Source organism: Brevibacterium spongiae (assembly GCF_026168515.1).
GTDB lineage: Bacteria > Actinomycetota > Actinomycetes > Actinomycetales > Brevibacteriaceae > Brevibacterium > Brevibacterium spongiae.
The window spans coordinates 922083-1152768 of sequence record NZ_CP093443.1 but is presented as its reverse complement, the minus strand read 5'-3'; the positions used below and the strand labels follow the sequence as shown (position 1 = coordinate 1152768).

General features: G+C 66.2%; 205 protein-coding genes, 5 tRNA genes, 1 other RNA gene and 1 pseudogene (2 of these 212 only partly in view). 95 read left to right on the top strand and 117 right to left on the bottom strand.

Annotation, left to right across the window (positions count from 1 at the left end; genetic code table 11):
* A protein-coding gene (locus tag L1F31_RS05095) for a class I SAM-dependent methyltransferase (protein WP_265419591.1) crosses the window boundary here: on the bottom strand, positions 1-1583 show its 5' portion. It extends 13 nt beyond the left edge of the window; only the first 1583 of its 1596 coding nucleotides appear in the window; its start codon is at positions 1581-1583; its stop codon lies off the left edge, out of view.
* A gap of 34 nt (positions 1584-1617) precedes the next feature.
* Here L1F31_RS05095 and L1F31_RS05090 point away from each other — a divergent pair, with 34 nt between their 5' ends.
* Complete coding sequence (locus L1F31_RS05090; RefSeq protein WP_265419590.1) at positions 1618-3894, top strand: DEAD/DEAH box helicase; 2277 nt, start codon at positions 1618-1620, stop codon at positions 3892-3894.
* Between the two features lie 35 nt (positions 3895-3929).
* Here the strand turns inward: L1F31_RS05090 and L1F31_RS05085 are convergent, their stop codons facing one another.
* The 9 genes from L1F31_RS05085 to L1F31_RS05045 all read right to left on the bottom strand — a co-directional run bounded on the left by L1F31_RS05085 (position 3930) and on the right by L1F31_RS05045 (position 12354).
* Entirely contained in the window at positions 3930-4247 is a 318-nt protein-coding gene (locus L1F31_RS05085) for an Rv3654c family TadE-like protein (protein ID WP_265419589.1), read from the bottom strand.
* Positions 4248-4275: 28 nt separating this feature from the next.
* Entirely contained in the window at positions 4276-4614 is a 339-nt protein-coding gene (locus tag L1F31_RS05080) for a TadE family protein (protein ID WP_265419588.1), read from the bottom strand.
* A 54-nt stretch (positions 4615-4668) separates the two neighbouring features.
* The gene (locus tag L1F31_RS05075) at positions 4669-4914 is read right to left on the bottom strand and encodes a DUF4244 domain-containing protein (protein ID WP_265419587.1); all 246 of its coding nucleotides are present in this window, start codon (positions 4912-4914) and stop codon (positions 4669-4671) included.
* Between the two features lie 181 nt (positions 4915-5095).
* Entirely contained in the window at positions 5096-5698 is a 603-nt protein-coding gene (locus L1F31_RS05070; RefSeq protein ID WP_265419586.1) for a GNAT family N-acetyltransferase, read from the bottom strand.
* Between the two features lie 108 nt (positions 5699-5806).
* Positions 5807-6487, bottom strand: a complete 681-nt coding sequence (locus L1F31_RS05065; protein WP_265419585.1) for a type II secretion system F family protein — start codon at positions 6485-6487, stop codon at positions 5807-5809.
* Positions 6451-7143: a type II secretion system F family protein gene (locus tag L1F31_RS05060; RefSeq protein ID WP_265419584.1), complete on the bottom strand. Its 693-nt coding sequence runs from the start codon at positions 7141-7143 to the stop codon at positions 6451-6453. Before L1F31_RS05060 ends, L1F31_RS05065 begins: the two co-directional genes overlap by 37 nt.
* Positions 7140-8312 (bottom strand): TadA family conjugal transfer-associated ATPase, encoded by a 1173-nt coding sequence (locus tag L1F31_RS05055; RefSeq protein ID WP_265419583.1) that lies wholly within the window; start codon positions 8310-8312, stop codon positions 7140-7142. Before L1F31_RS05055 ends, L1F31_RS05060 begins: the two co-directional genes overlap by 4 nt.
* Positions 8309-9316, bottom strand: a complete 1008-nt coding sequence (gene ssd, locus L1F31_RS05050) for a septum site-determining protein Ssd (protein WP_265419582.1) — start codon at positions 9314-9316, stop codon at positions 8309-8311. Before ssd ends, L1F31_RS05055 begins: the two co-directional genes overlap by 4 nt.
* Before the next feature lie 245 nt (positions 9317-9561).
* Positions 9562-12354 carry a hypothetical protein gene (locus L1F31_RS05045; protein ID WP_265419581.1) on the bottom strand — a complete coding sequence of 931 codons (2793 nt, stop codon included), beginning with the start codon at positions 12352-12354 and terminating at the stop codon, positions 9562-9564.
* 336 nt (positions 12355-12690) lie between these two features.
* Between L1F31_RS05045 and acs (L1F31_RS05040) the strand changes: the two genes are divergently transcribed.
* A complete protein-coding gene (acs, locus tag L1F31_RS05040; RefSeq protein WP_265419580.1) occupies positions 12691-14628 on the top strand; it encodes an acetate--CoA ligase in 1938 nt (645 codons plus the stop codon).
* Between the two features lie 216 nt (positions 14629-14844).
* Complete coding sequence (locus L1F31_RS05035; RefSeq protein WP_265419579.1) at positions 14845-15252, top strand: phage holin family protein; 408 nt, start codon at positions 14845-14847, stop codon at positions 15250-15252.
* A 148-nt stretch (positions 15253-15400) separates the two neighbouring features.
* On the opposite strand, the gene L1F31_RS05030 is transcribed toward L1F31_RS05035, so the two are convergent.
* Complete coding sequence (locus L1F31_RS05030) at positions 15401-16135, bottom strand: NUDIX hydrolase (protein ID WP_265419578.1); 735 nt, start codon at positions 16133-16135, stop codon at positions 15401-15403.
* A complete protein-coding gene (gene nth / locus L1F31_RS05025; protein ID WP_429860945.1) occupies positions 16132-16971 on the bottom strand; it encodes an endonuclease III in 840 nt (279 codons plus the stop codon). Before nth ends, L1F31_RS05030 begins: the two co-directional genes overlap by 4 nt.
* Before the next feature lie 245 nt (positions 16972-17216).
* Between nth and L1F31_RS05020 the strand changes: the two genes are divergently transcribed.
* Positions 17217-17894 carry a Crp/Fnr family transcriptional regulator gene (locus L1F31_RS05020; RefSeq protein ID WP_265419577.1) on the top strand — a complete coding sequence of 226 codons (678 nt, stop codon included), beginning with the start codon at positions 17217-17219 and terminating at the stop codon, positions 17892-17894.
* Positions 17895-17977: 83 nt separating this feature from the next.
* On the opposite strand, the gene L1F31_RS05015 is transcribed toward L1F31_RS05020, so the two are convergent.
* The 13 genes from L1F31_RS05015 to L1F31_RS04955 all read right to left on the bottom strand — a co-directional run bounded on the left by L1F31_RS05015 (position 17978) and on the right by L1F31_RS04955 (position 34051).
* Complete coding sequence (locus L1F31_RS05015) at positions 17978-18745, bottom strand: MBL fold metallo-hydrolase (protein WP_265419576.1); 768 nt, start codon at positions 18743-18745, stop codon at positions 17978-17980.
* Complete coding sequence (locus tag L1F31_RS05010) at positions 18742-19719, bottom strand: NUDIX hydrolase (protein WP_265419575.1); 978 nt, start codon at positions 19717-19719, stop codon at positions 18742-18744. The genes L1F31_RS05015 and L1F31_RS05010 overlap by 4 nt, the downstream gene beginning before the upstream one ends.
* Entirely contained in the window at positions 19709-20182 is a 474-nt protein-coding gene (locus tag L1F31_RS05005) for a RidA family protein (RefSeq protein WP_265419574.1), read from the bottom strand. Before L1F31_RS05005 ends, L1F31_RS05010 begins: the two co-directional genes overlap by 11 nt.
* Before the next feature lie 44 nt (positions 20183-20226).
* Positions 20227-20382, bottom strand: coding sequence for a Sp36 family protein (gene sp36, locus L1F31_RS05000; RefSeq protein WP_009883339.1), 156 nt, complete (start codon positions 20380-20382; stop codon positions 20227-20229).
* A 303-nt stretch (positions 20383-20685) separates the two neighbouring features.
* Positions 20686-23007 (bottom strand): transglycosylase domain-containing protein, encoded by a 2322-nt coding sequence (locus tag L1F31_RS04995; RefSeq protein WP_265419573.1) that lies wholly within the window; start codon positions 23005-23007, stop codon positions 20686-20688.
* Positions 23008-23110: 103 nt separating this feature from the next.
* Positions 23111-24043: a metallophosphoesterase gene (locus tag L1F31_RS04990; RefSeq protein ID WP_265419572.1), complete on the bottom strand. Its 933-nt coding sequence runs from the start codon at positions 24041-24043 to the stop codon at positions 23111-23113.
* 88 nt (positions 24044-24131) lie between these two features.
* Positions 24132-25040 (bottom strand): metal ABC transporter permease, encoded by a 909-nt coding sequence (locus L1F31_RS04985; RefSeq protein WP_265419571.1) that lies wholly within the window; start codon positions 25038-25040, stop codon positions 24132-24134.
* The gene (locus L1F31_RS04980) at positions 25037-25906 is read right to left on the bottom strand and encodes a metal ABC transporter ATP-binding protein (protein ID WP_265419570.1); all 870 of its coding nucleotides are present in this window, start codon (positions 25904-25906) and stop codon (positions 25037-25039) included. The genes L1F31_RS04985 and L1F31_RS04980 overlap by 4 nt, the downstream gene beginning before the upstream one ends.
* A gap of 17 nt (positions 25907-25923) precedes the next feature.
* Positions 25924-26967, bottom strand: a complete 1044-nt coding sequence (locus L1F31_RS04975; protein ID WP_265419569.1) for a metal ABC transporter solute-binding protein, Zn/Mn family — start codon at positions 26965-26967, stop codon at positions 25924-25926.
* A gap of 253 nt (positions 26968-27220) precedes the next feature.
* Positions 27221-28273: an aspartate-semialdehyde dehydrogenase gene (locus tag L1F31_RS04970; protein WP_265419568.1), complete on the bottom strand. Its 1053-nt coding sequence runs from the start codon at positions 28271-28273 to the stop codon at positions 27221-27223.
* On the bottom strand, positions 28270-29595 hold the full coding sequence (locus L1F31_RS04965; RefSeq protein ID WP_265419567.1) for an aspartate kinase: 1326 nt from the start codon (positions 29593-29595) through the stop codon (positions 28270-28272). The genes L1F31_RS04970 and L1F31_RS04965 overlap by 4 nt, the downstream gene beginning before the upstream one ends.
* 329 nt (positions 29596-29924) lie before the next feature.
* Entirely contained in the window at positions 29925-30530 is a 606-nt protein-coding gene (recR, locus tag L1F31_RS04960) for a recombination mediator RecR (protein WP_265419566.1), read from the bottom strand.
* Entirely contained in the window at positions 30527-34051 is a 3525-nt protein-coding gene (locus tag L1F31_RS04955; RefSeq protein WP_265419565.1) for a DNA polymerase III subunit gamma and tau, read from the bottom strand. Before L1F31_RS04955 ends, recR begins: the two co-directional genes overlap by 4 nt.
* 105 nt (positions 34052-34156) lie before the next feature.
* Between L1F31_RS04955 and L1F31_RS04950 the strand changes: the two genes are divergently transcribed.
* The 8 genes from L1F31_RS04950 to L1F31_RS04915 all read left to right on the top strand — a co-directional run bounded on the left by L1F31_RS04950 (position 34157) and on the right by L1F31_RS04915 (position 39874).
* Positions 34157-34819 carry a DUF1707 SHOCT-like domain-containing protein gene (locus L1F31_RS04950; RefSeq protein ID WP_265419564.1) on the top strand — a complete coding sequence of 221 codons (663 nt, stop codon included), beginning with the start codon at positions 34157-34159 and terminating at the stop codon, positions 34817-34819.
* Complete coding sequence (locus L1F31_RS04945; protein ID WP_265419563.1) at positions 34819-35010, top strand: hypothetical protein; 192 nt, start codon at positions 34819-34821, stop codon at positions 35008-35010. The genes L1F31_RS04950 and L1F31_RS04945 overlap by 1 nt, the downstream gene beginning before the upstream one ends.
* Before the next feature lie 74 nt (positions 35011-35084).
* The gene (locus L1F31_RS04940; protein WP_265419562.1) at positions 35085-36152 is read left to right on the top strand and encodes an N-acetyltransferase; all 1068 of its coding nucleotides are present in this window, start codon (positions 35085-35087) and stop codon (positions 36150-36152) included.
* A gap of 32 nt (positions 36153-36184) precedes the next feature.
* Positions 36185-36835: a DUF4178 domain-containing protein gene (locus L1F31_RS04935; RefSeq protein WP_265419561.1), complete on the top strand. Its 651-nt coding sequence runs from the start codon at positions 36185-36187 to the stop codon at positions 36833-36835.
* On the top strand, positions 36835-37416 hold the full coding sequence (locus L1F31_RS04930) for a DUF2617 family protein (RefSeq protein ID WP_265419560.1): 582 nt from the start codon (positions 36835-36837) through the stop codon (positions 37414-37416). Before L1F31_RS04935 ends, L1F31_RS04930 begins: the two co-directional genes overlap by 1 nt.
* Positions 37413-37847: a hypothetical protein gene (locus L1F31_RS04925; protein WP_265419559.1), complete on the top strand. Its 435-nt coding sequence runs from the start codon at positions 37413-37415 to the stop codon at positions 37845-37847. The genes L1F31_RS04930 and L1F31_RS04925 overlap by 4 nt, the downstream gene beginning before the upstream one ends.
* Before the next feature lie 18 nt (positions 37848-37865).
* Entirely contained in the window at positions 37866-38294 is a 429-nt protein-coding gene (locus L1F31_RS04920; RefSeq protein ID WP_265419558.1) for a DUF350 domain-containing protein, read from the top strand.
* Between the two features lie 35 nt (positions 38295-38329).
* Positions 38330-39874, top strand: coding sequence for a polyamine aminopropyltransferase (locus L1F31_RS04915; RefSeq protein ID WP_265419557.1), 1545 nt, complete (start codon positions 38330-38332; stop codon positions 39872-39874).
* 152 nt (positions 39875-40026) lie between these two features.
* On the opposite strand, the gene L1F31_RS04910 is transcribed toward L1F31_RS04915, so the two are convergent.
* The 3 genes from L1F31_RS04910 to L1F31_RS04900 all read right to left on the bottom strand — a co-directional run bounded on the left by L1F31_RS04910 (position 40027) and on the right by L1F31_RS04900 (position 42183).
* Positions 40027-40458, bottom strand: coding sequence for a DUF4190 domain-containing protein (locus tag L1F31_RS04910; protein WP_265419556.1), 432 nt, complete (start codon positions 40456-40458; stop codon positions 40027-40029).
* A 135-nt stretch (positions 40459-40593) separates the two neighbouring features.
* Positions 40594-41184, bottom strand: coding sequence for a TIGR03085 family metal-binding protein (locus L1F31_RS04905; RefSeq protein ID WP_265419555.1), 591 nt, complete (start codon positions 41182-41184; stop codon positions 40594-40596).
* Between the two features lie 87 nt (positions 41185-41271).
* Positions 41272-42183, bottom strand: coding sequence for a Sir2 family NAD-dependent protein deacetylase (locus L1F31_RS04900; protein ID WP_265419554.1), 912 nt, complete (start codon positions 42181-42183; stop codon positions 41272-41274).
* A gap of 57 nt (positions 42184-42240) precedes the next feature.
* Here L1F31_RS04900 and L1F31_RS04895 point away from each other — a divergent pair, with 57 nt between their 5' ends.
* From L1F31_RS04895 to L1F31_RS04880, 4 genes are all read left to right on the top strand, one after another.
* Positions 42241-42690 carry a flavodoxin family protein gene (locus tag L1F31_RS04895; RefSeq protein ID WP_265419553.1) on the top strand — a complete coding sequence of 150 codons (450 nt, stop codon included), beginning with the start codon at positions 42241-42243 and terminating at the stop codon, positions 42688-42690.
* 314 nt (positions 42691-43004) lie between these two features.
* Complete coding sequence (locus tag L1F31_RS04890) at positions 43005-43286, top strand: hypothetical protein (protein WP_265419552.1); 282 nt, start codon at positions 43005-43007, stop codon at positions 43284-43286.
* Between the two features lie 60 nt (positions 43287-43346).
* Entirely contained in the window at positions 43347-43706 is a 360-nt protein-coding gene (locus L1F31_RS04885; protein WP_265419551.1) for a winged helix-turn-helix domain-containing protein, read from the top strand.
* 68 nt (positions 43707-43774) lie between these two features.
* Positions 43775-45190: an amidase gene (locus L1F31_RS04880; RefSeq protein ID WP_265419550.1), complete on the top strand. Its 1416-nt coding sequence runs from the start codon at positions 43775-43777 to the stop codon at positions 45188-45190.
* On the opposite strand, the gene L1F31_RS04875 is transcribed toward L1F31_RS04880, so the two are convergent.
* A complete protein-coding gene (locus tag L1F31_RS04875; protein ID WP_265419549.1) occupies positions 45180-46145 on the bottom strand; it encodes a GlxA family transcriptional regulator in 966 nt (321 codons plus the stop codon). The genes L1F31_RS04880 and L1F31_RS04875 overlap by 11 nt on opposite strands.
* A gap of 70 nt (positions 46146-46215) precedes the next feature.
* Between L1F31_RS04875 and L1F31_RS04870 the strand changes: the two genes are divergently transcribed.
* Positions 46216-47247, top strand: coding sequence for a saccharopine dehydrogenase family protein (locus L1F31_RS04870; RefSeq protein WP_265419548.1), 1032 nt, complete (start codon positions 46216-46218; stop codon positions 47245-47247).
* Between the two features lie 3 nt (positions 47248-47250).
* On the opposite strand, the gene L1F31_RS04865 is transcribed toward L1F31_RS04870, so the two are convergent.
* The 4 genes from L1F31_RS04865 to L1F31_RS04850 all read right to left on the bottom strand — a co-directional run bounded on the left by L1F31_RS04865 (position 47251) and on the right by L1F31_RS04850 (position 50758).
* Complete coding sequence (locus tag L1F31_RS04865) at positions 47251-47916, bottom strand: DNA alkylation repair protein (RefSeq protein ID WP_265419547.1); 666 nt, start codon at positions 47914-47916, stop codon at positions 47251-47253.
* A gap of 36 nt (positions 47917-47952) precedes the next feature.
* Positions 47953-49014 (bottom strand): FUSC family protein, encoded by a 1062-nt coding sequence (locus L1F31_RS04860; RefSeq protein ID WP_265420393.1) that lies wholly within the window; start codon positions 49012-49014, stop codon positions 47953-47955.
* A 110-nt stretch (positions 49015-49124) separates the two neighbouring features.
* Positions 49125-50324, bottom strand: coding sequence for an RNA polymerase sigma factor (locus tag L1F31_RS04855; protein WP_265419546.1), 1200 nt, complete (start codon positions 50322-50324; stop codon positions 49125-49127).
* A 26-nt stretch (positions 50325-50350) separates the two neighbouring features.
* The gene (locus tag L1F31_RS04850; RefSeq protein ID WP_265419545.1) at positions 50351-50758 is read right to left on the bottom strand and encodes a YciI family protein; all 408 of its coding nucleotides are present in this window, start codon (positions 50756-50758) and stop codon (positions 50351-50353) included.
* A 273-nt stretch (positions 50759-51031) separates the two neighbouring features.
* On the opposite strand from L1F31_RS04850, the gene L1F31_RS04845 reads away from it, so the two are divergent.
* The 4 genes from L1F31_RS04845 to L1F31_RS04830 all read left to right on the top strand — a co-directional run bounded on the left by L1F31_RS04845 (position 51032) and on the right by L1F31_RS04830 (position 55320).
* Entirely contained in the window at positions 51032-51697 is a 666-nt protein-coding gene (locus L1F31_RS04845) for a hypothetical protein (protein ID WP_265419544.1), read from the top strand.
* 315 nt (positions 51698-52012) lie between these two features.
* Positions 52013-52972 (top strand): NADP-dependent oxidoreductase, encoded by a 960-nt coding sequence (locus tag L1F31_RS04840; RefSeq protein WP_265419543.1) that lies wholly within the window; start codon positions 52013-52015, stop codon positions 52970-52972.
* 72 nt (positions 52973-53044) lie between these two features.
* Positions 53045-53578, top strand: a complete 534-nt coding sequence (locus L1F31_RS04835; RefSeq protein WP_265419542.1) for a type 1 glutamine amidotransferase domain-containing protein — start codon at positions 53045-53047, stop codon at positions 53576-53578.
* 158 nt (positions 53579-53736) lie between these two features.
* Positions 53737-55320: a SpoIID/LytB domain-containing protein gene (locus L1F31_RS04830; protein ID WP_265419541.1), complete on the top strand. Its 1584-nt coding sequence runs from the start codon at positions 53737-53739 to the stop codon at positions 55318-55320.
* Between the two features lie 165 nt (positions 55321-55485).
* On the opposite strand, the gene sfnG is transcribed toward L1F31_RS04830, so the two are convergent.
* From sfnG to L1F31_RS04815, 3 genes are all read right to left on the bottom strand, one after another.
* Complete coding sequence (gene sfnG, locus L1F31_RS04825; protein WP_265419540.1) at positions 55486-56634, bottom strand: dimethylsulfone monooxygenase SfnG; 1149 nt, start codon at positions 56632-56634, stop codon at positions 55486-55488.
* 432 nt (positions 56635-57066) lie between these two features.
* Positions 57067-57154: transfer RNA gene (locus L1F31_RS04820), tRNA-Ser, on the bottom strand.
* A gap of 61 nt (positions 57155-57215) precedes the next feature.
* Entirely contained in the window at positions 57216-58115 is a 900-nt protein-coding gene (locus tag L1F31_RS04815; protein WP_265419539.1) for a helix-turn-helix transcriptional regulator, read from the bottom strand.
* Positions 58116-58236: 121 nt separating this feature from the next.
* On the opposite strand from L1F31_RS04815, the gene L1F31_RS04810 reads away from it, so the two are divergent.
* The 4 genes from L1F31_RS04810 (at position 58237) to L1F31_RS04795 (ending at position 62072) form a co-directional block, all read left to right on the top strand.
* A complete protein-coding gene (locus tag L1F31_RS04810; RefSeq protein ID WP_265419538.1) occupies positions 58237-59706 on the top strand; it encodes an MFS transporter in 1470 nt (489 codons plus the stop codon).
* Positions 59707-59805: 99 nt separating this feature from the next.
* Positions 59806-60231: a YciI family protein gene (locus L1F31_RS04805; protein ID WP_265419537.1), complete on the top strand. Its 426-nt coding sequence runs from the start codon at positions 59806-59808 to the stop codon at positions 60229-60231.
* A gap of 66 nt (positions 60232-60297) precedes the next feature.
* Positions 60298-60393: signal recognition particle sRNA small type (ffs, locus tag L1F31_RS04800), an RNA gene on the top strand.
* Positions 60394-60587: 194 nt separating this feature from the next.
* A complete protein-coding gene (locus L1F31_RS04795) occupies positions 60588-62072 on the top strand; it encodes a L,D-transpeptidase (protein ID WP_265419536.1) in 1485 nt (494 codons plus the stop codon).
* Between the two features lie 23 nt (positions 62073-62095).
* On the opposite strand, the gene L1F31_RS04790 is transcribed toward L1F31_RS04795, so the two are convergent.
* Positions 62096-63124: an iron-siderophore ABC transporter substrate-binding protein gene (locus L1F31_RS04790; RefSeq protein WP_265419535.1), complete on the bottom strand. Its 1029-nt coding sequence runs from the start codon at positions 63122-63124 to the stop codon at positions 62096-62098.
* Between the two features lie 220 nt (positions 63125-63344).
* Between L1F31_RS04790 and L1F31_RS04785 the strand changes: the two genes are divergently transcribed.
* Positions 63345-63659, top strand: coding sequence for a helix-turn-helix domain-containing protein (locus L1F31_RS04785; protein ID WP_265419534.1), 315 nt, complete (start codon positions 63345-63347; stop codon positions 63657-63659).
* A 25-nt stretch (positions 63660-63684) separates the two neighbouring features.
* On the opposite strand, the gene L1F31_RS04780 is transcribed toward L1F31_RS04785, so the two are convergent.
* From L1F31_RS04780 to L1F31_RS04760, 5 genes are all read right to left on the bottom strand, one after another.
* Positions 63685-63966, bottom strand: a complete 282-nt coding sequence (locus L1F31_RS04780) for an SHOCT domain-containing protein (protein ID WP_265419533.1) — start codon at positions 63964-63966, stop codon at positions 63685-63687.
* Between the two features lie 118 nt (positions 63967-64084).
* The gene (locus tag L1F31_RS04775) at positions 64085-64759 is read right to left on the bottom strand and encodes a response regulator transcription factor (RefSeq protein ID WP_265419532.1); all 675 of its coding nucleotides are present in this window, start codon (positions 64757-64759) and stop codon (positions 64085-64087) included.
* Positions 64756-66114 carry a sensor histidine kinase gene (locus L1F31_RS04770; protein WP_265419531.1) on the bottom strand — a complete coding sequence of 453 codons (1359 nt, stop codon included), beginning with the start codon at positions 66112-66114 and terminating at the stop codon, positions 64756-64758. The genes L1F31_RS04775 and L1F31_RS04770 overlap by 4 nt, the downstream gene beginning before the upstream one ends.
* An 81-nt stretch (positions 66115-66195) precedes the next feature.
* Positions 66196-66777 (bottom strand): ClpP family protease, encoded by a 582-nt coding sequence (locus L1F31_RS04765; protein ID WP_265419530.1) that lies wholly within the window; start codon positions 66775-66777, stop codon positions 66196-66198.
* Positions 66774-67400, bottom strand: a complete 627-nt coding sequence (locus tag L1F31_RS04760; protein ID WP_265419529.1) for a ClpP family protease — start codon at positions 67398-67400, stop codon at positions 66774-66776. Before L1F31_RS04760 ends, L1F31_RS04765 begins: the two co-directional genes overlap by 4 nt.
* 162 nt (positions 67401-67562) lie before the next feature.
* Here L1F31_RS04760 and L1F31_RS04755 point away from each other — a divergent pair, with 162 nt between their 5' ends.
* The 3 genes from L1F31_RS04755 (at position 67563) to L1F31_RS04745 (ending at position 69544) form a co-directional block, all read left to right on the top strand.
* Positions 67563-68192, top strand: a complete 630-nt coding sequence (locus tag L1F31_RS04755; protein WP_265419528.1) for an endonuclease — start codon at positions 67563-67565, stop codon at positions 68190-68192.
* 58 nt (positions 68193-68250) lie between these two features.
* Complete coding sequence (locus tag L1F31_RS04750) at positions 68251-68556, top strand: hypothetical protein (protein ID WP_265419527.1); 306 nt, start codon at positions 68251-68253, stop codon at positions 68554-68556.
* Positions 68557-68728: 172 nt separating this feature from the next.
* Positions 68729-69544, top strand: a complete 816-nt coding sequence (locus tag L1F31_RS04745; RefSeq protein WP_265419526.1) for a YidC/Oxa1 family membrane protein insertase — start codon at positions 68729-68731, stop codon at positions 69542-69544.
* Between the two features lie 116 nt (positions 69545-69660).
* Here L1F31_RS04745 and L1F31_RS04740 read toward each other — a convergent pair whose 3' ends face one another.
* The 4 genes from L1F31_RS04740 to L1F31_RS04725 form a co-directional block, all read right to left on the bottom strand.
* Positions 69661-72204, bottom strand: a complete 2544-nt coding sequence (locus tag L1F31_RS04740) for an ATP-dependent Clp protease ATP-binding subunit (RefSeq protein WP_265419525.1) — start codon at positions 72202-72204, stop codon at positions 69661-69663.
* 72 nt (positions 72205-72276) lie between these two features.
* Positions 72277-73074 carry a DUF3152 domain-containing protein gene (locus L1F31_RS04735; protein WP_265419524.1) on the bottom strand — a complete coding sequence of 266 codons (798 nt, stop codon included), beginning with the start codon at positions 73072-73074 and terminating at the stop codon, positions 72277-72279.
* A gap of 39 nt (positions 73075-73113) precedes the next feature.
* On the bottom strand, positions 73114-73782 hold the full coding sequence (locus tag L1F31_RS04730) for a VOC family protein (RefSeq protein WP_265419523.1): 669 nt from the start codon (positions 73780-73782) through the stop codon (positions 73114-73116).
* The gene (locus L1F31_RS04725; RefSeq protein ID WP_265419522.1) at positions 73770-74450 is read right to left on the bottom strand and encodes a VOC family protein; all 681 of its coding nucleotides are present in this window, start codon (positions 74448-74450) and stop codon (positions 73770-73772) included. The genes L1F31_RS04730 and L1F31_RS04725 overlap by 13 nt, the downstream gene beginning before the upstream one ends.
* Positions 74451-74643: 193 nt before the next feature.
* Here L1F31_RS04725 and L1F31_RS04720 point away from each other — a divergent pair, with 193 nt between their 5' ends.
* The 6 genes from L1F31_RS04720 to L1F31_RS04695 are packed head-to-tail and all read left to right on the top strand — an operon-like array spanning position 74644 to position 82502.
* Positions 74644-76383, top strand: a complete 1740-nt coding sequence (locus L1F31_RS04720) for a TIGR04028 family ABC transporter substrate-binding protein (protein ID WP_265419521.1) — start codon at positions 74644-74646, stop codon at positions 76381-76383.
* Positions 76380-77510, top strand: coding sequence for an ABC transporter permease (locus tag L1F31_RS04715; protein WP_265419520.1), 1131 nt, complete (start codon positions 76380-76382; stop codon positions 77508-77510). Before L1F31_RS04720 ends, L1F31_RS04715 begins: the two co-directional genes overlap by 4 nt.
* Complete coding sequence (locus L1F31_RS04710) at positions 77507-78412, top strand: ABC transporter permease (protein WP_265419519.1); 906 nt, start codon at positions 77507-77509, stop codon at positions 78410-78412. The genes L1F31_RS04715 and L1F31_RS04710 overlap by 4 nt, the downstream gene beginning before the upstream one ends.
* A complete protein-coding gene (locus tag L1F31_RS04705) occupies positions 78409-80103 on the top strand; it encodes a dipeptide ABC transporter ATP-binding protein (RefSeq protein WP_265419518.1) in 1695 nt (564 codons plus the stop codon). Before L1F31_RS04710 ends, L1F31_RS04705 begins: the two co-directional genes overlap by 4 nt.
* A 4-nt stretch (positions 80104-80107) precedes the next feature.
* Positions 80108-81175, top strand: coding sequence for a putative FMN-dependent luciferase-like monooxygenase (locus L1F31_RS04700; protein ID WP_265419517.1), 1068 nt, complete (start codon positions 80108-80110; stop codon positions 81173-81175).
* A 1-nt stretch (position 81176) separates the two neighbouring features.
* A complete protein-coding gene (locus tag L1F31_RS04695; RefSeq protein ID WP_265419516.1) occupies positions 81177-82502 on the top strand; it encodes an alkylhydroperoxidase domain protein in 1326 nt (441 codons plus the stop codon).
* A gap of 15 nt (positions 82503-82517) precedes the next feature.
* Here L1F31_RS04695 and L1F31_RS04690 read toward each other — a convergent pair whose 3' ends face one another.
* Positions 82518-82937 carry a DUF779 domain-containing protein gene (locus L1F31_RS04690; protein WP_265419515.1) on the bottom strand — a complete coding sequence of 140 codons (420 nt, stop codon included), beginning with the start codon at positions 82935-82937 and terminating at the stop codon, positions 82518-82520.
* Positions 82937-84460, bottom strand: a complete 1524-nt coding sequence (gene adh / locus L1F31_RS04685; protein WP_265419514.1) for an aldehyde dehydrogenase — start codon at positions 84458-84460, stop codon at positions 82937-82939. The genes L1F31_RS04690 and adh overlap by 1 nt, the downstream gene beginning before the upstream one ends.
* 213 nt (positions 84461-84673) lie before the next feature.
* Here adh and L1F31_RS04680 point away from each other — a divergent pair, with 213 nt between their 5' ends.
* On the top strand, positions 84674-85312 hold the full coding sequence (locus L1F31_RS04680) for a GNAT family N-acetyltransferase (RefSeq protein ID WP_265419513.1): 639 nt from the start codon (positions 84674-84676) through the stop codon (positions 85310-85312).
* 11 nt (positions 85313-85323) lie between these two features.
* On the opposite strand, the gene L1F31_RS04675 is transcribed toward L1F31_RS04680, so the two are convergent.
* On the bottom strand, positions 85324-85647 hold the full coding sequence (locus L1F31_RS04675; RefSeq protein WP_265420392.1) for a GNAT family N-acetyltransferase: 324 nt from the start codon (positions 85645-85647) through the stop codon (positions 85324-85326).
* Positions 85648-85885: 238 nt separating this feature from the next.
* The gene (locus tag L1F31_RS04670; protein WP_265419512.1) at positions 85886-86392 is read right to left on the bottom strand and encodes a GNAT family N-acetyltransferase; all 507 of its coding nucleotides are present in this window, start codon (positions 86390-86392) and stop codon (positions 85886-85888) included.
* Positions 86393-86453: 61 nt separating this feature from the next.
* On the opposite strand from L1F31_RS04670, the gene L1F31_RS04665 reads away from it, so the two are divergent.
* On the top strand, positions 86454-86675 hold the full coding sequence (locus L1F31_RS04665) for a hypothetical protein (protein ID WP_265419511.1): 222 nt from the start codon (positions 86454-86456) through the stop codon (positions 86673-86675).
* A 3-nt stretch (positions 86676-86678) separates the two neighbouring features.
* Here L1F31_RS04665 and L1F31_RS04660 read toward each other — a convergent pair whose 3' ends face one another.
* The 5 genes from L1F31_RS04660 to L1F31_RS04640 all read right to left on the bottom strand — a co-directional run bounded on the left by L1F31_RS04660 (position 86679) and on the right by L1F31_RS04640 (position 90003).
* A complete protein-coding gene (locus tag L1F31_RS04660) occupies positions 86679-87983 on the bottom strand; it encodes an MFS transporter (RefSeq protein WP_265419510.1) in 1305 nt (434 codons plus the stop codon).
* Positions 87983-88297 (bottom strand): VOC family protein, encoded by a 315-nt coding sequence (locus L1F31_RS04655; RefSeq protein ID WP_265419509.1) that lies wholly within the window; start codon positions 88295-88297, stop codon positions 87983-87985. The genes L1F31_RS04660 and L1F31_RS04655 overlap by 1 nt, the downstream gene beginning before the upstream one ends.
* A gap of 29 nt (positions 88298-88326) precedes the next feature.
* Complete coding sequence (locus L1F31_RS04650; RefSeq protein ID WP_265419508.1) at positions 88327-88494, bottom strand: ribbon-helix-helix domain-containing protein; 168 nt, start codon at positions 88492-88494, stop codon at positions 88327-88329.
* A gap of 85 nt (positions 88495-88579) precedes the next feature.
* Positions 88580-88909 carry a nuclear transport factor 2 family protein gene (locus tag L1F31_RS04645; protein WP_265419507.1) on the bottom strand — a complete coding sequence of 110 codons (330 nt, stop codon included), beginning with the start codon at positions 88907-88909 and terminating at the stop codon, positions 88580-88582.
* Between the two features lie 23 nt (positions 88910-88932).
* Positions 88933-90003, bottom strand: a complete 1071-nt coding sequence (locus L1F31_RS04640) for an AI-2E family transporter (protein WP_265419506.1) — start codon at positions 90001-90003, stop codon at positions 88933-88935.
* Between the two features lie 94 nt (positions 90004-90097).
* On the opposite strand from L1F31_RS04640, the gene L1F31_RS04635 reads away from it, so the two are divergent.
* The gene (locus L1F31_RS04635) at positions 90098-92758 is read left to right on the top strand and encodes a M3 family metallopeptidase (RefSeq protein ID WP_265419505.1); all 2661 of its coding nucleotides are present in this window, start codon (positions 90098-90100) and stop codon (positions 92756-92758) included.
* Positions 92739-93488, top strand: a complete 750-nt coding sequence (locus tag L1F31_RS04630) for a queuosine precursor transporter (RefSeq protein WP_346732490.1) — start codon at positions 92739-92741, stop codon at positions 93486-93488. The genes L1F31_RS04635 and L1F31_RS04630 overlap by 20 nt, the downstream gene beginning before the upstream one ends.
* A 28-nt stretch (positions 93489-93516) precedes the next feature.
* Here the strand turns inward: L1F31_RS04630 and tgt are convergent, their stop codons facing one another.
* Positions 93517-94770, bottom strand: coding sequence for a tRNA guanosine(34) transglycosylase Tgt (gene tgt, locus L1F31_RS04625; RefSeq protein WP_265419504.1), 1254 nt, complete (start codon positions 94768-94770; stop codon positions 93517-93519).
* Between the two features lie 21 nt (positions 94771-94791).
* Between tgt and mmuM the strand changes: the two genes are divergently transcribed.
* Positions 94792-95757 carry a homocysteine S-methyltransferase gene (mmuM, locus tag L1F31_RS04620; protein WP_265419503.1) on the top strand — a complete coding sequence of 322 codons (966 nt, stop codon included), beginning with the start codon at positions 94792-94794 and terminating at the stop codon, positions 95755-95757.
* 19 nt (positions 95758-95776) lie between these two features.
* Here the strand turns inward: mmuM and L1F31_RS04615 are convergent, their stop codons facing one another.
* The 3 genes from L1F31_RS04615 to L1F31_RS04605 form a co-directional block, all read right to left on the bottom strand.
* Complete coding sequence (locus tag L1F31_RS04615; RefSeq protein ID WP_265419502.1) at positions 95777-96784, bottom strand: isopenicillin N synthase family dioxygenase; 1008 nt, start codon at positions 96782-96784, stop codon at positions 95777-95779.
* Between the two features lie 168 nt (positions 96785-96952).
* The gene (locus L1F31_RS04610) at positions 96953-98350 is read right to left on the bottom strand and encodes an FAD-binding oxidoreductase (RefSeq protein ID WP_265420390.1); all 1398 of its coding nucleotides are present in this window, start codon (positions 98348-98350) and stop codon (positions 96953-96955) included.
* A gap of 17 nt (positions 98351-98367) precedes the next feature.
* The gene (locus L1F31_RS04605) at positions 98368-99429 is read right to left on the bottom strand and encodes an aminotransferase class I/II-fold pyridoxal phosphate-dependent enzyme (RefSeq protein ID WP_265419501.1); all 1062 of its coding nucleotides are present in this window, start codon (positions 99427-99429) and stop codon (positions 98368-98370) included.
* A gap of 214 nt (positions 99430-99643) precedes the next feature.
* On the opposite strand from L1F31_RS04605, the gene L1F31_RS04600 reads away from it, so the two are divergent.
* A complete protein-coding gene (locus L1F31_RS04600) occupies positions 99644-101119 on the top strand; it encodes a malate:quinone oxidoreductase (RefSeq protein WP_265419500.1) in 1476 nt (491 codons plus the stop codon).
* Between the two features lie 165 nt (positions 101120-101284).
* Here the strand turns inward: L1F31_RS04600 and L1F31_RS04595 are convergent, their stop codons facing one another.
* The 3 genes from L1F31_RS04595 to L1F31_RS04585 form a co-directional block, all read right to left on the bottom strand.
* Entirely contained in the window at positions 101285-102109 is an 825-nt protein-coding gene (locus L1F31_RS04595) for a bifunctional allantoicase/(S)-ureidoglycine aminohydrolase (protein WP_265419499.1), read from the bottom strand.
* Between the two features lie 69 nt (positions 102110-102178).
* Positions 102179-103486 (bottom strand): DUF6986 family protein, encoded by a 1308-nt coding sequence (locus L1F31_RS04590; protein ID WP_265419498.1) that lies wholly within the window; start codon positions 103484-103486, stop codon positions 102179-102181.
* A gap of 120 nt (positions 103487-103606) precedes the next feature.
* Positions 103607-104986 carry an NAD(P)-dependent malic enzyme gene (locus tag L1F31_RS04585; protein ID WP_265419497.1) on the bottom strand — a complete coding sequence of 460 codons (1380 nt, stop codon included), beginning with the start codon at positions 104984-104986 and terminating at the stop codon, positions 103607-103609.
* A gap of 161 nt (positions 104987-105147) precedes the next feature.
* On the opposite strand from L1F31_RS04585, the gene L1F31_RS04580 reads away from it, so the two are divergent.
* Positions 105148-105927 (top strand): IclR family transcriptional regulator, encoded by a 780-nt coding sequence (locus tag L1F31_RS04580; RefSeq protein ID WP_265419496.1) that lies wholly within the window; start codon positions 105148-105150, stop codon positions 105925-105927.
* Between the two features lie 41 nt (positions 105928-105968).
* On the opposite strand, the gene aceE is transcribed toward L1F31_RS04580, so the two are convergent.
* From aceE to uraD, 4 genes are all read right to left on the bottom strand, one after another.
* Positions 105969-108722 (bottom strand): pyruvate dehydrogenase (acetyl-transferring), homodimeric type, encoded by a 2754-nt coding sequence (gene aceE, locus L1F31_RS04575; RefSeq protein ID WP_265419495.1) that lies wholly within the window; start codon positions 108720-108722, stop codon positions 105969-105971.
* Between the two features lie 191 nt (positions 108723-108913).
* On the bottom strand, positions 108914-109798 hold the full coding sequence (gene pucL / locus L1F31_RS04570; RefSeq protein WP_265419494.1) for a factor-independent urate hydroxylase: 885 nt from the start codon (positions 109796-109798) through the stop codon (positions 108914-108916).
* Positions 109799-109955: 157 nt separating this feature from the next.
* Positions 109956-110279, bottom strand: coding sequence for a hydroxyisourate hydrolase (gene uraH, locus L1F31_RS04565; protein ID WP_265419493.1), 324 nt, complete (start codon positions 110277-110279; stop codon positions 109956-109958).
* Positions 110276-110770: a 2-oxo-4-hydroxy-4-carboxy-5-ureidoimidazoline decarboxylase gene (gene uraD, locus L1F31_RS04560; protein WP_265419492.1), complete on the bottom strand. Its 495-nt coding sequence runs from the start codon at positions 110768-110770 to the stop codon at positions 110276-110278. Before uraD ends, uraH begins: the two co-directional genes overlap by 4 nt.
* A gap of 235 nt (positions 110771-111005) precedes the next feature.
* On the opposite strand from uraD, the gene L1F31_RS04555 reads away from it, so the two are divergent.
* Positions 111006-112208, top strand: a complete 1203-nt coding sequence (locus L1F31_RS04555) for a glycerate kinase (protein WP_265419491.1) — start codon at positions 111006-111008, stop codon at positions 112206-112208.
* Between the two features lie 14 nt (positions 112209-112222).
* A complete protein-coding gene (locus L1F31_RS04550) occupies positions 112223-112696 on the top strand; it encodes a peroxiredoxin (RefSeq protein ID WP_265419490.1) in 474 nt (157 codons plus the stop codon).
* A 71-nt stretch (positions 112697-112767) separates the two neighbouring features.
* On the opposite strand, the gene L1F31_RS04545 is transcribed toward L1F31_RS04550, so the two are convergent.
* The 5 genes from L1F31_RS04545 to L1F31_RS04525 all read right to left on the bottom strand — a co-directional run bounded on the left by L1F31_RS04545 (position 112768) and on the right by L1F31_RS04525 (position 119062).
* Complete coding sequence (locus L1F31_RS04545; RefSeq protein WP_265419489.1) at positions 112768-113757, bottom strand: DUF559 domain-containing protein; 990 nt, start codon at positions 113755-113757, stop codon at positions 112768-112770.
* A 144-nt stretch (positions 113758-113901) separates the two neighbouring features.
* On the bottom strand, positions 113902-115257 hold the full coding sequence (allB, locus tag L1F31_RS04540; RefSeq protein ID WP_265419488.1) for an allantoinase AllB: 1356 nt from the start codon (positions 115255-115257) through the stop codon (positions 113902-113904).
* A 183-nt stretch (positions 115258-115440) separates the two neighbouring features.
* Entirely contained in the window at positions 115441-117234 is a 1794-nt protein-coding gene (gcl, locus tag L1F31_RS04535; RefSeq protein WP_265419487.1) for a glyoxylate carboligase, read from the bottom strand.
* Between the two features lie 81 nt (positions 117235-117315).
* A complete protein-coding gene (locus L1F31_RS04530; protein WP_265419486.1) occupies positions 117316-118203 on the bottom strand; it encodes a 2-hydroxy-3-oxopropionate reductase in 888 nt (295 codons plus the stop codon).
* Between the two features lie 28 nt (positions 118204-118231).
* Positions 118232-119062, bottom strand: coding sequence for a TIM barrel protein (locus L1F31_RS04525; RefSeq protein WP_265419485.1), 831 nt, complete (start codon positions 119060-119062; stop codon positions 118232-118234).
* A 209-nt stretch (positions 119063-119271) separates the two neighbouring features.
* Between L1F31_RS04525 and L1F31_RS04520 the strand changes: the two genes are divergently transcribed.
* Together L1F31_RS04520 and L1F31_RS04515 are read left to right on the top strand one after the other, a co-directional pair.
* Complete coding sequence (locus L1F31_RS04520) at positions 119272-119838, top strand: helix-turn-helix domain-containing protein (RefSeq protein ID WP_265419090.1); 567 nt, start codon at positions 119272-119274, stop codon at positions 119836-119838.
* Positions 119835-120713 carry an IS3 family transposase gene (locus L1F31_RS04515; protein WP_265419091.1) on the top strand — a complete coding sequence of 293 codons (879 nt, stop codon included), beginning with the start codon at positions 119835-119837 and terminating at the stop codon, positions 120711-120713. The genes L1F31_RS04520 and L1F31_RS04515 overlap by 4 nt, the downstream gene beginning before the upstream one ends.
* Before the next feature lie 79 nt (positions 120714-120792).
* On the opposite strand, the gene guaD is transcribed toward L1F31_RS04515, so the two are convergent.
* The 8 genes from guaD to L1F31_RS04475 all read right to left on the bottom strand — a co-directional run bounded on the left by guaD (position 120793) and on the right by L1F31_RS04475 (position 129958).
* Positions 120793-122079: a guanine deaminase gene (gene guaD / locus L1F31_RS04510; protein WP_265419484.1), complete on the bottom strand. Its 1287-nt coding sequence runs from the start codon at positions 122077-122079 to the stop codon at positions 120793-120795.
* 80 nt (positions 122080-122159) lie between these two features.
* Complete coding sequence (xdhC, locus tag L1F31_RS04505) at positions 122160-122945, bottom strand: xanthine dehydrogenase accessory protein XdhC (RefSeq protein WP_265419483.1); 786 nt, start codon at positions 122943-122945, stop codon at positions 122160-122162.
* Positions 122942-125320, bottom strand: a complete 2379-nt coding sequence (gene xdhB / locus L1F31_RS04500) for a xanthine dehydrogenase molybdopterin binding subunit (RefSeq protein WP_265419482.1) — start codon at positions 125318-125320, stop codon at positions 122942-122944. Before xdhB ends, xdhC begins: the two co-directional genes overlap by 4 nt.
* Complete coding sequence (locus L1F31_RS04495; protein WP_265419481.1) at positions 125320-126846, bottom strand: xanthine dehydrogenase small subunit; 1527 nt, start codon at positions 126844-126846, stop codon at positions 125320-125322. Before L1F31_RS04495 ends, xdhB begins: the two co-directional genes overlap by 1 nt.
* A 192-nt stretch (positions 126847-127038) precedes the next feature.
* Complete coding sequence (locus L1F31_RS04490; RefSeq protein WP_265419480.1) at positions 127039-128499, bottom strand: NCS2 family permease; 1461 nt, start codon at positions 128497-128499, stop codon at positions 127039-127041.
* Between the two features lie 272 nt (positions 128500-128771).
* Positions 128772-128862: transfer RNA gene (locus tag L1F31_RS04485), tRNA-Ser, on the bottom strand.
* 71 nt (positions 128863-128933) lie between these two features.
* Entirely contained in the window at positions 128934-129365 is a 432-nt protein-coding gene (locus L1F31_RS04480) for a nucleoside deaminase (RefSeq protein ID WP_265419479.1), read from the bottom strand.
* Between the two features lie 44 nt (positions 129366-129409).
* Positions 129410-129958 (bottom strand): tRNA adenosine deaminase-associated protein, encoded by a 549-nt coding sequence (locus L1F31_RS04475; protein WP_265419478.1) that lies wholly within the window; start codon positions 129956-129958, stop codon positions 129410-129412.
* Between the two features lie 72 nt (positions 129959-130030).
* Here L1F31_RS04475 and upp point away from each other — a divergent pair, with 72 nt between their 5' ends.
* From upp to L1F31_RS04460, 3 genes are all read left to right on the top strand, one after another.
* Complete coding sequence (gene upp, locus L1F31_RS04470; RefSeq protein WP_265419477.1) at positions 130031-130669, top strand: uracil phosphoribosyltransferase; 639 nt, start codon at positions 130031-130033, stop codon at positions 130667-130669.
* Between the two features lie 256 nt (positions 130670-130925).
* A complete protein-coding gene (locus L1F31_RS04465) occupies positions 130926-131744 on the top strand; it encodes a winged helix-turn-helix domain-containing protein (protein ID WP_265419476.1) in 819 nt (272 codons plus the stop codon).
* Between the two features lie 75 nt (positions 131745-131819).
* Entirely contained in the window at positions 131820-132761 is a 942-nt protein-coding gene (locus L1F31_RS04460) for an endonuclease/exonuclease/phosphatase family protein (protein WP_265419475.1), read from the top strand.
* A 50-nt stretch (positions 132762-132811) separates the two neighbouring features.
* On the opposite strand, the gene L1F31_RS04455 is transcribed toward L1F31_RS04460, so the two are convergent.
* Positions 132812-134002 (bottom strand): MarP family serine protease, encoded by a 1191-nt coding sequence (locus L1F31_RS04455; protein WP_265419474.1) that lies wholly within the window; start codon positions 134000-134002, stop codon positions 132812-132814.
* A gap of 9 nt (positions 134003-134011) precedes the next feature.
* Entirely contained in the window at positions 134012-135436 is a 1425-nt protein-coding gene (locus L1F31_RS04450) for a PrsW family intramembrane metalloprotease (protein WP_265419473.1), read from the bottom strand.
* Between the two features lie 750 nt (positions 135437-136186).
* On the opposite strand from L1F31_RS04450, the gene L1F31_RS04445 reads away from it, so the two are divergent.
* A complete protein-coding gene (locus tag L1F31_RS04445; RefSeq protein WP_265419472.1) occupies positions 136187-138244 on the top strand; it encodes an Ig-like domain-containing protein in 2058 nt (685 codons plus the stop codon).
* 60 nt (positions 138245-138304) lie between these two features.
* Here the strand turns inward: L1F31_RS04445 and L1F31_RS04440 are convergent, their stop codons facing one another.
* From L1F31_RS04440 to L1F31_RS04415, 6 genes are all read right to left on the bottom strand, one after another.
* Entirely contained in the window at positions 138305-139093 is a 789-nt protein-coding gene (locus tag L1F31_RS04440; RefSeq protein ID WP_265419471.1) for an HpcH/HpaI aldolase family protein, read from the bottom strand.
* Positions 139078-139863: a fumarylacetoacetate hydrolase family protein gene (locus tag L1F31_RS04435; protein WP_265419470.1), complete on the bottom strand. Its 786-nt coding sequence runs from the start codon at positions 139861-139863 to the stop codon at positions 139078-139080. Before L1F31_RS04435 ends, L1F31_RS04440 begins: the two co-directional genes overlap by 16 nt.
* Positions 139864-139874: 11 nt before the next feature.
* Entirely contained in the window at positions 139875-141011 is a 1137-nt protein-coding gene (hpaD, locus tag L1F31_RS04430; RefSeq protein ID WP_265419469.1) for a 3,4-dihydroxyphenylacetate 2,3-dioxygenase, read from the bottom strand.
* Positions 141012-141018: 7 nt separating this feature from the next.
* A complete protein-coding gene (gene hpaE / locus L1F31_RS04425) occupies positions 141019-142524 on the bottom strand; it encodes a 5-carboxymethyl-2-hydroxymuconate semialdehyde dehydrogenase (protein WP_265419468.1) in 1506 nt (501 codons plus the stop codon).
* Between the two features lie 12 nt (positions 142525-142536).
* A complete protein-coding gene (locus L1F31_RS04420; RefSeq protein ID WP_265420389.1) occupies positions 142537-143184 on the bottom strand; it encodes a GntR family transcriptional regulator in 648 nt (215 codons plus the stop codon).
* A 107-nt stretch (positions 143185-143291) separates the two neighbouring features.
* The gene (locus L1F31_RS04415; protein WP_265419467.1) at positions 143292-144791 is read right to left on the bottom strand and encodes a fumarylacetoacetate hydrolase family protein; all 1500 of its coding nucleotides are present in this window, start codon (positions 144789-144791) and stop codon (positions 143292-143294) included.
* Positions 144792-144915: 124 nt separating this feature from the next.
* Here L1F31_RS04415 and L1F31_RS04410 point away from each other — a divergent pair, with 124 nt between their 5' ends.
* Together L1F31_RS04410 and L1F31_RS04405 are read left to right on the top strand one after the other, a co-directional pair.
* Positions 144916-146304, top strand: coding sequence for an MFS transporter (locus L1F31_RS04410; RefSeq protein ID WP_265419466.1), 1389 nt, complete (start codon positions 144916-144918; stop codon positions 146302-146304).
* A 121-nt stretch (positions 146305-146425) separates the two neighbouring features.
* Complete coding sequence (locus tag L1F31_RS04405; protein WP_265419465.1) at positions 146426-148384, top strand: FAD-binding monooxygenase; 1959 nt, start codon at positions 146426-146428, stop codon at positions 148382-148384.
* 17 nt (positions 148385-148401) lie between these two features.
* Here the strand turns inward: L1F31_RS04405 and L1F31_RS04400 are convergent, their stop codons facing one another.
* From L1F31_RS04400 to L1F31_RS04375, 6 genes are all read right to left on the bottom strand, one after another.
* Complete coding sequence (locus tag L1F31_RS04400) at positions 148402-148941, bottom strand: hypothetical protein (RefSeq protein WP_265419464.1); 540 nt, start codon at positions 148939-148941, stop codon at positions 148402-148404.
* Entirely contained in the window at positions 148942-150015 is a 1074-nt protein-coding gene (locus L1F31_RS04395) for a hypothetical protein (protein WP_265419463.1), read from the bottom strand.
* Between the two features lie 76 nt (positions 150016-150091).
* On the bottom strand, positions 150092-150661 hold the full coding sequence (locus tag L1F31_RS04390; RefSeq protein WP_265419462.1) for a hypothetical protein: 570 nt from the start codon (positions 150659-150661) through the stop codon (positions 150092-150094).
* 72 nt (positions 150662-150733) lie between these two features.
* Complete coding sequence (locus L1F31_RS04385) at positions 150734-152440, bottom strand: HNH endonuclease (RefSeq protein ID WP_265419461.1); 1707 nt, start codon at positions 152438-152440, stop codon at positions 150734-150736.
* 84 nt (positions 152441-152524) lie between these two features.
* Positions 152525-153136 carry a uridine kinase gene (udk, locus tag L1F31_RS04380; protein ID WP_265419460.1) on the bottom strand — a complete coding sequence of 204 codons (612 nt, stop codon included), beginning with the start codon at positions 153134-153136 and terminating at the stop codon, positions 152525-152527.
* A 50-nt stretch (positions 153137-153186) separates the two neighbouring features.
* On the bottom strand, positions 153187-154731 hold the full coding sequence (locus tag L1F31_RS04375; protein WP_265419459.1) for an FCD domain-containing protein: 1545 nt from the start codon (positions 154729-154731) through the stop codon (positions 153187-153189).
* Positions 154732-154897: 166 nt separating this feature from the next.
* Between L1F31_RS04375 and L1F31_RS04370 the strand changes: the two genes are divergently transcribed.
* From L1F31_RS04370 to L1F31_RS04355, 4 genes are all read left to right on the top strand, one after another.
* The gene (locus L1F31_RS04370) at positions 154898-158305 is read left to right on the top strand and encodes a bifunctional proline dehydrogenase/L-glutamate gamma-semialdehyde dehydrogenase (protein WP_265419458.1); all 3408 of its coding nucleotides are present in this window, start codon (positions 154898-154900) and stop codon (positions 158303-158305) included.
* A gap of 94 nt (positions 158306-158399) precedes the next feature.
* Positions 158400-158966: a helix-turn-helix domain-containing protein gene (locus L1F31_RS04365; RefSeq protein WP_265419090.1), complete on the top strand. Its 567-nt coding sequence runs from the start codon at positions 158400-158402 to the stop codon at positions 158964-158966.
* Positions 158963-159841, top strand: coding sequence for an IS3 family transposase (locus tag L1F31_RS04360; RefSeq protein ID WP_265419091.1), 879 nt, complete (start codon positions 158963-158965; stop codon positions 159839-159841). The genes L1F31_RS04365 and L1F31_RS04360 overlap by 4 nt, the downstream gene beginning before the upstream one ends.
* 247 nt (positions 159842-160088) lie before the next feature.
* A complete protein-coding gene (locus L1F31_RS04355) occupies positions 160089-162875 on the top strand; it encodes an ExeM/NucH family extracellular endonuclease (RefSeq protein ID WP_265419457.1) in 2787 nt (928 codons plus the stop codon).
* 134 nt (positions 162876-163009) lie between these two features.
* Here the strand turns inward: L1F31_RS04355 and L1F31_RS04350 are convergent, their stop codons facing one another.
* Genes L1F31_RS04350 through mdlC form a run of 4 tightly spaced genes read right to left on the bottom strand, consistent with a single transcriptional unit; the run spans position 163010 to position 168705 of the window.
* Positions 163010-164203: a PrpF domain-containing protein gene (locus tag L1F31_RS04350; RefSeq protein ID WP_265419456.1), complete on the bottom strand. Its 1194-nt coding sequence runs from the start codon at positions 164201-164203 to the stop codon at positions 163010-163012.
* 28 nt (positions 164204-164231) lie between these two features.
* Entirely contained in the window at positions 164232-165548 is a 1317-nt protein-coding gene (locus L1F31_RS04345) for an MFS transporter (RefSeq protein WP_265419455.1), read from the bottom strand.
* Positions 165549-165593: 45 nt separating this feature from the next.
* The gene (locus L1F31_RS04340; protein ID WP_265419454.1) at positions 165594-167057 is read right to left on the bottom strand and encodes a benzaldehyde dehydrogenase; all 1464 of its coding nucleotides are present in this window, start codon (positions 167055-167057) and stop codon (positions 165594-165596) included.
* 10 nt (positions 167058-167067) lie between these two features.
* Positions 167068-168705: a benzoylformate decarboxylase gene (gene mdlC / locus L1F31_RS04335; protein ID WP_265419453.1), complete on the bottom strand. Its 1638-nt coding sequence runs from the start codon at positions 168703-168705 to the stop codon at positions 167068-167070.
* A 150-nt stretch (positions 168706-168855) separates the two neighbouring features.
* On the opposite strand from mdlC, the gene L1F31_RS04330 reads away from it, so the two are divergent.
* Positions 168856-169626 (top strand): IclR family transcriptional regulator, encoded by a 771-nt coding sequence (locus tag L1F31_RS04330; RefSeq protein ID WP_265419452.1) that lies wholly within the window; start codon positions 168856-168858, stop codon positions 169624-169626.
* 16 nt (positions 169627-169642) lie between these two features.
* On the opposite strand, the gene L1F31_RS04325 is transcribed toward L1F31_RS04330, so the two are convergent.
* Together L1F31_RS04325 and L1F31_RS04320 are read right to left on the bottom strand one after the other, a co-directional pair.
* Entirely contained in the window at positions 169643-170029 is a 387-nt protein-coding gene (locus L1F31_RS04325; RefSeq protein ID WP_265419451.1) for a DUF1304 domain-containing protein, read from the bottom strand.
* Positions 170026-170289 carry a DUF2277 domain-containing protein gene (locus L1F31_RS04320; RefSeq protein ID WP_265419450.1) on the bottom strand — a complete coding sequence of 88 codons (264 nt, stop codon included), beginning with the start codon at positions 170287-170289 and terminating at the stop codon, positions 170026-170028. Before L1F31_RS04320 ends, L1F31_RS04325 begins: the two co-directional genes overlap by 4 nt.
* 100 nt (positions 170290-170389) lie before the next feature.
* On the opposite strand from L1F31_RS04320, the gene L1F31_RS04315 reads away from it, so the two are divergent.
* Positions 170390-171139, top strand: a complete 750-nt coding sequence (locus L1F31_RS04315) for a GTP pyrophosphokinase (RefSeq protein WP_265419449.1) — start codon at positions 170390-170392, stop codon at positions 171137-171139.
* 4 nt (positions 171140-171143) lie between these two features.
* Here the strand turns inward: L1F31_RS04315 and L1F31_RS04310 are convergent, their stop codons facing one another.
* Positions 171144-171707 carry a dihydrofolate reductase family protein gene (locus L1F31_RS04310; protein ID WP_265419448.1) on the bottom strand — a complete coding sequence of 188 codons (564 nt, stop codon included), beginning with the start codon at positions 171705-171707 and terminating at the stop codon, positions 171144-171146.
* Between the two features lie 199 nt (positions 171708-171906).
* On the opposite strand from L1F31_RS04310, the gene L1F31_RS04305 reads away from it, so the two are divergent.
* From L1F31_RS04305 to L1F31_RS04295, 3 genes are all read left to right on the top strand, one after another.
* The gene (locus L1F31_RS04305) at positions 171907-172665 is read left to right on the top strand and encodes an SDR family NAD(P)-dependent oxidoreductase (protein ID WP_265419447.1); all 759 of its coding nucleotides are present in this window, start codon (positions 171907-171909) and stop codon (positions 172663-172665) included.
* 61 nt (positions 172666-172726) lie between these two features.
* The gene (locus L1F31_RS04300; RefSeq protein ID WP_265419446.1) at positions 172727-173752 is read left to right on the top strand and encodes a type IV toxin-antitoxin system AbiEi family antitoxin; all 1026 of its coding nucleotides are present in this window, start codon (positions 172727-172729) and stop codon (positions 173750-173752) included.
* Positions 173749-174534, top strand: a complete 786-nt coding sequence (locus L1F31_RS04295) for a nucleotidyl transferase AbiEii/AbiGii toxin family protein (protein WP_265419445.1) — start codon at positions 173749-173751, stop codon at positions 174532-174534. Before L1F31_RS04300 ends, L1F31_RS04295 begins: the two co-directional genes overlap by 4 nt.
* Positions 174535-174540: 6 nt before the next feature.
* On the opposite strand, the pseudogene L1F31_RS04290 reads toward L1F31_RS04295, so the two are convergent.
* Positions 174541-176043, bottom strand: a pseudogene (locus L1F31_RS04290) (multicopper oxidase family protein).
* Entirely contained in the window at positions 176040-176444 is a 405-nt protein-coding gene (locus L1F31_RS04285) for a hypothetical protein (protein ID WP_265419444.1), read from the bottom strand. The pseudogene L1F31_RS04290 and the gene L1F31_RS04285 overlap by 4 nt, the downstream one beginning before the upstream one ends.
* Positions 176445-176596: 152 nt before the next feature.
* Here L1F31_RS04285 and L1F31_RS04280 point away from each other — a divergent pair, with 152 nt between their 5' ends.
* From L1F31_RS04280 to L1F31_RS04270, 3 genes are all read left to right on the top strand, one after another.
* Entirely contained in the window at positions 176597-177790 is a 1194-nt protein-coding gene (locus tag L1F31_RS04280) for a sensor histidine kinase (RefSeq protein ID WP_265419443.1), read from the top strand.
* Positions 177787-178467: a response regulator gene (locus L1F31_RS04275; protein ID WP_265419442.1), complete on the top strand. Its 681-nt coding sequence runs from the start codon at positions 177787-177789 to the stop codon at positions 178465-178467. Before L1F31_RS04280 ends, L1F31_RS04275 begins: the two co-directional genes overlap by 4 nt.
* 119 nt (positions 178468-178586) lie before the next feature.
* Entirely contained in the window at positions 178587-178838 is a 252-nt protein-coding gene (locus L1F31_RS04270; RefSeq protein ID WP_265419441.1) for a hypothetical protein, read from the top strand.
* A 44-nt stretch (positions 178839-178882) separates the two neighbouring features.
* On the opposite strand, the gene L1F31_RS04265 is transcribed toward L1F31_RS04270, so the two are convergent.
* Together L1F31_RS04265 and L1F31_RS04260 are read right to left on the bottom strand one after the other, a co-directional pair.
* Positions 178883-179236 carry a VOC family protein gene (locus tag L1F31_RS04265; RefSeq protein ID WP_265419440.1) on the bottom strand — a complete coding sequence of 118 codons (354 nt, stop codon included), beginning with the start codon at positions 179234-179236 and terminating at the stop codon, positions 178883-178885.
* A gap of 4 nt (positions 179237-179240) precedes the next feature.
* A complete protein-coding gene (locus L1F31_RS04260; protein ID WP_265419439.1) occupies positions 179241-179774 on the bottom strand; it encodes an O-acetyl-ADP-ribose deacetylase in 534 nt (177 codons plus the stop codon).
* 76 nt (positions 179775-179850) lie between these two features.
* On the opposite strand from L1F31_RS04260, the gene L1F31_RS04255 reads away from it, so the two are divergent.
* Positions 179851-180621 carry a class II glutamine amidotransferase gene (locus L1F31_RS04255; protein WP_265419438.1) on the top strand — a complete coding sequence of 257 codons (771 nt, stop codon included), beginning with the start codon at positions 179851-179853 and terminating at the stop codon, positions 180619-180621.
* Between the two features lie 32 nt (positions 180622-180653).
* Here L1F31_RS04255 and L1F31_RS04250 read toward each other — a convergent pair whose 3' ends face one another.
* Both L1F31_RS04250 and L1F31_RS04245 read right to left on the bottom strand, forming a co-directional pair.
* Positions 180654-180878, bottom strand: coding sequence for a sulfurtransferase TusA family protein (locus L1F31_RS04250; RefSeq protein WP_039207979.1), 225 nt, complete (start codon positions 180876-180878; stop codon positions 180654-180656).
* A complete protein-coding gene (locus L1F31_RS04245) occupies positions 180875-181930 on the bottom strand; it encodes a YeeE/YedE family protein (RefSeq protein ID WP_265419437.1) in 1056 nt (351 codons plus the stop codon). The genes L1F31_RS04250 and L1F31_RS04245 overlap by 4 nt, the downstream gene beginning before the upstream one ends.
* A 191-nt stretch (positions 181931-182121) precedes the next feature.
* Between L1F31_RS04245 and L1F31_RS04240 the strand changes: the two genes are divergently transcribed.
* The 12 genes from L1F31_RS04240 (at position 182122) to L1F31_RS04180 (ending at position 195805) form a co-directional block, all read left to right on the top strand.
* A complete protein-coding gene (locus tag L1F31_RS04240; RefSeq protein ID WP_265419436.1) occupies positions 182122-183360 on the top strand; it encodes a P-loop NTPase family protein in 1239 nt (412 codons plus the stop codon).
* A gap of 115 nt (positions 183361-183475) precedes the next feature.
* Positions 183476-184660 (top strand): 4-hydroxybenzoate 3-monooxygenase, encoded by a 1185-nt coding sequence (locus L1F31_RS04235; RefSeq protein WP_265419435.1) that lies wholly within the window; start codon positions 183476-183478, stop codon positions 184658-184660.
* Positions 184661-184741: 81 nt separating this feature from the next.
* A complete protein-coding gene (gene pcaH / locus L1F31_RS04230; protein ID WP_265419434.1) occupies positions 184742-185602 on the top strand; it encodes a protocatechuate 3,4-dioxygenase subunit beta in 861 nt (286 codons plus the stop codon).
* Positions 185595-186179: a protocatechuate 3,4-dioxygenase subunit alpha gene (pcaG, locus tag L1F31_RS04225; RefSeq protein WP_265419433.1), complete on the top strand. Its 585-nt coding sequence runs from the start codon at positions 185595-185597 to the stop codon at positions 186177-186179. Before pcaH ends, pcaG begins: the two co-directional genes overlap by 8 nt.
* 4 nt (positions 186180-186183) lie before the next feature.
* The gene (locus tag L1F31_RS04220; protein ID WP_265419432.1) at positions 186184-187554 is read left to right on the top strand and encodes a lyase family protein; all 1371 of its coding nucleotides are present in this window, start codon (positions 186184-186186) and stop codon (positions 187552-187554) included.
* A 41-nt stretch (positions 187555-187595) separates the two neighbouring features.
* Positions 187596-188924 (top strand): bifunctional 3-oxoadipate enol-lactonase/4-carboxymuconolactone decarboxylase PcaDC, encoded by a 1329-nt coding sequence (pcaDC, locus tag L1F31_RS19070; protein ID WP_488153988.1) that lies wholly within the window; start codon positions 187596-187598, stop codon positions 188922-188924.
* Between the two features lie 245 nt (positions 188925-189169).
* Positions 189170-190387: an MFS transporter gene (locus tag L1F31_RS04205; RefSeq protein ID WP_265419431.1), complete on the top strand. Its 1218-nt coding sequence runs from the start codon at positions 189170-189172 to the stop codon at positions 190385-190387.
* Between the two features lie 30 nt (positions 190388-190417).
* Positions 190418-191224 carry a peptidylprolyl isomerase gene (locus tag L1F31_RS04200; protein WP_265419430.1) on the top strand — a complete coding sequence of 269 codons (807 nt, stop codon included), beginning with the start codon at positions 190418-190420 and terminating at the stop codon, positions 191222-191224.
* 256 nt (positions 191225-191480) lie between these two features.
* On the top strand, positions 191481-192929 hold the full coding sequence (locus tag L1F31_RS04195; protein WP_265419429.1) for an MFS transporter: 1449 nt from the start codon (positions 191481-191483) through the stop codon (positions 192927-192929).
* Between the two features lie 273 nt (positions 192930-193202).
* Positions 193203-194006: a basic amino acid ABC transporter substrate-binding protein gene (locus L1F31_RS04190; RefSeq protein ID WP_265419428.1), complete on the top strand. Its 804-nt coding sequence runs from the start codon at positions 193203-193205 to the stop codon at positions 194004-194006.
* Positions 194007-194225: 219 nt separating this feature from the next.
* Complete coding sequence (locus tag L1F31_RS04185; protein ID WP_265419427.1) at positions 194226-195020, top strand: amino acid ABC transporter permease; 795 nt, start codon at positions 194226-194228, stop codon at positions 195018-195020.
* Entirely contained in the window at positions 195020-195805 is a 786-nt protein-coding gene (locus L1F31_RS04180; protein ID WP_283255786.1) for an amino acid ABC transporter ATP-binding protein, read from the top strand. The genes L1F31_RS04185 and L1F31_RS04180 overlap by 1 nt, the downstream gene beginning before the upstream one ends.
* Before the next feature lie 30 nt (positions 195806-195835).
* On the opposite strand, the gene L1F31_RS04175 is transcribed toward L1F31_RS04180, so the two are convergent.
* Together L1F31_RS04175 and L1F31_RS04170 are read right to left on the bottom strand one after the other, a co-directional pair.
* Positions 195836-196873 carry a proline racemase family protein gene (locus L1F31_RS04175; protein WP_265419426.1) on the bottom strand — a complete coding sequence of 346 codons (1038 nt, stop codon included), beginning with the start codon at positions 196871-196873 and terminating at the stop codon, positions 195836-195838.
* A gap of 31 nt (positions 196874-196904) precedes the next feature.
* Positions 196905-199727, bottom strand: a complete 2823-nt coding sequence (locus L1F31_RS04170; protein WP_265419425.1) for an aminotransferase class I/II-fold pyridoxal phosphate-dependent enzyme — start codon at positions 199725-199727, stop codon at positions 196905-196907.
* A 184-nt stretch (positions 199728-199911) separates the two neighbouring features.
* Here L1F31_RS04170 and L1F31_RS04165 point away from each other — a divergent pair, with 184 nt between their 5' ends.
* Entirely contained in the window at positions 199912-201639 is a 1728-nt protein-coding gene (locus L1F31_RS04165; RefSeq protein ID WP_265419424.1) for a thiamine pyrophosphate-dependent enzyme, read from the top strand.
* 114 nt (positions 201640-201753) lie between these two features.
* The gene (locus L1F31_RS04160) at positions 201754-203385 is read left to right on the top strand and encodes an amidohydrolase (RefSeq protein WP_265419423.1); all 1632 of its coding nucleotides are present in this window, start codon (positions 201754-201756) and stop codon (positions 203383-203385) included.
* A gap of 74 nt (positions 203386-203459) precedes the next feature.
* Here the strand turns inward: L1F31_RS04160 and L1F31_RS04155 are convergent, their stop codons facing one another.
* The gene (locus tag L1F31_RS04155; protein WP_265419422.1) at positions 203460-204824 is read right to left on the bottom strand and encodes an aspartate aminotransferase family protein; all 1365 of its coding nucleotides are present in this window, start codon (positions 204822-204824) and stop codon (positions 203460-203462) included.
* Between the two features lie 88 nt (positions 204825-204912).
* Between L1F31_RS04155 and L1F31_RS04150 the strand changes: the two genes are divergently transcribed.
* On the top strand, positions 204913-205524 hold the full coding sequence (locus L1F31_RS04150; RefSeq protein WP_265419421.1) for a YigZ family protein: 612 nt from the start codon (positions 204913-204915) through the stop codon (positions 205522-205524).
* 52 nt (positions 205525-205576) lie between these two features.
* Here L1F31_RS04150 and ybaK read toward each other — a convergent pair whose 3' ends face one another.
* A complete protein-coding gene (ybaK, locus tag L1F31_RS04145) occupies positions 205577-206077 on the bottom strand; it encodes a Cys-tRNA(Pro) deacylase (protein WP_265419420.1) in 501 nt (166 codons plus the stop codon).
* Between the two features lie 221 nt (positions 206078-206298).
* On the bottom strand, positions 206299-206646 hold the full coding sequence (locus L1F31_RS04140) for a metallopeptidase family protein (RefSeq protein ID WP_265419419.1): 348 nt from the start codon (positions 206644-206646) through the stop codon (positions 206299-206301).
* A gap of 167 nt (positions 206647-206813) precedes the next feature.
* Between L1F31_RS04140 and L1F31_RS04135 the strand changes: the two genes are divergently transcribed.
* The 8 genes from L1F31_RS04135 (at position 206814) to L1F31_RS04100 (ending at position 216967) form a co-directional block, all read left to right on the top strand.
* Positions 206814-207068: a hypothetical protein gene (locus L1F31_RS04135; RefSeq protein WP_265419418.1), complete on the top strand. Its 255-nt coding sequence runs from the start codon at positions 206814-206816 to the stop codon at positions 207066-207068.
* A 176-nt stretch (positions 207069-207244) separates the two neighbouring features.
* Positions 207245-207317: transfer RNA gene (locus tag L1F31_RS04130), tRNA-Glu, on the top strand.
* A gap of 37 nt (positions 207318-207354) precedes the next feature.
* Positions 207355-207428 (top strand) — tRNA-Asp (locus tag L1F31_RS04125).
* A 68-nt stretch (positions 207429-207496) separates the two neighbouring features.
* Positions 207497-207569, top strand: a tRNA-Phe gene (locus tag L1F31_RS04120).
* Between the two features lie 325 nt (positions 207570-207894).
* Positions 207895-211803, top strand: coding sequence for a Pls/PosA family non-ribosomal peptide synthetase (locus L1F31_RS04115; RefSeq protein ID WP_265419417.1), 3909 nt, complete (start codon positions 207895-207897; stop codon positions 211801-211803).
* Positions 211800-213194 carry a heparan-alpha-glucosaminide N-acetyltransferase domain-containing protein gene (locus L1F31_RS04110; protein ID WP_265419416.1) on the top strand — a complete coding sequence of 465 codons (1395 nt, stop codon included), beginning with the start codon at positions 211800-211802 and terminating at the stop codon, positions 213192-213194. The genes L1F31_RS04115 and L1F31_RS04110 overlap by 4 nt, the downstream gene beginning before the upstream one ends.
* Positions 213191-213922, top strand: a complete 732-nt coding sequence (locus tag L1F31_RS04105) for a 4'-phosphopantetheinyl transferase family protein (protein ID WP_265419415.1) — start codon at positions 213191-213193, stop codon at positions 213920-213922. Before L1F31_RS04110 ends, L1F31_RS04105 begins: the two co-directional genes overlap by 4 nt.
* Positions 213923-214315: 393 nt before the next feature.
* Positions 214316-216967 carry a helix-turn-helix transcriptional regulator gene (locus L1F31_RS04100; RefSeq protein ID WP_265419414.1) on the top strand — a complete coding sequence of 884 codons (2652 nt, stop codon included), beginning with the start codon at positions 214316-214318 and terminating at the stop codon, positions 216965-216967.
* Between the two features lie 20 nt (positions 216968-216987).
* Here L1F31_RS04100 and L1F31_RS18965 read toward each other — a convergent pair whose 3' ends face one another.
* Together L1F31_RS18965 and L1F31_RS04090 are read right to left on the bottom strand one after the other, a co-directional pair.
* The gene (locus tag L1F31_RS18965; RefSeq protein WP_346732485.1) at positions 216988-217851 is read right to left on the bottom strand and encodes a YceI family protein; all 864 of its coding nucleotides are present in this window, start codon (positions 217849-217851) and stop codon (positions 216988-216990) included.
* Positions 217852-217969: 118 nt separating this feature from the next.
* Positions 217970-218812, bottom strand: a complete 843-nt coding sequence (locus L1F31_RS04090) for a phosphoribosyltransferase (protein ID WP_265419413.1) — start codon at positions 218810-218812, stop codon at positions 217970-217972.
* 388 nt (positions 218813-219200) lie between these two features.
* Here L1F31_RS04090 and acs (L1F31_RS04085) point away from each other — a divergent pair, with 388 nt between their 5' ends.
* The 6 genes from acs (L1F31_RS04085) to L1F31_RS04060 all read left to right on the top strand — a co-directional run bounded on the left by acs (L1F31_RS04085) (position 219201) and on the right by L1F31_RS04060 (position 225558).
* The gene (gene acs / locus L1F31_RS04085) at positions 219201-221150 is read left to right on the top strand and encodes an acetate--CoA ligase (RefSeq protein WP_265419412.1); all 1950 of its coding nucleotides are present in this window, start codon (positions 219201-219203) and stop codon (positions 221148-221150) included.
* 147 nt (positions 221151-221297) lie between these two features.
* Complete coding sequence (locus tag L1F31_RS04080) at positions 221298-222155, top strand: SDR family oxidoreductase (RefSeq protein ID WP_265419411.1); 858 nt, start codon at positions 221298-221300, stop codon at positions 222153-222155.
* 75 nt (positions 222156-222230) lie between these two features.
* Entirely contained in the window at positions 222231-223214 is a 984-nt protein-coding gene (locus tag L1F31_RS04075; protein WP_265419410.1) for a patatin-like phospholipase family protein, read from the top strand.
* A gap of 33 nt (positions 223215-223247) precedes the next feature.
* Positions 223248-223595, top strand: coding sequence for a hypothetical protein (locus L1F31_RS04070; protein ID WP_265419409.1), 348 nt, complete (start codon positions 223248-223250; stop codon positions 223593-223595).
* Positions 223596-223739: 144 nt separating this feature from the next.
* Positions 223740-225185: a sugar porter family MFS transporter gene (locus tag L1F31_RS04065; protein WP_265419408.1), complete on the top strand. Its 1446-nt coding sequence runs from the start codon at positions 223740-223742 to the stop codon at positions 225183-225185.
* A 10-nt stretch (positions 225186-225195) separates the two neighbouring features.
* Positions 225196-225558: a universal stress protein gene (locus L1F31_RS04060; RefSeq protein WP_265419407.1), complete on the top strand. Its 363-nt coding sequence runs from the start codon at positions 225196-225198 to the stop codon at positions 225556-225558.
* A gap of 7 nt (positions 225559-225565) precedes the next feature.
* Here L1F31_RS04060 and L1F31_RS04055 read toward each other — a convergent pair whose 3' ends face one another.
* On the bottom strand, positions 225566-226399 hold the full coding sequence (locus L1F31_RS04055; protein WP_265419406.1) for an isocitrate lyase/PEP mutase family protein: 834 nt from the start codon (positions 226397-226399) through the stop codon (positions 225566-225568).
* Between the two features lie 47 nt (positions 226400-226446).
* Positions 226447-227157 (bottom strand): ArsR/SmtB family transcription factor, encoded by a 711-nt coding sequence (locus L1F31_RS04050; RefSeq protein ID WP_265419405.1) that lies wholly within the window; start codon positions 227155-227157, stop codon positions 226447-226449.
* A 129-nt stretch (positions 227158-227286) separates the two neighbouring features.
* Between L1F31_RS04050 and mgtE the strand changes: the two genes are divergently transcribed.
* Positions 227287-228654, top strand: coding sequence for a magnesium transporter (mgtE, locus tag L1F31_RS04045; protein WP_265419404.1), 1368 nt, complete (start codon positions 227287-227289; stop codon positions 228652-228654).
* 38 nt (positions 228655-228692) lie between these two features.
* On the opposite strand, the gene L1F31_RS04040 is transcribed toward mgtE, so the two are convergent.
* The gene (locus L1F31_RS04040; RefSeq protein WP_265419403.1) at positions 228693-230480 is read right to left on the bottom strand and encodes an ABC transporter ATP-binding protein; all 1788 of its coding nucleotides are present in this window, start codon (positions 230478-230480) and stop codon (positions 228693-228695) included.
* Positions 230477-230686, bottom strand: partial view of an ABC transporter transmembrane domain-containing protein gene (locus L1F31_RS04035; protein ID WP_265419402.1) — the end only. The gene runs 1611 nt beyond the window's last position; 210 of the gene's 1821 nt are visible here — the last part of the coding sequence; its start codon lies beyond the right edge, outside the window; its stop codon occupies positions 230477-230479. Before L1F31_RS04035 ends, L1F31_RS04040 begins: the two co-directional genes overlap by 4 nt.

The window sequence follows — 230686 nt, the reverse complement described above, 5'->3', positions numbered from 1 at the left end:
GCCCGTGTCGGCGATCCCCCTCCGGAGTCGATGTCGGGCAACAGCACACCGGCCGCGCACAGGGCTCTGACCTGCGCGATGAGCTGATCTTCGAGGGCCGTGGCATCGACGTCGAGCAGCTGTGCAAGGGCACCTGCGGTCTGTCGCAGAGTCAGTGACCCATCGGCGACGGAGACGAACCCGGCCAGGGCCGTGTCGAGGTCGAAGACCTGCCCGAAGCCGATTCCCTGTTCCAGGGTGATCGAGCTGGGCTCGTCCTGCCCGGGCACGAAGTGTCGGTGTTCGACGAGGTCCGGTGAGCGGGTGAAGGCGGTCGCGGCGATCTCCTCGGGTCCGACCGCGGCCAGCCAGGAGCGGAGGGCGATGATCGTGGTGAGGAATTCGGCGAGTCCGTGCGGATTGTTCGCCGGCGCCGAGGTGGTCCTCACCCTGGTTCTGAATGTGTCCGTGCCAATCGTTGGCACATCGTTATCCGACCGGATCATGAGCACGTATCCGAACACGATCTCGTCCACAGCTCTGGTGTCGAAGTCATCGAGCCAGGCGGCTACGGCAGTGTTCCAGGCTGCGCCGGCGCGTGGGATGCCGCCGTCGCGGATCCATGTCTCCGCATAGGCGACCGGGTCGAGGGCTTCGCGTTCGATCACGAGGACGGAGGTGTCCTCGTCGCTCACCCAGGACTCCGGTCCCTCCTGATTCGCCGAGGTGGTCTCCCAGTTGCCGAGGCACACGCTGCGTCCGCCCAGTGTCAGGGCTGCGGGGATCTGGGAGAAAAGGGTGCGGACGAGGTCGTCACCGCTCATTCCTCCGTCCCTGTATTCAAACGTCGTGTCCGTGCTGCGTGGGGTGATGACGAACGGCGGGTTCGACACGAGCAGGTCAACCTTCTCGGTCAGCGGTTCGAGCAGTGACCCATGCCGGAATTCGATGGTGTCGATACCGTTGACTTCGGCCGACAGCCGGGCCAGGTGCAGGGCGCGGTGGGAGATGTCGGTGGCGATGACCTTCTCACTGTGCCGTGCCATCAGCAGGGCCTGGATTCCGCAGCCGGTGCCGATGTCGGCGGCCAGCCCGACCGGTTCACGTGGGGTGATGGACACGAGCGTGCGTCCGGCCCCGCCGAGGCCGAGCACGAATTCCCCGTCGAGGACGTCCGGGTTCGTCAGGGTGCCGTGATCGGCGATGAGGTAGAGGTTCTCATCGCCGGGACGGAAGCCGCGCGGGATGCCGACGGGAAGGTCGTAGGGGGTGAGCGCGAACGGGGCGGACACCTCGGTGCCTGTGATTTCGATGAGGCCCGCCTCGGCGGCGGAATCGAAGTCCGCACCGAGCACCTCACGGATCACCGCTGCGTCGACGCTGCGGTGGAAGTGGAAGAGCAGCGCCAGGCTCGCCAGCCCCCGGTCGGCGGGGCCCGACGCGTCATCGGCCAGCAGTCGGGTGCAGCGGTGGATGGCCGGTCCGGCGTTGTTGCGCACGAGCGCTTCCGAGGTCGCGGCACCCCAGAGCTGCCGCAGCCGCGGCTCAGTGTATCCGGCACGGTAGAGGGTCTCGCCCAGGCGGGTCAGCGGAAGATCAGTCACAGAAGAATCCTAGCGACTGCGCCATAATTGACTCATGGCCTCCTCCGCTCTCCTCGACATCGTCACCGCCTTCGGTGCCCGGGATGAGCGGATCGTCCACCTCCGCGACATTCCGCAGCGGTTCGAATCCGACGCGGCATGGCCGGACTGGGTCGATGACGAACTCAAGCACGCCTGCCATGCCATCGGCGTCGACTACCTGTGGCAGCACCAGCTCGAGGCCGCGAACACGGCCAGGGACGGTGGGGATGTCGTCATCGCCACGCCGACCGCCTCGGGGAAGTCCTTGGGCTTCTGGCTGCCGGTCATCGAATCCATCCAATCCACGCGGGAGAAGCTGCGCACCTCCTCGGCGATCTACATCGCCCCCACGAAGGCGCTGGCGGCCGATCAGCTGGCCAAGTTGGAGCGCTTCATCATCCGCGGCATGCGCCCGGCAGCCTATGACGGGGACACCTCGCAGGCGTCGAAGGACTGGGCCAGGCGGCACGCGAACATCATCTTCACCAATCCGGACATGCTCCACCGGTCCGTCCTGCCCCAGCATGAGCGCTTCGCCCGGATGTTCAAGAACCTGCGGTTCATCGTCATCGACGAAGCCCACCGGTACCGTGGGGTCTTCGGCTCCCACGTCGCGCTCATCCTCCGCAGGCTCCTGCGCATCGCCGCCCACTACGGGGCATCTCCTGTCGTCATCGGCGCCTCGGCGACGATGGCCGACCCGGATGCGGCGTTCGCGAAGCTCACCGGGCGACCCGCGCATGCCGTCATCGAGGATTCGTCACCGCGGGCCTCAGGCAGCTTCGCCCTGTGGGAGCCGCCGGTCTCACCGGGTGGGGACAGACGCAGCGGTCTCGTCGAAGCCGCCGATGTCATCACCGATGCGATGTGTGCGGGCTTCCGTTCGATCACGTTCATCGCCTCCCGCCGCGGCACCGAGGCGCTCGCGCAGACAGTGCGCGATCAGGTCGGGCAGGTCGATGAGTCGCTGACCGGCAAGATCGCCGCCTACCGAGGCGGCTATCTGGCCGAGGAGAGGCGCATGCTCGAAACCGCTCTGCGCTCGGGCCAGCTGCTGGCGGTGGCGTCGACGAACGCGCTCGAGCTGGGCATCGACATCTCCGGACTCGACCTCGTCATCATCTCCGGGTGGCCGGGAACCTTGGCCTCCCTGTGGCAGCAGGCCGGTCGGGCGGGCCGGGCCGGGCAGCGGTGGATGGCAGTGTTCATCGCCCGTGATGATCCGCTCGACACGTATGTCGTCCACCACCCCGAAGTCATCTTCGACTCCCCCGTCGATGCTGGGGTCATCCATCCGGGCAACCCGCATGTGCTGTCGGGGCATCTGTGTGCGGCGGCCGCCGAGGTGCCTCTGAAGTCGGCCGATCTCACGCATTTCCCGGACAATGCGCGGGAGGTCGTCGATGACCTCGTCGAGGCGAAGATGCTGCGGGCCCGACCGACAGGATGGTTCTGGGCGAAGGATCAGCCGGCGACCGACCTGTCCGATATCCGCGGCTCCGGCGGCGGTCAGTTCCGCCTCGTGGAGGCGAGCACGGGGACCCTGCTGGGCACCGTGGACGAGTCCGGGGCGCACACGGGCGCTCACCCGGGTGCGGTGTACACGCACCAGGGTGTCGACTTCACTGTCCTCGACCTCGACTTGGATGAGCACATCGTCGCCGTCGAACGCTCCGAGGTCGACTACACGACGCAGCCGCGATCGCAGACGGAGATCGAGATCGTCGACACTGATGCGCAGCGGGGACTGCCCTCGGGAGTGGCGGTGTGCAGCGGCACAGTCGACGTCAAGGATCAGGTCGTGGCGTACCGGATGCGGGCCAAACGCGGTGGGGCGATCATCGCCGAACACGAACTCGACCTGCCCGAACGCACCCTGCGGACGAAGGCCGTGTGGTGGACGATTCCGCAGACGCTGCTCGATGAGGCCGAGGTCGCCTCCGGTGATCTGCCCGGGGCGGTTCATGCCGCCGAGCATGCCTCCATCGGTCTGCTGCCCCTCTTCGCCGGCTGCGACCGGTGGGACATCGGCGGGGTCTCGACGGCGCTGCATGCGGACACGGGGATGGCCACAGTGTTCGTCTACGACGGTCTGGACGGCGGTGCCGGTTTCGCAGAACGCGGCAGCGAGGTCATCGAGGACTGGTTGGCCGCGACCCGGGATGCCATCGCCGCCTGCGAGTGCATCGACGGCTGTCCGTCGTGTGTGCAGTCACCGAAGTGCGGCAACGGCAACGATCCCTTGGAGAAGGATGCTGCGCTGCGTCTGCTGCGCGCTGTGCTCCACTGAGGGTTCTCAGCTCGTCCGGGCCGCCTGCAGGGCGACTATTTTCCGGCGACCGCCTTCTCTCTGACCTTCGGCAGAGGTCCGGGAATGTCCACATCGACGGCGACATACGCTGACTGTTCACTCAGCGAGGCCACACAGTCGCTTAGGTCCCCGCCGTTGCGTTCGGCCACCTCCTTCGCGATCTCACACGGTTCTCCGGTTGCCAGCCCGCGGACGGCATCTGCGGCGGCGAGCGCCGCCAGGTCTGCGGCGTTCTGAGCCTGACTGTGGGCGACAAACGCCTGGGACAGGCCCCCGATTGCGGTGACGAGGATGAGCACGATCGAGCAGAGTCCGACGACGATGTTCGTCATGACGGTGCGCTCCTCATGATGGCCCGCCTCATGATGGCCCGCCTCGATCCCCTTCGTACCGGGCGGTGGCGTCCGCGTCGACCTCGTCGAGGAAGAAGATCGCATCCGGCAGAGCGATGGCGACCGTCACGACCGAATAGCCGCCATCGGCTCGCACGGTCACTCGCGATGAGTCCCCGGCGTGCTTCCTCGCTTCGGCGATGACGGCGGCTTGGGGTTCGCCGCGGGCGATCTCACGGGCAGCGGACCGTGCAGCGTCGAAGGCTCGCAGCTGAGAGAATCCGATCGCGGCAGCTCCCGTGAGCACAACGACCAGGAGCACGATGGCCGGGAGGACGACAGCAAATTCCGCCGTCGCAGTTCCCATGTCGTGTTCGTCGCCAGAGTGTCGCTGACGGGAGCCTCCGCGTGCCATCTCGGTTCAGGCCCCCAGCCCGAGGGCCGACGAGATGACCCCGGTGACGAGCTCCTTGATCGGTTCGGATTTGAGGATCACGACGAGCAGCGCCGCGAATCCGCAGGCGGCCAAGGTGGTGATGGCGTATTCGGCGGTGGTCGCTCCGGTGTCGGACTCCCAGGACTGGTCGATGGCCTGGTCGTCGGTGACCGGTTCGATCCGGTCGGCAGGTGGGTCGTCGGTCTCCGGGGTCGGGATCGTGGTGGTCATGCTCTCCTCCTTGGCAGCAGACCCGTTCGCACTCTGCGAGCGGAACTTCAGCCTGGGAGGTGGGAGGCAGACGTGTCCAGACCGGAATTCGTGCCTGTGGAAACCGGTCGGCTGTCCACAGGGGAATCATGTGCGAGTGACTCGACCGTCCACAGGATTCGGTGTTGAGGTCGCGGGCTTTTCAGTTGTTGCTTGCCCAGTCGTCGCGCAGAATCGCCATGATCACTTCGTCGTGGCGGCGGCCGTTGAAGAACACGGCCTCTCGGCGACGTCCTTCCTCGACGAAGCCGGCTTTCGTATAGGAGGCGATACCGCGGGTGTTGAACGCCCAGGTCTGCAGCTCGATGCGGTTGAGTCCCAGCTGCAGGAAACCGTAGCTGACCGCCAAACGCACGGCGTCCGAACCGTAGCCGCGGCCGTGGAATTCGGGGCCGAGCACGATCGCGAGGGTCGCGGACTGGTTGATCGGATTGCGACCGTAGAGGGTGACGTGTCCGACGAATTCCTCGGTCTCGATGAGCTCGATGCTGAAGCCGACCGCCTCGCTCGAGGTGTTCGCGCTCCATTGGGAGAACTGCTCGGAGACTCCGCCTTCGGGTCGTGGGAGAACCGTATGGTTCTGCAGGACGACGATCGAGGGATCGAACCACCACTGCTCGAGGTAGGGCAGATCGTCTTCGCGCAGCGGCCGCAATCGCACGGACCGGCCGACGAAGAGCTTTTCGGCGTATTCTTCCGCCTGTTCGACAGTGGACAGCTGGTTGAAAGGTGTGACCGGTGCCATGGGTCGACCCTACCGGTCGAGTCTGAAAGCCGACTCACCACACCGCCAGGCACCGAATCCGCGCACCGACGCACAGCAGAACACAACCGTCCGGCCGAACACAGTCAGTCAGAAGAACACGGTGGTGAGGTCGGAGAGCAGGGAGATGACGACGGGCACAACCGACAGCAGCAGGAACGCCGGCAGGATGCACACGCCCAAGGGCAGCACCAGCTGCACCCCCAGGGCCGCAGCGGCTTCCTGCCTGCGGCGGCGCGACGATGCCCGCAGCTCCTTGGCCACGGATTCGATGAGCGGCGCCGGCCCGACGCCGGTGTGCTCGGAGAATTCGAAGACCTCGAGCACCGGCAGCAGCCGGTCGTCGTCGGCGAGTTTGCGGCCGCCGATCGTCATCGCCCGCCCGATCCTCTGCAGCCCCGACCGGTCCCCCGTCGCCTCGGCCGTGAGCGTGAGTGCCACGGGGATGGGCAGGCCGGAGGTCAGACAGATCGCAACGAGGTCGAGGTCGAAGGCCAGCTGATCGTCAGCGACGGCTCGGGCGGTTCTGCCACCGGACGGTCCGGGACCCGTCCGACCTGGCCGGGCATCGGAGCGCACCGGTCCTTCTCCGGTGGGGGCCGCCTCGGTGTCGGTCGGATCGTGTCCTGTGCCCCGTTCGCCGAGGAGGCTGCGCAGGCGCCGATCGGTCGACCCCGCCCACAGCAGCACTCCGATTCCGATGCAGGCTCCGATGAGCACGGGCAGCATCTCCATCACCTCTGTGCGCGGAGCATCATCGTCCGCATCCACCAGCGGCCGAGGATGTAGAGGACCACACCGGCGCCGATGCTCAGCTGCCCCGGCAGCCCGGTGACGAGTTCGAGGGGCCTGACTCCGATGAGCAGGCCCAGGCCGATGCCGATGAGCGGCAGCCAGCTGAGCACCCGCACCGTCGACTTCGGTCCGGCCATCGCGATACGGCGTTCGCGTTCGGCGTCGAGGGCGTCGCGCTGGGCTGCTGCGTAGCGCAGGATCATCTCGACCGCGGGCGCCCCGGACCTCTCGGACACCGTCCAGACTGCTGCCATTCCGGAGAGCACTTCGGCGGCGGGCCCCGGAAGGTCGGTGCTGCGGGTGGCGATGGCACGGCCGGGTTCCTCGCCGAGGCTGATCGCCCGTGAGATCGGCGTCAGAGCCGCATTCTGCCTGCTCAATGTCGTCATCACCGCCTGCGGGGTCATCCCCACCTTGAGCAGGTGGGCGCAGTTCTCCACGGCCGCGATCGCCCACAGACGTTCAGCCTGGTCATCCGGGCGGCGGCCGCCTCGGCGAAGGAATCCTCTCGCCTTCTCACCCGGATCCACCGCCTCCATAGGACGCAGAAGCTCGCGCAGCCGCGCCCCCGGATCCGAGGGTGCGGCCAGGGCGATGCCGAGCGCCACGAGGATAGCGGTGAGTAGGATCATCCGGCGGACTTCTGCTCGAGCACGGCTTCGAACCGCGCCAAGGCACGCCGATTGACGGTGCCCGTCGAGGCCGGTGAAGGGCGCCCCCATACGGGTTCCATCACTACTCCGTCGGTGCTGGTCCGGGTCGGCATCGCCAGTTCCGTCACGCCGCGGTCCGAGCCGTTCCGGCGCAGGTGGACGACGAGGTCGATGGCGGTGGAGAACTGCGAATACACGGCCTCCGGGCTCATCGTGGCGAGCGCTCCGAGCGCAGCGACCCGGCTGGGCACGGCATCGGCGGTATTCGCGTGGATGGTCGCGCAGCCGCCCTCGTGCCCGGTGTTGAGTGCCGTGAGCATGTCCCGGACCTCCGCCCCGCGGCACTCGCCGACGACGAGGCGGTCCGGGCGCATCCGCAGGGCGTTGCGGACGAGATCGGTCAGGGTCACCTCCCCGCCGCCTTCGACGTTGGCCTGGCGGGCGGCGAGTTGGACGACGTGCGGATGGGCGACGATGAGCTCCCGGGAGTCCTCGACGATGACGATGCGCTGGACGTCTTCGACGAGGGAGAGCAGGGCACCGAGGAGGACCGTCTTCCCCGTGCCGGTTCCGCCGGAGATGAGGATGTTCGCCCGCGCTGTGACCGCCTCGGTGAGCAGCGGGCTGATCTCGTCGGGGACGAAGCCTTCGGAACACAGCTGGGCGAAGGGGAATCCCGAGCGTTTGGGGACGCGGAAGGAGATTGTGGTGGTCTCGCCGGAGATCGGCGGAACGATCGCGTTCATCCTCACCCCGTCGGGCAGGCGCACATCGACATACGGGGAGGAATCGTCGAGGCGGCGTCCGCCGAGGGCCGCCAACCGCACCGCCAGTGACCGCACGTCGTCTTCGGAGCCCAAGGACAGGTCGAGCAGTCGGGGACCCTCCCCGGTGTCGGCGAAGATCTCCCGCGGTCCGTTGACGAAGACGTCGGTGGTGCCTGGGATTTCGAGCACGGACTGCAGGGGGCCTGCACCGGAGAGCTGGGCGGAGAGTCGGGTGACGAGTTCGAGCAGGGCGGCGGACCCGAGGACGCGTCCGGTGTGTTGGACCGCCTCGGCGACGGCGGCTGTGGTCACGGGACCCGGCTTGTCGAGCAGGGTCTTGCGGACGTCGGCGACGAGGGAGGCGTCAAGCCATTCGCTCATTCCACCCACTCCCCCAGCAGACGGTCGACGAGGCGGCCGAGGTGGGCGCCTCCGGGGATGCCCTCTCCGCGGTCGACGGCGGCGGAGAGTCCACGGTCGTCGCGGATGCTTCCGGCGAGGGTGAGGCCGATCGATTCGGCGAGGAGATCGGCGTCGAGGCCGCCGGCTCCGGTTTCGCGCACGACGAGGCGGACATCGGGGTGGGCGTGGGAGAGGCGTTTGGCGACTTGGGAGGAGGCGACGGCGGAGCGCACGCGCGCCGGGGAGACGAGGAGGACGTGGTGGCAGCGGCGGGTCCACTGGGGTGGGGCGTGCCGCGGCAGGTCGACGATGACGAGGTCGAAGGCCTGGCCGGCCGCGGCGAGGAAATCGTCGAAGACGTCCGGATCGAGGTCGACGGTGTCGTCACGTCCCCAGGACAGCAGTGCCAGTCCCTCGTGGCGGGGCAGAGCATCGGCCAGCGTCGAGGGGCGCAGCTGTCCGCGAGAGGCGCTGAGATCGGTCCAGCGGGGCCCGGGCACCGCCTCGGCGCCGAGGACGAGGTCGAGTCCGCCGCCGAGCGGGTCGGCGTCGACGAGCACGGTGCTGATATCGCTGCCTGCTCGCCTGGCCAGTGCGCACGCGAGCACTGAGGCCCCGGCTCCCCCGCAGCCGGCGACGACGCCGACGGTGGTGCCCGGGGCGCTCGGCGGTTCGACGGCCGCGATCATCCGTCCGCTCAGCCATTCCGCGGCTGCGGGCAGCACCGCGAGCTGGCCCACACCGAGGTGGGCGGCCTTCGCCCAGGTCGATGAGGGTTCGTCGTTGTCGAGGACGACGAGGATCGTATCGGCACGGTCGGTGGCGGGGGCTTCTCGGACGTCTTCGCCAAGGAGGATCAGCGAAGCGGACTGCCATCCTCCGGAGTCGGGTGGCAGAACGGTGAGGGCGATGCCGATGCTTTCGGCCACCCGGGCGCATTCTTCAGTGATTGCGCCGAGGTCGGTGATGAGGGCTACCTGCATGGACTGAAGCCTGACCGCAGCGGACCGATGGCGACCAGGCCGCGCCGGCCTCCTGTGGAGGCCATGACGAAGGGGCGCCCGCTGTGAGTTCGAGTCACAGGGGGCGCCCCTTCAGCACGTCCTAGGCGATGTGCCCAGGTCAGCCATGGTGGCCAGGTGGTCGGCTTCCGCGTGGTCGAGCCCGTGGTCGCCGCACGGTCCGGATGTCATCCACAGCGCAGGTGTGCGAGTGGATGCGGTCCGGTTCAGCCGCGCTGGATGCCTTCGATATTGCGCAGGAGTCCTACGCTGCCGTCGGAGTCGCGGACCTTGAACCAGGAGCCGTTGTCTTCGAGGCTGAGGTACCAGTCGCCCGGGTAGATCGTGAACACCGGCAGCCCGGTGGTCGGATCCACGGCTTCACGCGGTTCGGGAACGGCGAACCAGAACGCCTGGACGATGGAACGGCCGCCGTCTTGGTTGCCCTGGTTGTCGCCCTGGCCGGCCTGGGCGCTGTCCTGGGATGCCTGCTTGCTTCCCTGGCCCGCCTGGTTGCTGCCTTGGCCCGCGTCGGCCGGAACCGGCTCATTGTCGATGGCTGTCTGAGCCACGGTGTCCTCATCCGAACGGTCCGACCGCGGGCTCTCGGAGTTGCCGGTCTCGGGACGGTTGCGGTAATCGGCGACGGGGACGTACTGCGTCGGCTCTTCGCTCTCGGGAGCTTCGGTGCGCTCCGTGCGAGCAGCGGACTGGTCCGTCGACGGCACATCATCAGCACCCGACCGGGAGCGGTCGTCTTCCTCAGATGAGACGACGTTCCCACCCGCGGGGGTGCTCACGACGGTCGCCTCGGTGGACCGGATGTTCGCATCGTCGTCGGCATCGCCTGCAGAGACGCCTTCGCCCGAACGCGCAGCCGATCCCTCAGAAGTCTGTCCGGAGTCGTTCTGCGATGACCGGTCGGTCGCGGCTTTCGACGACTGCTCAGTGGCCTCCGATCGCTGTGCCGCGTCCGACTGTGCCGCGTCCGACTGCTTCGCGGAGTCCGATGTCTGCTCGAATGCTGAGTCCGAGACAGACTCGGGTGCTGAATCGGTCGAAGGCGTCGCCTGCGCGTCTCCTCCGCCGATGGTCGCTGCCTCGGAGGCCCGAGCGTTCGTATCCGAGGTCTTGGAGTTGACCTTCGACACGAGGTCGCTGCTCTCGGCAGGCGAGGCGGCGCTCGCCGACTCGCTCTCTGCCTCCGATGCGGTCGGAGCGGTCTCCGATGCAGTCGGGGCGGTCTCCCCGGTTCCGGAGGACTTCACCGAATCCTGGGCGTCAGTCGTTCTTTCGGTCTCTGCCTCCGGTGCGGAATGGCGCCCGCGGCGGCGTTCGGAGTCCGAATTCGCGGCCGCGACGCCTGCCGCTGCTGCACCGGCACCGATGACACCGGCACCTGCGGCAGCTGCCGCAGCACCCGAATGTCCTTCATCACCGGAGGCGGGCCGCTGTTCGGACTGCTGGTCGTTGACTGCCGGCCCGTCGTTCACTGCGGGCTGGTCGACCATGGTCGCCTCTTCGCCACGGGCATCGGCGTGGTCCTGGCCGGCACCGACGCCGAAGGCCTGGGTCGGCTCACTCTGCGAATGCTGCGGCGCCTGCGAATCGCGACGACCGAGGTACGTCGGTCCGTCGCCGGTGCTGTGGACGGGTCCGTCCGCGGATTCAGCCGGGGTTTCGGCCGGTGTTTCGGTCGCAGTTGCCGCGAACGAGCTGGCCGAATGGCCGGCTTCCTGCTGCTCCGGCGGAGCGTAGGGGTTGCGCTGCTGTGCCTCGTCTGGCTGACCGAACCGCTGCTGGTCGGCCTGCTGGTCGGCCTGGTGGCCGAACTGCTGCTGGCCCTGCTGTTCGGGAGCTGCGAATGGGCTCTGGTTCTGACCGAACTGGTCGCCGCCTGCTTGACCGGGCTGGCCCGGCTGGCCTGGCTGGCCCGGCTGATCCGACTGTCCCGGCTGACCGGGCTGACCGGGGGCACCGAATGCGGCGGCACCGGACTGACCGGCTCCATACTGACCAGCACCTGGCTGACCGGCACCTGGCTGGCCCGCTTCAGGCTGTCCGGGACCATTGCCCGGACCGAAACCGGCACCGGCCGGAGCCGAACCGTAGGGAGCGAAACCGGGGCCGCCGGCATTGCCGCCGGGGACATTGGCCACTGGCGCTGGGTGCTGCGTGTGCTTGGATACCGGACGTGCCTTCGGGTGAGTGTCGATGGCCTCGCGCCCGTCGAACTCCTTGGCGAAGAAGGGCAGCATCGTGAAAACGCCCGCGAAGAAGGCGATGAGGGCGGCGAAGAACGCCAAGTAGGAGCCGACGCGCCAGTACACCGCTGAGGTGAGCAGGTCGACGAACGCATAGGTGAACGCCACAGCAGTGAGCACAGAGATGAACTGATCGAGGCTGAGAGACCCGATCCGCAGTCGGCCGTTGCCGAACTTATTGACGAGAACCGCTGCGGCGACGACGAGCAGCGCAAGCAGGTTGAACACAAGCGCGCTGATGTCTGCCACGTTCCAGTGCCACACGGTGGTGGTGATGACGCTGTAGCCGCGGTACGGCACGAACAGCGCGATGAGCGCGAGCAGTCCCGCGAACAGGAGGAAGAGGTCACGCAGAGTCAGCGGGCCCAGCAGGCCCGGACCGGTCTTCTGCTTGGGCGCAGGAGCCTGACCGAACTGTCCGGGTGCGGAACCATAGGGGCCGGGGCCGGAACCATAGGGACCGGGTCCCGATCCGTACGGTCCCGGGCCGGAGCCGTAGGGGCCAGGTCCCGAACCGTATTGCGCCGGTGCCGAACCATAGGGTCCCGGGGCCGGGGCGCTCTGGCCCGGTGCCGAGCCATAGGGGCCGGGCGCTGAGCCGTAGGCCTGGCCGGGACCCGAAGCTGCCGGTCCCGGACCGGATCCGTAGGCGGGCGGCTGACCGCCGGCCTGAGGTGCGTTCTGGCCTGGATACTGCGGGGGCTGATCCTGCCACGGCTGTGGGCCGGACCCGGTTGGATGCTGCGGCGAACTCATCGCTCACTCCACTCGATCTTGGGGAAAATGAACAGTGTTGCTGCGCCTGCACAGGACGGATCCCGACAGACTCTGACCCCCATCCTTGCAGAACACAGGGTGTCTGCGCACTCATATGCACAATCCGAACCGCCCTCAGGGCAGCCCTCATCCCCGCCGAGGCGGCCCACCGTCACCGGCGTACACCCCGATTCGACTGTGACCCATACCACTGAATTACCGTCATGGCTACCCCCGATTCCCCCGTTCATCGCACGAAACTGCACGTCATCGCCCCCTCCGCCGGGTATACAGTGCAACTAGATTTTCGATCCACCAAAGAAGTCGGAGGGAAGAATGACCGAAACCACTGCCGAGCAGACAGAGACCTTTGCTCCTCCCGAGCAGTTCGCGGCCGATGCCAATGTCAAAGCCGACGAGTACGAACGTGCCGAAGCCGACTACCTGAGCTTTTGGGCCGAGCAGTCCCGTGAACTCGTCGACTGGAACGAGGACTTCGGTGAAGTTCTCGACTGGACGAACCCTCCGTTCGCGAAGTGGTTCGTCGGCGGCAAGCTCAACGTCGCTTTCAACTGCCTCGACCGCCACGTCATCGCCGGCAACGGCGACCGTGTGGCCATCAACTTCGAAGGCGAGCCCGGCGACTCCCGCAGCTTCACCTATGCGCAGCTCCTCGCCGAGGTATCGAAGACGGCCAATACGCTCACCGAACTCGGCGTGAAGGCAGGCGACCGTGTCGCGATCTACCTGCCGATGATCCCCGAAGCGATCATCTCGATGCTTGCCTGCGCCCGCCTCGGCGCCGCTCATTCCGTGGTCTTCGGCGGTTTCTCCTCCGATGCCCTGCGCTCGCGCATCATCGATGCCGAAGCCCGCGTGGTCATCACCGCCGACGGAAGCTACCGTCGCACCAAGCCGACCAGCCTCAAACCCGCCGTCGACGAGGCACTCTCCCACGGCGACACCCCGGTCGAGCATGTCCTCGTCGTCAAGCGCACCGGTCAGGACATCGACTGGGTCGACGGTCGCGACCAGTGGTGGGAACAAAGCGTCGGTCAGGCCAGCGACCAGCACGAATGCGAATTCTTCGATTCGGAGAATCCGCTGTTCATCCTCTACACCTCCGGCACGACCGGAAAGCCGAAGGGCATCCTCCACACCACCGGCGGCTACCTCACCCAGGTGCTGTACTCGATGAAGGCGGTGTTCGACGCCAAGCCGGAAACCGATGTCTTCTGGTGCACCGCCGACGTCGGCTGGGTCACCGGCCACTCCTATGTCACCTACGGTCCGCTGGCCGCCGGGATGACTCAGGTCGTCTACGAGGGCACCCCGGACACCCCGCACCAGGGTCGTTGGTGGGAGATCGTCGAGAAGTACAAGGTGACCACGCTCTACGCGGCACCGACGGCGATCCGCACCTGCATGAAGTGGGGTGAGGAGGTCCCGGGCAAGTACGACCTGACCAGCCTCCGCCTGCTCGGCAGCGTGGGTGAGCCGATCAATCCGGAGGCCTGGCGCTGGTATCACCGCGTCATCGGCGGCGAACGCTGCCCGATCGTCGACACCTGGTGGCAGACGGAGACCGGTGCGCACATGATCGCTCCCCTGCCGGGAGTGCTCTCGACCAAACCTGGTTCCTCCCAGCGTCCGATCCCCGGCATCTCCGTCGACGTCGTCGATGATTCGGGAGAGAACCCAGCCGGTCCCGAAGGCGGCCTCCTCGTCATCCGCCGTCCGTGGCCGTCGATGCTGCGCGGGATCTGGAAAGATCCGGAGCGTTTCAAGGAGACCTACTGGTCACGGTTCGAAGACACCTACTTCGCCGGTGACGGTGCGCGTCGGGACGATGACGGCGATATCTGGTTCCTCGGGCGTGTCGACGATGTCATGAACGTCTCCGGTCACCGCCTGTCGACCGCGGAGATCGAATCCTCGCTCGTCGCTCATCCCAAGGTCACCGAGGCGGCTGTGGTCGGTGCGGCCGACGAGACCTCAGGTCAGGCCGTCGTCGCCTTCGTCATCATCGCCAATGGCGTCGAGGACTCCCCGGAGACCGCCGAGGAGCTGCGTCAGCATGTGGGCAAGGACATCGGCCCGATCGCGAAGCCGAAGAAGGTCCATATCGTCACGGATCTGCCCAAGACCCGGTCGGGCAAGATCATGCGCCGCCTGCTCAAGGACGTCGCCGAGAACCGGGAGGTCGGCAACACGATGACTCTCGCCGATTCCTCGGTGATGGAGACCATCGAGAAGTCCGTGGCGAAGTCCTGAACCGAACCGACCTGATGGCTGCGGTGTCCGGGTAAGTGATGGCCACGGAGCCCCGGCAAGTGGACGACCCGTCGGTGACAGAAGCTGCCGTGCTGTGCGCGGCGCTTCCGGATCCGACGGGTTTTCCCGGTTTCCCGACGATTCGCCTTTGGCCGCAGGGCGCCTTCAGACTACTCTTAAGTTAGATTGTCCTCGTTCTCGATATAGGAGCTCCCCATGGCCGAACGGTCGATCAGCGAACTGATCAAAGGCATCAGCGACGATTCCAAAGCAATCGCCGAGGAAGAGATTGCTCTGGCCAAGGCCGAGGCCACTGCCGGTGCCAAGAACCTGGGCATCGGTGCCGGTCTCGCCATCGTCGCTCTCTTCTTCCTCTTCCTGTCCTCCTTCATGGTGATCTTCGCCGGAGCCGCGGCCTTCCATGAGGGACTCGGCTGGCCATGGTGGGGAAGCTTCCTCATCATCTTCGGCATCCTCGCCGTTCTCGCGATCATCCTCGTCCTCATCGCCCTTCCGCTGTTCAAGAAGGGCAACCCGGTGCCTGGCACCGCGATCGGTTCGGCCAAATCGCTCGTCGCATCGATCAAGCGCGCGATCAAGAATCCTTCGGGCCCCAGGTACTGACACCTCTCCAGCACTGACAATCGATTGAGACGCCGAGGCGGCGCCGGACTTCACGTCCGGCGCCGCCTTCGTCTGTGCGCTGAGCACCGCTGTCTCTGCGCTGAACACCGAACGAACACAGATCCGGCCGACGTTCGGGTTCGTCGTCTCAGAAGTCGATGGCGATGGGAGCCTGCTTGTCCCAGTCCCCCGCCCAGCCGAGATGGTCGAGTGCGAAATCGAGGATGCCGGCGGTGAAACCCCACACCTTGAGCACACCGACGTCGAAGGCCGGGGTGGAGATCTTCAGGTCCGGGCGGGCGAAAGTGCCGCGGTTGGCCGGCGCGACGAGATCGGCGATGGCGACACGGTAGACGGAATAGGATTCGCGCTGATCCATCACCTGCACCGCACCCGGTTCGCGCCAATAGCCGATGACGGGAGTGACCTCGAACTTCGAGACGGGGATGTAGAGCGGATCCATCTGCCCGAGCACCTCGACGGTGTCGGGGACGATTCCCGCTTCCTCCTCTGCTTCCCGCAGTGCGGCCGCGGCCATCGAATCGTCTTCCGGGTCGCGCCCGCCCCCGGGAAAGGCCACCTGCCCCGGGTGATGGCGCAGGGTCGCAGCCCTCTGCAGCAGCACGATGTCGACATCGCCGACACCGAGTTCGCTCAGGCGCGCGGCCTCGGCTCGTCCCGCCTCGGTGCGGGGTGCTCCCCCACGACCGAAGAGCATGAGCACGGCCGCGTCCCGGGCCTGCTCCCGCTCGTGCAGCTTCTTCTGTCTGCGCAGCCACAACGGGGATCCGTGCGAAGCCGCCAGGTTCTCAAGCTGACCGCGCAGCGCACCGTCCGCGATGGTCGCGGATTCGGGCGGCAGCTCAGGAATGCCGGCACTCATCGGTCGTTCTCGACGGCGTCGGATTCGGAGGCGTCGAGCTCGGAAGCGTCAGAGGTGGCAGCGTTCGAGGATTCGGGGGCGGCCGCATCGGCGACGGTGGCTTCCGGGGCCATTTCGAACCTGAGCATGGAACGGGCCTTGTCCGGGTCGAGTTCGCCGATGCCGAACGACGGGCACAGGGCGGCCAGGGGGCAGGCTCCGCAGGCAGGTCTGCGGGAGTGGCAGATGCGACGGCCGTGGAAGATCACCCGATGCGAGAGCAGGGTGAGGTCCCTCTTCGGGAACAGGGCGGCGATCTCGTGTTCGGCCTTGACCGGGTCGGTCTCCTCGGTCCAGCCGAATCGCCGGGCCAGGCGCCCCATGTGGGTGTCGACGGTCAGCCCCGGCGTGTCGAAGGCGTTGCCGAGGACGACGTTCGCGGTCTTGCGGCCGACTCCGGCGAGCTTGACGAGCTTGTCGAGTCTGTTCGGCACCACCCCGTCGTACTCGTCGACGAGTTCGTTCGCGAGCTTGACGATGTTGCGCGCCTTCGCGCGGTAGAACCCGGTGGAGCGGATGAGCTCCTCCACCTCGATGAGGTTGGCCACCGCCAGGGAATGCGCATCGGGGAAGGCGGCGAAGAGGCCCGGGGTGACGGCGTTGACGCGGATGTCGGTGGTCTGCGCGGACAGGACGGTGGCGATGAGCAGCTGGAACGGGGTCTCGAAATCGAGTTCGCACTTCGCGTTCGGATACACCTCGGCGAGGATCCGATGGATCTTCCGGGCCCGACGCGTCCGCCCCAGAGGGGTCTCCTTCGCGAACTTCCGCGCGCTCTTCTCTGCCACCGTCAACACGACTCACCATCCTAATCCGTGCCCCGGAATTCCGCAGTTGCACCGCTCACATCGGACGGTTCTCCGCCTCACATCGGTCGCTGAGGGCGACGACGGCGGGCACAGGCAGGGACACTTCCCGGGGAGGGGGCCGGCCGCCTCGGCGAAGGAATTCTCACTGATGGGCCAAACTCCCGCGTCTTTGCTGGTATCGATGCAGATGACCAGGTAGATTTATCTGTGATTATCACGACAAGGAGGAACCAGTGGATATTGAAGTGGTGCGGGGCGCGACGCTCTTCGCAGGTCTGGACGATGAAGCCACCAGTGCATTGATGAAGTTCATGAACCCGCGGAGTCTCCGTCGGGGAACCGTGCTCTTCCATGAGGGCGATGCCGGCGATGAGCTCTACATCGTCTCCACGGGCAAACTCAAGATCGGCCGTGAATCCTCCGACGGCCGTGAGAACCTGCTGTCCGTGGTCGGCCCCGGCGAGCTCATCGGCGAACTCAGCCTCTTCGACCCGGGCCCACGGTCCACTTCCGTCACCGCTGTCTCCCAGTCGGAGCTGCTCAGCCTCAAGCACGAGGACCTGACCACCTGGCTCAACGAGCGACCGCAGGCCGCGATGAACCTGCTCAAGGCCCTCGCCCAGCGCCTGCGCCGGACCAATGAGACCGTCGGCGACCTCGTGTTCTCCGATGTGCCCGGCCGTGTCGCCAAGGCGCTGCTCGACCTGGCCGCCCGCTTCTCGAAGCCGGCCCCGGACGGCGTCCTCGTCGCCCACGACCTCACCCAGGAAGAGCTCGCGCAGCTCGTCGGCGCGTCCCGTGAGACCGTGAACAAGGCTCTGGCCGACTTCGCCGCTCGCGGCTTCATCCGCCTCGAGGCCCGTTCCGTCGTCATCCTCGACATGGACCGGATGCGCAACCGCGCCCGCTGATCCTCCCGCATACGCGGAACGCCCCAGCCGATCGGCTGGGGCGTTCTGCGTGTTCGCGGCGGGTGTGGTGTGCCGACGGAGGCTCAGGCGTCGTCGGCGGCGGGCAGAGCGTCGAGGTAGGCCAGCTGGGCCTTGACGATCTGTTCGGCGGCGGGCCGCACGCTGTCGTCGACGTCGTGGTAGACGATGTCGCACACCTCCGCAGCGGTGCTCGCTCCCTGCGCCAGTGCCGCTTTGACCTGTTCGATGCGTTCACGTCGGTGGGAGCGGTAGTAGTCGATCACCTCGGCGGGGGCGTCGATGCGCTCCCCGTGGGCGGGTTCGATGATTGCGAACTCCCCGTCGTCGAGCAGCGACTTCAGCCGGTCGAGGGAGTCCAGGTAATCGCGCAGGGAACCTTCGGGGTGGGTGACGATCGTCGTCCCCTCCCCCAGGATCGTGTCGCCGCTGTAGAGGGTGCCGGCGTGGATGAGGCTGATGCTGTCGCTCGTGTGGCCGGGGGTGGCCACGACGCGCAGAACGTCGGCGGGAGTCTCACCGAAGGCGATGACAACGCCGTCTTTCACCGGCTCCGTGTGTCGGGCGAAGCGGTCGAGGACGGCATAGACGGGCACCTCGGGGGCCCACTGGTCGATGCTGCCGAGCATCTCCGAGTGGTCGGCGTGCTGGTGGGTGAGCACGATAGCACGCAGGTCCCGGTCGGCCACCTCGGCGAGGAATGCCTCCCGGTGGTCGGACATCTCCGGACCGGGATCGATGACGACCGCCGAGGTGTCGTCCTGGCTGGTGAGTACGTAGGTGTTCGTCCCGGTCAGGGTCATCGGGCCGGGATTGTTCGCACGGATTCTCATGAGTCCTCACTTTCCTCGTCGGTATTGTCGTCATCGTCGTCATCGCCGCTGAAGGTCAGGAAGCCGGGGTTCTGGTCGGTGTCGCTCTCGCCCACCGCGATTCCCCGGTCGCGCAGCGATCCTTTGCTGTGCGGGTCCTTGCCGGTCTGGATGACGACCTTCCAGTCGCCGTCGTCGTTGATGATCTCCGGACGCAGGGGGTGGACGTTGCGGATCTGGGCCATGGCCGCGCCGACACTTGTGACCTCGGCGAGGCTTTCGACGATCAGTCGGGCTGCTGCGCCGATGCTGTTGGGGTCGCCTCCGACCTCGGCGAGGATCTGACCAGGGCGTTTCCACCCGCCGGAGGTTTCGTTCGGGGACAGGAAGTCGACGTCCTGGCCGAAGGGCACGGTGGCGATGAAGAAAGTCGTGTCGAAACGGTGCAGCTGGGTGGGGGTGTTGATCCAGCGCAGCCATGGCTTGCACAGATCGGGGCGCAGACGCAGATCACGCTCGCGCAGGACCTGGGACCAGGAGACCTCATTGGAGAACAGCCGCGACCGGGTGGAGCGCCAGTCCGTCTGCGGGGCGGCCACGATCTCCCGATCGACGTCTTCGGCGAGCAGAATTCCGGTCGCGGCGAAGGTGATGCGGGCCGCGGCGGAGAAGTGGTGGAGGGCGCGTGACTTGTTCTCAATGCTCAGCGCTCGGGCGCAGCGGGCCGAATTCCATCCGGCCAAAGGCAGCTTGCGCACGTCGCCCGGGCGCAGGCTGCTGGTGGGAAAGGCCCACCGATTCCGGTCCTCGACACCGCGGGCGTCGAGCTGTCGGGTGATGAAGAGTTCCAGACCCTCAGGGGTGTCTCGGATGAGCACGATCGCCGAGGTGGGGCGGGGCGCCTCGGGGACGGGCCACCGTCCGTCGGACTGCCAGTGGTCAAGCAGCCACCGCAGTTCCGACGAGACGGGAAGGGTGCGTCCGCTAAGCGGCATCGCCTGCGACCTCGACGACGACCTCGACCTCGACGGGGGTGCCGAGTGGGAGGGTGTTCACGCCGACCGCGCTGCGCGCGTGCTGTCCGCGGTCACCGAAGATCTCTCCGAAGAGTTCGGACACACCGTTGATGACGGCAGGCTGCTGGGTGAAGTCATCGGCGGAATTGACGAAGCCGGTGACCTTGACGACACGCACGATCTTGTCGAGGTCTCCGATGACTCCGGCGATCGCTGCCAAGGCGTTGAGTCCGGCTGTACGGGCCAGCTGGTAGCCGGTGTCGAGGTCGACGTCGGTGCCCAGATGTCCGGTGGCCGGCAGTTTGCCGTCGATGACGGGCAGCTGGCCTGAGGTGTAGACATAGTTACCGGTGCGCAGGGCAGGCACGTAGGCACCTGCGGGTGCGGCGATCTCAGGCAGTTCGAGACCGAGTTCGGCGAGGCGGTCGAGGGTCTGGGACATGGTTCCCCTTTCGATGTGGTTAAGGTCGAGACAGCTGTGTCAGTTCATTCCTTCGGGCGCTTGAGGTAGGCGACGAGACCGTTGTTGTCGGGCCCCGGAACGACCTGGACGAGTTCGTATCCGTCCTCGCCCCACTGATCGAGGATCTGCTTCGTCGCGTGGACGATGAGCGGCACGGTGACGTATTCCCACTTGGTCATGATTCTCCTCGGTGACGGGTGCGCCGGCTCTCTGCTTGTGCAGGTCAGTCCCGGCACGGACGCCGGCGCGTTGGTGTCCCCAGACTAACCCAGTCCGACTCTGGTGAGCACGCCTGACGGAATGCGGACTGCCGTTGAGTGCAGACACACCTGAGGGCGGGGAGGATGGTCGCATCCTCCCCGCCCTCTGACTCTGTGAGCGGTTCTCAGCCGTGTTCCCGGTGGGATCGCCGAGGCGCCTCACGGACTGTGGCGCATCGGCTCAGCCGACTGGCTGGTCGGTTGGCTCGGCGGCTGGTCGGCTCAGTTGCCGCCGAGGCCGGGAGCTTCGCCGCCGCCATCGCCGCCGTCGCCGCCGCCGCCGTTTCCGCCGCCGTTGTTGCCGCCTCCGTTGTTGCCGCCTCCGCCGCCGGTGCCACCGCCACCGGTGCCGCCGTTGCCTTGGCTTCCGCCGCCTCCGCCACCGGTGCCGCCACCGCCGCCTCCGCCGCGGTTAGTACCGGACGACGAGCCGCCGCCACCGCCGGAGCCGCCGCCTGAGAAGTACTTGCTGCTGGGCTTGGGGAACCCGGTGTTGCCCTTGGTCTCCTTGACCGCCTGGCTCATGTACGCCTGCCAGGTCTTACCGGAGATGGTCGCTCCGTAGACGTGGCCGCGGACGACACCCTCACTGTTCGTGCGCCAGTCGCGAGTACCGCCCGGGTCACCGGTCCAGACTGCCGTCGACAGCGTCTTCGTGAACCCGAGCAGCCAGGTGTGACCGACTTCGAAGTTCGTCGTACCGGTCTTCGCACCGGCCGGGACTCCGATCTTCAGCGAGCTGGTCGTACCGCCGTTGAACGTCTGCGTCAGGGCGTACGCCACGCCCTTGGCCACTTCCTTGTCGAGGACGCGTTTGCAGCCTTCGCCCGGCAGGTCGAGCTTCTTGCCGTTGCGGTCCTTGATCTCGATGATCGGTTTGGGACCGCAGAACTCGCCCTCATTCGCGAAGGTCGCGAATGCCGCAGCCATGGCGATGGGTGTGGTCTCTGTCGTACCGAGGATCGACGAGGGTGAGAGTGCCTGGATGAAGCCGGATTTGTCCTTGAAGTCCAGCGTCTCACCGCTGCCGTAGCGGATGCCGAGATCCATCGCGGTGTCCATGATGTCGCACATGTTCAGCTGGTTGCCCATGGCCGCATAACCCGTGTTGACGGATTTCTTCGTCGCTTCGAGCGCGGTCATCGAGCCTTTGCCTTCACCGTCGCCGGCGTTGTTCGGCTCCCAGTCGCCGGCCATGTTCGGGCAGCCCTCGTACTTCCAGGAGCTGGCCGGGAAGTTGCGCTTCGTGGCATTGACCGTCGTGTTGAGGCTCTTGCCCGCTTTCAGCCATGCTGTCAGCACGAAGGGCTTCCACGTCGAACCGACCTGGAATCCGCCGCCGCCGTTGTGCTTCTTGTCGACGGTGTAGTTGATCGAGGTCTTCTTGTTCTTGTCCTTCTTCTTCACGTCGCCGACCGTGTAGTCACGGTTCTCGGCCATTGCGATGACCTCACCGGTGCCCGGTTCGATCGTCACCAGGGCGTGACCGGCACCGGAGGGATCGCCGACGGGGACGCGTTTCTTGATCTCTTTGTCCGCGATCTTCTGGATATCGGGGTTGAGGCTCGTCTTGATCGTCAGGCCGCCTCGTTGGAGGAACGCGAGCCGCTCATCGGCGGTTTCGCCGAAGGTCTCGTCGTTCATGATGACGTTCTGAACGTAGTTGCAGAAGAACTCGGCCTTGCTCTTGGCCGCAGAGCAGCCATTCGGCGTCTCATGCAGGTCGAGATCAAGATCGGTCTTGACCGCCTTGTCATATTCCTTCTGCGTGATGTGGTTGTACTTCAGCATCTGCCCGAGCACGGTGTTGCGGCGCTTGAGCACCTGATCGGGGAACCGCTGCGGGTTGAAAGCCGAGGGGTTCTGCACGATTCCGGCGAGCATCGCCGACTGTTGGATGTTGAGGTCCTTGGCGGGGATTCCCCAGTACCGGTAGGCGGCGGCTTCGACGCCGTAGACGTTCGGGGAGCCCGAATAGTTGTTGATGTTCATATAGCGATTGAGAATTTCCTTCTTGTCGTACTTCTTCTCAACCGCGACAGCGAGCTTGGCCTCGCGCAGCTTACGTGCGTACCCGGCGGTGCCTTCGGACTCCTTGGCCGCCGCGACACCCTCTTCGTTCTCCTCGGCGTGCGCGTTCTCGGCCAGCACGTTCTTCACATACTGCTGGGTCAGCGTCGATCCGCCCTGAGTCGTCGAGGACACCATATTGTGCACGGCCGCGCGGGCGATGCCTACGATGTCGACGCCGCCATGTTCGAAATACCGGTAGTCCTCAACAGCGATCGTCGCATTCTGCATGTCCTGCGAGATCTTGTCGAGGGACACCTCTTGGCGGTTCTGCCAGTAGAAGTCGGCGATCTCGGACCCGTCGGAGGCGAGCATCGTCGACTTCTCGCCGAGGTCTTTGATCTCCAAGGTGGCGGGCAGGGAATCGAAGATCTCGACCGCGCTGTTCGCGCTGGCCGTGGCTACACCGACCCCAGGGATGGCAAGACCGGCGGCGACGATGCCGGCGACCGCGCTGACGGCCACAAACTGCATGAACGCGCCCATTTTGGTCGGAGCGGGATTTGACTCAGGAGACACCATGGAAGCCAGTTTAGCGAATTCGCCTTGTGCAAATCTTCAGAAATCGCTGAACTGGCTAGGCTCCCGCGACGAGTTCGAGGACGGTGACCTCCGGTCGGCACGCGAAACGCACTGGTGAGTACGGTGAGAAGCCGAGACCCGCCGAAATCTCGACGAGGCTTTCCCGGTAGGCAAAAACACCCCTCGCGCGTGCCCGATCGAGATCGCAGTTCGTCACGGGTGCACCCCAGAAGGGCACACGGATCTGCCCGCCGTGCGTGTGCCCGGCCATGATGAGATGCGCCCCCGCCGAGGCGAACGCCTCCAAGGTCCGCGAATACGGGGCGTGCGTGACGCCCACCTTGAGACCGGCTGTCGGGTCAAAGCGCGGATGCTCGAGGTTCCCCTCCCCCGGCGCTCCGCCGCTCCACCGGATGCGGTCGCGATCGATGTGGGCGTCTCCGAGGCCGGAGAAGTGGAGGCGGGTTCCGTTGATCGTCAGACTCGCCTCGGCGTTGTCGAGGAAGTGCCATCCTCGCCCGCCGTTCGCGGTGTCATCCTCAAAACCGCGGACGAGAGCCTTGACGTCGAGGTCCGGGTCGACGCGATGTTTGACCTCCGAGGGTGAGCGCAGGTATTTCGCGGGATTCTTCGCCTGCGGGGAGAAGAAGTCGTTCGAGCCGAGGACGAACACTCCGGGGACGTCGAGGAGTCCTGAGAAGACGTCGAGGACGGACGGCACGATATCGGCGGAGAGGTTGTCTCCGGTGTTGACGACGAGGTCGGGTTCGAGCCGGGTGAGTGCCTTGACCCAGGAGGCGCGGTGCTTCTGCCAGGGAGCCAGGTGCAGGTCGGCGACGTGGAGGACCCGGATGCTCTTCGCCCCGGCTGGCAGGACCGGCAGGGTGTGGCGACGGGTGGCGAAGAGGTGGGGTTCGATGACCGCACCCCAGATCCCGGCGGCCGCGGGTGCGGCGAGAGCACCGGCGAGGAGAGCACGCTTCTTCATTCCCCCAATCCTATCCGCTCCCCCATTTGCTACCTGACGGCGCCCCAGCAACGTGGCGCCACGTTGCTGGGGCGCCGTCAGGTAGCAGTTAGGGGGTGGTGAGTGGGGTGTTGTGTTCCTCGGCGGCACGGGCGGCGCGACGACGATGCAGGGACTTCATTCGCCGTCCGCCGGCGAAACGGCAGACCACGTAGATGAGGAACGAGATCGTCGTGACGAACGGGCTGATCGGCACGACCGGTGACCCCAGGGCGATGAGGATGCCGCCCACCGAGGCGATGACGGCGAAGATGACGCTGAGCACCGGCACCCATACCGGCGATGCCGAGACCTGGGTGGCTGCGGCGGCCGGGGTGATGAGCAGGGCGAGGACGAGGAGGACACCGACGACCTGCACGCTCAGCGCCACCGCGAGCCCGAGAGTGAGCATGAAGACGATCGTGAGCACCGACACCGGCACGCCCTTGGCACGGGCCACCTGCGGGTCGAGGCTGGAGAACATGAGAGGACGCCACACGATCGCCAAGACCACGAGCACTGCGAGGGCGCAGATGATGAGAGTGAGGATCTGGTCCGGGGTGATGGCGACGATCTGGCCGGTCAGCAACCCGAATTTGCTCGCCGCTCGCCCGTCGTAGAGGGCGAGGAAGAGGATCGCCAGCCCCAAACCGAACGGCATGAGGACACCGATGATGGCGTTCTTCTCAGAGTCCTTGGCCCCGCCGATGCCGATGATGAGGGCGGCGATGATGGACCCGACGATCGAACCGACGACGACGTCGAAGCCGATGAGCAGGGCGAATGCGGCTCCGGCGAAGGAGAGCTCGGAGACTCCGTGGACTGCGAAGGGAATGTCCCGAGCCATGACGAAGACGCTGATGAGACCACCGACGACGCCGAGCAGTGCGGCGGCGACGAGCGAATTGGCCAGCAAGGCGACGAGTTCGCCGTAGTCCTCGAAGGTGAACAGGTTGGCGAAGATCTCGGTAACGCTCATCGGTTCACCACCGTCCCGTCGATGTCGACGGAGTCATCGGGCAGGTCGTGATGGTCGACGCATTCCTCTTCGCCGCCGACGACGACGAGGCGACCACCGATCCTGACCACGTCGACCGGGGACCCGTAGAGTCGGGACAGCGATTCTGTGGTCATCACCTCTTCCGGAGTGCCGACGAGGAAGTGTCCCCCGACGATGTAGAGGACGCGGTCGACATACGGCAGGATCGGGTTGATCTCGTGGGTGACGAAGACGACCGCGGTGTCGCGCCTGAGTCTCTGCTCGTTGAGCAGCGCCGCGACGACCTTCTGGTGGTGCAGATCCAAGGACAGCAGCGGTTCGTCGCACAGCAGCACTGATGGGTCGTTGGCCAGCGACTGCGCCACCCGCAGGCGCTGCAGCTCACCGCCGGAGACGGTGCCGGCGGGGGCATCGGCATAGCCGGAGGCGCCGACGGCGGCGAGGAGTTCATCGACTTTCTTCCGCCGCCCCCGAGAGAACAGGCCCATCCCCCATTTGTGGCCGTCGATGCCCATGCGCACGAGGTCGCGGCCGCGCATCGGGGTGTGCGGGTCGATTCCGCGCTGCTGGGGGATGTAGCCGATGGCGGGATTGCCCGAATGCACGGGCTGTCCGTCCACCTCGGCGGTGCCCGACGACAGCGAGTTCTGCCCCAGCAGCACCTTGAGCAGTGAGGTCTTGCCGGTGCCGTTGGGCCCGAGCACGGCGATGAACTCCCCCGGCGCGACATCGAGGTCGAGGTCGTGCCACAGCACGCGCGGACCGAACCGCAGTTCGGCATCGCGCAGGCGAATCACCGGCTCCCGGGTCGTCGCCTGCGCGGAAGCGTCGGATTCTTTGGCCATAGTCAGTGCTTGTGTCCTTAGAGTGCTGTGGAGATGTCGGTGATGTAGTCGCCCATCCAATCCGAGTAGTGCTCACCGTCCGGCATGGTCTCACCGAGGTCGATGATCGGAACATCGGACTTCTCGGCCGTGGCCTTGAGCGCTTCCGCCTGCGGACCGGCCGCTTGAGTATTGTATCCAAGCAGCACGGCCTTCCCCTCGGAGATCTGCTTCTCCGCGGCCTTGAGCACCAACGGCGGCACGTCGTTGCCCTCTTCGACGGCGGCGAGGAACTCCTCGGACGTGATGTTCTCCAGCCCCATATCGTCGAACAGCCACAGCGGCACGGTTTCGGTCGCCGCGACCTTCTCACCGCCGTGGTCCTTCTTCACCGCATCGATGGTCTTCTGCAGCCCATCGAGTTCGGAAGTGTAGGCCTTCGCATTGGCCGCGAACTCGTCCTTGTGCTCGGGAAGGGCCTCGCCGAGGTGGCGCTCCACTTCGGCGACGAGTTTCGTCATCGTCGGCACCGAGTACCAGAGATGTTCGTTGAACGAACCATGATCATGGTCGTGGCCCTCTTCGGAGTGGTCGTGACCTTCGTCAGCGTGGTCCTCTTCGTCGTGGGTGTGTCCGCCGCCGTGGGCTTCTTCGTCTTCGTGGCCTTCGCCGTGGCTGTGGTCGTGGGGCTCGTTGCCGAGGTCTTCGGAACCGGGCAGTCCGGAGATCGCCACCGCGTCGATGGTCTCGACCTCAGCGCCCGAGGCTTCGAGCATCGTGGTCATGAATGCGTCGTAGCCGCCGCCGTTCTCGACGACGAGGTCGGCCTTGGAGAGTTTGAGGCGGTCCTGAGTGGTGGCCTCGTACGAGTGCGGGTCCTGGTTCGGATCGTCGATGATCGGGGTGACGTCCGCGAGGTCTCCGGCGACCTGGGAGACGATATCGGCATAGACGTTCGTCGAGGTCACGACCCGCAGCTGTCCAGAGTCGGAACCGGATTGCCCTCCCCCGCAGCCGCTGAGGACCAGCGCCGTCGAGGCGACGATGGCTCCGGTGGTGAGGGCGATGCGGGAAGTCGGCATGAAGGGCCTTTCTGAGGCGATGGTGTGCGTGCAACATCGCCGACAATACTCAGATCCTCCAGTCGCCACTAATATAAATATTTATATATAGCAACACGTCTATATGTCGCCTCCTCTTTGAACCCGCGGATGCAGACGCGTCGTGTCCGGACGCACTTTCGAAACGACGAACCGCCCGGAAGCACCTGCTTCCGGGCGGTTCGTCTGCCGCTGCGTCTCACCGATCAGCGCCGGTGGGCAGAAGCTGAGTCTCTCAGGCGGCCTTCGCTTCGAGCTTGGCAGCCAGCAGGGCCGCGATCTGCACCGTGTTCAGTGCCGCACCCTTGCGCAGGTTGTCGTTGGCGACGAAGAGGACGAGCCCCTTGCCGGCCGGTGCCGACTGGTCGGCGCGGATGCGGCCGACGAAACTCGCATTCTGACCTGCCGCCTTGAGCGGGGTCGGAACCTCGTCGACGACGACGCCGGGAGCCTGACCGAGGATCTCCGTCGCCTCTTCGGGGCTGATCTCGGAGTCGAATTCGGCGTGGATGCTCAGGCTGTGTCCGGTGAAGACGGGCACGCGCACGCAGGTGCCGGCGACCAGAAGCTCAGGCAGGCCGAGGATCTTTCGGCTCTCGTTGCGGAGCTTCTTCTCCTCGTCCGTCTCGTTCTGACCGTCGTCGACGACCGATCCGGCCATCGGCAGGACGTTGAACGCGATCGGTTCGACGTAGTTGTCCGGTGCCGGCAGGTTCACGGCCGACCCATCGGTGGTGAGCTTGCGGGCATCGGGGATGCCGGCTTCAAGCTGAGTGGCGAGCTCTTCGACTCCGGACAGGCCCGAACCGGACACCGCCTGGTAGGTCGACACGATGAGACGGGTCAGTCCGGCCTTCGCGTGGAGGGCCTTGAGCACGGGCATGGCGGCCATGGTCGTGCAGTTCGGGTTGGCGATGATGCCCTTGGGCAGCTCATCGAGTGCCTCGGGGTTGACCTCGCTGACGACGAGCGGAACGTCCGGGTCCGAGCGCCAGGCCGACGAGTTGTCGACGACGGTGACTCCGGCGGCGGCGAACCGTTCGGCCTGTGCCCGGGAGGTGGCTCCACCGGCGGAGAACAGCGCGATGTCGAGACCCGACGGGTCCGCCTCGGCGGCATCTTCGACGGTGATCGGCTGTCCCTTGAAATCGATGGTCTTCCCGGCCGACCGGGCCGAGGCGAAGAGCCTCAGGGTGCCGATCTCGAATCCGGGGTCCCCGGCCAGAAGGTCGAGCATGACGCCTCCGACCTGACCGGTGGCTCCGACTACTCCTACGTTGACGCTCATCGTCCGGTACCTCCGTACACCACTGCTTCGTTGTCTTCGCTGTCGAGTCCGTAGGCGGCGTGAGCGGCACGGACCGCGTCGTCGAGCAGGTCTGCTCGGGTGACGACGCTGATGCGGATCTCCGAGGTGGAGATCATGTCGATGTTGACCTGGGCTTCGCTGAGTGCCTCGAAGAGGGTCGCGGTCACACCCGGGTGGGAGCGCATTCCGGCGCCGACGACGGAGAGTTTGCCGATCTGGTCGTCGTAGCGGACCTGGTCGAAGCCGATCGAGGCCTTCACCGAGTCGAGGGCTTCGAGCGCCTTGGCGCCGTCGTCCATGGGCAGGGTGAAGGAGATGTCCGTCTTGCCCGGTTCGCGGGTGGAGATGTTCTGGACGATCATGTCGATATTGGCCTCTTGCTTGGCCAGGGTCTTGAAGATCTCGGCGGCCTTGCCGGGGACGTCGGGGACTCCGACGATCGTGACCTTGGCCTCCGAGCGGTCATGAGCGACGCCGGAGATGATTGCCTGTTCCATGGTGGGCTCCGTTTCTGATTCCGCTGCCGGGGTCGAGGATCCCCGTCCCTGTCGGAAGGCTTCGGGGATGGGTGAGTCGGTCACCCAGGTTCCTTGATTGCGGGAGAATGAGGACCGCACGTGCACGGGCACGTTGTAGCGGCGGGCGTATTCGACGCACCGGAGCATGAGGACCTTGGCGCCCGAGGCAGCCATCTCCATCATCTCCTCGTAGCCGATCTCATCGATCTTGCGTGCTGTGGGCACGATGCGCGGGTCGGCGGTGAAGACGCCGTCGACGTCGGTGTAGATCTCGCACACATCGGCATCGAGCGAGGCGGCCAGGGCCACAGCTGTGGTGTCGGAGCCGCCGCGGCCGAGCGTGGTGATGTTCTTCGCGGTCTGGCTGACTCCCTGGAATCCCGCGACGATGGCGACGTATCCCTCATCGAGGGAGGACCGGATGCGGCCGGGGGTGACGTCGATGATGCGGGCCTTGCCGAACTGCTCATCGGTGATGACGCCGGCCTGGGAACCGGTGAATGATTGGGCTTCGAAGCCGAGGTTGGCGATCGCCATGGCCAGGACCGCCATCGAGATGCGCTCACCGGCGGTCAGCAGCATGTCGAGTTCGCGGGCGGGTGGCATGGGGGAAACCTGTTGGGCCAAGTCGATGAGATCATCGGTACTGTCACCCATGGCCGACACCACGACAACTACTTCGTGGCCGGCTTGACGGTACTCGACAATTCGTTTGGCCACTCGCTTGACCGATTCCGCATCGGCTACCGAGGACCCACCGAACTTCTGGACGACTATGCTCACTGCAGTATCTTCCTTATCGCTGATAAGTTCCGTGCCAGGCGATCGATTCCATGGTTCCAAACATGGAGGTCTCGTGCTGCATCGATCAGGATTTCAGCCGTGTCGGGCTCCCGGCACCTCGACCATTGTATGAGGTAGGTCATTTCGCTTCACCTCGGACCGCCATTCAGACACCCTCTGACCGGGCCTGACACCGCACCAGCCGAACCCCGGTCGTCCCGCGCGCTGATGGGCGAGGCCGGGGTTGAGCACCGGCCGTTCAGCCCATGTTCAGAAATCGTTATACTCCAGCGTCCGTGAGCACCGGATCGCACCCTTCGCCGAGGCGGTCAGTCGACTTCGCGACGACCGGAGAACGCCCGGCCGAGGGTGACTTCGTCGGCGTATTCGAGGTCGCCGCCGACGGGCAGACCCGAGGCCAGCCTGGTCACCGTCACTCCGAGGGTGCCGAGCAGCCGGACGAGGTAGGTCGCGGTCGCTTCGCCTTCGAGGTTGGGGTCGGTGGCGATGACGGTCTCTTTGACCTCACCGTCCTGCAGACGGGTCATGAGTTCCTTGATCCGCAGGTTGTCCGGACCGACCCCGGCCATCGGATCGATCGCTCCGCCGAGGACGTGGTAGAGACCTCGGTATTCACGGGTGCGTTCGATCGCGACGACATCCTTGGGCTCTTCGACCACGCAGATCATCGATCGATCACGGCGCGGATCCTGACAGACCGTGCACTCGGCGTCTTCGGACACGTTGCCGCAGATCTCACAGAACCGCACCCGCTTCTTCACGTCCGTGAGCGCCTGGGCCAGCGCATTCACGTCCTGTGCATCGGTCTGGAGGATGTGGAAGGCCAGCCGCTGCGCCGACTTCGGCCCGATGCCCGGAAGCTTGCCGAACTCTTCGACCAGGTCCTGGAGGGCACCTTCATAGACAGCGCTCATACTTCTCTTTCATCGATGATTTCGCCGCCGAGGACGCGTGCGATCACGTCGACGCCGATCTGGGGTGCCTCGGAGACGTCGAGGTCCGTTTCCGGATCATAGTAGTCCTCGTCCGGTCCCGAGTTCTGCGGGTAGGAATCCACCGGCACCGAGGCGTTTCCCGGCCCGGCATCGCCGCCGCCGTTGGGTGGGGCGGAGGAACCGAAACCGGATCCGCTCGATGGTGTCGTGGTGACACCGTGTTTCGCCGCGAGTGCGGCGAAGCGTGATTTGAAGGGCTTCGCATCATTCGTCCGCGATTGCCCCGGGCCGGAGGGTGAGATCGGAGCAGAGTGTTCCGACGGCGCCGAGGCGCCTGTCCCGAAGTCGTCGGACGTCTCGGTGAAGTCCGGGTAGTCGAGGTCGTCATCGGGCGGTGGGACGACGACGGCTCCGACGTCGACGGCTCCGCTGCCAGCGCTGGTGGAGTCGACATCGGCGGGACCGTCATTGAGCGGTCCGGGGCCGTCGTTCCAGTTCGGTTCGTCCCACCGCGGTTCGACGTATTCCATCGGCGCATAGTCATCGCCTGCCGATTGTTCACGTGCTCCCGACGGAGAACCCTGGTCACCTGACGACACCTGCTGGTCATCGGGTTCAGAAGCATGCTCGGTCGCAAAGGAGGGACGCGGAGCTTCGGATCTGCCGGTGTCTCCTGCCGAATCAGGTGCCTCGTCGGCAGGTGCGCCGAAGAAATCATCGTCGGAGAGGTCGGGGACGACGATCTCAGGGGTCGCAGCCTCCGATGCGGATGCGTCGTTCGGCGATCCTGGTTCGGGACCGTCGCTGGTGGACTCCGATCCCGGCCCGGCGGTCGCTGCCTCCGGCTCGGTCGCTGCCACCGGTTCGGCCTGGGGTTCCGGCTCGGCAGCGTCACCGCTGGGGGTGGACTCGACTACGTCCCCGTGCGGGGTGGGTTCGTCGTCCCGGTCTGCACCGGTTGACGCCGGTGCAGGCGGCTCTGCTGTGTGTCCCTGGTCAGGGTGGTCGGAGTGCCCGTTCTCAGTCGTCGGTTGGTTGGGAGGGCCAGGCTGGTCTCCCTCCTCGTCGTCGGAGGACCAGGGGCCTTGGGTGGGTCCGCTGGGTTCCCAGAATTTCTCGTGGTCGACCTGGGGTTTGTCGACTTCACGGGTGCCGACGACTGCGGCCACTTCCTGCGGGGTGGGTCGCCGTTGGCTCGGGGCCGGGCCGTGGTTTCCTCCCCCGTCGTTCATGGGTGGGGCCGAAGCTCCCTTCCCCTGGGGGTTTCCGCCCGCGGCGTTTCCGCCGATGCGGCCGACATCGCCGATGTCGATGCGGGCCTGAATGCCGAGCACATCGTTGATGGCTGCGGCCAGCTTCGCTGCATGATCGCGCTGCTGGAAGCCCTGGACTGAGCCGGGGTTGTTGAAGCCGAGGTAGACGGTGCCTTCGGAGAATGACTGCGGGATCGCGTTGGCGGCGATGATCGCCCGTGTCAGGCGGCTGCGTTTTTCGACTGCGGCGAGGATGCTCGGCCATGCGCGGCGGATGGCTTCGATCTCTCCGCCGATATCGCCGGGACCTGCCACCGAGGCGGCTTCGGGGGGCGACTGCTCGCGCGCAGGTTCGGACGCCGGCTGCTGGCGTGCCGGTTCAGATCCCGACTGCTCACGCCGAGTCTCGGGAGCCTGCGGCGCGGACGTCGACTGTTCGTGCATCGAGCTGCGCTCAGCCCGCGGTGCGTCGTTCCTCTGCGGAGTCGTCGGTGCGGCTGCGTTCTGGTCGCGTGGCCCAGCCTGCCCGACCTCGGTGGGCTGCGCGTCAGACTCGGCGGGTTGCGTGTTCGGTCCTGGCTGCTGGCTGGCGGGCTCCTGAGCAGGCGTCGGCTCAGGCCCGCGAATAGGCTCCCGCTCGGACGTCGGAGCAGACTCCGGTGCAGGCGTCTGTTCGGAGGCCGGATCCGGCATGCGCGGCGATGGTTCTGCGGCGTTCGCCGGCGAAGGCTCTGCCGGCTGCGGTGGTTCGCCCGTCTGCGGCTGTTCGGCGGGCGCATTGAGCATCGATTCGGCGGCGACGGCCATGGCTGCGATGTCGTCGAGATCATCATGATCGCCCGACTGTGCTGATCCCGCAGGTGCGTTCGCCGCTGCGGCACCGCCGCTTCGTCCTGTGGGGGCGCCACCTGCAGCGGGGTCCGGTGCCTGGCGCGAATCGGCGACCTTACCGTGATCAGGCGCCTGTCCCTGTCCAGCCTGTCCCTGTCCAGCCTGTGCCTGCCCGGAGCCCTGCCCCTGTCCAGGCGCCTGCCCCTGTTCGGGAGCCTGTGCCGGCGGCACGTTCGCGGCGACACCGGTGGCGGACATGCCGATGCGGCGTTCCATCCGCTCGACGCGGCTGAGCACTGCGTCACGGCTGCGGCCGGAACCGGGCAGCAGGATGCGCGCGCACATGAGTTCGAGCTGCAGCCGCGGCGACGTCGCTCCCGACATCTCGGTCAGGCCCACATTGAGCAGGTCTGCGGCACGGGAGAGCTCGCCCTGACCGAAGCCCGCGGCTTGCAGGGTCAAACGCTCCAAACGGTCCGGCGGCACTTCGGGCAGGAAGGCATGGGCCGCCTCGGGGGCCGCGTTGATGACGATGAGATCGCGGAAGCGTTCGAGCAGATCCTCGACGAACCGCCTCGGATCCTGGCCGGATTCGATGACCCGCTCCACGGCCCGGTAGACCCCGGCACCATCGCCGGCGGAGAAGGCATCGACGATATCGGACAGCAGCGAATCCGGGGTGTAGCCGAGCAGCGCGATGGCCCGTCCGTAATCGACTCCGTCCGGACCTGACCCGGCGATGAGCTGGTCGAGCACCGACAGGGTGTCACGCACGGAACCGCCGCCGGCGCGCACAACCAGCGGCAGCACGCCCTTGGCCACGTTCACTCCCTCGCGATTGCACAGATCCTCGAGGTAGTTGCCCAGGGCCTCAGGCGGCACCAGGCGGAAGGGATAATGGTGGGTCCGCGACCGGATCGTGCCGATGACCTTCTCCGGCTCGGTCGTGGCGAAGATGAACTTGATGTGCGGCGGCGGCTCTTCGACGATCTTGAGCAGAGCGTTGAAGCCCTGCGACGTGACCATGTGCGCCTCGTCGAGGATGAACACCTTGTACCGATCGCGGGCGGGCGCGTAGATCGCACGCTCACGCAGATCGCGGGCGTCATCGACGCCGTTGTGGCTGGCCGCGTCGATCTCGACGACATCGAGCGAACCGGGCCCGCCGTTCGCCAGATCCCGGCAGCTCGGGCACTCACCGCAGGGCACCGGAGTCGGTCCCTGCTCACAGTTGAGGCACCGTGCGAGGATCCGCGCCGAGGTGGTCTTTCCGCACCCGCGCGGACCGGAGAACAGGTAGGCATGGTTGATGCGGCCACGTTCGATGGCGGCCTTCAGCGGATCGGTCACATGCTCTTGACCGATGACCTCGTCGAAGGTCTCTGGGCGGTATCTTCTGTACAGTGCGGTGGACACGTCCCCTAGCCTAATGCCAACGACTGACACGAGATACGGCCCCACCCGTGCCCCGGCGGCGCCCCGCCGTTGTCGCCCGTCACCCGATCAGGCACGATAGAGAATATGACCCTCCCCGACCCCAGTTCGCACGAGAACGACCCCGCGAAGACCTTCCGCATCGGACACAGAGAGCGCGACGACGCGATCGAAGTCCTGCGCGAGGCCGCCGGGGACGGACGGATCACCGTCGACGAACTCGACGAACGCATGGAGAAGGTCCAGGCCGCGAAGTTCCCCATCGACCTCGACGAGGTGCTGGGCGACCTCGTCACGGAACTGCCGTCCGATCGCTTCCGCCCCACCTCGGCGATTGCTCCGGCGAGCGGGCGCGGCCAGGCGATCATGGGTCATGACCGCTTCGACCCGCTCGTCATCAAGGCCGGGTGGGAGTCCGAGGTCCGCCGCGCCAAATGGGCAGTGCCGCCATTTATCCGCTGCGAGCCGTCGATGTCGAGCATCGAACTCAACTTCCTCGAGGTCGACACGGATCTGCAGACCATCGAGGTCGAGATCGTTGCCGGCATGGGCTCGGTCACCGTCGTCATCCCCGAGGACTGGGCCGTCAACGTCGACGAACTCTCGAAGAGCTGGGGCAGCGTGAAGTCCGTGGTCAACGCTGTCCCGACCGGCCGCAAGCCCATCATCCGGGTGGGCGGATCGATCGGCATGGGCTCGTTCAAGGCCCGCTTCGCGAACTACTTCGACCGTCGTCGGCTGGCTCGCTGATGCAGACCGGACTCGGTGCGGTCATCTTCCTCACCTTCTGCATCATCATCGTCTTCAGCTGCGGTGCGCTCCTCGTCTATCGGGTGATGACGAAGCCCGGAGCGCACATCGGCTCCCGCCTGCCCAAGGACGACCCGCACACCCCGGAGAACCCCGACGACGGTGAGGACCCGCACGACCCGCGCCGGTGACAACCCCGCCCAGTTGCGTGAAAACCCGAGCCTGGTTCCTTGAAAAGCCCGTCCGCCCGTGATCGACTCGATCCATGACCGAGATTCGGATCACACGCATCGATCCCGCCGATGAGCACGATCTGCTGGCGTGGAACGAGGTCATGCGCACCGCCTATACCGCCGATCGCACGGCGACGTGGTGGCGCAGTCCCGAGGCCACGCTGACTCAGTTCGCAACCCCGCGCACCGGCAAGGAGGACATCGCGCTCATCGGCCGCCTCGGCGATGAGGCGATCTGCGGTGCCGAGGTCAACCTCACCGTCGACTCCCCCGCCGATGTCGAACTCGGTGTCCTGCCGGACCACCGTCGCCGCGGCTGCGGCGCGGCCCTCGCCGAGGCGGTCGAGCAGATCCTGACCGACCGTGACCGGACCTCGGCGATCGTGCAGACCGAAACATACTGCGCCGCCGGCGTCGCTTTCGCCCGATCGCGGGGCATGCGCATCGGCAATGAAGAGCACCGGCTGCTGCTCGACCTGCCCGCCTATCTCGACGCCGATGCGAACCGGTACAAGGACTCCGGGGCCTCGACGACGGTGCCGGTGGTCAAGGAGGACCCGGACTTCTCGGTCACGTCCTGGATCGGAGGCTGTCCGGAGGACATCCTCGAGGACTGGACCCGGCTGCGGGAGCAGATGGACGAAGACGTGCCCTTGGGCGACCTCACCCGCGTCGTCAGCCATGCCGGCACCGCCGCCATCCGCAGCCACGAAGAGCGGATGGACGAGCAGGGGTGGGTCCTGGTCAGTTCGATGGCGCATGTCGGCGACCTCGCCGTCGGCTATACGGAGATCATGGTTTCGGTCGACGACCCGCAGATCGTCATCCAGGAGGACACGCTCGTCGACCGCACCTATCGGGGCCGGGGTATCGGACGGGCCCTCAAGGTCGCGAACCTCCGGCAGCTGCCGGCCGTGGAGGCGACCGCCTCGGCGAGATGGGTGCAGACGTACACGGCGACGAACAACGGCCCGATGCTCGCCCTCAACCGGGATCTCGGCTTCGAGGTCGTCGATACGATGACCGCCCTGGAAGGTCGAGTCGATTCGCGTCGAATCGATTCGCGTCGAATCGATGAGCGTCGAGTCGACCAGCGCTGAGTCGATTCACGCTGAGTCGATTACAGTGGGATGTGACCCGTCCGGCCACCGAATCGAAGCTGACCGCTGTGCCTTCAGAACTCCTCATCGCCGTCCTCGTCTTCATCATCGTCGTCCTCGTGACGGTGATCGTCATCCGCTCCCGCGCGAAGAAGACTCGCAGCCAGGAGCAGAACAGCACACCGGCGGCCCCGCGGGACCCCTTCGCCGCTGATCAGAACACCGGCGGGGACCCCGAGTCGATCAAGGCAGGCGACCTCCTCGAATTCGGCAATGAGAAGTTCTTCGTCCGCGGCACCCTGCGCATCTCCGAGGGCGGCTACGACTGGGCCGAGCACTTCTTCCAGGCCGATGCCTCGGCGACCCGCATGTGGCTGACCGTCGAACGCGACCCCGATGTGCAGATCTCCCGCTGGCGCGACCGGCCCGAGCTCGACATCGAACCGAAGGCCCGGACGATCACCATCGACGGCACCGACTTCGATCTCGTCGAGCACGGCACCGCCTCCTACCGGTCCGAAGGCACCACGGGACTCAACGAGAAGGGCGGGGTCGACTATGTCGACTACGAATCCGGTGACGGCCGCCTCCTCGCCTTCGAACGCTTCGACCACGGACGCTGGGAAGTGAGCACCGGCGAGACGATCCCGACCGGTTCCTTCACCATCTACTCCGGAAGCTGATGTTCACCCTCCCCCGCCCCCTCGACGTCGCCTTCACCGACACCAGCGCCGAGGCGCTGCGTTTCAGCCTCGCCCACGACCGGATCGCCCCGCTGGCCACGCGCATCATCGACGTGCCCACCCGCACCGAGGCGCCGGAGCCCCTCGCACTCGAACTGACCATCATCGGCTCTTCCCACCAGGCGATCGTCACCGCGGCGGGCAGCGACGCATTCATCGAGACCTTCGCCTGCCTCGGTGAGGATGCCCGCGATGCGTCACCGGCCCGCCCGGATTGGGGACGGGAATCGGTCCGTCACGGACGGTGGGCCGGGTTCACCCAGCATCGCTTCACCGCGACCCGAACACAGGTGCCCGGGGATTTCCCGGGCGCCGCCGCCGAGGTGCTCGCCACCTGTGCTGACCGCGCCGTCACCGCTGACGGCCACCTCTCTGTCGCCTTCCCCGGACAGCCGGGAGCACTGACCGCGCTCGCGCTCACGAACTCCGAGCCCGGGCGGATCGGCTGGCAGTCCTGGCACTGCTATCCGCAGCATGAGGAGATCGTGCACAGCAGCAGCGAATTGCGGTGGTCGGCATGAGCCAGGGACCGAACGTCTCGATGGGCGGAGGCTCGTTCGACTTCGACAGAGAGAACCGCGGCCCGCAGCGACCCGGCGGCCCCGGCGGCCCCAACTCGGGCGGCTCGGGTAGGAAGCCGCGCCGCATCGGCTGCGGAACGATCATCACAATCGTCATAGTCCTCATCGTCCTCGGCAACGTCTTCCGCGGCTGCGGGTCGTCCGCAGAGGCGAACTGCGGTGACTACGACCTCAACAACGGCCAGTACGTTTCGAATCCGGGCAAGGGCGACTACGAGAAGAACGGCAGCAGCTATGACTACGTCGGCTGCGACACCTCCCGCTCCGGAGGCGGCGGTGGATTCTTCTTCCTCCCGTTCTTCACCGGCGGCGGATCGAACTACGGCGACGGCTCAGGGTTCCGCGGCGGCGGGCCAGGCACCGGAAAATAGGCACAGCGAAAGGCAGTCATGCTCCTCAGTTACCTCCTCTACGAGACCGGAGTCGTACTCTCCTATGCGGGCTGCGGCCTCCTGCTCATGGTCATCGGCTACTTCGTCGTCGATCTGCTCACACCGGGCAAGCTCCATGTCATCCTGTGGGAGCAGAAGTCGCGCAACGCCGCGGTCCTCGTCGCCTCCGACCTTGCCGGGGTGGCGATCATCGTCATCGCCGCCATCCGGGCGAGCTCCGATGACCTTGCCGCAGGGATCCTGTCCACCCTCGTCTTCGGCATCGTCGGCATCGTCCTCATGGGTGTGAGCTTCCTGCTCATCGGTCTGCTCACTCCGGGCAAGACCGGCGAGATCATCAATTCCTCGCAGCTGCACCCCGAGGTCTGGGTCAATGCCACCGCCCACCTGGGGATCGCCGGCATCATGGCCGCAGCTCTCCTTTGAGTTCTACCGAGGCGGCACGTCCGATCGCTCTGCCGATGAAACCGGGCCCGGCCCGGTTCTTCGTCCTCCTCGCCGTCTTCATCTGTGCCAGCTGCGGAATGGTCTACGAGCTCGCGCTCGTGGCCCTGGGCTCCTATCTGCTCGGCGACACCATCGTCCAAGCCTCCATCGTCTTGGCAGTCATGGTGTTCGCCATGGGCATCGGATCGCTGGCAACGAAGCGTCTGACCGGGTTCGCCGCCGTCTCCTTCGCCCTCATCGAGGCGGCCCTGGGCATCGTCGGCGGACTCTCCGTCATCCTGCTCTACCTCGCGTTCGCCTTCGCCGACGTCTACACCGTCGCCATGGTCGCCCTGGCCTTCGTCATCGGCGCCCTCATCGGTGCGGAGATCCCGCTGCTCATGGAGCTCGTCCAACGCATCCGGGCGCAGAAGGCCTCGAGCGCCGTCGCCGACCTCTTCGCCGCTGACTATGTGGGCGGACTCGTCGGCGGACTCGCGTTCCCGTTCCTCCTGCTGCCGCTGCTGGGACTGCCGCGCGGTGCGCTGGCGGTGGGGATGACGAATGCGCTCGTGGGCATCCTCATCGTCCTCTGGCTCTTCCGCACCGAACTCACCCGCACCGCCCAGGTCACTCTCGCGGCCCTGCTGGTCGTCATCCTCGGCGGCCTTACCGTCGTGTGGATCTTTACCGATGACATTGAGGTCACGACCAGGCAGCGTCTCTATCGGGACCCGATCGTGTATTCGCAGCGTTCGGACTATCAGGAGATCGTGCTCACCGAAGCGAAGAAGACCGGTGACACCAGGCTCTACCTCAACGGTGACCTGCAGTTCGCCTCGGCCGATGAGTACCGGTACCACGAGAGTCTCGTCCACCCGCTGATGAACGGTCCGCGAGGCAACGTCCTCGTCCTCGGCGGCGGTGACGGCCTGGCGGTGCGGGAGATCCTCAAGTACCCCGACGTCGATGCCATCACGCTCGTCGACCTCGATCCGGCGGTCCTCGAACTGGCGAAGAACTCGGCGCATTTCACGGACTTCAACTCGGATTCCCTCGACGATCCGCGCGTGCACACCATCGCCGCCGATGCCTTCACCTGGCTGCGCGAGGCCAAGCACTCCGCGTACGACGCGGTCATCGCCGATCTGCCCGACCCCGATGATGTGGCGACGTCGAAGCTCTACAGCATCGAGTTCTACGGGCTCATCCGGCAGGTGATGTCACCGGAGGCACGCCTCGTCGTCCAGGCCGGGTCACCGTACTTCGCCCCCGAGGCGTACTGGGGCATCGGGCAGGCCGTGGCCGAGGCAGGTCTGGCGACCACGCCGTATCACGTCGACGTTCCGAGCTTCGGGGATTGGGGATATTTCCTCGCCGACCTCGGCGGTGAGGGCCCTGAGGTGACCGTGCCCGGTGACGCGCCGGTGGGGTTGAAGTTCGCCACCGCCGAGGTGCTCGCCGCCTCGACGACATTTCCGCCCGACCGCGACCGCTCCTCGGTCGGCAAGGTCGAAGCCTCGACGCTGCTGCACCCGCGGGTCCTCGACCAGGAACGCGGAGCCTGGGTCGGCTACTGACGACGACGGCTCTTGACGATGTCGGTTGCGACCGGCGTCCATTGCAGCCGGCGATCTCTGCAGCCGGCGGCGACTGCTGCTGCCCATGACGAGAAGGCCGGCCCCTGCGGGCCGGCCTTCTGCGGTGATGAGTCGGGACGTGAGTGACGGCCTCAGCCGGCCATGAGGCTGGCCAGTCCGCCGACGAGGCCGACGGAGATTCCGAGCACCCATCCGAGGACGAGGAGTCCGAGGAAGACGATGCCTAGGATGAAGCCCCATTTGCCCATCTCGTTGTCACCGAGGCCGGATTCCTGTGAACGCTTACGCGCGATGTGACCGGTGATGATGCCGATGACGGGGCCGATGAAGTTGAAGCCGACGAAGGTCGACAAGGTGGCCACGAGAGAGATGATGCCGAGCACCTTGCCCGGGTCCTCCTCGGCACGCTGGACATAGACCGGCTGGTTCTGATTCGGGTAGCTCTGCGGTGCTTCGTGCGACGCTCCGTAGGGTGCTTCGTAGGGTCCCGTGGACGGGTGGCCGTATCCTCCGGCGGAGGGACGGTCGAACTGATCGGGAGTCGGGGTGGGGGCTGCGTTCATGGGTGTTGTCTCCTCTGTATCTGGTGTCGACACCAGCCTAAGAAGACCTCACCGCCTGCCGACAGGGACCAATCCCCCGACCCGACGGGGGTTTTCCCGACACTGAGCTCATGAGCGCTTCAGCACCAGACGACCTCAGCGCACGTCGACGAGTGCATGGTCCTCTCGTCCCATGAGGTAGAGAAGCAGCTCGAGCGGTGCCCCGGTGATCGTCGCCGCCTCCCCCGATCGCTTCTTTCCGACAGTCCGGGAGCCGAAGCCCGGTGCTGTGATCGTCACCGGCCCCTTCGCCTTGGCGGCGAAGGGCAGGAGCGCGACCTTCGTCTGTGCCCAGATGGTTGAGTTCTCCGCCTGGGAGAGCCTGCGTGGGATCCATTCGATCGCTGCCCGGCGGATGTCCTCATGGTGGACGACGAACTCCATCGTGTTCATCACGGGTTCGATTCCCGGCAGGGCCCCCGGCGTCCACTTCGGCGGGGCGGCGACGAGGCCGAGCAGCTGCGCGAAAGGCATCTGCGCGTAGTCGGCCACCGTCGAATCCCTCCTGGGTTCGAGCTTCGACACGAAATTGCCGAGTGCGGCAGACGGGTGACGTTCGCGGATGATGAGGTGGGTGGCCAGGTCTCTGACGTTCCACCCCTCACACAGAGTGGGCGCGTCCTCGCCTGCTCGGCGGGCGGAGTCGACGAGTCGCAGTCGTTCGGCGCGGGCCAGATTGTCTCTCATATCCGCCAGTCTTCCATCCCCAGCTTGGACTCACCTGGATGGGTTGGCATCACCTGGATGGGTTGGCATCACCTGGACAGGTTGGACTCACCTGGATGCCCACGCGGAGACGAAGTCGGCGACTCGGGAGATCGACCGAAAGTCGGCGAGCTCATCACCGCGGGTGGGTCCGTCGGTGACGATGACGACGGGCTTGCCCTCCTTCGCCGCGGTCCGTACGAACCGCAGGCCCGAGAGCACCGCGAGTGAGGAGCCGAGCACGACGATGCCTGCGGCACTCTCGCAGATCCCGTTCGCCTTCTGCAGCCGCTCAGGCGGCACCGATTCGCCGAAGTAGACGACATCGGGTTTGAGCATGCCGCCGCATTCGGGACAGTCGGCGACGACGAAGCCTGCGGTGTCCTCGAGTTCGACGTCGCCGTCTGGAGCTGTCTCCACATCGATGGGGTCGATGCCGGTGGCGTGCACGAAATCCGGGTTGAGTTCGCTCAGTCTCCGCTGCAGCCAGTCGCGGTCGAGCTGGTGCCCGTTGTCCAGGCAGATGACCCGATCGAGACTTCCGTGAAGGTCGATGACGGGACTGAGCGGCCGCTCGTCTCCGCGCTCGGCACGGCTCGCGGCGACCGCCTCGGCGGCGGCCTGGTGCAATCCGTCGACGTTCTGGGTGACGATCCCGGCCACGGACAGCTCCGCCAGCGCCAGGTGCCCCGGGTTCGGACGCGACCCGCGCATCCGCGGCCACCCGACCCAGGAACGCGCCCAGTACCGGGCGCGCTGGTCGGGATGGGAGAGAAACGTCTGGATCGTCATCGGGTTCCGCGGCGGCGAATCCGGGCCGCGGTAGTCCGGGACCCCGGAGTCCGTGCTCATGCCCGCCCCGGTGAGCACCGCCCAGTCGGCGTCGCAATAGCGGCCGGCGAGGACATCGATGATCTCCTCGTCGGGGTGGCTTGCGGCGGGACGCTGCCGCCCGCGCAGGGGGTCGAAGATGACTGCCATGGCTCCACCTTAGACATGGGTGCTGACGTGTGTCAGTCGCCGGGCTAGGGTGAGCACATGGTCAGCATTCTGCTCGTTCATCATTCGCCGTCCGCCGCCACCGCGCAGATCGCCGAGGCGGCCGAGTCCGGGCTGCGCATGCCCGAGCTCGGCGACATCGACGTCACCATCCGACCGGCGCTGGAGGCCAGCGTCGAGGATGTGCTCGCCGCCGACGCCTATGTTCTCGGGACGACCGCGAACTTCGGCTACATCTCCGGTGCCCTCAAACACTTCTTCGACACCACCTATGACGCGGTGCGCGAACCGACCGCCGGCCGGCCGTTCTCCTACTGGATCCACGGCGGCTACGACACGACCGGGGCCGAGACCGCGATGAAGCAGATCACGACCGGTCTGGGCTGGAAACTCGCCTTCGACCCGCTCATCTTCACCGGCGCAGTCACCGACGACCACCTCGAGAAAGCCACGGAGCTCGCAGCCACGGTCGCCGCCTCCATCCCCTAATTGCTACGTGACGGCGCCCCAGCAACCCGGCGCGAGGTTGCTGGGGCGCCGTCACGTAGCAAATGAGAAGTTCTTTACGAAAATACTTTCCATTATGGAAAGTAATTGGTACTGTGGAATACCTCCACAGGCGGTATCGACTCAACGGTTGCCGCCCCGAGCACAGGAGCTGAGATGGACACGACCCCACCCCACAGCAGGCCGCCGACCTCCTCAACCAGGTCGACGCGCACCAGTCACAGGCTCGCAGCGGAGACGCGTGGCCGCTCGTCACACTGCTCTTCGTCCTCTCTGCCGGACTATCCGTCGGACTCGTGGCGATCGGGATCATCGACGACAACACCACCCAGCTGGTCATCGCCGGCGTCGGACTCAGCTGGATCGTCCCGGCCCTGGTCGTCTACCTCATCAAGGCGCTGGCCTGGAGCCGCCGCTCCACGGCCCTGCTGCTGACCTGGCTGGGTGTCCTCATCGCAGCCTTCGTCGCCGGAGTCATGGCCGACTCGTTCGCGCCCTCCGGTCCGGTGCCGTTCATCGCCGCCGGGCTGCTGTGGGTCGCGGCCCCGATCTTCTCACTGCTGGCCCTGCGCCGCTGAGGCGACGCGGCTCCGCCGACCGCCCCACACCAGCAGGAACCCGATGGAAGGAAAACGACGATGACTGCGAGAACGACCGAACACAACGACCCGCACTCCGGCGACGACCCCGAGACGATCCCCCACCTCGGCGACTCTCTGACACGACTCGAACCGGAACTCAACAACCCCACCAGACTGGGCATCGTCTCGAGCCTGAAGAATCGGGACAAGGCAGAGTTCAAACTGCTGCGCGACAGCCTCGGCGTCTCCGATTCCGTGCTCTCCCGGCACATCACCGCGTTGGAGAAGGCCGGAATGGTCACGGTCAAGAAGGGGTATGTGGGCAAACGCCCCCGCACCTGGGTCTCGATCAGCGGTGACGGACGGACACGGCTGGACGCGCACGTCCAGGCGCTCCGGGAACTCGCCGGAAGCTGACTTCGGGCAGGTATTCTCCCTGGTGAGCAGATCGGTTAGGGTAATGGAAACCGTTGCAAGGAGGCACGATGACCACACTGACGAACTCCGAGATCCCGTTCCTTGAACTGCACGAGGTCTCGGCTCTCATCCGGACCCGGCAGCTGTCCTCACGCGAGGTCACCGAGGCGATGCTCGAGCGCATCGACCGATGCGAACCCCGTCTGCAGGCCTATGCCACGATCATGGCGGACTCCGCCCTCGCCGAGGCCGACCGCGCCGATGCCCTGCTGGCCCGCGGACACTGGCTCGGTGACCTGCACGGCGTTCCCATCGCCGTCAAAGACCTCGCGAACACCCACGACGCTCCGACCGGGGCGGGCACGACGATCTACGCGGATTTCCGACCCGACTTCGATGCCACCGTCGTCGCCCGACTGCGGACTGCCGGAGCCGTCATCCTCGGCAAACTGCGCCTGACCGAAGGTGCCTTCACCGGCCACCACCCGGACCTGCTGACTCCGGTCAACCCCTGGGACGCCGACACCTGGTCAGGAGTGTCATCCTCCGGTTCGGGTGTGGCCACGGCGGCCGGCCTCTGCTTCGCCTCTCTGGGCTCGGACACCGGCGGGTCAATCCGCCTGCCGTCGTCGGCCAACGGCGTCACGGGCCTCAAACCGACCTGGGGCCGCGTCTCCCGCTACGGCATCTTCGGGCTCGCTCCCAGCCTCGACCACATCGGACCGATGACCCGCAGTGCCCGCGATGCCGCGATCGTCCTGCAGGCCATCGCCGGCCGCGATCCCGCCGACCCCACGTCCTCACTCGAACCGGTGCCCGACTATCCGCAGCGCCTGAACCCCGATCGCGCCCCGGTCGTCGGCTTCGACCGGAGACTCGCCGAGACTCACTTCGACGGCGCCACGTACGCCATGCTCGACGACACCATCGCCACGATCATCGGCCTGGGGTGGAGAGTGCTCGATGTCGAGACTCCCGACCTCGAGGCGGCAGCGCAGGAATGGACTGCGCTGTGCGGCATCGAAACCGCAGGCGTCCACTCCGAGACCTATCCTGCGCGCGCGGCAGAGTTCGGCCCCGACCTGTCCGGCCTCATCGAGATCGGCCGCGGACTGTCCGCCGTCGACTACCACCGGCTGCTCGAATCCAGGCGAGCATTCACCGGCGAGATGCGAGCCCTCATGGCCGATATCGATCTGCTCCTGCTGCCGGGAATCGGCGTCGCCTCACCGACGATCGCACAGATGGCCGACCTCGGGTCCGACCCTGAACTGTTCGCGGCGGTGACCGTGCCGACGGCCCCGATCGACAGCTGCGGGATGCCTTCGATCACGCTGCCCGCCGGATTCACCGACCGCGGCACTCCCCTGGCCGCCCAGTTCGTCGGCGGTGATTTCGCCGAACCCGCGGTCCTGGCCGCCGGCCACGCGTTCCAGCAGGTCACAGACTTCCACACCCGCCACCCGGCCGACTTCAGCGACTGATCGGCGGGGCCTCGGGGCGCAGGAACGCATTGCGATAGGCGGTGGGGCTCACACCCAGCTCATTTCGGAAATGCCGACGCAGTGTCGCTGCGGTGCCCATCCCACAGCGTGCGGCGATGATCTCCACGGCGGCATCGGTGCGCTCCAGCAGATCCTGAGCCCGGAGGATCCGCTGATTGTGCAGCCACCGCAGCGGAGCCACCCCCACCTCGGCGAGCATTCTGCGGGCCAACTGACGAGAGCTCACCGCGGCTCGGCGGGCCAGGTCGTCGACTGTCAGCGGCTCGTCGAGGTGACCCCTGGCCCAGTCGAGAGCTGCTCCGAGGCTGTCGTCGATCACCGGATCGGCCGGGGAGATGACGAACTGCTTCTGACCTCCGGGACGATGCGAGGCTACGACAAGGGACCGGGCCAGGGCATTCGCGGCCGCCGCCCCGTGATCGAGGCGGACCAGATGGAGGCACAGGTCGAGGGCCGCAGTCTTCCCCGCGGAGGTGAGTATCGCACCGTCATCGACGTAGAGGACATTGTCACGCACATCTACGGCCGGGTGGAGACGGGAGAGTTCCGCCGTATGCATCCAGTGAGTGGTGGCCGGACGGCCGTCGAGGAGACCCGCAGCGGCGAGGACGAACGACCCGGTGCACAGGCCCGCGATCCTGATCCTCTTCTCCGCAGCCTCTCTGAGTACCTCGAGCAGCTCCGGTTCCGGTTCTCCGTCGAGCACGGTCGTCGAGGGCACGACGATCGAATCCGCGTCGAGCAGAGCCGCGAACCCTCCGCTCCTGCCCTGTGGCAGCCAGTCCGCACCCTCACCGCTCGGGGTGCACACGATGAGGTCATACCACTCACCGCGGGGTGAGAGCTCGGACCGGTCAGTGCCGAAGACCTCGGCGGCGATCGCTGTCTCAAAGAGCATGGAGTCTCGGTGCAGGGCCAGCCCGACGGTATGCATGTCTGAAATTGTACGCAGGGTGTCGGATAGTCCTCTGGCGCGTGAATCCGGGCGGTGATGAGCTTGAGTCATGGAGAACAACTCAGCAGTGCTCGTCTATGGAGCCTATGGTCACACCGGTCGTTTCATCATCGCCGAGGCGCTCAGGCGCGGTCTGCATCCGATCGCCTCGGGCCGCAATCCGATCGCCCTCGCCGCCGTGGCCGCCGACTTCCCCGGACTCGAGGTTCGGGTCGCGAGCATCGACTCGGCACCCGAACTCGATGCAGCAGCGTCGGGGACCGCCGTCGTCATCAACGCCGCAGGACCCTTCCTCGACACGTCCCTGCCATTGGCCTCCGCTGCGGTCCGTGCAGGCGCCCATTACCTCGATGTCTCGGCCGAGCAGGGGTCGGTGCAGTCACTCTATGAGGCCTTCGGCTCGAGCGGTCGAATCACCGACACGGCGGTCGTGCCGGCGATGTCGTTCTACGGCGGGCTGGCAGACCTGCTCGTCACGGCAGTTGCCGGTGAGTGGGAGAACCTCGATGCGGTCACTGTTGCGATCGGCCTCGACCGGTGGTGGCCGACGCCGGGCACTCGGATCACGGGAGCGCGGAATACGGCCACCCGGCTGCGGGTCTCAGACTCCCGCCTGGTGCCCGTTCCGGAGGAGCCAGGTCGACGCGTTTGGAATTTCCCCGAACCGATCGGGCAGCAGGTGGTGCGCGAACAGCCCTTCAGCGAGATGATCGCGATGTCGAAGCATCTGCACGCTCACCGGATCGACAATCTCCTCTCCGAGGCGGCACTGATCGATATCGGCGACCCGAACACCGGAACCCCGCCGAGTATCGACGAGTACGGCCGATCCGCGCAGAACTTCACTGTCGACGTTCGCCTCGAACGCGCTGGTCGCCACCGCGGCACTCGCGTGTCGGGACACGATATCTACCACGTGACCGCGCCTCTGGTGGTCGAGGCTGCCGTCCGCCTCATCGGCGGTCGTCACACCGGTGCGGGTGCTCTGGCTCCCGGCGAAGCCTTCGATGCCGCCGATTTCCTCACCGCTCTCAGCACGGACTGGCTGAGGGTCGAATCGCCTGCAGCGCCGATCGCCTGATTCTCACCGCCCGGCCCTGCGGGCCACGATCTCGGTGATCCAGGTCGGGGCGAAGGGAGAAGTGCACCCGGGCGAGGTCGGATAGTCGCGGAGCACGCCGAGGCGCTCCCCGATGTCGATGGCCCGATCCCGCAGGTCCGGGTTCTCGATGCCGATATACGACAGGGTCTCGTTCATCGCCCATTGCAGTCGTTCGGGAGCCTGGACCATCTCGGCTTCGATCACATCCAGCAGACCGGGCAGGTCGAGTCCCGCCGGACTGCGGTTGACGCGCTCGGCGGTCAGCGCCCATCCGGCGGAGGCGACGACCGGATCGGGATCATCCATCCAGGCCTGGCGCAGCGCCTCGGCGTGGGGTGATTTCTTGACGATGTAGTTGACCAGCCAGCCGTGGACCTTCGGCACCTCGGCCTCGCGCAGCATCTCGTCGAGCTGGTCCTGACTCCAGGCCTTAGGCCGCATGATGAGGATCGCGACAAGGCGCGCGGCGGTGTCGCCGCTCTCCCACAGGTCTGCGGCGAGTTCGTCGTTCTTCTTCAGTTCCTTCGCCACCGCTCGCAGCTTCGTGAGGTTGACCGCGTGGTCGTCGCCGTGGCGGAGGTTGACGGCCCGGATCTTCTCGTCCTCGAGTGAAGCCAGGGTGGAAAGCACCTCGGTGCTGGTGGTCATGATGTCCTCTCGGTCCGGTCAGTCATCATCGGCATGTCAGTCATCGTCATCGGCATGCGGTGAGTCCTCGAGTCGGGCGCGCGACTGCTTCTCCCTGCTGAAGCCGACGATGACGACGAGCATGCCGACCATCGCGCCGATGACGGTTTCGATGGCGCGGGAGGCCAGCAGCTCCGCGACCGGGTGGGGGTTGCCGATCTGGGTCATGAGCAGAGCCAGCGGGGTGATGAAGAGCAGGGCCACCGAATAGTTGCGCAACACGAAGATCTCGGCGAGGAACTGCAGCAGGATCACCCAGACGACGAGCTGCCAAGCCTCGGTGGGGAACGACAGCAGGAACGCGGTGACGATCACGCCCAGCAGGGTTCCGACCACGCGGTGGACGCCGCGCTTGAGGCGGGCCGAACGTCCCGGCGGGGTGATCGGGGCGACCGCCGCGACCATCGCCCAGTAGCTGTGGGACAGCAGCGGCAGCACGTCGATGAGCAGGGTGCCGAGGATTCCGGCGATGAGCGGGGCGATCGTGAAGCGGGTGGCGTGGGCGGCGAGTTCGGCCTTGCCCGCCGGCGACAGTCCCACCCGCACGTAGGTCTCCTTGCCCTCGGGCATCCGTTCCCCGGCGAAGTGGGCGAACGCTCCGAGACCGATGCATACCAGCGCCGAGGCGGCAGCGACCCCCATCGCCACCGGCACCGAGGCGCCGCTCGGGATGGATCCGACGGCTCCGGTGGCGAAGATGAAGAAGATCGATCCGCCGGGTTTGAGCCGGAAGCGCAGTGCGATGGCCGCACCGATGCCGGACACCAGCGAGGTGACGACGACGAGTGTCCAGACCGAGGCGCCGAGGGCGCCGAGCAGGGCCCCGATGCCCACGCAGACGACGAGGACTGCGGCCGCGATCGACTGGCGTCGGGTCCGCGAGCGTGGGGATTCGAAGCGTGCGTAGATGCCGGTGAAGGCCCCGAAGGCGGCGTAGACGGCGAGGTCGAGACGGTCGATTCCGAGCAGCACGAGGAGTGGGATGGCGACACCGAGGGCGATGCGGAACGCGGGGATATGGTCGCGTTCGCCTGGTGGGATGCGGAAGAACTCCTGCACACGGCTCAAGCGGATTCGGCCCCTTTCGGACTCGGGAACGGACCCCGGTGACGGGATCGCTGGTCAGGGAGGATGAGCTGAGGGCTCCCTTCGATGATAGTCGGCTGCCGTCAGTTCGGCGGCTTCCGCCCTGCCCGGGCACGTGCCGCCTGCCGGGTGAGGTGGTCGCGTTCGGCCACGCTTCCCGCGAGTTCGGCGGCCTTCGAATAGAGGTCCGCTGCCCTCTTCGTCTCTCCGGCACGGTCGCGCAGGTGGGCTTCGACGGCGAAGTAGCGGGGCAGCGACTCGTCGATGCGCTGCAGTTCGGCCAGGCCGGCGGCGGGTCCGTCGGCCTCCCCGATGGCCACTGCCCTGTTGAGGCGGATGATCGGGGTGTCGCGCAGGCCCAGCAGTTCGTCGTACCAGCCGACGATCTGCACCCAGTCGGTGTCGTCGACGTGCTGGGCGTCGGCGTGCAGGGCTGCGATCGCCGCCTGCGCCTGATACGACCCGAGTTCGTCGCAGGCGAGCGCGGCCTGGAGGATCCCGATGCCTTCGGCGATGAGCCGCCGGTCCCACAGCGTGCGATCCTGATCGGCCAGAGTGATGAGCCTCCCGTCCGCGTCGAACCGTGCATCGCGGCGGGCGTGGTGGAGGAGCATGAGGGCGAGAAGTCCGTCGACCTCGGCCGAGTTCGTCATCGTTCGCAGCGTCCGGGCCAGGCGGATCGCTTCGGCGACGAGATCGACGTCTCCCGTATGGCCTTCGTTGAACACGAGGTAGAGGGTGGCGAGCACTGCGGACAGCTCGCCTGGCCGGTTGAGCCGCGAGCCTGCGATCGTGTTCTTGGCCCGGCTGATGCGTTGGGCCATCGTCGACTCGGGCACCATATAAGCGTCGGCGATCTGCTTCGTTGTCAGACCGCCGACGGCCCGCAGGGTCAGCGCCACCGCCGAGGATGCGCTGAGGTCCGGGTGCGCGCAGAGGAAGTAGAGGTCGAGTGTGTCATCGGTGTTCGGGACTTCTTCGGCCCCGGGCTCGGCAGAGGCGGCGGGTGCTGCGAGGCCTGAGGCCATGACCCGTTCCTCGCGTCTGGTGCGGGACCCTGCTGAGCGGATCGCATCGAGGAATTTCCTCCAGGCCACGGTCACCAGCCATCCCCGTCGGTCACGGGGCGGGTCGGTCGGCCACGTCCGCAGGGCCTCGATGAGGGCGTCCTGAACGGCATCCTCGGCGGTCGCGAAGTCTGCTCCGCGGCTGACGAGGATGCCGATCACTGCGGGGACGAGGTCACGCAGCTCCGCCTCGGCGAAGGGATCCGGATCGGACATCGCGGACTCCGTTCGTGTCCCTGTGATCACTCGTCCACGCAGGGTGCGTGGTCGAGGAAGGGCCGCAGTTCGAGCCATTCGTTGATCGGCTCCCCGCCCTTGCCGGGCGCCGCCGAGAGCTCTCCGGCGAGTTCGAGGGCGCGATCGTAAGTCTCGACGTCGATGACCATCCAACCGGCGATGAGGTCCTTCGTCTCGGGGAAGGGACCGTCGGTGACCGGCGGCTTGCCCGATCCGCCCGACTGGACGAACGTGCCCTCGGGTGAGAGCGCCTGCGAGTCGACGAATTCGCCGGTCTCCTTGAGCTTGTTCGCGAAGTCGTTCATATACGCGATGTGCGCGTCGACCTCCTCGGGGGACCATTCGTCCATCGGGGTGTAGTCCATGTACTGCTCCGGCATCCGGTAGTGCTTGAGCATGAGGTACTCGGCCATTGTGTCTCCTTGTCTCGTGTCGCTCGCACGGGTTGTGCTTGCTGACATGTCTGGGACGCAGCCGGACGAGTGTTCTCGACATCAGCGGCCGGAAATCTCCAGATTTCTTCGACTGAGGTCGGCAACACAGTCCCAGAATAGGCCGATGTGTCCGTCCTGGAACATGCGTCACCGGCTCCGAACACAAATCAGCCCTGGTCACGGGCCTGCGCTGGAAGACTCGTCATGTAAGCAACAACGACAGATTCTCAGCACACGAGCCCAGGAGCAGACATGAAGGCCCAGACTCTTCTCAAGACCATCACCGTTGCCGGAGCGCTCGCAGCGACTCTCACGCTCTCGGCCTGCGACATGCACATCTCGTTCGGGCAGGAGGGCCAGGGCCAGGAGCAGGAAGGCCAGCAGGCCCAGGGTCAGCCGACCCAAGACACGGAGGACACCGAGACCACTGCCGAAGAACCGGCATCGGAGACGGGCTCCACCTCTGACTCCGCCACCGATGGATCGGGGTCGACCGGCGCGATGGACAACGGCACGACGGATAACGGCACCACCGGCAGCTCCGGTTCCACGGATTCGTCCAGCGCCACCTCGGCGAGTGATTCCGGATCATCGACCTCGAACGGCTCCTCATCATCGACCGGCACGAACGACGGCTACCAGGGCCCGCGGATCGGTGAAGAGGGGGTCGAACTCGACGCCGACGGCAACGGCAAGATCCCCGCCGATGTGCTCGAGAAGGACATCAAGCACGCCTACGCGAAGCAGGGCACCACGGTCGACACGGTCGACTGCTCCTCGGACCTGCGGATCTTCTCCCACCGGGGCTCGCAGAACTGCACCGTCACGGCTGCCGGCGAAAACCACTACGGCACCGTGAAGATCACCTCGGCCTCGCAGTCCGGCATCGGCTACAGCCTCGAATTCCCGAACATCTGAGCCGCTGGCTCGGATCTGCGGGCTCTGATCTGCCGACTCTGAGCCGCGGGCCGAATCCGGTCTGCGTCGCTGCGGCCCACGCTGGGCTCCCCCGAATCGCTCCCCTCGAGCGTCCCGCGACCCGCTCGCCTCGAGCGCCGCGCATCCCCACCGCACTCCCCTGGTCACCTCGGCCCGGGGAGTGCGGTCGTTCACGTCTCGGAACAAGTTCGCCTCCTCCAGTGTTGACGCCGATGTGGGCACCGGCGCAGGCCAGGGCCCCGACCCAACTGAGTTGCCAGTTGAACTGAGTCGTCCACAGATCAGGAGCAGAGCATGAGCAGACGCGTCCAATACACCTCCAACGGCGACATCGATCAGCTTCACCTCGCCGAGGTGCCCGTACCCGACGTCGGTCCCGGCCAGGTTCTCGTCACCGTCCTCTACGCGGGGCTCAATCCCCTGGATTGGAAGATGCTCCAGGGCGGTCGCTTCGGCACCGTCGAATCCGCCTCCGGCAACGGCGTCGACTTCTCCGGTGTCGTCGCCTCTGTCGGCGAGGGCGTTGCGGATTTCGCACCCGGAGACCTCGTCTACGGCGGTCTGCCGAAACAGGCTCAGACCGAGCAGCTGCTCATCCCGGATCCCGCAGAACGCCTCGATAAGATCCCGCACGGTCTCGGGATCGACACCGCCGGTGGACTCTACGTCGCCGGACGCACCGCCGTGGCCGGGATCCGCGCCCTGGGCCTGAGCGAGGGCGACACCCTCTTCGTCTCCGGAGCCTCCGGCGGCGTCGGCATCATCGTCGCCCAACTGGCCCGCAACCTCGGCGCGAGGGTCATCGGCAGCGCCAGCCCCGGCAACCACGCTCTGCTGGACAGCCTCGGCGTCGAACCCGTGACCTACGGCGAGGGGCTGTGGGATCGTGTCCGCGCGCTGGCCCCGAACGGGGTCCAGGCCGCGTATTCGACGCAGGGCGAGGACGAGATCACCGGGATGCTCGATTTCGGTATTCCGGCAGGCCGCATCGTCTCGATCGGGGCCGGCCCCACGGTCGCGGAGACGTACGGGGTGAGCATCGCCGGTGAGGCCAAGGCCCGCCGGGACGATATGGTCTGGCTCGGCCAGGCCATCGCCTATGGCCACATCCACGTCCCGATCGCCCGAGTCTTCGACGCCGACGAGGTCCAGGACGCCTACCGGCATCTGCTCACCGCCCACCCTGCGGGCAAGGTGCTGCTGCGCTTTCCCGCGAAACCGCTGACCGATCAGCAGCGCGCCCACCTCAGCTGAGGAACCGGCTCGCGCGCGTCACACAGCATTTCCGACTGACAGAGAACACAGATAGAGAAAAGGAGCACCATCATGGCCATCTCAGACAAGAAGATCGCATTCCTGCTGACCAGCGGCGTTGAACAGGTCGAACTGACCAGCCCCCGCGCATCCCTCGACGAGGCCGGCGCCACGACCTCCATCGTCTCCCCCTCCGAAGGAACCCTGCAGGCGATGGAAGGCGATTGGGACCACGCGAAGACCTTCGACGTCGACGTTCCCGTCACCGAGGCTTCCGTCGATGACTTCGACGCCCTCGTCCTGCCCGGCGGCACCCTCAATGCCGACGCCCTGCGCCTGAATGAGGACGCCGTCGAGCTCGTCAAGGCCTTCTTCGCCGCCGACAAGCCGGTCGCCGCGATCTGCCACGCCCCGTGGATCCTCGCCGAGGCGGGAGTGGCGAAGGGGCGGAAGCTGACGTCGTTCGTCTCGACGAAGACCGACCTCATCAACGCCGGTGCCGACTGGACCGACGAGGAGGTCGTCATCGACGGCAACCTCATCACCTCCCGCAACCCCGGCGACCTCGACGCCTTCAACAAAGCGATCGCCGAAAAGCTGAGCTGACCAGGAACGACGTCTCCCTCGCCGAGGTGGGACCACCTCGGCGAGGAATGATCCGTCCCGACCCCGCAGGGTCGGTGAGGAAGTCCCCGGAACAATCGTTTCGGGGAGTTCTTCTGTTCGTCACCGAAGATCTTGACAGCCGCGCTTATGATCTACTCATGCCAGCTTCCCCGTTCGTCAAGGCGACGACTCCTGCCCTCGCGGCACTGCTCATCGGGTTCCTCCTCATTCTCTTCATCGCCCCGCCTCCTGCACATGCCGCGTATGCGACGTCCGGGGCGATCGGCACGAAGCACAAATCACTCGGCGGCAACGCCGGCAAGCTCGGCCCGGCAGTGGGTCCCCAACGGTGCACACTGATCCAGAAGGGCTGCTATCAGTCGTTCAAACACGGCAGCATCCATTGGACGAAGGCCACCGGAGCACATGCCACATGGGGTGCCATCCGCACGGCGTGGAAGAAGTCCGGTTGGGAGCGCGGAGCCCTGGGATACCCGACGAGCAGCGAATACCGGTCAGGGTCGGAGACCCGGCAGAAGTTCCAGCACGGCCTCATCGTGTGGACGGCCAAGTCCGGGGCGAAGGTGAAGCTGACTAAGACAGCGAAGGCACCGGCGACGTTCGCGGTCACGGGTTCGGGATTCGGCCACGGGGTCGGGATGAGCCAGTACGGGGCGCGCGGAATGGCAGCAGCCGGGAAGACCTCGACGCAGATCCTTCAGCACTACTACACCGGGTCGAAGGTCACGACGATGACGAAGAACGCTGACGCCAGTCTCAAGGTGCAGCTGCTGACAGGTAAGAAGTCGGTGACGGTCACTCCTCGGTCCGGTCGTTTGCGGGTCAAGGTCGGGTCGAAGACCATCGAGTCGGGGTCGAAGATCACGATCGATCGCACCTCGTCCGGCTCGGTCAAGGCGACCATCGGATCGAAGAGCTATTCGGGGTCGAAGCTCATCGTCGAATGGCAGGGCACCCGTTACTGGAAGGGATCCTCGGCGACGACAGTGTCAGTCAGCGGAGCGCAGAACGGCGCGACCGGAACCTACCGTCACGGACGCCTCGAGATCGGTCAGCTGAAGAGCACCCTCAATGTCATCAACGTGCTGGGCCTCAACAAGGAGTACCTGCCCGGAATCGCCGAGATGCCCGCATCGTGGCAGTCCGAGGCCCTGCGCAGCCAGGCGATCGCCTCCCGCACCTACGCCTACCGCAACCTCGGTGCCGCGAAACCGGCATGCGGCTGCAATGTCTACGACGAGGTGGCCTCGCAGCGCTTCCTCGGGTGGACTCATGAGAACGCGAGCGATTCGGGCCCCTGGCGCAAGGCCGTGGCCGCGACCCAGACGATGAGCGGTTCGACGGTGAAGTCCGCTCGTGTCGTCACCTACAAGGACAGCCTCATCGACGCTGTGTACTCGTCATCTGCAGGCGGCAAGACGTATTCCGCCGCCGAAGTGTGGGGTTCGACCGTGCCCTACCTGGTCTCGGTCGATGATTCCCCGTCGAAATACGCCTCGGCGAAGAACCCGAACGCCTCATGGTCGGTGACGATCAAGCAGGCCGACATGGCGCGGGCATTCGGGCTGGCAGACGTCCGGTCGCTGTCGGTGACGAAGACCGGGTCCGGTCTGGTGAAGACGGTGAAGGCCACCTCGGTGGCGGGCAAGTCCGCCAGCCGTACGGGAGATCAGCTGCGGTCGAAGCTGCGACTCAAGTCCGCGTCGTTCAGCGTGAAGTGAGCGGATCGCGCCTCGACGCGCCTCACACTCCGGCTGCCCACAGCAGACCGAACTAGGCAGCCCCACCGCGGCAGACCGAACTCGGGTCACGCGAAACTCTAAAAAGTCGTCGCTGGTGACGACTTTTCCGAGTTTCGCGTGACCTGAGGGAATCTCTCCGAAGGTTCACACGCCCGCGGGGGTGAGCAGTCCCTGATTGACGAGTTCGGCTTCCTTCTCGCGCACGATCGGGATGACGGTCTTGCCGAAGGCCTCGAGCTCTTCCTGGAAGTGGAGGAACCCGGTGAGGATGAGGTCGACGCCGAGCTTCTTGTATTCGATGATCCGATCGGCGACCTGTTCCGGGGTGCCGATGAGCTGGGTGCGGAACCCGTCGTTGTACTGCACGAGGTCCTCGAAGCTCGAGTCCGCCCACATGCCCTTCTTGTCCGCAGTCGAGGCTCCGGCCTCCTGCACGGATTTCCGGAATCCTTCGACAGCGCCTTCATCAGCTTTGGCGATGATCTCACGCAGCTGTTCACGGGCTTCGGCTTCGGTGTCACGGACGATGGCGAACCCGTTGAGTCCGAAACGGACCTTGCGATTGTGGGCACAGGCCACCTCGGTGACGTCGTCGTACTGCTCACGGAAACCGTCGAAGTCCTTGCCGTTGGAGAAGTACCAGTCGGCGTGTTTGCCGCCGTTGATCCGGGCCGCGGTGGAGTTGCCGCCTTGGAAGATCTCCGGGTGCGGACGCCCTTCGACCGGGTAGGGGCCGGGGCGGAGGGTGAAGTCGTCGACGGTGTAGAAGTTGCCGCGGTACTCGACGTTCGCCTCGGTGAAGAGTTTGCGGACGACCTCCATGAACTCCGCGGACCGGCGGTAGCGCTCCCCGTGCTCGAGCCAGGGCAGCCCGAGGCGGGTGTATTCGTCCTTGAACCAGCCGGAGACGACGTTGATCGCGGTCCGGCCCCTCGTGAACTGGTCGGCGGTGAGGATGAACTTCGCGAGCACTGCCGGTTCCCAGATGCCGGGGTGGATGGCGGCGATGACCTTGAGCTTCTCCGTGGCCAGGGCCAACGCGAGTGAGGTGGCGGTCGATTCGTGCTGTTGGGCGGCGCCGTAGCTCGAGAGGTACCGAACCTGGCTCAGTGCGTATTCGTAGCCGACCGACTCGGCGGTCTGGGCGAGCTTGACGTTGTAGTCGTAGCCCCAGTCGGTGCGCTGCTCGATGTTCGAGACGACCAGGCCGCCGGAGACGTTGGGCACCCAGTAGGCGAATTTGAGGTCTTCGGGTTCGCCTGTGTAGATCGGGTTCGCGTGGATGTTCGTCATGGAGTGTCCCTTCCCATCGAAACTGGTATGAGCAGTGTGTGGGTGCCAGGCTACTGAGACGCACACCACATCGCGGGCGGTGATTTCGCGCGCCGACGCACGCCGTCACAATGACGCACTTCGCCATACACCGTCATCTGACTTGCTCGCGACGCCGCCTGGCTGTCCGGTATCGCGAGGACCACAGCCCGCGGGGCTGCGGCCACGGGGACAGTCGCGCGTCTGCAGTGCACCCGCCACCGTCGGCGGCAAAACACCCCGGTGCAACGGGTGGATTCGCCGCTGACGGTGCGGGATGCTGGGGCACCTGTAGGAGAAGCCGCTGATGGTAGGTGCTGCCACCAACGGTATGTAGTCGGGCACGCAGGGGACATGCCAGTCGGTGAATCGACGAAGTCCCGGCCCGCAGATTCTGCGGGACCGGGACTTCTGTGGCGGAGGATAGGGGATTCGAACCCCTGAGGGCGTTAACCCAACCCGCGTTCCAGGCGAGCGCCATAGGCCACTAGGCGAATCCTCCGCGAGCCAGCTTATCCGAGTCGTGACGACAATGCGAAATCACTGTGGCCGAATGTGAACCATCACACGATCCGCAGGTGAACAGGAGCCTCAGCAGACCCGGCGAGCACTTCGGCTCGTCTGCGTTCGATGCTGCCGTCGTTGATCCACCCGTGCAGGGTCTCCAACCGCGACCGCGTCAGCGTGTCCACGGGCTGGTAGACCGAGAGCGTCAGTCGCTGGTTCTCCTGGGCGATCATCGTCGTCATCGTCAGTGCGAGGGTGCCGACATACGGGTTCTCGATCTTCTTGACCCGTCCGGCAGACCGTCCCACAGCACCTGAATCCCAGACTCGGCAGAATTCCGGATGCCTGCGCAGCCGTGCGAGCAGCGGTGACCATTCCGGGTCGTCGATCGACTCCGCATACGCAGCCCGCAGCTTCGCCACGAGCTGCGACTTGTGCCCCTCGTCGCTGCGGAACGCTTTCTCCCACTCGGGGTTCTCGAACGTCTGAATCGCACAGTTGCGCTCCCCCGCAGCGAACTCCTCGAGGTCGGAGGCGAGATACCGCTGCACCGGGTTGAACGCGAGCACAGTGTTCCGGGGGTCGGTGACCATGGCCGGCAGCGGCAGGAGCTCATCGAGGAGAGTGCGCATCTGCTCACCGACCGCCGAATCCCCGGGGTTCGCCACCCGGTCGGGATACCCGCCGAGCGAAAAGAGATGGGCACGCTCCTCACGATCGAGCAGGAGCGCCTCGGCGATGGATTCGAGCACCGACTCCGACGGATGGACCTCACGACCCTGCTCGAGCCAGGTGTACCAGCTGGTGCCGATGTTCGCGAGCACAGCGACCTCTTCGCGCCGCAGCCCCGGCACCCTGCGCCGGGTGCCTTTTGCCAGACCGACGTCACAGGGGCGCACCCGGTTGCGTCGCGAACGCAGGAATCGTCCGAGCTCCTCGGTTCTTACGTGTGCCATGGCTCCATTGTCCGCCCGACGCTGAGGCTCTTCCACCCTTGCACCGCGCTCAGCCAGGTGGTGCCACCAACACCATCGACACGCCCTCCCGCTCCCCCGCCGCCCGACTCAGACTGGAGCCATGCGAAGAACTCCTGATCAGCTTGCATCCGAACCGACGACTGCACCGACCCCATCCATCGCCGAGGCGGCCGCCGGTCCCGCAGCCACCGCCGGGTCCGCTGCCCCCGTCCTCTGGCCCCTCCACCTCGGCGCGCTCCTTGCCACGTTCATGTTCTCCGTCGCGAACGTCGCGGTCCCCGCCGTGAAGGCCGGAATCGGGGCCGATGATTCGACTTCCGCCCTCGTCGTCGGCCTGTTCTCCGCAGCATTTGCGTCCGGGCTCATCCACTGCGGACGCATCGGCGATCGCTTTGGTCGGCGCCGACTCTTCGCACTCGGCACGGGCTTGCTCGTCATCACCTCACTTGCCGTCGGATTGTCCCCGGAATCCGGAACCCTGCTCGTCACCCGCACCGCCCAGGGGCTGGCCGCGGCCCTGATGATGCCGCAGATCCTCGCGAGCTTCCAGCACTCTCTGACCGGCGCCGCACGTCTGAAAGCCATCAGCCTCTTCGGGGCGTTCTCAGGACTCGGCACCGTCGGCGGTCAGGTCCTCGGCGGCGGACTCATCTCCGCCTTCGGACAGACATGGGGCTGGCGAGCTGCGTTCCTCAGTTGCGGTGTCGCTGCAGCGGCGGCGTTCCTCGGGTCACTGCGCCTGACCGAATCCCGCAGCTCGGAGGCCCAATCCCTCGATGTGCCAGGAGCGACCCTGCTGGGCGTGAGCATGATCTGCCTCGTCATCGGGCTGGCACTGGGACCCGTCACCGGATGGCTGCCTCTGCCCGCCGTTCTTCTGCTGGTCAGTGCCCTCGGATTCGCAGCCTTTGCCGTCTGGCAGAACACCGCTGAGGCGACCGGTCGTCATCCGCTCATCCCGCCTCAGGTAGTCAGTGTTACCGCCGCATGGGTGGGAATGGCCATGGCCTTCATCTTCTTCGCCGGGTTCGGCTCGTTCCTCTTCGACTTCTCACTGGTCTCCCAGATCGGCCACGTCGATCCCGCCTACGTCTCGGGCTTGACTCTTACAGTCTTCGCCGCCGCCTTCCTCATCGTCTCCCTCTACGTGCCCAGAATCGTCGCTCGGTTGTCGGGCCCGGGCACGATGCTGCTGGGCACCGGGCTGCAGATCTCCGGGCTCCTCGGCATCGCGTGGGTCTCGGTGAGCACGGGCACCGACTGGCATCTGTGGTTCCAGGTTCCCGGTCTCATCCTCGGTGCGGGTCAGGCCCTGCAGTTCGGCCCTCTGGTCGGCACGGTCGTGAACGCTGTCCCGGATCGACTCGCGGGTTTGAGCGGCGGACTCATAGCGACCATGCAACAGGCTGGGATCGCAGTAGGAGTGGCCCTCCTTGGGGCGCTCTTCCATACCTTCACCGACGCCTTCGGCTTCGACGTCGCGTTCTCCCTCACATGCCTCACCCAGATCCTGCTGAGCATCATCTTCGGTGCCGGTGCGTGGCATCTGCACCGAACGCCGCGAGAGTGACTCCCCAGGGCGAGAGTTTCGGCATACGCTTGCCTTGAACACCGCACGCGATGGCCTCATCCGGGCACGCTCGGCCACAGCACTGACCAAGGAGTCACCATGAAATTCATGCTCATCATGCGCACCGTCGATCAAGCCGCAGTCGAGCGCATGGCCGAAGCGGACTTCGAAGAGATGATCGCTGCCATGGGTGCCTTCAACGAATCGATGGTCAACGCCGGCGTCCTGTCTGACGGAGCCGGACTGGCCGACCCTTCTGAAGGTGCCGTCGTCGACTTCAGCGGGACCGAGCCCACTTCTACCACGGGCGCATACGGCACCCTGAGGGAGCTGTTCAACGGGTTCTGGATCGTGGATGTCGCCACGCAAGACGAGGCAATCACCTGGGCGAAGAAGGCACCGTTGGAGACCGGATCCCAGATCGAGGTGCGCCGCGTCAACGGCCCCGAGGACTTCCCCGAGGACAATGAATGGGTCCAAAAAGAACAGGAATGGATCGAGCAGGGTCGCCTCGATAAAGGCTGAGCCCCGCGAGTACGTGGTCCCGACCACTCGTTTTGTGTGCCGAGGTCGCTCTCGACTAGACTGGTCGCTGGCTCCCCGTGCGGCGTCATCTTGTGAACTCCCCCAGGGCCGGAAGGCAGCAAGGGTAAGCGAGCTCTGGCGGGTGCACGGGGAGTCCTCATTCCCCCAAGGTCACAATTCCACAACTCCCCTTATCCCCTGTCGGCCCAGGTCAGCCCGACCGGCGCAACCCTGCAGCCGCGTAAAAGCGGGATGGAAATGCACGTGCGTTAATACTTTCGTGATTTGGCTTCATTACCATTGTCCGCAGTCATTATTCGCAGTACTCATCCCTGTGTTCGAACGAGGTTCCCCTGTTGTCCACGAAGATCCAAGGGGCCGTCGCCGCCCTTTCGACGCTGGCTCTGCTCACGGCATGCACGCCGTCGAGCTCCGACCCTGACGCGACCCGCGATGGAGCGAAGACCGCCGAGGCGGCCGAAGAACCCGCGTTCCGGATCGGTTCGGTCACCGATGACGCAGCCGAATCCGGTTCGACGTCCGAGCCGACCTCAACCGCCCAGCCCGGCGAGGACTCCGCCTCGACCGCTTCGCCGAGCGGCGATGCGACCTCCCCCTCGGCGATCCCCGACAGCAAGGACTTCGGCGAGGTCGTCGAGTCCGGCGACTCACTCGACCTCGAGGCCGGCCAGCGGATCGGCATCGCAGTCGACAACGCCACCCTCACCGACATCACGCTGACCGAGGAAGAGCACCCCCGCATCTCAGCCGACCACGGCACGTTCTTCGACGCCGAGGGCCAGAGCCTCAAGGCCGACGAGGATGCCCAGGCCGGCTCCTCGTCCCCGAGCTCGACCCCGACGACCGAGTCCGCGTCGACGTCGAAGAAGACCGATGCCGAGGCGGTCACCGCCCCCGATGAGTCCTCCGCCTGGATCTCGACCTACGATCTCGTCGCCGACAGTGAGTACACGGTGCGGGCCACCGCCACGACATCGGACGGCGAGGAGGTCGATCTCACGACCACAGTGAGCGTCGGCGCCACCGATGGCGCACCGATGTCTGTGCGCACGACCCTCGCCGATGATCAGACAGTGGGCGTCGCTGCCCCCATCATCCTCAACTTCGGCTCGACCGTGTCCAAGGAGTTCCGCGACGACGTCGAACGTCGACTCTCGGTGTCGGTCACCGACGAGGACGGCAAGAAGCGCAAGGTCGAGGGCTCGTGGGGTTGGCTCTACGACGACCCTCAGTCCCGCCTGCACTTCCGCCCCAAGGAGTTCTGGCCCGCACACTCGAAGGTCTCCGTCGATGTGCCGCTGAAGAACGTGCCGACGGGTGAGAACAGTGTGGGGCAGAACGACCTCACGCTCGACTTCGAGATCGGACGCAAGCAGGTCGTCAAGGCCGATGTGAAGACGCACCGTATGACCGTGACCCGCGACGGCAAGGAAGTGATGGACTTCCCCGCCTCGCTGGGCGCCCCGAAGTCACCGTCGTACAACGGCACCCATGTCGTGATGTCGAAGGCCGCCGACTATACGATGACATCCGAGCAGTGGGACTACGAGACCGATGTGCAGTGGGCTGTGCGCATCCACAACAACGGCGAATTCATCCACGCCGCCCCCTGGTCGGCAGGAGTCCAGGGTTCGCAGAATGTCTCCCACGGCTGCATCAACCTCACGACCGAGCGGGCCAAGCGCTACTATGACTCCGCGATCTTCGGCGATCCCGTCGAGATCACCGGGTCCGGGGTGAGCCTGTCGACCGACGACAGCGACATCTCGGACTGGGTCTACAGCTGGGATGAATGGAAGAAGCTGAGCGCCCTCGACTGAGAGCGCCCAGCTTCTCCGCCTGCTTACTTGTCGAGCTTCTTCACTGCCTTGTCGATCATCGGCACGTAGCGCTCGAGCGTCCACGGCACGGTGAGCGGGTTGATGATCGAGGATCCGGTGACGAATGCCTGATCCTCCGATGCCACGACGGCACCGGACTTGATCGCGGGAATGTTCGCGTACAGTCCTTGGGACTCCACTTCCTTCTTGTTCTTCGCGTCGGAGTAGAACGTGAAGATGAGGTCCGAGTCATTGAGCTTATCGGCGTTCTCCAGACCGATGAGCGCCGAGTCCGTGCCCGGTTCGTCGTACTCCTTCTTCAGCTCCTCGATGACCGGGTCGGGAGTGAGTCCCAGCGCCGAGACCATGGCGACGCGCTGCTCGCTGGGGTAGAAGACGCCGAGGGTCCCGGGGCCGGAGTTGTAGACGTAGGAGAACGTGAGGTCTTTGTACTCGTCCCGCTTGGCCTCGGTCAGCTGCTTCTTGATGTCCTTGACGAGGCTCTCCGACTCCTCCTCCTGGCCGAGTGCCTTGCCGATCGTCGTGATCTGTTCGTCCCATTCGATCGTCCACGGCTGCTTCGGGTAGGCCACGGTCGGTGCGATCGCGTCGAGCTGCTTGTACTGTTCGGCGGTCACTCCCGACCAGGGGGCGAGGATGACATCGGGTTCGAGTTCGGCGATGGCTTCGACGTCGAGTTCGGTGTCGCCCTGGAACTGTTCGGGCAGCTTCTCGCCCTTGTCCTTCACAGCCTCGTAGATCCACGGCATGTACCCGGTCTCATCCGATCCCCAGGCGTACTCCTCCGTGCCGACCGGCGTCTTGCCCAGAGCGATCGCGGTCTCCGTCGACCCCTGGCCGAGGGTGACGACGCGTTCGGGCTCTGCCTCGATCACCGCTTCGCCCAGCGCATGCTTGATCGTCACGGTCTCGAAGTTCGCTGAACCGGCCTCCTCCGAGGCCTGCGACCCTTGACCGCAGGCGGTGGCTGTGAGGGAGAGAGCGACGATGGCTCCGGCGATGACAGCACGGCGGCTGTGAGGAACTGACATTCCTGTCCTTTCGACAGTGGTCGGAGCCGCAACGACTCCTCGACATGAACGTAGGACAGCCTAACTTAACTCGATGCGTGTTTCGCAATACCTGTGACTCAGTTCACGTTCGACGCATCCGTTGAGATCAGGTCCGGCCCACCTGTTCGCATCTTGGTCCGGCATCTGCTCAGAGCAGAAACCCTCGCCGAGGCGGCCGCCAGGGATCTAGGCTCAGACCATGACCCGTATCCTCCCGCACACGCCGACACCTCCGCCGCTGTGGCGTGAGGCGCTCGGCCGGACGATCCGACTTCGCCGCACAGAGCTGGGGCTCACCCTGGCTCAGGTCTCTGACCGTTCCGGGGTCTCGACGCAGTTCCTCTCCGAGATCGAACGCGGCCTGAAGGACCCGTCGTCGGAGGTCATCGAGGCCGTCGCCGTCGTGCTCGGACTGCAGCTGCCGCAGGTGCTCGTACTCGCCGCCGCAGGCATGACGCAAGCCGCACCGTCCCACCCGAGTGCGGGACAGATGCGGCTCGCTCTGGCGGCCTGAGCCGACCAGCGGCGGCCCGGGACTCTCAGCCGTTCCCGGTTTCGAGGCGGTTCGCCCGCAGAACCTCGAGTCGAGCGCGATATTCGTCTTCCTCGATGTCCCCCTGCGCAAAACGCTCGGCCAGGGTCGCCTCGGCGCTCTCGGATCCTTCCCTTGCTGCATTCACCCACGGCGGTCCACCGGCCTGCCGCCAGCGGCGACGGTTGAGGGTGACGATGAGTGTGATGATGAGCCCGATGACGAGGACCCAGAAGATCGGGATGAGGAAGAAGAACGGCCAGGCCAGCGGTCCGTGTTCCATGTGCATGATGCCTCCTTGAGCGGTGTCCACGCGGTTCGTGGGTCTGAGGACAATCACACGCCTTTTCCAACCCCGGCGAATCCCCCTGCAGGAGTCACCTGCCCTGCTCCGTCGGGAGCATGCCTCACCCCTCCCTCAGCCAGCCCGGGGACACCAGGCCTGATTCGTAGGCGAGGACGACGAGGTGGACGCGATCTCTGGCACCGACCTTGGTCATGATGCGCGAGACATGGGTCTTCGCGGTCAGCGGCGAGAGCACGAGCTCTGCGGCGATCTCGTCATTCGTGGCCCCTTGCCCGACGAGGCCGAGGACTTCGCGTTCGCGGTCGGTGAGCACATTCAGCTGCGCGCTCGGTTCCGCCCTCAACCCCAGCGACATGCGGGAGAGCAGATATCTTGTGACCTCCGGTGAGAGCAGCGCGTCGCCGGCGGCGACGACGCGTACGGCGCGGATGAGGTCGACAGGATCGGTGTCCTTGAGCAGGAATCCGCTGGCCCCGGCGCGCACGGCACGCACGATGTACTCGTCGAGTCCGAAGGTCGTCACGAGCACGACTCGGACCGAGTCGAGGCGCGGATCTGCGGCGATCTCCTCGGTCGCCCACAGGCCGTCGCCTGCGGGCATGCGGATGTCCATGAGGACGACGTCGACAGGGGCCCGCCTCAGCTCGGCCAGCAGCTCCTCCCCGCCGGAGGCTTCGATCGTGACGTCGATATCGTCTTCGGAGCCCAGCAGCGAGGCGAAGCCCGCCCGTACGAGCTGATGGTCATCGGCGATCGCGACCCTGATCGGTGTCATGCTTGCGCCTCATCTCCTGGTGTCTCTGGTGTCCCTGGCGGTTCCGGCGCCGCCGGTGCGTCTGCGTCGTCGGCGCTCCACGGCAGGTCGACGCTGACGACTGTTCCGCCCTCCCCCGCCGAGGCGATGCCGAGCGTTCCGCCGAGCAGCTTCGCCCGCTCGCGCATGCCCAGGATCCCGGCCCCCTCGGCGCTGGTCGACATCCCTGTGCCGTCATCGCTGATCGTCACCTGCAGCCGTCCGGCCCGCCGTTCGATCGTGATCTGCGCGGTGTCCGCCTGCGCATGCCTGGAGATGTTCGTCAGCGCCTCCTGGATGATCCGAAAGGCGGCCGCATCCGTGGACTGCCCCGGCTTCTCCGGTGCTCCGGTCGCATCTGTGCTGCGCCGATCGTTCAGACGGATCTCGGTGGATCCGGCGAGGCGGGCCACGAGCGCGGGAACGTCATCGATTCCGTGCACGGGTGCAAAGGGAGCCGATCCCGGTGCGGCCGGGGTTCCGGTGTCCGAGCGCATCGTATGCAGCACGGTGCGCACCTCGTTGAGTCCCGTGCGGCTGAGCTCCCTGATCGCGGCGAGCGCCGAACGGGCCTGCGCGGGATCGCGGTCGATGAGGTGTTCGCCGACGCCGGCCTGCACGTTGATCTGAGACAGTGCGTGTCCGAGGACGTCGTGGAGGTCCCGCGCGATGCGCAGCCGCTCGGCCTGGATCACCTCGGCGTGGCGTGCCTGCTGCTCAGCCTCCGCCTGTCGGCCCAACTCCCGGCGACGGCGGACGAACGCGCCGATGCCCACAGCGATGGCAAGGCCCATCGTCGCCGAGACCACCCTCCCGACCGACCAGTCGATCCCGAGCACAGGACCCAGCAGCAGGGAACCCGCCCAGACTCCGGCCGCTGAGGCGATCGCCCACAGCTGACGGCCGCGGGCCATGGCCGCGACGACGGAGAAGAGGAATGCGGCATAGAACGGCGTCAGTTCCTCCCCGGCGAGGGCCGGTGCCCACGGCCCTCGTTCACCCCAGGGACCGTTTCCGGGCCCATGATCGATGCCTCCGATCGAGATCGAGGGAGACACTGCCGCCCACACGAGGATGTCGAGGAGTGTGAGAGCCGCGAGCGCAGCGACGCGAGGCCCGGCCCACCGTGCCATGAGGAAGAAGAGCGCCGGTGAGACGACCGCTGCGCCGATGCGCACGGTGCTCGCGCTCGGCGCGGTTTCGGCCTGGAGGGCCACCCACAGGGCAAACGGCAGCTGCAGCACGAGCGCGGCTACGGTGAGCAGCACGAGCCGTCGTGGTGCGCGCCGTGAGTCTGCGTTGCCGCGCTCGCGTCGATCACGGCGCTCCGGTGTCATCTCTCGATCGTAGCGACCTTCGCCCGCCTGCGTCGTCGTCCCACGGGAGTACTGTCGTCCACCTCGGCGGGAGTACGACGCTCAGACGATGGCGTCGATGAGTCCGAACTCCCGTACCGCCTGTGCGTCGAGGACGAGGTCCCGGTCGAGGTCGCGGTGGATCTGCTCCGGGGTCCGTCCGGTGCTGTGAGCGAGCATCCCCTCGACTTCTCGGCGCTGTCGGACGATCTCGTCGGCGGCGACGATGAGATCGGGGATCGTGCCTCTGGCCCCTTCGGCGTGCGGTTGGCGCAGCACGGCCCGAGCATGAGCGAGCATGGACCGCTGCCCGGGTTCCCCGGCGGCCAGAAGCACGGCCGCATCGGCGGCGGCCTGCCCGATGCAGGTGGTCGCGACGGGGGATCCGATGTGGCTCATGGCGTCGTAGATTGCGGTCATCGCCGTCAATGATCCGCCCGGGGAGTTGATGTACATGCTGATCGGCAGGTCCCGGCTGCTCGCGTCGAGGTGGAGCAGCTGCGCGATGATCGTGTTCGCCACCCCGTCGTCGATGGGCACACCGAGGTAGACGATGCGGTTTCCGAGCAGGTGCGAATAGACGTCGACGATCTTCTCGCTGCCGCCGGTTCGGTCGACGACATTGGGAATCGTGTACTGGCTCATCGGGCTCCTCCGATCTGGGCGTGCAGCTGGGCGGGGTCGGTGAGGATGGCGTCGATGAGCCCGTAGTCGCGGGCCGCCTCGGCGTCGAACCATTTGTCCCGCAGCGAATCGGCGAACACCTGCTCATAGGTCTGTCCGGTCGCCTTGGCGATGCGGGTGAGCACCGAATCGCGCACTGCCCGCAAGTCATCGCCTTGGAGTTCGATGTCGGCCGCAGCCCCACCGATTCCGCTCGATCCCTGGTGGAGGAGGATGCGGGCGTGGGGCAGGGCGAGGCGTTTGCCGGGGGTGCCCATGGACAGGACGAACTGCCCCGCCGAGGCGGCCCACCCGAAAGCGATCGTGACGATGTCGTTGGGCAGGGTGGCGATGGTATCGGCGATCGCGTGCATCATGGGCACGGATCCGCCCGGTGAGTTGATCCACAGGTGGATATCGGAGCGCGGGTCCTCGGCGGAGAGGAGGACGAGGCGGGAGATGATCTCCATCCCGTTCTCGTCGCGCAGCTCTCCGTTGAAGACGACGGAGCGGTAGGCGTAGAGCATTCGCTGCGATTCGGGGATCGTCGGCGGCGCGGATTCGTCGATGTCCGAAAGTGTGGGCGGCTGGGTGTATGTATTCATGCGGCCACTCTGGCAGTCGGTCCGCGGTGGCGGAACACGAATCCGCTCCGCGCAGATGCCTGCCGCTGTGAGCAGACGACCATCGGCGCTCAGATCACCCGAGGCGCCTGAGGCTCCGGAGCTCTTGACCCGTCGGCGGGGCGCAGACTTAGGATCGGCGGCATGAGCACACAGCGAGAGCGGGCCCGCCACCTCATCGATGCCCACGGCGCCACATTCGCCGCCGAGGCCGCGATCACCCTCCGGGACAAGCCTGCCCCGCTGTGGCAGCTGCTCGTGCTCAGTCTGCTCCTGTCCACACGCATCAGCTCCGATATTGCGCTGTCGACCGCGCGGGAGCTGTTCTCAGCGAAGTGGAGGACGCCGCAGCGTCTGCGCGCGAGCACCTGGGAACAGCGGGTCGAGGTGCTCGGCCGCGGCGGGTATCGACGGTACGACGAGAGCACCGCCACCCGCCTGGCCGAGGCCGCCGATCTGCTCATCGACCGGTGGGACGGGGATCTGCGGAAGCTGCGTGACGAGGCCGACGGGCAGCCTCGTCGGATTGCGCGGCTCCTCCAGGAATTCACCGGGATCGGCCCGACCGGGGCGAATATCTTCCTCCGGGAGGTCCAGCAGGTCTGGCCCTCGGTGAGGCCTGCCTTCGACCCGCTCGTCCGCAAGGGTGCGAAGACGTCCGGGCTGCCGGAGCACGACGAGAAGCTGGCCGCTCTCGTCGATGGCGACGACCTCGCGGGTTTCGCGGCGGCGCTCGTCCGTCTCGCCCGGGATCCGGACCTCGCCGAGGCCTAGAACCGGGCGATCCGCTCAGGCCCGCGTGTTAGCATCGTGGGGTCTGGAAGGGGACGAGATGATGGCGAATGTGTGGCTGACACTGCAGCTGCTCGTCGTCGTGCTCTCGGCCGACCTCGATTCGGTCGTCCCCCAGTCCCCCATTCATCTCATCGTCCTGGCTCTCCTCGGCGCTGCGCTGCTGACGCCGATCGCCGCATGGGCGGGCGCAGCGCTGCTGCGCGTGCTGTCGCTGTCTGCACCTGCGCCGTCGCTTCCTGATACGCGTCGGAGCATCCGCGAATTCAGCATGCCCGAGGAGCCGGGCACTCCTGGCACCGCTTTGGCCAGAGCACCCTCACGGGTCGTCTGCGCCATCGCCTGAACGACGCCTCTGCATCTGCCGACCGGAACGGTCGACCACCTCGGCGCGGGAAACAGTCCCCGTCGAGCATTCGCCCCTGAGGTGAGGTGTCCTCTCACATCGTCACGGTGATGGCCCCATTCGGCCCATCTGACCCGCGCCGGAGTGCGCCCAGTCCCAAGGACATCACCTCATGAACATCTACGAATTCCTGCCCATCCGCCTGCTCGTCGAAGCCGCCTATACGGTGGTCACAGCGATCAGCTCCTTCCTCGAACCCCTGGCCGGGGGCTTCAGCGCAGCGCTGGCCGTCATCGTGCTCACCGTCCTCGTCCGTGCCGTGCTCATCCCCGTCGGAGTGTCTCAGGTCAGGGCCGGGATCACCCGGAAGCGGCTCGCGCCGAAGATCAGCGCGCTGCAGACGAAATACAAGAAGCAGCCCGAACTCATGCAGCAGAAACTCATGGAGCTGTACAAGGAGGAGAACGCCTCTCCCTTCGCCGGGTGCCTGCCGGTGCTCGCGCAGATACCGGTGCTCATGGCCGTCTACGGGCTGTTCATCAACGCCACGATCGGCGGGCACGCCAACGACCTGCTCGGGCACACGCTGTTCGGGCTCCCCCTGTCCACGAGCTTCGTGAAGCTGCTGGGCGCCGGGGACCTGACCGGCACCGCGATCACCGTCTACCTCGTCCTCGTCGTGCTCATCGCCGTCGTCGCAGGATTCTCCCGCCACCTGCTCACACCCGCGACCCCGGAGACGCCCGCGGCCCCGGCGGCCGGCAGAAACGGATCAGATGCTCCACAGATGCCGGACCTCTCGGGCGTGATGAAGACGCTGAGCTTCATGCCCTTCCTCACCGCGATCTTCGCACTCTTCGTGCCCCTGGCCGCCGCGCTCTACCTCGCGACGACGACCACGTGGACGCTCGGCGAACGGCTGGTCCTCAATCGCCTCCTCGGCGCGAACGAGGACCAGTCGGAGACGAATACTCGCGTCGCCGACTGAGCCAGACGTACGGCACGAGCCCACGGGAGCGAACGAGCCCGGGGCGAAGGATCGGAATCCTTCGCCCCGGGCTCTCAGCGTCAGCTCCGGCCAGACGGCCGGCCGCCGCCTCGGTGTCAGGCGGTGACGGTCTCCGGCGTGGTCTCGGGCGTGACCGTGAGATCCCCGTCGACGACGGCGGCGCGGATGCGTCCGCCCTCATCGACGGCCTCGGTGACGAGGAGATCGGCGATGCGGTCGTCGAGCTCACGCTGGATGACCCGACGCAGCGGGCGGGCACCGAACTCGGGTTCGTAGCCCTTGTCCGCGAGCCAGTCGAGCGCCTCGGCGGAGACATCGAGGGAGATGCCCTGCGCCTGCAGACGCTGCTTCGAGGCCTCGAGCTGATGTCCCACGATCGCGTGCAGCTGATCCCGGTCGAGGCGGGAGAACATCACGGTGTCATCGATGCGGTTGATGAACTCGGGCCGCATGAACTCCTTGAGCCGCCCCATGACCTTCGCCTTGAGATCCTTCTCCGCATCCCCGGAGTCGCCGGAGCTGAAGCCCAGCGGGTTGCCGGACATGAACTCCGAACCGAGGTTGGAGGTCATGATGATGACGGTGTTGCGGAAGTCGACCGTCCGCCCCTGACCATCGGTGAGGCGTCCGTCGTCGAGGACCTGCAGCAGCAGGTTGAACGCATCCGGGTGCGCCTTCTCGACCTCGTCGAGGAGGATGACCGAGTACGGACGGCGGCGGACCTGCTCGGTGAGCTGTCCGGCTTCGTCGTAGCCGACGTAGCCGGGAGGTGCACCGACGAGGCGCGAGACCGTGTGACGTTCGCCGAATTCGCTCATGTCGAAGCGGATCATGGCGGACTCGTCATCGAACAGGGTCTGTGCGAGTGCCTTGGCCAGTTCGGTCTTGCCGACACCGGTGGGGCCGAGGAACAGGAAGCTGCCGATCGGTCGGTTCGGGTCGCTCATTCCGGTCTGGCTGCGGCGGATGGCGCGTGAGACCGCGGTCACCGCTTCGTCCTGCCCGACCACCCGGTCGTGGAGGACGTCTTCCATGGTCGCCAGGCGAGCCTTCTGACTCTGTGTCATCCGTGCCGCCGGGATTCCGGTGGCGCGGGAGATCACCTGGGCGATCTCCTGTTCGTCGATGATCGCCTCGGCGGCGGTCATCTCGGTGGTCGCCTCACGGTTCTCCGCGGACTCGATGCGCTGGGCCACCTCGGCGGTCTCATCGCGCAGGCGTCCGGCACGTTCGTAGTCCTCGACCTCGATCGCGGACTTCTTTTCGGCCTCGAGCTCGGAGAGGTTGAGCTTGAGCGCGTCGATGTCGACGCCAGGTCCGCGCTTCAGCGACATCCGGGCACCGGCCTGGTCGATGAGGTCGATGGCCTTGTCCGGCAGGAACCGGTCGGTGATGTAGCGGTTGGACAGTTCGACGGCTGCGCGGATCGCCTCGGGCGTGTACGTGACCTCGTGGAATTCGGCGTAGCGGTCCTTCAGTCCGTCGAGGATCGTCACGGCGTCTTCGACACTCGGTTCGCCCACGGTCACCGGCTGGAATCGACGTTCGAGCGCCGAATCCTTCTCGATCGTCCGGTATTCCTTGAGCGTGGTCGCACCGATCATGTGCAGATCGCCGCGGGCCAGGCGTGGTTTGAGGATGTTTCCGGCGTCCATCGAGTTCGCTTCGCCGTTGCCGCCGGCACCGACGAGCGTGTGGAGTTCGTCGACGAAGACGATCATGTCACCGTCGTCGGCGATCTCATTCAGCGCTCCTGTCAGCCGCTCTTCGAAGTCTCCGCGGTAGCGGGTGCCAGCGAGCATTCCCGGCATGTCGAGGGAGATGATGCGTTTGCCGTGCAGCTGTTTGGGCACTTCGCCGGCGTGGATGGCCTGAGCCAGCCCTTCGGCGATCGCGGTTTTGCCCACGCCTGCCTCGCCGAGGAGGACGGGGTTGTTCTTCGTCCGGCGCGCGAGGATCTCGATGGTCTGCTCGATCTCCTCCGAGCGGCCGATGACCGGGTCGAGGCGGCCTTCGGCGGCGAGTGCCGTGAGATCGGTTCCGTACTTCTCGAGGACCGATTCCGCACCGTCCTCGCCGTCAGCGCCCTGCCCGGGGTGCATTCCGGCTTCGGCGGCTTCGGCTCCGGCCTGGAGTGCTGCCTGCGTGACTCCTGCCTGGGCGAGGATCCGTCCGGCGGGCATCTCCTGATTGAGCACGAAGGCGAAGAAGATGTGTTCGGGGTCGATGTAGGTCGAGCCGAAGGCACGGGCGACCTGGTAGGCGTCGAGCAGTGCGCGCTGGGCGGATCCGGTGAGCGTGGGTGTGGAGTCCGGCTCGGTGTCGGTGCTGGCCGGAAGGCGCTCCTCGATGCTGCCGGCGATCGCCTCGGGGTCGGCATCGGCCTGCCGCACAGCGGAGATTCCGGGTTCGGAGTCGACCATGGTGCGCAGGATGTGGAGTGCGTCGACCTCGGACTGTCCGTGCCTGCCCGCGAATTCCGCGGCGGCCTCGATGACTTCGTGGCTGCGCTTGCTGAGCAGGCGATTGATGTCGACGGACCGTCCGCGACGGGCTCCGTGCTGTCCCTGGAGGAAGCGGGCGAGGAACTCGTCGAACGAGTCTCCGCCCGAACCTGCGGGTCCGAAGAATGTGGCCAAAGCTGACCTCCTCATTGAAAGTTGAGCGTATACGACTCAATCAACAGGAGGCGACGCGAAGTTATTCCCGGACTATCCTTTCGAAGGCCAGCCATTGGGTTCGCAGCCCTGCAGGCCCTTCGTCTGCTGCTGCATGAGCGGCGCGGTCTTGCCCGGCCCGGGGCAGGATTCGTGGCCATGGCCCAGCGCATGTCCGACCTCGTGGTTGATGAGGTAATGGCGGTACTGGACGATGTCGTCGAACTCGTCGGTGGCCGAGACCCAGCGCTTCGCGTTGAGGATGACGTTCGGTCCATTGCGGCAGGAGAGCTTGCCCAGGGTGCGCAGCGGCAGGCACATCTCATCAACGGTGTCCGGGCTGGCGATCGAGATCATCGTGTCCTGGCCCTCATCGACGAGTTCGATGGAGACGTCGTCCATGTCCTGCCAGCCGCGCTCGTCCTGGAGTGTCTGGATGATGAAGTCGCCCGCCTCGTCGACGTCGATGGGCAGGTTATCCTCGACGCGCAGGGCCACCTTGAAGGTCTTCCCACCCTTGCGGTTGGGGCCGGTCTCCTTCTTCGGACGGTCCCATTCGCCGCTGCCGCTCATGTCGATGTCGGCCTCGGTCACGCCCTTGGCTCCCGCGTCATCGACGTTCGCGGTCTCGGTCGGCGACGGGGACTCCGTCGGGTCATCGCTCGGCTGACTGCTGGCCCGATCGCTCGGACCGGCGGATGCGCCTGTTGTCTCGGCCGCCTTCGGCGTCGGTCGAGTCTCCGACTCGGTGCCGGAAGCGCAGGCGCTGAGGCTGATGAACAGCGAGACGGCGGCGAGAGAAGTCAGGCGGCGGAGGCCAGGGCGGGAGGCAGAACGAGTTCGACTGAGCACGACTGCGAGTCTAGTCGCCGGATGTGTTTCTCGGCGATGTCAGAACTCGAGGACGCCGCCGGGCCCGCGCAGGCGGGCACGCAGACGAGGCTTCTGCCCCTGCACCACTGTGGTGTCGCCGGCCCCGAGGACCTCGAGCACGTCCCGCGCCGATTCGGGCGCTGGGGATTCCACACGGAAATCGAGCAGTTCGAGGGCGGGCAGGGCCGCCTCGGCGGGGTGGACGGATTCTCCCCAGTCGATGAGGAATGGCTGCGCACCGTCATGCGGCAGCGGGGAGCGGGAGGTCAGCCGCCATTCGAGGAGCTCGCCTTCGGCGGTCTCCCGGGACATGTCGCGGACCTCGCCGAAGTCGATGCCCGCGGTGTTTGCGCCGGCGATCTTGGCGAGGAAGGCGTGCGGATGGATCGCCCACGTCTGCAGGGTCAGTCCGTCAGCCAGGTGTGCGTCGAGCGGCAGGGTGCCATCGGCCGGCGTCTCCTGCTGCGGATCGGGGCCGAGGATCTCCAGGTACGTGTGTGCGCCGTCCGCCCAGCCTGTCGGGGCGAGGCCGAGCAGATAGTTCGCGGTCCCCCGGCCCGGATGTGAACCGCCGGCAACGGCGCGGACTCCGGTGGCCTCCTCCACTGCGGCGACCCCGGCCTCGAGGTCGGGCACAGTGATGATGAGATGGTCGAGTTCTGCGGGAATGGTGTTCAGAGAGTCCATGATCCACCCGGACCTTTCAGAAGAGCGTGTAGGCCATCAGTCTCCCCTGCTTCGACGTCGAGGGCAATGCCGAAGAAGTCCCAGACGGCGCGGACGGCTGCGGGGTCGCTGCTCGTGGCCCACATCCTCTCGAGGCTGACCCGCGGCATTGTCCGGCTCGCCGGATGCTCGGTGTTCTTCCAGTCGATGAGGAATGGCTGGATCCCCGACCAGGCCAGCGGGGTCCGCCTCGTCAGCCGCCAATCCAGCAGCTGCCCGTCCGGTGTTCGTCGGGTCATGTCATGGACCTCGCCGAGGCTGATGCGCGGTTCTCGTGAACGGTCAGCGTCCGCGACGAGTTCGTCGAAGTCGTCGGGACGGATCGCCCATCTCTGCACCGCAGGAGCGGTGATGCCGGCCAACCGCGATGCTGCCAGCGACGGGTCCTGTTCGGGGTCCGGCCCGAGGAGCTCCAGATACGTCAGCGCCTCGCGACCGGCGCCACCGCCGAGCGCCTGCGCCACGTCGGCTCCCAGCTCGAGGCCGAGCAGCGCATTGGCCGTCCCCAGCCCGGGATGTGCGCCACCCGCGTCCGGCGCCAAGCCCAGAAGTTCCTTTGATTGCTCAACACATTCATCGAGGTCAGGAACGGCGATGACGAGGTGATCGAAAACTGCGTTTCTCAACATGTCTCAATATTAAGCCCCGAATTGACTGCCATTGCACGGATGGGCTTTACTCGAAGCATGCACAAGCACCTCGGGCCCCGCACTGGACTTCGCCCCGCTCGTCACGTGATGACGTCGGCAATGTCCACATATTGTTGAACTATCACACGCAGATTTCGCAGTTCCATCCCTCCGGCCCGAAGGACCTCTGTCAATGACGGATCACCGTCCCACCTCCTCGGCGCGCACCGCTTCGACGCGCACTTCTTCGACACGCACTGCCTCGCGCCATCTCGACCGCCGCTCGGTTCTCAGCCTCGGCCTCGGCCTCGGCACCCTGCTCACCCTCAGCGCCTGCACACCGGACGACACCGGTTCCCTCTCGGGAGGGGAACCCGTGCGCGGCGGAGTGCTCACGTACTTCGAACCGCAGACGTGGACGCTGCTCTACCCGCCGTCGGTCGGCTTCTACCCCAACGGCGGAATCATGAACAACATCTCCGCGCGTCTGCTGTGGCAGGATCCGAAGACCCTCGAGCTGCACCCGTGGCTGGCCACCGAACTGCCGGAGACGAATGCCGATGCGACCACATACACCTTCACCCTCCGCGAGGGGGTGACCTATTCGGACGGCTCCCCGCTGACGCCTGCGAACGTTGCGAAGAACTTCGATCTCTTCGGCCGCGGCGACGAGTCCCGCACCCTGCCGGTGTCCGAGCAGATCTCGAACTACGACCGCAGCGAAGTCCTCGACGACCACCGGGTGCGCTTCCACTTCTCCGCGCCCTCCCCCGGGTTCGCGCAGGCGACCTCGACGATGAACGCGGGACTGCTCGCCGATTCCACTCTCGCCCTCGATGCCGAAGGATTCGGCCCCGGAGGAGCCACCCGGATCCACACGTGCGGGCCCTTCCACATCACGGATGAGACCATCGGCACGAAGCTCTCGGTCCGGGCCCGCGAGGACTACGATTGGGCGCCTCCTCACCTGGACCATCAGGGTCGGGCCCACCTCGACGGCATCGACTACCTGACCAACAGCGAATACTCCGTGCGCATCGGAGCTGTGCTCTCCGGGCAGGCCGACGGCGTCCGCGACGTCCAGGCACCCGATGAGTCCCGCGTGACCGAGCAGGGGCTGCGCCTCTACGCGAAGGCGACGAACGGGATCAACAACAGCATCAACTTCAGGTTCCGCCACGACCTGTTGTCCGATATCGACGTTCGGCGTGCGCTCATCGCCGCGATCGATCGGCAGGAGATCGTCGACAAGCTCTTCACCCCGAACTACCCGCTGGCCACCGGCCTGCTGGCCAAGGGCGCGATGGGCTACACCGATCAGTCCGGCTCCTGGGACTATGACCCGGACACGGCGAATCGCCTCCTCGACCAGGCCGGGTGGAGCGAACGCAACGGACAGGGCTACCGGGTCAAAGACGGGCAGCCGCTGGCTCTGACGGTGAATATCGCACTGCCGCAGCCTCGTTCGAACGAGGTCCAGACCCTCATCCAGCAGCAGCTGCGACGGGTGGGCGTACGCTTGGCGATCAACCCCGGCGACCAATCGAAGCAGACCTTGGACGCCCTCGATCTCGACACTGTGCAGATCTACCATTCGATGGTCGCCCGTGCCGACTTCGACAATCTGCGCTCGAACTACTCCTCGGTCAACCGCGATGTCTTCCTCAACGGCGCCGACCGCACGGATGCCGACGACGAGTCGATCGACGCGAAGGTCGACGAACTCCTCGACACACTCGCCTCCGAACCGAATCACGAGAAGCGCCAGCAGGCCGCCGAGGCGGTCCAGAACTACCTCGTCGACCAGGCCTATGTGCTGCCGTTCTTCGAAGAGCCGCAGGTCTTCGCGTTCCGCCGCCGCGTCCACGGCTTCACCACCGAACCCGTGGGTCGCCCCGACTTCTACAGCACCTGGCTGGCAGGAGAGAAATGATCCTCGACACCCGCTATCTGCTGCTGCGCCTCGGCCAGGCCGTCCTCGTCCTGCTGCTGGCCTTCACCGCGGCATTCATCCTGCTCAGCCTCATCCCCGGTGACGGCGTCACCGCCCGCTTCGCCGATCCTGCACTCGGACTCTCCCCCGACCAGATCGCCGAGATCCGGGAGGCCACCGGCGCCGACGACTCCTGGTTCGGCCGCTACCTCACGAGTCTCACCGGGTTCCTCACCGGCGACTTCGGCTATTCGGTGCAGACCGGTGCTGCCGTGTCGACGATCATCGCGGCTGCTCTGCCCTCGACCGCGGTGCTCGCTGCCTCCGGGTTCGTCACCGCACTCGTCCTTGCCGTCATCATCGCCGTCTTCGCGACCTTCGGTCCGGCCACCGGGCCGGCCGCGCGGGTGCGTCGGGTCCTCGACTCGGTGCCCAGCCTCTTCATCTCGATCCCCGTGTTCTGGCTCGGAATCCTGCTCATCCAGGTCTTCTCCTTCCAGCTCGGGTTCGTCTCCGTCGTCGATCCCGGACCCGCCGAGGCGCTCGTGCTGCCGACGCTGACCGTGGCGGTTCCGCTCTCGGCCCCGATCGCGCAGGTGCTCATCCGCTCCATCACCGAGGTGCAGGCCTCCGGATTCGTCAAGGTGACCACCGCGAAGGGCGCCTCCGAACTGTGGATCCTCGTCCACACCGTCGCCCGCAATGCGGTGCTGCCGGGGCTGACGATCATCGGGGTCGTCTTCGGTGAGCTCGTCGCCGGGGCCGTGGTCACCGAGACGGTGTTCGGCCGCAACGGCATCGGGCTGATCACCGCCCAGGCGGTGACCCACCGCGACAATCCGATCCTGTTGGCCGTCGTCGTCATCGCCACCTTCGGCTACGTCATCATCAACCTCGTCGTCGACCTCCTCTACCCCGTCATCGACGTCCGGCTGCGGACGAAGCGCAGCTCCGCCTCGGCGAGGTCAGGCCTGCGCAGCCACGACGAACCCACACGTCGGGCGCTTACGGCGTCTGCGGCGAGCGTCGGCGTCGACCTCGACTGGAACGACGATCCCGCCGCGCCTGCCGGCGAAGCGCACGCAGGTGAGGCACCCGCAGGCGAGACGAAGGAGAAGAACTCATGAGCACAGTCTTCACCCGCGGTCAGGACAATCGAGACCAGAACGCCAGCGCTCAGGACACCCACACGAACGGCACCGGCTCGAAGCGCGCACGCAGCGGCCGGATACGTGCCGCACTCACCCCTGCCACCATCGCCTCTGCCCTGGTCCTGCTCATCGCGATCGCCTGGGCGCTGTTCCCCGGCCTGTTCACCCATTTCGACCCCAATGACGGCGGGGACACTCCCGCCCTGCTGGCACCGAGCCTCGAACACCCCTTCGGCACCGATCAGACCGGTCGCGACGCCTTCACCCGCGTCGTCTACGGCGCCTCCCAGTCCCTGCTGGCGGCGCTCGTGGCCGTCGGCGTCGGCCTGATCATCGGCACTACGATCGGGCTCATCGCAGGCACCCGCCGCGGACTCGTCGACGATGTGCTCATGCGCCTCGTCGACGTGCTGCTGTCCATTCCCGCGATCCTGCTCAGCCTCTCGATCGTCGTCGTCCTGGGCTTCGGCACGATCAATGCGGCCATCGCCGTCGGAGTCACGGCCATCGCCCAGTTCGCCCGCCTCGCCAGGTCACAGGCGGTGCAGATCAATACGAGCGACTTCGTGGCCGCGGCCTACGGTTCCGGCGGCACCTTCTTCTCCGTCCTTCTCCGCCACATCCTCCCGAACTCGATCTCACCCGTGCTGTCCCTGGCGGTCCTCCAGGTCGGTTCGGCGATCCTGCAGATCTCGACGCTCGGATTCCTCGGCTACGGCACCCCGCCGCCCACTCCCGAATGGGGCCTCATCATCGCCGAGGGCCGCAACTTCGTGGCCACCGCATGGTGGCTGACCGTGCTGCCCGGCTTCGTGGTCATGGCCATCGTGCTCGCCACCCACCAGATCGGCAACACCCTGCGAAAGGTGACATCATGACCGCGTCCTCGCTGCTGCGCATCGACGGCCTCTCCGTTGAATACACTCACCGAGGCGGCGCGTCCGTGCCCGCCGTGAGCGAGCTCGACCTCGCGGTCCGCCCCGGTTCGATGACCGCCGTGGTCGGCGAATCCGGGTCGGGGAAGTCGACGACGGCGAACGCCGTCATCGGTCTCCTCCCTTCATCCGCGCAGGTCACGGCCGGGCAGATCCGCCTCGGCGAACTCGATCTCGCGTCCTTGGGGACCTCGGGGTGGCGCGGTGTGCGCGGTGCTCAGATCGGCTATGTCCCGCAGGACCCGGGATCATCGCTCAACCCGCTGCAGACCGTGGGCAGATCCGTCGCCGAGGCGCTGCGCATCCATCGTCGCGCGAACCGCACCGAGGCTCGCGCCCAGGTCATCGAGCTTCTGGAGAGGGTCGGCATCGACCAGCCGGAGAAGCGGGCCGACCAGTTCCCGCACGAGCTCTCCGGCGGAATGCGGCAGCGGGTGCTCATCGCCGCGGCCATCGCGCTGCGTCCGCGCCTGCTCATCGCCGACGAACCGACCTCCGCACTCGACGTGACCGTGCAGAAGCAGGTCCTCGACCTCCTCGACGAACTGCGCGCCGAGACCGGGATGGGCATCCTCTTCATCACCCACGACCTCGCTGTGGCCGGCGAGCGCGCCGACGAGGTCGTGGTCATGCAGGGCGGACGCATCGTCGAATCGGGTCCGGCCGGCCGCATCTTCTCCCATCCGGCCACCGACTACACCTCCCGCCTCATCTCCGACGCCCCCGCGCTGCAGACGAAGACGCGTGCTCCCCGCGCCGAGGCGGCCGGAGACTCCACAGATCCGTTCGTCTCCGTCGAGGCCCTCACCCACATCTTCGACCGCGCCGGGGATCAGATCACGGGTATCGAGGGTGTCGACTTCACCGTGTCGCGCGGGACCACTCACGGCCTCGTCGGCGAATCGGGTTCGGGCAAGACGACGACGGGCAAGGCGCTGACCGGCTTCCTCACACCTCAGTCCGGGAAGGTGCGCATCGGTGATTTCGATGCCGCTGAACTCGGCCGCGGTCGTCCGTCCCGACAGCAGCTGCGAGAGTTCCGCCGCACAGTCCAGCTCGTGCATCAGAACCCCTTCTCCGCACTCGATCCCAAGCATTCGATCCGCTCGACCCTGACCGAACCGCTGCGCAACTTCCGCCTCGGCGACCGGGCCTCCCGCCCGCGGCTCGTCGCCGAAGCAATGGATCGGGTGGCGCTGCCGAACGATTTCCTCGACCGACGACCGGCCGAACTCTCCGGCGGGCAGCTGCAGCGGGTCGCGATCGCCCGTGCCCTCATCGTCGAACCCGAACTCGTTGTCTTCGACGAAGCGGTCTCAGCCCTCGACGTGACCGTGCAGGCGCAGATCCTGACCCTGCTCGACCAGCTGCAGTCAGAACTCGGACTGACCTATGTCTTCATCACCCACGACCTCGCCGTCGTCCGCCAGATCGCTGATACGGTGTCGGTGATGTCGCGCGGGCACCTGGTGGATGACGGTGAGACCGAAGAGATCTTCACCCACCCCCGCTCTGCCTATACGCGCACCCTGCTCGAGGCGATTCCCCGTCCCGCGACGCTGTCGCCGGATACCGCGCCTGCGAACAGTCGACCAGCCACTCCGACCCTGCTCACCGCAGCAGCAGAAAGCTGACACCATGACCTCACCTGCCACCGGTTCTCAGGCCACCGTCTCTCAGACCACCGGGCCGAAGCTCGGATTCTTCACCCGTCTGCTCGAGGACGCCCCGGCAGCGCAGCGCTACCGCTTCGCCCTCGAACAGATCGAAGCTGCCGAGGAGTTCGGCTTCCATTCCGCCTGGGTCGCCCAACACCACTTCTCCGCCGCTGAGGGCGGGCTGCCCTCCCCGCTTGTCTTCCTCTCCCATGCCGCCGCCCGCACTCGGCAGATCAGCCTCGGCACCGCGATCATCACCTTGCCGATGGAGAACGCGGTGCGGGTGGCCGAGGACGCCGCCGTACTCGACGAGCTCTCCGCGGGTCGCCTCGAGATCGGACTGGGTTCGGGCGGCAACCCGAAGTCCTTCCCCGCCTTCGGCACGAGCTTCGATGACCGTCGGGAGGTCTTCGCCGAGAACCTCGCGACCCTGCGCACACTCTTCACCGGTGAGGCACTGCCCACCGACCACCGCCTCTACCCCGCTCCGGACGCTGGACGCCCGAGTCTTGACCGGCGTCTGTGGCAGGCGACGTTCTCCTCGGGCGGAGCCGGCGCGGCCGGTGCCGCCGGGGACGGACTCATGCTCTCCCGCACGCAGCCGCGTCCCAAGGACAACCCGGCGGCGCGTCTCGACGAGGTGCAGCTGCCGGTCATCGACACCTATCTCTCTCAGCTTCCGAGCGGAGCCGAGCCGCGCATCCTCGCTTCGCGGACCGCCGTGGTCGCCGATGCCGCAGACCTGCCGCAGCTGCGGGAGATCACGGAACCGGCGCTGCGGGCCGAGGCCGACCGCCTCGTCGGCTATGACACCTCCGGGCTCAGCCTCGACGAACTCCTCGACGCCACCGACACCTTTCTCGGCACGCCCGAACAGGTCAGCGAACGGCTGCGCCATGACCGGGTGCTCGACCGGGCCACGGACGTCAGCTTCCAAGTGCATTCGGTGCCGGCGAGCAACGAGACCGCTCTGCGGTCGATCGAACTGCTCGCCACCGAGGTGGCCCCGGCACTCGGGTTCGCCGTGACCACGGAGCGGGTGCACTGAGATGGCCGATATCATCAACCTCCTCGCCGGAATCGCTGCGCAGGATCCCCTCGACAGCTTGCGCGACCACCGTGCGCAGGCCAAGGAGAATGCGCAGCTGAGCTTCGAAGCACTGCTCGAACCCGCTGATCCTGCCGGAGTGAGTTTCCGCGACCGCTACGCAGTCGCCGCCTTCACCGCAGGCCTGCTCGGTGCTCCGCGCGCCGAAGAGTTCTACCGCGACCTGCTGCGCGACGAAGACGAATCCGTGTCCTGGGCTGTCGCCGAACTCCTCGACGAGGCGACAGCACCCGCGGCCCCAGATTCCGGTCCCTACGGGATCTTCGAGTCCGCGGCTCTGGCCGGCGAGAACGTTCCCGGACCCTGGTTCGACGCCTCGAAGGAGACGGCAGAGCGCCTCGGCGAGAAGCTCGTGGCCGGACTCGCGTTCACGCATCTGCTCGTGCTCCATCCGCGCGACAGCCGCCCCGGTCATCTGGCGCTGCTGCTCGAAGCGGGATGGGACGAGGACGACATCGTCACCCTTGCCCAACTCGTATCGTTCCTCAATTTCCAGATCCGCATCAGCACGGGTCTCGCCGCGCTCACCGCGGCGGCACCGACGACGGGCCTGTCCGCGGATGAGTCCGCTCGGTCCGCGGACGAACCCGGTCAGTCCGCGGGCGACGCGGACTCCGGCCCCACCTCGGCGAGAGCGGAACAGGCACTGCGAGCCGTCGGGGATCGGGTGAAGACGTATCCGAGCCTCAACCGCCCCGCGCTGTTCCAGCAGGGCGGACTCGGATGGGTGCCGTGGATCGCGCCCGTCGCCGAGGCGGACCTCAGCGAGGCCCAACGGCATGCGCTCATCGAGGCGGGACGAGCGAAGAACCCCTACTTCCGGCTGCTCGCACGCGATCCCGCCGCGCTCAAGGCTCGGACCCTGACAGACTTCGACATCTTCTTCAACACCACCGACGGGCTCGGCCGGGCCGAACGCGAACTCGCGGCGACAGCGGCCTCCCGCCTCAACGGGTGCCTGTTCTGCGCCTCGGTCCACGCCGACCGGGCCACCGAGGAATCCGGCCGACGCGACCTCGTGCAGCGCCTCCTCGACGAGGGCATCGGCTCAGAGTCCCGCCTCGGCGATGCGGTGTGGGACGCCGTCGTCGACGCCTCGGTCGCGCTCACCTTGACCCCGCAGACCTTCGGAGCCAAGCATGTGAAGGCGCTGCGGGAGGCCGGTCTGGATGACGGGGACATCATCGACGCCCTCAGCTGTGCCGCCTTCTTCAACTGGGCGAACCGGCTCATGCTCTCGCTCGGCGAACCCGAAGTGCTGAAGTAGGCCAGTCGCCTCGGCTCAGGCGACGTCCATGAGCGTCGAGCGGATGATGAAGCGGTTGCCCGTCGGTGATTCGACGCTGAAGCCGCTGCCCCGGCCCGGAACCACATCGATGGTCAGATGCGTGTGCTTCCAATACTCGAACTGCTCGACCGACATCCAGAAGTCCAGACCGGCCTTCTCTGAATCGTCGACGGGCAGTTCGAAGTGTCCGAGCAGCACGTCGGCCTCCGAAGTGAGGAAGTCGCCTTCGGGGAAGCACATCGGCGACGAGCCGTCACAGCAGCCGCCGGACTGGTGGAACATGAGCTGTCCGTGCTTGTCGACGAGGCTTGTCAGCAGGTCGACGGTGGCCTGAGTCATCGCCACCCGCGATTTCTCTTCGCCCTCGATCATCGGTGTCGATTCGAGAGCGGCTGTTTCGGCTAAATCACTCATCAGAAGAATCCTTGTGCGTTTTCGGAGTAGCTGACCAGCAGGTTCTTCGTCTGCTGGTAGTGGTCGAGCATCATCTTGTGGTTCTCACGTCCGATGCCCGAGGACTTGTATCCGCCGAAGGCCGCATGGGCCGGGTAGGCGTGATAGTTGTTCACCCACACGCGGCCGGCCTGGATGGCGCGTCCGGCCCGGTAGGCGGTATTGCCGGTGCGGGCCCAGACTCCGGCGCCGAGGCCGTAGAGGGTGTCGTTGGCGGTTTTGATGGCGTCGTCGTAGTCGGAGAACGAGGTCAGGGCCACGACGGGTCCGAAGATCTCCTCCTGGAAGATGCGCATCGTGTTCGTGCCCTTGAAGATCGTCGGCTGGATGTAGAACCCGCCGGAGAGGTCGCCGTCGAGTTCGGCCTTGTCGCCGCCGATGAGCACCTCGGCGCCTTCGTCACGGCCGATCTTCAGGTAGGACATGATCTTCTCGAACTGGTCGTTCGAGGCCTGTGCGCCGACCTGGGTGTCGGTGTCGAGCGGGTTGCCCTGTTTGATGGCCCGCACACGTTCGACGCCCGCGGCGACGAAGTCATCGAAGATCGAGTCTTGGACGAGGGCACGGGACGGGCAGGTGCAGACCTCGCCCTGGTTGAGCGCGAACATCGCGAAGCCTTCGAGCGCTTTGTCTCGGAAGCTGTCGTCGGCCGCCATGACGTCGTCGAAGAAGATGTTCGGCGATTTGCCTCCGAGCTCCAGGGTCACCGGGATGATGTTCTGCGAGGCGTACTGCATGATCAGGCGACCGGTCGTCGTCTCGCCGGTGAACGCGATCTTGCGGATGCGTTTGTTCGACGCCAGCGGTTTGCCGGCTTCGACGCCGAAGCCGTTGATGATGTTGAGGACACCGGGAGGCAGCAGGTCTCCGATGAGTTCGGCGAGCACGAGGATCGAGGCCGGAGTCTGCTCGGCGGGTTTGAGGACGACGCAGTTGCCGGCGGCGAGGGCAGGAGCCAACTTCCAGGTGGCCATGAGCAGCGGGAAGTTCCAGGGGATGATCTGTCCGACGACGCCGAGAGGCTCATGGAAGTGGTAGGCGACGGTGTCGTCGTCGATCTGCGACAGTCCGCCTTCTTGAGCGCGGATGGCCCCGGCGAAGTAGCGGAAATGGTCGACGGCCAGCGGGAGATCTGCGGCCAGCGGTTCACGGATGCCCTTGCCGTTGTCCCACGTTTCCGCGACGGCGAGCATCTCGAGGTTGGCTTCGATCCGGTCGGCGATCTTGAGCAGGATGTTCGCGCGTTCGGCGACCGAGGTCTTGCCCCAGGTCGGTGCCGCCGCCCATGCCGCGTCGAGGGCGGTCTCGACGTCATCGGCGGTGGAGCTGGGGATCTCGGTGAAGACCTGACCGGTGACAGGGGTGATGTTCTCGAAGTAGTTGCCGTCCTTCGGCGGCACCCACTCCCCACCGATGTAGTTCTCGTAGCGTGGCTTGAACGTGACGAGAGAACCGTCGGTACCGGGTGCTGAGTAGACTGCCATGACACTCCTTCGTGTGCGTCCATCCACCCCACCTCACGTGCGGTTTCACACGCTGCGCCGGGCTTTCGTGACCGACTCGGAGCGGATGTGTCCGTGTCCTCTCACCCTAAGCCGGAAACGAGGAGCGGACAATAGCTGTTGAGGGAGTTCGCAGGTGACAGATCTCCGGCGAGAAGTCTCATATCGTCAGCGGGAATCTGAGAGAATGTCGACGTGGACATCAGGCCTTACGATCCGGCTGATAGCGAAGCGCTCGGTGCGCTCTTCGCGCGAGCAGGAGAGGGCTCGCCCACAGGTACGCTGTGGGGAGATCCTGAGTCCGAGGCCGATGTCTATCTGACTCCGTATCTTCGCCACGACCCTGCATCGGTCCTACTCGCGTGGGAGCGGTCGGGACCGGTCGGATACTTGGCCGGATGCCTCGACACCGCAGCGTTTCCTCGCGAAGACAAGCTCATCGGTGATGCCATTTCGGCTCGACGAATCATGCGCAGACCATCCTCGGCGGCCTTCTTTGCACGCAGTGCGGTGGACGTTGTACGCGATCGGCTGCGCCACCTCCCCACGGCCGGCGAACTCATCGACCCCCGTTGGCCGGCTCATCTGCACATCAATGTCGGCCCCGAGTCACGCGGAACTGGGGCCGGGGCCGCACTCATGGAGGCGTGGATCGAACGACTGCGGGACCAGAGTGTTCCCGGATGCCATCTGCAGACCATCGTCGAGAATCGCGGAGCGGTGAATTTCTTCGAGCGCTCGGGCTTCCGCAGGCACGGTGCGACCCCGACGGTTCCCGGCATCCGTTGGCAGGGCGGCCGAGTGCATCAGCAGACGATGGTGCAGGAATTCTGACGAGCGCGGATTCAACTGGTTGGCCGAACGGCCGTGAAGAGCACCATGTCTCGTCGGATGCCGCCGATCTCCTGATGTTCGGCGAGCACTCGTTCACGTACATATGCTGCTCTGTCAGCGGTCCGCAGAGATCCGGTGTTTCCCGGTTCGATGAAGAGTTCGACTCGACTCAACCCGGGCAGCGTCCAGGCGAATTCCGTCAGTGCGATGAGAGCATCAGCGGCGTATCCGCGTTTTCGCGACGAGGGCGCGATCGCATAACCTGCACTGGCCCGGCCGTGGGCGTAGTCCTTGAGCCACAGGCAGCAATGGCCGACTGCCTCATCGTCGAAAATCCTCGCGATCGTGAACGAGAACCCCCGCCCTTCGGCGTGACGCCCTGTTGTCTCCGAACCCAGGACTCAGCTTCCGCGCGGTTGGCGTGCCCGGGCAGAGTTCCCGTCAGCGGCACGTACGGATCGGTCGACAGTTCACGGGCCATTGCAGAGTCACGAAGCTCCACGCGCCGCAATCTGATCGCGCCGAATTCCGGGTCAGTCGCAGGCCACGGAGGCAACCGATGAGGCGTGGGCATCAACCGCCCCTCGTCCCCTGATCGTCCAGAGCAGGGTGTGCCACGGGCTTCACCATGATCAGGCAAGGCGTGTCCGCTCCCCACAGGGCGGTCTCCTCCAGCGGCAGGAAGCCCATCTTCTCGTAGAAGTGACGGGTGCGGGCATAGTTCTCATCGACCTTCGACGGCCCGAGGGTCTTCACTTCCAGCAATCGCACCCCGCGAGTCCGGAGGTCGGCGCAGATCGCCTCGACCATCGCAGTCCCGACTCCCCTACCGTGGAAAGAGCGGTCGACGACGGTGAAGTGGATCTCGCTGGTCTGCGGGAAATGGTGCGTCACCAGCGTGACGCCGGCGACCCGGTCATCGTCATCGCGCACCGTCCACGTCTCCATGGTGCGTGCATCGCCGATGTATTCAGCATTCGACTCGGGCCGGCCGAACCATTCCGGCACGGTTGCCAGCAATCGCTCGACATCCTCGGGGACCACCTCGTCGCGGTGCGCCGTCCATTCGGTCTGAGTCATCAGCACATCCTAAACGCAAAGACGGCTCGCCGATACCCCGCCCGTTGCTAGACTCGCCACTATGAGCGAACCCGAGTCCCCCGTCCTCCGTCTGATCCCGTATCTCGCGGCGATCACTGCGGCTGTGTTCATCACGCTGCCCCGCCTCGGCGGCGATGGGAACCTGCTCATCACCCTGGTCTTCGGTGCCGTCGCCTATTTCGCGGCGTACTTCATCGTCAAGCTCATCATCCACGCCCTCGTCACCCGCTTCGACGCAGGCGACCACGACGACCAGGGCTGACATTCAGGACGCGGTCTTGGTCCGCCCTGTCACTGCAACTGCCCCAATAAGAGAAGCCGCAAACAGAGCGTAGGCAACAGTGAGGCCAGAATCGCCGCCAAATGAACTGATTGCACCGCCTACTGCCCTTCCCATCAATCCCCCGAAGTCTTCGGCGGTGACTACTGCGACGGCGAGCTCGCTCGGCCCCACTCCGTCCGCCTGAGGCTTACTGGCCAACACGTACAGAGGTGGGTACGCCAGTCCCACTCCCACCCCGGAGAGTGCCCATGCAACAATAGCCAAGGAATACGAGGGCCAGTATTCGAGGCCGATTGCCAGGGTGAGCACCGAAATTCCGGCGAGCGCCAAACCAATCTGCGGCAACAAGGGAGAACTGCCGCCGAACCCTAAACCGGCTTGGATCAGACTGGTCAGCCCCCAGGCGATCGGCGCCGCACTGAGCACGATGGCAGCCTTGCCCAAACTCACACCGAAACCGTCCGTCAGCAGAATGGTAATGAGACTGTCTGCACCGAAGTACCCCAGTCCGAACAGCAACATGGCGATCAATGCTGAGGGCACTCCCCGGTTCAGTCGCATGGTTCCGCGAGGCATGACCGCTAGCAGGCCGACTGCAGACACGGCGACTCCGAACATTGAAATCACCAGATGTTCAGCACCAAACATCACGCCGGCCGCACCGATGGGAATCAGCAGCATCCGTCCGATAGGTCGTTTCGAGGTTGGCCCCAGATCATCATCCTTCACCGCCCTGACGATCAGCAGCCGACCAAGCAGAACAGCTGGGACCGGAACCAACAATGCCCACCGCCATCCGATCAGATGTTCCATCCCCAGGGTGGCCACAGGTCCGATCAGGGCAGGAAGAATCCACATCGATGCGGAGATGGCGATGACTCTCGCTCGTGTTGAGTCATCGAGATGTTTGATTGCGGCGCTGAAACCGAACAGAGCAAGCAGTCCCCCAGCCGAGCCGCTGATGAATTGACCAACGGCGAAAACCCACCCCACCAGCGCTGTCGCTGAGACGATCAAGCCGACAAGATATCCTGCAACCCCGACGCCGAGAGTTCCTCTCGCTCCCCACTTTCGCAATGCCGGTCCGGTCAGAGGTATCGCAACGAACAGCCCCAAGCTGGAACCTGCGAGCAGCAGTGCCAGCTGTCCACGTGCTTCGAGATCCGGGGCGATCACCGGGAGCAGAGTCGAAGCGACGAATCGCGATACGGCGGCCGCGAATTCCACGACGACGATGCCCACTGCCAGCGCAGCTGCACTGTTGCGCTTCGGCCCCTTGTCGACCACTACGTATACAGCTCGCGATCGTATCTGTTGATCTGGACCCCGACGCCATCCGGATCGCGCAGTCGAAGTGATTGTCCATAGTTCTCATCGACAACCGGTCCAGCTTCGAATCCAGCGCTCAGCATCCGCGCGGAGACATCTTCCAGCGATTCGTCGGTTTCGAACGCAATTTCGCAGCTTCCGGCGTCCTCGGCCGGAGCCGCATGAATTCCCAGCATTCCGGCTTCGGCAGGCATCTCAACCCAGTTGCCGGGTCGAGACGAATCTCCTGGCGACAGGCCCAATGCACGGTAGAAGGCAACGGTGGCTTCCACATTCTTGCTGTACCGAATCGGCATTATCCTCATGAAGAACTCCCTTCGTCATCGTCGGCAAGGCGTGCGAGATGACCTTCGATGGCCTCCTCGACAAAGACGGAGAGCGAAACCTCCGCATCGACTGAGGCGTGCTTGACCCGTTTGACCAAGTCCGGCGGAAGCCAGATGTTGAACTGCTGTTTTCCTGCGACCATGAACAATAGTGTACTAGCACACTAGTGTTGACAAGAAGTTGCCGCTGCAAACTTTCTCTGACGACGGCCCGCCCCGAAGGACCACCTATGCGTCAGCCGAACCCTCGCGGTAGATCTTGGCTTTGGCAATTTTGCTGTCAACGAGGTCGAACACTGCGATGAGTCCGGCGCTCTTGTTCTCACCCTGATGCGACCAGTCCTCACGCATTTCGACAGCAATGACCGACCCGCCGTCGATGACTCTTCGCAGACTCAGCTGGGGCAGCAGCGCCTGCATCGCTTCTGTGAAGAACTCCCTCAGTCCTCCCTCGGCAATGGTGTAATCACCGGTGACCCATGTGGCCGAGTCGGCGAAGTCAGCGAGTAGCGCGTCGACATCTCCAGCGTTGAACGCGGCGATATGTCGATCAGCCAAGTCATGAGCGTAAGACATGAGCCCTACCTCTTCGCCTGGGCGGGCACGACGACCTTGCGGATGACGATGAGCACCGAGGCGGCCACCGGCACCGCGACCACCGCACCGAGCACACCGCCCAAGGTGCCGCCTGCGATCGCTGCGATGATGACGAGCGCACCGGGCACGTCGACGGCGGCCTTCATGATGCGCGGGCTGAGCAGATAGGCCTCGACCTGCATGTACACGAGGTAGTAGATGCCGGAGGCGATGCCGAGTCCGGGCGAGACCATGAGACACGATGCGGTGATGATGATCGCGCCCGTGATCGGGCCGACGAGCGGGATGAGCGAGGCGAGGAACGCGATGAATGCGAGCAGCGCCGGCAGGGGCGCGCCGATGATGGTCAGGAAGATCGCCGAGCATACGCCGTTGACGATTCCCAGACTCAGCTGGCCGAGGACGTAGCGTCCGATGGAACGGGTGACCTCCTCGGTGACGGATTCGACCGTCTGTCGCGCGGAGGCCGCGACGAGGGAGAACATCGCAGATTTGATCGTCGGCAGGGTCACCGCGAAGTAGATGGTGAGGATGACGACGATGATGACGCCGGTGAGGAAGCTCAAGATCCCCGCACCGATCGACACGACGCCGCCGCCGACGGACAGCACGTTCTTCGGATCGGAGACCCAGGCGCCGATGTTCGCGAAGATCGCATCGACGTCGATCGCGCCGGTGAACTGCTGTTCGAGCTCCTTCACCCAGCCGGTCCCCGCGAGGTCGGCGACGATGTCGGGCAGGTCGCCGATGAACGTCTGGATCTGCGCGATCACGGTCGGAGCGATGAGCAGCCCGGCGCCCGCGACGATGATGATGAAGGCGAGGACGACGAGGATGACGGACACCGAGCGCGGGATCTTCCGCTCCACGAACCACTGCACGATCGGGTCGAGACCGAGCGCGAGGAACAGTGCCAAACCGATGTAGATGAGCACGGTCGCCACCGACTGCAGCGCCGTCATCAGCGCGAGCGCCAACCCCACGCCCAGAGTGCCGGTGAAACCGATCCTGAACGCGTTGTTGAGTGTGAGGGACTTGTCCCGACCAGTGGCCATGTCTTCCAGTGTAATCAGCGATCATGCACTGGTCGGCACTCTCACGTTAGGATCGACTCGAGTGTCCAACAGTGAAGAAAGTGGTACGTCGAGAATGAACGCAGAACCGAACGGCATCGATGTCTGGGAGGCGTTCCTCGACCCGCAGAGTGACTACTCCATCCCGGATTTCGCGGCGGTGACCCCGGAGACGCTGCTCAGCGCAGTTCACGCGGCCGCCGATTTCGCCCGCGCCGAGGTGGCCGACATCATCGCCGACGAAGCCGAGTCCACGTTCTTCTCCACCACCGTACGTTTCGAATCCGCGTCCGTTCCGATGACCCGCATCGCCTCCGTGGCCGCGGCCATCGAGTCGAACCATCTGCGGCCCGAACTCACCGACGCCATCGCCGAGGTGTGGGAGGTCCTGTCCGCGACCCGCACCGAGATCCTCCTCGACGTCGATCTCTTCCACCGCATCGAGCAGGTCCCGGTCACCGACCTCAACCCCGAGGACAAACGTCAGCAGGAGCTGACGATCGAACTCTTCGTCCGCGCCGGCGCCCGCCTCGGCGAGGCGGACCGGCAGCAGATGGCCACGATCGCGGCCGAACTGACCACGCTGGAGAACTCCTTCTCACGCGCCCTGCAGCTCGACACCCGTGAACTGGCTGTCCACCTCGGCGAGGTCGAGTCATTGGCCGGGATGAACGAGGACCAGATCGCGGCGGCGGCGAATCGTGCGAGCGAACGCGGCATCGACGGCTTTCTGCTGCCACTGAACAACTTCACCCAGCAGATCGTGCTCGAGTCCCTCGACACTGCGCAGACCCGCCGGCACGTGCTGAACAATTCGATGGCGCGCGGGTCCCGCGGCGGCGAGGGCGACACCCGCACACAGGTCGCCGACACCACGGCGCTGCGCGCGCTGCAGGCGCACCTGCTCGGGTACCCGTCGTATTCGTCGTTCGCCATCGACAACCAGACCGCGGGCAATCCCGATGCCGCAGCCGACATCGTCTCCTCCCTCATCAATCCCGCCAACGCCCAGCTCGATGAGGAGCTTGCGCAGGTCAAGGACCGCTATGGTCTCGAGTCGGTCGCGGCCGGAGACGTCAAGCACTACCTCGCGAAGTTCCGCGCCGACGAATTCGGCATCGATCCCGACGAGGTGGCCAAGTACTTCGAGTTCGACACCGTCCTCACCGAGGGTGTCTTCCGGGCCGCGACCGGCCTGTACGGGATCACCTTCGCTCCCTATGACGGGATCACCGCCTGGCACGAGGACGTCCGCGCCTTCGAGGTCACCGACGTCACCGAACGCCCCTTGGGCCTCGTGCTCATCGACCCGTATTCGCGGGACACGAAACGCGGCGGAGCCTGGATGGATCAGCTGGTCCCAGCCTCCCGCCTGACCGGGCTGCAGCCGGTCGTCACGCTCTCGCTCAACCTCGCCAAGCCCGCCCCGGGGCGGCCCACTTTGCTCAACCCGACCGAGCTGACGACTATCTTCCACGAGTTCGGCCATGTCCTCCACGGACTGTTCGCGAACTCGACGTACCCGTCGACGGCGGGCACCGCGGTCCCGCGCGACTACGTCGAATTCCCGTCGCAGCTCAATGAGATGTGGCGCTTCCACCCGCAGGTCCTCCCCCACTTCGCCAAGCACGTCGAGACGGGTGATCCGATGCCGGCCGAACTCGTCGAGGCTCTCATCGCCAGCGAGAAGTTCGGGCAGGGCTTCGACACGATCGAGTACCTCGCCGCGGCCATGCTCGACCTCTCCTGGCATTCGCTCGAGGCCGGGGAGCACATCACCGATGTGCTGTCCTTCGAATCCGAGGTGCTCGCCGCCGCAGGGTTCTCCCCGCTCGTGCCGCCGCGCTACCGGTCGACGTACTTCGGGCACATCTTCGCCTCCGGCTATGCGGCCGGCTACTACTCCTACCTCTACTCCGAGGTCATCGCGGCCTGGGTGAGCGAATGGTTCGAAGCCCAGGGCGGCCTCAACCGGGAGGCCGGTGACGCCTTCCGCGAGGCCATCCTCGCCCCCGGTTACTCGGTCGACCCGATGTCGGCGATCGAACGGTTCTTCGGCACCCGACCCGATGTCGCACCCCTGCTGCGCCGCCGCGGACTCGCTGAGCCGGTCACCGAGGAGGCGGGCGAGGAGGACGCGACCGATCCGACCGTCGATTCGCCGGTCGATCCCGCGGCGGTTCCCGCGACCGATCCGACGGCCGAAGGAGACTCCGCGGTCGCCTCGGCGAGCGACGATCCTGCCGCGGGGCAGCCGCGCACGCATGCCAACCATGAGGCGGTCGCGGCCGACCTCACGGCCGCAGGCATCGATCCGCGCATCGAAGTCTTCACCGACGCGACGCCGACCGCGGCAGCAGCCGCCGAGAAGCTCGGCATCGAGGTGGGGGCGATCGCGAACAGCCTCATCTTTTCCACCGGCGGCTCCCCGGTGCTCATCATGGCCTCGGGCGCGCGCCGGGTCGACACCGACCATGTGGCGGGCCTCCTCGGCGTGGAGTCCCTCGATCGGGCGAGCAAGGATCTCGTCCGCGAGGCTACTGGTCAGGTCATCGGCGGGGTCGCACCGTGCGGCCATCCACAGCCGATTCCGACCTATGTCGATGTGTCGCTGAAGGACTATCCTGTTCTCTGGGCCGGCGCGGGAACGCCGAATTCGATGATGCCCCTGACGTACGAGCAGCTGCTCGCCGTCACGGGAGGGAAGGAAATCACCGTTGTCGCGCAACAGTCCTGAGAGCGAGTCTGGGCAGCCGGGTCGGGAAACCGATCCGGCGGACACCACCAACGCTGCACGATTCGCAGCCTTCGCCTCCTCCAGAGGCCGCTACTATGCGGTCTTCCTCGCCGTGTTCTGCGCGGTGCTCATCATCTCGAACATCTCCGCCACGAAAGTCATCGGCTTCGGGCCGATCGTCACCGACGGCGGTGCCTTCCTCTTCCCCATCGCCTACATCCTCGGCGACGTGATCAGCGAAGTCTACGGTTTCAAGGCCGCACGCAAGGCTGTGATCACCGGTTTCGCCCTGCAGATCCTGGCGACCTTCGTCTTCTGGCTCGTGCTCATCTCGCCTCCGGGACCCGGCTATGAGAACCAGGACGCCTTCGCCGCTGTGCTCGGCTTCTACCCACGCATCGTCGCGGCCTCACTCGTCGGGTACTTCGTCGGACAGCTGCTCAACTCATGGGTGCTCGTGGCCGTGAAGAAGCGGATGGGCGAATCGAAGCTGTGGGTCCGTCTGCTCACGTCGACCGGCGTCGGCGAATTCGTCGATACGCTGCTCTTCTGCGTCATCGCCTTCGCCGGAGTCATCCCGGGGCTCGACTTCCTCAACTACATCATCGTCGGCTTCGTCTACAAGGTCGCCGTCGAGATCATCTTCCTGCCCGTGACGTACCGGGTCATCAAGCTGGTCAAGCGCCACGAGCCCAGCTACGAGCTGCCCGCCGAGGCGCGCACCGCGTAGGCGGCCGGTCGAAAGAGCCGCGCCCCCGCTACTTCGAGTAGTAGCGACCGAGTACGTCGGTCTCGAGCTCGTCGAAGCGGCCGTCGATCATCGCCTGTCGGATCTCGGCGACGAGGGAGACCACGAAGTGCTCGTTGTGGATCGTGCACAAGGTGGAGAAGAGCATCTCCTTCGCCTTGTACAGATGCCGCAGGTACGCCCGCGAATAGTTCTGGCACGTGTAGCAGTCGCAGTCGGGATCGAGCGGACCGAAGTCGCGGCGGTACTTCGCGCCGGTGAGGTTGTACCGGCCGTCGCGGGTGTAGATCGCTGCGTTGCGGGCCACGCGCGAGGGTGAGACGCAGTCGAAGGTGTCCGCGCCGGTCTTGATCGATTCGAACAGGTCGTCGGGTTCGGAGATACCCAACAGGTGCCGCGGCTTGTTCTCCGGCAGCTCCTCGCACACCCAGCGGATGATGATGCCGAGGTTCTCCTTCTCCAGGGCCCCGCCGATGCCGAAGCCGTCGAAGTCCATGGCGCCGAGGTCCCGGGCAGCCTTGCGGCGCAGGTCCTCGTACTGTGCACCCTGCAGCACCCCGAAGAGTGCCTGGTAGGGCCGGTGAGAGCGTTCCTCGGTGAGCCGGAAGTGCTCCTCGATGCAGCGGATCGCCCACAGGCGGGTCCGCTCGAGCGATTCCTCCTGGTAGCCGCGGGTGTTGACCAGGGTGGTCAGCTCGTCGAAGGCGAACATGATGTCGGCGCCGAGTTCGTGCTGCACCCGCATCGACACCTCCGGAGTGAAGCGGTGCATCGACCCGTCGAGGTGGGACTTGAACGTCACCCCGTCATCGTCGACATTCGACAGCCTCTCCTTGCCGACGGCGACGAGTTCGTCGTTCTGCTCCCCCGTCGACTCCATCGAGATGACCTTCTTGAACCCCGAACCGAGGCTCATCACCTGGAATCCACCGGAGTCGGTGAACGTCGGTCCCGGCCAGTTCATGAACTTCCCCAGTCCGCCGGCCTCATCGATGAGGTCCGATCCCGGCTGCAGGTAGAGGTGGTAGGCGTTGGCGAGCACCGCCTGACCGCCGAGTGCCGCGACCTCGTCAGGACGGACCGCCTTGACCGTGGCCTTCGTGCCGACGGGAATGAACGCGGGAGTCTGGATGTCCCCGTGCGGAGTGTGGATGACTCCGGTGCGTCCGCCCGTGTCCAGGCGGGTGCCCACCTCGAAGCCGAACCGCGAACGGTCGTTGATGGGGGCGGTCTCGGATGCTGCCGGAGTTTCGTCTGTAGTCACCGGACAAGCTTAACTAAGACCATGACGTTCCCGCAGATGCTCGCCGAGGCGGCCGCCCCCATCATCATCGACGGCGGGCTGGGCACCGCCGCCGAGGACCGCGACATCGACCTCGACCATCATCTGTGGTCGGCCGAGCTCATCCGCACAGACCCTGACACCCTGCTCGCCGTGCACGCCGACTTCGCCCGGGCCGGTGCCCGGATACTCACGACCGCGAGCTACCAGGCGACCCCGGCGGGATTCGCCGAGGCGGGAATCAGTGCCGCAGAAGGCAGCCGGATCGTCGCCGACAGCGTGAGGATCGCACGCGAGGCAGCCGATCGCAGTGCCGGTGCATCAGACGAACCGGCGCGAGGCACAGAGATCCTCATCGCCGGGTCCGTCGGCCCGTATGGTGCGGCCCTGGGCGACGGCGCCGAATACTCCGGCGACTATCGATTGACGCCCGAGGAATACACCGCCTTTCACCGTCCCCGCATCGCTGCCCTCGCCGCGTCGGGGGCGGAGCTGCTCGCGATCGAGACCCAGCCGCGCCTCGACGAGACCCGGGTGCTCATCGACCTCGCGGAAGAGACCGGGCTGCCTGCCTGGGTGACCGTGACTCTACGCGAGGGCACTGACACGGCCGGCTCGGACCCACTCGGCCCGACCCTGCCTGACGGGTCATCTCTGGCGGACCTCGCCGAGGTGGCGGCCGCCTCGGCGGAGATCCAGGCGATCGGGGTCAACTGCGTCCGACCCTCCGTGGTGACTCCCGCGCTGAGGGAATTGTCCCGGCACACGGATCTGCCGCTCATCGCCTACCCAAATTCGGGTGAGACCTACGACGCGGAAGCCATGGAATGGCGGGACGACGGCACGGAAGCCGGGGTCGGGTCGTGGCCGGTGGCGGAGTGGTCCCGCCTCGGCGCGCGGATCATCGGCGGCTGCTGCCGGGTTCGGCCGGACGACATCGCGACATTGAACGACTTCGTCCGACCCTGACCACGCTGAAGCCGAACGCTCAGACCCGGGCGCTCACGAGCTCGGGGTAGAACTTCTCCGCCACGTTCGGGTGGGAACGGAGTCGGGACAGGAACGCGTTCTCCCCATACACGGCGTGGAGGGCATCGCGTTCGTCCTCGGTGACTCCCCGAGCCTCACCCGCGAGCTCCGCAGGCAGCTCGACCTCGGGCAGGCGGGCGCTGAGCGCAGGGTTATAGAAGAACGGGATGGAGATGCGGTCCTTGCCCGGTTCGGTCGGCAGCACCCGGTGGACGGTGGCCTTGAGGTAGCCGTTCGTGGCGACCTCGAGGAGTTTGCCGATGTTGACGACGAAGGCGTTCTCGATCGGGTCGGCGTCGATCCACCCGTCATCGGTGAGCACCTGCAGGCCCGTCGTTCCCGGCTGCGGGTAGAGGAGGGTGAGGGTGCCGCCGTCGCGGTGTTCGCCGACGCCCTGGGTGATCGATTCGGATTCGGCGGCCGGATAGCGGACGATCTTGATGAAGGATTCGGCATCCTCGGCGAAGGCGGGCGCGAAATGGTCAGCATCTTGCCCGAGGCTCAGCGCCCACTGCTGCAGGAGCCGATTGCCGACCTCGCTCAGCCGCGCGTGCCAGGAGTCAGTGGCCTCACGCAGCTCCGGCAGGGATTCCGGGTACTGGTTGGGCCCGGTGAGGCGGTCGAAGTCGTGAACCGGTTCGGCCACGGGAGCGCGTTCGGGGCCGATGTCGATCTGCTCCCTCCAGTCCACGCGGCCCTGGGTGCGTTCTCCACCGGTGCGGGTGTAGCCGCGGAAGTGCGGGGAGTTCGTGTTCTCGATCGCGAGTTTGTCGTCCTCGGGCAGAGCGAAGAAGCGCTGTGCGACGTCGATGATGCGGGCGAATTCGGCATCGGGGATGCCGTGGCCGGTGAGGTAGAAGAAGCCGATCTCGTGGGTGATGCGGCGCAGCTGGGCGCGGAATTCCTCGGCGGTGTCGGGATTCTCGGCCTGGCTGAGGTCGAGAACGGGCAGCTGGGTGAGCGTCATTGCGAACTCCTCTCTTTTCCCAGCACCTTAGGCACCGACCCTCCGGGGTCGTCGGCGCACGGTCACAGTCGGTCGCAGACCGTCACAATCCGAGACATCGGAGTGCGATCCAGTCGGTGAGACCGGCGGTCTGGCGGTGAGGGCCGCGCTCAGTCGGTGCCCCAGGGCTCAGCCGAGCATCTTGCCCGGGTTGAGGATCCCCAACGGATCGACCGCCGACTTGATCGAGGCCTGCAGAACCTGCGCCCCGGCATCGAGTTCACGCACCAGCCAATCCTGCTTCAGATACCCGACCCCGTGCTCCCCGGTGATCGTGCCACCCAGGTCGAGTCCGAGCTGCATGATCTCAGCGAACGTCTCCTTCGCCTCGGCCACACTCGCCTCATCCGAGGCATCGAAGAGCACACTCGGATGCATGTTCCCATCCCCCGCGTGACCGGCCGTTGACACCTCGACCATGTGCCGGGCATCGATCTCGGCCAGACGTGCGAAGAACTCGCCGAGGCGGGACCTGGGCACGCACACATCATCGATGAGCTCGCCCCCGCCGAGGGTCGCCACGTACTGCTCCATCGCCGGGGACACCGCCCGCCGGGCCGCGACGAACATCTCAGAATCCGCCGGATCATCAGAGAAGAACACTTCATCGGCCCCCTGCCCCCGTGCGATCGCCTCGAACCCTTCGAGCTCAGCGACCCCGGCCTGACCCGGAGCATCGGACTGCACGAGAAGGAGCGCCCCGGCACCGTCAGGCAGACCGAAATCACCGTAGGCGTTGATCATCGCCACCGTCGCCCCGTCCATGAGCTCGAGCATCGACGGTCCCGCACCGGAGGCCATGAACGCAGACACCGTGTGCCCTGCCGACTCCATGTCCGGAAACACCGCGACCCCGGTCACCGGTGGTGCCAACAGAGGTTTGAGTCCCAGGGTGATCTCGACGATGACGCCGAGGGTCCCCTCCGAGCCGACGAACAGTGAGGCCAGGTCGAGACCGGCCACTCCCTTCGCGGTCTGCCGACCCAGCTTCGTCACCGTGCCGTCGGCGAGCACCACGGTCAGTCCCCGCACATAGTCCTTCGTCACCCCGTACTTCACACAGCACATACCGCCGGCATTCGTGGCGACGTTGCCGCCGATCGTCGAGATCGCCACCGACCCCGGGTCCGGCGGATACGACAGACCGTGCTCGGCCAGCGCCGACTTGAGGTCCTGGTTGATCACTCCCGGCTGGACCCGGCACGTCTGGTTGAGAACATCGATGTCAACAATCGCATCGAGCTTCGCGACGTTGAGCAGAATCGCCCCGTCGACGGCGTTCGCCGCCCCCGACAGACCGGTCCGTGCTCCCTGAGTGACCACGGGGATCCGGTGCTCGGTGGCGAATCTCATCACCGCGACCACATCATCGACGGAGGCGGCACGCACCAGCGCCGAGGCGGTCCCGGCCGGACAGAACAGTGCCTTGTCCGACGAGTAGGCATCGATGACATCCCGATCGGTCACCAAGGCACCGGGACTCAACCGGGAGTCGAGTTCGGACAGATCCGGCTGGGTGCTCACCATCGGGTTCACGCTCGTGCTCACAGTGAGGCGGCGACCTTGAGTACCCGATCGAGTGCCTCATCAGGCCCGATGCTCACCCGCACGCCGCCCTGCAGGCGACGCACGGCCACGGCCTGTTCCGCACACGCGCCTTCGAAGGCGACGGCGGCTTCGGGTTCCAGAGCGATCCACACATAGTTGCCCTGCGCTTCAGGGACGCTGAGTCCGAGTCCCCGCAGGTCATCGGCGAACTTATCGCGCACCGTCGCGACCTCCTTGGCGCGCACGGCGACTTCGTCGACTCGAGCCAGGGATTCCCTGGCCGCGGCCTGCGCACCTGCGGTGACGGAGAACGGGGCGATGACCTGGCGCAGCGCCGAGGCGATCTCGACATCGGCGACGCCGTAGCCCACTCGCAGACCGGCCAGTCCGTGCGCCTTGGAGAAGGTCCTGGCGAGCACGAGGTTCGGGTGCTTCTTCCGGGCGGCCAGACCGTCGGCGGCTTCGGAGGCGAATTCGATGTACGCCTCGTCGAGGACGACGATGACGTTCTCGGGCACCTCGGCGAGGAACCCTTCGAGTTCGGCGTCGGTGATCGTGGGACCCGTCGGGTTGTTCGGCGAGCACAGCAGCACGAGCCGGGTCGTGTCATCGATGGCCGCGGCCAGCCCGGCGAAGTCGTGGCGGCCGTCGGGCAGGAGGTCGACGGGGCGCTTCTCGGCACCGCGGGCGGAAGCGAGGATCGGGTACATCTCGAACGACGGCCACGGATAGACCACGGACGTGCCGGCCTCGAGCGTGATGTTCGTCAGCGCGGACAGGACTTCGGAGGCACCGGCACCGGGGACCACCTCGGCGGGTTCGACACCGAGGCGGGACGCGATATCGGCCACGAGCGCGGACCCGGTGGGGTCGGGATAATTGCCCGGAATCGCCGAGGCGGCAGCGAAGGCTTCGACGACACCCGGCAGCGGCGGCAGGTGGTTCTCGTTCGAGGACAGCTTGTACGGGGTCAGGCCCGGGGAACTGACGGGAGGCTTGCCGGGGACATACGGAGGGAACTCGGCCAGCGCGTCACGGAGCAGGAAACGTTTGGACATGTGCCCATAGTTGCACACCTTGTGGCGGGCGACACAGAGTGTCCGCCCAAAGTGACCGAACGGTCGGAAACAGGCGGTCGGGCCGGACGCCCATCCGCTGTGAGAATGCTCCCACGCAGGGGTGTTCGCAGTGCCCGGGTTACAGGTGAGCCGATCCCGGAGAGTAGTCTGAGAGACGAATAGAAGCAGTCAGTGACGAGGAATGAGAGTCCAAATGCCCTCACCGCAGGAAAAGGTCGACGTCGTCTTGATCGGCGGCGGCATCATGAGCGCCACACTCGGTGCCATGTTGACCGAACTTCAGCCCGACTGGGACATCCGTGTCTACGAGAAGCTCGACTATGTGGCCACTGAGAGCTCGGACCCGTGGAACAACGCGGGCACCGGCCACGCCGCACTCTGCGAACTCAACTACACCCCCGAGGACTCCAACGGCGACATCGACCTGGAGAAGGCCTCGACGATCAACCAGCAGTTCCACCACTCGCGCCAGTACTGGTCTCATCTCGTCGACACCGGTGTGCTCACCGACCCGAAGTCCTTCATCAACCCCATCGCCCACGTCAGCTACGGCCGCGGCGACAAGGGCCGTGACTACATCAAGCGCCGCTACGAGACGATGGTGCGCAACCCGCTGTTCGCCGAGATGGAGTACACCGACGACCCGGCGACTCAGGCCGAATGGCTGCCGCTGATGTTCGAGGGCCGCGGACCGGGCCAGGTCAACGGCATCTCGCGGATCAAGCAGGGCACCGACGTCGACTTCGGGTCGCTGACCGGCCAGCTGCTCAGCTACGTCGCGGACAAGGGCGCAACCGTGCGCACCAGCCACCAGGTCACCGATCTCGAGCGCGCCTCCGACGGATGGACTCTCACCGTCAAGGATCTGCTCTCCCACGAGACCCACCGGATCGGCGCGCGGTTCGTCTTCGTCGGCGCCGGCGGCGGCGCCCTGCCGCTGCTGCAGAAGTCGGGCATCCCCGAGGGCCGCGGCTACGGCGGCTTCCCGGTCTCCGGGATCTTCCTCCGCACCGGCAACGAGGATCTCGTCGCCCGTCACCAGGCGAAGGTCTACGGTCAGGCGGCTCAGGGTGCTCCCCCGATGTCCGTGCCGCACCTCGACACCCGCGTCGTCGACGGCAAGGACTACCTCATGTTCGGCCCCTACGCCGGGTTCTCGCCGAAGTTCCTCAAGAAGGGCAGGTTCACCGACCTGCCGTTCTCGGTGCGCGGGAACAACCTCGCCACGATGCTCAATGTCGCCAAGGACAACACTGACCTCGTCACCTACCTGCTCGGTGAGCTGGCTGCGACGAAGAAGGCCCGCTTCGAGGCGATGCACCAGTTCATCCCGAGCATCGATCCTTCCGACTGGGAGTTCATCCAGGCCGGTCAGCGCGTGCAGGTGATGAAGAAGGATCCGAAGAAGGGCGGTGTGCTCCAGTTCGGCACCGAACTCATCTCTTCGGCCGACGGGTCGATCGCGGCTCTGCTCGGCGCCTCCCCGGGTGCGTCGACGGCGGTGCCGATCATGGTCAACCTGCTCAAGACCTGCTTCCCGCGTCAGTACGCGGGCTGGGAGTCCGCCGTCAAGGACATGATCCCCTCGCTCGGACGCGACCTCGCCGATGACGAGACCCTGTTGAAGGAGCTCACCGAGTACACCGATCGGACCCTGCAGCTCATCTGAGGCTGATCAGCGACACCTGAGCCTCGCTGCGCAAGCGGAGCGACAGCAGAAAGCGGCTTGCCGGAAGTGATTCCGGCAAGCCGCTTTCTGCGTCAGGGTCGTTCCCCCGGACCGCGGAAGGGTCGTTCCCTCGGAAGGGTGTTCAGAGTTCGACCAGCAGGGTCCTCAGAGTTCGACCTGGCGGTTGACGTCTTTGTAGAGCAGGTAGCGGAAACGTCCCGGTCCCCCGGCGTAGCAGGCCTGCGGGCAGAAGGCGCGCATCGAGACGAAGTCGCCCTCCTGCACCTCGACCCAGTCGCCGTTGAGCCGGTAGACGGCTTTGCCCTCGAGCACGTAGAGCCCGTGCTCCATCTCATGCGTCTCCGCGAACGGAATGACCGCTCCGGCTTCGAAGGTGACGATGTTGACGTGCATGTCGTAGGCGGGGTTCTCCGGGTCGAGCGGACGAGTCGTGCGCCACCGGCCGTCGGTGCCGGGCATCGGCGACGGTTCGACATCGGCTTCGTTTCCGAATTTCGCCTCCGGGCTCAGCCCGGCCACGGGCTGATAGCGCTTGCGCACCCAATGGAAGCGGGCCGCCTCGGTGCCGGTGGACTTCGCGCTCCACGTCGATCCGGCGGGCAGGAACGCGAACCCGCCGGGGGTCAGCGTATGGGCCTGCCCCTCGTGGGTGACCTCGAGCGTTCCGGCCATGACGAAGAGGAACCCTTCGACCTCGGGCTGCGGTTCCGGTGCCTCCGAGCCGCCGCCGGGGGCGACTTCGAGGATCGTCTGCGAGAACGTCACGGCTCCGCCGGCGACCGGCTTGCTGAGCACCCAGGACCGGGTCCCGGTCCATTCGGGCAGGTTCGAGGTGACGATATCGCGCAGCACTCCGCGCGGGATGACCGTATAGGCCTCGGTGACGAGGGCACGGTCGGTGAGCAGGTCCGACTGCGGCGGGTGGCCGCCGGTCGGGGCCCAATAGGTGTAGGGATCGGTCGTCGTCATGGGGCGGGGTCTCCTTCGGTCGGCGTGGTGGTCGGTCCTCGGTGCTGTGGTCGGTCCTCGGCGTGGTGGTCAGTCCAGGGATCCGGTGCGGGCGAGCTGCCCGAGTTCGGCGAGGCTGAGCTGCGTGCGGGTGGTCACGAACTCCTCGGTGTGGGCGCCGCAGACGAGTCCGCGATCGAGGTAGCGGGCGAGCGCCTTCGCGGTCGCCGGTTCGTCGAGCACTGTCGAGTCAGCCTTGTGCACGTAGTTGAACAGGCGCTGTGCTGCCCGGGCACCGCCTTCGCGGTAGAAGGCGAAGGTCGTGAGGAATCGGGTCGGCAGCTGGTGCGGGTGGAGGTCCCACCCCTGGTAGATGCCGCGTTTGAGGTGGCGGCGGACGAGTCCGGCGTGCAGCGCCCAGGCGTGGCGGACCTCGTCGGGTTCGCCGAGCGGGAGGATGTTCGTCGACCCGTCGGAGAGGTGGACTCCTGTGCCGGCGACGGCGAGCATCATCTGGTTCTTCGCGAAGTCCGCGACCGGGTGGTCCATGGCCTGGTAGGCCGCGGCGACGCCCATCGACGCCGAGTAGTCATACGTGCCGTAGTGCAGGGACGTGACCCGTCCCGCCCCGGCGTGCAGTGCTGGGGCCAGCGGCACGGTGCCGTCGGCGCCGAGGATGAGCTGCGGGGTCTCGACCTGGATCTCGAAGGTCAGCGTTCCCTCGGCCAGGCCGTGCTGAGCTTCAAGGCTGCGGCAGGCGATGACCATCGCGCGCACCTGGTCGACCGTGGTGACCTTCGGCAGGGTGAGCACGAGGTTGTCGGGCACCTGTCCGCCGTCCTTGACGAGCTCGGCCAGGAACAGGTCGAGGGTGCGCAGTCCACGAGCCCGCGTGTCCTTCTCCATGCACTTGAAGCGGATGCCCGCGAACGCCGGGGCTCCGGTCTCGCTGCGTCCGGCGATGACATCCCGGGCGGCCTGGACCACCCAGCGGTCCTCGGTCTCATCGCCCTGATCACCGAACCCGTCTTCGAAGTCCAGGCGCAGGTCCTCGATCGGCTCGGTCTCGAGTTTCGCGGTGACCGCCTCGGCGAGCAGATCGGCCTCCCGCGCGACCTGGTGGAGGCTGGGCACCTGCCCGGCCGGGACGGTGCCGGCCTCCTTACGGGCGGCGGTGATGACGCGCTCGGCGAGCTGGAGCATCCCCCCGTGGGCCTCGACGCATTCGAGCGCCTGCTGTCCCCACTGGTAGGGCAGGTCCGGGCTCGTGCGGTCGCCGGGAACGTAGACGGTGTGCACCGGCTGGCGCACATCCCGCTCTCCTGGATAGCTGCGCGTCAGGAGCTCATCCGTGTCCCCCAGCAGTGAGTCGATATCTGTCAGTGTTGATCGTTCCACTTTCACATTCTCTTTCTCTGCTCAGGTTTCACCGGCAAGGCCACGATGCCCGGTCTGAGCTCATTGTCTCTCATTCGCCGTCCCCGGGCACGGCGACTCTCGCGGGCGACGTCGTCTGTTTCAGGACGACACCGCCGCGACCGCCTCGGCGACCTTGACGGCGACCTCGGGGTCGAAGACCGAAGGCACGACGTAGCCGGGGTGGAGTTCGTCCTCGGGGATGCAGGAGGCGATGGCGTCGGCAGCGGCGACCATGATGTTCTCGTCGATGTCGCGGGCTTCGGCGTCGAGGAGTCCGCGGAAGATTCCGGGGAAGGCCAGGACGTTGTTGATCTGGTTCGGGTAGTCGCTGCGTCCGGTGGCGACGACGGCCGCGTATCTGAGCGCCTCGGCGGGGTCGACCTCCGGGTCGGGGTTGGCCATGGCGAAGACGAGGGCGTCCTTGTTCATCGCTTGGATGTCGGTGCCGTCGAGCACGTTCGGGGCGGAGACGCCGATGAACACATCCGCGCCGACGACGGCTTCCTTGAGGGTGCCGTCGAAGCCTTCGGGGTTCGTGTTCTCCTGCAGCCACTTCTTGTGCTCGGTGTCGACGGTCGAGTTCGGTCCGATCGCACCGCTGCGTCCGCAGGCGATGATGTTCGTGGCCCCGGCGACCTGGAGGAGGCGGATGATCGCATTGCCGGCTGCGCCGACGCCGGAGACGACGATGCGCAGGTCCTCGATCTTCTTGTCCACGACCTTGAGCGCGTTCTTCAGCGCGGCGAGGGTGACGACTCCGGTGCCGTGCTGGTCGTCGTGGAAGACCGGGATGTCGAGCTCTTCGCGCAGGCGGGCTTCGATCTCGAAGCAGCGCGGGGCGGCGATGTCTTCCAAATTGATGCCGCCGTAGGCCGGGGCGATGGCCTTGCAGATCGAGATGATCTCCTCGGTGTCCTTCGTATCCAGGGCCACCGGCCAGGCGTCGACGCCGGCGAACTGCTTGAACAGCACGGCCTTGCCCTCCATCACCGGCATGGCCGCCTCGGGGCCGATGTCGCCGAGGCCGAGCACCGCGGTGCCGTCGGTGACGACGGCGACGGTGTTGCGTTTGATCGTCAGCCGCCGCGCATCTTCTTTGTTCGCAGCGATCGCCTGGCAGACGCGGGCGACACCCGGGGTGTAGGCGCGGGAGAGGTCGTCGCGGTTGCGCAGGGGCACCTTCGGCGCGGATTCGAGCTTGCCGCCGAGGTGGAGCAGGAAGGTCCGGTCGGAGACCTTGCGGACGTCGACGCCGGGCAGCTTGTCCATCGCGTCGGAGACCTCCCCGGCATGGGCGACATCGCGGGTGTCGGCACTGACATCGATGGTCACCGAGTGCGGGGTGGATTCGACGACGTCGAGTCCGGTCACACCGGCTCCGGTGGCGGCGGCCGCGGCCACGAGATCGGACGTCGAGGCCTGACCGACCTGTGTGTCGACGCGCAGGGTGATGGAGTATCCGGGACTGGTTGCAGCCATGGCAATATCCTCTCTGATATTGAGTTTCCGTATAATGGATAATAACTTTTGCTTGGTGGAAATCCTAGTGGTTGTCTGCCGATTCGGAAAGTTTCTTCCATTTCGGGACTACACTGAACGGAGTTTCACCGTCGAAACTCCCCACGGAAGAAGGTTGATCGATGAGCAGCAAGGACACACCTGCAGTCCGCCAGACCAAGGGCGGCGTGCAGTCCGTCGAGCGCGCGTTCGGCCTGCTCGAATGCATCGCGAACTCCGCCGGCTCCGCGACGCTGAGCCATATCGCAGCCGATGTGAATCTGCCCTTGCCCACCATTCACCGCCTGTTGAATACGCTGGTCAATCTCGGCGTGGTCCGGCAGCTGCCCAACCGGGGCTATGCCCTGGGCCCGGGTCTCGTGCGGCTGGGCAACCTCGCAGGCTCCCAGCTCGGGGCCATCGCCCGGCCCTACCTGCGCGATCTCGTCGCCGATCTCGGCGAGTCCGCGAATGTCGCGACGATGGACGGAGACATGGTCGTCTACGTCGATCAGGTCGCCTCGGACCGTCAGATGCGCATGTTCACCGAGGTGGGCCGCCGTGCCCATATGCACGACACGGGGGTCGGCAAGGCGATCCTCGCCGGTCTCGACTCCGAGCAGGTCCGTCATATCGTCACGACCGCAGGCATGCCCACGCCCACGGAGTTCAGCATCGGTTCGGTCTCCGAGCTCGAGGCCGAACTCGCCCGCATCCGCGAACGCGGGTATGCCATCGACGAACAGGAGCAGGAACTCGGGGTGCGGTGCTTCGCGATGGCGATCCCCGACTCCCCCACTCCCCTGGCGATCTCGGTGTCCGGGCCGGTCAGCCGGGTCGATCAGAGCTTCGCCGACCGTGCCGTACCGCTGCTGCGGGCTGCGGCCGACCGCATCTCCGAGGAGATGCAGACCGGCCGCTGAGCCGGACCACCGGCTCGGCCCGGTCGCCTGCGTGAACCGGGTCAGGAATCGCCGCCTGCGGTTCCCGAGGTCCCCGCGTTGACGTCGGTGAGACGGTACCGTCGGGCCGCCTCGGCGGGGGTGCCGGGATCGACCTCCCCGCGTTCGGCCAACAGCTGCAGGGTGCGCACGACCATCGAATGGGCGTCGATCCTGAAGTGCCGGCGGGCCGCGGCACGGGTATCGGAGAAGCCGAAGCCGTCGGCGCCGAGCGTCGCGAAGTCCTGGGTGAGGAAGGGCCGGATGAGATCCGGCTGGGTCGAATCGAAATCGCTCGTGGCCACGATCGGGCCCGGTTCGGCACCGAGGCGGCGGCGCACATACGGCACGCGCGGTTCGGCGTCGACGTCGCGCAGCTTCTCGGCCTCACACGACAACGCGTCCCGACGCAGCTGTGCCCACGAGGTCACCGACCATACGGCAGCATCGACGCCCCAGTCAGCGGCGAGCAGTTCGCGGGCCTCCAGCGCCCACGGGACCGCGACCCCGGAGGCCAGCAGCTGCGCCTGCGGACGGGTGCCCGGTGCCGCCTCGGCGGGGGTCTGCGCCTTCGCGATGCGGTGGATGCCGCGCAGGATCCCCTCGACGTCGACGTCGTCGGGTTCGGCCGGCTGGAGCATCGGTTCGTTGTACACGGTCAGGTAGTACATGACGTTGCGGGCATCCTCGCCGAGGTCGTGCTCGCCGTACATGCGGTGCAGGCCGTCGCGGACGATGTGTCCGATCTCGTAGCCGAAGGCGGGATCAAAGACGCGCACGGCCGGGTTCGTGGCCGCGAGCACCGGCGAGTGCCCATCGGCGTGCTGGAGCCCCTCCCCGGTCAGGGTGGTCCGCCCGGCGGTGGCGCCGATGATGAAGCCGCGGGTCATCTGATCCCCGGCCGCCCAGAAGGCGTCGCCGGTGCGCTGGAAGCCGAACATCGAGTAGAACACGTAGATCGGGATCATCGGTTCGCCGTGCGTGGAGTAGGCGGTTCCGGCGGCGGTGAACCCGGCGGCGGCACCGGCTTCGTTGATGCCGACGTGGAGCAGCTGACCCGAGCTGGCCTCCTTGTACGACAGGAACATCTCGCGGTCGACGGCCAGGTAGTTCTGCCCGTTCGGGTTGTAGATCTTCGCGGTCGGGAAGAACGCGTCGATGCCGAAGGTCCGAGCCTCATCAGGGATGATGGGCACGATCCGCTGCCCGATCCCCTCCTCCCGCATGAGGTCCTTCAGCAGGCGGACGAAGGCCATGGTCGTGGCCGCCATCTGCTGGCCCGAGCCCTTCTTCGTCTGCGCGAAGGCTTTGTCACTGGCCGCCGGCAGGGTGATCCGACAGTTCTCCGGTTTCCGTGCCGGGACGAATCCGCCGAGTGCACGGCGCCGGTCGAGCATGTACTGGATCTCTTCGGAATCCGTGCCCGGATGATAGTAGGGCACCGCATAGGGGTCGTCGTCGATGACCTTGTCAATGATCGGGATGTCCATCCGATCGCGGAAGGCCTTGACGTCGGCGGCGGTGAACTTCTTCATCTGGTGCGTGGCATTGCGGGACTCGAACGTCGTGCCCAGCCCGTAGCCCTTGACCGTCTGGACGAGGATGACGGTGGGTTTGCCCTGTGTTCTCACTGCCCTCTGGTAGGCGGCGAAGACCTTGTGGTAGTCGTGGCCGCCGCGTTTGAGGTTCCAGATGTCGTCGTCGCTCAGGTGCTCGACGAGTCCCTTCGTCACCGGGGACCGGCCGAAGAAGTTGTCGCGGATGAATCCGCCGGATTCGGCTTTGAAGGTCTGATAGTCCCCGTCGAGGGTCTCGTTCATGATCCGCACGAGCTCGCCGGTGCGGTCCTGCGCGAGCAGATCATCCCATTCGCGGCCCCACAGGACCTTGATGACGTCCCAGCCGGCGCCGGTGAACGTCGCCTCGAGCTCTTGGACGATCTTGCCGTTGCCGCGCACAGGTCCGTCGAGGCGCTGGAGGTTGCAGTTGATGACGAAGGTGAGGTTGTCGAGTCCTTCGTTCGCGGCCAGCTGCAGGGCACCGCGCGATTCGGGTTCGTCCATCTCCCCGTCGCCGAGGAACGCCCACACCCGCTGGTCGGATGTGTCCTTGATCCCGCGGTGCTGGAGGTAGCGGTTCATCTGCGCCTGGTAGATCGCATTGATCGGACCGAGTCCCATCGACACTGTCGGGAACTGCCAGAATTCGGGCATCAGCCGCGGGTGAGGATAGGAGCTCAGTCCGTGCGGGGCCCGCGAGACCTCCTGCCGGAACCCGTCGAGGTCGGCCTCGGACAGGCGGCCCTCGAGGAACGCACGAGCGTACATTCCCGGTGAGGCGTGGCCTTGGAAGAAGACCTGGTCGCCGCCGCCGGGATGGTCCTGGCCGCGGAAGAAGTTGTTGAAGCCGATCTCGTAGAGAGTGGCGGCTCCGGCGTAGGTGGAGATGTGGCCGCCCACGGAGATCTCCGGGCGCTGTGCACGGTGGACGAGCATCGCCGCGTTCCAGCGCAGCCATCTGCGGTAGCGGCGTTCGATCCGCTCATCGCCGGGGTAGGCGGGTTCCTGATCGGCAGGGATCGTATTCACATAGTCGGTGGTGGTGACCTTGGGTTGGGCGACGGAGTTCGTGGCCGCGCGGCGGCGCAGCGCCTCCATGATCTCGCCGGCGCGCGCGGTGCCGCGTGCGCCCACAAGTCCCTCCCAGGACTCGAGCCAGTCATCGACCTCTTCGTCGGTGGTGCTCCTCGGGTTCGCCGAGGCGGTGTCCTGTGTCATTGCGGGGTTGTCCTTCTCACGGGGTCCGGGCTTCCGGGACCGTGTTCCGGCCGGAAGCCCGGAGACGGAAAGTGCTGAGCCGGCGTCGTTGCCGGCTCAGCGGCTGAGTTGCCTCAGCAAGTGAGGTGCCTCAGCGGGTGTGACTCTGCCTCAGCAGGTGTGACTCTGCCTCAGCAGCCGCGGAGTCTGCCTCAGCAGAAGCCTGCGATCTGTGCCCATGCGTCCTTGTTCTCATCCACGCCTTCGCGGGTGAAGGTGGCCTCGATGAGGCCGTACGGGCGATCGGCGACGATGAAGACCTCGTTCGGGTTCTCCAGTCCGAAGCGCTCGATGTCGTAGAGGAAATGGTGCTTGTTCGGGCAGGAGAAGCGGATCTCGTCGATCTGCGGCACTGCCTCGATGACCTTCTCACCCATCTGGTAGAGCGTGTGCTGCAGGGCGTGGGAGAAGTGGTCGGTGAACGAGTCGAGGATGATCTCCTTGACACGGGTGTACACGGCCTCGAAGTCGAGGTCGGTGGTGTTGTAGATCCACCGGGTCGCGATGTCGGTGGCGAGGATCCGGTCCTCGGTCTCCGGCAGGGTCGTGTACTTGTCCTTCGGGTATCCGACGAAGCCCGATTCGGTGGTCTTGAGCACGGTGAGGCCGTTGAAGCCCGAGATCAGGGTGTCTTTGTCGCCGTCGCGGGTGAACACGGCGGTGCGCACCTCGGGGGCGGACTTGAAGAACGAGTGCTTGTGGTCGTTGATCCGATCCCAGCCGTATTCCTCGGCCTCCCAGCGTCCGCCGGTGACCCAGTCGAAGCTGGATGTGAAGTGGTCGGCCAGGCCGATGAGGAACTGCTCGGGCGAACTCACGCCCAGTTCCTTCGCCTTCGCGAAGACGGTGTTCTTCTGCGTGTCGGTGGCGACGACGTGTTCGTTGTTGCCTTCGGTGTGGGCGGTCTCGAAGTCGCCCCACAGCTGCGAAGTGACGTTGAGATCGCGGATCTCATGGCGGTCGGTGTCGCGGTAGACCCGCATCAGTCGGTTCTCCGCCTTGCCGTACTGGTTCGATGTCAGTCGGACCTTGCTCATCTTGGTATTCCTCCAGTTCGTCGGCATGCGGGCATGCGCATGCCGTGACCATTCGATTGGCGAGGCCTGCCGGAACGTGCCCGGTCGGCTTCGGCGGTTTGTTGAGGATGAGATCCTGCAGGGGGCCTGCTTCCCCTGATGTCGTTGTGGGTCCGGCTCAGCTGCCGCGGTAGGTGCTGTAGGCGAAGGGGCTCAGCAGCAGCGGGATGTGATAGTGCTCCTGTCCGGCCTGGACGGTGAAGTCGATGGTGACGACCGGGTGGAAGTGGTCCATGTCCCGGGCGGCGAAGTAGGCGCCGGTGCCGAAGACGATCCGGTAGTCGCCGGGTTCGAGGTGGTCGGGGCCGAAGTCGGAGACCCGCCCGTTGTCGTCGGTGTGGGCCGAGACGATGACCTCGGCGCCGTCATAGAGCGTGACTTCGAGATCTGCGGCGGGGGTGCCGACGGTCGAGTCGAGTGCGTGGGCGGTGATGAAGCTCATGCGAGGATTCCTTCGAGTCTCAGGGCGGCGATCTGAATCAGCTGTTCGCCGACTTCGGCGTTTTCGTCCGCTTCGGTGTTGTCCATGCGCCGCTGCAGTTCGGACAGGATCTCGGCAGGAGTGCGTCCGGCGGCGCGGATGAGGAACACCCGGTCGAAGCGCTCTTCGTAGGCGGCATTGCCGGCGGCCAGCTGCGACTGCACATCGGCTTCGAGGGTGCCGAGTCCGGCCTGCTCGCGGCTCGAGTGGGCAGCCTCCGCGCTGTCGCCCTTCGCCTTCTCGCCGATGCGCGGGTGATGGGACATGGCGGCGTCGATCTCGTCGGTGCGCAGTGGGCCGGCATCATCGCGCGCCGAAGCCAGGGCGGCGTCGACGTCGGGGAAAGGACGCGCCGCAACGACTGTGTCGATCCAACGGTCGACGTCGAGGCAGGGGCGCAGAACATTCCGGGCTGCCTCAGCTGGGAGTCGATTGAACTCGGCCAGGTCCACGGTGACCTCCTGGTCGTGCACTGACGGGATTTCACGGTTCGGAATACCATTTCCGAACGATTGGTTCGAGTCTGCTGGGCGTGAACGGCAATGTCAAATTGCTCACATATTTTTATGGAAACATTCTTCCGAATCGTGGATAATGGTGAGCGGGCCAGGCAGCACATCAGCAGGCCCCGTCCCGAACCGCGACCACCACACGAGCCCGATCCCGACGATGAGATTGAATGAGGACATGAGCTACGACGCTTCGACACACTCCGCATCTGCCCATTCCTCTCTCACTCATGCCCCGAGGATCGTCTGCGCCCCTGATTCCTTCAAGGGTTCGGCCTCGGCACCGGGCGCTGCGGCCGCCTTGGCTCGCGGCGCCCGCACGGCCTTCCCTGCTGCCGACGTCGCCGAACTGCCCTTCGCCGACGGCGGGGAGGGCACCCTCGACGCACTGCTCGCGGTCTGGGGGACCCCGCCGCGCACGGTGGACACCGTCGATGCTCTGGGCAGGGCCGCCTCGGCGGCGTTCGGGGTCTCCCCTGATGGGAGGACCGCGGTCATCGAGGCGGCCCAGGCCAACGGGCTGCCCCAGGTCTCGGACGTGCCGCTGCAGCCCGAGCGCGCCGACACCTTCGGCGTCGGACTCATCGCCCGCGCCGTGCTCGACCTCGGCGTCGAGGAGATCCTGCTGTGCATCGGCGGCTCGGCGAGCACCGACGGCGGAGTCGGCATCGCCGCAGCCCTCGGCGCCCGCTTCACCGATGCCTCGGGCACCGACGTCGCCCCCGGCGGCGGAGGGCTGGCCGCGATCGCGAACGTCGACACCGCCGATCTCGATCCGCGGGCGCGTCGAGTGCGGTGGCGCATCGCCGTCGATGTCGACAATCCGCTCACCGGACCCCGCGGGGCCGCTGCCGTCTTCGGCCCCCAGAAGGGTGCCGACGCGGAATCCGTGACCACCCTCGATGCCGGGCTTGCCCACCTCGCCAAGGTGCTCACCTCCTCCCCCGGCGACGCCGAAGCCCTGGCCGCAACGCCGGGGTTCGGTGCCGCCGGCGGTATCCCGGTGGTGCTCACCTCGCTGCTGGGCGCCGAGGTCGTACCCGGATCGACCATGGTCGCCGAGACGGTGGGACTGGCTTCGGCCCTGGCCGAGGCCGATATCGTGCTCACCGGCGAAGGGTCGTTCGACTCGCAGTCCCTGGGCGGGAAGGTCGTTGCGGCCGTACGGGACCACGCCCCCGCCTCGGCGCGGGTGATCGTCATCGCCGGACGCGTCGGACTCTCCCCCGCGCAGTGCCGGGAGGCCGGGATCACGGCCGCGCTGTCGATCGCTCCGGGCCCGGCCGACCTGACCACCTTGTCCGAGCGCGCCGAAGCGCTCATCGAGGATGCGGCCGCGCATGCCTGCGCACTCGTGGCCGCCGGAAGCTCCACTCAATGATGAAAGGATGCACCATGACCACCCAGACTCAGCTTGCCGTCGGAGATATCGCTCCGGACTTCCTGCTCACCGACGCCGAGGGGCGGACCGTGTCGAAGGCGGACTTCGCCGGCCGCAGCGTCATCCTCTACTTCTACCCGAAGGCGGCCTCGCCGGGCTGCACGATCGAGGCCTGCGATTTCCGGGACAATCTCTCTGCGCTCTCTGCCGCGGGATTCGAGGTGCTCGGCATCTCGCCCGATGACACGGATTCGCTCAGGGAATTCGCCGCCGAGGAGGGACTGACGTTCTCGCTGCTCTCCGATGAGGGTGCGGCGGTCGCACGGGCCTACGGCAGCTTCGGGCCCAAGACGATCGGCGAACACACGGTCCTGGGCACCCAGCGCTCGACCTTCGTCATCGGCCCCGACGGCACGCTCACGCACGCGGAATACGATGTCGACGCCCGCGGCCACGTCGCCCGCCTCCGCACCCAACTCCTCCCCTAACTGCTACCTGACGGCGCCCCAGCACCCTGGCGCCAGGGTGCTGGGGCGCCGTCACGTGCTTCTTGACGCGATCATCCGGTGCGCAGCCGTGAGGCCAGGACCCCGAGGATCCGTTCGAAGGGCGCAGTGCGGAAGAGCTCGCCGAACGTCAGACGGATGACCTTGTACCCCCTGGCCTCGAGAGCGGCTTCGCGCGTCTTCTCCGCGGCAATGCTCTCCCGCGGATTCCGGCCGTCCATCGTGTACTTCTCCAGGCCGTCGATCTCGATGATCACCTTCGCGTCGCGGTGGCAGAAGTCCACGCGGGCAATCACCTCACCGCGGTCATCGCGGAACTCGACCTGCGGTTCGAAGCCTGCGATCCCGTGCTCGAAGAACCGGACGGCAGCGATCGATTCCGAGGGCGCCTCCCGGCGCCCATCGGTCAGGTTGAGGGCACGCAGGACTGCCGCATCACCGCGGGATTCGGGGCATTCGTCGAGGACCGCCTCCAACCTGGGCCGGGTGGTCAGTCGGCGGCGGATCGCCTCGTCGAGCATCGGCACCGACATATCGAGGTCGTAGTCGCGGGCGATGTCGATGAGAGTGCGCTCCATCGTCGTCACCGCGTAGATGCCGAGCATCTTCCGATGCGCCGAGGGGATCTCGCGGTTGCGCACGTAGAGGTGGCGGTACTTGCGACTGACGTTGGGGCGGAACACCTCCACCCGGGTTTGTGCCGAATAGGCGATCGGCAGGCCGTGAACGAGAGCGGCCGAGAGGTGGGAGAAGACCTCGCGCCCCTTCGTCGCCCGCCAGCGCCCGGACGACGAGTGGATCCGTTCGGCGCGGGTGCGGATGAGAACGCGCAAAGGCTCGATCTCATCGCGCATATCGCCTTGGCGCCCGAACTCCTCGAAGTCCTCTTCGCTCAGTGCGGCCCAGATGACTTCGTGCCGTGCGTCTTCGCAGGAACCCGTCGCCACATACCGCCCCCGGGCGATGCGCCTGAGGCAGCAGTTCACACCGCGTCGGATGTCGCCCTTGGAAAACCCCAGCCGGTACAGCTTCTCGGTCGTCATACATAGATACATGACACCAAAATGCATCATTCGATAACGAACAGCAATAGCCGGACCCAAATTGTGGATAACTTCTCCCCCGAACTACCTGACGGCGCCCCAGCAACCTTTCGCCGGGTTGTTGGGGCGCCGTCAGGTAGTAATTCAGCGGGCTTGGAGGAGGCGGCCGGTCGGGGTCTCGAAGTCCACCGGAGTCCCGCGCAGCACGGTCGAGGTCACGCGGCCTCGGACGGTGCGGGCATCGTAGGCGCTGATCTGGTTGCGGTGGTAGAGGTCCGTGGCGTGGACGGTCCACTCCTCGTCGGGGGCGAACACGGCGAAGTCCGCGTCATTGCCCTCAGCGATCGCTCCCTTGTTCGACACCCGGGCGACCGACGCCGGTGCCGACGACATCCAGCGAACCACCTCGGTGAGTTCGATCCCGCGCTTGGCGGCCTCTGTCCACACGAGCGAGAGCCCCAGCTGCAGCGAGGAGATTCCGCCCCATGCGGCTCCGAAGTCGCCGGTGTCGAGCAGCTTGAGTTCGGCCGTCGACGGCGAGTGGTCGGAGACGATGCAGTCGATCGTGCCGTCGATGAGCCCCTGCCACAGTGCTTCCCGGTTCGATTCCTCGCGGATCGGCGGGCAGCACTTGTGCGTCGTTGCTCCGTCGGGGATCTCCTCGGCGGTGAAGACGAGGTAGTGCGGGCAGGTCTCGACGGTGAGCCTGATGCCCTCGGCCTTGGCCGCGGCGATCTGCTCGAGCGAATCCGCCGAGGACAGGTGGAGGATGTGCGCCCGGACTCCGGTCGCTCGGGCGGCGTCGATGACCCGGCCGATCGCGACGTTCTCGGCCTCGCGCGGACGCGTAGCGAGGAAGTCGGCGAACTTCGGTCCTGAGTTCTTCGGTGCCGCGGACATGACCTCGTGGTCTTCGGCGTGGACGATGAGCATCGAGTCGAAAGACGCGATCTCGGCCATGTCCGTCTGCATCTCCGCCGGCTCGAGCGGCGGGAACTCCTCGACCCCGGAGTCCTCGAGGAAGCATTTGAAGCCGAAGACTCCGGCCTCGTGGAGGGGGCGCAGATCCGCGGTGTTGCCGGGGATCGCCCCGCCCCAGAAGCCGACGTCGACGAACGCCTTGGGTGCGGCGACCTCGCGCTTGGTCTCCAGCGCTGCGACGTCGACCGTGGGCGGCAGCGAGTTGAGCGGCATGTCGACGATCGTCGTCACTCCCCCGGCCGCGGCGGCGCGCGTGGCGCTGGCGAAGCCCTCCCACTCAGCGCGGCCGGGATCGTTGACGTGGACGTGCGAGTCGACGAGGCCCGGCAGCAGCACCTCATCGGCTCCGACCTCGACGACCTTCGCCCCCGCCGAGGCGGCTGCATCCAGATCCTGTCCCCCGCGGGCGATCTCGGCGATCTTCCCATCCGTGACGCCGATCGTCACGGAGCCGGTGCCATCGGGCAGCACGGCCTTCTCGGCGTGGATGATCAGGTCGAAGCTGGCGTCATTGCTCACATTTCCTCCTCAGTCGCCCGCCCCCGGCAAGACCGGCGGACACGGGTTCGGTATACCGTTCTAGCCTACTCGGATCGGGCGATTCGGCCTAGCCAACGTTCGGCCTAGCCACGTTCGACCCAGCCGGGCCGAACCCGGCCACGTTCGGCCCAGCCGCGTTCGGCCCGGCCGAAACAGCTCAGCCTATTCTGCCGTGGCCAGCTGCCCCATCGGCGTCAGCGCCGTCGGGGCATCCGCTGGCGTCTGAGCGAGGGTCTCGAACTCGTTGATCTGATCGAGCGCCGCACCCATCGAGATGTTCGTGACACGCTCGAGGATGACCTCGACGACCACGGGCACCTGGTGCTCATCCATGAGCTCCTTGGCGACCCGCAGTCCTTCACCGATGAGTTCGGGGTCTTCGACCCGCAGCGCCTTGCATCCGAGCCCTTGGGCCACGGCCACGTGATCGACCCCGTATCCGGACGACGCGGAACCTGCGGCGTTGATGTTCTCGAACGCCAGCGACACCTCGTAGTCCATCTCGAATCCGCGCTGGGACTGGCGGATGAGTCCGAGATAGGAGTTGTTGACGACCACATGGACGTACGGGATCTTGTGCTGAGCGCCGACGGCGAGCTCTTCGATCATGAACTGGAAGTCATAGTCCCCCGACAGGGCGACGACGGTCTCGCCGGGTTTGCCCTTGGCCACGCCGAGTGCCGCGGGCCCGGTCCAGCCCAGCGGCCCGGCCTGGCCGGCGTTGATCCAGTGGCGGGGCCGATAGACATGCAGCATCTGGGCTCCGGCGATCTGGCTGAGCCCGATCGTAGAGACATAGGTGACGTCCTTGCCGAAGGCCTGGTTCATCTCCTGGTAGACGCGCTGCGGTTTGATCGGCATCTCGGTGAAGTTCGTCTTCCGGTGTTCGGTCGACTTCCGCGCCGTGCATTCGTCGGCCCAGCCGGTGAAGTCCGGCAGTCCGCTCGTCCGTGATCGCGCGGCGGTCAGCAGTGCGTCGAGGGCGGCCCCGGCATCGGAGGCGACGCCGTAGTCGGGGGCGAAGACGCGTCCGATCTGGGTGGGTTCGATGTCGATGTGGACGAACTTCCGGCCCTCTCGGTAGACGCCGAGGTCCCCGGTGTGACGGTTGGCCCAGCGGTTGCCGATGCCGATGACGAGGTCGGATTCCAAGAAGCTGGCATTGCCGTAGCGCACGTGCGTCTGGATGCCGACCATGCCCGCGGCCAGCGGGTGATCATCGGGGATCGCGCCCCAGCCCATGAGCGTCGGTGAGACCGGGATCGAGGTGAGCTCGGCGAATTCGACGAGGCGATCGGCCGCATCCGCATTGATGATTCCGCCGCCGGCGATGATGATCGGATGCTTCGCCTCGGCGATGAGGTCGAGGATCTTCTCCGCCTGCGCCGAGGTCGCTGCCGGCTTTGCTGGTGCGAGGGGTTCGTAGGTGTCGATGTCGAAATCGATCTCGGTCTGCTGCACGTCGATGGGCAGGTCGATGAGCACGGGTCCGGGCCGGGCCGAGCGCATGAGCTGGAATGCCGCCTGGAAGACTCCGGGAACCTGCCCGGCCTCGAGCACCGTCTTGGCCATCTTCGTCACCGGGGCGGCGATGGAGGCGATGTCGACGGCTTGGAAGTCCTCTTTGTCGAGCACGGCGACCGGGGCTTGGCCGGTGATGCACAGGATCGGCTGGGAGTCCGCTGCCGCGGCGCAGAGGCCGGTGATCATGTCGGTGCCGGCAGGGCCCGAGGTCCCCAGGCAGACTCCGATGTTGCCTGGTGCCGAACGGGTAAAGCCGTCGGCCATATGGGAGGCTCCCTCGACGTGGCGGGCCAGGGTGTGGCGGATTCCGCCGTGGGCCTTCATCGCCGAGTACAGCGGGTTGATCGCCGCTCCCGGCAGGCCGAAGGTCTCGGTCGCGCCTTCCTTTTCGAGGATGAGCACAACGGCGTCGACTGCGCGCATGCGTGTCATTTTTCGTCCTTTGTTCGTGAGCCGGCGACGACGCTGTCGCCGGCTCGGTCCGTGGTGGGATTCCCGCGCCGAGGCGGTGCTTCAGTTCTCGTTCTTGCCCGACAGCTGCTCGACGACGGTGAAGAGACCCGAGTGGTCGAGTCCCCCGTTGCCCTGCTGCACGGTCGCTGCGACGAGCTGTGCGACGGTGGCCCCGAGTGGGATCGCGACCCCGGCCTCGCGGGCGGCGGCGGTGACGATGCCCATGTCCTTGTGGTGCAGTTCGAGACGGAACCCGGGACCGAACTCGCGCTCGAGCATCTTCTGCCCCTTCTGCTCGAGCACCTTGGATCCGGCCAGTCCCCCGCCGAGGACTTCCAGAGCCGGGGTGGTCTCGACGCCGTAGGCTTCGAGGAAGACGACGGCTTCGGCGAGGAGTCCGATATTTCCGGCGACGATGAGCTGGTTGGCGGCCTTGACGGTCTGGCCGGCACCGGAGGGTCCGACGAGGACGATGGTCTTGCCGACGGCGTCGAAGACATCGGCCACGGCATCGAAGTCGGCCTTGTCTCCGCCGACCATGACGGAGAGGGCTCCGTTGATGGCGCCGGGCTCTCCGCCGGAGACGGGTGCGTCGAGCGGTTTGAGTCCCGCCTCCTTCGCCTGCGCGGCGAGTTCCGTGGCCACGTCGGGGCGGATGGTGGAGAAGTCGATCCAGGTGGCGCCGGCTGAAGCGTGGGCGAGGATGCCCTCGTCACCGGTGAGCACGGCCTCGACGTCGGGAGAGTCCGGGACCATGGTGATGATGACATCGGCCCCTGCCACCGCCTCGGCGATGGTGGCGGCGGCACTGCCACCCGCCTCGGCGAGCGTGTCGGCCTTGGCCGGGGTGCGGTTGAATCCGCGCACGTCGAAGCCGGCGTTGACGAGGTTCTTGGCCATGGGCAGGCCCATGATGCCGAGTCCGATGAATGCGATTGTCTTGCTCATGGGGTTTCCTTCGTGTCGATTCGGGGTGTCAGGCGGTCTGGGCGGCGTGGGTCAGCCAGTCGAAGGCGGTGGCGCGGTCCTGTTTGTATTCGAGTGCGATCGACCCGGTGTAGCCGAGGTCGTAGGCCCGGTCGATCCAGTCGCGCAGCGGCAGCGAGCCGGTGCCCGGTGCTCCGCGTCCTTCGGCGTCGGCGATCTGGATGTGGCCGAAGTTCGCGGCCTCGGATTCGATGACGGCGGCCACGTCGTCGCCGTTGACGTGCATGTGGAAGAAGTCGGCAAGGACGGAGATGTTGGCGGGTCCGTCGGTGCGGACGGCCGCGACCACCTCGGCGGCGTCGGCGTAGCGCTTGAGCGGGTAGGCCTCGGCTCCGGAGACGGGTTCGACGAGGACGGTGCCGCCGATCTCATCGACGGCCTGGGCGGCGCGGGCCAGATTCGCCGCGGCCACCTGGTCCTGCTCGGCAGGATCCTGGCCGTCGGTGCGCAGACCGTAGAGGGCGTTGAATGCGCGGCAGCCGGTGCGGCGGCCGATCTCGACGACGATCTCGACGTTCGCGGCGAAGTCCTCTTCGGCGCCTTTGATCGAGACCATGCCCCGGTCGCCTCCGGCCATGTTCCCGGCCCAGAAGTTCAGGCCCTTGAGCGCGACTCCCGCGGATTCGAGCGAGGCGATGAACTCATCGACCTCCGCCGAGGTGGGGGTCGGGTTGCCGTCGAAGGGCCACCAGAACTCAACCTGGCTGAATCCCGCGTCCTTCGCGGCCTGGGCGCGCTCCATCACCGGCAGTTCGGTGAGCAGGGTGGAGCAGTTGAGGACGTAGTTGTCGGGACTGGTGAAGTCGAATGACGGGGACATGCAGCTCTCCTTTGAGTGTCTTGCTTTTCCGTATTGTGGAAGTTGATTTCCATTCCGTGAAATAAGCATAGACAGCTCGCGGAGTTCTCGTCAAGAGCCCCGGCGCTTCCTCCCCAAAAACAACCCGACGGCGCCCCAGCAACGTGGCGTGGAGTGGTCCCCGAAAGTTGGACTGTGATCAACACAAGACAACTTGAAGGGACCACTCCATGCGTAAGGACTGTCTGATCACAGACGAACAAGCCAGGGCCGCGATCGACCTCTTCGACAAAGGGCACGGCTATGCCGCGACAGCCACGAAGCTCGACGTGCATAAACCCACGCTCAAACTCCTCCACGACCGGTGGCTGGTGCGTGGAACAATATCGGTCATGGAACCGCACCAGCCCCGCCGCATACCGGCAGAGACGAAGATCGCGACTGCGAAACGGTACCTCGACGGCGAACACAAAGTCGTCCTGGCTCAAGAGCTCGGTTTGGCGTCCTCGCGTACCGTGGTTGATTGGGCGAAGAAATACCGGGACAAGGGCGAAGACGCGTTCGTGACACCGCCGCCGGCCAAAGGCAAGACAGCACGAATACGAGCCCTCGACAACGGTCAGGACCCCGATGCTGATCCGGCACCGTCGAAGCCAGACCTGATGGCGAAGAAGACGCATGTCGAGGACATCAGCCTGGCCGAGTATCGGCAGCTGCAAGACCGGCTGCTGCGGGCTGAAGCGGAGAACGCTTACTTGAAAAAACTGCGGGCCTTGAGGCAAAAAGGGCAGCTGTGAAAGCACGCATTGTTGCCAGTCTCAAGGCAGACTATCCACTGCCATTGCTGCTGCAGGTCGCGGGTTTGGCCCGGTCGACGTTCTTCTACCACCAGAAACGATTCGACGTGAGACCCGACCCATACGCGCAGGTGAGAACCCTCATCGAGGACATCTTCGAGAAGAGTCACAAACGCTACGGGCACCGCAAGATCTGGGCTGTCTTGGTCAAACAGGGCATCACGATCGCGAAGAAGACCGTACTGCGATTAATGCGTGACATGGGTCTGCAGACCGAGGTGCGGAAGAAGAAATTCGACTCCCATCGCGGCACGGTCGGAGCCGTTGCTGACAACGTACTCAATCGGGAGTTCACCGCTGATGAACCGAACGAGAAATGGGTTTCCGACGTCACGGAATTCGCTGTTGAAGACAAGAAACTGTATCTGTCACCAGTGATCGATCTGTTCGATGCCGGTGTGGTGTCGTACTCGATGTCGACGTCACCGAACACGGCATTGACGAACGAGTCGCTGATGCGAGCCTGTCAGGGACTGCGTCCCGGGCAGACACCGCTGGTGCACACGGACCAGGGGTTTCAGTACCAGCACGTGTCCTGGGCGTCGATTCTAGCTAAGCATGGTGCTACACCGTCGATGTCGCGGAAGGGAAACTGCTGGGATAACGCGATGGCGGAGAACTTCTTCGGGCAGTTGAAGTCCGAGATGTTCTATCTGCAGAAGTTCGACACGGTCGAGGACCTCAAAGCCGCGATCAATGAGTACATTCATTGGTATAACTACGAAAGGATCTCGACACGACTTGGCGATCTTGCCCCGATGGAATATCGGAACAAGACCGCCAAGGATGGTGAGCCTATTTACGAACTATGCTGACCTCACAGCAGTCCAACTTTTGGGGACCAGTCCAGCGAAAGGTTGCTGGGGCGCCGTCGGGTAGTAATGGGGTGGTGGGTCAGCCTTTGACGAGGTCTCCGTCCACCCACACCTGGGCGATGTCGGCAGGGGTGCCCATGGCGAAGATCTTCGCGAGCGCGTCCGAATCGCTGCCGGCGTGCTTCAGCCCCACGTCCAGGGGCTGCCCCTCGGCGGGGCGCACAAGGACAGCGTCGAAGCGTTTGCCCACGGACAGGTCACCGACCTGATCGGAGAGTTCGAGGGCGTCGGCGCCGGCGGCGGTGGCCAGGTAGAGCAGGTGCGCGGAGTTGAGCGGCAGTCCCCCGGACGGGTCGAGCTGCTGCATGAAGTAAGCCTGCACGCCCTCCTTGAACAGGGAGAATCCGGTCCCGCCGCCCACGTCGGAGCCCAGCGCCACCCGGACTCCGGCCTCGATGTGGCGTCGCAGCGGGAAGAATCCGCTGGCCAGGGCCGAGTTCGAGGTCGGGCAGTGGGCCGCGACGGTCCCGGTCTCGGCCATGCGCTGAAGCTCCCGGTCCTGCGGGTGGACGTTGTGGGCCATGATCGTGTGCCGGCCCAGCAGCCCGGCCCGGTCATAGGTGTCGAGGTAGTCGATGGCCTCGGGGAACTGCTGCGCCACACCGGAGACCTCGTCAAGGTTCTCGTTGAGGTGCGAGGTCACCCAGATGCCGGGATTGTCGGCCACGAGCTGCCCGCCTGCGGCCAGGAGCTCCTGGCCGGCGGAGAAGGAGAAGCGCGGGGTCACCGCGTAGCGCAGCCGTCCCCGACCGTGCCACCGGTCGATGAGCGCCTGACCGGCCGCCGTGGACGTCTCGACATCTGTCAGCAGCGCCTCGGGCAGGTTCCGGTCACTGGTGACCAGGCCCGAGGTGATCCGCAGTCCCGCCGTCTCGGCCTCGGAGAACAGGGCGTCCACGGCTCCGGGGAAGTGGGCGCCGAAGACCATCGCCGAGGTGGTCCCCGCCGAGGTCAGGCCCGTGAGGAAGTCTGTGGCCACGGACCGCGCGTAGGCGTCATCGGCGAGTTTGGCCTCTTCGGGCAGGGGTGAGTGTTCGAGCCACTCGAGCAGCGGTCTGCCGAGGCTGCCGATGATGCGCACCTGCGGAAAGTGGACGTGGGTGTCGATGAGTCCCGGGATGAGCACTCCCGCGCGCAGGTCGACCACCTCGGCGTCGGGATGGCTCGCGGCAGCCGAGTCGAAATCGGTGCGCTCGGTGATCACGCCGTCGTCGACGACGAGGGCGAGATCGGAACCGGAGCGCAGTTCGCCGCCGGTGAACGGGTTGTCCGGGGTGTCGAAGACACGCGCGCGGTAGATGACCATGGTGGTTCTCCTGAAGTCAGTGGTGATGTGGGCAAGTGGTGTTACGGAGCGGTGGTGAGAGCTGTGGCGTTCGGACGCCGTCAGCCCATGCGGCCCAGCAGGTCTGCGGCGACGCTCACGGCGATCGTCGCAGGTGCCTTGCCGGGAAGGTCCGGCAGCCCGATGGGGCAGCGGATCGTGTCGACGAGCTCGGGCGCGAAGCCTTCGGCGGTGAGGTTCTTCCGGAACCGCTGCCATTTCGCGTTCGAGCCGATGAGCCCGACGGAGCCGAGATCGCCGCGCGACAGTGCGGCCGCGCACAGGTGCAGGTCCTCGGCATGATCGTGGGTCATGATGACCACGTGCGAACCCGCCGGCAGCCCGGTGAGCACTTCTTCGCCCACGACGGCGAATTCGCGGCTGATGCGTGCGACCGGGGTCTCCAACGCATCGAGGGCCTCCAACTGTTCGGGTCGTGAGTCGGAGACGACGAGATCGATGTCGTGGCGGGCGAGGATCCGGGTGAGTTCGAGTCCGATGTTGCCGATGCCGAAGATCGCCGCCGAGGCGGGCACAGGTAGCGGTTCGAGCAGCACCGTGACCTCCCCGCCGCAGCATTGCCGTCCGTATTTGGCCGGAGCCTTGTCATTGAGCCGCAGGTCGAGCATCTCCGGGGCGCTCCGGCCCTCGGTCAGCATCTCGCGGGCACGGGTGATGGCCGTCATCTCGAGATTGCCGCCGCCGATGGTCCCGAACAGGGCATCGGCGGTGGCGATCATCTTCGCACCCGCCTCGCGCGGGGCATGACCCCGCACCGTGGCGAGCGTGACGAGGACGGCCGGCACCCGAGCCTTGCGAAGCTCGGCTGCGGTGTCCATCCAGGTCATGACGGAACTCGTTGTCCTTCCGTCACCGAGGCGGCCGCCCCCGATTCGCGGGCGCGCACATCCTCGATCGCCCAGAACACCGATTCGGGTGTGGCTGGGGAGGCCAGCTCCACTTCGCGTCCGGGTTCGCCGAAGGCGCGCACCGCTTCACGCAGCGCCTCACGGACGGAGAAGGCGAGCATGAGCGGGGGTTCGCCGACGGCCTTGGACCCGTAGACGGCTCCTTCTTCGTGGGCCTTGTCCAGCAGCGAGATGTTGAAGATCTCCGGGGCCTCGGAGAAGCTCGGGATCTTGTACGTGCTCGCCGCCTGAGTGGCCAGACGGCCGCGGCTCGGGCGGTCGGATTCGTCCCAGCGCAGGTCTTCCAGGGTCAGCCAGCCGGCGCCCTGGACGAAGCCGCCTTCGATCTGTCCGAGGTCGATGAGCGGAGACAGGGAATCTCCGACATCGTGGACGATGTCGACGCGGCGCAGCGAGTACGAACCGTCGAAGCGGCTGACCTCGACTTCGGAGACTGCGGCGCCGTAGGCGAAGTACTTGAACGGCTCCCCGCGCATCTGGCTGAGGTTCCAGTGCAGGCCTTCGGTCCGGTAGAACCCGGAGGCCGAGAGCTGGATGCGCTGGAAGTACGCGGTGTTGATGAGCTCTTCCCACGTCACCGTCTTCGTCGATGAGAGGGCGGAGACGATTCCGCGGGAGATGTTGACCTCATGGGCGGGGGCACCGAGGATGCCCGCAGCGACCTGACGCAGCCGGTCGAGGATCTGATCGCAGGCATTCTTCACCGCCCCGCCGTTGAGGTCGGAACCGGAGCTGGCCGCCGTGGCCGAGGTGTTGGGCACCTTGTCCGTGCGGGTGGGTGCCAAACGCACCGTCGACAGCGGCACCCCGAGCGTCGTCGCAGCGACCTGGAGCATCTTCTGATGCAGGCCCTGCCCCATCTCGGTGCCGCCGTGGGTGACGAGAACGGATCCGTCCTTGTACACGAGGACGAGCGCTCCGCCTTGGTTGAAGGCGGTGAGGTTGAACGAGATGCCGAACTTCACCGGGGTGATCGCCAGCCCGCGTTTCGTGTATTCGTGGGCTGCGTTGAAGGCCGCGATCTCCCGTTCGCGGGCTTCGAGGTCGGATTCGGCGATGAGCTGGTCCCAGCAGGCGCCGATCCGGTCCGGATGACGCACCGGCTGGTAGTAGGGAGTGTCCTGACCTTCTGCATAGAAGTTGCGAGCTCGCAGCTCCCTGGCGCTGAGCCCCAGCTGCGGGGCGACCCGGCCGAGGATGTCTTCCATGACGAGCATGCCCTGGGGACCGCCGAATCCGCGGAAGGCCGTCTGCGAGGTCTTGTTGCATTTGGCGATGCGGCCGGTGACACGGATGTTCGGCACCCAGTAGGCGTTGTCGATATGGCACATGGCACGCGTGAGCACGGGCTCGGACAGGTCGAGGCTCCACCCGCCGTCGGCGGTCAGGGTCGCGTCGAGGGCGAGGATCTTCCCCTCCTCGTCGAACCCGATCTTCCACGATGAGTGGAAGCCGTGGCGTTTCCCGGTCATCGTGATGTCCAGGGTCCGGTCCAGGCGCAGACGCACCGGCCGACCTGTCAGCGTGGCCCCAAGCGCGGCGAGCGCGGCATAGCCGTGGGGCTGCATCTCCTTGCCGCCGAAGCCGCCGCCCATACGCAGGCACTGCACGGTGACTTCGTGGGCGGGCACGCCGAGGACGTGGGAGACGATGTCCTGTGTCTCGGTGGGGTGCTGAGTCGAGGACTGGACGAAGATCTGCCCGTTCTCATCCACATGTGCCAGGCAGGCCTGCGTCTCGAGGTAGAAGTGCTCCTGCCCGGCGAACTCGAATTCGCCGTCGAAGACGTGGGCGGCATCGGCGAAGGCCGAGTCGACCTCGCCCTTGTCGATGTAGAGCGGCTTCCCGTGGTAGCTGTCGGCCGCGATTGCGTCGCGGACGCTCACCAGCGAGGGGAGGTCCTCGACCTCGGCGACCACTGCGGCCGCACCTTCCTTCGCGGCTTCGAGGTCTTCGCCGAGCACCCATGCCAGGGGCTGACCGAAGAACATGATCTCATCGGTCGGCAGCATCGGCTCATCGTGCTTGACGCCCTGGTCGTTGACCCCCGGGATGTCGGCGGCGGTGATGACGCGCACGACTCCCGGCACGCCGTAGGCGGGCTGAACATCGAGGGAGAGCAGCCGGGCGTGCGCGGTCGTCGACTGCACGGGGTAGGCGTGGAGGACGCCGGTGAGGCGACCGACGAGATCATCGGTGTAGAGCGCTGAGCCGGTGACGTGGCCGAAGGCGCTTTCATGGTGGTGGCGTTCGCCGACGATCGGGTCGGCGGGACGCTGCGAGAGCTGACTCATCACTTGACCTCCTTGCTGGTCACGGACGTGCGGCCGAGCTGTTCGGCGTAGAAGCGTTCGAGCGAGGACCGCAGCATCGCGGTCCGGTACTTTGCGCTCGCACGGTGGTCGTCCATCGGTGTTCCTTCGCCGGCGAGGGTCTCGGCTGCCGCGTGCACGGTCTCCAGACTCCACGGCCGGCCTTCGAGCATGGCTTCGGTGGCACGTGCCCGCAGCGGGGTCGCTGCGACTCCGCCGAGGCCGATGCGGGCCTTGGCGATCTGTCCGTCGCGGACGTCGACGGCGTAGCCGATGGCCACGGACGAGATGTCGTCGAAGCGGCGTTTGGCGATCTTCTGGAACGAGGTCAGCGGCGACAGCGGCAGCGGGATGCGGATGGCGGTGATGAGCTCATCGGCGTCTCGGATGGTCTGCCGGTAGCCGGTGAAGTAGTCGGCCAGTGCCACGCTGCGTTCGCCGCGCACCGAGGTGAGCACGAGTTCGGCTTCGAGGGCGAGCAGCGCCGGCGGGGTGTCGCCGATGGGTGAACCGGTGCCGAGGTTGCCGCCGATCGTCGCTCCGTTGCGGATGAGGCGGGAGGCGAACTGGGGGAACAGTTTGCCCAGCAGCGGAATGTCGCCTGCGAGTTCGCGTTCGAGTTCGGACAGGGTGTGGGAGGCGCCGAGTTCGATGTGGTCGGAGGTGCGGCGGACGCCGCGCATCTCGTCCAACCGGTCGACGGCGAGGACGTTCTTGGCCCGTGCTCCCTTGATGTTGACCTCGACGCCCCAGTCGGTGGCCCCTGCCACGACGGTGACTTCGGGTTCGCTGCTGAGGATCTCGACCGCCTCGGCGAGGGTGGCCGGGCGGCGGTAGCGGCCGATCGTGCCTGTCGCGGTGTCAGCGCGTCGGTAGTCGGTGGGCACGGCGGCCGGTGCCGGCCGGTCTCGGCGGGCGGCGAGCGCATCGTCCTCGCTCGGCTGTCCGAGGGAGTACGCGGCATCGCGGATGGGGCGGTAGCCGGTGCAGCGGCAGAGGTTGCCGGACAGGGAGTGGAGGTCGAATCCGTTCGGCCCGCACTGATGATCCTCATGGGCGTCGCCGGCAGCACCGGCGGCTGCAGCATTCTCGGCTGCATCGGCGCCGCGTTCGGGACGGTAGTATTCGGCGGCCATCGAGGAGATGAAGCCGGGGGTGCAGTATCCGCACTGGGAACCGCCGCGCACGGCCATCTCTTCTTGGACGGGGTGGACTGTGTCGCCTGTGGCGAGTCCTTCGGCGGTGACGACCTCTCCCCCGTCGAGTGCTGCGGCCGGCAGCAGGCAGGAGTTCACGGAGGTCCAGCGGGTTCCGCCGGTCTCATCGGGGCGGGCGACGAGGATGGCGCAGGCCCCGCATTCGCCTTCGGCGCAGCCTTCCTTCGCTGCGGTCAGTCCCTGACCGCGCAGGAAGTCGAGCGCATTCGTATGGGGTGGGCCGTCAAATCTGGTGGCGGCTCCGTTGATGGTCACTTCGGCAGCTGTGTGATCCGTCGTCGTTGCGGACATCCGGCTTCATACCTCCTGCGCCTCTTCCCTGAGGCGCACCGTGCATGGTTGGAACAGGTGCTTCGTTCTTCGCGGCTTCTGGTTATCCATGCGAACAGCGCCGAAGAACGCAATATTGAGGCCATCGCCTCGAGGTTCATACCCCGTGTGCGATCTGGCCTTCCTGCCACGCTGTGTTCCCAACCACAATGCTCACGCTCCCAAGATAGCCGATATCGGGCCGCGAACGAAGTACAGGACGAATCCTGCGGAGACGACCCACAGCAGCCAGTGCACATCGCGAGCGCGCTTGCTCATGGCGTGGATGAGCGCCCAGGAGATGAATCCGACGCCGATGCCGTTGGCGATCGAGTAGGTCAGCGGCATCGTGACCATGGTGAGGAAGACCGGCAGTGAGACGCGGAAGTCGCTCATCTCGATCTCGCGGATCTGCGTGACCATCATGGCTCCGACGACGACGAGCGCGGCGGCTCCGGCCTCCATCGGGATGACGGCGATGAGCGGGGAGAAGAACATCGACAGCAGGAACAGCACGCCGGTGACGCAGGCGGCCAGACCGGTGCGCGCTCCCTCGGCGATGCCGGCGGCGGAGTCGACAAAGACGGTGTTCGACGATGCGGATGCACCGCCGCCGAAGACCGCTCCGAGTCCTTCGACGATGAAGGCGCCGCGGATGCGCGGGAACATTCCGTCGTCGGTCTGCAGCCCGGCGCTGCGGGCCAGTCCCGTCATCGAGCCCATCGCGTCGAAGAAGTTCGTGAAGACGAGGGTGAAGACGAGCATCGTGGCGGCGAGCACGCCGATGTGCTGGAATCCGCCGAAGAGGTCGAATTCTCCGATGAGCCCGAAGTCGGGTGCGGCGATGAACTGCTTCGGGAACTCCGGAGCCGAGAGGTTCCAGCCCAGGGGATCCGGATTGACCGGATCGCCGACTGTGCCGAGCTTCGCGAACGCCTGGATGATGATCGCGACGACCGTGGCGACGATGATGCCGATGAGGATGCCGCCGGGGATCCTGCGCGCAACGAGGATGCCGATGAGCACGAGGGCGAAGACGAAGACCAGCGTGGGCAGGGACCCGATCGATCCGTCCTGGCCCAGCTGGACGGGAGGTCCGGCGGGGGTGCGGGTGACGAATCCGGCGTTGACGAAGCCGATGAAGGCGATGAACAGTCCGATGCCCACGGTGATCGCGATCTTGAGCGCATGCGGAACCGCGTTGAAGATCGCCGTGCGGATGCCCGTGGCGCCGAGGACGACGATGATGACGCCGTTGATGACCACGAGCCCCATCGCATCGGCCCACGTGACCTCCTGGACGACGGAGACAGCGAGGAAGCTGTTCATGCCCAGGCCGGCGGCGAGGCCGAACGGAAGTCGGGCGACGACACCGAAGAGGATCGTGATGACGCCGGCGACGAGACCGGTGACGGCGGTCAGCTGGGCGAAGTCGAGGCTGTTTCCTGCGATGTCTTCGCTGCCGCCGAGGATGAGCGGGTTGAGGACGACGATATAGGCCATCGCGACGAAGGCGACGATGCCTCCGCGGATCTCCTGCTTGATCGACGACCCGCGATGGGTGATTTCGAAGAATCTGTCGAGTAGCCCCGTTCTCGGGGTTGCGGTCTCAACCGCCTGGTCATTGTCAGCCATTTTCATGGACCACCTCAGGTTGTTCGATTTGGTCAGCCGTCGACATCGTTGTCGTCGGCCCTGCGCCTTGAACGTGCGCAATGAAACAGGCAAGTCGTCGGTGAACACCGAACCAGAATTTCCATATCCTGGAAAACTATTTCTATTTCATCGAGACAGTCTCGTCGCTCGACCCCGGTGTGTCAATCATCACACCTCTGCATGCACCGATGCCATCCCCCGGAGAGACATACGAAACCCCTGACCAGACTCGGCTGATCAGGGGTTCCCCGTGGCGGTGGCGGTGGGATTTGAACCCACGGTAGGGGGTTGCCCTACACAACATTTCGAGTGTTGCACCTTCGGCCGCTCGGACACGCCACCGCCGACAACTGTACAGCGGTGGACTTTCCGCATCCAAATCGAGCTGCTGTGAAGTGGAGCACGCCTGTGCGTCAGCGGCGGGCGGCGAAGAAGTCCCGCAGCAGGTCCCGGCATTCCTCGGCACGGACCCCGGAGCGCACCGCCGGATGATGGAGTGCGGCACGGTCGCGCAGCAGGTCCCAGACCGATCCGACGGCTCCGGCCTTGTCGTCGTAGGCGCCGAAGACGACGCGGGCGATGCGGGAGCCGACGAGGGCGCCGGCGCACATCGCACACGGCTCCAGGGTGACGACGAGGGTGCAGTCGTCCAGTCGCCACCGTCCCTTCGCCGAGGCGGCCGAAGAGATCGCCATGAGCTCGGCGTGGCCGAGCGGATCGGCATCGACCTCCCGCCGATTGTGCCCGCGTCCGATCACGGCACCGGTTCCGTCGATGACGACGGCCCCGACGGGAACGTCGTCATGCGCTCCGGCCAGGGCCGCCTCGGCGAGGGCCTGACCCATCCATGCCTCGAACCGCGCCTCGCCCGCCTCGGGGGAATCCCGGTTCAGCGTGCGGCCTCGAGCTGGTCGGCGAAGCCCACGGTCTCCCCGACATGGGCGACGACGCGGGCCGGGTCGGAGCGGTACTCCTCGACCTGGTCGATGAGGGTGGCCGCCGAGACTCCTCGATCGGCGTAGATGTCGGCGTCTCCGCCCCATTCGGCGTCGGGGTCGAGCTCGAGCATCTCGACCTCCTCCTCGTCGTCTTCATCGGCAGTACCCTCATCCTCCTCGGCACCGAAGTCCTCTTCGGGTTCGGCGTCGTAGGCATCGGGACGGGAATCGAGGAACTCGGCGAAGATCTCGGCGAAGGGGCTGGCCTCGACGGCGGCGAGGTCGGAGAGGAAGACCTTGACCTCATTGTTCGCGCACAGGCGCACGAGTCCGAACCATTCGTCTTCGTGTTCGATGACGGCGACCGCCTCACCGTCGTCGCCGGCGGCGGAGCGCATCATGTCGACGAGGTCGTCGAGGTCGTTCGCATCACGAACGTCGACATCGAGGGCGCGGAAGCCGTCGCCGGAATCGGTCAGGATCTCAGTGAAGTACGACATGCCTCCATTGTGAACTCTTCGCTCCGCGTTGACCACTGCCGGAAGAGTGAAGTTCTCCCGTACCATTTGGGTATGCATCTTCACGTAGCCGATCACCCGCTCATCGCCCACAAACTCACTGCACTGCGGGATCAGTTCACGGACTCCGCGCGCTTCCGCCAGCTCACCGAAGAGCTCGTCATGCTGCTGGCCTACGAGGCCACCCGCTCCGTGTCGATCGAGGACAAGGAGATCTCGACACCCGTGTCGACATTCACCGGCACCAAGCTGGCCGAACCCCGCCCGATCGTGGTTCCGATCCTGCGCGCGGGCCTCGGCATGCTCGACGGAATGCTGCGCATCCTGCCCACCGCCGAGGTGGGATTCCTCGGCATGGTCCGCGATGAGACCACGTTCGAACCCAGCGCGTATGCCGATCGCCTGCCCGACGACCTCACCGGACGGCAGATCTTCGTCGTCGACCCCATGCTGGCCACCGGAGGCACCCTCGCCATGGCCATCGACTTCCTGCTCGCGCGCGGCGCCCGCGATGTCACCGCCGTGTGCCTCGTCTCCGCCCCCGAGGGTGTGCGTCGCATCGAAGCCGACTACAGCGATTCCGCAGAGGTGAAGATCTACACTGCCGCACTCGACGAGAAGCTCAACGAGAAGGGCTACATCGTGCCCGGACTCGGCGATGCCGGAGACCGGATGTACGGGATCGTCGACTGACGGAGCCCGACAGTTTCGTCACAATTCGTCACAGTCGTCTCATTTTCGGCGTTCGCATTGCAGCGCCCGCGCAATGTGACAAATAATGAAGCCATGACTTCAGCGATCGACCCACAGCGAATGCCGGCGGCAGCCATGTGCATGCCCTGCGTTCGTGGTCGGTGATCGCCCTCCCGCTGTCCGGCCTCGAACGAGTACACGCAAGCAGCGGACTCATTCAGTCATCCCGATCCGATGATCGGAGCAAAGGACAGTCATGCCGAATCCAGAACCCGCCTACTTCCACCCCCGCAGCGCAGTTGCCACTCGACGTGCAGGAGCCAGGTTGAGCGCAGTCGACCCGCAGAACGCCCCCCACACCTATGGGCCGGCAGGAGTCGTCCCCTCGCCGAAGGCCGCACGCGGAATCATCGTCTACATCGGACTCGATGAATCCAAGGCCGCCGCCGACGGCACGAACCTCTCCGCCATCGCCGGTGAGCTGCAGGCCTATGCGAAGGAACTGGCCAGCCAGGCCGAGACCCAGGCGGTCATCGCCTTGGCCCCGGAGGGACGCGGCAGCGATATCGACGCCGTGCGTGCCGTCGCCAACGGCTCCCCCGCAGCGACCGGAGCGCCCGCAGCCACGCACGGACCTGTGCGGTCGAGGATCCCCAACCGCATCCACCCGCCGACCCTGCGGGAAGAGGACGCACCGGCGGCCCCCGCACCGCGCGGTTTCGGCGGTCGGGCCGGCGAGGCGTACTCTCAAGCCGCGTCCGAACGTCTGCGCATCGACATCCCCCGCCGAGAGGTCAGCATCGACGGTGAGCTCGTCGACGTCACGACGAAGGAATTCGACCTGCTGGCCACCCTCGTGACCCATGCGGACGAGACCCTGCCGCGTGAGGACCTCATCACCGCGGTGTGGTCCGGCGGTGAGGTTCCCGACGAACGCACCGTGGACGTGCACATCCGCCGACTGCGGCGCCGCCTCGGCGAGTATGCCTCGGTGGTGCGGACCATGCGCGGATCGGGCTACCGCTACGACACTCATCCGGATGTCACGGTGTGGAGTGCGACAGCACGTCGCTGACGAGATGCCGCTGTGAGCCGCATCGCACCCCTCACCCAGCCTGGGGCCAGACTTCCCGGTTAAGATCGTTGTTCGATGAGCCAGGCATATTCTTCACCACGCAGAAGGCACAGCCCCGCGAAGGGCATCACCGCATTGATCTTCGGGATCCTCTATGCGGCATTCCTGCTTCTCCACAACCTTCTGCCGACACGGATGGGCATCGCCCTCATCCTCGAATCGGTGCTGCCGTGGACGGGGATCTTCCTCGCTCTCGTGCTGCTGATGTTCCTCATCCGGTTCTCGTGGCTCTCAGCCATCGGATTCCTCGTACCCACGCTCGTGTGGGCGGGGATGTTCGGACCGGCTCTGCTGCCCAATGATGACGCCGATGAGACGGATCTGACCGTGGCCACCCACAATGTGGGTGCGCGGATGCCGCAGCCCACGGCGGCGGCGCAGAACATCGTCGAACGCGACCCGGACATCGTCACGATCCAGGAACTCGAGTCCCTGTCGGGCAAGATCATCCACAAGGAGCTCGATTCCTCCTTCGAGCACGCCCAGGTCCTCGACACCGTCGGCGTGTGGTCGAAGTGGCCGATGTCCGCGCCCGAAGAGGTCGACCTCGGCCTGCAGTGGCCGCGAGCGTTCGCCACCACGATCTCGACCGACCACGGTGACATCCGGTTCTATGCCGTGCATATGCCCTCGGTCCGGCCGGGACACGAATCCATGCGCAACGCCGCTCTGCGTCGACTCGCCGCGAGTGTGGAGACCGACGGAGCCGAAAATGTCATCGTCGCCGGCGACTTCAATACGGCGTCGACGGACAACAATTTCGCGACCCTGGTTCCCCCGCTCGAGGATTCGCGCGAGCAGGCTCACGGCGGCTTCGGCTTCACCTGGCCGGCCCGGTTCCCCGTCACTCGCCTCGACCACATCCTCTACCGCGGCTTCGATGCCACCTCCGACGAGGTGCTCAGCCGCGGGTCGAGCGATCACCGTGCCGTGCTCGCCGGGCTCAACCTCAAGTAGTCGCGTTCACCTCGGGCGCTCGGTTCGCGGACGCTCGCTCGGTGCACTGATCACTGTGTGCACTGCCCGGCCGGCTGGGGTGTGCGATTGCTCGTTCCGGCCTGCAGCTCGTCGGCGATCTCGGCTCGGGTGAGTGCGTATCCGGTTTCGTCATCGGTCGCGGATCGGGCGAAGACCATCCCGACGACATCTCCCTGAGCGTCGATGAGGGGGCCTCCCGAATTGCCTTCGCGGACGATTCCACGCAGCGAATACACCTCGCGCACCACTGATTTCGAATCATAGATGTCGAGACCGCGGGCGTTGATCTTCTCCCTCACGCGCGTCGGTGAGATCGTGTACGGCCCGTTGGCGGGGAAGCCCACGACCACGGAGTCGTCCCCCGCTCCGAGGCCATCGCCGAAGTCGAGTGCGGGAGCATCGAGTTCCGGGACGCGGAGCACCGCAACGTCGGCTTCAGCGTCGAATTCGACCACCTCGGCGAGGTAGGGTCTGCCTTTTCCGCCGACCTGGACGGCGAGTTCCGTCGACCCGGCTACGACGTGGGCGTTGGTGGCGACGAGTCCATCGTCGAAGACGAAGCCCGAGCCTTCCGAGCCGGTGGGGCAGGTGGTGGCCGTGGTCGTGACCTTCACGACCGAGTCCTCGACCTTGCGGCCGACGTCGACCATGCCTTCGTCGGGTTCGCCGACGCCGCGGATCTGTTCTGTCTGGCCGGAGAACACCTGTGGGAATCCGGAGGCGCTCAGCCCGCGGGCCAGTCCGCCCAGGGCGTTCTGGGAGGAATAGGGGATCGTGCGGTCGATGGCGGCGATCACGGTGGAGTCGGCGACCCACCGGTTTGGTTCGACGAGCGGGGTGGTGCGGATGAAGCCGGCGGCGAGCCAGATGACGAGGACGTAGACGATCCCGGCGGTGACGGTGCCGCCGATGGCGTCGATGCCCTGCCCGAGATCGGAGTCCATCGACCGTTTGATCCATGCCCCGATCCCGCTGCCGGCGAAGGCGAAGAGGACGCTGAGGACCAGCGGCATGGAGGCCAGGAGCATGAGCACACCGGGGTTGTCCATGGCGCTCGTGCCTTCGCTGAGCGTTTCGACGAGCGGGGAGAGCAGACGACCGAGGATCCAGCCGACGACGAAGCCGGCCGCGGTTCCCAGCGCAGTGATGATGCCCTGGCGGAAACCGGCGAAGAGCGCGCCGATGCCGAGGACGATGAGGAGGATGTCGAGGACTGTCACAGGTTGGGTCTACCGCACCATCTGCTTCGAGGCGGCGAGCAGTCGTTCACGGGCGTCGACGAACTGTTTGAGCTCGGCCCGTTCGATCTTCCGTTCCTGTTCACCGCCGATGCCGGCGAGCACACGCATCCGCGTCGTCGACAGTTTGCCGGAGGTCCGGATCATGGTCTTCATCTCCTCCTTGCCGCCGGGGAACGACTTCGCCCAATCGCGGCCGTTCTTCCGGCCCTTCCAGGTGCCGAGCATGTCGACCTCGGCGTGGGTGAGCCAACCGGAGTTCGCATAGTCGCCGAGCATGTTCTGCGTATGCATGCGTTCGCTGCGGCGCAGGATGAGGCCGAGCGCGACCCAGGCGGCGGAGAGGATGAGGCTGAGCACGATGAGGCCGATGACCTGAGGCACCAGTTCGTTCATGACGTTTCTGTACGCGTAGCCGATCATGGCGAGAAGTGTCATCGAGCCATTCCAGAAGCCGTGCAGGACCATGCCGAGCGCGAGTCCGGGCAGCCACATGAGGATGAGCGACCACCACGGCCATTTTCGGGCGGCGAGGCCGATGGACACGCCGGCACAGGTCGAGAACGCCGTGTGCAGCAGCGGCGAACCGAGGCAGCGCATGGCGAATGTCAGAGCGAGTCCCAGCAGTTCGCCCTCATTCCATGACTGTCCGAGGTAGAGGATGTTCTCTGTGAAGGCGAAGCCCGCACCGATGAGGGAACCGTAGACGAGCCCGTCGAGGGGGCCCTCGAAGTGACGCCGTGCGGCGAGGACGATGACGACGAGGAGGACGGTCTTCGTCGATTCTTCGACGATCGGGGCCTGAATGACCGTGCCGATGATGTCGGGCACGCCGTTGAATCCGGCCAGATAGAGCGCGATATCGCCGACGAGGGAGAAGCCGAGGGTGAGGATGACCGAGGCGACGGCACCCCAGAGGAGACAGATGCCCAAGAGAAGCTTCGGCTGCGGTTTCCACCGATCGAGCCAGAGCACATAGGCGATGATGCCGAGAAGCGGGATCGCCGCGAGTCCGATGAGCGCGAACAGACGCACACCGAAGCTCAGCCCGCCGAAGAGGGCAAGCAGCCCCAGCCCTCCGACGAGAACGAGGAGAACGAGGATGGCTGCGACGAGTCGGACGATGTTGCCGGTCGAATCGGGTGCGGTCTCCGGCTGTGCCTGGCGCACGGCACCGGTCCACGGGGTGTCCGTGACCACCTGCTGAGGTGCCTGCATACCCGCCCGGATCCGCATCTCCTGGGTGACGGTCGGAGCGAAGCGCGGCTGGGCGTAGACGCGTGCCTGCACCGGCGGCTGGTATCCGGGCACCGGCTGTCCCTGCATCGGCTGACCCGGCATCGGCTGACCCGGCATCGGCTGCCCGTGCATCACAGGCTGTCCCGGCGCAGGCACGGGTTGGTTGGGTCCCGGCACGGGCTGAGGCTGTCCCTGCGCAGGTCGGGGCATTCCCTGCACGGGTGCCTGCTTGCCGGACACCGGCTGTTGGGCAGGCGGCTGCGAGCTTTGGGGACGCGGTCGGAACCGATCATGGTTCTGCTGCGGCGGCACCTGACCGGGTGGGACCTGACCCTGCGGCGGCACCTGACCCGTTGGGACCTGACCCTGCGGCGGCACCTGCCCCTGTGGCCCCGATGCGGACGGAGCGTTCGGATTCCGGGGATCCTGCACCTGGGGCGGCTGGGGTCGCTGCGGTCCGGGCTGATTCGGGCCCTGCGGACCGGGACCGTTCTGTGCCGACATAGATCGTCCTTCTTCGATGGGGGAATTACCGCTCACCCAATTCTATGGGCGAACATCAGCGTCTCAGGGCCAGATGATGTATCCGTCCAGCAACACTTCAGCCAGCTGTCACGCCGTGCGCATGTCAGCAGAAACTCGACTTCACCACTGTGGGCTGTGGACAGCAGACAGGACGAAGCCGAGGACACCACCCGGTTTCGACCGACGACAGTGCCACAGTGAGGACCACAGTCAGGGTCACGGTCAGGGCTACAGGCACGATTCTCCCCGCCACCGACGAGCGAACGCCGGCTCCACTCTCCCACCCGGTGACGCCCCGTTCATCCCGACTCAAACGCCGAATCCTGTGGACGCCGGAACCTGTTTCCACAGGCTGTTCGGCGGCTCTGGCCCGTCGGTGGGGTGCGCCTGTCGAATCGTTCCATGACTTCTTTCAGACTCGCATCGCTGCGCACCGCACTGGTCCTCATCGTCCTCACCGTCGCCTCACTGCTCGGGCTGGGTCCTGCGATGGCCGCGGGCCCTCCGGTCAGCCTCGGCGAGGTTCCCGTGCACACCGCACCGAACGCCTACGGTCCTGGCATCTGGCACCACGCGAAGCAGGGCAAGACGTGGTACGGCTCGTATCGGACGTTCCCGGACACCTCGGCCTACTGCATCGATGCGGGAAAGAAGTCTCCCTTGGCGAAGTACTTCAAGGACGCGAAATCCGAGCAGGTGACATCGGCGCGCACCGCATGGGCGCTGCACGAATATGCCGACTCGAAGTCCAAAGATGTGCAGGCGGCGCTGAGCGCCATCGCCCGACTCGACAAGACACTCCCCCACGACCACAAGGTGCCTCCGCAGAAGCCCGCCGACCTCGGCAAGAAGTTCGATGCGGCAGCGAAGCACCATCAGTCGATCCTCGCCGAGGCGAAGAAGTACGCGGGTCCCTACACCCTCGATGTCAGCCTCGAACCGGTTGTCAGGATGCCCGTCCTCGAACCTCATTCCCCGGAGTCCTCCGCTTCTCCTGACTCCTGGGCGTCGGAATCGACAAGCGACGGAGCGAAGACGGGAAGCGATCCGAATGAGCCCGGGTCCCCAGCCGACAACGACAAGTCTGCTGATGGCAAGGCCGACAAGGACAAACCCAAGATCCTCGGCACCCCCACGGATGAGGCCACGCTGACAGTCTCCCTGACAAGCGCCTCCGGGACACAGGTTCCCGACATCCCCATCACGCTGACGACGACGGGCGCGAAGGACGCCCCGAAGACCCTGACGACCGGTGCCAAGGCAGTGACGACGACACTCACGGCGAGCGCCCCGGGCACGCTGTCCGTGGCGGCGAAGGCGACGGTCGCCCCGCAGACCGTGCGCATCTTCGAACCCACCTCGGGCACCCGGGTGCAGCGGGTCGTCACTCCCGATGCTCCTGACACGGTCGCGGGTAAGGCGACCCTGGACCTCAGCTCCCACCCGACGGTGACCACCGAGATCTCCGATCAGACACCGGTCCCCGGTGAGACCGTCACCGATGAGTTCACGGTCTCCGGTCTCATCGGCGACCACACCGTCACCGTCGAACATACGCTGTGGCAGACCGGCACGGCACCGGTTCAGGGCACGAAGAACGACGACGCCCGTGAAATCGGCTCCGTGACCTCGAAGGACGTCGGCAACGGCACGCACACCTCCGGTGAGGTCACCGTGCCCGAGGACTTCCGTGGCTGGCTGTACTTCACCGAGACGATCGCCGGTGACAAGGCGACGCAGGAGTGGAAGGGCATCCACGGCCAACCCCGAGAGACCGGGTTCGTCCCCTGGACTCCGAGCGCCGACACCGAGGCGGTTCTCGAGGGAACCCAGACCCACGACGAGGTGGCCGTGACCGGGCTGAGACCCGGATCCGAAGCCGTGATCACCGTCACCGCGTACCACGTGGAGGACGAACCCGAGCAGTCGGCGAAGCCCGACGGTGAAGAACTCTCCGTCCAGGACGTCACCGTCGTCGCCGACAAGGAAGGGCGCGCCGAGATCAGCACGGAGCCGATCGAGATGCCCGTCGGTTGGGTCACCTATGTGACGACGATCGAGGGCAGCGACGTCAACGAAGCGTGGACGAGCGATTGGGGTGTGCCGGCCGAAACCGTGCACCGTCCGCCCGAAGAGAAGCCGACCACTCCCCCGGCACCGCCGGAGGAACCGAGCACGCCGCCGGCCCCACCGGAGGAACCGAGCACGCCGCCCGAGCAGCCGAGTTCAACGCCGGCCCCGCCCGAGCAGCCCGCAGCACCGAAGCCCGAAACCCCGGACAAGCCCGAATCTCCGCCGGTCGCTCCTGTCGCCGAAACCCCCGCGGCTCCGGCGCCACCGGCCGAGCTGCCCCGCACCGGCACCACGGGCAACGGAATGCTCATCGGCATGGGCATCGTCCTCGTCGGTCTCGGCACAACAGTTCTCCTCATCACCGGTCGGAGCCGCGACGAGGACTGAGACGCAGTATGAATACACGTCACCCCCGACTGCGCTGACGCAGCCGGGGGTGACGTGTGCTCAGTCCTGGACCCATTCCTGCGCCCAGGCACGGGCGCCGTTCATCATCAGGCCGACATCGGCCCCGACGAGGACGAACGACGCACCGGCGTCCAGATACTTCCTGGCCTGGACCGGGTCGAAGGCGTTGACGCCGACGGGTTTGCCCGCCGCCTTCACCGCCGCGAAGGTCCTCGCTACCGCGTCGGTGACGTCCGGATGGGTCTGCTGGCCGAGCAGCCCCATCGACGCCGCCAGGTCGGAGGGTCCGACGAAGATCTGGTCGATGCCGTCGACCGCGGCGATCTCCGCGGCATTGTCCACTGCAGTCGCCGATTCGATCTGCACGGTCAGGGACACGAACTCCTCGGCCCTGCCCAGGTACTCGTGCACGGCGTTCCAGCGGGAGGCCCTGGCCAGGGCCGAACCGACCCCGCGCACACCCTTCGGCGGATATTGGACGGCTGCCACAGCCGCCTCGGCGTCGGATTTCGTATCGATCATCGGCACGAGCAGATTCTGCGCGCCGAGGTCGAGGTATTGCTTGATGAGCACCCGATCGTTCACCGGCACCCGCACCACGGGGGTGGCGGAGTAGCCGTTCATCGCACGCAGCAGACTCGTCGTGGTCTCGAGCCCGATCGGGGAATGCTCGGCGTCGATGAGCACCCATTGCATCCCCGAGGCGGCGGCGATCTCGGCGGCCACGGGCGATGCCGAGCACACCCACATGCCGGCCAGGTACTCGCCTTCGCCGAGTCCGGCCACACGGTCGGCGAAGGTCTGCGGCAGCTCTACTCGAAACGGCATGTGATGGCTCCCAGCTCTCCGTAGTCGGCGTGGACGGTATCGCCGGGGTGGACCCACATGGGGCGGGTGAACGATCCGGCGAGCACGGTCTCACCCGCTTGCAGCACGTCCCCGTGTTCGGCGAGTTTGTTCGCCAACCACACGATCCCGCGGGCCGGGTGGTCGAGCACGGCGGCGGCGACTCCCGAGTCCTCGATCGTCTCGTTGCGGTAGAGCAGGGCGCTCACCCAGCGCAGGTCCACGGCGTCGACGGCGATGGGACGGCCGCCGAGGACCATTGCCCCCAGCGCCGCATTGTCCGAGATGGTGTCGACGATCGTGCGTCCTTCCATCTCGATGCGTGAGGACAGGACCTCGAGCGCGGGGATGACGTATTCGGTGGCACGGAGGACGTCGATCAGACTGATGTCGGGGCCGCGCAGCTCGTCCTTCAGCACGAAGGCGAGCTCGACCTCGATGCGCACTCCCGAGTACTTCGAGTGGTCGATGACCGACCCGGTGTCATAGACCTGGTCGGCGAATATCGCCCCGTAGTCGGGTTCGGTGATGCCGGTGGCCTGCTGCATCGGCTTCGAGGTCAGGCCGATCTTGTGGCCGATCAGTCGGCGTCCGGCGGCCTCTCCGCGGCGGCGCCATTCGTTCTGCACCGCGTAGGAGTCCTCGACGGTCATGTCCGGGTACTTCGCGGTGAGCAGACCGATCTTCGATCGTGTCCGCTCCGCTTCCGCGAGATCGTCGGCGATGGCCGCGATCGTCGTCTCATCGAGCATGTCGATTCCTTTCAGAGCTGGTTGCCCAGCTTGCCCTCGTTCTCGTCCGCGCGGGTATAGGAGAACCCGTCGGCGCCGATCGTCACGGCCATCTCCGAATCTTCCGTGCGTGCCTGCACCGGCTGCGGGTTGCCGTCGAGATCGAGGACGAGGGAGGCGTCCGTGTACCACGACGGGACGACGGGGTTGCCCCACCAATCGCGGCGCTGATTGTCGTGGACGTCCCACGTGACGACCGGGTTGTCCGGGTCGCCGGTGTAGTAGTCCTGCGTGTAGACCTCGACACGGTGGCCGTCGGGGTCGCGCAGGTAGAGGTAGAACGCGTTCGAGACTCCGTGGCGGCCGGGTCCGCGCTCGATCGAATCGGACCTGCGCAGCGCACCGAGCTTGTCGCAGATCGAGAGGATGTTGTGTTTCTCGTGGGTCGCGAAGCACACATGGTGCATGCGCGGTCCGTCACCGCCGGTCATCGCCGTGTCGTGGACGGAGGGCTTGCGGCGCATCCATGCGGCATAGACCGTGCCCTCCTCGTCCTGGATGTCCTCCGTGACGCGGAAGCCGAGGTCCTGCATGTACTTCACCGCACGCGGCACATCCGGGGTGACCTGGTTGAAGTGGTCGAGGCGGACGAGTTCGCCGGGGATGTGCAGGTCATAGCGCCATGACATGCGTTCGACGTGATCGGATTGGTAGAAGAACTCGTACGGGAACCCGAGCGGATCGACCACCCGCACGGAGTCGCCCACACCCTTGACGAAGCCGTCGGGGTTGCGGCGGACATCGCAGCCGAGTTCGGTGTAGAAGGCCACTGCCTTGTCGAGCTCTTCGGGGCTGCGCACCCGGTAGGAGAATGCGGCGACGGCCGCGACCTCGCCCTTGCGCAGGACGAGATTGTGGTGGATGAACTCCTCCGTCGAGCGCAGGTAGAGCGTGTTCTCGTCCTCTTCGGTGACGTAGAGACCGAGCACGTCGACGTAGAACTCCCGCGAGGCGGCGAGGTCGGTGACGACGAGTTCCATATAGGCGCAGCGGAGGATGTCGGGCGGACTCGCCTGAGGAGTGGCGATGGGGTTGTCCGCGACGATCGGCGCCTCCTGGCTGACGAAGTAGCCGGCCGAGGTCAGGGTCATATCTTTGCGATTCGTCATGTCAGCCTCACTGCTTTCCGAAGACCGGGTTGTGCACCTCACCGAGGTTGATGTGCACGGACTGCTGTTCCGTGTAGAAGTCGATCGAACGGTATCCGCCCTCGTGACCGAGACCCGAGGCCTTGACACCGCCGAACGGGGTGCGCAGATCGCGGACGTTGTTCGAGTTCAGCCACACCATTCCCGACTCCACGGCCTGGGAGAAGTTGTGGGCGCGCTTGAGATCGGAGGTCCAGATATAGGCGGCGAGACCGTACTTCGTATTGTTCGCAAGCTCCAGGGCCTCCTCGTCGGAGGAGAACGGAGTGATGGCGACGACGGGTCCGAAGATCTCTTCCTGGAAGATCCTGGCATCGGGCTTCACATCGGCGAACACGGTCGGTTCGACGAAGTTGCCGGTCTCGAAGCCCTCGGGACGTCCGCCGCCGGCGACGAGACGGGCCTCGGACTTGCCGATCTCGACGTAGGACATGACCTTCTCATAGTGCTCGGGGTGGACGAGCGCGGCCACCTCGGTGGACTCATCGGAAGGCAGACCGACCTTCACACGCTTGGCCTGGGCGGCGTAGCGCTCGACGAACTCGTCGTAGATCGACTCCTCGACGAGGATGCGCGAACCGGCGGTGCAGCGTTCCCCGTTGAGGGAGAAGACACCGAAGATCGTGGCGTTGACGGCGGCCTCGAGATCCGCGTCGGCGAAGACCACGGCCGGCGACTTGCCGCCGAGCTCCATCGACAGGCCCTTGAGCCACGGGGCGGCGTTGGCGAAGATCATCTGCCCGGTCTTCGACTCACCGGTGAAGGAGATGAGCGGAACGTCCGGGTGCTTGACCAGGGAGTCTCCGGCGAAGCCTTCCTCACCGAAGCCGTTGACCATGTTGAAGACTCCGGTGGGCAGTCCGGCCTCTTCGAAGATGCCCGGCCACAGGGAGGCCGAGAGCGGGGTGAACTCGGCGGGCTTGAGCACGACGGTGTTGCCGGTGGCGATCGCCGGTCCCAGCTTCCACGACTCGAGCATGAACGGAGTGTTCCACGGGGTGATGAGCCCGGCCACGCCGATGGGTTTGCGGTTGACGTAGTTCGCCTGCCGTCCGGGGACCTTGAAGGCGTCATCGACCTGGGCGACGATGAGGTCGGCGAAGAAGCGGAAGTTCTCTGCCGCACGCGCCGCCTGCCCCTTGGCCTGGGTGATCGGCAGACCGGAGTCGAAGGACTCCATCGCGGCGAGTTCGTCCTTGCGGGATTCGACGATATCGGCGATCTTGTTGAGGATGCGGGCGCGTTCACGCGGCAGCATCGTCGGCCATGGGCCCTCGTCGAAGGCCTTCTTCGCGGAAGCGACGGCGGCTTCGATATCGGCCTTCTTGCCGGAAGCGGCCTTGATGTAGGGCTCGTTCGTCACGGGGTTGAGCACATCGAATTCGTCTCCGTCGATGGAGTCGACGAACTCTCCGCCGATGTAATGGCGGATCTTCTCCGGCAGATCTGCCGGCGGGGTGGTGGACTGTGTCATGATGTGTCCTTTCTATGAAGCTGTGGTCGTCTGCAGGTTCTGATAGCTGTGCAGCGTGGCCGAACGGTGTTCGCGCACGGCTCGTTCGATCTCCTGCACCGAGGCGCGGGCACGGATGAGCGCGACGATGCGGGAGTGCTCCTCGACGGACTCGAGCGCCCGCTCGGGCACGAAGGAGAACGTCGAATCCCGCAGGTGCGAGAGCCGATCCCATTCGAGTTCGACGAGGGCGCACAGCCGTTCGTTGGGGCAGCGCCGGTAGAGCGCCTCGTGGAATTCGTGGTTGAGTCGGGTGAACTCGGACGGTTCGAAATCGTCGAGCAGAGCCCGCATCCGATCGTTGATCGCCTCCGCCGCATCGAGATCACCGGCACCGAGGTGGTCCTTGGCTTGGGCGACAGCCGCGCCCTCGAGGATCGCGACCGTCTCCATCGACTGGGCGTAGGAGCCCTGGTCGACCATGGCCACGCGGGCCCCGACATTGCGTTCGAAGGTGACGAGACCGTCGGCCTCCAGCCGGCGGATGGCCTCGCGCACCGGCACCACGGAGGTGTCGAGGGCGAGCGCGATCTGCGCGAGCACGAGCTTGTGTCCCGGCTGGTAGGTCTGGTCGGCCACGCGTTCGCGGATCCACCGGTACGCGGTCTCCGCCTTGCTCAGCGAAGCGGAAGAGTCGGCTGACTCGGTCGACTGGGCGGCCGTTTCTGCGGCCGTTTCTGCGGCGGTCCCAGCCCCGGTTTCAGCGGCGGACGTTCGGGTTTCGGCACTCACCTGGAGGCCTTCCATTCCTCGAACTTCGCCTTCCATTCGCCCTTGGGCGGGAAGAGACCGTCGATGGGATTGCCGGCAGCAACCTGTTCGGCGACCCACCCGTCCTCGGTCTCCTTCGCCAGCGCCGCGTCGACGACCTCGTCGACGAGATCGCGTGGGATGACGATGGCTCCGTCATCATCGGCGACGATCACGTCACCGGGCAGGACTGTGGCATTTCCGCAGGCCACAGCCACATCCGATTCCCACGGAACGTGGCGCCTGCCGAGCACGGCTGGGTTCTTCGCGGTCGCGAACACGGGCAGGATGCCGGCCACCTCGGCGGAGTCGCGGACTCCCCCGTCGGTGACGACGCCGGCGGCGCCGAGAGACTTCGCGCGCAGGGCGAGGATGTCGCCGAGCGTGCCCGAACCCGATTCGCCGCGCGCTTCGATGACGATGACCTCACCGGGCCGGATCGAGTCGAAGGCCTGCTTCTGCGCGTTGTAGCCGCCGCCGTGGGACTTGAACAGGTCCTCGCGGTTGGGCACGAACCGCAGGGTCTTCGCGGTGCCGACGATCTTCGAACCCAGTTTCAGCGGGGCCACGCCTTCGATGACGACATTGTTGAGTCCACGTGAGCGCAGCTGGGCCGACAGCCCGGCGGTCGGAGCTTCGGTGAGCTTGGCGACGAGATCCTCACCGAGAGCCGACTCCGCGTCCGCTGCGGTGTCACCGGCGGTGTCCTCCGGCGGCAGTCCGGCGGCTTCGCGGGAGCCCCAGGCGTCGACGGTCAGCGCTTCGTTCGTGGCCGGCAGGCTGCCGAGGTTCTCGTCGAAGTCGCCGGAGCCCTCGACGACGGTGGTGCTCAAGCGTCCCGAGCTCAGTTCCCCTCCGTTCGCCGAGGCGGCTGTGACCTCGACGTCGACGGTGTCGCCGGGGACGACGACCGAGGATCCGGCCGGGGTGCCGGTGAGGATGACGTCGCCGGGTTCGAGGGTGAAGTGCTGGCTGAGATCGGCGACGATGCGCGGCAGGCTGAAGATCAGCTGCTCATTGCTCGACCCGTCGTCCTGGACGACGTCGCCGTTGACCCAGGTGCGGATGCGCAGGGAGTCGGGGGCCGCCTCGGCGGCGGGGATGAGCTCAGGCCCCAGCGGGGTGTAGCCGTCGCGGCTCTTCGAGCGCACGTTCGACCCCTTGTCCGGGGTCTTCATGTCATAGAGGCCGAAGTCGTTGGCCGCGGTCACTCCGGCCACATGGGACCAGGCGTCCGCCTCGGTGACGTTGCGGGTGGGAGTGCCGATGACGATGGCGATCTCCCCTTCGAAAGCGAGCAGCGAGGTGCCAGCCGGTCGTGCGATCGTCTCGCCCGTTCCGGCCACGGAGCTCGCGGCCTTGAGGAAGTAGGACGGTTGGGCGGGGCGTCTCCCCCGCTGCGCGGCACGGGACTCATAGGCCACATGAACGGCAATGATCTTGCCCGGTCGGGCGGGAACACCGGCTGGAGTCGACATCGATCTCACACCTCATTTCGATTGGCTTCACCACAGATCGTATATGATACGGTTCCGGAGGACAAGTAATCCAGGGCACAGATCTCGCGGCCCGGATACCCTCGCACGACAGGACATTGGAGTCATGGCAGCACAGAAGCACACGCAGACCCGGGTGGCGTTTGCGACCGTCGTCGGCACGAGCATCGAATGGTACGACTACTTCCTCTACGCGGCCGCCTCGGGGCTGATCTTCAACGAACTCTTCTTCGGCCCGCTCGGATCGACGCTGTCGACCATGGTCGCCTTCGCCACGGTCGGGATCAGCTTCCTGTTCCGCCCGCTGGGCGCCTTCCTCGCCGGACACTTCGGTGACAAGCTCGGACGCCGCGTCGTCCTCATCATCACGCTCATCGCCATGGGTGCGGCGACCGCACTCATCGGCTTCCTGCCCACCTACGAGTCGGCCGGCGTCATCGCACCCATCCTGCTCATCGCCCTGCGCATCATCCAAGGCATCTCGGCCGGCGGCGAATGGGGCGGAGCGGTGCTGCTGGCCGTCGAACATGCGGACGAGAAGTCCCGCGGCCTGCGCGGCTCCTTCCCGCAGATCGGCGTCTCGATCGGCCTGCTGCTGTCCTCGGGTGTGCTCGCCCTGATGACCTCCATCGCCCCTGGTGACGCCTTCCTCGAGTGGGGTTGGCGCGTGCCGTTCTACCTCTCCATCGTGCTCGTATTCGTCGGCTACTGGATCCGCCGCGGAGTCGAGGAATCCCCGGTCTTCCACGAGATCGCCGAGCGCAAGGAGCAGGTGTCGAATCCGCTGGGCAAGCTCATCAAGGGCCACTGGCTGCTCGTCGTCCTCGCCTCCCTCGTCTTCATGGGCAACAACGCCGCCGGGTACATGACCACCGGCGGATACATCCAGAACTACGCGACGGATCCGGCCGGTCCCATCGGACTCGAGCGCGGTCCCGTGCTGTGGGCGGTGGCCGCCTCGGCGGTGTCCTGGCTGATCTTCACGATCATCGCAGGCGCCGTATCGGACAAGATCGGGCGGCGGAACACCTACATCCTCGGCTGGATCTTCCTGCTGGTCGGCATCTTCTCCCTGTTCCCGCTGGTCAACACGGGCTCCCTGGGCTTGCTGCTGCTCGGACTCGTCGTGCTCACGGTGGGGCTGGGCTTCACCTACGGCGAGCAGCCGGCGATGTATGCCGAGCTGTTCCCCTCCAGCGTCCGCTTCTCCGGGGTCTCGGTGTCCTATGCGATCGGCTCGATCCTCGGCGGCGCGTTCGCCCCGACGATCGCGAAGGCGCTCGTGTCATCGACGGGAACGACCACCTCGGTGGCGATGTACCTGGGTGTCGTGGCCGTGCTCGCACTTGCGGCAACCCTGCTGCTGCGCGATCGCAGCGGGATCCCGCTGGGTCCCGACCACGAGGACGAGCAGGCGGTGAGTCCGATCATCGGGATCGGCTCGCACCGGACGTCGAACTCGGCTGCCGGCACCGAGGCGGTCCCGCGCAGATGAGGGACGGTCCCTCGCAGATGACCTGCGATGACGGTGACCGGCACCACCTGGCGACGCCAGATCGTATATGAACTGATAGCATTTGAGTATCACGACGACGTGTCAAGAACCGGAGGTTGACATGCATTTCCATCAGAACGGCTACGTTTCCGCTGACCCGCGGATCGAAGAGGCCGCCGGGTACGGGATCGATCGCAGCGAGGAGCTGCCTGATGAGGTCGATGTCCTCATCGTGGGCAGCGGTCCCGCGGGGATGATCGCCGCGGCCCAGCTCTCGCAGTACGCGCACGTGAACACGCGGATGATCGAGAAGCGCGATTCGCGTCTGGTCATCGGTCAGGCCGACGGCATCCAGGCCCGTTCCGTCGAGACCTTCCAGGCGTTCGGCTTCGCCGAGGAGATCATGCGCGAGGGCTACCACATCACAGAGATGTCGTTCTGGAATCCGGATCCGCAGAACCCCGAGAACATCGTCCGCACAGGTCGGCCGAAGGACGATGAGCACGGGATCAGCGAGTTCCCGCACCTCATCGTCAACCAGGCACGCGTGCTCGACTACTTCGCCCAGTTCGCCGCCCAGTCCCCCGGCAAGATCACCCCCGACTACGGCATCGAGTTCGTCGACCTCACGGTCGCGGCCGACGCTGAGAACGCCCCGGCAGGTGACCATCCGGTCTCCGTCACCGTCCGCTACACCGCCGGTGAACGCGCTGGTGAGGAACGGACCATCCGTGCCGGTTACGTCGTCGGCTGCGACGGGGCACGCTCGAAGGTGCGATCGGCGATCGGCCGGACGATGTCCGGCGACCAGGCCAACCATGCCTGGGGCGTGATGGACGTGCTCGCGAACTCCGACTTCCCCGATATCCGCACCAAGTGCGCGATCTCGTCGAAGCACGGCAACATCCTCCACATCCCCCGCGAGGGCGGACACCTGTTCCGCATGTACGTCGATCTCGGCGAGGTGCCCGAAGACGATGCCCGCAAGGTGCGGCAGACGAGCATCGACGAGATCATTCGGCGGGCGAACGCGATCATTGCGCCCTATTCCATCGATGTGAAGAAGGTCGCCTGGCATTCGGTCTACGAGGTCGGGCACCGTCTCACCGATGCCTTCGACGACACCGATGAGAACGATCCGGCTTCGCAGTGCCCGCGCGTATTCATCACCGGCGACGCCTGCCACACCCACTCGGCGAAGGCCGGGCAGGGCATGAACGTGTCGATGCAGGACGGGTTCAATATCGCGTGGAAGCTCGGTCAGGTCATCTCCGGTCGGTCGTCGACCGAGCTGCTGCGCACCTATTCGGCTGAGCGGCAGGTCGCTGCGAAGAACCTCATCGAGTTCGACAAGGAATGGTCGACGCTCATGGCGACTCCGCAGGAGGAGCTGCCGGACAAGGCGTACCTCGAGGACTTCTACGTCAAGACCGCGGAGTTCCCTGCCGGTTTCATGACCGAGTACGCGGAATCGATGATCACGAGCTCGACGCAGCACCAGGAGCTGGCGGCAGGGTTCCCCATCGGCAAACGGTTCAAGTCCGCCCGGGTGCAGCGCAGCTGCGATGCGAACTACATCCACCTCGGTCATGAGGCCCGGGCCGATGGGCGCTGGCGCGTCTACGTCTTCGCCGATCGTGCCGCACCGACCGTCGGTGCTGGCTCGGGTGACGGTGCCGGTGCGGGTGACGCTGCCGGCTCGGGTGAGTCGAAGGTGGCGGCGCTGGCGGCCTGGCTCGAATCGGATCCCGCCTCTCCCGTGGTCGCCTATCGCCGTGCCGGCGAGGACCTCGATGCCCTCGTCGAGCTCAGCGTCATCTACCAGCAGGAACACAAGGACTTCGCGTTCCCGGATGTGCCGTCGGTCTTCCGTCCGCATGTCGGGGTCTTCGACCTCGAGTACGTGGAGAAGATCTACGCGACCCTGCCCGATGAGGACATCTTCGAAGCCCGGGAGATCAGCCGTGACGGTGCCGTCGTCGTGGTCCGCCCCGACCAGTACGTATCGGGAATCTTCCCCTTGGATGCGCATGCTGAGATCGGCGACTACTTCGCAGGAGTATTCGAACCCGTGAAGTGATTCAGTCCTCTCTCCGGTCACTGCTGTTCAAGCGCCCTCGACCATTTGTCGGGGGCGCTGTGCGTTCGGCGGTGGCCACCGAGGAAGCCGCAAATGCCGGCCGCGACGAGTGAAGCTGCGCCGATGAGCCACAGTCCGAAGCCGAATGACGGCCGACCGACCTCCATTCCTCCGATCGGTGTGCCGTCGGGCAGCTGTCCGTCCCACATCGTCACCGGAGGGTTGAGGGCGATGACGACGAGGATGAAGACGATGAGCGCTGCGACGAGTACTGCCGTCACATTCCACCACAGGTCAGAGGCGAACCCGAGACCGAGCGCGGCGATGGCGACCACGACCGCCCAAAGGAGGATGAACGCAGGCACCACTTCACCACCGTCATCGAACGTCCAGTCTCCCAGCGAGGTCATTCGGATGCGCGGGCCGACATCGCTGAAGCTGTCGACGACAGGGACGAAGATCGTGGCGATCCACATGGCGACCGCGATGAACGGCAGCAGCCGAGCCGTTCGCAGCAGCCGACGGCGACGGTGTTCTCTCATTGCTTCGGGCATCATCTATCTCTCCGTTCCGGTCAGTTGAGAACCCCGGCGATCTTTCCGCCGCCGGACGCAGAGGAATCCGCAGACGCTCGCAGTGATGAGCGCCCAGCAGCCGATCGTCCACAGATGAAGACCAGCCGCCGGGTCTGCGACGATGTAGGCGCTGATCGTGCCACCCTCGGCGAGGGTGCTTTCGACTCGTTCTCGCGGAAGGTCGAGGACCAACATCGACTCAACGATGAGGAGGCCGACCCCGGCAGACATCGGCAGAACGGGCCAGTAGGCGAAGGCATCGAACCGCTTCGCGGTGACCGCGCAGGCGAGCACCACCGCCCACGGCAGGACAACGGCAGGGGTGAGGTCGGAAGGATCGAACGGCGCTCTTCCGATCGACGTGATCGTCAGACTGTGAGCACCATGGTCTCCGCTGTCGAAGAGCGGCACCCATATCATCAGCACCCACGCAGCGACCGCAACCCACGGAAGCCGCTGAGCCCAGCGATACGTTCGGTTCCCGCGCGGCCAGTCGGTGATTCTGAACTTCGCACCACGGTCCGAGGCAGTTTCCTGTCTGTGGTCAGCTCTTCTTCGGCGGTGGTCACCGAGGAGGCCGCAGAGTCCCGCAGTCAGCAGACAGAGGCAGCCGAGACTCCACAGTCCTGCCCCCATCGCCGGCTGGGCGATGACCACCCCGAAGACCGGGAGCCCCCGATCGTCGACGGCGTCCCACATGAGCGTCGGCAGATTCGTCACCATCGTGACCAGCACGAGGAAGGCAGTGACACCCAGTACGAGGGCACCGACTGACCACACACGCGCAGCGACCTCCGGCCACGGGTGCGAATCGGCGCGTGACCGGACAGTGAGCAGGAACGAAGCAGCTGTGCAGGTGAGGACCCCGAGGGCGACGAGGACGGTCGACACCTGAGCCTCCGCGAAGTCGAAGGCCGGCCCGCCGAGAGCAGTGACGATGATGCGTGGTGGGCGCGGAGGCTCCGAAGTGTCCTCGGGACTGGCAAGGACGGGCACCCACAGCATGGCAATCCACAAGACGAGCGTGAACAGCGACAGCGCCTGGGCGATTCGCATCAGCCTCATGCCCCGGGTTGCTCGACGGACAGCCGGCGGATCGGCCGGCGGATCGGCCGGACTGTCGGAGTTGCCCTTACGCGGAGTGACCATGACGCTTGGCCATGCAGCGTTTGATCCGCTCGCGACGGTGACGGTTCTTCTGGGCTGCCGCGACCAGACCACAGATTCCCGCAGCGAGGTAGAGGGCGCTCCCGAGCACCCAGAATCCGAAGCCTGCCGCAGGATAGGCGACCTCCATGCCGCCGGTGGGCATGCCGTTCGCGGTCTGCCCGTCCCACATCAGGAACGGCGGATCGGCGACCATCTGCAGCAGGCGCAGCCCCAGCACGGTGCCGAGGACGATCGCCGCAATCGACCACCACTTCGATGCGGACAGCAGCCAGGCGGTGAAGGCACCGGTGACGATGATGATCCAAATCGTGAGGTAGCCCGGGTCGAGGTCATTCATGTCGATCGGTGAGAACCCGAGCGATGTCACACGGACCCGCATCGATTCGGTCCCGCCGCTGTCGAGGACCGGCACGAAGATCGTGATCACCCAACACGCCACTGCTCCGATCGGCAGGACGCGCGCTACGAGGTTGAGGCTTCGCCCTCGCGCGCTCGTCCATCGTGTGCTGCCGTTCTTATCCGCCGTGTCCATACCCACGATTGTCTGCAGGATGCGTGTGGCAGGTGTTCCCACGATGTTCCAGATCCGACACGCAGCCTCGACTCAGTCGGGTCCGAACACCACCTGCACCAGCTGTGCCTCGACCGGGCTGCCTTCGCAGTCTGCCGGTGTCGGCCGCCGGTGCGCATTGCGGCTGCGCCATGTGGCGATCTTTTCGGCGCGGGTGCAATACCGCGGTGGCAGCTGCTCGGGCAGTTGGGCCCGAGGTTCGATCGTCCGATACTCGATCGGATGTTCTTCGACTGCGCGCGCCTCCGCCGAGGTGATCGGCAGGTAGGGCAGATCGATTTCGTCGAGTGCGTCCGTGTCGAAGTCGTCGGCCGTCTCGAAATCGTCGACAGCATCGATTCCGTCGGCCGCATCACTTTGCGTCGCGTCGCTCTGCTTCGCGTCTCTCTGCGGTTCGAGGAATCGGGAGAAGGCCTGCCGCCAATCGGGTTCCGGCGGCGATTCTCCGGGTTCGGACACCGCCTCGGGGCATGGGAACCGCATGCGGCGGACCACTGCGGGTGTGGCCACGTCATAGGAGTGTCCGCTTGGTGTGGTGACCTTCAGCCCCTCGGGTGTGGCTTCGTGCTTCCACCCGGGGTGCTCTTTCGCGTAGTTGCAGGAGGCGCACAGTCCTGAACCGTTCTCCCAGGTGGTCGGTCCGCCGGCGGCGACCGGTCGGGCATGGTCTGCGTGCCGGATCGGGGCATCGCACCACGGAGTCCTGCACACGTCGTCACGGAAGGTGATCATCTGCCGCAGCCGGCCGGTGAATTCGCGACCTTTTGCGTCCATGCCCACCAGCTGCCCATCCTCGGGGCGGGTGAAGATCCTGCTGATGAACACCTTCGCCTCGTTCGCGGCGACGAATTCCCGTGCCGTCTTCGCCGGCAGCGGCCCGAACCCGGGCAGCCAGGCAGGCACCAGTCCGTCGGCGAGCAGCGATTCGGCCTCGACGAGCAGATGGATCTCCGCCGGCACAGCCGTGGCGCTCGACTGGCCGCTCAGCCGCTGCACGAAGGAGTCGGCGAGCACCTGCTGGCGATTCCGCCCGTCTGCGTCACCGCCCGCGATGATCGTCTCGGCTCCGGCAGTGAGGCTCTCATAGGCGGCGACAGCCTGAGGCAGCGGCAGAATCGCGGAGATCCTGCCCATCCCGTCGTCGATCACGGTCAGGTTCACGCGTCGATTGCTCGCGGCCTTCGCTACCCGTTTCGCGGCAGCCTCGGCGTCCATCTCGGCACTGAGTGCACGCGCTTCGGCTCGCAGACTGCGCAGCCCGACCGGCTCCAGACTCCGCTTCATCCTCGTATCGACCTTGCGTCGATCAGCATCGGTGAGAACGGCGGTCTCGTCGACCATGATGCGCGCTTTGTCCTCGGAGATCTTCCCCTGAGCCAGCGCTTTGAACGTGTTGGGCATGCCGATGACGATCGTCCGGGCGGTGCTGAGGAACTTCCGTCCCGATCCGGGAGAGACTTTCTTCGCCAACCCGACCTCGTCACCGGCGCGCTTTCCGCAGTCGTTCGCGGGCACCCGGTTGAGCCGGTCCCGTTCGATGCGCAGCGCCTCGAAGGCCACGGCCTCTCTGGACTGTGCGGCGACCACAGCGGATCTGAGCTCTTCGAGCGCTGTGATCCGCGCCAGCGTCTCCGCTTCGGTGTCGCCCTGATCGAGACCGCGCAGCAGCTCACCGAACCGAGTGATCTCGGTCAGCGGATCCGGAACCGGCGTTGGTTCCCGTACGGGGTCGACGTCCATATGAAGACGGTACCCGTCGGCACTGACACGACTTCGGAGACGGCTCCGAAAAGTACCGTCTGCCCAGGTCAGTGGCTGTCTGGCTCAGCCGACCCCGCGCTGGATCCGGTTGAGGACCATGTCCATGGCGACGATGTTGTGGCCGCCGTCGGGAATGATGAGGTCGGCATTGCGCTTCGAGGGTTCGACGTAGAGCTCGTGCATCGGTTTGACCGTGCCCAGGTACTGGTCCTCCACCGACTGCAGGGTCCGTCCGCGGTCGACGACATCGCGTTTGATCCGCCGCAGCAGACGCACATCCGCGTCGGTGTCGACGAAGAGTTTGATGTCGAGCAGCCGGCAGATCCGCGGTTCCGCGAAGATGAGGATGCCCTCGACGATGATCACCTGTGCGGGTTCGACCAGCGTCGTCTCATCGCTGCGGTTGTGGATCGAGAAGTCATAGACAGGACTCTCGACCGAAACGGAGTTCCGCAGTGCGGTGAGATGATCGACGAAGAGGTCGTTGTCGAAGGCGTCGAGATCGTCGTAGTTGACCTTCTCGCGTTCTTCGTACGTCAGCTCGTCGCGCCGTTTGTAGTAGTTGTCGTGGTAGAGCACCGACGGCGGGCCCTCACATTTGTCCAACAGCGCCTGAGTCAGCGTCGTCTTTCCGCTGCCGGTTCCGCCGGCCACGCCCACAACCAAAGTGTCCACGGCACAAATCTATACCACGACCCCGCCGAGGCGGCTCCCGGTTCCCGTGCTCATCCGAGGCTGCGGGTGAGCTGAGTCCACAGCTGCTGGTCGAAGCGACGCCGGCCGAGCAGGCCGGCCATATGCCGCACCGCATTGTCGACCTTGCCGCGCCACACCTCGACAGCGGTCTTCGCATCCGCTCGGCTGAGCGCCCGGAAGATCGCCCGGTCGTCGCTGACGATGCGATCGCTGGCCGGCGAATAGTCGAGCTGGAGCACGGAGATGAAGAGGCGCAGCCGCAGGGTCACCGCCTCGAAGGTCCGCGCCGATTCCCGCAGCCCCGAGGCACGGGCAAGCTCCTGCTGAAAGTGGAGGTCGGCATCCTCGACGTCGATTCCGCTGCGTGTGGGAGCAGAGACTTCAACCTGCCGCAGCGCCAGCTGCACGGGCACGAGGTAGCGCTGCGGGCGCAGGGCCAGCGACCTCAGCACGACCTCCCCGATGGCCATGCGGGCGGCGTAGAGGTCGAGCACATCGACAGTGGTGATGAGCGGGATCCTGGCCCCGCCGCGGGAGCCGTCGAGCAGCTTGTCATCGACCATGCGACGCAGGGCCGCGTCGACAGAGGCCCTGGGCACGCGCATGCGTCTGGACAGCAGGCGCGGATTGATCCGGTCACCGGGTTCGTAGGCGGAGTCGATGATCTCCTCACGCAGCGCGATCGCCAGGTGCTCGGTGATCGATCGGGTCTCCTTCGGAAGCCACGAAGAGATCTCCATTGAGTCAGAAGTAATGGAACTTTCCGTGAGTTCGGCCTGAGCGGACTCCCGCCACAGCACGCCCTCGAGCCCGTGCCTGACTCGTGCGGCGACGAGGTCGAGCAGGGCTCCGGGGATATCCTCGCACCCGGCGAGCATGACCTTGAGCGCCTCGAGAAATTCCGTGAAGTCCGTGCAGACGCTCACGCGCGCCTCGCCACCGGTGATGAGGCCGCCTGGAACCTCGCCCAGGGGGTCGAAGACGAGGAAGTCTGCGTCGCCGCGGATGAGTTCGACCAGCTCAGCGGTGGGAACCTGTCGGTGCTCGCTGTCGAAGCGCTGACCCCAGCGTCCCACTCCGGCCGAACGCAGCGCCGCGGTGATTCCGGCGATCCTGCGCTGGATCCGGCGCGGCGGCACCGAACCGCCCACCTGCCCCGCACCCACGGCCTCATCAGCAGGTTCGACGGACCGCGTTCCGACGATGACCATCGGGAATCCGCTGGCGACGAGGACGAGCTCGCGACCGCCTGCCACCTCGGTGACGGGCAGGGTGAGAGAGCGGACGGAGCGGGAGACGATGCTCTGGCTCAGCCCCGTCGCGTCCGCCAGCGCACGAGTCGAATAGTCCCGCCCCGAAATCCGCGCACCGGCGGTGGCGACGAGCGCCTCGACGACCTGATCCGCTGTCGCCTGGATCGGCGGTCGCCCGCTGCGCGGGCGGTCGTTCAGATCCGACCGGTTTGCCCAGCGCCGCAGGGACGTCGGTGAGGCACCCGTGGCCAGGGCCACCTCGGCGAGGGTCGAGGTCCTCAACGCCGCCACTGCCTCGCGACGGAATTCAGGGGAATACATTCCTCGATTCTACTACTTCTGACTCAACGCATTCGCCAGCTGTTCGCGGTCTCTTCACCCCCGGATCTCCCCGGCGCATACTGAGGGCAGAGCCTCATGAAGGGCCGAGCCTCACGGTCAGCGCAGATGCGTGCGGGCACCATCCACAACAGCCAAGGGAGTTCAGTTGCTGCACACCGATACCGATCTCGAAGCGCTCACGGCCCGGTCGATCGACACCGTCCGCAGATGGCTGCGGGTGGCAACGTCGAAGACCACGGCAAAGAATCCGGCGGCCGAACGGCTCTCCGCAGTCCTCTCCGATCCCAACGGTCTCGACTTCACGGTCGGATTCGTCGATCGCGTCGTGCGCACCGATGACGTCCACGCCGCCGCCGATGCCCTGGCCGAGGTCGGCAAACTCGCGCCGGAGACGATGTCCGCGCTCGACCGCGCACAGATCAAGGCCGGTGCAGCACTGGGCAGGATCGCCCCGCAGGTCGTCGTCCCCGCCGCCCGCACGCGTCTGCGCCAGATGGTCGGGCACATGGTCGTCGATGCCCGTGACAAGCAGTTCGGCAAGACCGTGGCCGCGCTCACCGGCGACGGACACCGGCTCAACATCAACCTCCTCGGCGAGGCCGTACTCGGCGACGGCGAAGCCGACCACCACCTCGAAGAGACCCACCGTCTGCTCGCTCGTGAGGACGTGGACTACGTCTCGGTCAAGGTCTCCTCGGTGGCCTCGCAGATCTCGATGTGGGCCTTCGACGAGACCGTCGACTACGTCGTCGAACGCCTCCGTCCCCTCTACCAACAGGCGGCGAAGGCCCCGACGGGCGCGAAATTCGTCAACCTCGACATGGAGGAGTACCAGGACCTCGAGCTGACGATCGCGGTGTTCACTCGCCTGCTCTCCGAACCGGAATTCAAGGATCTCGAAGCCGGCATCGTCATCCAGGCCTACCAGCCCGATGCCCTCGGTGCCGTGCAGCGGCTGAGCGAATTCGCTGCCCGTCGTGTCGAGAACGGCGGAGTCGGGATCAAGGTCCGCCTGGTCAAGGGCGCGAACCTCGCGCTTGAGACCGTGCACGCCGAGATCGCCGGATGGCCGGCGACGACGTGCGATTCGAAGCAGTCGACGGATGCGAACTACAAGCGGGTCCTGCACTGGCTGTTCACCCCGGAGCGGATGAAGGGTCTGCGCATCGGCGTGGCCGGTCACAACCTCTTCGACATCGCCTTCGCCCACCACCTCTCCGCCGACCGCGAGGTGACGAACCGGGTGGAATTCGAGATGCTCCAGGGCATGGCCAGTGAGCAGGCCGCGGCGGTGACCGAGGACGTCGGCGATCTCCTCCTCTATGTCCCGGCCGTGCACCCGAAGGAGTTCGATGTGGCGATCTCCTACCTGGTGCGCCGCCTCGAGGAGAACTCTGCTTCAGAGAACTTCATGTCCGGCATCTTCGAACTCGCCAACGGCAACGAGGTGTTCAGGCGCGAGGCCGACCGGTTCACCGCCGCCGTCGCACAGCTCGAAGGCATCCTGGCCGACGAGGGTGAGACAGCACCCCGCCCGAATCGCCGTCAGGATCGGTCCGCCGAAGTGCTCGGTGAGACCGTGGTCCCGACCGAGTTCTTCAATGAACCCGATACCGATCCCTCCTTGCCCGCGAACCAGGAGTGGGTGCGGTCCATCATCGCCGAGGCGACCGCCCCCGGATACCTCGACGATCGCCCTCATACGCCGAGCGTCGATTCCACGGCCGAGCTCGATGAGATGATCGCTCGCGGTCGTGCAGCCGCAGCGTCGTGGCGCGAACTCGGCGCTGCGGGCCGGGCGGAGATCCTTCACCGGGCCGCGGACATCTTCGCCGCCCGGCGCGGTGAGTTCATCGCCGTCGAAGCCGCCGAGGTCGGCAAGATGCCCTCCCAGTCCGACCCCGAGGTCTCCGAGGCCATCGACTTCATCCGCTACTACGCGCTCAACTCCCTCGAACTCGAGAACCTCGACGGCGCGGAGTTCACCCCGGATGAGATGGTCGTCATCACCCCGCCGTGGAACTTCCCGGTGGCGATTCCCACCGGTGGCACCGTCGCGGCCCTGGCCGCCGGTTCCGCGGTGATCCACAAACCGTCGAAGCCGACGCCGCACTGTTCGGCGCTCATCATCGACTGCCTGTGGCAGGCCGGTGTCCCGAAGGACGTCCTGCAGCTGTGTGCCCCGGTCGAGCGCGAGCTCGGTCAGCACCTCGTGTCCCATCCCGATGTCGACCGGGTCATCCTCACCGGCGCTTCGGAGACCGCTGCCCTGTTCAAGTCCTTCCGCCCTGAGCTGCACGTCAATGCGGAGACCTCGGGCAAGAACGCGCTCATCATCACCCCGGCCGCGGACCGTGACCTGGCCATGGCCGATCTCGTCCACTCGGCCTTCGGCCACGCCGGGCAGAAGTGTTCGGCCGCCTCGCTGGGCATCATGGTCGGATCGACCTACGATTCCGAACGCTACCGGCGCCAGCTCGTCGATGCCGCCGCCTCGATGGTCGTCGACTGGCCCGCGAACCTGTCGGCGACGATGGGTCCGCTGACCGAGGACCCTTCGGACAAGCTGCGTCGTGCCCTGACCTCGCTCGAACCCGGAGAGTCCTGGCTGCTCGAACCCAAACAGCTCGACGACACCGGGCGGCTGTGGAGCCCCGGCATCAAGGACGGGGTCAAGCCGGGATCGTTCTTCCACCTCACCGAGGTCTTCGGCCCGGTGCTCGGACTCATGCATGCTCGTGATCTCGACGAGGCGATCGAGTTCCAGAACGCCGTGGACTTCGGTCTCACCGGCGGCATCCACTCCCTCGATCCGGCGGAGGTGAGCACCTGGCTCGACCGCGTCGAGGTCGGCAATGCCTACGTCAACCGCGGCATCACCGGAGCCATCGTGCGCCGGCAGTCCTTCGGCGGCTGGAAGCAGTCCTCTGTGGGCCTGGGATCGAAGGCCGGCGGACCGAACTACCTCATGCTCTTCGGCCACTTCGCCGACACCGGCGACCAGAACCTCGAGGCCGCGAAGGCCGATGACCGCCGCTGGTTCGAGCGGGAGTTCGGGGCTGCGAAGGACCACACGGGTCTGCGCGCCGAGGCGAACATCTTCCGCTACAGGCCCCGCCCGGTGACCCTGCGTGTGACTGCCGAAGCGAGCCTGTTCGATCTCGAACGGTCCCTGCATGCGGCCGCCACGGTGGGATCAACGGTGCAGCTGTCCGTCGCCGAGGATGTGCCCGCCGAGGTGAAGATCGCCGCGACGGAGGCCAGGGTCGCCGCCCGCACCGAGTCGGCCGAAGAGTTCGCCGACATGGTCGGTCAGGGCCGCTACGACGACACGGTGGGTGCGCGCATCCGCGTTCTCGGACGCCTTGAGGACGAGCTCGTGGCCGCGACCGCACCCCGACCTGAGGTTGCGGTCATCGATGAGCCGGTGACCTCCTCGGGGCGGGTGGAGCTGCGGTACTACGTGCAGGAGCAGGCAGTGTCGATGACGCTGCACCGCTTCGGCAACCCGAGCCGTGACTTCCACGAACTAGCCGCCGCCCTCACCTCCTGAATTACTACCTGACGGCGCCCCAGCAACCTCGCGCTGGAGTGGTCCCCGAAAGTTGGACTGTGATCAACACAAGACAACTTGAAGGGACCACTCCATGCGTAAGGACTGTCTGATCACAGACGAACAAGCCAGGGCCGCGATCGACCTCTTCGACAAAGGGCACGGCTATGCCGCGACAGCCACGAAGCTCGACGTGCATAAACCCACGCTCAAACTCCTCCACGACCGGTGGCTGGTGCGTGGAACAATATCGGTCATGGAACCGCACCAGCCCCGCCGCATACCGGCAGAGACGAAGATCGCGACTGCGAAACGGTACCTCGACGGCGAACACAAAGTCGTCCTGGCTCAAGAGCTCGGTTTGGCGTCCTCGCGTACCGTGGTTGATTGGGCGAAGAAATACCGGGACAAGGGCGAAGACGCGTTCGTGACACCGCCGCCGGCCAAAGGCAAGACAGCACGAATACGAGCCCTCGACAACGGTCAGGACCCCGATGCTGATCCGGCACCGTCGAAGCCAGACCTGATGGCGAAGAAGACGCATGTCGAGGACATCAGCCTGGCCGAGTATCGGCAGCTGCAAGACCGGCTGCTGCGGGCTGAAGCGGAGAACGCTTACTTGAAAAAACTGCGGGCCTTGAGGCAAAAAGGGCAGCTGTGAAAGCACGCATTGTTGCCAGTCTCAAGGCAGACTATCCACTGCCATTGCTGCTGCAGGTCGCGGGTTTGGCCCGGTCGACGTTCTTCTACCACCAGAAACGATTCGACGTGAGACCCGACCCATACGCGCAGGTGAGAACCCTCATCGAGGACATCTTCGAGAAGAGTCACAAACGCTACGGGCACCGCAAGATCTGGGCTGTCTTGGTCAAACAGGGCATCACGATCGCGAAGAAGACCGTACTGCGATTAATGCGTGACATGGGTCTGCAGACCGAGGTGCGGAAGAAGAAATTCGACTCCCATCGCGGCACGGTCGGAGCCGTTGCTGACAACGTACTCAATCGGGAGTTCACCGCTGATGAACCGAACGAGAAATGGGTTTCCGACGTCACGGAATTCGCTGTTGAAGACAAGAAACTGTATCTGTCACCAGTGATCGATCTGTTCGATGCCGGTGTGGTGTCGTACTCGATGTCGACGTCACCGAACACGGCATTGACGAACGAGTCGCTGATGCGAGCCTGTCAGGGACTGCGTCCCGGGCAGACACCGCTGGTGCACACGGACCAGGGGTTTCAGTACCAGCACGTGTCCTGGGCGTCGATTCTAGCTAAGCATGGTGCTACACCGTCGATGTCGCGGAAGGGAAACTGCTGGGATAACGCGATGGCGGAGAACTTCTTCGGGCAGTTGAAGTCCGAGATGTTCTATCTGCAGAAGTTCGACACGGTCGAGGACCTCAAAGCCGCGATCAATGAGTACATTCATTGGTATAACTACGAAAGGATCTCGACACGACTTGGCGATCTTGCCCCGATGGAATATCGGAACAAGACCGCCAAGGATGGTGAGCCTATTTACGAACTATGCTGACCTCACAGCAGTCCAACTTTTGGGGACCAGTCCACGCCGGGTTGCTGGGGCGCCGTCAGGTAGTTCTGGGTGCAGGGCGAGTTGTGTAGGATCGGTCACATCTGTGACATTCAGTGGACTGTCCGACTGTTCACAAGTTGTTCACATGTTCGCCGTCGTCGTCGATCTGTGAGCCGCTAGGGTGCAAGGGACTGCGCACGTGGATCGTCACGATGTGCACAGCCGCTCATCCGCCCGAAAGGCTCCCATGAAGGTCACGACCACTCTGTCCTGCGCCGCGACGCTCAGCCTCGTCGCAGGTCTGTCCCTCCCGCTGTCCCCCGCCGCCGCAGCCCCAGCAGCCACAGCCCCGGCCGCCGCCGACGACTCCATCCACATCTCCGAGGTCGCCTACACCCTCGAGACCGACTTCATCGAGATCGCCGCCGACCCCGGCACCGATATCTCCGGATGGACGTTCGGCTCCGTGACCCGCGGCGGCAGCGTCCAGGCACAGGAGAACACGATCACCGTGCCGGAGAACACCACGGTCGGCGATTCCGGTGCCGTGGCCGTGGAGGTGCCGATCACGAACTCCGTCAAGGCAGGCTCCGCCGCCGACGGCGAGTACGGCTCCAGCGCCTACGTCATCGATGACGAGGGCGAACTCCAAGACTTCCAGCAGATCGGCGGCATCGTCGGCGGCAAGGGCGTCACCGGCACGAAGAACACCTTCACCCCCACCCCGGTCATCGGGCAGGAAGCCGAACCGACCGGCGCGACGGCCGCAGGCGGCCAGTCGATCCAGCTCATCGGCGATGCGTGGAAATCCGCCGCACCGACCCCGAATGCCCTCCCCGACGGAGACGACGGAGACGGTGGAGACGACGGCGGCGAAGAACCGGATCCCGAAGGCATCACCCCGATCGCCGATATCCAGGGCACCGGGGACGCCAGCCCGATCCAAGGCAAGACCGTGACCACCCGCGGCGTCGTCACCGCTGCTTATCCCGACGGCGGGCTCAACGGCTACTTCATCCAGACCGCCGGCTCCGGCGGCGCCGACGATGAGACTCCCGGGGCCTCCGACGGCGTCTTCGTCTACTCCCCCGACACCGTCGCCGACGTCACCATCGACGACCACGTCGAAGTCACCGGCTCCGTGTCCGAACGCTACGGACAGACTCAGATCACCGTGTCCGGCACGGGTCTCACCGCGATCGATGAGCCCGCCGAGGCGGTCAAACCGGTCGAAGACGCCTTCCCCTCCGATGCTGCCGCACGCGAATCCCTCGAGGGCATGCTGCTGCAGCCGAGCGAGTCGCTGACCGTGGCCGACACCTACAATACGAACACCTACGGCGAGGTCGTTCTGGCCACCGGCGAAGGCACCCTCCCGCAGGCCACCGACGTCGAACGTCCCGGCACTCCCGAGGCGAAGGCCCTTGAAGCCGAGAACCTCGCCCGTGAGGTCGTCCTCGACGACGGCGCCACCGTGAACTACCTGAAGAACGACAAGGACGTGCCGCTGCCGTACCTGAGCACCGACGCCCCGGTGCGCGTCGGAGCGAGCGCCTCGTTCACCTCGCCGGTGGTGCTCGGCTTCGACCACGAGAAGTGGCGGTTCCAGCCGACGACCCGTCTGACCGGGGACAACGCCGAGGCGGTGCAGCCGACGAACTTCACCGACACCCGCACAGATGCCCCCGAATCCGTGGGTGGGCAGGTCAGCCTCGCAAGCTTCAACGTGCTCAACTACTTCACCACCACCGGTGACCAGCTGAACGGCTGCCAGTACTACGACGACCGCGAGGGCAACCACATCACCGTCCGCGGCGGCTGCGATGCCCGCGGTGCCGCGAATGCCGAGAGCCTCAAACGGCAGGAGACGAAGATCGTCACCGCGATCAACAAGCTCGACGCCTCGGTCATCTCGCTCATGGAGATCGAGAACTCTGCGGCCTTCGGCAAGGACCGCGATTCGGCGCTGAAGACCCTCGTCGAGCGTCTCAACGAGGCGGCCGGAACGCAGAAGTGGAATTTCGTCCCCTCCCCGGCAGAGGTGCCCGCCGATGAGGACGTCATCCGTACGGCCCTGATCTATCAGACCGCCGAGGTGGCCCCGCAGAACGCATCGACGATCCTTGACGACGAGGGTGCGTTCTCCAATGCCCGCGAACCCCTGTCCCAGGCGTTCGCCCCGAAGGACGGTGCCGGCGAGGTCGAGGAGGATAAGACCTTCGTGACGATCTCCAACCACTTCAAGTCCAAGGGATCGGGTTCCGGACCGGGCAACGAAGACAGCGGCGACGGTCAGGGTGCGTCGAACGCCGATCGTGTGAAGCAGGCGACTTCCCTCGTCGACTTCGCCGGTCAGCAGCAGGAGGCCGCAGACAGCGACCTCGTCTACCTGCTCGGTGACTTCAACTCCTACACTCAGGAGGACCCGATGCAGGTCTTCTACGAGGCCGGATACAAGGATGTCGCCGCGGAGAAGACGGATAAGTCGACCTATCTCTTCGGGTCCCGCACCGGCAGCCTCGACCATGTGCTGGCCCTCGACGCCTCAGGTGAGAGCGACGGCAACGACGACGCCGGTGACACGGCGACCGCTTTCGACTCGATCACCGGGGCCGATGTCTGGAACATCAATTCGGTGGAGGCTCTCGGACTCGAGTACAGCCGGTTCAACTACAACGTCAGCGACCTCTTCGCGCCGGATCAGTTCCGTGCCTCGGACCACGACCCCGTGGTGGTGGGGCTCTTCGGTGATGACGACGAGGGCGGCGACGACGCCGGAGCAGATGCCGACGATGATGCGAACGCCGACGCCGCTGACGACGCCGACGGCGCTGACAATGCCGAGGGCGGGAAGAACGCCGACGGCTCAGCCAACCACAACGGCGGCAAGAACGGCGGCAAGAATGCCGGAAAGAACGGCGGAAAGAACGGTGGCAAGAACGGCAACCACTGGGGCAACCGCGATGGCGATCACCCCGGCGGGAAGAACGCCGGCAAGAACGGAAACCCGTGGGGAAATCACACAGGGAGCTGAGTCCCTGAATACTCACCCCTGAAACCGTGCCCGGCAGTCTGATGACTGCCGGGCACGGTGTGTTCGGTGGGATGAATGGTCGGAAGCCGCCCCGCGGGGGTCGCGACCATCGCGGCCACCCACGCCGAGGCGGCTCAGTCCCGGACGGCGACCTGTCCGCGCATGAGCACTCGTGCCGTGCGGAAGAGGGACGCGGCCGTCACAGACCCGTCGTCCGCGCGGACCGCGGCGGCAGTGACCACGCCGGACGGCGTACCCAGCCGCACCTCGGGGCTGACAGCCGCACCCACATCCTCAGAGCCGTTCCCAGCACCACTCCCAGAACCGTCCCCGGCCCGCGATCTCTCGATGATGACGTTGATGATCGTTCCCGGCACCTGAGCGGCCGCTGCCAAACACATCGCTCCCGTGCCGGGCACGGCCTTGTGCGTCTGCCCCATCGAGATCATCCGCACGACGACATCAGCGGAATCCGTCGCCAGCGTGGTCCCGTCGAGCAGCCTCGTCGGCATCGGCGGGGCGACGATGGCGACCTTCGGCACGACCTGCGGTGCCTCCTCGGGGCTGGCACACAGTCCCATCCGGACCGCAGCGTTGCGGCGCAGGTCCGCGATGACCCGCATCGACGGTGCGTTCGCGTCGATCTCCTCCGGCGACTCATCACCGTTGAGACCGACAGCGGCGGCCGGGACGATGACCACCGGCAGGGTCGCGTCGACGAGCGAGACGTCGAACATGCGTCCATCCGCGTTGATCGACTCGCTCACCTGCCCGGTCGGCAGCAGACCCGAGGTGCGGCTGCCGGCGGGGTCGGGATAGATGAGTTCGACCGGGGCACCCGTGCCGTTGACCCCGGGCAGCACCAGCTCCCCGTCGACCTCGGCCTGCCCGCCCACGACGTTCAGACCCACGTCGACGAACTTCGCGGTGTTCGTATTGAACAGGCGGAAGACGTGCCATCCGTCGGCTGCGGTGACCAACCCGACCGACAGGGCGAACGGGACGACCCCGGACGACAGATTGCCGCAGTTTCCGGAGTAGTCGACGTCCGCCTCGGCGACGGAGACCTGACCGAAGGTAAAGTCGAGGTCGACTCCGTCCCTCGCCGAGGCGGCCACGACCATCACCTTCGACAGGGAGGAGATTCCCCCGCCCATCCCATCGAGCTGGCGGCCGAAGGAATCCGGTGATCCCAGCGCCGAACAGAAGATCGCATCGCGGGCCGACGTATCCCCACCATCGCCCACGGGCGGCAGCGCATCCTCGCGGAAGAACAGGCCTTTGCTTGTGCCGCCGCGCACGAACGCGGCATCGATCCAGCGGGTCATGTCTTCAGGGTAGTCAACCCCGCTGACGTCACTTCACCGATCTCGGCACGATCGCCATGGCTGCGAACCCGAGGACCGCGACGACGGCGAAGAGGTAGAAGCCCCACGGGTAGGCGATGCCGGCGGTGACGAGGGCGCCGGTGATGAACGGTCCGACGATCGCGCCGATGCGACCGATGCCGGACGCCATCCCGAGCGCGGTGCCGCGGGCCTGGGCCGGGTAGATCGCGGACACGAATGCGTAGACGAGCACCTGTGCGGAGAAGACGAAGACGCCGGTGACGAAGACTGCGAGATTGAGCAGGACCTGGCTGGTCATCGGGATGGACAGGGCGGCGAGGAAGACCGCGGCGAGGATGAACCACATGAGCACGATCTTCTTCGTCCCGTGCTTGTCGGCCAGCCAACCGGCCAGGACGAGTCCGACGACGGCTCCGATGTTCATGACGAAGAGCATGACGAGGGAGTCCGAGACCTCATAGCCGGCGTCGGCCATGATCTTCGGCAGCCACGTGTTGAGGCCGTAGACGAGGAGCAGACCCATGAAGCTCGCCGCCCACACCCCGATGGTCACGAGCGCGAGTCTGCCTTCGAAGAGTCCGGCCATGCCCGTCTTCGCCTTCGTGTCGATGCGACCGCTGGGGTCGATCCGACCGCTGGGATCGACTCGACCGCTGGGATCGACGTCGTCGCCCACCGTCGCCGAGGCGGCCGCAGGGTTCTTCTTGATCTGCTGAGCGATGAGGAACGCCTCGGATTCGGGCAGCTTCCAGATGAGGAGCGGAACCATGAGCAGTCCCGCGACTCCGCCGGCGATGAAGAGCAGGTGCCAGTTGTGGGAGTAGGCGACGGCGAGCAGGGAGATCGCGACGGCTCCCGCGTGGTAGCCGGTCATCGTCAGGGTCGTGGCCTTGCCGGTCTTGCCGGACTTGTTGTATTCGCTGATGTAGGCCAGGGCACTGGGCATCACGGCACCGAGGAAGATTCCGGCGATGAACCGGAACGTCGTGAACAGCGCGACGCTCGGGGCGAAGGCGACGAGCAGGGTGAAGATGCTGAAGCCGATGACGCAGGCGATGATCGCCCATCGCCGCCCGATCCGGTCGACGACGGGTCCGACGGCGACGGCACCGAGGCCCACGCCGACGAGGCTGAGCGTGGCCACGAGGGTGGCCGCCTCGGGGGTGAAGCCGAGTGCCTGCGTGGCGAGCAGCTCGGGGATGACCGCGCCGAGGACGACGAGATCGAAGCCCTCCAGGGCGACGGCGAGCCAGCAGAGGACGGCCGGCCACCTGCCCGCCGGGGTGACGGCGGGCATGGGCACGGACGGGGCGGATGAGGACATCGGTGTCTCCGGATCAGGTGGTGTCGTGACTGGGAAGGGCAGGTATCAGAACGGGTACGGCGCGATCGTCGAGCGCATCGTCACCCACTGGGTTTCGGTGAAGGCTTCGATATTGGCTTCGGCACCGCCGAAGCGCGAACCGTTGCCGGAGTCCTTCATCCCGCCGAAGGGGACGTTGGCCTCATCGGAGACGGTCTGTTCGTTGATGTGGACCTTGCCCGTGTCGACGAGGTCGGCCAGGTCCATGGCCATGCCCACATCGCCGAGGATGCCCAAGGACAGTCCGTATTCGCTGGCGTTGACCATCTCGGCGGCCTCCTCGAGAGTGGAGAAGGTCGCCACCGGGGCCACGGGTCCGAAGATCTCCTGCGTCCAGGCCGGGTTCGACGGGCTCAGGTCGGTGAGCACCGTGGGCGGGATGAAGGCACCCTCTCCTGCTCCCCCGGCGACGAGGCGGGCCCCGTCGGCGGTGGCCTTGTCGAGGATGTCGCGGACGTGGGTGCGCTGCTTCTCGTCGATGATCGGCCCGATCGCGACCTCCTCGGTGGCGGGATTGCCGACAGGCAGGTTCCGGGCGCGTTCAGCCAGCTGCTCGACATAGTCGTCGACGATCGATTCGTGGACGATGTGACGGCCGGTGGTCATGCAGATCTGGCCCTGGTGCATCCACGATCCGAAAGCACCCGCCGAGGAGGCCGGACCGACCTCGGCCCCGGGCAGGACGACGAGCGCATTGTTTCCCCCGAGTTCGAGGTGGCAGCGTTTGAGGAGGCGACCGGCGGCCTCCCCGACCTTGCGTCCGGCCGCGGTCGAACCGGTGAAGGAGATGACGGAGACCTCGGGGGCGGCGACGACGGCCTCACCGGCGTCGAGCCCGCCGGGCAGGACCTGGAGGACGCCTTCGGGCAGTCCCGCCTCGGCGAAGATCCTCGCAATGGACACTCCCGCGCACACGGCGGTACGGGGGTCAGGTTTGAGCAGGACAGCGTTGCCCAGGGCCAGCGCCGGGGCGACCGAGCGGATGCCGAGGATGAGCGGGAAGTTGAACGGGGCGATGACGGAGACGACCCCGGCCGGCACGCGGCGGGCGAACGACCAGCGGGGTTCGTTCGAGGTGAGCACCTGTCCTTTCGGATGGCTGGGCAGGGCGGACGATTCGTAGCAGATCTGTTCGGCGGAGCTGATCTCGAGGCCTGCTTTGGCCGGGATGGAGCCGGCTTCCCGGATGATCCAGTCGCTCAGCTCCTCGGCGTGTTCGGCCCACAGGGCTCCGGCGCGGCGCAGCACGGCGGCGCGTTCGGCCGGAGTTGTGCGGGCCCATTCCTTCTGTGCGGCGGCCGCGCTGGTGGCGGCGGCGTTGACGTCATCAGCACTGGCCGCGCCGAGGCGGCCGAGGGTCTCCCCCGTCGCGGGTTCGACGACGTCATAGGCCTCGCCGTTCCCGGCGGTCCAGATGCCGGTGAAGATCTTCTCGTGCCAGTCGGTTCCCAGGAAACTGCTGTCGGTCATGGTCGTGTCCTCACTTCTTCTCGGGGCGTGTCTTTTCGGTGTTCACTTCGATGAGGCTCGCCTGCCCGCGGACGCTGCGCTCCTGCGCTGCGGTCAGCTGGGAGGCGAATTCTGCTGTGGTGGCGGCGTGGGCGGCGTGCATTCCGTAGCCGGTCGCGATGGAGACGAAGTCGACCTCGCCGAGGTCGAGACCGGGCGCCTTGTCGACGCCGAGCATGTCCGCGAACCAGTCGAGTGCGCCGTAGGTGCCGTTGCGCAGCAGGACGATGATGACGCCGATGTTCTCCTCCACTGCCGTGCGCAGGGCGGAGATCGAGTAGTGGGCGGAGCCGTCGCCGATGATCGCGACGACGGGACGCTCGGGGTCGGCCAGGGCCACGCCCATCGACGCGGGCAGTCCCCACCCGAGTCCGCCGGAGGCCGGGAAGAAGTAGGAGCCGGGCAGGCGCAGGTCCATCTGCGCCCAGAAGGCCGCGTTCGTCGAGGTGGATTCGACGACGTAGCGGGTGTCGCCCGGCATCGTCTCGCGCAGGCCCGCGAAGACCTCCTCGGGGTGGAGGACCCCATCGCTCGCCGAGGCGGCCGGACCGGGGATGGCCCGTTCCGGTGCCATAACGCCTGAGTCGGAATCCGTGGCGGTCGGATCGGAATCCGCCACGGTCGCGACATCGAGGGATGCTGCGAGAGCGAGGATCGTCTCGACAGGGTCGGCGATGAGGGCGTCGCCGAAGGGAGCGCGGGCGGCGGCTGCGGTGTCCTCGCCGATCTGGATGAGTTCGGTGGTCTCGGGCAGGTACAGTCCCGGCTGCCACTGGTGGTAGCGGAACACCGGTGCCCCGATGACGAGGGCGAGGTCATGGGCACCGAGGATCTCGCCGATCGGGGCGATGCCGGCGGGCAGGACTCCGCGGAAGTTCGGGTGGTGGTTGGGAAACGGCAGTCGCGCCAACGATGGGGCTGCCCAGACGGGGAGGTCGAGCGCCTCGGCGAGGGCGATGGTCGTGGCCCAGACGCGCTCGTCGTCGACCTCGGGGCCGAGGACGAGGACAGGTGCCTCGGCGCTGCGCAGCTTGCCCGCGAGTTCGGCGATCGCTTCCGGGTCGACGGTGCGGGCGGTGGCGACGTGGCGGGAGAGTTGGCGGATCCGCTCGGCCGGCACCTCGGCGTCCCAGTCGTCGTAGGGCACGGAGAGGTAGACGGGACCGTCTTCGGCGGCGAAGACGGATTGCGAGAATGCGCGGGGAACGTCATGAGCGCTCAGGGGTTCGAGCGATTGGTGGACGAGGGGTTCGGCGAGTTTCGCGGCCTGCACATTGGCGAGCATGACCTCGGGGCCGATCATGTCGCGGACCTGCTGACCGGCGGTGATGACGAGCTTCGACTTCGAGATCGCGGAGTTCGTCAGCGCTCCGAGTCCGTTGCCTGTCCCGGAGGCGGCGTGGAGGTTGATGAGTGTGGGCCGATTCGTGATCATCGAATAGCCGTCAGCCATGGCCACGACTGTGGCTTCGTGGAGGCCGAGGATGTAGCGGGCGGGCAGATCCTTGAGGAACGGCAGCTCATTGGAACCGGGGTTGCCGAACATTGTGGTCATCCCATGGAAGGTCATGAGTTCGTGGACTGCTTGGCGGACCGTGACTGTCGTCATCGACGTGATGCTCCTTGAAGTGGTGGTTCTGCGGGCACAGTCGATCACGGACTGTGGCGCACCTCTCGCCACATTAGTGACAGAGGACACGAGGGGCCATCATCGTCCCATTCATTGAGAAGTTTGCTGCGGAACGGCTAGAATCCGGGCATGGCGAACTCCAAGTCCGGCGACTCGATGATCGATCGCCTCGTCCGCGTGCTCGCATCGTTCGACCCCGATCACCAGAGCCTCAGCGCCGAGGAGATCGCCGAACGCGCCGAGCTGCCGAAGTCCACGGCGTACCGCCTGGTCGGCGACATGATGCGTCATGACCTGCTGCAGCGCGACCCGACCGGGCGGATCCGGATCGGCGTGGGGATGTGGGAGCTGTCGAATCGCGCCTCCGATGCCGTCGGGCTCGCCTCGGTGGCCAGGCCGCACATGATGGCCGTGCACGAATTCGTCGGCGAGAACACTCAGCTGGGGATCCTGCGGGAGCGGGAGGTGCTCATCATCGAGCGGATGTCGGCTCCGAATGCGGTCATCCACCGGTCGAAGACGGCCGGCCGTCTGCCGGCGCATGCCTCCTCGTGTGGTCTCGTGCTCTTGGCCTATGCGCCCAAGCACGTGCGGGAGGCCTATCTGCGGGGACCCCTGACAGCGATCACGGAGAAGACGACGACGGATCCCGCCGCGCTGCGCAGGATGTTCACCTCGATCCGTTCGCATCATTTCGCTGAGCTCTCCGGGCATATCGATGAGGGCACGACGGGCATCACGGTTCCGGTCTTCGACGCCGGCGGGCTGGCGATCGCCGGTCTCGGCGTCGTCATCGATTCGGAGCACAAGAAAGGAGTGCCCGCGATCATGCGGGCGCTGCGGACCGCCTCGGCGAGGATCACTCAGGACCTCGCCAACGATGACCGTGTCATCGTCTGACAGACTTCAGTCGAACTCAGATCAGCACCCCGACGAGCAGGCAGGCCACGCCGAGGAGGGGCAGCGTTCCCTGTTTGAGTGCGGAGGCGATGAGCTCGGGACTCGACAGGGCGAGGACGAGGGCGGCGGCGAGCATCGACCCGGCCCCGACGAAGACGAGGGTGAGCCCGACCTGGGTTGAGCCTGCCGCGAAAACGATGATGCCGATGAACACTGCGAGCGCGAGGAACAGGTTGTAGAAGCCCTGGTTGAAGGCCAGGGATTTCGTCGCTTCGGCTTCCGCCTCGGTGGTGCCGAAGGTCGCGCGGGCGCGGGGACTCGTCCAGGCCACGGATTCCAGGTAGAAGATGAAGACGTGCAGGACCGCGGCGAGACCCGTGAGGACGAGGCCGGTGATCGTCATGCGCGGGCGGCGAATCTGGCTCGTCGCTTCTCGGCTTCGACCTCACGGTTCTTCGGCGGGGCGTTCGTGACCAATGCGTCGAGGAGGTGCTGGGTGGCGTGGGCAATCTCGGCGACGGCGGTGTCGAAGGCTTCGGCATTGGCTTGAGAGGGTTTCGTCGTCCCGGCGATCTTGCGCACGTACTGCAGGGCTGCGGCGTCGACCTCCTCTGACGTCGCGGCGGGTTCGAAATTATGGAGGGTTCGAATGTTTCTGCACATGTCAGAACAGTACATCCCGGCACTGACGCAGAACAGGGTGTGAGTGCTGCACCGAAGCCGGATTCGGGGCGGCGCCTCGGCTCGATAGACTGATCGCACGATGGAGACCGGGAGAGACATGAAGGCAGAGGACACGGCGCTGTCGCCGCACCAGATCGAGAGCATCCGCACTCTGCGGCAGGACTTCTCGAGGATGCTCATGCATCACCGGTTCGTCGTCAACGAGGTGCTCACGAAGCTTGCGATCCTGCGTGAAGAGTCGGCCCATACCCACAGCTACAACCCGATCGAGCACATCTCCTCTCGTGTGAAGTCCCCGCGCAGTCTGCTGGAGAAGGTCCATCGTCGGGGCCTGCCGCTCGATGTCGATGTCATCCGCCGGAAGATCACGGACATCGCCGGCATCCGCATCACCTGCAGCTTCGTCGCCGACACCTATCATGTGCTCGAGCTGCTCACGGCCCAGGACGATATCCGGGTCGTGGAGATCAAGGACTACATCGCGAACCCGAAGCCCAACGGCTACCGCAGCCTGCACGCGATCCTCGAGGTGCCCGTGTTCCTCCACGGCGGCCCGGTCCCGGTGATCTGCGAGGTGCAGATCCGCACGATCGCGATGGATTTCTGGGCGAGCCTCGAGCACAAGATCCATTACAAGTTCGACGGAGATGTCCCCGATCGGCTCATCGCTGAACTCACCGAGGCGGCTGCGGCCTCCGACCAGCTCGACCGGCGGATGGAGCAGCTCCACTCGGAGGTCCGCGAAGGTGCCCCGGACATCGACTCCGGTGAGGACTTCGACGAGGAGGCTCTGCGGATCCTCTTCGAACTCAGCCGACGCGAGAGCTGAGTTATCACCGACGTTTCGGACGGTACGTGCGCCCGAAGCTGCGCGCGTTCGCCTCATCGATCGTCTCGAGCTCCCAATCGACGCGCCTGCCGCCGGGGACGTCGAAGATCCTGGTGCCGTCGCCGAGGAAGACCGGAGCGACGTAGACCTGGAGTTCGTCGATGAGGTCGACTTCGAGGGCCTGCCGGGCGATATCGGCGCTGATGATCTGGATGTCACGATCACCGGCGATGGCCCGGGCCTGCTCGATCGCCTCAGTGATGGTGCAATTCAATGCCGTCACCGAGGTGTCTCCGGCGAGCTCCTCGGGACGGTGGGTGAGGATGAATTCCGTCCCCGACCACGCACCTCCGTAGGGTTCCGAGGTCAGTTCGTCGCGTTCGTCGGCCTGTGCCTTGGCCGCGTCGTAGCCGCGCCGGCCGGAGATGATGATTGCGACCTTCGAGGCCATGTCCTCGGTGGTGCCTTCGGCGTTGGGCTCCGAGGCCGAGAGCCACGACATATCGTGCTCCGGTCCGGCGATGAACCCGTCGATCGAGGCGGTGAAACCCCATGCCACTTTTCCCATTGCTCCCCCTCGAATCGTTGAACGAGAAATCTGATTGCAGAATGCAACCAGTGAACCACCGTTTCGGACTGACAATCAATGCTCCGAGTGACCGAACAGTCCCGCACGGAGCGGAATGCATCCCGACTTTCCGCTGTTGTTCCTGGTGAGGGCCACATCAGCTGGGCTCCGCAGATTTTCGAGAAAGAAGGTCACCACCATGGCAGATTTCACGGATAAGGTCGCACTCGTCACCGGCGGCGGATCAGGACTCGGAGAGGCGATCTCCAAGGACCTCGCCTCGAAGGGCGCCAAGGTTGTCATCACCGACATCAACCTCGACGCCGCTCAGCGCGTCGCCGACGAGATCACAGATTCCGACGGAACCGCCTCGGCGATCCAACAGGACACGAGCTCGAAGGAAGACTCCGAAAAGGTCGTCCAGCACGCAGTCGACACCTACGGCGGCCTCAACTTCGCGGTGAACAACGCCGGCATCGGCGGCAAACAGCTCCCGGCAGGAGAGACCGACCTCGAATCCTGGGACAAGGTCATCGACGTCAACCTCAACGGGGTCCTCTACGGAATGCGATTCCAGATCCCGGCCATGCTCAAGACAGGCGCGAAGGACTCCGCGATCGTCAACATGGCCTCCGTCCATGGAACCGTCGCCGCGATCAACAACGGCGCCTACACCGCCGCCAAGCACGGTGTCGTCGGCATCACGAAGAACGCCGCCGCCGAATACGGCGCCGACGGCCTGCGCATCAATGCCGTCGGCCCCGGCTACATCACGACCCCGCTGCTCGAATCGAGCCTCGACGCCGAAGTCATCGAGGGCCTCAAGGCCAAGCATCCGCTCGGCCGTTTGGGCACCGCCGAGGAGGTCGCGAAGGTCGTGAGCTTCCTGCTCTCCGATGACGCCTCGTTCGTCACCGGCGCCTACTACCTCATCGACGGCGGCTACACCGCGGTGTGAGTGACTGATCGCCCGCGCACCCTGTGTTCAATATTCGGCAATGTTCAACTATCATGAACATATGTCGATCATTGAACACAGGGTTCGTGACACCCCGGCGTTCGTCGCGCACGCCGTCAACGAACTCGCCGAGGCGGGTCTGCGTGCCAGTTGGTCGGCGCACGCAGGTGATCTCGGACGAGCTGTCCCCGGTACGCTCACCATCGACGACGGACACGACCAGCACCCGTTCCCGGCGATCGCCGCTGCCACGGTGAATGCATCGGACATCACCCTCCTCCCCCATGACGAGCGAACGATCCTCATCACCGAGCGCGTGTCCGACGCACGAGCCGGTCAGCTGCGCGAACGCGGCTGGGGCGGCTTTGTGGACTCGGCGGGGAATGCCTCGCTGCGCAGCAGCGGGATCGTCATTGAGATCCGCGGTCGCCGCGCCGCCGGCCCGACTTCGACCCCCAGCGCTGCGGCCCCATTCACACGCGCAGGACTTCCCGTGACCTTCGCACTCTTGGCGTCGGCCGAGCACTTCGGCACCACTCCCGCCCAGCGAGCACTCGCTGAGACTTCGGGAACATCGCTGGGCACAGTCAACCGCGTCCTTCGAGCACTGCGCGATCGCACACCGCCCATGGTGGAAGGCAAGCGCAACAACCTGCTGCGGCGAGATGCACTCGAACGTGAATGGATCTCCGCATACTCGGCCCAGCAGCCGACGGCCTGGCCGGAGGAGCGCTTCACCAGTGACCTGTGGGCCACCCCCAACGACGTGCTCGACGCTGTCCTGCCTGAGGGCGCGCTCTTCGGCTCTGAAGTTGCCGCCGCCCGACTCGGGGCGCCGATTCGCCCGGCGACCGCGCTCATCCACGTCGACACCGACGACCGCGCGCGCAGAGAACTCATCCGCCGGGGGCGGCTGCGCAAGGATGAGCACGGGACGATCCGGCTCCGCCCGGCACTGTGGCGAACCCCGCCGGTTCCCACGGTGGACCATACCGTTCCCAGGCTCCTCATCCGTGCCGATCTGCTGCTCGAAGACGATCCGCGCACCGACGAGATCAGCGCCGAATTCGCACACGGTGAGCGATGATCGACCTCGCTGGGCACGAAGATGTGCCGGTTCCCGAGGACGTCCTCCGGGAACTCGCAGCGGCCTGCCGGACTGTGGGCGTCGAGTTCCTCGTCATCGGTGCCGCAGCCCGCGACCTCGTCATCCATTCTCAACAGCGCACCGCCCCTGTCCGCGCTACGAAGGACATCGACATCGCAGTCGCAGTCCGCGACGACGACCATTTTCGCGCGCTCACCCAGGTGCTTGCCCGCAAGGGCAGCGCACCGCACAAATTCACAGTGCTCGGCGTCGAGATCGATGTCATTCCCTTCGGCGGCAACGAGGTCGGCCGAGCGGTGACTTTCTCGGATGGCTCCGTCTTCGACGCCACCGGGATTGCAGAGGCCCATGCGACATCGGTGACGGTACGGCTGCCGAAGGGAACCGTGGTGCAGGTCGCGTCTCCGGCCGCGCTGACCGCGCTGAAGATCCTCGCCTGGAGTGAGCGCCACGAGGACAACCCCAAGGATGCCATCGACCTCGCGACCATTCTCAATGCGCTGTCCGAAAGTCCTTTCGATGACGATGTGTGGAACGATGACGAAGCTCTCGAGGCCACCGACGCCGACATCGTCGCGGCCGCAAGCTATCACTGTGCGAAGATCGCGGCCCGACCGTTCGCCCCGCCTGACGGTCAGAAAGTGCTCGACATCCTCGGCGAACCTGTCCAGCGGCGGCTGCTCATCCGGCAGATGCGCTCGGCGATGGCCGCTGACCTCGTCGACGCCTACGCCCGCGGATTCGCGGCGGGGCTCATCTGACCCAGCTCAGTGCTCGTGCCCGCCTCCCTCGGAGGCTCCCGGCACCCCGACCTCACTCTCCTGGTCCGGGTCGATGACGACGAACTGCCCCATCATCCCCTCGTCTTCGTGCAGCAGCATGTGGCAGTGGTACATTTACGGCAGATGCGGGTTCGTATAGTCCTCGAAGCGCATGAGCAGACGGTAGTCGCGGTTCGGTTCGAGGTAGATCGTGTCTTTGCGCCCGCTCATCTCCACCGGTGGTGCTTCGCCATCGACGTCGAGCACCTCGAACTGCACGTCATGGACGTGGAAGCTGTGCGGGATCGGCTGCCTGCTGCGCACCTCCCACACCTCCGTATCACCGACATGGACGATTTCGTCGATACGGTTCATGTCCATCCGTTCCCCGTTGATCTCCCTCTCTTCGAGCTCGAATGTCCGAGTCTTGACCGCATCGGCCTCGTCCAGGGCATCATGGTCAGCGTGCTCGGACGACGACCATGCGGGTTCGGGCGAAGGGGTCAGTGTCTTCGCAGCTCGGAATTCGAGGACGTCGAAGGAGTCGTTGCCGCCCATCGTCGCAGGCACCGCCACCCCGCCGAGGTCGACTTCTGCCGAGCGCAGCCGGACCGTCTCACCCGCGGTGAAGTCCACGACCACCTCGGCGCGCTCCCCCGGCGCCAGCCGGAGCCGGTCCACCTCGGCGGGTTCGTCGAGGAGCCCGCCGTCACCGGCGATGAGGTCCATCGTCCGGTCGGGGATCTCGAACGCGTAGGTCCGTGCTGTCGACCCGTTGAGCAGGCGCAGCCGCACCTTCTCCGACGTCACTTCCTGCACCCCGCCGATGGTTCCGTTGACCATGGCGGTGTCGCCGAGCATTCCGGGTTCGGCCCCGTCATGGGAGAGTTCGAGTTCGGAGTCGCCGGTGAACGACTTGTCCTGGACGATGAGCGGGAGGTCGTCGACTCCGTATTCGTGTGGAAGATCCGCCTCGGTGCTGGCGTCGTCATCGAGGATGACCATTCCCGCCAACCCCTGATACACGTGGTCCTCGGTCTGCCCGTGCGGGTGCGGGTGGTACCAGAGGCTCGCCGCGGGTTGGTCGATCGTCCACTGCGGCGTCCACGTCGCCCCGGACTCGATCATCTGATGCGGTCCGCCGTCCATCTCGGCCGGCAGGTGCATGCCGTGCCAGTGCACACTGGTGGCTTCGGGCAGTGCATTCTCGACGTTCACGGCGACCTTCTCTCCGCGCTCGGCCCGCAGGGTCGGACCGGGAAATGCACTGTTGAACCCCCAGGTCTTGGTCGGTCCGTCCTGACCGGGGAATTGTGTCGTCCCGGTCTGCGCGGTGAGGTCGAAGGTCCGCACCCCATCTTCGACGTGCGAATCGGCCAACGGTGGAATGGCCAGTTCGTTCGTGAACTCCGCCTCCGTCACCGAGGTGGTCGAGACTCCGCACGCAGCCAGACCGACCGCGACGACCAGTGAGACGGCCGCAACCGCAACGGTCCTGCGCGGTCTCATCGTTCCTCCCGCCGACCGAGCATCGCCTGGATGCCCGCGGCCGCCAGACCGGCCAGAGCGCCGACTCCGGCACCCATCGCCAGACTGGGGATGAACGCCATGAGCATGGCGGGACCGGCGCCGATCGCTCCGGTGCCGGCGAGCAGACCGCCGAGGGCGAGGGTGAGGACCCCGTGTGCCGCACCGCAGATCGTCAGGGTGAGCACGGGCCGGGCGATCCGCGCGAAGCCGACAGTCCCGATCCACACCGCACCGGTGAGACCGAGCAGGGTGAACGCGCGGACGGGTCCCTCGCCGAGGATGGGCCACAGTCCGGTCAGCGGCCACAGCAGCGCGAGGGAGGACAGACCGACGATGAGGGGCCAGGACAGGGGGCGTTTCGCATGAGTTGTCGTATTCATGCCCTCAACTCTCGTCTTCGGCGGGTTCCGGCACATCGGCCCCGAAGCGTCACTGCCGACCTCCCCGAGGCGAGCGCCCGATCGCCTGCAGGCGACCTGTTGATCGCCTGTGCACGACTGCGTCATGAGCGAAAGCTCCGTATTCTGGAATCATGGGTGCAGCTGAGTCGGAGGTGCGGGGAAGCGTGCGCGAGCGCGTCGAACCCCGCCTGACCGATGCTTCCCTGGCCGTCGCGGTGACACTGGTGATCTCCCTCGTCATTGCCGCTGATGACGCCGGTTCCTCCCCAGTCCCCGGTTTCGCGTGGGCACTCGGCTTCGGTGCGGTGCTGCTTCTGCGCCGTCGGCTGCCGCTGATTGTGCTGGCGGTGACGGTGCTCGGGATCTTCGTCTACTACGCCCTCGGCCTCCCACCGATCGGCATGGTTCTGCCCGCTGTCGGCGTCCTCTATTCCACCGCCGATGTGCGCCGCACCTCCTGGGCGGTCATCGGGGCCGCCGTCCTCGTGGCTGTGTCAACGTTCTACCGGTTCGACGATGTCGACCCGCGGGCGCATCTGACCGGCTACGGTTTCGTCACCGAACTCGCCCTGGCCGCAGCGGCCATCGCGCTGGGGTCCGTGGTCCGGCTCGTCCGGGAGACCCGCGCCCAGTCAGAACGGATTGCCGCACTCACCGCCGCCGAAGAGTCCCGGGCCGCCGAGGCGCACATGCAGTCCGAACGCGTGCGCATCGCCCGAGACCTCCACGACACGATCGGCCACACCTTGTCCGTGGCTTCCCTGCACACCTCGGTGGCGGCTGAAGCCGAGGACCCCGACGACCGGACTGCCGCACTCGAACGGGTCCGCGATGCCACCTCCGAGGCGCTGCGGGAGCTGCGTCGTACGGTCAAGGTTCTGCGGGAGGAGTCCAGGGAGGACGGATTCGGAGGTCCCGCCTCGGCGCTGGGATTGGCCTCGGTGGCAACCGTCGTCGACGCTGCCCGAGCAGCAGGAGTCGATCTTGACGTCGCTGTCGACGTCGATCCTGCGTCGTTGCCTCGAGCAGTCGATGCGGCGGCGTTCCGGATCGTTCAGGAATCGCTGACGAATGTGCTGCGGCACTCCGGCGCGACGTCCGCCGAGGTCACGGCGCAGTTAAGCCGCGGGGAGCTCGTCGTTTCGATCATCGATGACGGACCGGGTGGGTCGCCTGAGATCTCAGAGGAGACGCGTCCGGGTGCGGGCATCCGCGGGATGCAGGAACGGGCGGACCTCCTCGGCGGCCGCCTCCGCGCAGGCAGGACCGAGGGCGGCTTCGCGGTGACCGCGCATCTGCCGGTCCACGGTGGGGACGAATCATGACCGAGCCGATCCGCGTCGTCCTCGTCGATGATCAGGAACTCGTCCGGGCGGGCCTGCGGCCCCTGGCCGAACGTGATGGGGACATCATCGTCATCGCCGAGGCGGCCGATGGCCGGGCGGGCCTGTCCTTTGTGCGCGAGCTGCGTCCCGATATCGTGCTCATGGATATCCGCATGCCGGTCATGGACGGGATCGAAGCGACTGGGGCGATCGTCTCCGATGCCGAGCTCGACGGAGTGAGGGTGCTCATGCTCACCACGTTCGACGAGGATGAGAACGTGTTCGCTGCGATCCGGACCGGTGCCGCCGGCTACCTGCTCAAGGACGTCTCCGCCGACGATCTGCGTGGCGCGATCCGCACCGTCGCGGCCGGTGATGCGCTGCTGTCGCCGTCGGTCACCGCCGCGGTCATGCGGGCCGTCGCGGAGGGCGGCCCTTCTGCCGCCGACGATCGCGGTCTCGAGGGGCTGACCGAACGTGAGGTCGAGGTGCTCAGCGGCATCGGACGCGGCCTGACCAATGATGAGATCGCCGCGGAGCTGTTCCTCAGCCCGGCCACGGCTCGCACCTACGTCAGTCGGCTGCTCACCCGCCTCGATGCTCGGGACCGTGCCGCCCTCATCGTCCTCGCCTATGAGACCGGGCTGGTGCGCCCCGGCGGTCGGTCACCGCGCTGAGCGAGGCCGGCTCTCATCGAACATCCGTCGATCGCCCAGGACCTCCCCGGTTTGCGGGAGTAGCGTCAAAGCAGAGCCCAAAGAGTTTGGACCATAGTCGAAATCGAAGGTGATCGGTGATGAGCCGGTACAACGTCAACGGCACGCTCAAGAGCCTGCAGGTCCGCCTCGGGAAGAGCGCGGCGTTCTTCCTGCTTCTCGGAGTCCTCGGGTTCCTCCTCGTCAAGGTCGTCGGTCCGATACTCCAGACCGGACCCGAACTTGTCGTCGAGGCGATCATCTCCGGGACCCCGCTGCTCATCGCGCTCGGCTGCGCAATCGCCGCGCTGACGGTGTCGCTCGTGCACAGGGTGCGTCACACGGCGGCGTGAACGCCGGAGGGTCATCGAGGTTCCCGGTCACTGGGGGCGCGCGGTCACTCCGGGTGCGCGACGATGTTGAACACGCTGCCGTCGGGCGCCCGAACGAAGAATCGCCTCACGCCCCACTCCTCGTGAGTGAGCGGGTGGACGATCTCGATGCCCTGCTCCTTGGCCTCGGCGTAAGCGGCATCCACATCGTCGACGAGCACCGAGGCCACGGGGTTCGTCTGCCCTGTGGCATCGGCGGTGAGCACCTGCACGCTCGCACCGGTGTCCGGGGAGGTGAAGCGCGCGACCCAGCCGAGATTGAACTCTTCACTGCTCAGACCGAGGAAGCCTGCATAGAATTCTCGCGCCGCCGCGATGTCGTCGACGGTGATGTCCGGGATGACCCTGTTGACCTTCATGTCATCACCACTGGTCGTGGTCGAAGACCTGGCAGAACACGCTCGTCATCTGATCGCTGAAGAGGACGAACTGGACTTCGGCGATCGATTCCCAGCGGTCGCGGGACCGTCCGTCGACGATGACGCTGTGGGCCGCCTCGGCGACATCCCTGGCTGACCATCCGTAGACCCCGCCGCCGATCGCAGGGAACGCGATCGAGGTGGCACCGACCTCCTCGGCGAGGTTGAGGCTCGATTCGAAGCAGGATTCGAGGATCTCGGGATCGGCCTCACCCGCGTTCCGGTTCGGTCCGACCGTGTGGATGACCCAGCGGGCGGGCAGATCCCCTGCCGAGGTGGCCACCGCCTGACCGGGCGGGAGACCGCGCACATGGGTGGTCTGCCGGACCTCCCGGCAGGCCTCGAGCAGCGCGGGACCAGCCGCGCGATGGATGGCTCCGTCGACCCCGCCGCCTCCGAGCAGAGACGAATTCGCGGCATTGACGATCGCGTCGACGGCCACCTCGGTGATATCGCCTTCGAGTACCGTGATCTTCATGCCTCGAGTCTAGACATCGGCACTGACATTGCCCACCGTTTCGGGCGTAGCCTGAGGTCAGAGCGAAGGAGGGCGCATGTGCAGGCTGCTCGGTTTCATCTCCCCCACCCCGACCACGGCCGCTGACCTCATCGGTGCTGATGAGTGCCGTCAGTGGCAGTCGATGGGATCGGTCCACGATGACGGGTGGGGCACGGCATGGATCGACACCGACGCCGAGGCGGTCGCGCGGTTCCGCACGCCCACCGAAGGTGCCGACGATCCCCGGCTGACCCGCGCGTTGGATGCGGAAGCGGTGGAGGGGCGGATCTGCCATCTGCGGATGGCGACGACGGGCTTGGCCGACCTCGAGGAGAACACGCACCCGTTCCTCGCCGACGGTGTGGCGATGGCGCACAACGGCTCGGTGCATCCGATCGAGCGGCTGCGCGAATATGTGACCGTCGCCGAGGTCGACGAGGTGGGTGGGACAACGGATTCGGCGATCGTCTTCGCCCTCGTCTTAAGGGACCTGCGCCTCGGCAAGTCACTGCTCGATGCGGTGACTTCGACGGTGCGGATGCTGCGCGCGGACTTCGATCACCCTGGCATCAATCTGCTCTTCCTGACCACCGAGGAGATGATCGTCGTCCATGCCACGGCCGGGACCCAGGTGCCCTATCTGCAGGGACCTCTGCCGCCCGATCATCACGACCACTACTACCGGATGAGTTGGCAGCGGACGCCCGACAACGCAATGATCGTGTCCTCCTCGGGACTCGAACACAAGGGATGGAGTCTCATCGAGCAGAACACGATCATGCGGCTGACCGTCGCCGATGGTGCGGAGACGATCGTGAGGCTGTAGGTGGTGGGCCTGGTTGGGTCAGGCCTTCGAGGTCAGGCCTTCTGGACGGTGATGGTCCAGCTGGCGTCGGTGACCCGGTCGAAGTGGGTCACGGGGTAGCCGTTCTCGGCGGCCCACTGCGGGATCGCCTCGGTGGCTTGGGTGCAGTCGAAGTTGATGACGAGTTCATCGCCGGCCTCCAGACCGGTCATCGCGTCCTTGGCTTCGACGAGCGGGAAGGGGCAGACCTGGCCGTCGGTTTCGAGTACTTGCTTCATACAGTCCTGCTTTCCGCCGCGGGTGCTGCGACCTGCGACTTCTTGGGTTTGATGGAGACCTTGGCGGCGATTCCGGAGCCGACGATCATGAAGACCATCGACACCCAGCCCTGGTATTCGAACTGTGCGGTCGAGACCATGGCGTTGCCGACGGTGCAGCCGCCTGCGATGGCCGCGCCGACGCCCATGCCGACGCCGCCGATGATCGACTTGATGATCGTGCCCTTGTCCGGCACGCGGATTCGGAACTCACCGGACGCCTTCGCGGCGATGAAGGAGCCGACGAGGATGCCGATGACGAGCATGACGCCCCAGTCGATGAGCTTCGTGTCTCCGGTGCTCAGGTAGCCGACGAGGTGCGCCGAGGGGGTCGTGATGCCCAGACCTGAGTTGCGTCCCGTGGCGGCCGAGAGCGGCCAGGCGATCGTGGCGATGATGCCGATGACCACGGCCGTGGCGAAGGGGTTCCAGCGCTTCTCGGTGAGCAGGTGTGCCAGACCGGTCTTGCGCGGGGGCAGGGTGGCCATAGGGGCCTTGAGCTTGCGGGTGTGGTGGACGGTCAGCCAGATGGCGATCGCCGAGATGATGGCGACGAAGACCCATGGGCTCAGCCCCGTGGTCGCCTGCAGGCTGCCGTTGCCCAGGGTGATCGAGCGGATTCCCTCGGTGAAGCCTGCGGCGGGGCCGAGCTTCATGACGGCGGAGAACAGCGCGTAGAAGATCAGGGCGAACCAGCTGCCGACGAGTCCTTCACCGGCCCGGTAGTAGGTGCCCGTCGCACAGCCTCCGGCGTAGACCATGGAGAAGCCGAAGATCAGTCCGCCGACGATCGAGGCCAGCCACGGGAACGGCGTCGCTTCGAGGTTGATGACGCCGAAGCTGTTGAGCAGGACGAGCCCGATGGAGTGGACGGCGATGAGCACGATGAGTGCGGAGAACCACCGCGTGTTTCCCGTCAGGGTGAGGTCACGGAAGGCACCGGTCACACAGAAACGTCCTCGCTGGAAGACGAATCCGAGGACAAGGCCGACAATGAGTCCGGTGATGATCATTAAGCTGCTTTCTCTTCACGGCAGGTTCGCGGGCGAACACAACAACCGCCCATTTTGCTCAACAATTCGATGTGCGTCAACCGGGTGGCAGCCTTGCGCGACCAGGAATCCCATTCCCGGCTAGTCCGACGGGACCCGAGCAGCAGCTGTTAATATTAACGTCGCACCCGATTCTTGTTAATATTAACAACGTGCGCACTTCGACGAATTGCCCATTCAGTCCCCACGCCGATGTGGTGCCTCCGGTCTGGGCCGGCCGTGAGGACCAACTCCGCGACTGGAGCGACATCGTCAGGCCCCGACGCCTCGCAGGCCTGCCGGAACGAGGGCGAACAATCCTCGGTGAGCCAGGCCTCGGCAAATCCAGCCTTCTGTCAAAGATCGCCGGCGATGCAGCCGCACACGGCGACTGGGTCACCAGACAACTCCGCATCCCTTCGAAAGCCGATCCTTTGAAGGTCGTCGCGCACGCAATCCTGAAGCTTGCGGAAACTGCCGGGTTGGCGACCGCAAGAGAAAAGAGACTCGGCGATCTGATCGAGCGCGTCTCCCAGATCTCGCTCAAAGGGTACGGTTTGAGCCTGCGCGAGTCGGAGGGCCCCGAACCCTTCACATCGCTCACCGAGCTCCTGGTGGAGGTAGGTATCGCGGCCATGAATCAGGGCGACGTGGTCGTGCTGATCCACATCGACGAAGTACAGAACATTGCCGACGAGCACATGCTCTCCCAGCTCCTCATAGCCCTGGGGGACGCAATGTCCCGCGAAGTTCAAGTGCGAGTTCCCGGCGGGCGCCTCGTTGATCGACTCCTTCCGATTTCCGTCTACCTCACGGGCCTGCCCGACTTCGCCGACATGAGTTCGGCCAGACGCGGCGCCACCTTCGCCAGACGCTTCGCAACGACTACCCTCGAATCATTCGGCGACTCTGACCTTGAGGCGGCACTGCAGCCTTTCGTGCTCTCTGGCTGGGAAGTGCCCGACGATCAGGGCGGGATTCGCTGCGTGACGCTGGAGCCTTCCGCACGAGACGAAATACTCGAACTGTGCAAAGGCGAGCCTTTCCTTTTTCAACTCGCCGGCGAAAAGGCGTGGTACGCGGGCAGCACCGATGCGATCACCCGAGACCAGGTGCTCAAAGGGTGGCAACAAGCGGCACGCGACGAGGCGGCAGGTCACGTGGAGCGCATACTCGACCGCCTTCCGGGCAGAGAGCGCGAGCTGCTCGATGCGATGATCGAACTTCCACCCAAGGACCGCAGCCTGAAGAACATCGCCCTCGCCATGGGATTCGAGCGATCCAGCCAGATCGGGCCCATCGCACAGCGATTGGACACCAACCGCAAGATCATCGAAAGAGGACGGATCTACACCTTCCGCAACCGCGCGATAGAGGCATATCTCTCCAGCGATTGGCCAGCCCACCGCTGACCACGACCTTGAACCCTCCCGCCTCGACCCTGCTTCCCGTTCATTGAGAACGTCGTCGCGCCGTGTCAGTGACTCGGCGCACACTGAGTAGACGAGATACGGCAAGGAGGCCACGGTGCCAGAACTTCAGACAGACGTCGCGATCGTCGGCGCGGGACCCGCGGGGCTCATGCTCGCGCACCTGATGCACAACGCCGGCATCGATTCCGTCGTCATCGACAATCGCAGCCGCGACGAGATCGCCCACACCCACCGCGCAGGAATCCTCGAAGCAGGATCCGTGCGCATGCTCGAGGCCGCCGGCGTCGAATCCCGCGTCCACACCGAAGGACACCGCCACGACGGCATCGACATCCGCGTCAACGGCGTCTCCCACCCCTTCGACTTCCCGGAACTCGCCGGCGAATCGGTCTGGCTCTACCCCCAGAACGAGATCTTCGTCGACCTCGCCGCCGCCCGCGAACGCACGGGCGAACCGATCTACTACTCGGTCACGGACACCCACCTCGGCGATATCGAATCCGAACGTCCCTGGGTCACCGCCACCACCGCAGACGGCGAGGAACTGACGATCCGAGCCCGCTACGTCGTCGGCGCCGACGGCTCCCGCGGCCCCTGCCGCTCGATGATCCCCGAGGGCACCCGACAGCGCTTCTTCCACGAGTACCCCTTTGCCTGGTTCGGCATCCTCTGCGAAGCCCCACCCAGTCACGAAGTGCTCATCTACTCCCGCTCCGAACGCGGCTTCGCGCTCATCTCCCAACGCAGCTCGAACGTCCAGCGCATGTACTTCCAGGCCTCCCCCGACACCGACGTGGCCGACTGGTCCGATGACCGGATCTGGACCGAGCTCCAGTCCCGCGTCGACGGCCCCGACGGCTTCGAGCTCAAGACCGGGCCGATCTTCGACAAGACTGTGCTCCCCTTCCGCTCGGCCGTGACCGAACCCATGCAGCACGGCTCCCTCTTCCTCGCCGGCGACAGCGCCCACACGGTCCCGCCGACCGGCGCGAAAGGCCTCAACCTCGCCTTCGCCGACGTCGCTGTGCTCGCCCCCGCCCTGATCAAGGCGCTCAAGGACTCCGACACCGAGGCGCTGGCAGGCTACTCCCAGACCGCGACCAAACGGGTCTGGAAAGCACAGAACTTCTCCTACCAGATGACCCGGATGCTCCACACCGACCCAACGCAGGATGCCTTCGAAACGAAGCGCAGCCTCGGCGAGCTGGGGTCCATCCTCGATTCCGACCACGGCCGCCGTTACCTCGCCGAGTGCTACACCGGCTGGCCACACGGCTGAGCCGCTCCCCCACCCGGCCTCACCGCCCCCACCGACCCCACAACGACGTCAACCGACGAAGAGACGAAGAAAGGTTCGACGATGAGTCAGCACCAGACCTCGGAGCCCGAAGAGACCACCGAGGCGTTCGATTCCCCGACCGTCATCGCTGAGGCCGTGAAAGGCCCCGACGACGCCGCCGAATCCCAGGCGACCCTGTCGGAGGAGATCGACGGCATCGAAACGCAGTACAAGCAGGAGGTCGCCGGCGGGAAGAAACCGGAGACCCAGCCGCGACTGGACTACCGCCCCTACCGGTCCTCGATCCTGCGCCACCCGACGAAGGACCCTCGCCACACCGACCCGGAGACGATCGAACTCTTCTCCCCCGCCTTCGGACACCGCGACATCGGCACCCTCGAATCGGATCTGACCATCCAGGCCGACGGCGAACCGATCGGTGAGCGCATCCGCGTGACCGGTCGCATCCTCGACGGCGAAGGTCGTCCCGTGCGCAATCAGCTCGTCGAGATCTGGCAGGCGAACTCGGCCGGGCGCTATATCCACAAACGCGACCAGCACCCGGCACCGATCGACCCGAACTTCACCGGCGTCGGACGCACCCTCACCGGCGATGACGGCTCCTATTCGTTCACGACGATCAAACCCGGCCCCTACCCGTGGAAGAACCACCACAATGCCTGGCGGCCGGCCCACATCCACTTCTCGCTCTTCGGCTCCGAGTTCACCCAGCGCATGATCACCCAGATGTACTTCCCCGGCGATCCGCTCTTCGCTCTCGACCCGATCTACCAGTCGATCACCGACCAGAAGGCCCGTGACCGTCTGGTGGCGACCTATGACCACAACATCACCGAGCACGAGTTCCTCATGGGATACAACTGGGACATCGTGCTCACCGGAGCCAACCGGACCTGGATGGAAGAAGAGGACGATGACTGATCTCACCGCAACCCCAGACCTGACGCCGACCCCGGGCCAGACCGTCGGGCCGTTCTACGGCTATGCCCTGCCCTTCGACCATGACAACGAGCTCGTCCCGCCCGGATCGGCCCGCGCCGTGCAGCTGACCGGGACCGTCTTTGACGGCGCCGGCGAACCCGTCCCCGATGCCATCCTCGAGATCTGGCAGCCCGACGAGAACGGCGAAGTCCCCCGCGCCACGGGCTCACTGCGCCGCAACGGCTTCACCTTCACCGGCTTCGGCCGCACCGCCGTCGACCCCGAGGGCGAGTTCAGCTTCTCCACCGTCAACCCCGGCCCCACCGAGGCCGGCAAGGCCCCGTTCATCAGCGTCGTCATCTTCGCCCGCGGACTGCTCAACCGCCTGTTCACCCGGATCTATCTGCCCGAGGACACCGCGGCCCTGGCTGCCGACCCGCTGCTGTCCTCCCTCGACGAATCCGAACGCGCACGCCTCATCGCCACCCGAGGGGCTGACGGATCGCTGCACTTCGACATACGGTTGCAGGGTGAGGAGGAAACCCCCTTCCTCCGATTCCCCGGCCACGAGGACTGACGCAATGACCGACACCGCCCACACCCGCTTCCTCTTCGCCCCCGGCGATCTGCGCGGGGCCGAAGCCATCGACGACGCCGCGCTCATCTCCGCGATCGGGCAGGTCGAGACCGCGTGGATCGTCGCCCAGGGACGGGTGGGGCTGGTGTCGTCGGAGACCCGCGCCGAGGTGGCCGCCGCCATCGACGCCACCGTCCGATCGCTGACGGACGATCACTCCCACCTCGAGTCCTTGGGCGAGACCGCCGAATCCGGCGGCAACCCCGTCATCCCGTTCCTCAGCCTCGTCCGCGAACGGCTGAGCGCGGAGGCCTCCCGCTGCGTGCATCGGGGGCTGACCAGCCAAGATGTCATCGACACGGCCATCGGTCTGCTCGTCTCCCGAGTCGTGAGGCAGATGCAGGCCCGCCTCGAGGTCATCGGCGCCTCCCTCGTCGAGCTCTCCGAATCCCACGCGCAGACCCTGTGCCTGGCGCGCACACTCACCCAGCCTGCCCTTCCGACAACCTTCGGACTCAAGGCTGCGAACTGGGCCGCCGAGGTCAACGAAGTCCAGGCTCAGGCCCCCTACGTCGACTACGTGCAGGTGGGCGGTGCCGCCGGAACCCGGGCCGCGATCCGCTGGTTCGCAGGAGACTCGACCGACTCGCTGCTGCGCGAGTTCCATATGCAGATGGTCGGCCCCGATGCCGCGCTCACCCAGATCCCCGTCCCCTGGCACACCGACCGCGTGCGCATCATGTCCTGGGGAACTCATCTGACCCAATGTGTGACCGTCGGTGCCTCGATCGCCCGCGACGTCCTCGTCGGCGTCCGCCCCGAGATCGGGGAGCTGTCCCTGGCCGCCACCGGCGGATCATCGGCGATGCCGCACAAATCGAATCCCACCTCGGCGGTGCTACTCCACCGCAACGGCATGCGCGTGCCCGGCGCTCTGTCCACTCTGACCACGGCCGCCGCCGAGGCGGTCGAAGAACGCTCCGACGGTGCCTGGCATGCCGAATGGCCCGCCCTCTCCGAACTCATGACCTTGGCGGTCTCGTCGCTCATCATGCTCGATGAGATGATCGCGGGCCTGACGATCCGGCCCGACGCGATGCGTGCGAACCTCGACGCAGCCGGCCCCGGGATCTTCGGCGAGAAGCTCAACATCGTCTTCGGCGACCGGCTGAGCAAGGACCAGCTCGCCGCGATCACGGCCCCCGGAACCGACCCCGTCTCCGCCCTGCGCGAGGCGGTCGGCGACGAGGACGGGATCGCGGAGTTCTTCACACCCGAGTCCTACCTCGGCGAGGCCGAAGACATCCGCCGGACGATCCTACGCACCATCGACAATTCCGGACCGCAGGAGATCGACCTGCCGTCCTTCGACTGAGACACCCTGTCTGTGACACCCCGACTGAGAAAGTGACATCCATGGAGCTCACCGCATCCGTACTCGCCGCGCCCGAGACCCCGACCGACGAGGCCAGGGTCCTCGTCGTGCTGCCGTCCCTGGGCACCTCGGTCGCCGCCCTGTGGCAGCAGGCGGCCACCGCGCTCGGCGAACTCAGCCCGGAGACGACGGTCATCGGCATCGATCTGCCCGGTCACGGCCGGTCGGCACCGATCGACGTCCCCGCGGGGACGTCCGTGGCCCCACGCATCACGATGTCCGACCTCGCCGAGGCAGTCCTGTCCACACTCGACCGTGTCCTTCCCGATGTGGCCGCCCCCGGAACCCCGGTCGACCTCGCCGGGGATTCGATCGGCGGAGCCATCGGACTGCAGATCGGCCTCGACCATGCGGATCGCTTCGGTCGCATCGCAGTGTTCTGCACCGGAGCGAAGATCGGCGAGGCCTCGGCCTGGGAGGAGCGGGCACAGACCGTGGCGACCTCGGGCACGCCCACCCAGATCATCGGTTCGGCTCAGCGGTGGTTCGGTGAGGGGTTCATGGACCGTGAACCCGAAGCCTCGGCCGCACTGCTGCATTCGCTGCAGAACGCCGACCGGTTCTCCTACGCCTCCCTCTGCTACGCCCTCGCCGCTTTCGACGTCCGCGACCGCCTGCCGGAGATCACCCGCCCGGTGCTGGCCGTCGCCGGTTCCGAGGACCAGCCGACACCGGCGACGAAGCTCGCCGAGATCGCCAACGCAGTCCCCGGCGCCCTGCTCGAAGTCATCGAAGGCGCCGCCCACCTCGTGCCCGCTGAGGCGCCAGCCGTGACCGCGGGACTGCTCAACGACTTCCTCGCCGGGAAGGGACTCGGTGCCGGGGCCGGCGGTGCTGCGGGTGCGGGCGCTTCCGGGACTGACGCGAGCTCTTCCGGTGCTGCCCTGCCCACCGCATCCGGGCCGAGGGAGGCCAGCCGCGACGAGGTGCGCGAGGCGGGGATGACCGTGCGCCGTCAGGTGCTCTCCGACGCCCATGTCGACCGTGCGAACGCGAAGGTCGACGACTTCACGAGCGATTTCCAAGACCTCATCACCCGCTATGCCTGGGGAGAGATCTGGACCCGACCCGGTCTCGAACGGCGGATGCGCTCGGCCATCACGCTCACCGCCATGATCGCCGACGGTCACGAAGCGGAGCTGGCCATGCACGTCAAGGCCGCACTCCGCAACGGACTCACGCGCGACGAGATCAAGGAGGTCCTCCTCCAATCGGCCATCTACTGTTCGGTGCCGAGCGCGAACACCGCGTTCTCCGTCGCCTCCCAAGCCCTGGCCGAATACGACGCGGAGGAAGCGAACGCGGACTGAGCGTTCACACGGTTCGAACGGCCACCTCGGTGAGGGCATGCCCCTGCGGGGCATCAGCCGGATAAGTGGGTTCAGAGTGCACAGATTTCGCTCCATTTCGGCAATCTGTCCCCACTTATCCGAGTCAGTGCAGGGTCGACGCCTGTTCGAATCGTCACATTGCGCCCTCAGGGCTACCGAGCGTCGGTGATGAGCAATAGGCTGGTGCGGTCGTCCCACGCACCCCTCGTCTCCGAAGGAGCCCTATGAGCGAAGCACCGGTCTCCCGCGGAGTCTACAAATTCGCCGTGTTCGCCCTGGCGATCGGCGCCTTCGCCATCGGTGTGACCGAATTCGCGACCATGGGTCTGCTGCCGATGATCGCCGAGGAGCTCGGCATCACGGTCCCCCAGGCCGGGCACGCAGTGTCGTTCTACGCGATCGGCGTCGTCGTCGGCGCGCCCCTGATCACGACCATCGCCGCCCACATGGACCGCAAGCTGCTGCTTCTGTGCATGATGGGCCTCTTCGCCCTGGGCAATCTCGCGTCGATGCTCGCTCCGACGGCCGGACTGTTCAACATCGCCCGCTTCGTCTCAGGCCTGCCGCACGGCGCCTACCTGGGCATCGGAGCGGTCGTCGCTGCCTCTCTCGTTCCGGCCAACCGTCGCGGGCGGGCCATGTCGCGAGTGATGCTGGGGCTGACGATCGCCAACATCTTCGGCGTGCCCTTCGCCGCGGCACTCGGCAACATGTTCGGATGGCGCAGCGCCTACGCCCTCGTCGCCGCGCTCGGCGTCCTCACTGTCATCATGGTCGCCATCGCCGTCCCGCGAGTGAGCGTCGGTGCCGGTGAGGTGCCCTCGGCCCGCGGGGAGATCAAGGCGCTCGGACGCGTGCAGATCATCCTCACCCTCGTGGCTGGATCCGTGGGCTTCGGCGGCATGTTCGCCGTCTACACCTACATCACCCCGACCATGACCGACGTCGCCGGCGTCCCCGAGGTCGCGATCCCCTGGGTGCTCGCCGTCTACGGTCTGGGCATGACCGCGGGCTCGCTCATCGCAGGACCGCTTGTCGACAAGTCCATCGAACGCTCGGCCACCGGCGGCATGATCCTCTCGGCGCTCGTGCTCGCCGCCTTCGGTGCCTTCACGCATATCGCGGCGATCGCGATCATCGCCCTCTTCCTCATCGGCATCTCCGGATCGATGATCACCACTGCCCTGCAGATGCGCCTGTTCCGCGAATCCCACGACGCCCCGAGCCTGTCCGCTGCCATGAACCATGCCGCCTTCAACCTCGCCAACGCCCTGGGCGCCTGGCTCGGCGGCATCGTCATCACCGCGGGACTGGGCTACCGCGCCCCGGCCTGGGTGGGCGTGGGGCTGTGCCTGGCCGGACTCATCGTCATCTCCATCGCGATCTTCCTCCGCCGAGGCGGCTCCCCCGACCCGAGCACCCGCACCTCCGTCGAAACCTGAGTCCGAGCTGCGTGCCGATACGATGAAGGCATGGATCTTCGCGCGCCCAGCCGCTCTCATGCCCTGACCCGCACCTCTGATGCTCTGACCCGCAACCCTGACGACCAAACCCGACGCCCGAGATCGCTCGCCCTCCTGACCCTCGCGGCACTGGCCGTCCTTGCCCTCCTGCTTCTGAGCGGTTGCGGATCGTCTGATTCCGAGGGCGATTCAGGAGACAGTTCCGGCAGCGATTCCGCGTCGTCTTCGGACTCTTCGGACTCTTCGACCGAGGCGGCCGGCGGAACCTGCTCGTACCCTGCCGATTCGCAGTCCGCGGCCAAGGAGGTCAAGGCGCCTGCAGAGGAGCCGGAGGCAAAAGGCAGCGTCGACGCCACCATCGCCACCTCGGCCGGAGACCTGGCCGTCACTCTCGATGCCGACCGCGCACCCTGCACCGTCAACAGCTTCCTGTCCCTGGCCGATCAGAAGTACTTCGCTGACACCGAGTGCCACCGCCTGACCACCGAGGGCATCTTCGTCCTCCAGTGCGGAGACCCCTCGGGCACCGGAAGCGGCGGCCCCGGCTACTCCTTCGCCGATGAGCTCGACGGCTCCGAGACCTACCCGGCAGGAACGCTCGCCATGGCCAATGCCGGGCCGGATACGAACGGTTCGCAGTTCTTCGTCGTCTACGACGACAGCTCGCTGCCGCCGGACTACACAGTCTTCGGTTCCCTTGACGAGAAGAGCACGAAGACCGTCGCCGACATCGCCGCCAAGGGCACCGACTCCGGCTCCTCGGACGGTGCTCCGAAGGAGAAGGTGACGATCAGCGGAGTCACGGTCGCGAAATGACAGTCGCTGAGTGACCGTTGTCGAACGCATGCCCCTGCGCGGCTCACCGCGTCACCGCTGGTCACCGCGCCGCTCGAATGCTCGGACCTCCTAGTAATCTCAACGGTTGAGACTTCAATTTCGCGTTTTATGAGACGAGCGTAGTGTCTATTCGTCGCCGTCGACGCTGTGCACACAGCGCCGACGGCATTTTCCATTGACACGAGCACCACCCGCCCGTGCCTGCAGACAAGAAACAGCGGAGCACTACGACATCATGTCCACCGAAACACAGCCGGGGAACCCCAACCCCACACCGGATGCCGACACCGGCACCGAATCCGACGCCATCGCGGCCACCAGGAAGAACAACACCCGCGGCAAGGTTCTGACCGCCTCGATGGTCGGCACCACGATCGAATTCTTCGATTTCTACGCCTACGCGACCGCCTCGTCGCTGGTCTTCCCGGCCCTTTTCTTCCCCAACCAGACCTCGACGACGCAGCTGCTGAGCTCGTTCGCGATCTTCGGCGTCGCCTTCGTCGCGCGCCCCCTCGGCTCGATCATCTTCGGCCACTTCGGCGACCGGGTCGGCCGGAAGAAGACACTCATCGCCTCCCTGCTCATCATGGGCATCGGCACCTTCCTCATCGGCCTGCTGCCTACGGCCTCAACACCGGGCTGGGTCGTCCTCGCACCCCTGTTCCTCGTCCTCCTGCGCTTCTGCCAGGGAGTCGGGCTCGGCGGCGAATGGTCGGGTGCTGCCCTGCTGGCCACCGAGAACGCGCCGAAGGGCAAACGTGCCATCTGGGGCACCTTCCCGCAGCTCGGCGCACCCGTCGGCTTCATCATCGCGAACCTGCTCTTCGTCGCCCTCGGCACCTGGACCTCCCCCGAGGCGTTCCTCGCATGGGGATGGCGCATCCCGTTCCTGCTCTCGGCCCTACTCGTGGCCGTCGGCCTCTACGTGCGCATGTCCCTCATGGAGACGCCGGCCTTCCAGCTCGTCGCGCAGAAGCAGCAGATCTCGAAGGCTCCGCTCGGGCGCGTGTTCGCCACGAGCTGGAAGCCGCTCATCCTCGGCTCATTCATCATGCTCGCGACGTACGTGATCTTCTACTTCATGACCGCCTTCACGCTGACCTACGGCACGTCACCGGCCACCCCCGAACAGGCTCAGACCGCCGCCGAGGCGGCAGGCAAGACCTTCGATCCCGCCGGGTTCGTCGCGGGGCTGGGGTACACGAAGAACGAATTCCTCACCTACCTCATCATCGGAGTCGTCTTCTTCGGCATCTTCACCGTCGTCTCCGGACCTCTTGCCGAGAAGCTGGGACGCCGGAAGATGCTGCTGGGCGTGACCGTGCTCATCGCCGCCTACGGACTCGTCGTCAACACGCTGTTCAACGCCGGCACCGCAGGAGTCATCGTCGGGCTCATCGTCGGCTTCATCCTCATGGGACTGACCTTCGGCCCGATGGCCGCGTACCTGCCGGAGCTCTTCCCCGCCAATGTCCGCTACACCGGATCGGCGATCTCCTACAACATGTCCAGCGTCATCGGAGCCGGGCCCGCACCGTTCGCGATGGTCGCCCTGTGGCAGGCCGAAGGAGGATCGATCTTCTACTGCGGCCTCTACATCATCGCTGCCGCGATCCTCACGCTCATCGCTCTGTGGCTGGCCAAGGACACCTCTGACCTCGACATGGAGGACCAGCTGAGCTGAGTCCCGGCCCGCATGTGGTCACTCAACCGAGGCCCGATCGCCGTTCCCGGCGGTCGGGCCTCGGTTCTGTGCCCACAATGGACACCCGCCACCGGCCACTAGCCATCGCGCCACGGACAAGACTACGATTCGGCAACGACCGCCTCGGCGCCGGTCAGAGTGTCCAGCATGTGATCCAGTTCACGGTAAGATTCCTCTCAGACACCGCCCAGACACGGATGCCTGGGTGGGCCGATTACGTGACGAGGCCGTCACCGATCCCCTGGAGGAACCATGAAACGACGCTCGAGCCTGGCCATTCTGGCCGCCGGCGCCATGCTCGCCCTGTCCGCCTGCGGCGGCGGAGGCGATTCGGAACCCGCAGCGACCGCTGAGGGCGGAGTCCCCCTGGTCAAGGAAGGCAAGCTGACCACCTGCACCCACCTGTCCTACCAGCCGTTCCAGTTCGAGAAGGACGGCGAGGTCGTCGGCTTCGATGTCGACATCGTCGATGCCGTGGCGAAGAAGCTCGGCGTCGAGCAGGAGATCGTCAATACACCGTTCGAGACGATCACGACTGGCGCAGCATTCAACCAGGACCAGTGCGATGTCGCTGCAGCGGCCATGACGATCACTCCGGAGCGCGAAGAGGCCATCGGATTCTCCGAGCCGTACTTCGCCGCCAACCAGGCCGTCCTCACCAAGGACGACAAGACCGCGAAGGACGCCGACGCGCTCAAGGACTTCAAGGTGGCAGCCCAGGCAGGCACCACCGGCCTCGACTACGCGACGGAAAATTTCAAAGACGCAGAAGTCATCACTTATGAGGATCTTCCCCTGTCTCTCGAAGCACTGAAAACCGGCCAGGCCGACGCTGTCATCAATGACAACGGGGTTCTCTACGACTACGCCGCGAACAATGACGGCTTTGCGGTCGGCTTCGACATCGACACCGGAGAGAGCTACGGCATCGGCATGAAGAAGGACAGCGCCGAGTTGAAGAAAGCCGTCGACGACACCGTCAAGGAGCTCAAGGACAACGGAGAATACGACAAGATCTACAAGAAGTGGTTCAAGCAGGAGCCACCCAAGGAGTGATCGGTGATCGGGCGGTCGGCCGCAGCCTCCGGGCTCCGGCCGGCCGCCTGTATACCTAGGTGCGTCCAAGCGCGTTCCACAGCCCCATCTACACACAGGCGAACACGATTCCGCCGCCACCGTTGAAGGACTACACCCATGTCGACTTCACCAGCGACACAAAGCGATGGCCCAACCGGCCTCAGCAACTCTGTCGCCACTTCCACACCGAAAGCGAAGTTGAGTAAGCGAAAAAAAGCTAAGATCTCGCGAGGGATCCAGTATGCACTCCTCGTCATAATCGCGGCAGTCATTGCAATCACCGCCGACTGGCCGACGCTCATCGACACCTTCGGGCGCGTCGATGTCGCCGTGGCCATGTTCCCAGATGTCATCTCCAAAGCTCTGAAGAACACCGTCGTATTCACAGCCCTCGGCTTCGTCCTCGGACTCGCTATCGCCATCGTTCTCGCCCTGATGCGCTTGTCCTCGGTCGGCGTCTATCGATGGATAGCCTTCATCTACATCGAATTCTTCCGCGGACTGCCGGCGCTCGTGGTATTCCTCGTCATGGGCTTCGGACTGCCCGTGGCGTTCCCCGGTTTCTTGCTGCCGCAGCTGGTCACCATCATGATCGCCCTAGCTCTCGTCGGCTCTGCCTATATGGCCGAAACGATACGCGCAGGCATCCAGGCGGTGCCGAAAGGACAGGTCGAGGCCGCACGATCATTGGGCATGTCATCGTCTCGCGCAATGTTCACGATTGTCCTCCCCCAGGCGATGCGCATCATTCTGCCTCCTCTGACGAACGAGCTCATCCTGCTCACGAAGGACTCATCGTTGGCGTTTCTCCTCGGCTCCTCTGTCGACGGTCGCGAGCTGGCGGCACTGGCCCGCGCTGAGATCGTGAACACCGCAAACCTCACCCCATTCATCGTCGTCGCCCTCTGCTACCTCGTCATCACCATCCCACTGTCGTATCTGTCTCGAGTCCTCGAACGGAAATACGGTTCCGCCGAAGCAGGAGTGAAGTAATGAGCACCACAACTACAGAATCGACGCGCGCCGTTGCGACCCCGATCGTCTCCATTCGTAGTCTCAAGAAGAGCTTCGGAACGAACCAGGTCCTCACCGATATCAACCTCGACGTCGACAAGGGTGAGGTCGTCTGCGTCATCGGGCCCTCTGGCTCGGGCAAATCGACGATGCTTCGATGCATCAACACCCTCGAGACGCCCACCGGCGGGTCGATCGTCGTCGACGGCATGGACATGACCGACCTCGACCTCGACATCGACGCCGCCCGGACCCGCATCGGCATGGTCTTCCAGTCCTTCAACCTCTTCGGCCACCTCACGGTGCGCGAGAACCTCACGGTCGCCCAGACCAAAGTGCTGAAACGGTCGAAGGCAGAGGCGAACAAGACCGCTGAAGAAAACCTCGCGAAGGTTGGGCTCTCAGAGAAGATGGAGGCCAAGCCCGGCTCGCTGTCCGGCGGGCAGCAGCAGCGTGTGGCGATCGCCCGAGCACTGAGCATGGATCCCGACGTCATGCTCTTCGACGAGCCCACCTCGGCGCTCGACCCCGAGACCGTCGGGGACGTCCTCCAGGTCATGCGCAACCTCGCCGAGGCGGGGATGACGATGGTCGTGGTCACTCACGAGATGGAGTTCGCCCGTCAGGTCGCCGACCGCGTGGTCTTCATGGACGGCGGAGTTGTCGTCGAGGAGGGCCCGGCAAAAGAGGTCATCGGCAACCCGCAGGAGCAGCGGACGAAGGACTTCCTCTCCCGCGTCCTCAACCCCGGTCAGCTGGGGTAGCCGCCAGCGTCAGAGAGAGTCAGAAGAGCGTCAGAGCGTGAAGCCGGCGGGGAACGGGTCGCTGGGGTCGAGCATGAACTGCGAGGTCGCGGTCAGCCAGGCGCTGCCGGTGATCGTCGGCACCACGGCCACGTGCTCGCCGATGCTGGTCTCCTCGATGAGCCGACCGGTGAACGTAGTGCCGATGAAGCACTCATTGACGAAATCCGTGTTCAGCCCCAGCTGTCCGCGGGCGTGTCGGACGGCCATGAGCGCGCTCGTCCCGGTGCCTCCGGGCGACCGGTCGAGCCAGCCCGGGTAGTTGATGAGCACGTGTCGGGCATCGGGCGCTTCGCCACTCGGCCCGGGTTCCGTCGGCGATGCCAGGAACACGACGTGCTCGCAGCCGCGGTACCCGGTCTCCGGGTGCACCGGGTCGAGCTGATCGTTGACGGCGACCATGATCTCGCGACCGGCGGCGATGAACTCCTGGCCGCGGTCGCGCTCGAACGCGATGCCGGTGCCGCCCTCAGGGCGACCCACTTCGTCAGCCCGGACGAAGGCGTAGAAGTTCCCGCCGAAGCCGATGTCACAGGCCACAGTCCCGCGCCCCGGAACCTCGACGGTCTGGTCGAGGGCATGGGCGTAGGAGGGAACGTTGACGATGGTCACCGCCTCGGCGCGACCGTCCCGGACGGCCACCTCGGCGGTGATGAGTCCGATCGGGGTATCCAACCGCACCTGCGTCACGGGTTCGACGACGGGCACCATTCCCGTCTCCACGAGGACTGTAGCCACGGCGATCGTGCCGGCCCCGCACATCGGCAGGACTCCGGTGACCTCGATGAAGAGCACACCCCAGTCCGCGTCCGAGCGGGTCGGCGGCTGCAGGATCGCTCCCGAGAGCCACCCGTGGCCGCGGGGTTCGCACATGAGGAAGGTGCGCAGGCCATCGGAGTTCTCGATGAACCACTCGCGACGCTCGGCCATTGTCTCACCGGGGAACGTCCCCACTCCCCCGGTGACGACTCGGACGGGCAGCCCCTCGGTGTGGGCTTCGACGGTCTGGATGAGGCGGTTGGTCTGCATACTCACTTCCCGATCGGCTCTGGCGCTCGGTTCAGCCCTCGATCGCCTTCGGCAGGATCACGCGGTAGCCCAGGTGCGGGTCATAGCCGTGGATCTCACGGGTGTCGAGCGCGGACATGAAGTCCAGCACCTCGGCGGTGATGATCTGTCCGGGCACGAGCACCGGGAACCCGGGCGGGTACGGGGTGACGAAGCCGGCAGAGACCGGCCGCTCCCCGCCCTCCACACGTCGACGCAGCTCGTGCGGGAGCACATGTTCGATGTTCTGCCGGCGCAGGCCCGCATAGTAGGCGCGGCGCAGGTTCCCGTCGGGAAGCTGCTTGGCAGGATCCTCGGCAGGCACCTCGGCCGCGTATTCGGGGGCGAAGGCGGAGAAATCCGGCAGCGGCGGCATCACCGCGGCAGGCTCGGTCAGCGCATCCTGCGCCTGCACCTCATGCGGGTCGTTGAACTTCCCGGCGAGCTTGACGAGAACCTCGATAAGGTAGGCCACGGCCGACCGGGAGGTCCCGATGTTCGTCATGAACAGGACAGTGTTCCGGCTCGTCTTATTCACCTGGATGCCGTAGCGGTCCATGAGGTGCTCGTGTTTGAACGTGTCCCCGTCGACGCCGGTGCCGGAGATCTCGACGGTGATGCGGCTGGGATCGACGACGAATTCGTCGGTGACCCACGCGTTCCACATCGTCGACAGGCCGTCGCGCAGCGGCATCGTCCGGTCGGTGACCCGGTACTCCTCGGGGATGAGATCGGCGGCGGTGAGCACCCGGAAGGTCTTCTTCAGCAGCGGATGCCGCGCGATCGCCGAGGACAGGCTCATCGCCAGATCGAGCTGCTTCTGCACGAGTGCGAAGCCCTCCATCTCGACCTGCCTGCGGCCGAGGTCGAGGGAGGCGAGGATCTGATAGTTCGGCGAGGTCGAGGTGTGCGTCATGTACGCCTCGTGGAAGGCCTCCTCGGCGCCGGTGGAGAACTCCTGATCGTAGACGTGGATCATCGATCCCTGGCGCAGCGCGGTCAGCGTCTTGTGCGTCGACTGCGTCGCGTACACCCGGATCGTCGCATCCGGCGGCGGCAGCAGATCTTCCTCCAGCCACACCTCATCGGGTGCCGGAGCACCGGTCTCGGGATCGAACAGGCGCTTCTGCTGCTCCCGGTACGCCGAGGCGTGGGCGTTGGTGTCGAGCGTCTCTTCGAGGCGTTCGGCCGCGACCATGGCTGTGCGTTTGCGGGTGACCGGGTGGAAGCGGGCGAAGGCGAACCAGGCTTCGTCCCAGAGGAAGACGAGGTCGGGTTTGATCGCCAGGCATTCGGACATCACCTTGTACGGGTCGTAGACGATGCCGTCGAAGGTGCAGTTGGTCAGGGTGATCATCCGCACCTCGTCGAGGCGGCCGGCGGCCCTGTAGTCGAGCAGCAGCTGCTTGATCCTGCCCAGCGGCACGGCACCGTAGAAGGCGACGTCGTTGAGTGGGTACGCCTCGAGGTAGGCGGTGCGGGCACCGGTGAGCATGAGCGCGTGGTGGTGGGACTTGTGGCAGTTGCGGTCGACCATGACGACTTCGTCGGGTGAGACGACGGCCTGGTGGACGATCTTGTTCGCCGTCGACGTTCCGTTCGTGACGAAGTAGGTGCGCTTGGCGCCGTAGGCCCGGGCTGCCAGCGACTGTGCCTTCTTCAGCGTGTGCACGGGAGCCAGCAGGGAGTCCAACTCCCCCGAGGTGGCACTGGATTCGGCGAGCAGCAGGTTGAGTCCGTAGAAGTCGACGAAGTCGCCGATCCACTTCGAGCCGACGACCGAACCGCCGCGGGAGACCGGCAGGGCGTGGAAGACGCCGGCCGGACGGCGTGCATGCTCGCGGATGGCGTCGAAGAACGGGGTGTCGTAGAGGTGCTGGATGCGGCGCAGCAATGAGAGGTGGAGTTCGAACTGGTCTTCGCGGCGGAACACGCGGCGGAACCGGTGGGTCAGGGCCCCGGCGAGGGACTCGATGTGCGCACCTGCCATGAGGTAGAGGTCGAGCTCGGGCCGCAGGTTCGCGATCGTGTCGGCCAGCCGCAGCACCCGGCGCACCGAATTGAGCGGGCTCATCGGGCCTGTCGGCGATTCCGTCGTCGCCTGGCGGGCGAAGGCGATGGAATCGCGCAGGTCGCGGCTGAGCACCTCACGGGTGTGGTCGGTGAAGCCGGGGCGGATGACGCAGGCGAGCAGGTTCGGGTTCGTCAGGGCCGCGGCGACGGCGTCGTCGGCGGTGGGCACGATGACGTAGTCGTAGATGAATTGGTCGGAGGCATTGCGGAGTTTGAGCAGGTCGGTGTGCAGCTCGTCGCGGCCGCCTTCGGTCGTCTCGTCGACGATGAGGACCTCGAACCGGGGGCGGGTGTCCTGCCGGTCCCTGGCTTCGGCGCGCTCTTCCTCGGTGAGTTCGTCCTCGCCGGTGTCGGGCACGGTGTTGCCGCGCAGACGGTTGACGGCCCGGGTGATCATGTCATGGGCCTTATCGAATTCGCCGTTCGAGAGCAGCTCGGTGATCTCCTCGACATACCGCTGCCCGAAACCGGCCCAGTAGAGTTCGATCGTCTTCAGCGAGCGCAGGGAGCGCCAGACCTCGCCGTCTTCGGCGATCATCGAGAAGTCCCCGCCGCTGACGGCCAGGCGTTTGATCGCGAACTTCAGGTACTCCCACGCATCGGAGCGCAGCCGCCAGGTGCTCGCCGGCATGCCCGGGTCACGCTCGAGCGCGGCCTTGCGCGGCTTCGACTGGAATCCTGCTCGACCGCGCCGGCCTTCTTCACCGCGTTCGGTGAAGTCGAGTGCCTGCGCCGATGCTTGGTCGGAGTCGATCCCGGTCATGCGTGAGCCTCCTGGCTGTCAGTCGTCTGTCGTCGTTGGCACGACGGTTCCCTGCTCATGGGTTCAGGCGGTGGTCCGCACTGATTCCGTTGTTGCACGATCATACGACCTCGCACTCGGGTTTGGGGCAGGTGGTGACCTCATGAGACGACCGGAAGAGGGAAAAGAATGATAAGGATTGTGTATGGACACCTCAGCGTCGCTTTCCGCAGGCCACCTCATCGTCGAGGAACTCGAAGCTCACGGGGTCCGTCGTGCCTATCTGGTGCCCGGCGAATCCTATCTCGACGTCATCGACGGTCTCCACGATTCGTCTCTCACCCCGATCGTCTGCCGCCAGGAGGGCGGGGCCGCCTATATGGCCGTCGCCGAGGGGCGGATGACCGGAATTCCCGGCATCGCCATGGTCACCCGGGGTCCGGGGGCGGCGAACGTCATGGTCGGCGTTCACACCGCCTATCAGGATGCGACCCCGCTCGTCGTCTTCGTCGGGCTCATCCCCACCGATCATCGCGGTCGCGAATCCTTCCAGGAGTTCGACCTCAGCGCGTGGTTCTCCACGACGGCGAAGAAGGTGCTCACCCTCGATGACCCCGACAAGGCCGCCGAGGTGGTCGCCGACGCCATGCACACCGCCGTGGCCGGTCGGCCGGGTCCCGTCATCGTCGGCCTGCCCGAGGAGGTGCTCGTGCAGGCGAGCGCCGGGACGGTGCTTCCGCCCCGCGTGCACGGTTCGGCCTCGCCCTATGCCGGGGACCTCACGGAGCTGCGGGCACGCATCACCGCCGCCGACCGTCCCGTGCTCATCATCGGCGGCGAGGACTGGCCGGCCGCGACCTCACGGCGCATCGCCCAATGGTCACGCGACCGCGGCCTCGGTGTGCTCGGCACCTTCCGCGCCTATGACGGCATCGACCATGACAGCCCGAATTTCCTCGGCATCCTGGGCTACGGTGCCGCTCCCGTGGCCAAACGCACCCTCGCCGAGGCGGACCTCCACATCTTCTTAGGCTGTGTCCGCACCGATGTGGCCACCGCCGGGTTCACCCTGGGCACGGACCAGCGCACCGTCGTCATCGGCCCCGACGGGGATGCCCACGGTCATTTCGGTCGCCTCGACCAGCACATCGTCACCTCGGTGTCCCGGTTCGCCCAGACCCTGTTCACCGAGGACGGCTCCCGGACCTATTCCGTGTCGTCGGACGGTTCGATCGACGAACCCCCTGCCAGCGATGCCCTCTCGGAGGCGGCCGGGGATGCTGTCCCGCTGCCTGACTGGGTGGCGCAGGCCAGAGACGAGCTCGAAACGTGGCGGCAGCCGCAGGTGAGCGCTGCTGCGGACGGGGCGGCCGCCTCGGCGGGGTATGTCGACATGGACGAAGCATTCGTCCACGTCAAAGACCTGCTGCCGGAGAACGCGATCGTCACCTACGGGGCGGGGAACTTCTCCGGGTGGGCGACGCGGTTCCTGCCCACGCACGGGTTCCCCTCGGCGCTGGGCCCGCGCAACGGGTCGATGGGATTCGGCCTGCCCGCCGCGGTCGCCGCCGCACTCGTCCACCCCGAACGGCCGGTGTTCTGCATCGCCGGGGACGGGGACTTCCTCATGAACGGCCAGGAGATGGCGACGGCGGTCCAGCACGGAGCCGATATCACCGTCGTCGTCAACGACAACTCCGTCTATGGCACCATCCGCGGCCACCAGGACCGCGAGTACCCGGGTCGGGCCGTCGCCACGGCGCTGCAGAACCCGGACTTCGCTGCCATGGCCACCGCGTTCGGCGGACTCGGCATCAGGGTCGAACGGACGCAGGACTTCCGGGACGCGTTCGATCGGGCACTGAAGCACAAGGGCCTGTCCCTCGTCCACTGCATCACGGATCCCGACGTCCGCGGGGCACGCCTGCCGTGAACGGGAGTCTGCCGTGAGCACGACTGCCGCTCGTGGGCGCGGAGCCCGGTCGTGAACGGGAGCCTGCCGTGAACGCGGGTCCCGAGATCGGCGAATCCTGACTAAGGTGGCGGCATGAGAATCGACGCGATCTTCACCGACCTCGACGCCCACACTCTCGACCCTGCCCGCCCGCGGGCGACGAAGATCGGGGTGTTCGGCAACCGCATCATCGGCTTCGACGAGGAACTCGACGGCGTCACCGCCGACCGAGTCGAATCCCTCGGCGGGGCGACGGTGCTGCCGGGATTCAACGATGTCCACTGCCACACCGCGTGGTTCGGCCTCACCCTGGCATCGGTCGACGTCACAGCACTGCCAGGCGGACTGGACGACGTCTACTCCGCGCTCGAGAAGGCCGCGGCCACGACCCCGGCCGGGGAATGGATCGACGCCACCGGCTATGCGCACCGCGACTACGACGGTCAGTACCCGGAGCTTGCCCGCCTCGATGAGATCACCGGGGACCGGCCGCTGTTCATGCGCCAGACCTCCGGACATGCCGCGATCGTCAACACCGAGGCGATGCGCCGGGCCGGAATCCTCGATGCTGATTTCGAGGAGCCCGTCGGCGGCAAGGTCGTCCGCGATGCCGCCGGTCATCCCACCGGGCTGGTCGAGGAGACCGCGCAGGCATTGGTGCAGGATCTCATCCGCCCGTATTCGCTCGACACCCTCGTCGAGGCGATCGACCTCGCCACCGCGTACTACGCGAAGGAGGGCCTGACGTCCTTCGGCGAATGCGGCATCGCCTATGGGTGGATCGGCCACTCCCCCATCGAGATCACCGCGTACCTGCGGGCACGGGAGGAAGGCAAGCTGCGGGCCCGAGCCCAGCTCATGCCGCAGGCCGACGGGCTGCACACGATCGCGGCGAACTCCGCCGACGGATTCGGCATCGGTCTGGATGCGGGACTGCGCACCGGCCTCGGCGACAACCTCATCTCGATCGGGCCCGTGAAGTTCTTCATGGACGGGGCGATGTCCGGTGAGACCGCGGCGATGCGGGAGAACTATGCGGGCAAGGACCATCCCGGCTATCTCCAGGATGATCCGGACGTGCTGCGTCGGCAGATCCTCGACACCTACGCCTCAGGATGGTCGCTGGCCGTGCATGCGATCGGCGATGCGGCCGTGGACGCGGCGATCGAGAACATCGTCGACGCGCAGAAGAAGTACGGACGGCGGGCAGTGCCCAACCGGATCGAACATGCGGGACTCGTCCACGACGAGCATCTGGCGACTCTGGCCGAACACGGGATCGTCGTCACTCCGCAGGCGGCTTTCGCCGAGGCCATCGGGGACGGGATGAACGCGTCCCTCGGTGCCGACCGGCGCCGGCTGCTCTACCGGGCGAAGTCCTTCATCGATGCCGGTGTGCCGATGGCCGGAAGCTCGGATCGCCCGTGTGCCGACGGCAATGTGCTGCGCGGCATCGAAGCGTATGTCACCCGCGCCACCCGCGACGGTGACGTCATGGGTTCGGCCGCGGAGTGCCTCAGCGTCGATGAGGCGATCGCGGCCTACACGTCGCAGGCGGCCATCGGTTCGGGGCAGGGCGCGGACAAGGGCACGCTGTCCCGCGGCAAGCTCGCGGACTTCGTCGCCGTGGACACTCACCCGCGAAACGTGGCCCCCGACGAGATCTCAACGATCCCGATCCGCGCCACAATCCTAGGCGGCACTTTCACCCACGACGCCCGCTAGTTGCTACCTGACGGGTCCCCAGCACCCTGGCGCCAGGGTGCTGGGGACCCGTCGGGTAGTAAGAAGAGGGGTTTTCAGCGGGAGAAGTCGAGGTCGGTGAGCACCTTCTCGAAGACGCCGAGTCCGCGTTCGAGGTCCTCTTCGCTGATGTTGATCGGCGGGACCACATGCAGCCGGTGGTAGTTGTTGAACGGCACGACGCCGTGCTCCTTGAGTGCGGCCACTACCGAGGCGACCTCGGGAGATCCTCCGCCGTACGGTGCCAGCGGCTCCTTCGATTCCTTGTCCCAGACGAGTTCGATTGCCCAGAACGCTCCGGTGCCGCGGACCTCGCCGACGTGCTTGGAGTTCTCCGCGATCTGGCGCAGCCGCGGCCCGATGATGGTTTCACCGATCCGCGCGGCATGCTCGATCATGCCTTCGTCGGCCATCGCCTTCATCGTCGCGACCGCGGCGGCACACGCCAACGGGTGACCGGAGTAGGTCAGCCCGCCGGGGTAGACGCGTTCGGCGAAGGTCTCGAAGATCTCCTCGCTGATGACGACCCCGCCCAAGGGCACATACCCGGAGTTGACTCCCTTGGCGAAGGTGATGAGGTCGGGGACGATGTCGAAGTGCTCGAACGCGAACCAGCGACCTGACCGTCCGAATCCAGCCATCACCTCATCGGCGATGAGCACGATCCCGAACTCATCGCACAGCACCCGCACTCCCTGCATGTATTCGGCGCTGGGCATCATGATGCCGGCGGTGCCGGGGATCGATTCGAGGATGATCGCCGCAACCGTCCGCGGGCCCTCCAATTCGATGGTCCGGCGCAGGTGTTGCAGGGCTCGCTCGGTCTCCTCCGCCTCGGTGGTGGCATGGAATTCCGAGCGGTAGAGGAAGGGTCCGAAGAAGTGGACGATGCCCGAATCACCGGTCTCGTTCTCCCAGCGACGCGGGTCGCCGGTGACGTTGACGGCCGTCTGCGTGCCGCCGTGATACGACCGGTACCGGGAGAGCACCTTGTTCCGTCCGGTGTGCAGGCGGGCCATGCGGATGGCGTGTTCGTTGGCATCGGCTCCGCCGTTGGTGAAGAACACTCGGTCGAGTCCGGCCGGGGTGCGCTCGGTGATGAGCCGGGCGGCCTCGGAGCGGGCGGCATTGACCGTGGCGGGACTGATCGTGCACAGCACGTCGGCCTGGTCCTTGATGGCCTGGACGACCGCCGGGTGCTGATGTCCGATGTTCGTGTTCACCAGCTGCGAGGAGAAGTCGAGGAACTCCCGTCCCTCGCCGTCGATGACCGTCGACCCGTGGGCACGGGCCACCGTCGGCGGGTCGATGAGGCGCTGGGCTGACCAGGAGTGGAAGACGTGCGCGCGGTCGAGCTCGTGGGCTCTGGCCGATTCGTCCTTGATCGCTTGGAGGTCGAGATCATCTGATTGGTGCACCATCGTCACCCTTTCGCTGCAGAACCGGGGATGAGCGCGTGAACCGCGCCCGTGAGGTCATCGTAGATCAGTTTCGACTACAGTGACGAGCATGTCTTACCGGACGATCGAGAGCCCCGTCGAAGCCGAGATCGAGATCAGGAAATCCCGTTTCCTCGCCCGCCTGTCCCCCGTCGCCGACGAGGCCGGTGCGCGTGCGGTCATCGCCGAGGCGCGGGCCGAGCATCCGAAGGCCCGCCACCATTGTTCGGCGTTCGTCCTCGACCAGGATTCGCGCACGCAGCGCTTCAGCGATGACGGGGAGCCGGCGGGAACAGCGGGCGCCCCGATCCTCGATGTGGTCACCGGGCATGAGCTGACCTACGTCGTCGCGGTCGTCACCCGGTATTTCGGTGGGACCCTGCTCGGTGCGGGCGGGCTCGTGCGCGCGTACGGTCAGGCCACCTCGGCGGCGGTGGATCGGGCGCGGATCGTGACCCGTCACGAGTTGGTTCCCGTGTCCGCGGACGTCGACTACGCCCAGGCCAATGCCCTGGAGCGGGCGGCCGGGAACCGCGGGTGGACGACGCGGGCCAGCTACGGCGGTGAGGTCGGACTCGATGTCCTCGTCCCCATCGCCGAGGTGGACCTGGCGGTGGCGATGTACGCCGACCTCACCGCCGGTCGGGCAGAGCCGAGCGTCGGTGAGGTCGAATGGGTGTGAACCCTGAAATCGGCTGAGATCAGTCGGTTCGTCTGAGCGCTGAGTCGCGCTCTCAGTCGAGCGCGGCGATCTTCGCGACCTGCGCATTCGTGAGCATGACGAGGTCCTCGGGCCGGATCTCGATCTCGAGGCCGCGGCGGCCGGCGGAGACGAACACGGAGGAGTGTTCGAGCGCGGTGCGGTCGACGACGACGGGGGCGGCGTGGCGCTGCCCGAACGGGGAGACCCCGCCGACGGGGTAGCCGGTGCGACGTTCGGTTTCGGCGACGCCGGCCAGCTGAGCCTTCTTCGCTCCCCGCGCCGAGGCCAGTGCCTTGAGATCGAGCTGCCCGGAGACCGGGACGAGCGCGGTCACCGGGGTTCCGTCGACCTGGATCATCAGGGTCTTGAACACCTGGTCGGAGCTGACGCCGAGCTTGTCGGCGGCCTCCGAGCCGTAGCGGCGGGTAGCGGGATCGTGGTCGAAGCTGCGCAGGCTGTAATCGATGCCTGCCAGGTTGAGCACTCGCACGGCCGGGGTTGCCGCGCTGGTCGTTTTGGATGCAACTGTCATAAGGGGGTAGTGCCTCCTGCCCGCAGTTCCGCGGAACACGGCGGGCGCTGCTGCCCCGGACCTTCCAGGGTCCCCGTGATCTCGCGTCGATACGGACGGAATTGTTGTATCGGTGCTGATAGGTACCCGACCACAATAGGCGAAGTGGCGACGCGGGCGCCAATCACCGGTATGCCAAGTGACGTGTCGGTAGTGCGATCGGGACTGCTCTTAACCTGGCGTTAACCCCAGCCGAGCTCATGGAGTCGATCGTCGTCGATCCCATAGAAGTGAGCGATCTCGTGGACGATGGTGATGACGAGCTCCTCGCGCAGGTGATCGACATCCTCGGCGAAGTCGATGAGGTTGTCACGGTAGATGAAGATGTTGTCCGGCATCTCGAAGCCGGCGACCCCCCGCTCGCCGATCGGCGTCCCGTCATAGAGGCCGAGCAGGTGCCGGTCGCCGTTCTCCGGCCGGTCTTCGACGAACAGAGCGACATTGTCCAGCCGTTCGGTCACCCCGGCGGGCAGAAGATCCAGCGCCTCGTCGAGGATCGCTTCGAACTCGTCATTGCTCAGGTGCTCCATGCCCTCACTCTAGCCGTGCCTGCATCGGTGAAACTCCTCGCCTCGGTCGCAGATCTCCGCCGCACGGGGGATGTGGCCGGCGCCGGTCATGCCTAAGCTGAAGCCGAGATCATCGGCTGTGCAATCGTGCAGCGCAGTGCAAGCCGGCAGGGCAAGGAGGAGCAGCGGTGGAACGGACGGAGAAGCCCAAGCAGAATCAGACGGCGGTCTGGTATTTCATCGGCGCAGTCTTCATCTTCACCGCACCGAACCTGCTCTTCGATGGTCTCGACGGGTGGGGCCGCGCGTTGTTCTTCGCTGTGGGGATCGTCGTCATGGTCGCCGGCTTCGTGCAGATGCGGCGCGAGGTTCTCGCGAACCGCCGCGCCGCTCCTCCTCAGGTACCTCCACAGGGACCCAGCCGCAGTCGACCCGACCGCTGAGACGGTGACGGGCCTCCGCCGGCGGGCTGAAATCCCTCGCCGAGGCGGCCCCGCGACGCGTGCGAAAGCACCGCTTTCGCCCTGTGACCGAGGACACTCTGTTTCGTTTTGCATTACGCGAATCGGGTGGGCTAAGCTTAACGACGTTGCCCACGGAGAATCCGAGGACACACTAGGCCCCCATCGTCTAGAGGCCTAGGACACCGCCCTTTCACGGCGGCGACACGGGTTCGAATCCCGTTGGGGGTACGATGTAAGATCGTAAGGTCTTTCATCTCAACAGCAAGGCCCTGTGGCGCAGTTGGTTAGCGCGCCGCCCTGTCACGGCGGAGGTCGCGGGTTCGAGTCCCGTCAGGGTCGCGGAGCATAAGGCTCTTCTTCGGAAGAGCCTTTGTTTCTCTCGACATACTTATGTATGTCGGCGGCTTGGCTCTGTAGCTCAGTTGGTAGAGCGTTCGACTGAAAATCGAAAGGTCACCGGATCGACGCCGGTCGGAGCCACACCATGGAAGCCCCGCTTCCCCAGTGAGAACTGGGAAGCGGGGCTTCTTCGCGTCCCCACGCCCGCAGCCTGCACCCTCCCTTCGGCCGCAGTCACAACATTTGCGGTCACCCTGCGGACTATTGGCGTAATACTGCGGAATTTCCGCCCTCTGCCGCCGCTACGCTGATTCCTGCCCTCCGGGAATGGTCCCCATTCCCCGGGCGGATCGCCACTCTCATCCCCCTCTGGCCGGCGATCCTCATCCCCACATCAGCAGGAGGTCCGACAGCGGTGCGCAGATTTGACGGTTCCACCAATGGGTTGAACAGCGATCATCCTTCGATGGCGATCTTCGACCCCGGGACCGCACCCGCCCCGCGCACTCTCCTCGATATCTTCGACCGCACCGTCGACGCCCACCCCGAGACCACCGCCATCGACGCGGCCGAACGGCAGCTGAGCTACCGGGATCTCGCCGCCGAGGCTGCCCATCTCGCCGCTCGTCTGCACCGTTTGGGCATCGGCCCCGGAACACGTGTGGGCATCCGCGTCCCCTCGGGAACCGCTGACCTCTACCTTGCGATCCTCGGCGTCCTCCACGCCGGAGCAGCCTACGTCCCCGTCGACTGGGACGATTCCGAAGAGCGTGCGGCCACGGTCTTCGCCGAAGCCGACGTCGCCGCCGTCATCGGCGAGAGACTCGGCATCGTCCCCACCGGCGAGCGCCGGGGACCGCTCTCCCCCGAGGATGTGCGCGCTCCGAGTCTCGACGATGACGCGTGGATCATCTTCACCTCCGGGTCGACGGGCAAGCCCAAGGGCGTGGCCATCACGCACCGCTCCGCCGCCGCACTCGTCGACGCCGAACACTCCCTCTACCTCGCCCATGACCCGCTCGGGCCCGCCGACCGCGTCATGGCCGGACTGTCCGTGGCCTTCGACGCCTCCTGCGAGGAGATGTGGCTTGCCTGGCGCAACGGCGCCGTCCTCGTCCCCGCACCCCGCGACATCGTCCGGTCGGGACCCGACCTCGGCGATTGGCTGAGAGCCCAGCGGATCACTGCAGTGTCCACGGTGCCGACGCTGGCCTCACTCTGGCCGGCCGAGGCCCTTGCCCACGTCCGCCTGCTCATCTTCGGCGGAGAGGCCTGCCCCGCCGAACTCATCTCCCGACTCCACCAGCCGTGGCGGGAAGTCTGGAATTCCTACGGCCCCACCGAGGCGACCGTGATCGTCAGCGCGGCCATGCTCGTCCCCGGGGACGTCGTGCGCATCGGCCGACCGATCGACGGCTGGGAACTCGCCGTCGTCGACCCGGACACCGAACATCCCGTCGGCTGGGGCCAATCCGGAGAGCTCGTCGTCGGCGGAGTCGGACTCGGCCGCTACCTCGATGCGGTCAAAGATGCGGAGAAGTACGCCCCGCTGCCCGCCCTCGGCTGGGACCGGGCATATCGGACCGGTGACCTCGTCCGCGCCGACCGGGCCGGCCTCCTCTTCGAAGGCCGCATCGACGACCAGGTGAAGCTCGGCGGCAAACGCCTCGAACTCGGCGAAGTCGACACGTACCTGGCCGCGATCGCCGGGGTCAATGCGGGCGCCGCGGCCGTGCAGAAGACCGCCGGCGGCTCCGACGTCCTCGTCGGCTACCTCACGGAGACACAGCCGGGAAGCATCGACCTCGAGGCGGCCCGTCAGGAGCTGACACAGAAGCTCTCGGCCGGTGTCGTCCCCGTCCTCACCGTCCTCGGCGCCCTGCCGATGAAGAGTTCGGGCAAGGTCGATCGCACAGCACTGCCATGGCCGCTGACCCCCGCCGAGGCGGACTCCGACGATGCGCTCACCGCCGAACAGCGCTGGCTGAAGGACCTGTGGATCGAACAGCTGGGCCCCCTCGGCATCGACGCAGACACGAACTTCTTCTCCGTCGGCGGCGGCTCCGTGCAGGTCGCCCGCCTCGTCGCGACGATCCGACGCAGCCACCCGAGCGCGTCGATCGCCCAGCTCTACGCCCACCCCACCCTGGCCGAGATGAGCGACTACATCGGCACTCTGAGCTCCTCGGCGACCCGCAACCCGATGCCCGGTCGCCTGCCGCTGGGGCCGCGGCTCTTCCAACTCGGTTTCATCGCCGGCATCTACGCCCTCAACGCCGTCCGGTACGTCATCGCCACGGTCACCGTCGTCTGGGCGCTCGACTTCTTCCTCGAAGCCGCGTGGGTCCCGCACGTTCCGTTCGCCCCCGTCGCCCTTGCCTGGGTCCTCGTCTTCTCCCCCGCCGGGCGGATCGCCCAAGCCGTCATCGTCGCCCGCACGCTCACATTCGGCCTCCGGCCGGGGGAATATCGCCGAGGCGGCTGGACGCATGTGCGTCTGTGGGCTGCCGATCGCTTCTTCGTCTTCCTCCGCCTCGAACACCTGGCCGGCACCCGCCTCAACGTCCTCGTTCATCGTCTGCTCGGCAACTCCGTCGGAGACGGGGCCTATCTGGCGAACCAGGCCCCCACCTCGGGGATGGCGCGCGTCGGCGACCATGCCGTCGTCGAACGGGACGTCGACCTGCGCGGCTACCGCGTCGAAGGTGATGTCGTCGTGGTCGGTCAGATCAGGATCGGCGGCTCGGCGCGCATCGGCACCCGTGCCGCCCTCCAGCCCGGCACGACCGTCGGCTGCCGCAGCGAGGTCCACGCCGGCTCCCTCGTCGATATCGACGTCCATCCCGATGAGGCCTGGGGCGGTTCGCCTCTGCAGTACCTCGGCGCGGCCGGACAGACGTGGCCCGAACAGCAGCTGCTCGAGACCCGCGTCGAGCACCGCTGGTCGCGAATCACGACGCTCCTCGCCGAATCTGCGGGTCTCTCACTCATCGGCCTGCTGCCGCTGCTCGCGTTCGTGCCCGGCATCATCATCGTGCTGCCGCAGGTCATTCGCATCGACCACTTCCCCACCGTGGCGGGCATCCTCGTCGCCTGGGTCCCGCTGACCGCGGTGCTCACGGTGCTGACGTGGCTGAGCCTCATCGTCATCACGGTCCGCGCCCTGGCCTACCGGGTCCAGCCCGGCTTCTACCGGCAGGACTCGGCGACCGGATGGGCGGTGTGGCTGACTCAGGTGCTGCTCGACCGCACGCTCGTCTCCGCCTATCCGATCTATGCTTCGGTGCTCACACCGGTCTTCCTCCGGTGCCTCGGAGCACGGGTCGGGAAGGGCACGGAGATCTCCACGCTCGAGACCATCCCGCATCTGACCTGGATCCAGGATCGCGCCTTCATCGCCGACCATGCCCTCCTCAACGCACCGCGGCACTACCGCGGCTGGATCCACATCGGCACCACAGTCGTCGGGCGCGGAACCTTCGTCGGCAACTCGGCCATCGTCGGTGCCGACATCGACCTGCCGCCGGACTCCCTCGTCGCGGTGCTCGGCTCGAGCCCCGTCAAGGCACCGGTCGGCAGCTCGTGGATCGGCGGCACCGCGCAGGCGATTCCGCGGTCCCGCAGCGATGCCGGGGCGGAGCGCACCTATCGTCCGGGGCGGAGCGTGATGTGGGCGCGCACGGCCGTCGAATGCGGCCGGATCATCCCGTTCATCCTCACGAACTGGATCGAACTCGGACTGGTCGTCGCCCTCAACGCCGTCTACATGTCGACGCTGTTCGCCACGGATTCGGTGCTGCGGGGCCTCCTCATGGCCGTTCTTGCCGCATTCCCGCTGACGCTGGCCGCCGGGATCGTCTCCGTGCTCATCGCCGTCGCCGCCAAATGGGCGCTCGTCGGCAGGTTCGCCGAGAAGGAGCGCCCCCTGTTCAGCAGCTTCGTGTGGCGCAATGAGCTCGCCGACGTCTTCGCCGAATCTCTGGCGGTGGCTTCCCTCATCAAGATCAGCATCGGGTCCCCGCTGGTCGTCTGGTACGCCCGACTGATGGGTGCGAAGATCGGGCGACACGTGTGGCTCGAGACCTGGTGGCTGCCGGAATTCGACCTCATCACCATCGGTGCCAGGACAAGCATCAACCGCGGCACCGTCATCCAGACCCACCTCTTCCACGACCGCGTGATGTCGCTGGTCCCCACCCGCCTCGAAACCGGGTCGACGCTCGGGGTCAACAGCTTCGTCCTGCCCGGCTCCGTCATCGGCGCCCGCACGATTGTCGGCGACGGATCCCTGGTTCTGCGCGACGAAGAACTCCCCTCAGACACCCGCTGGCAGGGCAACCCTGTCGAATCGACCGCGAAGAAGAACCCAACATGACAGAGACCACCCACCCGAATCCGGACATCGCCGAGGCGGTCGCCTCCCGTCCGGCCCCAGGACCGCGCCGTCCCCGTGAGATCTGGACCGGACGCTCCGAGGTATGGCTCTCGGAGATCTCCTCCGACCCGGCCGAACCCATGCGCAATGTCGCCGGCGGAGGGCTGCGCACATCCTCCCAGATGCTCAACCGTGTCGTGGACCGCGACCGTAGGCGCAGACGTGCGCGGTCGGTCGGCGTCGATGCAGCCCGCGGGTTCGCTCTCATCGGCATGTTCGCTGTGCACCTGCTGCCGGCCGCACATTCCGACGGCTCCCCCACGCTGGTCTGGCAGATCCTCGCCGGCAACGCTGCCGCCCTCTTCGCCGTGCTCGCCGGAGTCTCGTTGGCCTTCGGCAGCGGAGGCGAGCGGCCTGTGACCGGTCGACCGCTGCACCGGTCCCGCGTCAATGTCGCCGTCCGCGGGCTCCTGCTCATCGTCCTCGGCTTCGGGCTCAACCGGCTGAACCTGGCGGCGTTCGACATCCTGCCGTACTTCGGGATCATGTTCCTCCTCGCCATCCCCTTCCTGCCGCTGCGGGCACGGACCCTGCTGGTGACCGGGACGGTCCTGGTCGTCACAATGCCGGTCACCCGCTATCTGCTCCACCAACAGGTCGAGGGACTCCACAGGCATCCGGCGGCCACTTTCGACACCGCCCTCACCGACCCCCTCGGCGTGACAGCCACCCTCCTGGTCACCGGGACCTACCCGGTCCTCACGTGGTTCGCACTCGTGTGCCTCGGGATGGGAATCGGCCGCCTGCAGCTGCATTTCACCACCCCGAGGATGCTCATCATCGTCATCGGCGCCTTCGCCGTGCTCATCGCCACCGCAGTGACGAAGCTGCTGGTCAACCGCTTCGACGGCTATGCCTCGGTGCAGCGGTCGCTTCCCGGTTCCGGGCCGGACGCCGTCGACGACTTCATCGTCTTCGGACCCACCGGCCCTCTGCCCACCGCAGCACCCGGCTGGCTGCTCGTCGGCGGTCCCCACACCAATACGAGCTTCGCTCTCATCATCGGGGCCGGGTTCTCCCTGGTCACCATCGGCCTGCTCATCCTCCTCGCCCGTGGCAGCAACCTGCTGCGGCCACTCGTCGACATGGGACGGATGCCGATGACCCTCTACACCACTCATCTGCTCATCATCACCGTCGCTCCCGACGACGTCGGCGAGGTTCGGCTCTTCTTCATCCAGTCCCTCGCCGCGTTCGGCTTCGCCTGCCTGTGGCGGATGTTCTTCAAGCGCGGACCTCTCGAGGCGGTCATGACCGCCATCGCCCGGAGCGCGGCAAAGATGCTCGGCCTGAGCTCAGCCGCAGGACCCTCAGTGACACGCTCCTCATGAGGAGCAGCACCTCCCGGGACCTCGAGCGGTTCCGGTGGACGCACCCGAGGCTCCCCCGCCACACCTCGATCGCAGTCTGTCCCGCCGAGGCGGTCGATCGGCTCGGTCTCGCCCGGCTGAGCCCCACGGACCGAGCAGGGGCGACGGGACTGCTGCTCGCGCTCCTGTCGGAGGAGTTCGCGGCTCCCGCAGACCGCATCAACCTGCACCGACCACGCCCCGAGGCCCATTTCCGCTACGGGCACCGCCCCGCCACGGCCACGGCCGGTCCCGGCACACCGATACTGCTCACCTCGCTGGCACGCGCCCCGGGCTGCATCGCAGCCGCCGTCAGCCGGGGCCGCATCGGCATCGATATCGAGCAGACCCAGACGGACGAACAGGGCAGAGACCTCCTCACCCTCGTCCACCCTGCCGATCGCGCAGCTGCCAGGTTCGCCGAGGCGGGACCGGGATGGGTCGCGACGATGATCTGGACGCGCATCGAAGCCGGTGTCAAGCTGCGCGGAACGGGGCTGCGTCGTGACCCCGCGAGCCTGCGAGTCGGTGTCGGACCTGCTCCCCTGCCGCTGGCCCGGGTGCAGACGCTGACCATCGGCTGCGATCGACGCGGACGCACAGCCTCCTCGGTGACTGAGAATTCGGTCTCGGACCGCTCGGTATCGGAGTATTCGGTCTCCGATTTCGCGGTGTCGGTCGCCTGGGAAAGTCGGCTGCTGCGGTCGTGACCGTATGTGCGGCTCTGTCCGGTGGTTGAGCGCAGATCTGCGCAGAAATCATGTTTCAGATCCCGCAAATTCCGCAATGTCACGAAAAAGTCACGGAATCGAACATATCCAGATGACACCTGAGTCACAATTACGTACTATCAGCAATGGCTCTCGTCATACGGATTCTCATCCCCTTAACCGACAATTCCACCGTCCGCAGACGAAGCAGCACCGGTCGGTTGAGCACCGACGGCGGGCAGCTCCGACTCCCGCCATCGGATCCCCGTGCTCACGTCCCTGCAGACGTCGAACTCGGCAATGGCGCTCTCCCATCGGTGCACTACGCCGTCGAATGATCGACAGCGGATTCCGCAAGATGATTCCAGTGCTCTTCGAGAAGTGAGACAGTCAATGACCCTGATGATCCGCGACAACGAACTCGCCGCGCTGACGCGTGTGGTTCACGGCTCCGGCCCCGCCACCATCGTCATGGCAGGCGAATTCGGCTCGGGGCGATCATCGCTGATCAACGCCGCTGCAGAGGCATCTCCGGTTCCCTCACGGATCTTCCGGGTCAGCTCGACGGAATCGACCTGGAACTATTCGGGGCTGTCGGCATTCCTGTCAATCATCGACGATCTCAACGACACCTCGTTCAACAGCCTCATGCGGTTCGACGGCGGGCCGGAATCCGCGTTCCACCTGGCCGAGGACCTTGACACCGCTCTGCGTGAGACGCTGCTGCCGCCCATGTCGCTGTTCATCGACGACGCCGACCTGCTCGACCCGCTGAGCCAGGACGTGATCGGGTACCTGCTGCGGCGCCGGTCGATGCGGAACCTGCGCACCGTTCTCGCCACCGGCTCCCTGCCCGCAGATGGGCCGTGGAGCAGCTTTCCGCAGCTGCCCCTCGACCCGCTCGGTGTGCCGTCCCTGATCAGGCTCGGCCGTTCGCTGACCTCCCCGCTGGCCTGGGACGCGGTCCTCGAAACGGTCGCCCGTGTCAGCGCCGGCAGCCCCATGTCTCTGAAATCCATGCTCAGCGTCGTCCGCTCCGAAGTCCTCCACGGCACCGCTCCGATGAGCCTCCCGCTGCCGCTGGGACAGAAGCTGTGCTCCCTTCTCGCTGCCGCACTCGACGAGTTCTCCCCCGGGCAGATGGCCTGCCTGCGCGTCGTCTCCTGCGCCGGATCCGTTCCCTCCGATATCGCAGCGGCCGTGGCCGGTCCCGATGCGGGCGAACTCGATGAACTCGTCCACCTCGGCACCCTGAACCGAGTCAACGACGAACTGCTCTTCGCCGATGCCCGCCTGCGCTCGGCGGTCTACCATGCGATGCCCGAGGCCGAACAGCTCCGACTCCACGGTGAGATCGCGGGGCTGTGCACGGGCCGGCACGCTCATCACCGACCGTGGCATGAGAGCTTCACCTCCGGTGCTGACGGACTCGTCGAGGACCTCGTCTGCGCTGCCCGCACGCACGTGCACACCGGCCGGATCCAGACCGCGATCGAACTGACCGAGAGGGCTCTGACACTGGCCGGTGACGAACTGCCGACCGCGGCTTTCGAAGCCCTCACCGAGGCGCTGATCATGAAGTGCGAATACGCGCTGGCCCGTCGTCTGCTCAGTGTGCTGCGCGGGCCGGTCGGAGACGAATCCTTAGGCCCGACGCACACCCGTCTGCAGGCCCTGCTCGACTTCTCTCAATTCGGCACCGTCACCGACCAGCACGTCGACGAGATCCTCGCCCTGCACGGTCGGAGCGCACCGGACGAATGCGCTCTGCTGCTGGCCACTCTGACGTCCTGTCAGCTGCAGCGCTGGGAAGTGCGCAAGGCCACCCGCACCGCAGAACGGATGAGAGCATTCGTCGGCGCCGATTCCCTGCAGGCTCGGGTCGTCGACTCCGTCGTCGCGCTGTTCACCGAGGCCCTGGCCGGGCGCGAACTGCCCGGTCCGGCGCAGCTGCACGCCATCGGCGAGGACATCCGCGCATGTTTCCCGGCGGAATATTCGTGGCTGCTCATCTCCCACGCGCTGGCCTTGGCCGATCGGCATGAAGACGCTCGTCCTCTGCTGAAGAACCTCTCGGATCAGTTCTCGCACATTCCGTCTCTGTTCACGCGCTACGCCCGCCGGGTGACGCTTCTCAATGAGATGCGAGCCTGCAACTTCTTCGAAGTCCGGCGTCTCGAGAAGCTCATCACCGCCGGCGAGGAGCGCGGCGGCGCCGCCCAGGACCTCATCACCTCGGCAATGATCGCGATCCTCGACAACCGCCACGACGAGGCCAAGGCGACAGTGCGCGCAGCCCGCCGCCGCATCACTCCCGGGGCCAGTCGGGTGACGACTCATCAGCTCGCGATCGTCCAGGCCAAACTGGCCATGCACGATCGGGACTTCGCCGCGGCCAACCGGCACTTCGCACAGGTCAGACACTCCTCGGCCGCAGACGGCAGTCCTCACCTCCTGCGCTTCCACGATGACTACATCGAATCGCTCGTCTACAGCGGACACACCGATCGCGCTCTCGAGGTCTTCGGCGATCTCACCGCGGCCTACGACAAGGCACCGACGGCGTGGACTGAGCACGCGATCGCGCGCACACGCCCCCTCCTCCTCACCGGCGAAGAATCGCTGCAGGCATTCGCCGAACTCGTCGAGACCTGGCAGCAGCCGGGGTTCGAGTATCTGCGTGCCCGCACCCTGTTCTCGTATGCGAACAGGCTCACCGAGCTCGGCCGCGACGGCGAAGCGAGGGACACTCGCGAGCTCGCCGGCGCAATCTTCGCCGAACTCGGACTCGACGAACTCTGCGCAGCAGATGACCAACCGGCACCGACCCTGCTCGATCGCCTCGATGACAAAGAGCTGCCCGTCGTCCAGCTCCTGCTCAAGGGACACAAGAACCATGTCATCGCGCACGAGCTGTTCGTCTCCGTGCGCACAGTGGAGCTGCGGCTGACGAACATCTACCGCAAGGCCGGAGTGAAGTCCCGATTCGAACTCATGCGACTCATCGAGGCGGAGGCCACGGACGAGGACGAACGCGTCGGCTAGTCCTCCTCAGCACGCGTCGGTCAGTCCTCCTCCGCCTCGGCGGCCGTCTTCGTCTCCTTGATGAGGGACATCTCGAATTCCAGGGTGATCTTCTCCCCGACGAGGACGCCGCCGGAGTCGAGCGGGGTGTTCCACTCCATCCCCCAGTCCCGACGGTCGATCCGCCGCGAACCCTCGAGTCCGGCGCGGAGGTTGCCGAAGGGGTCGGAGTCGATACCGAGGAGTTCGAGCGGAACGGACACGGACTTCGTCACGTCCTTGATCGTCAGGTCTCCGGTCACGACGTAGGAGTTCTCGTCGACTTCGTCGATCGCCGAGGAGACGAACGAGATCTCGGGGAACTCTCCGATGTTGAAGAAGTCCTCCGAGCACAGGTGCTGATCTCGGCCAGTATTGCGGGTGTCGACGCTTCCGGCCTGCATGATCACCGTCGCGGACGAGTCTGCGACATCCTCGGCGATGTCCGCCCAGCCGGAGACCTCATTGAAGGCTCCGCGGATCCGGGAGATCATCGCATGTCGGGTCGAGAAGCCGATCCGGGTGTGCGAAGGATCGAGGTCCCAATGCCCGGTGATCACCGGTTCGGCCGGCGCAGGGTCGGCCGATACCGGCCCGGTCGGTGCTGGTTCAGCAGTTTCGGATTCCGCGGTTTCGGACTCGACAGTCTTGTCTTCTGCTGTTTCGGGTTCTGTGGCTACAGGCTCTTTGGCTTCGGGGTCTGTGCTCATGTCGGCGGTCTCTGCCTCCTTGCTCTTATCCTCGTTCACCGCTTCCTCCTTCGGGCTCGGCGCGGACGCCGGGGCGGTCTCCGGCTTCGCCGGGGTAGCGGGCGTCGGGGCATCGGAGCCCATCGTGAACACGGCATGGCGGGTCTTCTTCAGCATCTGGTTCTGTCCTTCTTCTGTGGCTTCGTGGTGGAAGTTTCGGTCGATGCCCGCGCGGAATGCACGGTCATGCAGAGTGCACGGTCATGTGCGGATCGCGGTGATGAACAGTGCACGGTCATGTGCGGTGCTCTGTCGCGTGCGCGATCGTGGCCGCGAGCCCGAACGCCTTGTCCGCACCCGAGGCGCGGGCGAGCTGGCCGACAGCGCTCATCGTGGCCCCGTCGGTCCACACGTCGTCGACGACGATGGCTGTCCCGTGCAGGCGCCGATCCAAGGAACTCATGAGCGGGGCGCTGCCGGAGATCTGCCAGACCGGCCAGCGCAGGATGACGAGCTCCTTCTCTGTCACCTCCGCCAGCTCCTGCGCGATCTGCGTGCGCAGATTCGGTTCGTCCTCGAGCGAATCCGGTCCACCGATGATGACGGCGGCGTCGCGATAGGCCGGATGGTCGCTGATGACACGAGCCATCTCCGCAACGAGTGCGCCGATGGCCAGGGCACCCATCCGAGGGTGGGTGGTCCGTCTGCGCGCCCGCAGCATGAGTTCGCCGGGAGTCCTGGCCTGCCGTTCCTGACCGCTGTCGATCATCCGTCCGGCCGCCACCGCGGACCAGTCGAGCACGGTGACGAGGTCGAGCGAACCTTGACTGGGCAGACTGAGCGTCTGATTGAGCAGGGTGATGAGATCCTCGGCGGCATAGGGAAGCTCTGCACCACGCCACCGCGTCGCGACGTTGAACCGGGGACGGCGCCGCTCGGGCACGGCTTCGTAGTCGAAGTCACCGGCGAAGCAGTATTCGAGGTGCCGCAGCGGCGCGTCGGTGTCGGCGGACAGATACAGGCGCAGATCGGCGTGTGGACTCGACCGACGCAGCAGCACATCGTGGACGCGCCCCGGAACGGCGGTCAGGCGATCGACGGCGGGGCCGGCGATCATGAGGGCGGCTTCTGCCGGCACCTGCACACGACGATCAGTGATCTCATTGACTCCTCTTCTCCTGGGGTTCGGTCTCGGGGCACGGTCTCGACGGTGGTGCGGACAGCGGAATCGTCTGCGGCTTCTGCGCCCGTCGTTTCCGGTCGGTAACCGGCAGACCACGCTACCGAATCGACGGCGCAGAATAGGCCCGGTTGCGGAGTTCTTGCGGAGAGACTGCGCCATTCACACGAAGTCTGTGGCATCCGGCAGAACGAAACCTGGGTCATTCGCGCATGGCACGATCGTCTGCGGGCGAGCCGCCTGCCGCCCCGTCCCGCCCTTGAATTCCCCACCAACTGGAGTAGGTTGAAGATGAGTTCGAACGCATGCCCCACATCGTGGTGGTGCCTGGCGAAAGGAGTGCACGATGACGAACAGTCCGACGATCGAGGAGCTCAGCCACGAAGACCGCATCTTCCCACCTCCGGAGGAGTTTGCGGCGCAGGCGAATGCCAAGGCCGACGAGTACGACAAGGCCGCTGCCGACCGCCTCGGATACTGGGCGGAGCAGGCCAAGCGGATCACCTGGGACACACCCTTCGACACGGTTCTCGACTGGTCGGACAAACCCACTGCCCAATGGTTCGTCGGCGGGAAGCTCAATGCCGCCTACAACTGTGTCGACCGGCACGTCGAGAACGGACTCGGCGATCGTGTCGCCTACTATTTCGAAGGCGAATCCGGTGATACCCGCACGATCACCTATGCCGATCTGCTCCGCGAGGTCTCGAAGGCCGCGAACGCGCTCACCGAGCTCGGGGTGAAGACCGGCGACCGGGTCGCGATCTACATGCCGATGATCCCCGAAACGGTGTTCGCGATGCTCGCCTGCGCCCGCCTCGGCGCCCCGCACACCGTCATCTTCGGCGGCTTCTCATCCTCGGCGATCGCCGACCGCGTCAAGGACTGCGGCGTCGAGTTCGTCATCACCGCCGACGGCGGCTACCGCAAGGGCAAACCCTCAGGGCTCAAATCCGTCGTCGACGAGGCGATGGAGGACTGCCCCGAGGTGCGCAATGTCCTCGTCGTCCGCCGCACCGGCCAGGACATCGACTGGAACGATGACCGGGATCTGTGGTGGCACGACGTCGTCGACCGTCAGTCGGAGACGCACACACCCGAAGCCTTCGACTCCGAGCATCCGCTCTACATCATGTACTCCTCGGGAACGACCGGAAAACCCAAGGGAATCCTGCACACCACGGGCGGCTACCTCGTCGGCACCTCGTTCACTCACTGGGCGGTCTTCGACATCAAACCCGAGACCGACGTCTACTGGACCGCCGCGGACATCGGCTGGGTGACCGGCCACTCGTACATCGTCTACGGGCCGCTGGCCAATGGTGCCACCTCGGTGCTCTACGAAGGCACTCCGGATACTCCGCACCGCGGTCGCTGGTGGGAGATCGTTGAGAAGTACAAGGTCTCCATCCTCTACTGCGCCCCGACGGCGATCCGACAGTTCATGAAGTGGGGACGCGACATCCCCGCGAAATTCGACCTCAACAGCCTGCGCCTGCTCGGCAGCGTCGGTGAGCCGATCAACCCCGAAGCCTGGATGTGGTACCGGGAGCACATCGGCGGGAACCGGTGCCCGGTCGTCGACACCTGGTGGCAGACGGAGAACGGCAGCATCCTCATCAGCCCGCTGCCCGGAGTCACCGCGACGAAGCCGGGATCGGCGATGCGTCCGCTGCCCGGGATCGTCGCCGACGTCTTCGACGACGAGGGCAACTCGGTCGAACCCGGCAACGGCGGCTATCTCGTGGTCAAGGAGCCGTGGCCGTCGATGCTGCGCACCCTGTGGGGAGACGAGGAGCGCTTCCAGAAGACCTACTGGTCGCAGTACCCGGAGGTCTACTTCGCCGGTGACGGTGCGAAGATCGACCGGGACGGGGACTTCTGGGTCCTCGGCCGCGTCGACGACGTCCTCAACGTCTCCGGCCACCGGATGTCGACCGCGGAGATCGAATCCGCGCTCGTCGCCCATCCGAAGGTCGCCGAGGCGGCTGTGGTCGGTGCGCAGGACGAGATGACGGGACAGGCGATCGAAGCCTTCGTCATCCTCCGTGAGAGCGCCGCTGACGGCGGAGACGACGTCGTCGCAGAACTGCGGAACCATGTGCGCTCCGCCATCGGTCCGATCGCGACACCGCGATCGATCATGCTCGTGCCCGACCTGCCGAAGACCCGGTCGGGCAAGATCATGCGTCGCCTGCTCAAGGATGTGGCGGAGAAGCGCGAGGTCGGCGACGTCACCACACTCGCGGATTCCTCGGTCATGGACCTCATCCAGAAGGGCGTCTCCGAAAGCTGATCTGACCGAGCCGCGAGATTTCGTTCGACACCCCTTGCAGTGACCCACAACACACTGATGTACTGTTGAGTAACATGTGGTGGGTCGCTGCAGGTCGGTGATCGCACCCGAAGGCCGAAAGACACTCGACTGCAAGGATGCGTACGAATGACACGTGGAACCGAAATCGCCGGCGCCAAGGTGCTGATCACGGGAGCCGGAAGCGGAATCGGCAGGCTCATGGCCCTGGAGGCAGCGAATCGCGGGGCAGCCGAGATCATCATCTGGGATCTCTCCGCCGACAGCGGAGAGGCGGTGCGTGTCGAACTGGAGGCCGCTGGGACGAGAGCCCGATCCTTCGCCATCAACGTCGGTGATGCCGACCAGGTCGCCGCCGCTGCCGAGCAGACCGGACCGATCGACATCCTCATCAACTGCGCCGGCATCGTCACCGGCAAGAAGCTCCTCGACATGGACGAGGCCACGGTCCGCCGCGTCTACGACGTCAACACGATGGCGCTGTACTGGACGACCAAGGCGTTCCTGCCGGCGATGCTCGAACGCGACCATGGCTCGGTGGTCACCATCGCCAGTGCCGCAGGCCTGACCGGAGTGGCCAGGCAGACCGACTACTCGGCGAGCAAATGGGCGGCCGTCGGCTTCACCGAATCGCTGCGGGCAGAGCTGCGCGCCGACGGCAGCCGGGTGAATACGCTCGCCGTCTGCCCTTTCTACATCAACACCGGCATGTTCAAGGGAGTGCAGACGAAGTTCCCCCGCCTGCTCCCGATCCTCGAAGAGAACGATGTGTCCGTCCGCGTCCTCGATGCTGTGGAATCCGGTCGTGAGCAGTTGGTCATGCCCTCGCTCGTCCGTCTGGTCCCCGGCGTCCGGCTGCTGCCGACCCGCGCCTTCGACAAGGTCATGGACATCCTCGGCGTCAACCAGACGATGGACCACTTCACCGGTCGGACCGGACAGGACCGGACGCGGATCTCCGCTGCCTCAGCCGGCGGACGGCGGTAGGTCGAGTCGTTCCCAGGCGCCGCCTCGGCGCGGGTCCACAATAGAACGAGGGGACAAAGGATCAAGGAGGCGGACATGGCCATGACCGACCTGGTCCTCGAAGGCGGAGGGACGAAGCTGCCCGGTCTCGTCGGGGCCGTGGAGGCCCTGTCCGACGGCGGCTACGACTTCCACCGCATCGCCGGGACCTCGGCCGGAGCGATCGTCGGTTCGCTGACCGCGGCGGGACTCACTCCGCAGTCGCTGCGGGAGAAGGTGCTCGAACAGGACTTCAGCGAGTTCGAGGATCTTTCCCCCGCCTTCCGTCTCTTTCCCTGGCTGGGTCGCGTGCAGGGTCTGCTGCTGCACAAAGGCATGTACAGAGGCGATGCGCTCCATGATTTCCTCGCCGAGGCGCTGGCCGACCAGGGAGTGCGCACCTGGGCTGACCTCAAGCTCGACGATCCCGGCGGTGCGATCCCGCCGGAGCGGTCATATCGGCTCGTCGTCATCGTCTCCGACGTCTCCCGCGGGCGCATGCTCCGTCTGCCCTGGGACTACGAAGAGGCTCTCGGCGTGGACGCGGACAGTCAGTCCGTCGCCGAGGCGGTGTGTGCTTCGGCCGCGAGTCCGTTCTTCTTCCGCCCCCGCAGTCTTCCCGCCCGGCCGAGTGTGGCGGGCGGGACGTCCGTGCTCGGCGCCGACGGCGGCCTGCTGTCGAACTTCCCCGTCGACGTCTTCGACCGCAAGGACGCGAAGCCGGCACGGTGGCCGACCTTCGGCGTCATGCTCTCGGCCCGACACACGGCCGCTGCCGAATGGCGGCCCAACGCCACGACCTTCCAGTACGCGAAGTCCCTGATCTCGACGATGCTCAATGCTCATGACCGCAGGCACATCGACGATCCCTCGGTCACCGAACGCACGGTCTTCGTCGACACGTCCGGCCACAGCAGCACGGATTTCGCTCTGAGCAGTGAGGACAAGCTCGACCTCATCGCCTCCGGACGGTCGGCCGGAGAGAAGTTTCTGGCCCACTGGGACTGGAACCGGTGGAAGGAACGCTTCGACAGGGTCTAACGTGGGAGACCCGCACCCGATCAAGGAGGCAGCATGACCGAGAACCCCGACGACGACTTCATCGAACCAGGCGCCGAGGGTCCCGTGGGCACCGGGATCGAAGGAGCCGACGACGCGCTCATCGACGACACGAGTTGGGACGACGAAACCGAAGCACCCGACCTCGACGGGGAGTTCGACGCCGATCCGGTCGCCGCTGCCGAACAGGGAAACCGCGACGGCGATGAGATGGTCTCCGACGGCGACGACGACTTCGAGGTCGCCGAACTCGCCGGCGACGACCTCGATGTCGATGCACTCGCCGATGATGACATCGACGAGGTCGAAGTCATCGACGGCATGCCCGAGGTCATCGACGGCTCCCCCGACGACGAGACCTGATACGCGAGCTTCTGACCCCTCAGACGACCGCCCCGGATTCCGCCACGCGCAGGAGTCCGGGGCGGTTCCCTACCCGGCTGTGGCTCACCCGCCCTGTTTCCGACAGCTTCCCATGTGCTAAGACAGTAGGGAAAGGAGTCGCCCATGCCACCTGGATCCCCGCGTCGCCCGTCGACGTCCACGGCGACCACCCGATTCGACCTCCCCCACGTCGGCAGCGGCCGCCCCGTCCACCGCCTCGGCGTCATCGCCACGGTCGCGACCTTCGGCGGACTGCTCTTCGGATATGACACCGGAGTCGTCAACGGCGCCCTCGAACCTCTGAGCAAGGATTTCGGACTCACCCCGCTCAGCGAAGGCCTCGTCGTCGCCTCTCTCATGGTCGGTGCCGCCTTCGGCGCCGTGTTCGGCGGCCGCGTCGCCGACGCCTGGGGCAGGCGCAAGACGATCCTGCTGCTGGCCGGGGTGTTCATCCTCGGCACGCTCGGCTGTGTGTTCGCCCCCGAGGCGATCTTCCTCATCTCCGCCCGCTTCGTCCTCGGCCTGGCCGTCGGGGGCGCCTCGGCGACGGTGCCTGTCTACCTCGGTGAGATCGCTCCCTCCGAGAAGCGCGGCAGCTATGTCACCCGCAACGAACTGATGATCGTCGGCGGTCAGCTCGCCGCCTTTGTCATCAACGCGGTGATCTTCAACTTCTTCGGCCACGTCGATTCCATCTGGCGGTGGATGCTGCTCGTCGCCCTGGCCCCGGCCATCGCACTGCTCGTGGGCATGATCTTCCAGCCCGAGAGTCCCCGCTGGCTCATCGCCCAGGGCCGGTCCGATGAGGCCCTCGATGTGCTCAAGCAGGTCCGCTCCCCCGAACGCGCCGAAGCCGAGATCGCCGAGGTCACCCACCTCGCCGCCGAGGACGCCAAGGAGGCGACCGGCGGCCTGTCCGACCTCGGCACCCGGTGGGTGCTGCGGCTGGTCATCATCGGTGCCGGGCTCGGCTTCTTCCAGCAGCTCACCGGCATCAATTCCGTCATGTACTACGGCACGCAGCTGCTCACGAACGCGGGCCTCGACTCCGGGGTCGCGATCATCGGCAACATCGCCAACGGAGTGTTCTCCCTGGCCGGCATCAGCCTGGGCATGTATCTGCTCAACAAGCTGCCGCGCCGGGTCATGTTCCTCACCGGCTACGCCCTCATCGCGCTCTTCCACACCCTCATCGCTCTGACCGCGGTCATCGTCCCGGCCGGGCCGGGACAGGCCTGGACGGTGCTGGTCTTCCTCGTCCTCTTCGTCTTCTCGATGCAGGGCACCGTCGGTCCGCTGACGTGGCTCATGCTCTCGGAGATCTTCCCGATGAAGATCCGCAGCTTCGCGATGGGCATCTGCGTGTTCGTGCTGTGGATCATGAACGCCATCGTCGCGCAGTTCTTCCCACCGCTCATCGAGGGCATGGGCATGACCGCGACCTTCGGCATGTTCGCCGGCATCGCCGTCATCGCCTTCGTCTTCCTCGCGGTTCTGCTGCCGGAGACGAAGGACAAGGACCTCGCGGAGTTCGAACGCGAGTTCAAGGCCAAGTACGGACGCAGATAAAGGAGCCCTCATGTCAGTCGCCGTCGCTCTCACCGACAGTCCCGAAGGCCGCCGGGCCCTCGATGCGGCCGTCGCCGAGGCGCAGAACCTGGGGACAGGTCTGTTCCTCATCAACCTCACCCTCCACGACTTCACCGAGGAGGAGCTCCCCTCCGGGCTCGAGGTCACCGTCGTCAATCGGTCCGGACGCGGGGATCGTGACCCTGTCACCGCCGTCATCGACGAACTGGGTGACCATCCCGAGGTCGATCGGCTCGTCCTCGGGGTCCGTGCTCGGTCGCGGGTGGGCAAGATGATCCTCGGTTCGGTCGCGCAGCGGCTCATCCTCCGCTCCCCCGTCCCCGTGCTCACCGTCCGACAGGACGGACGCTGACGCTGGCTCAGTTCAGTTCGGTGAAAGACCGGTAGGAGCGCACATTCTCCGTTTCGGCCGGGCGATCGTCGGCAAGGACGGCGAGGGATCGCAGCGCCTCCGACATAGCCGCACGGTAGAGCAGCGATCCGGTGCTGATCCGGGCCACCCCCGCCTCGGCGAGCATCGTCCGCGAATAGCGCGGGCTGGCCAGCACGTTCACCGGAACCCGGCTGCGGGCGGTGATCGTCTCGATCGTCGCCAGATCGAGGTCACCGGGGACGAAGATGCCGTCGGCTCCCGCGTCAGTGTAGGCGTCGATGCGACAGAGAACCTCGCCGAGGTTGTCCTGGCCGAGCCAGAATGTGTCGATCCGTGCGTTGACGAACAGATCCGGAAACGCCTCCTTGACGGCGCTGACCTTCGCAGCCAAGACCGCGGTTTCGCTCATCCGTCCGTGCCGCGAGTCCTGGATGTTGATGCCGTCGATGATGAGTCCGCCGGTGGTGGGGACGGGGTCGGCGGGGTCGGCGGGGTCGGCGGCGAAAGCCTCGCGCACGGCGGCGACGACGGATTCCGGACTGTCCCCGTAGCCGTCTTCGAAATCGCAGGTCAGCGGCTGTTCCGGCAGCGCCCGGCGAAGGGCGGCGACGAGGTTCGCGGTCGCGGTGAGCGCCTCACGGTCCTCATCGGCGGCACCGATGGCGGCGGCGATGCCCAGACTCGTGGTGCCGACGGCACGGTGCCCCGCCTCGGCGAAGAGCTGCGCACTCGCCACGTCCCAGGCACACGGCAGGATGAACGGATCCCCTGGGATATGCAGGCCGCGGAAGGTGCTCGCGGTGTCGATGGGTGTGCTCATGTCGTGTCCCCGATCTGCGCGTTCGCTGTCCTGGCGCATTCGGCGCCTCAGAGATGGTTGTCGTGGACGGCGAGCACCCAGGCGAGGTGCTCACGACCGTCCGGGGTGATCTTCAGCGCCCGAGAGTTCGGACGTCGCACGATCCATCCGCGGTCGAAGAATGTTCGGCAGATGTCGTCGCCGAGGTGGCCGCCGAGGTGGGAGCGGCGTTCCGTCCAGTCGAGGCACCGTCGCACGAAGGGTCGCGCCGACGACCTCGGTGGTCTGGCGTCGAGTCCGAATGCTTCGGCGAGGCCGGACCGCCCGGCTTCGGTGACGGTCAGGGACTCATCGATCCATTCTCGCTGGGTCAGGGCAGAGAAGAGCCGGGTGCCGAAGCGGCCTGCGATGTGCCTGTAGCAGGTTCGGGCGTCGGTCAGCTGGCGGTCGCGGGTCTTCGCCGTCAGCGACGGTGCCGCGGTCAGCGTCCCTCCTGCCAGCGCTCCGGTGTGTTCCAGCCAGTCCGCGATGTCGGTCGAGGCGATCTGGACATAGCGGTGCCGGCCTTCGCGTCGCTCGGCGAGGACACCGTGGTCGATGAGGATGCCGGCGTGTTCGGACAGTGAGGACATCGGAACGGACAACGCGCGGGAGAGCTCGGTGAGCGTCCAGGCACGACCGTCGAGGACGCTGGCGCAGATCATCACGCGGGTGGGATCGGCGATGGCCGACGCCAGGGCGGCGATGTTCGGCGCGGACTCCGGGAATCTCCTCGTCATGGCTCCATCGTAGGTCCGTGTCGCTTCGGTGCGGCCCGAAATGTCCCGGTTCGTGCTCGGGGCAGGGTCCGCCTCGTGCATAGCCTAGGCTTGACTGCGGGAGTTTCCGTCCGAGGTGAGGGGGCATGCGTGGTTGATACGACAGAGAGCACCGAGGCGGCCGACCGACTCGAATCCGCGCTCACCGGCCGCATCGATCCGACCGCCCTCGATGAGATCGCGACCGTGGCCCAGCAGGTGCCGCAGGCCGAGATCGCCCGCCTCGTCCACACGTCGACGCCTCTGCAGTCGGCGATGCTCTTCCGGGTGCTGCCGAAGGCCGAGGCCCTCGCGGTCTTCGAGAACCTGCCTCCTGCCTATCAGGCCGAGCTCATCGGCAATCTCCGCGAACCCGAGGTCGCCGACATCGTCGAGGGTCTTGACCCCGATGACCGTGCCGAACTCTTCGGCGAACTGCCCGCCGGCGTCGCCAGCCGCCTGATGAAGGGGCTGACCGCCGAGGAACGGGAGATGACCTCGGCGGTCCTCGGCTATCCGAAGTCCGCGATCGGTCGCTACATGTCTCCCGAGGTGCTCGGTCTCCATGAGGATTGGACGGCGGCTGCCGCGATGGAGGTCGTGCGTGCCCGCATCGACGGTCCCGAGACCGTCTACCTCCTGCCCGTCGTCGGCCCCGGTCGGGTGCTGCGCGGGGTGGTGTCGCTGCGCAATCTCATCGCCGTCGACCCCGACACCGTCATCGAGGACATGGTCCGCGATTCGATCAGCACGCATGCGCTGAGCGACCGTGAGGAGGCGGCGCGTGAGTTCCTCTCCCACCGGCTCATCGCGATGCCGGTGACGGATCAGGAGGACCGCCTCGTCGGGATCCTCACCATGGATGACGTCCTCGACATCATCGACGAGGAGGACGCCGAGGACATCGCCCGCAGCTCCGGTTCGGAGCCGCTCGATCGGTCCTACCTGTCCTCGACGATCCTGCGCCTGGTCAAGAGCCGCATCGTGTGGCTGCTCGTCCTCGCCGTGTCCGCGATCCTGACCGTCCAGGTCCTCGAGGTCTATGAGGACCGGCTCGATCAGGTCGTCGTCCTGGCCCTGTTCATTCCCCTGCTCACCGGCACCGGCGGCAATACCGGCAACCAGGCAGCGACCACTGTCACCCGGGCCCTGGCCGTCGGTGAGGTGCGCATCCGTGATCTCTGGAAGGTGATCTGGCGGGAGCTGCGTGTCGGAGCCATGCTCGGTTCGGTACTCGGAATCTTGGGCTTCGTCATCGCCGGACTCGTCTACGGATGGCCGATCGGCCTCGTCATCGGGCTGACGCTGCTGTCGGTGTGCACGATGGCCGCAACCGTGGGCGGGCTGATGCCGATCATCGCGAAGAAGCTCGGCGCCGACCCTGCTGTGTTCTCCAACCCGTTCATCTCCACGTTCTGCGATGCCACTGGCCTCATCCTCTACTTCACCATCGCCACGACGGTGCTCGGGCTGAGCTGATCGGGTTCTGGGGCTCAGGTGAGCCGGTCCGGGAGACCTCAGCCGGCCCAGGCCGCCCAGAGTTCCGCGTAGCGCCCGCCGGCAGCGACGAGTTCAGCATGCGATCCGTCTTCGACGACGCGTCCGTGTTCCATCACAAGGATCCGGTCGGCCTTCTCCGCCTGACTGAGCCGGTGCGCGACGATGAGCGCACCACGGCCGGCAAGGGCCGCCTCGGCGGAGGCTTCGAGGACATGGGCTCCGGCGGATCCCGCCTCGGCGGTGGCTTCGTCGAGGATCGCGAAGTCCGGGTCGGCGAGGACGAGGCGGGCCAGCGCGAGCGTCTGCTCCTGGACAGCGTTCAGCCGGATTCCGCCCTCCCCGATCTGCGTGTCCAATCCCCGCGGCAGCGACTGCACCCACCCGGCGCCGACAGTGTCGAGCGCGGACCACACGGTCGCGTCGTCGGCATCGGGCTTCGGCAGGGTCACGTTCTCACGCACGGTTCCGGAGAATGTGTGGACCTCCTGGGCGACCATGGCGATGTGCCGGCGCAGCGCGGATTCGTCGAGGTCGGTCAGAGCCGATCCCTTCGCCGAGGCGGCCCCACCATCCGTGAGACGTGCCCGTCCGTGACCAGGCACGGACAGGCCCGCGGCGATCCTCGCCAGCGTCGTCTTTCCGGCACCGGTGGTGCCGACGACGGCGATGTGCTCACCAGGGGCGATGCGCAGGTTCACACCGCGGAGCACGTGATTGTCCGTGCCCGGGTCCTCGTCGTAGGTGAACCACAGGTCCTCGAGCACGAGCGTGGGGGTGGCGGGTGCGGTCTGGGTCGACCGCCTCGGCGAGGTTCTCGCCTCGTCGATGACTCCGACCATGCGGGTCAGTGAGGCGCCGGCTGACTGGACCTGGTCGAACAGGCCGACGAGCGCCCCGATGGGGTTGAACAGGCGGTGGAAGACCAGGGCCGCTGTGGTCACGGCTCCGGCGGTGGACTCGCCGAACCAGACGAGGGCGAAGCCTGCGATGAGGAGCAGGGAGAGCACAACCGCTTCGGCGCGATTGTTGCGACCGAAGGCGCGGGTGACGAACCGGAAGACACCGATCGACAGGTCGCGGGCGTGAGCGGAGGCGGAGTCGATGCGACGCATCTCCCCGGCCTCGGCGCGAAAGGCGCGAAGGGTCGCGGCCCCGGTGAGGCCGCCGAGGAGCCTGCCGGCTCGCCGTCCGAAGGCTGCGCGCTCTTCCTTGTAGATGGGTTCTGACCTGGGCAGGTACCAGCGCAGGGTGAGCCAGTACATCGGCACGGCGACGAGCCCGGTCAGCCCGAGACGCCAGTCGATGGCGGCGAGACCTCCTGCTGAGACGATGACGACGAGGAGGGATTCGACGATGAGCGGCAGCACCTGGGCGGCGGCTTCGCCGATCTTCCGAGAGTCGTCGGCAACGCGGGAGACGAGGTCGCCGGTGCCGGTGGCCTCGATCCGCTGCGACTCGAGCGTCAGGGCCGAGTCGACGACCTCGGTGCGCAGTTCGGCGACGACGGGCATCGCGATGTGGGCGAGCGCCCAGGCGCCGATCCATGTGCCGGCGGCCATGACGACGCCGGCGATCGCGACGGCGACGGCGCACGTCCACACGACCTCGGATCCGGCACCGGCGGGCAGTTCGTCGACGAGGCGGCCGATCGCCCACGGTCCGACGAGTCCGGCCCCGGCATTGGCCAGTCCGGCGATGACGAGGACGACGATCCAGCCCGAGCGCCTGCGCAGCAGCGGGGCCAGGTGAGCGAACGAGGCTCGGCGGGACGCGATCGTCAGGGTGGTCTGTGTCGGCGCCGTCATCGGGTCACCGCGTTTCTGTATGCTTCAGCGCTGTCTGTGTCGGCATCGAGGAGGTCGGAGTGGTGGCCGCTGAGCACAGGCCCGTCGGTGGGGACGAAGACCACGGTGTCGGCGGCAGCGAGGAAGGCCGGCGAAGAGGTGAGGATGAGGGTGGCCTGTTGCTGTGTTCGGCGGCGCACTGTGCTGAGGCCCTCGGCGATCCGCGC

Excerpts from the sequence above, each read along its gene's own strand:
- L1F31_RS04205 (WP_265419431.1), top strand. The coding sequence starts at position 189,170 with ATGAGCGAAGCACCGGTCTCCCGCGGAGTCTACAAATTCGCCGTGTTC.
- ybaK (WP_265419420.1), bottom strand. The coding sequence starts at position 206,077 with ATGACAGTTGCATCCAAAACGACCAGCGCGGCAACCCCGGCCGTGCGA.
- L1F31_RS05030 (WP_265419578.1), bottom strand. The coding sequence starts at position 16,135 with ATGAGTGCCGGCATTCCTGAGCTGCCGCCCGAATCCGCGACCATCGCG.
- L1F31_RS04715 (WP_265419520.1), top strand. The coding sequence starts at position 76,380 with ATGATCCTCGACACCCGCTATCTGCTGCTGCGCCTCGGCCAGGCCGTC.
- L1F31_RS04605 (WP_265419501.1), bottom strand. The coding sequence starts at position 99,429 with ATGTCCAAACGTTTCCTGCTCCGTGACGCGCTGGCCGAGTTCCCTCCG.
- L1F31_RS04880 (WP_265419550.1), top strand. The coding sequence starts at position 43,775 with ATGACCACACTGACGAACTCCGAGATCCCGTTCCTTGAACTGCACGAG.
- L1F31_RS04465 (WP_265419476.1), top strand. The coding sequence starts at position 130,926 with ATGCCGAATCCAGAACCCGCCTACTTCCACCCCCGCAGCGCAGTTGCC.
- L1F31_RS04810 (WP_265419538.1), top strand. The coding sequence starts at position 58,237 with ATGCGAAGAACTCCTGATCAGCTTGCATCCGAACCGACGACTGCACCG.
- L1F31_RS04760 (WP_265419529.1), bottom strand. The coding sequence starts at position 67,400 with ATGAATACATACACCCAGCCGCCCACACTTTCGGACATCGACGAATCC.
- L1F31_RS04115 (WP_265419417.1), top strand. The coding sequence starts at position 207,895 with ATGGCGATCTTCGACCCCGGGACCGCACCCGCCCCGCGCACTCTCCTC.
- L1F31_RS05035 (WP_265419579.1), top strand. The coding sequence starts at position 14,845 with ATGGCCGAACGGTCGATCAGCGAACTGATCAAAGGCATCAGCGACGAT.
- L1F31_RS04300 (WP_265419446.1), top strand. The coding sequence starts at position 172,727 with ATGTCGATCATTGAACACAGGGTTCGTGACACCCCGGCGTTCGTCGCG.
- L1F31_RS04635 (WP_265419505.1), top strand. The coding sequence starts at position 90,098 with ATGAACGCAGAACCGAACGGCATCGATGTCTGGGAGGCGTTCCTCGAC.
- L1F31_RS04410 (WP_265419466.1), top strand. The coding sequence starts at position 144,916 with ATGGCAGCACAGAAGCACACGCAGACCCGGGTGGCGTTTGCGACCGTC.
- L1F31_RS04320 (WP_265419450.1), bottom strand. The coding sequence starts at position 170,289 with ATGTGCAGAAACATTCGAACCCTCCATAATTTCGAACCCGCCGCGACG.
- L1F31_RS04330 (WP_265419452.1), top strand. The coding sequence starts at position 168,856 with ATGGCGAACTCCAAGTCCGGCGACTCGATGATCGATCGCCTCGTCCGC.
- L1F31_RS04990 (WP_265419572.1), bottom strand. The coding sequence starts at position 24,043 with ATGAAGAAGCGTGCTCTCCTCGCCGGTGCTCTCGCCGCACCCGCGGCC.
- L1F31_RS04975 (WP_265419569.1), bottom strand. The coding sequence starts at position 26,967 with ATGCCGACTTCCCGCATCGCCCTCACCACCGGAGCCATCGTCGCCTCG.
- L1F31_RS04995 (WP_265419573.1), bottom strand. The coding sequence starts at position 23,007 with ATGCAGTTTGTGGCCGTCAGCGCGGTCGCCGGCATCGTCGCCGCCGGT.
- L1F31_RS04905 (WP_265419555.1), bottom strand. The coding sequence starts at position 41,184 with ATGAGAGACAATCTGGCCCGCGCCGAACGACTGCGACTCGTCGACTCC.
- pcaDC (WP_488153988.1), top strand. The coding sequence starts at position 187,596 with ATGGAGCTCACCGCATCCGTACTCGCCGCGCCCGAGACCCCGACCGAC.
- L1F31_RS04255 (WP_265419438.1), top strand. The coding sequence starts at position 179,851 with ATGTGCAGGCTGCTCGGTTTCATCTCCCCCACCCCGACCACGGCCGCT.
- hpaD (WP_265419469.1), bottom strand. The coding sequence starts at position 141,011 with ATGACGAATCGCAAAGATATGACCCTGACCTCGGCCGGCTACTTCGTC.
- L1F31_RS04340 (WP_265419454.1), bottom strand. The coding sequence starts at position 167,057 with ATGACCGACAGCAGTTTCCTGGGAACCGACTGGCACGAGAAGATCTTC.
- L1F31_RS04885 (WP_265419551.1), top strand. The coding sequence starts at position 43,347 with ATGACTGCGAGAACGACCGAACACAACGACCCGCACTCCGGCGACGAC.
- L1F31_RS04850 (WP_265419545.1), bottom strand. The coding sequence starts at position 50,758 with ATGGCCGAGTACCTCATGCTCAAGCACTACCGGATGCCGGAGCAGTAC.
- L1F31_RS04830 (WP_265419541.1), top strand. The coding sequence starts at position 53,737 with ATGCCAGCTTCCCCGTTCGTCAAGGCGACGACTCCTGCCCTCGCGGCA.
- L1F31_RS04200 (WP_265419430.1), top strand. The coding sequence starts at position 190,418 with ATGGATCTTCGCGCGCCCAGCCGCTCTCATGCCCTGACCCGCACCTCT.
- L1F31_RS04480 (WP_265419479.1), bottom strand. The coding sequence starts at position 129,365 with ATGGGTCAGGCCCTCGCCGAGGCGGCCCTGGCCGGAGCGCATGACGAC.
- L1F31_RS04610 (WP_265420390.1), bottom strand. The coding sequence starts at position 98,350 with ATGGTGAGCACCCAGCCGGATCTGTCCGAACTCGACTCCCGGTTGAGT.
- L1F31_RS04640 (WP_265419506.1), bottom strand. The coding sequence starts at position 90,003 with ATGGCCACTGGTCGGGACAAGTCCCTCACACTCAACAACGCGTTCAGG.
- L1F31_RS05085 (WP_265419589.1), bottom strand. The coding sequence starts at position 4,247 with ATGACGAACATCGTCGTCGGACTCTGCTCGATCGTGCTCATCCTCGTC.
- uraH (WP_265419493.1), bottom strand. The coding sequence starts at position 110,279 with ATGAGCTTCATCACCGCCCACGCACTCGACTCGACCGTCGGCACCCCC.
- L1F31_RS04070 (WP_265419409.1), top strand. The coding sequence starts at position 223,248 with ATGACCGAGAACCCCGACGACGACTTCATCGAACCAGGCGCCGAGGGT.
- L1F31_RS04190 (WP_265419428.1), top strand. The coding sequence starts at position 193,203 with ATGAAACGACGCTCGAGCCTGGCCATTCTGGCCGCCGGCGCCATGCTC.
- L1F31_RS04140 (WP_265419419.1), bottom strand. The coding sequence starts at position 206,646 with ATGGAGCACCTGAGCAATGACGAGTTCGAAGCGATCCTCGACGAGGCG.
- L1F31_RS04400 (WP_265419464.1), bottom strand. The coding sequence starts at position 148,941 with ATGATGCCCGAAGCAATGAGAGAACACCGTCGCCGTCGGCTGCTGCGA.
- L1F31_RS04980 (WP_265419570.1), bottom strand. The coding sequence starts at position 25,906 with ATGGCCAAAGAATCCGACGCTTCCGCGCAGGCGACGACCCGGGAGCCG.
- L1F31_RS04930 (WP_265419560.1), top strand. The coding sequence starts at position 36,835 with ATGTTCACCCTCCCCCGCCCCCTCGACGTCGCCTTCACCGACACCAGC.
- hpaE (WP_265419468.1), bottom strand. The coding sequence starts at position 142,524 with ATGACACAGTCCACCACCCCGCCGGCAGATCTGCCGGAGAAGATCCGC.
- L1F31_RS04355 (WP_265419457.1), top strand. The coding sequence starts at position 160,089 with ATGAAGGTCACGACCACTCTGTCCTGCGCCGCGACGCTCAGCCTCGTC.
- L1F31_RS04545 (WP_265419489.1), bottom strand. The coding sequence starts at position 113,757 with ATGACGACCGAGAAGCTGTACCGGCTGGGGTTTTCCAAGGGCGACATC.
- L1F31_RS04940 (WP_265419562.1), top strand. The coding sequence starts at position 35,085 with ATGACCGAGATTCGGATCACACGCATCGATCCCGCCGATGAGCACGAT.
- L1F31_RS04835 (WP_265419542.1), top strand. The coding sequence starts at position 53,045 with ATGGCCATCTCAGACAAGAAGATCGCATTCCTGCTGACCAGCGGCGTT.
- L1F31_RS04920 (WP_265419558.1), top strand. The coding sequence starts at position 37,866 with ATGCTCCTCAGTTACCTCCTCTACGAGACCGGAGTCGTACTCTCCTAT.
- L1F31_RS04175 (WP_265419426.1), bottom strand. The coding sequence starts at position 196,873 with ATGCAGACCAACCGCCTCATCCAGACCGTCGAAGCCCACACCGAGGGG.
- L1F31_RS04365 (WP_265419090.1), top strand. The coding sequence starts at position 158,400 with ATGCGTAAGGACTGTCTGATCACAGACGAACAAGCCAGGGCCGCGATC.
- L1F31_RS04460 (WP_265419475.1), top strand. The coding sequence starts at position 131,820 with ATGAGCCAGGCATATTCTTCACCACGCAGAAGGCACAGCCCCGCGAAG.
- L1F31_RS04765 (WP_265419530.1), bottom strand. The coding sequence starts at position 66,777 with ATGAGCCAGTACACGATTCCCAATGTCGTCGACCGAACCGGCGGCAGC.
- pcaG (WP_265419433.1), top strand. The coding sequence starts at position 185,595 with ATGACTGATCTCACCGCAACCCCAGACCTGACGCCGACCCCGGGCCAG.
- L1F31_RS04970 (WP_265419568.1), bottom strand. The coding sequence starts at position 28,273 with ATGAGCGTCAACGTAGGAGTAGTCGGAGCCACCGGTCAGGTCGGAGGC.
- L1F31_RS04080 (WP_265419411.1), top strand. The coding sequence starts at position 221,298 with ATGACACGTGGAACCGAAATCGCCGGCGCCAAGGTGCTGATCACGGGA.
- L1F31_RS04110 (WP_265419416.1), top strand. The coding sequence starts at position 211,800 with ATGACAGAGACCACCCACCCGAATCCGGACATCGCCGAGGCGGTCGCC.
- L1F31_RS04170 (WP_265419425.1), bottom strand. The coding sequence starts at position 199,727 with ATGACCGGGATCGACTCCGACCAAGCATCGGCGCAGGCACTCGACTTC.
- L1F31_RS05060 (WP_265419584.1), bottom strand. The coding sequence starts at position 7,143 with ATGATCCTACTCACCGCTATCCTCGTGGCGCTCGGCATCGCCCTGGCC.
- L1F31_RS04040 (WP_265419403.1), bottom strand. The coding sequence starts at position 230,480 with ATGACGGCGCCGACACAGACCACCCTGACGATCGCGTCCCGCCGAGCC.
- L1F31_RS04385 (WP_265419461.1), bottom strand. The coding sequence starts at position 152,440 with ATGGACGTCGACCCCGTACGGGAACCAACGCCGGTTCCGGATCCGCTG.
- L1F31_RS04435 (WP_265419470.1), bottom strand. The coding sequence starts at position 139,863 with ATGCTCGATGAGACGACGATCGCGGCCATCGCCGACGATCTCGCGGAA.
- L1F31_RS04745 (WP_265419526.1), top strand. The coding sequence starts at position 68,729 with ATGAACATCTACGAATTCCTGCCCATCCGCCTGCTCGTCGAAGCCGCC.
- L1F31_RS04865 (WP_265419547.1), bottom strand. The coding sequence starts at position 47,916 with ATGACCACCAGCACCGAGGTGCTTTCCACCCTGGCTTCACTCGAGGAC.
- L1F31_RS04710 (WP_265419519.1), top strand. The coding sequence starts at position 77,507 with ATGAGCACAGTCTTCACCCGCGGTCAGGACAATCGAGACCAGAACGCC.
- L1F31_RS04490 (WP_265419480.1), bottom strand. The coding sequence starts at position 128,499 with ATGGCTGACAATGACCAGGCGGTTGAGACCGCAACCCCGAGAACGGGG.
- guaD (WP_265419484.1), bottom strand. The coding sequence starts at position 122,079 with ATGGTCATCTACCGCGCGCGTGTCTTCGACACCCCGGACAACCCGTTC.
- L1F31_RS04870 (WP_265419548.1), top strand. The coding sequence starts at position 46,216 with ATGGAGAACAACTCAGCAGTGCTCGTCTATGGAGCCTATGGTCACACC.
- L1F31_RS04950 (WP_265419564.1), top strand. The coding sequence starts at position 34,157 with ATGACCCTCCCCGACCCCAGTTCGCACGAGAACGACCCCGCGAAGACC.
- L1F31_RS04600 (WP_265419500.1), top strand. The coding sequence starts at position 99,644 with ATGCCCTCACCGCAGGAAAAGGTCGACGTCGTCTTGATCGGCGGCGGC.
- L1F31_RS05010 (WP_265419575.1), bottom strand. The coding sequence starts at position 19,719 with ATGCCGCTTAGCGGACGCACCCTTCCCGTCTCGTCGGAACTGCGGTGG.
- L1F31_RS04520 (WP_265419090.1), top strand. The coding sequence starts at position 119,272 with ATGCGTAAGGACTGTCTGATCACAGACGAACAAGCCAGGGCCGCGATC.
- L1F31_RS04270 (WP_265419441.1), top strand. The coding sequence starts at position 178,587 with ATGAGCCGGTACAACGTCAACGGCACGCTCAAGAGCCTGCAGGTCCGC.
- sfnG (WP_265419540.1), bottom strand. The coding sequence starts at position 56,634 with ATGACGAACATCCACGCGAACCCGATCTACACAGGCGAACCCGAAGAC.
- L1F31_RS04250 (WP_039207979.1), bottom strand. The coding sequence starts at position 180,878 with ATGAAGCAAGTACTCGAAACCGACGGCCAGGTCTGCCCCTTCCCGCTC.
- xdhC (WP_265419483.1), bottom strand. The coding sequence starts at position 122,945 with ATGACCTGGATGGACACCGCAGCCGAGCTTCGCAAGGCTCGGGTGCCG.
- L1F31_RS04695 (WP_265419516.1), top strand. The coding sequence starts at position 81,177 with ATGGCCGATATCATCAACCTCCTCGCCGGAATCGCTGCGCAGGATCCC.
- L1F31_RS04295 (WP_265419445.1), top strand. The coding sequence starts at position 173,749 with ATGATCGACCTCGCTGGGCACGAAGATGTGCCGGTTCCCGAGGACGTC.
- L1F31_RS04165 (WP_265419424.1), top strand. The coding sequence starts at position 199,912 with ATGGACACCTCAGCGTCGCTTTCCGCAGGCCACCTCATCGTCGAGGAA.
- L1F31_RS04445 (WP_265419472.1), top strand. The coding sequence starts at position 136,187 with ATGACTTCTTTCAGACTCGCATCGCTGCGCACCGCACTGGTCCTCATC.
- L1F31_RS04310 (WP_265419448.1), bottom strand. The coding sequence starts at position 171,707 with ATGGGAAAAGTGGCATGGGGTTTCACCGCCTCGATCGACGGGTTCATC.
- L1F31_RS04705 (WP_265419518.1), top strand. The coding sequence starts at position 78,409 with ATGACCGCGTCCTCGCTGCTGCGCATCGACGGCCTCTCCGTTGAATAC.
- L1F31_RS04730 (WP_265419523.1), bottom strand. The coding sequence starts at position 73,782 with ATGGACTCTCTGAACACCATTCCCGCAGAACTCGACCATCTCATCATC.
- L1F31_RS04345 (WP_265419455.1), bottom strand. The coding sequence starts at position 165,548 with ATGTCCTCATCCGCCCCGTCCGTGCCCATGCCCGCCGTCACCCCGGCG.
- recR (WP_265419566.1), bottom strand. The coding sequence starts at position 30,530 with ATGAGCGCTGTCTATGAAGGTGCCCTCCAGGACCTGGTCGAAGAGTTC.
- L1F31_RS04750 (WP_265419527.1), top strand. The coding sequence starts at position 68,251 with ATGATGGCGAATGTGTGGCTGACACTGCAGCTGCTCGTCGTCGTGCTC.
- L1F31_RS04700 (WP_265419517.1), top strand. The coding sequence starts at position 80,108 with ATGACCTCACCTGCCACCGGTTCTCAGGCCACCGTCTCTCAGACCACC.
- L1F31_RS04775 (WP_265419532.1), bottom strand. The coding sequence starts at position 64,759 with ATGACACCGATCAGGGTCGCGATCGCCGATGACCATCAGCTCGTACGG.
- L1F31_RS04305 (WP_265419447.1), top strand. The coding sequence starts at position 171,907 with ATGGCAGATTTCACGGATAAGGTCGCACTCGTCACCGGCGGCGGATCA.
- L1F31_RS04650 (WP_265419508.1), bottom strand. The coding sequence starts at position 88,494 with ATGGTCGCAGGAAAACAGCAGTTCAACATCTGGCTTCCGCCGGACTTG.
- sp36 (WP_009883339.1), bottom strand. The coding sequence starts at position 20,382 with ATGACCAAGTGGGAATACGTCACCGTGCCGCTCATCGTCCACGCGACG.
- L1F31_RS04945 (WP_265419563.1), top strand. The coding sequence starts at position 34,819 with ATGCAGACCGGACTCGGTGCGGTCATCTTCCTCACCTTCTGCATCATC.
- ssd (WP_265419582.1), bottom strand. The coding sequence starts at position 9,316 with ATGCAGGTAGCCCTCATCACCGACCTCGGCGCAATCACTGAAGAATGC.
- L1F31_RS04690 (WP_265419515.1), bottom strand. The coding sequence starts at position 82,937 with ATGAGTGATTTAGCCGAAACAGCCGCTCTCGAATCGACACCGATGATC.
- gcl (WP_265419487.1), bottom strand. The coding sequence starts at position 117,234 with ATGACACGCATGCGCGCAGTCGACGCCGTTGTGCTCATCCTCGAAAAG.
- L1F31_RS04280 (WP_265419443.1), top strand. The coding sequence starts at position 176,597 with ATGGGTGCAGCTGAGTCGGAGGTGCGGGGAAGCGTGCGCGAGCGCGTC.
- acs (WP_265419412.1), top strand. The coding sequence starts at position 219,201 with ATGACGAACAGTCCGACGATCGAGGAGCTCAGCCACGAAGACCGCATC.
- L1F31_RS04580 (WP_265419496.1), top strand. The coding sequence starts at position 105,148 with ATGAGCAGCAAGGACACACCTGCAGTCCGCCAGACCAAGGGCGGCGTG.
- aceE (WP_265419495.1), bottom strand. The coding sequence starts at position 108,722 with ATGACACAGGACACCGCCTCGGCGAACCCGAGGAGCACCACCGACGAA.
- L1F31_RS04390 (WP_265419462.1), bottom strand. The coding sequence starts at position 150,661 with ATGGACACGGCGGATAAGAACGGCAGCACACGATGGACGAGCGCGCGA.
- L1F31_RS05075 (WP_265419587.1), bottom strand. The coding sequence starts at position 4,914 with ATGACCACCACGATCCCGACCCCGGAGACCGACGACCCACCTGCCGAC.
- L1F31_RS05070 (WP_265419586.1), bottom strand. The coding sequence starts at position 5,698 with ATGGCACCGGTCACACCTTTCAACCAGCTGTCCACTGTCGAACAGGCG.
- L1F31_RS04555 (WP_265419491.1), top strand. The coding sequence starts at position 111,006 with ATGAGCTACGACGCTTCGACACACTCCGCATCTGCCCATTCCTCTCTC.
- L1F31_RS04495 (WP_265419481.1), bottom strand. The coding sequence starts at position 126,846 with ATGTCCGCAACGACGACGGATCACACAGCTGCCGAAGTGACCATCAAC.
- L1F31_RS04275 (WP_265419442.1), top strand. The coding sequence starts at position 177,787 with ATGACCGAGCCGATCCGCGTCGTCCTCGTCGATGATCAGGAACTCGTC.
- L1F31_RS04220 (WP_265419432.1), top strand. The coding sequence starts at position 186,184 with ATGACCGACACCGCCCACACCCGCTTCCTCTTCGCCCCCGGCGATCTG.
- L1F31_RS04195 (WP_265419429.1), top strand. The coding sequence starts at position 191,481 with ATGTCCACCGAAACACAGCCGGGGAACCCCAACCCCACACCGGATGCC.
- L1F31_RS04050 (WP_265419405.1), bottom strand. The coding sequence starts at position 227,157 with ATGACGAGGAGATTCCCGGAGTCCGCGCCGAACATCGCCGCCCTGGCG.
- L1F31_RS04395 (WP_265419463.1), bottom strand. The coding sequence starts at position 150,015 with ATGCGAATCGCCCAGGCGCTGTCGCTGTTCACGCTCGTCTTGTGGATT.
- L1F31_RS04895 (WP_265419553.1), top strand. The coding sequence starts at position 42,241 with ATGGTCAGCATTCTGCTCGTTCATCATTCGCCGTCCGCCGCCACCGCG.
- L1F31_RS05080 (WP_265419588.1), bottom strand. The coding sequence starts at position 4,614 with ATGGGAACTGCGACGGCGGAATTTGCTGTCGTCCTCCCGGCCATCGTG.
- L1F31_RS05090 (WP_265419590.1), top strand. The coding sequence starts at position 1,618 with ATGGCCTCCTCCGCTCTCCTCGACATCGTCACCGCCTTCGGTGCCCGG.
- L1F31_RS04780 (WP_265419533.1), bottom strand. The coding sequence starts at position 63,966 with ATGCACATGGAACACGGACCGCTGGCCTGGCCGTTCTTCTTCCTCATC.
- L1F31_RS04755 (WP_265419528.1), top strand. The coding sequence starts at position 67,563 with ATGAGCACACAGCGAGAGCGGGCCCGCCACCTCATCGATGCCCACGGC.
- L1F31_RS04815 (WP_265419539.1), bottom strand. The coding sequence starts at position 58,115 with ATGGCACACGTAAGAACCGAGGAGCTCGGACGATTCCTGCGTTCGCGA.
- L1F31_RS04720 (WP_265419521.1), top strand. The coding sequence starts at position 74,644 with ATGACGGATCACCGTCCCACCTCCTCGGCGCGCACCGCTTCGACGCGC.
- L1F31_RS04325 (WP_265419451.1), bottom strand. The coding sequence starts at position 170,029 with ATGACGATCACCGGCCTCGTCCTCACGGGTCTCGCCGCGGTCCTGCAC.
- L1F31_RS04615 (WP_265419502.1), bottom strand. The coding sequence starts at position 96,784 with ATGACGCTCACCCAGCTGCCCGTTCTCGACCTCAGCCAGGCCGAGAAT.
- L1F31_RS04160 (WP_265419423.1), top strand. The coding sequence starts at position 201,754 with ATGAGAATCGACGCGATCTTCACCGACCTCGACGCCCACACTCTCGAC.
- L1F31_RS04150 (WP_265419421.1), top strand. The coding sequence starts at position 204,913 with ATGTCTTACCGGACGATCGAGAGCCCCGTCGAAGCCGAGATCGAGATC.
- acs (WP_265419580.1), top strand. The coding sequence starts at position 12,691 with ATGACCGAAACCACTGCCGAGCAGACAGAGACCTTTGCTCCTCCCGAG.
- L1F31_RS04985 (WP_265419571.1), bottom strand. The coding sequence starts at position 25,040 with ATGAGCGTTACCGAGATCTTCGCCAACCTGTTCACCTTCGAGGACTAC.
- L1F31_RS04915 (WP_265419557.1), top strand. The coding sequence starts at position 38,330 with ATGAAACCGGGCCCGGCCCGGTTCTTCGTCCTCCTCGCCGTCTTCATC.
- L1F31_RS04315 (WP_265419449.1), top strand. The coding sequence starts at position 170,390 with ATGGAGACCGGGAGAGACATGAAGGCAGAGGACACGGCGCTGTCGCCG.
- L1F31_RS04805 (WP_265419537.1), top strand. The coding sequence starts at position 59,806 with ATGAAATTCATGCTCATCATGCGCACCGTCGATCAAGCCGCAGTCGAG.
- L1F31_RS04065 (WP_265419408.1), top strand. The coding sequence starts at position 223,740 with ATGCCACCTGGATCCCCGCGTCGCCCGTCGACGTCCACGGCGACCACC.
- L1F31_RS04105 (WP_265419415.1), top strand. The coding sequence starts at position 213,191 with ATGAGGAGCAGCACCTCCCGGGACCTCGAGCGGTTCCGGTGGACGCAC.
- pcaH (WP_265419434.1), top strand. The coding sequence starts at position 184,742 with ATGAGTCAGCACCAGACCTCGGAGCCCGAAGAGACCACCGAGGCGTTC.
- L1F31_RS04845 (WP_265419544.1), top strand. The coding sequence starts at position 51,032 with ATGAAGGCCCAGACTCTTCTCAAGACCATCACCGTTGCCGGAGCGCTC.
- L1F31_RS04670 (WP_265419512.1), bottom strand. The coding sequence starts at position 86,392 with ATGACTCAGACCGAATGGACGGCGCACCGCGACGAGGTGGTCCCCGAG.
- L1F31_RS04265 (WP_265419440.1), bottom strand. The coding sequence starts at position 179,236 with ATGAAGGTCAACAGGGTCATCCCGGACATCACCGTCGACGACATCGCG.
- L1F31_RS04525 (WP_265419485.1), bottom strand. The coding sequence starts at position 119,062 with ATGTCCCCGTCATTCGACTTCACCAGTCCCGACAACTACGTCCTCAAC.
- L1F31_RS04770 (WP_265419531.1), bottom strand. The coding sequence starts at position 66,114 with ATGACACCGGAGCGCCGTGATCGACGCGAGCGCGGCAACGCAGACTCA.
- L1F31_RS04925 (WP_265419559.1), top strand. The coding sequence starts at position 37,413 with ATGAGCCAGGGACCGAACGTCTCGATGGGCGGAGGCTCGTTCGACTTC.
- mmuM (WP_265419503.1), top strand. The coding sequence starts at position 94,792 with ATGACGTTCCCGCAGATGCTCGCCGAGGCGGCCGCCCCCATCATCATC.
- L1F31_RS04285 (WP_265419444.1), bottom strand. The coding sequence starts at position 176,444 with ATGAATACGACAACTCATGCGAAACGCCCCCTGTCCTGGCCCCTCATC.
- L1F31_RS05045 (WP_265419581.1), bottom strand. The coding sequence starts at position 12,354 with ATGAGTTCGCCGCAGCATCCAACCGGGTCCGGCCCACAGCCGTGGCAG.
- L1F31_RS04245 (WP_265419437.1), bottom strand. The coding sequence starts at position 181,930 with ATGATCATCACCGGACTCATTGTCGGCCTTGTCCTCGGATTCGTCTTC.
- L1F31_RS04100 (WP_265419414.1), top strand. The coding sequence starts at position 214,316 with ATGACCCTGATGATCCGCGACAACGAACTCGCCGCGCTGACGCGTGTG.
- L1F31_RS04260 (WP_265419439.1), bottom strand. The coding sequence starts at position 179,774 with ATGAAGATCACGGTACTCGAAGGCGATATCACCGAGGTGGCCGTCGAC.
- L1F31_RS04055 (WP_265419406.1), bottom strand. The coding sequence starts at position 226,399 with ATGAGCACACCCATCGACACCGCGAGCACCTTCCGCGGCCTGCATATC.
- L1F31_RS04060 (WP_265419407.1), top strand. The coding sequence starts at position 225,196 with ATGTCAGTCGCCGTCGCTCTCACCGACAGTCCCGAAGGCCGCCGGGCC.
- L1F31_RS04475 (WP_265419478.1), bottom strand. The coding sequence starts at position 129,958 with ATGTCGTACTTCACTGAGATCCTGACCGATTCCGGCGACGGCTTCCGC.
- L1F31_RS18965 (WP_346732485.1), bottom strand. The coding sequence starts at position 217,851 with ATGCTGAAGAAGACCCGCCATGCCGTGTTCACGATGGGCTCCGATGCC.
- L1F31_RS04900 (WP_265419554.1), bottom strand. The coding sequence starts at position 42,183 with ATGGCAGTCATCTTCGACCCCCTGCGCGGGCGGCAGCGTCCCGCCGCA.
- L1F31_RS04530 (WP_265419486.1), bottom strand. The coding sequence starts at position 118,203 with ATGAGCAAGACAATCGCATTCATCGGACTCGGCATCATGGGCCTGCCC.
- L1F31_RS04790 (WP_265419535.1), bottom strand. The coding sequence starts at position 63,124 with ATGTCAGTTCCTCACAGCCGCCGTGCTGTCATCGCCGGAGCCATCGTC.
- L1F31_RS04875 (WP_265419549.1), bottom strand. The coding sequence starts at position 46,145 with ATGCATACCGTCGGGCTGGCCCTGCACCGAGACTCCATGCTCTTTGAG.
- L1F31_RS04155 (WP_265419422.1), bottom strand. The coding sequence starts at position 204,824 with ATGGTGCACCAATCAGATGATCTCGACCTCCAAGCGATCAAGGACGAA.
- L1F31_RS05005 (WP_265419574.1), bottom strand. The coding sequence starts at position 20,182 with ATGTCCCAGACCCTCGACCGCCTCGCCGAACTCGGTCTCGAACTGCCT.
- L1F31_RS04405 (WP_265419465.1), top strand. The coding sequence starts at position 146,426 with ATGCATTTCCATCAGAACGGCTACGTTTCCGCTGACCCGCGGATCGAA.
- pucL (WP_265419494.1), bottom strand. The coding sequence starts at position 109,798 with ATGAGCAAGGTCCGACTGACATCGAACCAGTACGGCAAGGCGGAGAAC.
- L1F31_RS04855 (WP_265419546.1), bottom strand. The coding sequence starts at position 50,324 with ATGTCCGATCCGGATCCCTTCGCCGAGGCGGAGCTGCGTGACCTCGTC.
- L1F31_RS04415 (WP_265419467.1), bottom strand. The coding sequence starts at position 144,791 with ATGTCGACTCCAGCCGGTGTTCCCGCCCGACCGGGCAAGATCATTGCC.
- L1F31_RS04785 (WP_265419534.1), top strand. The coding sequence starts at position 63,345 with ATGACCCGTATCCTCCCGCACACGCCGACACCTCCGCCGCTGTGGCGT.
- L1F31_RS04375 (WP_265419459.1), bottom strand. The coding sequence starts at position 154,731 with ATGTATTCCCCTGAATTCCGTCGCGAGGCAGTGGCGGCGTTGAGGACC.
- L1F31_RS04665 (WP_265419511.1), top strand. The coding sequence starts at position 86,454 with ATGAGCGAACCCGAGTCCCCCGTCCTCCGTCTGATCCCGTATCTCGCG.
- L1F31_RS04595 (WP_265419499.1), bottom strand. The coding sequence starts at position 102,109 with ATGACGACGACCGATCCCTACACCTATTGGGCCCCGACCGGCGGCCAC.
- L1F31_RS04910 (WP_265419556.1), bottom strand. The coding sequence starts at position 40,458 with ATGAACGCAGCCCCCACCCCGACTCCCGATCAGTTCGACCGTCCCTCC.
- L1F31_RS04440 (WP_265419471.1), bottom strand. The coding sequence starts at position 139,093 with ATGCCGTTTCGAGTAGAGCTGCCGCAGACCTTCGCCGACCGTGTGGCC.
- L1F31_RS05055 (WP_265419583.1), bottom strand. The coding sequence starts at position 8,312 with ATGAGCGAATGGCTTGACGCCTCCCTCGTCGCCGACGTCCGCAAGACC.
- xdhB (WP_265419482.1), bottom strand. The coding sequence starts at position 125,320 with ATGAGTCAGCTCTCGCAGCGTCCCGCCGACCCGATCGTCGGCGAACGC.
- L1F31_RS04350 (WP_265419456.1), bottom strand. The coding sequence starts at position 164,203 with ATGACCCGCTGGATCGATGCCGCGTTCGTGCGCGGCGGCACAAGCAAA.
- mdlC (WP_265419453.1), bottom strand. The coding sequence starts at position 168,705 with ATGACGACAGTCACGGTCCGCCAAGCAGTCCACGAACTCATGACCTTC.
- adh (WP_265419514.1), bottom strand. The coding sequence starts at position 84,460 with ATGGCAGTCTACTCAGCACCCGGTACCGACGGTTCTCTCGTCACGTTC.
- L1F31_RS04550 (WP_265419490.1), top strand. The coding sequence starts at position 112,223 with ATGACCACCCAGACTCAGCTTGCCGTCGGAGATATCGCTCCGGACTTC.
- L1F31_RS04585 (WP_265419497.1), bottom strand. The coding sequence starts at position 104,986 with ATGGCTGCAACCAGTCCCGGATACTCCATCACCCTGCGCGTCGACACA.
- L1F31_RS05015 (WP_265419576.1), bottom strand. The coding sequence starts at position 18,745 with ATGAGAATCCGTGCGAACAATCCCGGCCCGATGACCCTGACCGGGACG.
- L1F31_RS04840 (WP_265419543.1), top strand. The coding sequence starts at position 52,013 with ATGAGCAGACGCGTCCAATACACCTCCAACGGCGACATCGATCAGCTT.
- L1F31_RS04075 (WP_265419410.1), top strand. The coding sequence starts at position 222,231 with ATGGCCATGACCGACCTGGTCCTCGAAGGCGGAGGGACGAAGCTGCCC.
- L1F31_RS04725 (WP_265419522.1), bottom strand. The coding sequence starts at position 74,450 with ATGTTGAGAAACGCAGTTTTCGATCACCTCGTCATCGCCGTTCCTGAC.
- upp (WP_265419477.1), top strand. The coding sequence starts at position 130,031 with ATGCATCTTCACGTAGCCGATCACCCGCTCATCGCCCACAAACTCACT.
- L1F31_RS04180 (WP_283255786.1), top strand. The coding sequence starts at position 195,020 with ATGAGCACCACAACTACAGAATCGACGCGCGCCGTTGCGACCCCGATC.